Here is a 228843-nt window from a genome sequence, read left to right as displayed (position 1 = left end):
GACCTGCCGTGGACCTGCACCTGCGTCGGCGGCCTCGGCCAGGACCCCGAGTACGTCGCCCATCTGCGGTCGCTGATCGCCCGGCACGGCCTGACGGACCGGCTGCACCTCGCCGGCCCCCGCTCGGGAGCCGACCTCGACGCCAGTTACGCCGCCGCCGACCTGATGGTCCTCACCTCGTACGCCGAGACCTACGGCATGGCGGTCACCGAGGCCCTCGCCCGGGGCATCCCGGTGCTCGCCACCGACGTCGGCGGATTGCCGGAGGCGGTGGGTAGGGCTCCTGACGGCGGGGTACCCGGCATCCTCGTGCCGCCGGAGGACCCCGCCGCGCTCGCCGCCGAACTGCGCGGCTGGTTCGGCGAGGCGGACGTACGCCGTCGTCTGAAGGCCGCCGCGCGCGGCCGGCGGGCGGCGCTCGACGGCTGGGCGACCACCGCCCGCAGCCTGGCCGGGGTTCTGCTGAGGCTCCCCGACGAACCCCGGAGGGCGGCATGACCAGCGAGACGACGACCACTACTCCGGTCGGCGCGATCCCCGCGCAGCCCGGACCCAGGGATGTTACGGATGCAGGGGTGGGACGAGAGCCGATGGATGCCGCAGCCTCCGGGGAGCCCGGACAGTCCGAGGTGATAGCCGGGGCCGGTCCCGTCGTACGCCTCGGCGAGCGGGCCACCGTACGCCTGCGCGAGAGTGCGCCGGAGGAGCCGCCGCGGTACGCCCCCGAGTGGCTGGAGCTGCGGGAGAGCGCGGACGCGGCCGCCCGGGCGCACGATCTGCTGGATCCGCTGCGGATCCGGCTGGCCAACCTGCCCGGCCGGGCAGGCGGGGTCGTCGTGCACGACCTGGGCTGCGGCACCGGCTCCATGGGCCGCTGGCTGGCGCCCCGCCTGGACGGCGCCCAGCACTGGATCCTGCACGACCGCGACCCCTACCTCCTGCACTTCGCCGCCGTCGCCTCGCCCCGCGTGGCCGCCGACGGCAGCCGGGTCACGGTGGAGACCCGCCGCGGTGACGTCGCCCGGCTCACCCCCGACGCGCTGACAGGCGCCTCGCTGGTGACCGCGTCCGCGCTCCTTGACGTCCTCACCAGGGAGGAGGTCGACACCCTCGCGGAGGCCTGCGCCGGGGCCGGCTGCCCCGCCCTGCTCACCCTGTCGGTCGCCGGACGGGTCGAGTTCGGCACCCCCCATCCGCTGGACGCGGAGCTGACCGAGGCCTTCAACGCCCACCAGCGGCGCGGCGGGATGCTCGGCCCGGACGCGGTCACCGCCGCCTGCGAGGCGTTCGCCGACCGGGGCGCCACCGTCAAGGTGCACCCCAGCCCCTGGCGGCTCGGCCCCGACGAGCAGGCGCTCACCGAGCAGTGGCTGCGCGGCTGGGTCGGCGCGGCCGTCGAGGAGCGCCCCGAACTCGCCGAGCGCGCCCAGGCCTACCTGGCCGAGCGGCTCGCCGCCTGCGCGGCCGGCGAACTGCGGGTCGTCGTGCACCACAGCGACCTGCTGGCGCTCGCCCGGCCGACCGGAGGCACCTCATGACCACCCCCACCCTGGTCCGTGAGACCGCCCCCGTCACCCCGGTGACCATGCCCCGGCGCCTCACTTTCCGCGCTGTACGCACCCACCTGGGCACCGTTGCCGGAGTCGCCATCATCGCCGTGCTGCTGTGGCGGCTCGGCACCGGCGTCTTCCTCGACGGACTGCGCCGCATCGACACCCCGACGCTGGTCGCCGGCCTGGTGATCGGCGCGGTCACGACCGTACTGAGCGCCTGGCGCTGGCAGTTGGTGGCCCGCAGCCTCGGCCTGCGGCTGCCGCTCGGGCCCGCCGTCGGCGACTACTACCGTGCGCTGTTCCTCAACGCGGCCCTGCCCGGCGGGGTCCTCGGCGATGTGCACCGGGCGGTCAGGCACGGGCAGAGCGAGGGCGACGTCGGGCGCGGGGTGCGCGCGGTCGTCCTGGAACGGACCGCGGGGCAGATCGCGTTGACGGTGTTCGGCGCGGGCGCGCTGCTGATCCTGCCCTCGCCGGTCCGCGACCAGGCGCGCAGCTTCGCCCCGTTGGCCGCGGCCGGCCTGGCGGGCGCCTGCGCGGTCGTGATCGCGGTCCGCATGAACAGGGCCCCGGGCAAGCGCGGCGGCGCCCTGCGCGCGACGCTCGCCGAGGCCCGCCAGGCGCTGCTGTCACGGCGGAACGGGCCGGGCGTCGCGCTGTCCTCGGCGGTCGTCCTCGCCGGGCACGTCGGGATGTTCGTGGTGGCCGCCCGGGTCGCCGGCTCCGCCGCCTCCGTGGCCGCGCTGACGCCGATCGCGGTCCTCGCCCTGGTCGCCATGGGCCTGCCGCTGAACGTCGGCGGCTGGGGCCCCCGGGAAGGCGTCACCGCCTGGGCGTTCGCCGCGGCGGGCCTCGGCGCGGACACCGGGCTCGCCACGGCCGTCGTCTACGGCGTGCTCAGCTTCGTGGCGGCCCTGCCGGGGCTGGTGGTCCTGGTCTTCCGCTGGTACGCGGGGATGCGCTACGCCCGCCCCGCGGTGAGCAGTTCGAAAACCGCGCCGAAGGAGTCGGCCAGGCTCGCCAGGAGTTCCTTCCCCTTTTCCGCCGACCCCAGGGAGGGACGGCCGATGACGCCCGACTCGGTATAGGCGGACATTCCCACGGTGAGGAGATGACGGCGGTCGTCAGCGGTGAAATCGGCGGACTCGTGACCAGGGCGGACCAATTCGGGATGAGCGTGCAGCAGAATCGAGGTCTCGATTTCTCCCGCGTGCATGTCGGTGAGCGCCGAGGTCTCCACCCCGGCCCGTCCGAGCGCTGTCTCCCAGTCCTCCGCGGCCGGGTACAGCGCCATCCGCTCGCCCCGTGCGGACGCCTCCTGGACGACATTGCCCAGCACGTAGTTGCCGCCGTGGCCGTTGACCACGACCAGTGCCTCGACACCCGAGCGGTGCAACGATTCTGCGATGTCCCTGACCATCGCGTGCAGGGTCACCGAGGAGATGCTGACGGTCCCCGGCCAGGCCGCGTGCTCGTGCGAGCAGGAGACGGTCACCGGCGGAAGGAGGTGCACCGGGAACGCGGCGGCGATCTCCCGGGCGACGGCACAGGCGACGAGCGTGTCCGTCGCCAGCGGAAGGAAGGGGCCGTGCTGTTCGAAGCTCCCCACGGGAAGGACGGCGACCTGAGTTGAAACGCCCGCCCCCCTGGTCCGTACCTCTTCCGTGGTGTCCGCCGGCAACAAGCCGTATGCCGCCGTACGCGCGCCCGAACCATTCATCTTTTTCACGGCCTTTCGTCTCCTCTTAGGAATCAGATCATGACAGAGAACATCGGCGTACTCGGCAAGAAGTCCCCACGGCGTTCGGGCGTGGAACGCGTCGTCAATGCACCGCTGCCCACCGTCTACGGGAAATTCCAGGCGATCGGCTACCTGGACCACGAGCGCGGTGACGAGCAAGTGGCTTTGGTCTACGGGGACATCGACAGCGACCGGGTGCTGACCCGGCTGCACTCGGAGTGCCTGACCGGCGACGCGTTCGGCTCCCAGCACTGCGAGTGCGGCGACCAGCTGGCCGCCGCCCTGCGCGCGGTCGTGGCCGAGGGCAGCGGCATCGTCGTCTACCTGCGGGGACACGAGGGCCGCGGCATCGGGCTGCTCGCCAAGCTGCGCGCGATGGCACTCCAGGCGGAGGGTCTCGACACGGTCGAGGCCAACCTCGCGCTCGGGCTGCCCGTCGACGCCCGCGACTACGGCGTCGCCGCCGGCATCCTGCGTGACCTCGGGGTGAGTTCGGTCCGCCTGATGTCCAACAACCCGCGCAAACGGGAGTCCCTGGTACGCCACGGCATCGAGGTCGCCGAGACGGTCCCGCTGCTGATCGAGCCGTGCGAGAACAACATCACGTATCTGCGGACCAAGCGCGAGCGCCTCGACCACGTGCTGCCCCACCTCGACGCGGTGGCGCACTGGTCCTGAGGTACCGGGTGGCCTCCCGGGGAAGGAACAGGAGAGACCGACAGGAGGCGCACGCGTGAATCTTCGAGCCCAGGTCGTGATCATCGGCGGCGGGGTGATGGGCACCAGCATCGCCTACCACCTGGCGAACGCGGGCGTCCGTGACGTCGTCCTCGTCGAACGGGACGAACTCGCCGCCGGATCCACCTCGAAGGCCGCCGGCGGGGTGCGCGCCCAGTTCTCCGACGAGCTCAACATCCAGCTGGGCGCGCGCAGCTTAGAGGCCTTCGCCCGCTTCGGGCAGGAGGTCGGGTACGACATCGGGCTGCGCCGCGTCGGCTACCTCTTCCTCCTGTCCACCCCCGAGGAGGTCGCCTCCTTCGAGGCAGGCGTCCGGCTCCAGAACCACCTCGGCGTGCCCAGCCGGATGCTCACCCCGAAAGAGGCGGCCCGGCTCTCCCCGCTGATCGCCACCGACGGACTGGTGGCCGCCGCCTACTCCCCGGACGACGGACACTGCACCCCCGAGTCCGTCGTGCACGGCTACGCGGCCGCCGCCCGCGCCCACGGCGCCCGGATACTGCGTCACACCGAGGTCACCGGCATCGAACAGGACGGCGCCCTCATCACCGCCGTGCACACCACCCTCGGCCGGATCGCCACCGACACGGTGGTCTGCGCGGCCGGGGCCTGGTCGAGGGCGGTCGGCGCGATGGCCGGCGTCGACTTGCCGGTGCAGCCGCTGCGCCGCCAGATCGCGGTCACCGAACCGGTCCCGGGGCTGCCGCCGACGCTTCCCATGACCATCGACTTCAGCACCAGCCTGTACTTCCACGCCGAAGGCCCGGGACTGCTGCTCGGCATGTCCGACCCGGACGAGCGGCCGGGCTTCGCCACCGACCCGCACGACCGCTGGATCCCGCGCCTGTGCGCGGCGATGGAGCGGCGCGCGCCCGCCCTGCTCGACCTGCGCCGCACCGGCGGCTGGGCCGGCCTGTACGAGAACACCCCGGACCACAACGCCCTGATCGGCGAGGCGACCTCGGTCTCCCGGTTCCTGTACGCCACCGGGTTCTCCGGCCACGGCTTCCTCCAGGGCCCGGCCGTCGGCGAGGTGATCCGCGACCTCTACCTGGGCCGCGCCCCCTTCCTCGACGTCCGTCCGCTCGGCGCCGGCCGGTTCGCGGCCGACGCTTCCCGCCCGGAGACCAACCTGGTCTGACCGGACGCCCCTTGATCCGGGATCGTCCTGGGGCCCGTCCGACAGGCCCTAGTCCTGGATCGTCTCGTGGACCAGCCGGCGCAGCTCCGGGAGGATCTTCAGGGTCTTGGGGCGCACCTGGGTGTGGAACTGCACGGTCAGGTCGTGGGTGGGGTCGACCCAGAAGGCGGTGGTGGCCGCACCGGTCCAGCCGTAGCTGCCGAGGCTGCTCGGCGAGAGGGTGCGGGCGGGGTCGATCACCACCGAGACGCCCAGGCCGAAGCCGAGGCCGTCGTTGCCGGGCTCCCGATGGGGTGGGGCGCCGAAGGCCCGCAGGTCGGTGCCGCCGGGCAGGTGGTTGCCGGAGAGCAGGCCGACCGAGGCGGGGGAGAGCAGCCGGACGCCGTCCAGCTCGCCGCCCCGGCGCAGCATCTCCATGAAGCGGTGGTAGTCGTACGCCGTCGCCGCGAGGCCGCCGCTGCCCGACAGGAGACGGGGGCGGCCGCGCAGCGGCAGCCCGGGGATCGCCTCGATGCCGCCGTCCTCCGTCTCGCCGTACAACTCCGAGAGCCTGTCGGCCTGTTCGGGCACGATGTGCAGGCCCGCGTCCGGCATGCCGAGCGGGCGGAAGATCCGGTCCGCGAAGAACTCGTCGAGCCGCTGCCCGGAGACCACCTCGATGACGCGGCTGAGCACGTTGAAGCCGACGGAGTAGTTCCACTGCGTGCCCGGTTCGAACTGGAGGGGCATCCGCGCGTACACCTCCATCGTCTCGGCGAGGTCCGCGCCCGCCGGCACCGAGAACTCCAGGCCGGCCTCGCGGTAGCGGGCGTCCACCGGGTGCGAGTGGTAGAACGCGAAGGTCAGTCCGGCGGTGTGGGTGAGCAGATGCCGGATCAGGATCGGCCCGTCGGCCGGCCGGGTCACCATGTCCGCTCCCGAACCGCTCACGTACACGCGGGGATCGGCGAACTCGGGCAGCAGGCGGCCGACCGGGTCGTCCAGGGAGAGCAGGCCCTCCTCCACCAGCAGCAGGATCGCCACCGCGGTGACCGGCTTGGTCATCGAATACACCCGCCAGATGGTGTCCGGCTCGACCGGCAGTCCGGCCGCCCGGTCGCGGTGGCCCTGCGTGGTGAGGTGGGCGATCCGGCCGCCGCGCGCCACGGCCACCAGGTAGCCGGGCAGGCGCCCTTCGTCGACGTAGTGGGCGAAGTGCTGGTCGAGGCGGTCCAGCGCCTTCACGTCCAGCCCGACCTCACTGGGGTCGACTTCCTGTCGCAGCTGTGCCATCGCTCTCCTCCGGTCGTGTCGTCCCGCTGCGCGGTCCGACCTCGGACCTCATCGTCGCGCAGGAACAGGGGAACGGTCCCGCTCATCCGCGTGTGGTGTGACGGACGCTATAGAAGGGGCGCCGGGTAAGGGACACAGGGCCGCCACGCCGAGCGCGGCCAGGAACGCCAGGACGAGAAGCGGTTTTGCGACTCCGGACACCGGCAGGGCGCCCACGTGTACATGCCCCCGTCTTCCCGTGTGCACTCGGGGTACACCCGGCCGGGCGGGCGGTCTTCCCGCCGACCGGTTCGGCGGGAATGCGGGGTGGCCCGGGCGGGGTTCTCCCCACATGACCCAGGACGCTCTTCTGAAGCTGCTCGCCGAAGGCCACAACGGGGTGCTGGTCACCCTCAAGAGCGACGGCCGCCCCCAGCTGTCCAATGTCAATCACGCGTACTACCCGGACGAGCGGACCGTCCGTGTCTCGATCACGGACGACCGCGCCAAGACCCGCAACCTGCGCCGTGACCCGCGTGCCTCCTACCACGTCACCAGCCCCGACCGCTGGGCGTACACGGTCGCCGAGGGCACCGCCGAGCTCTCGCCGGTCGCCCAGGACCCCTACGACGAGACCGTCGAGGAACTCGTCCGCCTCTACCGTGACGTCCAGGGCGAGCACCCCGACTGGGACGACTACCGTGCCGCGATGGTCCGTGACCGCCGGCTGGTGCTGCGGCTGCGGGTGGAGCGGGCGTACGGCATTCCGCGGGCCTGACGGCAGGGACCGAGGGCCTGGCCCAGGACCTGTGATCGAGGGGGATCGCCCGATGGCTGCGCGCGGGGGCGGATGCCTGGCTGTTCAGCCGACCCGTCCAGGACGGGGTCTCGGGCCGGGTGACGGGCTTCCGGCTGCCGGGCGGAGGCGGGGTCGCTTTGCGCGAGCCGTGCCACCCGCGCGCCCAGCACCGGCCTCCTCCCGTACCCAGGCCTCCAGCGTGTACGTGAACTCGGCCGCCTTGTCCGGCCAGTTGAAGTGCGTCACGGCCGCCTCGCGGCCCCGCTGGGCCGTGGTGTGACGCAGTATCGCGTCGGCGCTCAGCCGCCGTATCGCCGCCGCAGCCGCGCGCGGATCCTCGTAGGGGACGACGAGACCGCAGCCGTGCCGCTCGACCATGTCGGCCGCCAGCGGAGTGGGCGTGGTGATGACGGGGACGCCGTGCGCCATGTACTCGACGACCTTGGTGGGCCGCGAATGGCGGTAGTTGGGCTGGTCGTGCAGGAGGGAGAGGCCGGCCAGCGCGCCCGGGAGCAGCGCGAGGGCGCGGTCGTTGGGCAGGAAGCCGTGCCAGCGCAGCACGCCGTCCCGGTCGGCCGCCGCGAGCGCCTCCCGGACGTCCGGGTCGGCCGCGCCGGCCACCTCGATGCGCAGTCCCGGCCCCAGGTGCCGGGCGGTCTCGATCAGGTCCAGCGCGCCGCGGGCGCGGGACAGGTGACCGACGTAGACGACGCGTTCGCTGCCGGGAGGTTCGGGTGCCTGCACCGGTGCGGTCGTGAAGTTGGGCACCACCGGGTGGGTACGACGGAACCTTTCCTGGTAGGCGTCCTCGGCGAGCAGCAGCCGCAGATGGCGCTCCGCCAGCCGTTCGGCCGCCCGCACACCGAGCCGCAGCGGCGGCCGCAGCGCCCGGGGCACCCAGCGTTTCATGGCGAGGGCGGCGGCGGTGTCCTCGTGGACGTCCCACACGACCACCGGGGCCGCCTCGGACCGCCGCCAGCGGCGCAGGGTGCCGGGCAGCGCGAGGAGCAGTTCCGGGTCGTGGAGGAGGATCACGTCCGCCTCGTGGCCGCGGTCGGCGAGCAGCGCGCGGGCCGCGCTTACTGCCGCCCGGCGGTTGCGGCCCGCCGCCCGGGGCAGGTCGATGCCTTCGAGGTCGGCGCGGGGGCGCACCTCGCGGGCCGAGAACGGCGCCGCGTACACGACGTGGTGCCCCCGGTCCCGCAGCGCGGTGATCTGCCGGTGCAGTATGCGCGCGTCCTCGGGGTGGTGGACGACGGTGACGACGAGTATCCGCATCTGAGCGCCTTTCGACTCCGCCGCCCGGAGCCCTCGGACTCCAGGCGGCGGAAGGGGAGTTGCCACAGAGGTCGCCTACAGCACCTCGACACCGGGCCGGAAGATCCGCCCGCGGGTGTCGAAGAGCAGCCGGGCCGCGTCGCCGAGGGCCGGGAGGTCGTACGCGGAGTGGTCCTGGAGCAGGATCGTCAGATCGTGCGAGCGCACGGCGGCCATGACGTCGGTGACGCGCGGCACGGCCTCCCCGTCCACGAACCAGGCGGGCACGAACGGGTCGTGGAAGGCGATCTCCGCCTCCCGGTCCCGCAGCAGCCGCGCCACCGGAACCGCCGGCGACTCGCGCTGGTCGGCGACGTCCGGCTTGTAGGTGACGCCCAGGAGCAACACCCGGGAGCCGTGCAGGGCGCGGCCCTCGTGGTTGAGCAGATCCTGCGCGCGCCGGACGACGTACTCCGGCATGTGCGCGTTGATCTCCCGGGCCAGTTCCACGAACCGGAACTCGTAGCCGATCGAACGCACCTTGTACGACAGGTAGTTGGGGTCGATCGGGATGCAGTGCCCGCCCACCCCGGCGCTCGGCCGGAAGGGCTGGAAACCGAACGGCTTCGTGCCGGCGCAGCGGATCGCGTCCCATACGTCGACCCGCAACTCCTGGCACAGGATGGCCAGTTCGTTGACCAGGGCGATGTTGACGTGCCGGTAGGTGTTCTCCAGGAGCTTGGCCATCTCGGCTTCCCGGGTGCCCTTGGCCTGTACGACGGTGTCGACGAGCTTGCCGTAGAAGGCGGCCGCCCGGGCCGCGCACGCCGGGGTGCAGCCACCCACCACCTTCGGGGTCTCGCGCAGCCCGTGGGTGGCGTTGCCGGGGTCGATCCGCTCCGGTGAGAACGCCAGCGAGAAGTCGTTGCCCACCCGCAGCCCGGACTCCTCCAGGATCGGCTTCACCACCTCCTCGGTGGTGCCCGGATAGGTCGTGGATTCGAGGACGACGAGCCGTCCGCGGCCCAGCCTGCCCGCCACCGCCCGCGCCGCGGAGGTCACCGCGCTCAGATCGGGACCGCCGTCCTCGCTGAGCGGGGTCGGCACACAGATCACGATCGTCTGCGCACGGGCCAGACAGGCGTCGTCCGTGTACGCGGTGAAGCCGGCCTGCCGCATGCGGGCGACGTCGTCGTCGGAGACGTCGTCCACATGGGAGTGTCCGGCGTTGAGGCCCTCCACGACCCGTGGGTCGAGGTCGAGCCCCGCCACTCTCAGCCCGACCAGCGACGCCTCCCGCGCGAGCGGAAGCCCGACGTAGCCGAGCCCGATGACGGCCAGTTCGAAGCCGTCGGTCCGTTCTGCGTCCCCGAGCGATTCGCTCAATTCCCCGAGCGGTACGGCCTTTTCGACCTGCATAGGGATTCACTCCGCCCTCAACGGCAGACGCCGTATGGATCCGAAGGGCCCGGACGGTGCGATTCCGGGCGAGGGGGCCTCAGACACAACCAAGAGCGCGATACGCGTCTCGGGTCGTGGCAGCGACCCTTTTCCAGGTGCGGTCACGCGCTACCAGAGCGCGGGCGGACGCTCCCCATTCATCCCGCCGTTCTCGACTGTAAAGCAATACTTCGAGAGCTTCTGCCCAAGCATGCGGAGATTCAGGCGAGATCAGCTGCCCGCTGACTCCCGATTCGACCACTTCTCGCAGGGCGGTGAGATCACTGGCCACCACGGGCAGACCGCTCGCCATCGCCTCGACCGGCTTGAGCGGGGTGACCAGACGGCAGACCCGTTCATCGGTGCGCGGCACCGCGAAAACGTCCAGAACCGCGTGGTAGGAGCGCACTTGGTGGTGCGGGACACGGCCGGTGAACAGCGCGACGCCGGCGCCGAGACCCAGCCGGTCGGCCAGCGCCTCGAGTGCCCCGCGTTCGGGTCCGTCACCGACGATCAGCAGCCGCAGCGGAACCCCACGGCGGCGCAGTTCGGCACCCGCATGGAGCAATGTGCCGATTCCCTCGTGTGGAGTAAGGCTGCTCACGGTGCCCACCACGTAGTCGTCCGCCGCGATACCGAGCCGGGCACGCAGTTCCGCCCCGTCCGGCGGCGGGGCGAGGAAGGCGTCGTCCACCGCGTTGGGCACGATCAGGACCCGCTCCTCGGGCACCCCGCGGGACACGATCTCGGACTTCATCGCCGTGCCCAGCGTCAGCACCAGATCGGCCTGGCGCATGCAGTACGTCTCCAGGGCGCGCCGCGCCCGGTAGGTCGGGTCGTCCGGAGTACGGCCCGCCGCCTGGGTCAGCCAGGTCTCCTCCAGGAACCCGCGCACCTCGTACACCACCGGCAGTCCGTAGGTCTCCCGCAGGGCCAGCGCCACCCGCCCGTTGCCGTGGTCGGTGGCCGCGTGCAGCACGGCGGGCCGCAGCCGCTCCACCAGGCGCCCGGCCAGCTCGGCGTTGCGGGCCAGCACCGGGCCCTGCCCGTACGGCAGGTTCAGCGGCAGCAGCCGGTGCTGCGGCACCCCGTTCACGATCTGCAGCGGGCGTGCGTCCAGGACGCCCTGCGCCACCGGGAACCCGATGCGGGTCACCACGTGCGGATCGAGTCCGGCGGCCCGCTGGGCCTCGGTGAGGGCCTGGGTGCGCACGGTGTAGCCGGCGTGCCTGAACGGCAGCCCGTTGGTCACCATATGGAGCACCCGGCCGGGCTCGGGCCGTACCGGCCGCCCGGCCGGTGCCGCTACCCGGGCGGCGGAGGGCCTCGCGGTCGGCCCGGCCGTGCGGGCCCGGGCGGCGAGCCGCCGCTCGACCGGTGCGAGCCCGCGCCGCACCCGCCCCGGCAGCAGCCGTACACCGAGCAGCGCGGCCCGCGCGGGGTCGTTCCGCAACTCGCCCCATGCGACGGATGCGGCCAAGCTGAGTGCACGGGGGATCCGAAGAACACGGCGCGGCATGTGCGGGAACAGTAGTCGGGCCATGTCGCCAAGGTAGGCCGACAGAGCGGAGAACGTACGACATGAACGGCCGCGTACTCCATGTCGTAGGGACCAGGCCGAACTTCGTGAAGGCCGCGCCGGTGGTCGCCGCCCTGCGCGCGACCGGGCACGGCCAGGTCCTGGTGCACACGGGTCAGCATTACGACGAACGGATGTCGCACATCTTCTTCCGGGAGCTGGGCCTGCCCGCTCCGGACACCGATCTGGGCGTCGGCTCCGGCAGCCAGGCCCGGCAGACCGCCGACCTGCTGGTGGCGCTGGAGGGCGAGCTGCTGGCCCGCGCCCCGGCCCTGGTCGTCGTGTACGGCGACGTGAACTCCACCCTCGCCGCGGCGCTGGCCGCCGCCAAGCTGGGCATCCCGGTGGCCCATGTCGAGGCGGGCCTGCGCAGCTTCGACATGGCGATGCCGGAGGAGGTCAACCGGCGCCTGGTCGACCAGCTGGCCGAACTGCACTTCGCGACCAGCCCGGAAGCCGTCGGCCACCTGGCCCGCGAGGGCGTCGACCCGGCCCGTGTGCACCTCGTCGGGAACCCGATGATCGACACCCTGCTCACCCATCTGGACCATTTCGACCCGGCCGCCGCCCGCACCGCCCACGCACTGCCCGAACGCTACGGCGTGGTCACCCTGCACCGGCCGGCCAACGTCGACGACCCCGAGGCCGCCGCGGCCGCCGCCCGCGCCCTGACCGAGGCGGCCGGCCACCTGGACCTCGCCGTACCCCTGCACCCGCGCGGCCGCGAGGCGCTGCGCAAGGCGGGCCTTGCCGACGCGCCCGGTATCCATCTGCTCGAACCGCTCGGCTACGTCGAGTTCATGGGCCTGGTCCGGGGCGCCGCCGCCGTGATCACCGACTCCGGCGGGGTCCAGGAGGAGACCACCGTGCTGGGCGTCCCCTGTCTGACGCTGCGCACCACGACCGAACGCCCCGTCACCGTCACCCACGGCACCAACCGCCTGGTGACCCACGGCGAACTGGTACCCGCCCTGCGCAAGGTCCTGGACGGACCGCCGGCCGCCGCCCCCGAGGGGCCGCCGCTGTGGGACGGCAAGGCCGGCCCCCGTATCGCCCGTGTCCTCACCGAGTGGCTGGAGCGCCATGACTGACGCCACCCGCACCCACCCCGACGGTCCCCGCACCCTCGGACACACCGTCCGCACCTACTGGGACACCCGGCACCGCGAACGCGACGACCTCGCCTCCGGCGGCCACATCGGCCTGGACCGGCCCGGCAACGAGATCTTCTACGCGGTACGGCTCGGCCAACTGCTCACCCTGATCGGCGACCTGTCCAGCCCGGCCTCCCCGCTGTTCGTGCTCGACGCCGGCTGCGGCAAGGGGCACTTCGCCCGCGCCCTGGCCCGGTGCGGCCACCACGTGGACGCCTTCGACGCCAGCGAGGAGGCCGTCAGCCAGGCCCGCGCCGAGGGCGGCGGCCCCCGCTACGCCTTGGCCGCCCTCGACGAGTGGCGCAGCCCCTGGCTCTACGACGTGGTGATGTGCGTGGACGTCCTCTTCCACGTCATGGACGACGCGCAGTGGGCGGCCGGCCTGCGCAACCTCGCCTCGCTGGTCCGGATCACCGGCCGGCTGATCGTCACCGACGAGCACACCGACGAGCCCGTCCCGCGCGGCGACTACATCCTGCACCGGCCGATCGCCGCCTACCGCAAGGAACTCGATCCCCTGGGCCTGAGTCACACCCTCTTCCGGCCCTACGGCTTCCGTGAGAACCGGGTCGGCTTCCACGTCTTCACAAGGACCCGCTGATGCGCCTGACCGATCTGCTCCACCCGCACCTGGACGACGTGACCTCGGTCGTGGACGCGACGCGCGGCGGCCTGCGTCTTGACCCCTATCTCCACCTCCCGCCGGGCGTCGCCTCGACCCGGCACGAACAGCCGGTCGGAGAGGGGGAGCTGATGCTCCTCTGCTACGGTCCCGACCCCGCCCTGCACGGCGACGAGGCGGAGTGTCTCGCCGCACTGGAACGGATGCGGCCCGGCGGCCGCGGCCTGATCGTCTTCGGCCACCCCGGCACCGACCTGCCCTACCACCGCCTCCTCGACGCCCTGGTGGCCCACCGCTGCCAGGTGCTGCACGCCGCCGCGCTCGGCTACACACATCTGCACTCCGGCGCGGTCTTCGCCTGCACCGAGGAACTCCTGCCGCCGCACGACTGGTTCGGCCACCCGCTGCCGGCCGACGGGTTCGCCACGGCCCTCCGGATCGCCGACGAGTACGTCCTCGCCGACTTCGTCTCCCGCTCCCAGCGGGCCCGCCTGATCGACCTGGAACGCGCGGCCGAGGAGACCGCCCGCGCCCTGGAGACCGCCCGCGAGGACGGCCTCGCCGAACGGCTGGCCGCCGCCCTGCGGGACAAGGACCAGCTCGCCTCCGCCCTGCGCGGGGCCCGGGAGCGGACCGGCGTGCTGGAGGCCCGCGTGGCCATGCTGGAGGGCTCCACCTCATTGCGGGTCGGCAAGGCGCTGGTGTCCGCGGCCCGGTCGCCCAAGCGGGGCGCGGCCCGGCTGCCCGGGGAGCTGTACGGGCTGTGGCGGCAGCGGAAGGTCAGGGGCCGGCCGGTGCGGGTCGCGAGCGCCGCCCCGGCACCGGAGGCGCCGGCCGACGACCGGTTCTACCTCTCCCACCGCGCCCTGTCCGTGGCCCCCCGCGACCGGCTGGTGATCACCGGCGTGCTGACCGACCGCACCGCCGCCGACTTCGCGGCCGACGCCGTGGTCAGCCGGGTGCTACCGCACGACGGGCGGCTGCTGATCGAGCGCACCGACCCGGACGTCTTCCTCGTCCAGCTCGGCGCCTGCACCGGCGAGGCCGGCCCCTGGACGCTCACCGGCACCGGACACGCCCCCGACCTGGACCGCCGCCTCGCCGAACTGATCAGCCAGGCCCGGGGACTGGGCCGGACGGCGGTGCTGTGGCGGGACGGGCCGGCGTCCTTGGCGCCCGGCCTGTCCCCACTACCCTGGGACGCCGTCCTCGACGGCGACACCGGGACCGCGCTCTCCCGCCTCGACCCGGTCACCGACGGCCGCGACCGGCTCCGGGACGTCTTCCAGCAGGACAGCACCCGGGTACGACTGGCCCGGCTCGCCGAACTGGTCGGCGCCCCCGCCCCGACGGCCGAACGCCGGGTCGCCGTCCTGGCCGCGCCCCGGGACGCCACCGACGTCGCCCGTCTCGTCGCCCAGACGCTCTGCCAACTGCACCGGCCGGCCGAGGTGGTGGTCGCCGACCCCGTGGGGCTCGACCTCGGCGAACTCACCGCCGCCTCCGTCACCGTCCACTCCGGACCGCCCACCGCACCCTGGGTCGCCGACTGGACGGACCTGACCGAGGACCGCCCCGACACCCTGCTGCTCGACCTGCTCTGCGCCCAGGAGTTCTCGGGCGCCGACGCGGTGGGCCACACCCCCGCCGCCGACGACTACGCCTTCGTGCCGGCCCTGAAGCCGCTGCTCGTGCGCCGGTCACTCCTGGACACCGGCACCCCACCGGACACCTGGTCGCGCGCCGGGCACCGCCTGTTCGCCGTGCGTGGAAAGGAACCGTCATGACCCGCACCCTCAGGGCGCTCGTCTACGGCGACGTGGACCTCAACCTCATCGACGGCTCAGCCGTCTGGGCCCAGTCGACGGTACAGGCGCTGTCCCGCGCGGGCTGCCGGACCCGGCTCGTCCTCAAGGCCCCCGTGGAGACCGGCCGGCTGACCGACCCACTGGCCGGACTGCCCGGGGTCACCGTGGTCCGCCCCTACGAGGATCACCTCGTCCCCGGCCAGGGCGCGCACCCCCTGTCCCCCTTCCAGGCCTCGCAGTTGCTCGCCCGCCTGGACGAGGAGGAGCCCTGCGACCTGCTGGTGCTGCGCGGCCGCCGGCTGGTGAAGCAGCTCGTCGGCGACGGCCACTTCCACGGACGCGTCTGGGCCTACCTCACCGACATCCCGCAGTCCCCGGCCCAGATGACCGAACAGGACCGCGTCGACCTCGCCCGTATCGCCAACGCCTCCCGACACCTCCTGTGCCAGACAGAGGAGTTGCGCTGCTTCCTGGAGGCATGGGTGCCGGAGGCCTGCGGCCGGGCCGTGCTCTGCCCTCCGGCGGTGCCCGAACCCGGCGTCCCGCTCCCGCAGCGCGACGGACTGCACGATCCCGTACGCCTCGTCTACACCGGCAAGTTCGCGCCCCGCTGGAACACCCTCCCGATGACCCGGCTGCCCGCCCGGCTCGCCGAACGCGGCATCCGGGCCGAACTCCACGCCGTCGGCGACAAGATCCACAAGGATGCCGCCCACCCCGGCTTCGACATCGCCATGGCCGAGGCGCTGCGCACCACTGCCGAGGTCGTCCACCACGGCGGCGTGCCCCGCGAGGAGGCCATGCGCATCGCCGCCGACTGCGACCTCGGCCTCGGCTGGCGTGACTCCTCCCTGGACGCCAGCCTCGAACTCTCCACCAAGGTGCTGGAGTTCGGCTCCCTCGGCCTGCCCGTCGTACTCAACCGGACGCCCGCTCACGAGGCGCTGCTCGGCACCGACTACCCGCTGTTCGTGCCCGGCGACGCGGCCCTCGCGGACGCGGTGGACGCCGTCACCCTCGCCGTACGCGACGCCGAGGCCAGGCAGCTGGCGGCCGACCGGTGTGCGGAAGCGGCCCGCCAGTACACCATGGAGGCCGCGGCCGCCCGCTGGCGTGCCCACCTCGACGGCGCCTTCCCCACCGCGCCGGCCGCCGTCGCCGGCCGCGGGCGCCCGCTGCGCATCGGGGTGGCGGGCCACGACCTGAAGTTCCTCACCCGGCTGCTCGACCACTTCCGCGCCCTGCCCGGCCTCGACGTACGCGTCGACGCCTGGCCCGCGCTCGCCCGGCACGACCCGGCCGCGAGCCGTGAACTCGCCGACTGGGCCGATGTGGTGGTCGTCGAGTGGTGCGGCCCGGCGGCGGTCTGGTACAGCCGCCACAAGCGGCGCGGCAGCAGGCTAATCGTCCGCCTGCACCGCTTCGAACTCGACGCCGGCTACCCGCGGCAGGTCGACATCGACGCCGTCGACCGCGTGGTGTGCGTCAGCCCGTACTACGCCCGCAGCACCCGGGAGCGCACCGGCTGGCCCGCCTCGAAGATCACCACGATCGGCAACTGGGTCGACGTCGACCAGCTCGACCGGCCCAAGGCCCCCGGCGCCCGGCACCGGCTCGGCATGATCGGCATCGCGCCCAGCCGTAAACGCCTCGACCTGGGCCTCGACGTCCTGGAGGCGCTGCGCGCCCAGGACCGGCGCTGGCATCTCTCGGTCAAGTCCAAGCCGCCGTGGGAGTACTGGTGGATCTGGAACAAGCCCGAGGAACGCGCCCACTACGAGGCGATCCTGCGCCGGATGCAGACCTCGCCGCTGCTCGAAGGGGCCGTCGTCTTCGACCAGTTCGGCCCGGACGTGCCGAACTGGCTGCGCCGCGTCGGCCATGTCCTGTCCACCAGCGACGACGAGAGTTTCCACCTCGCCCCGGCCGAGGGCATGGCCTCCGGCGCCGTACCCGCGCTGCTGCCGTGGCCGGGCGCGGACGAGATCTACGACCGGCGCTGGATCCACGACACCCCGGAGGCGATGGCCGAGTCGATCGCCTCACTGGCGGACCAGGACGACTGGCGCGCGGCCGGGGAAACGGCCCGCGGCCAGGTACGGGAGGGCTTCTCGCTGGAACGGGTGGCGAAGGACTGGACGGAGCTGCTGGTGTCCGGCTGAGACACGCGCTCCACGAGCCCCCGTTCGCATCCTCCAGGGCGTGACCGAAGGCCCCGCTCATGAGCGCCGGCCCGGGACTTCCGCACTCGGTGAGCAGCCGGTGACCGTCCGGGCCGGGGCGGTCACCTGACAGCAGGTGCAGGGCGCTGAACACCTCGATGAGACCGAAGGCGACTGCGCCGGCGCCCAGGAACAGGGCAGGGCGAGCGGGGGGATTGAGTGAGTGTCAGGTCCATCATGCCTGCTCGAACGTGGTTTGCGGTAGGACGGAGCGCACGTCCGTTCAGCCTTGTCCGGGGTCGTGGCCTGCCTGCAGACTCGTCGTCATCCACTCTCCGACGTCCGTGTCGGCATCCGTTCTCGGATGTCGGCGCGTTCGTCGTGCTGTCCCGTCGAGGGACGGGTGCAGGTGGGGGTGAGGGAACGGAGGGGGATCGATGGATCAGGACATGGTCATGCGGGCGAGGGTCCAGTTGCTCAGTGCCAACCGGCGGGTGGTGCGCGGCACCGAGGGGTTGCGGATCTACCGCCTGCTGACACAGGTCGAGCCGGAGGTGTACGGGTCGAAGCTGGCGTACGTTCTGGTGGAGGCCGGCGCGTCGTCGCTGGTGCGGGAGCTGCCCGAGCAGCGGCTGGCGCTGTTGGACGAGGCGGTGGCGGTGGCGTCGGCCCTCAGCGCCGCGAACCCCTACCGGGCCAAGGTGCTGGCAAAGGCGCTCGCCGCCAAGAGGGAACTCGTGGGGCGGCGGACACAAGGGAGGTGAGACAGGTGTCCGTGCACCGCGGGCGCCCCTCCGGCCGTACCGACTCAGGGTAGGTTCTCGCCGGGCAGGCGGCCGAGTCCACGCACCACCCCCGGTGCGCCGCGACTCGGCAACTGCCGGTCTTCCAGCCCTGGTTGACCGGCGACTGGGGGTGGGCGGCCCCGCCCCCCGGCCCTTGGAGACGCTTGATCTCAAGTGTGCTTGAGGTTCTACAGTCGGCTGCGCTGATGCCGACGTCGTGGAGAGGAACGGCCATGAGGACACTGGTGCTCGGGAGGACGCCCGCCAGGGTGACGGCTGTGTTGGCCACCCTGCGTGCGGACGGCTTCGACGCGGAGGGGGTGAGCACCGACGACGAGGCCCGGAAGCTGTTGAGGACCGGGGAGTTCGGGGTGCTGATCATCGGCGGCGGCGTGGGGCCCGAATCCCGCGCGGAGATCAAGGAGTTCGCGGCGGGGCACCGGGTGCGGCGGGTGATCGACGGGGCACTGTCGGAGCCGTTCGACGTCTACGTACGGCGGGAGTTCGAGCCGCTGATCCGGGAGGCCGCTGCAGGGTGACGCCCCGCTGTCCGCCCGGACGCCGGTCCGGGCGGACGTGCGCCTGCTCCTCGCCGGCCGGGCTCAGGCCGTCACCGTCTCCGGGCGGGATGCCTCCCGGGAGGTGTGTGAGCCGAGGTCCTCCGTGGCCAGCCGGTGGGTCTCGCGTGCCGAAAGGGCGGCGATGACCGGTGGCACGCACAGCGCCGCGGTGAACAGCGCCACCGCCGACCAGTCGTCCCCGTCCGGACCCGCGATCCGCGCCGCGAAGGTCACGGCGAACCCGGCCACCGCGAACCCGATCTGGGTGCCGATCGCCATGCCGGACAGCCGTACCCGGGTCGAGAACATCTCGCCGTAGAAGGACGGCCAGACACCGTTCGCCGCGCTGTAGACGACACCGAAGGCGACGATGCCGAGGACCAGGATCAGCGGGTAGGAGCCGGTGGAGATCGCCCACAGGTAGCCGGACATCGCCACCGCGCTGCCCACCGCACCGATCAGGTACACCGGCCGTCGGCCGATCCGGTCCGACAGCGTCGCCCACGCCGGGATCGCGCCCAGTGGGCGGACCCAGCGGGCGGTGCTAATTAACCCACTGGATAGTTAGTCGCGATTGGGTAAACATCTTGCGCTCGCGTTTCCCCGCTGTCAAGAGTCGTGCGGGTTCCCTGGCTACGGCGGTCAGCCCGCCGTGCGCTCCGCGGTGAGGTAGGCGATCACCATGTCGCCGAGCATGGTCCGGTAGTGCGCGCGCTGTGCCGGGTCCACCAGGTCGCGGCCGAAGAGGGCGCCGAAGGTGGCCCGGTTCGCGATCCGGAAGAAACAGAACGAGCTGATCATCGCGTGCAGGTCGACGGCGTCGACGTCGGCCGTGAACAGCCCGGACGCCTGTCCCTGGCCCAGGATCCGGCGGATCACCTCGAGGGCCGGTGAGCCGATCCTGCCGAGCTTCTCGGAGGCCGCGATGTGCACGGCGCCGTGGATGTTCTCGATGCCGACCAGGCGGATGAAGTCCGGGTGCTGCTCGTGGTGGTCGAAGGTCAGCTCCGCCAGCCGGCGGATCGCCGCCACCGGGTCGAGGTGCTCGACGTCCAGCTCCTGCTCGGCCTCGCGGATCACGCCGTACGCCCGCTCCAGGACCGCTGTGAACAGCTGTTCCTTGCCGCCGAAGTAGTAGTAGATCATCCGCTTCGTGGTGCGGGTGCGGGCCGCGATCTCGTCGACGCGGGCACCGTCGTAGCCCGCCCGGGCGAACTCCTGCGTGGCCACGTCGAGAATCTCGGCCTGGGTGCGGGCGGCGTCACGGATCCGCCCGTTGGTCTGTGCCGGTTCTTCGACGCTGGTCATCGGGTTCCTTCGGGAGTACGGCTCCGGTGCCGGAGATTCTAGAAGGCGGGCCGGGCCCGGCGGCCAGGGTCTTCCCGGGGGCGGTTCGGCTGGTATAGCTAACGTACTAGTTCGTACATTAGCGATGCCGCTCGGGAGGGCCACGTGGCCAAGGACTCGTATCCCGTCGGACTGATCCGTTCCGGTATCGGCCCGTCGCTCAGCCCGGCCCTGCACGAGCGCGAGGCCGACCGGCAGGGGCTGCGGTACCTGTACCGGCTGATCGGCATCGACGTGCTGGGCGTGCCGCCCGAGGCCGTGGGGTACCTGGTGCGGGCCGCCCGTGACCTCGGCTTCGACGGGGTCAACATCACACACCCCTAGGCAGCGGATCTCGCGGGCTCTCTGAACCGGTACTTCGGCGAAGGGCGGGCGGTCGCCGCGACGCCGGACCGGCTGGCCGGGCCACTGGCCGACGCCGATGGACTGGTGCATGCGACGCCTACGGGGATGGCCGCGCATCCCGGGCTTCCATTGCCGGCCGAGCTGCTGCGTCCCGGGTTGTGGGTGGCCGAGGTGGTGTACCGGCCGCTGGAGACCGAGCTGCTGCGGGTTGCCCGGGCGGCGGGGTGCGCTGTGCTCGACGCGGTCGCCGCCCCCGACGGCACCGAACTGTTCTTCTGTGCCACCGGTCGCGGTCCCGAACTCCCCGACTGGCGGGCCGACTTCGTCGACATGTCGCACACCCCGGCGTCCGTCCCGGCACGTATCGACCACCTCGCGCTCACCCAGCCCTGGCACCAGTACGACGAGGCGGCCCTCTTCCACCGCGGCGTCCTCGGACTGCCCGCCCAGGAGAGCGTCGACGTCGCCGACCCCTACGGGCTGCTGCGCTCCCGTGCCGTCACCAACGCCGACGGCAGCGTCCGGATCGCCCTCGGCGCCGGCGCGGCCCCGGCCGACGACACCCTGCACGCCCAGCACATCGCCCTGGCCACCGACGACGTCGTCGCCGCGGCCCGTGCCTTCCGCGCCGCCGGCGGCAGCCCGTTGCCCATTCCCGCCAACTACTACGACGACCTGGCCGCCCGGTTCGAGTTCGCCGACGGCGAGCTGGAGACGTACCGATCCCTCGGCATCCTCTACGACCGGGACGCGGGCGGTGTCTTCCGGCACTGCTACACCCGGACCGTCGGACGGGTGTTCTTCGAACTGGTCGAGCGCGATCCCGGCTATCGCGGCTACGGCGCCCAGAACGCGCCGGTGCGCCTCGCGGCCCAGCACGCCGGGCGGGCCGCCCGCCGAGCCGCCGGGTGAGGTTGCGGTGAGAGGCCGGTGAGACACGGCCCGGATCCAGGCTGGTCACGGGCGCTACGGCGGATACTCACGAAGATCCGGAATGTTCATACCGTTCCGGATGTGACCTTCGTCGATCTCCACCCGTCCTAGAGGCCATAGCAATCCAGGACGTACCGGAAGTCCTGGAACCCGGGAGTCCTGGAGGCCGCCTCCGATGCCGAGCCCTGCCGTCACCGCGCCGCTCGTCCGTGTCCAGGGGCCGCCGCCTCCGCCGACCCCGGCGCGGACCCGCACCGAGCGCTACGAGCGGCCGTTGCTCGGCGCCGTCGCCGCCCTCGCCGCGCTGCTCTACTTCTGGGGCATCTGGCACAGCGCGTACCACGCCTTCTACGCGAGCGCGGTCCGCAGCATGACCGACAACCCGGCCGACTTCTTCTACGGCTCCTTCGACCCGGCGGGCTCGATCACCCTGGACAAACTGCCCGGCTTCCTGTGGCCGCAGGCCCTGTCGGCGCTGGCCTTCGGCTTCCACCCCTGGGCCCTGGTGATCCCGCAGGGCCTGGAGGGCGTGGCCGCCGTGGTGCTGCTGCATGTGGTGGTACGGCGGTGGGCGGGTGTGGGGGCGGGGTTGCTGGCCGCCGCCTTTCTCACGCTCACCCCGGTGACCGTGGGCCTGGCCCGTTCCGTGACCGAGGACGCGCCGTTCGTGCTGTTGCTGCTGCTGGCCGCCGAGGCAGCCCAACGGGCCACCGCCCGGGCCCGGATGCGCACCCTCGTCCTGGCGGGCGTCTGGGTCGGAGCGGCCTTCCAGTGCAAGATGCTGGAGGCCTGGGCGGTGCTGCCCGCGCTGGCCGTGCCCTATCTGGTGGCCGCGCCGACGTCCCTGCGCCGCCGGATCCGCGACCTGGCGGTGTCGGGCGCGGTCATGCTGGCGGTGTCCCTGTCCTGGACGCTGGTCGCCACACTCACCCCGGCGTCGGCCCGCCCGTACCTGGACGGGACGACCGACAACTCGCCGTTCGGGATGGTCGTCGGCTACAACTTCCTCACCCGTTTCCGCGCCCTGGGCGTCGACGCGGCCGGCACCGGCAGCATCGTCGCCGACCGGGCGCACAGCACACTGTCGGCGGGCATGGGCGACAGCGTCTGGAAGATGTTCAGCCCAGGCATCGCCACCCAGACGGGCTGGCTGTATCCGCTCGCCGCCCTCGGCCTGGTGGCCGGAGGGCTGGCGCTGTGGCGCAGCCGCGCCCCGCGTACCGACCCCGCCCTGGCCGGACACCTGATGTGGGGGGTGTGGCTGGTGACCTTCTTCCTGGTCTTCAGCTTCGGCAGCGTGACCGGGCACACGTACTACATGGGCGTGGTGGCGGTGGCCCTGGCGGCACTGGCCGGGGCGGGCCTGACACAGGTACGGCGGCGCGGCGCGCTGAGCGCCGTGCTCGCCGTCAACGTCGCCTGGTGCGCGGCGCTCGCCCTGACCTACCCGCGTTTCTTCGTCTGGTCGGTCGCCGTCGCCGTAGCACTGGCCCTGCCGGCACTGGCCCTGCTCGTCGCCGCCCGGCCGCGCGGGCACCGGACCGGCCTCGCCGTCGCCCTCATCGCCGTCCTCGTCATCCCCACGGTGTGGTCCGCGTCCGCGCTGTCCCTCCGGTACAACCAGCCCGGCGGTTTCGGCCGGGTCGGCCCGGCCAGCGTCCGCCTCCACAACGCCACCTCGGCCCTGACCCCGGCCCAGCGGCGGGTCCTCGCCTACCTCACCGCGCACCGTGACGGCGCCCGCTATCTGGCCGCCGTACCCCGCTGGCAGGCGGCGGCACCGTTCATCCTCGCGGCCAACGCCCCGGTCCTGCCGGTGGGCGGCTTCACCGCCCATGTGCCCTTCCCCGCCGCCACGGCCTTCCACCATCTGATCGACACCGGCAGGCTCCGGTACGTCCTCCTGGGCCGTGCCGACCTCACCCACCGTGCCCGGCGCGCCAGGACCCCGGGCCGGGCCCTGATGCGCTGGGTCATCGGCCACTGCTCACCGGTTCAGGTCTCGGCCTACACGGTGTACCGCTGCGGGCCGGGGGATGGCGGATGAGCAGCGCGAAGACCCCGGACCGTGACCGGTCCCGGGGCCATCCGCGGAGTGGGGTTCAGCCGATGTGCGAGAACACGAAGGAGAACTGGGCCGGTTGGGCGTGGAGTTGGTACGGCGGCAGCACGCCCGGGCCGCAGGACTGCGAGCCGATGCCGTGCTGGCCGTGGTCCAAGTTGACCCACACGGCAGGACCCGGGGTGAGGTCGGTGCGGTGGGCGGCCGCGTCCAGCTGCTCGGTGGTCCAGCGGCGGGCGGTGAACCAGAACTCCGGGTCGCCCTCGATCCGCAGGCCGCCGATCTCCGCCCAACGGACGTCCGCTCGGGCGCCGTTCTCCTGCGGGCGGACGTACGGAGTCTGGAGGTCGTCGACCGTCGACTCCCAACGGCTGATCAGGGCGGCCGACCTGGTGTCCGGGTAGGCCTCCTCGGGGCCGCCGCCGAACCACCGCACGCGCTCGGCCGCCGGGAGTCCGAAGCGGATGCCGAGCCGGGGCAGCGGCACCGTCCAGTCGCCGTCGGGGGACACCGAGACGGTGAGCTTGAGGCGGTCGCCGTCCGAGGTCCAGCGGTAGACCGTGACCAGGCCGAACTCCCAGGCCGCCGGGGCCACTCGGGTGCGTACGGTCAGCGCGTCGCCGTCCGCCTCCACCGCGTCCAGGCGGTGCCGCATGCGGTGCAGACCGAACGTGCGCCACAGCCGGCCGTAGCGGATGTCGCTCTGCCAGGCCGCGCCGTCGTCGTTGTCGGTGGTCGCCCGCCAGACGTCCAGGCGCAGTGCGGTCACGTCCACCGGCCCGATGCCGAGCAGCGCGCCGCTGCGGGCGTCGAAGGTGGCGGGGCCGAGGCCGATCCGGCCCTCGCCGGGCACCGGCCCGACGGCTGCGGCAAGGGACGGCGACTGCCGTGCTGCGACCGGGAACTGGCCCCAGGCCACGACATGGCCCTGCGGCCCCCAGGCGGTGTCGGCCGCGAGCAGCGCCCGTACCGTCCACCGGGTCTCGCCGCCGCCCGTGACGGCGGGCGGGTCCGGCAGCTTCACGTCCGCCGACTCACCGGGCGCCAGCGCGGGGACGGCCAGGCCGCCCGACTCGACGGTCTCGCCGTCGACCTCGTACGACCAGGTGAAGGCCAGCGCGGACAGATCGGCGAAGTCCTGCTTGTTGGTGATCCGGACGGCGGTGCCGTCGCCCTCGAACCGGACCGGTTCGATCACCTTCTTGTACTCGACCAGCCCGGGGGAGGGCCGCCGGTCGGGGAAGACCAGTCCGTCGCAGACGAAGTTCCCGTCGTGCAGTTCCTCGCCGAAGTCGCCGCCGTAGGCGTAGCCGTAGCGGTCGTCCTTGATGCCGTGGTCGATCCACTCCCAGATGAAGCCGCCCTGGATCCGGTCGTACGACTCGAAGATCCGCTGGTAGTCGGCGAGGCCACCGGGGCCGTTGCCCATGGCGTGGCCGTACTCGCACTGGATGAAGGGGAGTCGCCGTCGCTTGTGCGTGCCGCCGTCCAGGCCCCGGCCGATCCGCTCGACCTCGGCGTGGTCGGCGTACATCCGTGAATAGACGTCCGTGTCACGGCAGTTGATGTCGCCCTCGTAGTGCACGAGCCGTGACCGGTCCCGGCCGTGGATCCACTCGGCCATCGCGGTCAGGCCCCGGCCGGTGCCGGCCTCGTTGCCGAGCGACCAGATCACCACCGACGGGTGGTTCTTGTCGCGCTCGACCATCCGGGCCGCCCGGTCGAGCAGGGCCGGGGTCCAGCGGTCGTCGTCGACCGGGTTGTCCCGCCAGGCCTGTTCGGTGAAGCCGTGGGTCTCCAGGTCGCACTCGTCGATCACCCACAGGCCGTACTCGTCGCACAGGTCCAGGAAGTCCGGGTGGGGCGGGTAGTGGGAGGTGCGGACGGCGTTGATGTTGTGCCGTTTCATCAGCAGCACGTCCGCCCGCATGGTCTCCAGGTCGAGGGCACGGCCCCGCTCGGGGTGCCACTCGTGCCGGTTGACGCCCTTGAAGAGGACGGGCGTGCCGTTGACCTTGATCAGCCCGTCGGCGAGCGCCACCGTCCGGAAGCCGATCCGCAGCGGGACCCGCTCACCCTCGGTGGCCAGCACACCGTCGTACAGCTTCGGGGTCTCCGCCGTCCACGCCTCGACCGGGACCGTCACCGGCTCGCCGGTCGCGACATCGATGTCCAGGGCGGGCACGGACACCCGCCCGTCGACGTCGGAGTCGACGCACAGGGTGCCCTCGCCCGTGCGGTGGTCGTAGGAAGCGTGGACGAAGAAGTCCAGGACGCTGCCCGCCGGGCGGTGCAGCAGGGTCACGTCACGGAAGATGCCGGGCAGCCACCACTGGTCCTGGTCCTCCAGATAGGAACCGGCCGACCACTGGTGGACACGGACGGCGAGCACGTTGCCGGCCGGCCTCAGCAGGTGACCGACCGCGAACTCGTGCGGCAGCCGGGAGCCCTTGAACTCGCCGAGGTCCGTGCCGTTCAGCCAGACCCGGGCGCAGGACTCGACCCCGTCGAAGCGGAGGACCGCCCCGCCGTCGGTCAGGTCCCAGCCCCCGGGCAGGTCGAAGACACGGAGATGGTCGCCGGTTGGGTTCTCGGTCGGGACCCTCGGCGGGTCCACCGGGAACGGGTAGAGGTGGTTCGTGTAGATCGGCGCGCCATGGCCCTGGAGCACCCAGTGGCCCGGGACCGAGACCTCCGCCCAGCCGCCGGCGTCATACCCGGGCTCGGCGAACGCGTCGTCCTCGGCGTCGGCCGTGGCCGACAGCCGGAAGCGCCAACGGCCGTTCAGCGAGAGCGACTCGGCGTCCGAGTGCGGGTACCGGGCGCGGGGCGGCAGTGCGCCCGAGCCCGGGGAGACGTCCTCGACGTAGTCGGTGGCGGAGGTACGGAAAGACATCGGTCTCCAGGTCTTCGGAAAGGTGTCAGCCCTTGATGCCGGTCTGCGCGATCCCCTGCACCAGCCAGCGCTGGAGGAAGAGGAAGACGAACACCAGGGGCAGGATGGAGATGGCGGTGGCCATGAAGATCGTGTGGAAGACGACCGTCTGGTTGGTCATGTACGACGAGAGCACGACCTGGACGGTCCACGCTCCCGGGTCCTGACCGATGACCAGGGGCCACAGGAAGGCGTTCCAGGCGTTGATGAAGGTGATGGTGGCGATGGCCGCGAAGAAGTTCAGCGAGTTGGGTACGACGATGCGCCAGTACGCGCCCCAGTAGCCGAGCCCGTCCACGCGTGCCGCCTCCTCCAGCTCCTTCGGGAACCCCAGGAAGTACTGCCGGAACAGGAAGCAGGTGAAACCACTGAACAGGCCCGGAATGATCAGGCCCCGATAGGTGTCCACCCACCCGAGCGAGGAGACCAGCACGAAGCTGGGCACGAAGGTCACCGAGGTCGGGACCATCAGGGTGCCCAGGACGACGTAGAAGATCTTGTTGGCGTGTTTGTAGGGGATGCGGGCCAGGGCGTAGCCGGCCAGGGAGCACACCAGCAGGATGCCGGCGGTCATGGAGACGGCGACGACCAGCGAGTTCCACATCGACTGGGCGAAGTCCACCTGCGGGTCGTCGAAGAGTTCCCTGACGTTGCCCCACTGGAGGTGCGTGGGGAAGAACTCCCAGTGCTCTCCGGTGATCTGGGGGTCCGTGGAAAGGGCGTTGCGGAGCAGGATGTAGAACGGGACCAGGAAGAGGAGGGTGGCGACGCCGGTGGCGATGTAGAGGCCGGTGCTGCCCATCACTCCACCGCCGCGCCGGCCGGAGCGGCGGCCCTTCGCGGGCGCGGTCTTGTGCATGTCGGGCGTGGTGGTGGTCACTTGGCCTCCTCCCCCCTTCCGAAGCCCATGATCTTGCCCTGGAGCAGGGTGACGATGATGATCAGCACGGTCAGGATGACCGCCCCCGCGCTGCCGGCGCCGTAGTCCTGTTCCGTGCCGAGGGCGGTGTAGTAGAGCTCGACCAGCGGAGGCCGGCCCCAGGTGGTCTTGTCGAGCAGGTTGAAGAACTCGTCGAAGGCCTGGTAGGCGGCGATGAGCAGCAGCAGGATCACCGCGGTCGAGGTGGCCCGCAGCTGGGGCAGGGTGATGTACCGGAAGGTCTGCCAGCCCGGCTTGGCACCGTCGATGGCGGCGGCCTCGTACAGCTCGCCGGGGATGTTCTGCAGGGCGGCCAGGAACAGGATCATGTAGAAGCCGGACTGCAGCCACAGCCGGGCCGTGACGATGACCAGCCAGTACCAGGGCGGGCTGGGAGAGGCCAGCCAGGCGATGTTGTCGATGCCGAACCAGCCGATGACGGTGTTCATCAGGCCGAAGCGGACTCCGCTGAAGATGGACATCTTCCAGATCAGGGACGCGGCGACATAGCTGCACGCGGTCGGCAGGAAGAACACCGAGCGGAAGAACGCCCGCATGAACCGTATCCGGTTGACCAGCAGGGCGAGGCCGAGCGACACCGCCCAGGTGATCGGCACGATGAACGCGGCGAACACGGTGAAGGTGCCCAGGGAACCGACGAACTTGGGGTCCGTCAGCATGTACGTGTAGTTGTCGATGCCGATGAACTTGTCCGGCGTGACGGTGAACCGTGCGTCGAAGAAGCTGAGGTAGACACTCCAGCCGATCGGCACGTAGATGAAGACGATCAGCCCGATGAGGAAGGGGCTGATGAAGAGCCAGAAGTTGAGGGTGCGGCTGCCCCGCCAGCCCCGCCGCGGGCCGGCCGGCCTGGCCGGCGTCGGGGCGGGGGTGGCGAGGTCGCGCGCCGTGGTCGTCGACATGGTCTGTTCCGTCCGCCGACTTATCCGAAGAGCTTCTTCAGCTCGCGGTTGACGGTCTTGTCGCACTGGTCGAGCGCCTTCTCCGGGTCACCGTCCTTGCGGACACAGTTGGCCATGACGTCCCATGTCGCCTGGATCATCGCCTGGGTCCAGCCGATGTTGTCGAAGTGCCCGAACTCGTTGAAGAGCTTCACACCCTCCGCGGGCAGGCCGGACTTGAGCTTGGTGGCCGACGCGGCGATCGAGGCACGCGGCGGGATGTGGAAGCCGTACGAGGTCGCCCAGTCCTCCTGGTACTTCTTCTGGTCGATCCACAGCCACTTGACGTACTCCTTGGCCGCGTCGACGTTGTCGCCCTTGGCGTTGACGAACATCGACCAGCCGCCGTTGTAGACGGACTGCTTGCCGGAGTCGACGGTCTTCGGGAAGGGGAAGATCCCGAGGTCGTCGCCGAGGGCCTTCTGGAACTGCGGCATCGCCCACATACCGCAGAACTGGATGGCGCACAGGCCCTGGCTGAGCGAAGAGGGGTCCCAGTAGTCGGTCGGGGCGCCCAGGAGCAGATCGCCGCTGGTGAACAGCTTGCGCATCTTCCTCAGGCCCTCGACGACACCGTCCGTGTGATAGGCGATCTGGTTCTTGTCGTCGAGGGTGTCGGCGCCCGCGGACCAGATCAGGGGGCTGACGACCGCGTGCAGGTCGTTGCCCACGTACAGGCCCTTGACCTTGCCGGTGGTGAGCTTGGCGGCGGCCTCGATCAGCTCGTCGAGGCTCTCCGGGACCTTGACGCCGGCCTTCTCGAAGAGCGAGGGCCGGTAGAAGAAGAACTGCGGGTCGTCGATCATCCGGACGCCGTAGATCTTCCCGTCGACCGTGTGCGACTTGATGTCGGCCGGGTTGAAGTCGTCCTTGACCGGGTCGATGAGGTCGCTCAGGTCGGCGACCTGCCCGCTCTTGACCATCTGTATCTGCGGGTGGAACTCGAACAGGTCGGGGGCGCTCTTGGTGAGCAGGGTCGCGAACAGCTTGCTCTCGTAGTCGGCACTGGTGATCCACTGCGTGGACACGTTGGCGTCCTTGTAGGCGGCGGCGTACTTCTTGATGGCCTGCTCCGTACCCGCCTCGCCGTAGGCGTGGAACATCTGGGTGAGCTGCGTGCCCGACCCCGACCCCCCGCCCCGCCCGTTGTTGCCGCCGCAGGCGGCCAGTGTGCCGGCGGCGGCCATGCCCGCGGCCGCCCGGAAGAGAGACCGGCGGGACCAGTTGTTGTTGCTGAGTGCCGACATGCTGACGTCCTTGTCTGTCGAGTGCGGCTGCGGCTCTACGGCCCTGGGGAACCCCGGAAGCCAGATGGCTGGAATTGCGCTGCGGTGCGGGACGTTAACCTTCGGCTAATACTTCGGCAAGAGGTTGGACGAAGTCTGCGCGAAACGTTGTACCCGGTTCGGAATGACGAACGGTCGTGATTGCAGGGTGAGTTGAGAGCCGCCGGGTCAGGGGGGCCGGCGGCCCTCGGTTCGTGCGGAGCGGTGCGGCTACCGCCTGGTCCAGGCCTCGTTGGCGCCGCCGTTGCAGCTGTAGAGGATCACCTTGCCGCCGTCGGCGGTGGCCTGCCCGCTCACGTCCAGGCACTTGCCGGACGCCTCGCTGAGGATCTGGCCGTTGGCGTTCAGCAGCCAGCGCTGGTTCGCGTCACCGGTGCGGTCGGCGGTGGTCGTCAGACCGGAACCCGAAGCCGTCAGATAGCCGTTCGCGCCCTTCAGGGTGCCCTGTGCGTCGTACGACCAGGACTGGTCCGCCGTGCCCGTGCAGGTGGCGATGGCGGCTCCGGAGACGCCCGCGGTCAGGCACTTGCCGGACTGCCCGCCCACCAGGGCACCGTTCACGGGCGAACTGCCATGACCCTTCTGGTCGAAGACGTACGTCGTGACGGAGCGGGCGGCGAGGGTGGCGGACACGGTCCCCGAACTCACCGTCGGCTTCGCGACGTCGGCCCAGTCCTCGGTGGCCGAGGTCCGCACCGCCTCCCTGGCTCGTTTCGGTGTCTTGCCGTTGAAGTGCAGGCTCAGCGGGGTGTCCGTGGTGTTCTGGTTGTTGACCACAACGACCCACGTGCCGTTGTTGTCGTACGCCGACACCTCGACCCCGTCCGGAGCGCCGGTCACGTCGTGCGCGACCGAGCCCGGCTTGACGAACCTGCTGTACTGGCCGAGCGCGTAGTACCGCTTCGTGAAGTACAGCGTCTGGTTGCCGTTCGTCGCGAAGTCGGGGTCGTAGTAGATCAGGCCGTCGTTCCAGCCCTCGTCGTTCCTGGTGTACGGGGTGCTGCCGTACCCGCTCGCGAGCGCCACCCACCACTGGAAGGCGGAGTCGTGGGAGCTCGCGAAGTCCTTGTAGACGATCCGGGACATCAGCAGGGCGTTGTCGATGGACGGGTCGTACTCCTGGTTCCAGCCCGTCGAGCCCTTGCCGAAGCAGCAGATCTCCGAGGCCCAGGACGTCTTGCCGGCCGTCCTCGCCGTCTCGTAGACGTTGCCCAGTTGGCCGTCGCTGGGGTTGTTGTACGTGTGGTGCGCCAGCTTGGAGACGTACTGCGCGGTGTCCGGCTGGGACAGCCACTGCGGGACCTCGGTGGTGAACTGCACGGTGCTGCTGGACTCGTCGGCGATGATGCCCGTCTTCTGGTGCCGGGCCCGCTGCTCGGCACCGAGCGCCCGCACGATGTCGTCGCGTTGGTCTACGGTGACCTGCATGCCCTCCTGACCGCACGAACCGAAGTCGTTGTCCGGCTCGTTGAAGGGGCTGATGTAGTCCAGGCGCACACCGTCGCGGGCGAAGTGGTCGGTGACGTCGGCCACGTACCTGGCGTAGGCGGTCTCGTCCTCCGCCTTCAAGCGGCCGCCGCAGCTCTGCCCGTTGGTGGTCCACTGGGCGGGCGCGCTGTTGACGAAGCCGATCAGGTCCTCGACGCCGTACTTCGCGGCGTACTCGAGGAAGGTCCGACCGCCCTTGTCGCGGCTCCAGTCGTACGAGCCGTCGGTGCCGACGAAGTCCTCGGCGGCCCGGGCCGGGGTGGTGACCGCGACCCCGCCGCCGCCGATGTTGTACCGGTACGAGCTGAGGTCCAGGCCCTGCTTGGAGAACAGCAGCTTCGCCACCCTGGCCTGGACCTTGGGGTCGAAGTGCTGGAGGTCGTTGACCCACCACGCGCCCGAGGCGCCGATGTCGTCGATGGTCTGGGCGGCGTGCGGGGAGACCTCCGCCGATGCCGTTCCGGCGGTGCCGGCGGTGTCGGCGGCGTTCGCCGGTGGGGAGCTGATCAGGGCCCCCGTGGCGGTCAGTGCCGCCGCGGCCGCGGCGAGGGCCGATCTCTTCGTGCGCGTCGTGCGGGTCAAAACGGGCATCCCTTCCGTCGTCATGAAGGTGGTGCGGTACGGCTCCTTGCGGGGGTGGTGCGTCTGGGGGTCCGCTGTCCCACCGACTGCAGGGCGCCCTCCAGCGCGAACGTGGCCGCGCCGAGGCACACCGGGTCGGTGGGGACGGGGGAGAGGACGATCTCGGTGGCGGCGAACGGCCGCCTCAGCGCGTGCCGCCGGACGGCCTCGCGCACTTCGTCGAGCAACGCTGCGCCCAGCTTCTTGGCGACCCAGCTGCTCAGCACGACCACCTCGGGATTGAACAGGTTCACCAGGTCCGAGATGCCCGCGCCCAGGTAACGGGCCGTGTCGCGGACGACCTTGACGGCCACCGGATCGCCCGCGGCTACCCCGCGGGCCAGGGCGTCGACGGTCGCCGTCTGGTCCTCGGGGTGCAACAGCGTGCTGCGCGGGCTGAGTTCGCGCAGGTTGAGCATGATGCCGGGCGCGCCGACGTACGTCTCGACACAGCCGTGGTTGCCGCAGTGGCACAGCCGTCCGTCCAGCACGAGGGTGGTGTGCCCCCACTCCCCGGCGCTGTTGCTCACTCCCCGGTACAGCCCGCCGGCCAGCACCAGACCGGCGCCCACCCCGGTCCCGAGGTTCACCACCACGGCGTCCTCGTGTCCCCGTGCGGCCCCGAACCACAGCTCGGCCACCGCGCTCGCCCGCAGCGGATTGTCCAGGTACAGCGGATAGGCGATGTGCTCGGACAGCAGATCCAGCAGCGGCACCTCGTGCCAGTCCCAGTTGGGCGCGTACTCGGCGATCCCGGTGCCCCGGTCGACCTGCCCCGGCACGCTCACCCCGACGCCCAGCACCCGCGCGCCCTCGATCCCGGCCTGGGCGACCACCGAGCCGACGGCGGTGGCGACATGGCCGACCACCTGCTCAGGCCGGTGCTCGCCCGGGCGCATGTCCTCCACGGCGCGGGCCAGCACGTTCAGGGCCAGGTCGAACAGCTCGACCCGGACGTAGGTCTCCGCGATGTCGACGCCGATCAGCGCGCCGCCCGCCGCGTTGACGGCCATCAGCCCCCGGGGACGGCCCCCCGCGGAGTCCTCGAAGCCGACCTCGGTGATCATCCGCAGGTCGAGCAGCTCGCCGACGAGCGTGGCGACCGTGGCGACGCTCAGTCCGGTGGCGGCGGCCAGCGTCTGCCGGGAGGTGGGGGACTGGGCGATGATCTGGCGCAACACCTCGTAGCGGTTCGCGGTGCGGATGTCACGCGATGTTCGCTTCACGCGGCTGCCCCTCCCATCCCGTCACGACCGGGCCCGGTCGGACGACGGCACCGGCGCGGCGCAAGGCTATGGGCTTCACCGGACTTTCGACAAGGGGTTAGGAAAGGGGCCGTAGAAACCGGGATGCCGTGGCCCCGAGGTCGGCCGACGGTGCGGACACCGCCCGGGGTGTGCCGACACGTCGAAACGGCCCGCCAGTTGCTACTGACGGGCCGTCACGAGGTGGGTCACGGCGTCTTGTTCCACTCGGCGATCACGGGCCACCCGTGCTCCATGGACAACCGGCTGACCGTCCCCGTCGCCAGCTGGAACAGCCGGCCCTCGGCGGGCGGCAGCCCCAGACGGCGGGCGGTGAGCACCCGCAGGAAGTGGGCGTGGGCCACGAGAACCACGTCGCCGTCGTCGCCCGCGAGGGCCTTGTCCACCTTGGCGAGCACCCGGTCGGCCCGGGCCCCGATCTCCTCGGGCGACTCCCCGGGGTGGCCCGCCGGGCCCGGGGGCACCCCGTCGGTCCACAGGTACCAGTCGGGGCGGGAGCGGTGGATCTCCACCGTGGTGATGCCCTCGTAGCCGCCGTAGTCCCATTCGTGCAGGTCGGGGTCGGGTACGACCCCGGTGAGGCCGGCCAGCTCGGCCGTGCGTATCGCGCGGTTCAGCGGACTGGCCAGTACCAGTGCGTAGGTTCGGCCCGTGAGCAGCGGGGCGAGGGACTTGGCCTGTTCCTCGCCGTGCTGGGTGAGGGGCAGGTCGGTCCAGCTGGTGTGCTGTCCCGACAGGCTCCACTCCGTCTCACCGTGGCGGACCAGAAGGAGGTCCCCCACCGTCGGTCACTCCTTCGCGGACTCGACGGCGTGGCCGCCGAACTGGTTGCGCAGGGCCGCGATCATCTTCATCTGCGGGGAGTCGTCCTGGCGGGACGCGAACCGCGCGAACAGGGAGGCGGTGATCGCCGGGAGTGGCACCGCGTTGTCGATGGCCGCCTCGACGGTCCAGCGGCCCTCGCCGGAGTCCTGCGCGAAGCCCTTCAGCTTGTCCAGGTGCTCGTCGTCGTCCAGCGCGTTGACCGCGAGGTCAAGCAGCCAGGAGCGGATGACGGTGCCCTCCTGCCAGGAGCGGAAGACCTCGCGGACGTTGTCCACCGACTTGACCTTCTCAAGAAGTTCCCAGCCCTCCGCATACGCCTGCATCATGGCGTACTCGATGCCGTTGTGGACCATCTTGGAGAAGTGCCCGGCGCCGACCCGGCCCGCGTGCACGTAGCCGTAGGGGCCCTCCGGCTTGAGCGCGTCGAAGATCGGCTTCAACCGCTCGACGTGCTCCTTGTCGCCGCCGACCATCAGGGCATAGCCGTTCTGCAGGCCCCACACCCCGCCGGATACACCGGCGTCGACGAAGCCGATGCCCTTGATGCCCAGCTCGGCGGCGTGCTTCTCGTCGTCCGTCCAGCGGGAGTTGCCGCCGTCGACCACCGTGTCGCCCTCGGACAGCAGGTCCTTGAGCTCGTCGACGACACCCTGGGTGGCGGTGCCGGCCGGGACCATCACCCAGATCGTGCGTGGGGCGTCGAGCTTCTCGACCAGTTCCTTGAGGCTCTTGACGTCGGAGACGTCCGGGTTGCGGTCGTAGCCGAGGACGGTGTGGCCCGCGCGGCGGATCCGCTCGCGCATGTTCCCGCCCATCTTGCCGAGGCCGATGAGTCCGAGCTGCATGTCAGTTCACTTCCTAAGCGTGCGGTACGTGGAGACCAGAGCGGTGGTGGACGGATCGAGGCCGGGCACCGCGGCGCCTTCGGTCAGGGCGGGCTCGATGCGCTTGGCGAGGACCTTGCCGAGCTCCACGCCCCACTGGTCGAAGGAGTCGATGTTCCAGACGGCGCCCTGTACGAACACCTTGTGCTCGTACAGCGCGATCAGCTGGCCGAGCACGGACGGGGTCAGCTCACGGGCCAGGACCGTCGTCGTCGGGTGGTTGCCCTGGAAGGTGCGGTGGGTGACCTGCTCCTCCGCGACGCCCTCCGCACGGACCTCCTCGGCCGTCTTGCCGAAGGCCAGCGCCTGGGTCTGGGCGAAGAAGTTCGCCATCAACAGGTCGTGCTGCGCCTTGAGCTCACCGCTCAGCTCGGCGATCGGCTCGGCGAAGCCGATGAAGTCCGCCGGGATCAGCTTCGTGCCCTGGTGGATCAACTGGTAGTAGGCGTGCTGCCCGTTGGTGCCGGGCGTGCCCCACACCACGGGACCCGTCTGCCAGTCCACCGGACGGCCGTCCCGGTCCACCGACTTGCCGTTGGACTCCATGTCCAGCTGCTGCAGGTAGGCGGTGAACTTGGAGAGATAGTGCGAGTACGGCAGCACCGCGTGCGACTGGGCGTCGAAGAAGTTGCCGTACCAGATGCCCAGCAGGCCGAGCAGCACAGGCGCGTTGGCCTCGGCGGGCGCGGTGCGGAAGTGCTCGTCGACCAGGTGGAAGCCGTCGAGCATCTCGCGGAAGCGGTCCGGGCCGATCGCGATCATCAGCGAGAGGCCGATGGCGGAGTCGTAGGAGTAGCGGCCGCCGACCCAGTCCCAGAACTCGAACATGTTGTCCGGGTCGATCCCGAAGTCCGTGACCTTCTCGCCGTTCGTGGAGAGGGCGACGAAGTGCTTCGCCACCGCCTTCTCGTCACCTTCGAGACCGTCGAGCAGCCACTTCCGCGCCGAGGTCGCGTTGGTGATCGTCTCGATCGTCGTGAACGTCTTCGAGGCGACGATGAACAGGGTCTCCGCCGGGTCCAGGTCCCGGGTCGCCTCGTGGAGGTCCGCGCCGTCCACATTGGAGACGAAACGGAACGTCAACTCCCGTGCCGTGAAGGCCCGCAGGGCCTCGTAGGCCATCGCCGGGCCCAGGTCGGAGCCGCCGATGCCGATGTTGACGACGTTCCTGATGCGCTTGCCGGTGTGGCCGGTCCACTCGCCCGAGCGGACCCGCCCGGCGAAGTCGCCCATCTTGTCGAGCACGGCGTGCACGGCCGGCACCACGTTCTCGCCGTCCACCTCGACCACCGCGTCGCGCGGGGCGCGCAGGGCGGTGTGCAGGACCGCCCGACGCTCGGTGATGTTGATCTTCTCGCCGCGGAACATCGCGTCCCGCAGCCCGAACACGTCGGTGGCGGTGGCCAGTTCCTGGAGCAGGGCGAGGGTCTCGTCCGTGATCAGGTGCTTGCTGTAGTCGATGTACAGGTCGCCGACCCGTACGACGTACCGCTCGGCGCGAGCCGGGTCCGTCGCGAACAGCTCACGCAGGACCGGCTGTCCCTGGGCGCGGTGGTCCTCCAGGGCGGTCCACTCGGGGCGCCGGGTGAGCCGGGTTGTGTCAGACATCGGAAGCGGTCTCCTTGGTGCCCTCGCCGCGCAGGGCGATGGCGTACATCTCGTCGGCGTCGAGGCGGCGCAGCTCCTCGGCGATCAGTTCGGAGGTGGCGCGGACCTTCAGCGCGAGGGTGCGCGGCGGCTGGCCCGGCAGGGTCAGGGTGGCCAGCGGGCCCTCGGGGCGGTCGATGACGATCTCGCCGGTCGCGGTGCCCAGCCGTACCTTCGTGACGACCGGACCCGGGGAGACCACGCGGTCCACCTTGACGCCCAGGCGGGCCTCCAGCCAGCGGGCGAGGAGCTCGGCGCTCGGGTTGTCCGCCTCGGCCTCGACGGCCGCCGAGGTCACGGCGACCCGGGCCTGGTCGAGGGCGGCGGCCAGCATGGACCGCCACAGGGTGAGCCGGGTCCAGGCGAGGTCGGTGTCGCCGGGCGCGTAGTTGCGGCCGCGGGCCTCCAGGACCTGCATCGGCCGCTCGACGGCGTACAGGTCGGTGATCCGGCGCTGGGCGAGGGCGCCGAGCGGGTCCTTGGACGGGGTGTCCGGGGCCTCCACCGGCCACCACACGACCACCGGGGCGTCCGGCAGCAGCAGGGGCAGCACCACCGAGTCGGCGTGGTCGGAGACCTCGCCGTACGTCCGCAGCACGACCGTCTCGCCGGTGCCGGCCTCGGAGCCGACCCGGACCTCCGCGTCCAGGCGGGAGGTGGTGCGGTCGCGCAGGGTGCGGGCGTGCCGTTTGATGACGACCAGGGTGCGCGAGGGGTGCTCGTGCGAGGCCTCCTCGGCTGCCTTGATCGAGTCGTAGGCGTTCTCCTCGTCCGTGACGATCACCATCGTCAGGACCATGCCCACCGCAGGGGTTCCGATGGCGCGGCGACCCTGCACCAGCGCCTTGTTGATCTTGCTTGCCGTGGTGTCGGTCAGGTCGATCTTCATGGCCTGCGCCAGCTCCGTCCGTCTCGTGCGAGCATCTCGTCGGCTTCCTTCGGTCCCCAGCTGCCCGACTCGTACTGCGCGGGCTTGCCATGCTTCGCCCAGTACGTCTCGATCGGGTCGAGGATCTTCCAGGACTCTTCCACTTCCTGGTGACGGGGGAACAAATTGGCGTCACCGAGCAGCACATCCAGGATGAGCCGCTCGTACGCCTCGGGGCTGGACTCCGTGAACGACTCGCCGTACGCGAAGTCCATCGTCACGTCCCGGATCTCCATGGAGGTGCCCGGCACCTTGGAGCCGAACCGGACGGTCATGCCCTCGTCGGGCTGGACGCGGATGACGATCGCGTTCGCGCCGAGTTCCTCGGTGGCCGTCGAGTCGAAGGGGGAGTGCGGGGCCCGCTGGAAGACCACCGCGATCTCGGTGACCCGGCGGCCCAGCCGCTTGCCGGTGCGCAGGTAGAACGGCACGCCCGCCCAGCGGCGGTTGTCGATCTCGACCTTGACCGCGGCGTAGGTGTCGGTCTTCGACTTGGGGTCGATACCGTCCTCCTGGAGGTAGCCGATCACCTTCTCACCGCCCTGCCAGGCCTCGGCGTACTGACCGCGCACGGTGTGCTTGCCCAGGTCCTCCGGCAGCCGCACCGACTTCAGGACCTTCAGCTTCTCGGTGAGCAGCGCGTCCGCGTCGAACGCGATCGGCTCCTCCATGGCGGTCAGCGCCATCAGCTGGAGCAGGTGGTTCTGGATGACGTCACGGGCCGACCCGATGCCGTCGTAGTACCCCGCCCGGCCGCCGATGCCGATGTCCTCGGCCATGGTGATCTGCACGTGGTCGACGTAACTGCGGTTCCAGATCGGCTCGTACATCTGGTTGGCGAAGCGCAGCGCCAGGATGTTCTGGACGGTCTCCTTGCCCAGGTAGTGGTCGATCCGGAACACCTGCTCCGGGTCGAACACCTCGTGCACGACCCGGTTGAGGTCCTGCGCCGACGCCAGGTCGTGGCCGAACGGCTTCTCGATGACCGCCCGCCGCCAGGACCCGGCCGGCGGGGTGGCCAGGCCGACCTTCTTCAGCTGCTGCACGACCTTCGGGAAGAACTTCGGCGGCACGGAGAGGTAGAAGGCGAAGTTGCCGCCGGTCCCCCGGGAGCCGTCCAGCTCGTCGACCGCGGCCTTCAGCTGCTTGAACGCGGTGTCGTCGTCGAAGTCGCCGGGAATGAAGCGCATGCCCTCGGCGAGCTGCTGCCAGACCTCCTCGCGGAACGGGGTCCGGGCGTGCTCGCGCACCGCGTCGTGGACGACCTGGGCGAAGTCCTGGTCCTCCCAGTCCCGGCGGGCGAAGCCGACGAGCGAGAAGCCCGGGGGCAGCAGACCCCGGTTGGCCAGGTCGTAGACGGCCGGCATCAGCTTCTTGCGGGACAGGTCACCGGTCACACCGAAGATGACCAGGCCGGACGGCCCGGCGACCATCGGCAGCCGCCGGTCGCGCGCGTCCCGCAGCGGGTTGTCCCAGTCGGCGGCGGGCACCACCGGAACCCGCACCTCCTTGGCGGTCTTGCTCATTACGCGTCAACTCCCTTGCTGTTCAAGGACTTCGTGACGGCGTCCAGCAGCTCCTGCCAGGCCACCTCGAACTTGGCGACGCCCTCGTCCTCCAGCTTGCCCACGACCTCGTCGTAGGAGACGCCGAGCCGTTCGACGGCCGCCAGGTCGGCACGGGCCTGGGTGTAGCCGCCGGTCACCGTGTCACCGCGGACGTCGCCGTGGTCGGCGGTGGCGTCGAGCGTCGCCTCCGGCATGGTGTTGACCGTGCCGGGCGCGACCAGCTCGTCGACGTAGAGGGTGTCCTTGTACGACGGGTCCTTCACGCCGGTGGAGGCCCACAGCGGGCGCTGCCTGTTGGCCCTGGCACCGGCCAGTGAGGTCCAGCGCTCGCCGCCGAAGACGTCCTCGTAGGCCTCGTAGGCGAGCCGCGCGTTGGCCAGCGCCGCCCGGCCCTTGAGGGCGAGCGCCTCGTCGGTGCCGAGGACCGTCAGCCGCTTGTCGATCTCGGCGTCGACGCGGGAGACGAAGAAGGAGGCCACCGAGTGGATCGTGGAGAGGTCCAGGCCCTTGGCGGCGGCCCGCTCCAGGCCGGCCAGGTAGGCGTCCATGACCTCGCGGTAGCGCTCCAGGGAGAAGATCAGCGTGACGTTGACGCTGATGCCGAGGCCGATGACCTCGGTGATCGCCGGGAGACCGGCCTTGGTGGCCGGGATCTTGATCATGACGTTGGGGCGGTCGACCAGCCAGGCGAGCTGCTTGGCCTCGGCGACCGTGGCCGTGGTGTCGTGGGCCAGCCGGGGGTCGACCTCGATGGAGACCCGGCCGTCCCGGCCGTCCGTCGCGTCGTACACCGGGCGCAGTACGTCCGCGGCGGCACGCACGTCCTGCGTGGTCATCATGCGGACGGCCTCGTCGACCGTGACACCCCGCACGGCGAGGTCGGCCAGCTGCTCCTCGTACCCCTCGCCCGAGCCGATGGCGGCCTGGAAGATCGAGGGGTTGGTGGTGACGCCGACGACGTTCTTCGTGGCGACGAGCTCGGCCAGGTTGCCGGTGCTGATCCGCTTGCGCGACAGGTCGTCCAGCCAGATCGAGACGCCCTCGTCGGACAGGTTCTTCAGTGCTCCCGCGGTGGCGGTTGCTTGGGTCACAGTGATCATCTTCCTCTACCGGAACTCTTCTGGCTCTTCTGGTACTGCTGGCGGTACTGCGGTGAGTGCTGCTGGCGGGCGGGTCAGGCGGTACGGGCGGCGGCGCGCGACTCGCGGGCCGCGGCGGCCACGTGCTCGGCGGTGAAGCCGAACTCGGCGAACAGGGTCTTGGCGTCGGCGGAGGCGCCGAAGTGCTCCAGGGAGACGATCCGGCCGGCGTCGCCGACGAAGCGGTACCAGGTCAGGCCGATCCCGGCCTCGACGGCGACCCGCGCCCTCACGGCCGGCGGCAGGACGCTCTCGCGGTACTCGCGCGGCTGCTCCTCGAACCACTCCACGGACGGCATCGACACCACCCGGGTGCCGATCCCCTCGGCCTCCAGGAGGTCCCGCGCCCCGACGGCGAGGTGCACCTCGGAACCGGTGGCGATGACGATGACCTCCGGGGTCTCGGTGGACGACTCGCGCAGTACGTAGCCGCCCTTGGCCGCGTCCGGGTTCGGCGCGTACGTCGGCACGCCCTGGCGGGTCAGCGCGAGCCCGTGCGGGGCGGGGTGCGTGGCGTGCCTCTTCAGGATCTCGGCCCAGGCCGTCGCGGTCTCGTTGGCGTCGGCCGGGCGGACGACGTTCAGGCCCGGGATCGCCCGCAGCGAGGCGAGGTGCTCGACCGGCTGGTGGGTGGGGCCGTCCTCGCCGAGGCCGATGGAGTCATGGGTCCAGACGTAGGTCACCGGGAGCTGCATGAGGGCGGCCATGCGGACGGCGTTGCGCATGTAGTCGGAGAACACCAGGAAGGTGCCGCCGTAGATCCGGGTGTTGCCGTGCAGCGCGATGCCGTTCATCTCGGCGGCCATCGAGAACTCGCGGATCCCGAAGTGGACGGTACGGCCGTACGGGTCGGCCTCGGGCAGCGGGTTGCCCTTCGGCAGGAAGGAGGAGGTCTTGTCGATGGTGGTGTTGTTCGAGCCGGCGAGGTCGGCGGAGCCGCCCCACAGCTCGGGCAGCACCGGGCCGAGCGCCTGGAGCACCTTGCCGGAGGCGGCCCGGGTGGCGACGGACTTGCCCTCCTCGAAGACGGGGATCTCGGACTCCCAGCCCTCGGGGAGCTGACCGGCGACGACGCGGTCGAAGAGCCGCGCCTGCTCCGGCTGAGCGGTACGCCACTCGGCGATCCGCTTGTCCCAGGCGGCGTGCGCCTCGGCGCCCCGGTCGAGCGCCCGGCGGGTGTGGGCCAGCACCTCGTCGGCGACCTCGAAGCTCCGCTCCGGGTCGAAGCCGAGGACGCGCTTGGTGGCGGCGACCTCGTCCGCGCCGAGCGCGGAGCCGTGGGAGGCCTCGGTGTTCCGGGCGTTCGGCGCGGGCCAGGCGATGATCGTGCGCATCGCGATGATCGACGGCCGCTCGGTCTCCGCCCGGGCCGCCTTCAGGGCCGCGTACAGGGCGTGAACGTCGACGTCACCCTCGGCGGTCGGCTCGATGCGCTGGGTGTGCCAGCCGTAGGCCTCGTACCGCCCCAGCACGTCCTCGGAGAACGCGGTCGCGGTGTCGCCCTCGATGGAGATGTGGTTGTCGTCGTAGAGGAAGACCAGGTTGCCGAGCTTCTGGTGGCCGGCCATCGAGGAGGCCTCGGCGGAGACGCCCTCCTCCAGGTCGCCGTCGGAGACGATCGCCCAGATCGTGTGGTCGAAGGGGGAGGTGCCCTCGGGGGCCTCCGGGTCGAAGAGGCCGCGCTCGTAGCGGGCGGCCATCGCCATACCGACGGCGTTGGCGACGCCCTGGCCGAGCGGTCCTGTGGTGGTCTCGACACCGGCCGTGTGGCCGTACTCCGGGTGACCAGGCGTCTTCGACCCGTGCGTCCGGAAGGCCTTGAGGTCGTCCAGCTCCAGCTCGTACCCGGCGAGGAACAGCTGGGTGTAGAGGGTCAGCGAGGTGTGCCCGGGGGAGAGGACGAAACGGTCCCGGCCGGTCCACTCCGGGTCGGCCGGGTCGTGGCGCATCACCTTCTGGAAGATCGTGTACGCGGCCGGGGCCAGGCTCATCGCGGTACCGGGGTGCCCGTTGCCGACCTGCTGCACGGCGTCGGCCGCGAGCAGGCGCGCGGTGTCCACGGCACGCCGGTCCAGGTCGGTCCACTCGAAGCCGTCTGATGTCTGCGTGCTCATCTTCAAGAAGTCCTCGTTAGAAGCGTTCTGGCTGGCCTGACGTGTTCAAAACTAAAAGTCTGACTTTTAGGAAGGAAGGTCGGAGTGTGTCAGCCTGTGGTGAAAGTGGGACACGGATCTTCGACAGGGACGGCACGAGAAGGACATGGCGGACAGAACGCCCGAAGCGGCAGGCGACGGTGACGGAATCAGAACCTTCCCCTTCCCGGTGGATCTGAGCGTCGGCGGTGTCGGCATGCAGGTCGGCCCGATGGGGACCGGCCGCATGTGGCACGCCGAAGCCCCCCTGGAACGCGTCCACCGCATCGACTTCCACGTGGTCATGCTCTTCACCGAGGGCCCGGTCCGTCACATGATCGACTTCGCCGAGTACCAGGCACAAGCCGGTGACCTGCTGTGGATCCGGCCCGGGCAGGTGCACCGCTTCTCGCGGACCTGCGAGTACCGCGGAAGTGTCCTGACCATGCAGCCCGGTTTCCTGCCGAGGGCGATCGTGGAGGCGACCGGCCTCTACCGCTACGACCTGCCGCCCCTGCTCCGACCCGACGCGCCGCAGCTCACCGCGTTGCGGGCGTCGCTCGCCCACCTGCAACGCGAGTACGAGGACACCGCGACCCTCCCCCTGAGCCTGCACACCTCGGTCCTGCGGCACTCGCTCACGGCGCTCCTGCTGCGACTCGCGCATCTCGCGGCCAGCTCGGCGGAGGCGGCCCGCCGCCAGGCCGATACGACGTTCACCCTTTTCAGGGACGCGGTGGAGCAGGACTTCGCCACCAACCACAGTGTCAGCGCCTATGCCGACGCCCTCGGTTACTCCCGCCGCACCCTGGTCCGCGCGGTCCGCGCCGCCACCGGGGAGACCCCGAAGGGCTTCATCGACAAGCGGGTCGTCCTGGAGGCCAAACGCCTGCTGGCCCACACGGACCTCCCGATCGGCCGGGTGGGCGCGGCGATCGGCTTCCCGGACGCGGCGAACTTCTCCAAGTTTTTCCACCTGCACACGGGCCAGACCCCGGTGGCGTTCCGGGCGGAGCTGCGCTGACACGGGGACGGCGCCGGAGGGAACCCCGGCGCCGTGTGCTCGACTCCCCCGTCAGTGACCGAAGTCGAACCAGTTCACGTTCACGAAGTCCGCCGGCTGGCCGCTGCTGAAGGTCAGGTAGACGTCGTGGGTGCCGGTCACCGCGCTGATGTTGGCCGGGACCGTCGTCCAGGTCTGCCAGCCGCCGGTGTTGCCGACGGCGAAGCTGCCGACGGGGGCGTTGGACGGGCTGTCCAGACGTACCTGGACCAGTCCGCTCACGCCGGAGGCCGCGCCGCTCGCCACCCTCGCGTAGAACTGGGTGGCCGCCGTGGAGCCGAAGTTGACGCCCTTGTACAGGGCCCAGTCGCCGTTGGCGACGTACCCGATGTCCTGGCCGCCGCCGGTGTCGGTGGTGGTCTCGGCGGTGACGCCGGACTGGCTGTCGTACGACTCGGCCTGGATCGCGCTGTAGGCGTCCCGGTTGCCGGTCGGCGGGGTGGTGGTACCGCTCCCACTGGACTGCAGCACCTGGACGTAGTCGACGACCATCGGGTGGCCGGACTCGGTGGCGCTGGTCGGGCCGCCGCCGAACGCGCCCGGGAAGCCGCCGCCCATCGCCACGTTCAGGATGACGAAGAAGCCGTGGTTGGTGGCGTTCGCCCAGGTGGTCGCGTCCACCTGACCGGCGGTCACCGTCTGGTAGTTGACGCCGTCGACGTAGAAGCGGATCGCCTCGGGGCTCACCGAGCGGTCCCACTCCATCGTGTAGGTGTGGAAGCCGGACTGGCAGGTGGTGTTGGGGCAGGCGGTGGAGTTGCCGAGGCCCGTCGTCTCGTTGCAGGGGCCGCCGGGGCTGGTGCCGCAGTGCATGGTCGCCCAGACCTTGTTCAGACCCTGGACGTTCTCCATGATGTCCAGCTCGCCGACGCCCGGCCAGTTCTGGTAGTTGCCCCGGTAGGGCGCGCCCAGCATCCAGAACGCCGGCCAGTAGCCGAGGGCGGCGTCGCCGGTGACGTTCGGCATCTGGATCCGCGCCTCGACGCGCAGCTTGCCGCCGGCCGGGGGCTGGAAGTCGGTGCGGGTGGTCTCGATCCGGCCCGACGTCCAGTTGCCCGACGCGTCGCGGACCGGGGTGATCTTCAGGTTGCCGCTGCCGTCGAGGGCGACGTTGGTGGTGCTGGAGGTCATCGTCTCGACCTCGCCGGTGCCCCAGTTGGCGGGGCCGCCGGGGTACGAGATCCCGGTGTCGTACTGCCAGTTGGAGGTGTTGACGCCGGTGCCGGCGGTGCCGTTGAAGTCGTCGAGGAAGACCTGGCTCCAGCCGGACGGCGCACCGGGTGCGGATGCGCTGGCGGGAAGGGTGGCGGTCGTGGCGGCCGCGGCCGCCAGACCGATCGTGGCGAGTACGGCGACGAGGGCACGGCGGAGGGAGCGCCGCCGTCTGTGATCCGCGGGGGATATACCGGAGGTTTCACTCATGGGGTGCCTCTCGGGTACGGAGTGGGGGTGCGCGGGATGCCTTCGAGAGCGCCGGGAGATGTTGCTGAGAGCGCTCTCAAAGTGGGCCCAATGTGCTCTCCGTGCCTGCGGTCGTCAAGAGTTAAAACAAAGAATCTCCTTGTTTCCCACGGGAGTTCAGGCGGTGAAGGCGCCGAGGAGTCAGACCGCGCTGCCGGCCTTCCAGTCCGACCAGGACAGGTTCCAGCCGTTGAGGCCGTTGGAGGCCTCGACGGTCTTCTCGCCGGAGTTCTTGACGATCACCACATCGCCGAGCATCGAGCTCTCGTAGAACTTGTAGCCGGCCACCGAGGAGTCGTTCGCGCCCTTGGCGTCGTGCAGGCCGACACAGCCGTGACTGGTGTTCTGGCTGCCGAACACCGACGTGGACGCCCAGTAGTTGCCGTGCACGAAGGTGCCGGAGGTGGTCAGGCGCTGGGCGTGCGGGACGTCGGGGATGTCGTACTCGTCGCCGAGACCGACCGTGGAGGACTCCATCCGGGTCTGCTTGAACCGCTCGCTGATCACCATGATCCCGGACCAGGTGGTGTGGTCGGAGTCGCCGCCGGAGACCGGGTAGCTGGCGTACGTGGCGCCGTCGCGCTTGACCACCATCTGCTTGGCCGACAGATCGACCGTGGAGATCTGCTCCCTGCCGATGTGGAAGGTGACGTCCTTCGACTGCGTGCCGTAGACACCGTCCGTCCCCTCGACGTCCTTCAGCCGCAGACTGAGGGTGATCTTGGTGCCCGCCGCCCAGTACGTCTCCGGACGGAAGTCGAGCCGGGTGTCGCTGAACCAGTGCCCCACGATCTCGACCGCCGGCTCGGCCGTCACCGTGATCGCCTTCTGGACCGCGGCCCGGTCCGCGACCGCGTGCGTGAAGTTGATCGACACCGGCATGCCGACACCGGACGTGGAGTCCGCCTCCGGCGTGAAGTAGCCGATGAAGGTCTCGCCCGGGGACTTCGTGGTGAAGGTGGCCACCGTCTCGTCGGTCGCACCCTGGGCCTTCGCCGTCACCGTGTACTTCGTGCCCGAGTAGGGGTTCTTCGCCGACGTCCATGTCGTCTTCGCGTCGTTGAAGGTGCCCGACAGCGCCGAGCCGTCGTTGCCCGCGACGGTCACCGAGGCCAGCGTGCCGTCGGTCACCGTGACCTTGACCGGGCTGGTGAAGTCGGCCTTCTTGGTGCCGGAGACCGGCGTCACGGTGATCGTGGCCTTCTTGGTCGCGGACTTGGCCGAGGCCGTCGCACCCTTGCCGTCGGTGGCGGCCGAGGTGTCCGCCGAGGAACTGCATCCGGCCAGCGCGGCCCCCGCGGGCACCGCGCCGAGAGCGGCGAGGATCCCGCGCCGGGTCCACCTCCGCGACTGCCGACCGGACCCGTTCGATATGTGCTGGACGCCCACGCCACGCCTTTCTGACTTGTCCACCTGTGTCAGGGCATCCTGCGCCGGTTGTATGGGTGGTTCCTTTGAATCGCGGGGGTGATCCCTGAGATTCGGATGAGGAGCGCCGGGCGTCTCCGGGCGTCGCCTCGCGGGGCCGGAACGAGTCGACCGGAACCCCGGTTGTCCCCGCCTCCGTTCGTGAACAGAGTATGAACGCCCGAGCGGCGGCCTGAGTTTCCGGTGAGATCCCCCTCCCGGGATGGCTTCCCCACTTATCCGATCGGAATAGTAAAGAAGCAGTACGCCGATCCCCCGCCGGAGGTATTCCGTGACCGACGTCCGCAAGCGGCAGAGCGTGGCCATCGTGGGAGCCGGAGCGGCGGGCACCCTCACCGCCGTCCAGCTCTGCGAGACGGCGCACCGTCGCCGGACCCCTCTCGACCTCGTCCTGATCGACCCGGCCCCGGAGGCGGGCCGGGGCACCGCCTACGCCACCCGCGACCCCCGGCACCGCCTCAACGTGCCCGCCGGCAACATGAGCGCCTACCCGGACGACCCCGGGCACTTCCTCCGCTGGCTGTGCCGGCACGGCGAACCCACCGTCACCGGCGCCGACTTCGCCACCCGCTACCGCTACGGTGCCTACCTCGCCGACACCTTCGGCCAGGCCCTCGTCCGCGCCCACGGCACGGTCGCGGTCCGCCGGCTGCGCACCCGCGCGGAGTCCTGTACCGGCACCCCCGACGGCCGGGTGGAACTCCACCTCGCCGAGGGGGGACCCCTGGTGGCGGACAGCGCGGTCCTGGCCACCGGTCCCGCCGGGACCACAGCCGGCTGGGCCCCGCCCGCCCTGCGCGCCTCGGACCGGTTCGTCGGCACCCCGTGGGCGCCGGGTGCCCTGGAACCCGTACGGGACAGCCCCGAGGACGTCCTGCTGGTCGGCACCGGTCTGACCGCCGTCGATCTCGCCCTCTCCCTCGACCGCCCCGGCCGTGCCGTGCACGCCCTGTCCCGCAGCGGACTGCTGCCCCAGCCGCACGCCCTCCGCCCGGCCGGCGCCATGCCCGCCCCGGAGGGCCTCGACGACACCTCGCTGGGCCGGCTGCGCCGCGCCGTCTACCGCCAGGTGAGCCGCTCGGTGCGCACCCACGGCGACTGGCGGCCGGGCCTGGACAGCCTCCGCCCGCACACCGCGCGGCTGTGGCGCAGCCTTTCCCCGCAGGAGCGTGAGGAGTTCCTGGCCCGCGAGGGCGCCCTGTGGAACACCCACCGCCACCGGATGGCCCCCGCCACCGCCGAACACGTCTCCCGTGCCCGCACCGCGCGCCGCCTGCATGTCCATACCGGCACGGTCGCCCGCGTCACGGAAGCCGACACCGGCTCCCTGGCGATCGAGCTGTCCAACGGCCACGTGGTGGAGGTCGGTTGGGTGGTCGACTGCACCGGACCCGGCCGCCGTCTCGACACACCTCTGTGGCAGGCCCTGTTCACCGCCGGCCTCGCCGTCCCCGGACCGCTGGGCATGGGCGCCGCCACCCGCGAGGGCCGGCTCCTCGACGCCCAAGGCCGCGCCGAGGGGCCGCTGTTCACGCTCGGTGCCCCGCGCCGGGGCGAGCTGTGGGAGACCACGGCGATCCCCGAGATCCGCGTCCAGGCCGCCGAACTCGCCCAGCGGCTGCTGCCGCTGCCCGGACGCGGGCGGGCGTCCCGGCGTCCCGTCGACGGCCACGGGCTGCCCCTCTCCACCCACGCCGAGGCGGCCGCCGCCTACCGGGGCGGGCTCGACCGGGTCCTCAAGGTACGCTCCGGCGCCGAGGACGCGCTCGCCCGCGCGGTCGCCCTCGACCCCGGCTTCGCGCTCGGCCACGCGGCCCTCGCCCTGCTGGGCCACGAGTGCGCCGCCGACGTCGACGTGCCGCGCGCCCTCGCCGACGCCCAGCGCTCGGTCCGCGAGCGGGCCGACGAACGCGAGCGGTCCTTCGTGGACGTGGTCACCCGCCGGGTGACCGGTGACGACGGGGACGAGGCGCTCGTACGGCATCTGCGGGAGCACCCGTCAGACGCGCTGGCGCTCGCGGCGGCCGTGCCCACCATCGCGTTCTCCGGGGTGAGCGACCTGCAGGACGACGACGCCCTGCGGCTGCTCGACCTGACCTCGCCCGCGTACGACGGGCACTGGTTCCACACCTCGCTGCTGGCCTTCCTGCGCCAGGAGCAGGGCCGGCTGCACGAGGCGGGGGAGCTGGCCCACCGCGCGCTGGCCGCCGAGCCCGCGTCCGGGCACGCGGTGCACGCCCTGGCACATGTCCACTACGAGTCCGGGGCGCACGAGGCGGGCCGGGACTGGCTCGACGGCTGGTTGTCCGGGCGCGGGCGGGGCGCGGTGCACCGGGCGCACTTCTCCTGGCACATCGCCCTGCACGAACTCGCCCTCGACGACCCGGCCGCCGTCCGCCGCCGCTGGTTCGCCCAGCTCGCGCCGGGCCGGGTGCGCGGGGTGCGGGCGCTGGTGGACTCCGGTTCGCTGCTGTGGCGGGCCCGGCTCAGCGACAGCTGGGTGGGGGACCTGCCGGCGGCGGACGTCCTGGAGTCGGTGGCCCGGGAGGTGCTGGAACGGCCGGCGACCGCGTTCACCGCGCTGCACGCCGCCGTCGCCCTCACCGCCGCCGGCGACCTGCCCGCGCTGCGCAGGCTGCGCGACCACGCGGCGGCCGCCGACCCGGTGCAGCGGGAGGTGATCGCGCCGCTGTGCGAGGCGTTCGCCGACCTCGTCGAGGAACGCTTCCACGAGGCGGCCCGGGGGCTCCACACCCTGCTGCCGGTGCTGCGCAGGGTCGGCGGCAGCGCGGCCCAACGGGAGGTCGTGGCGGAGACCTTGCTGTACGCGCTGGTGGCGGGCGGCCGCTGCGACGCGGCCCGGCGCCTCCTGGACGCCCGTCTGGATCGCAAACCGGCGCCCCGCGACCGGCGGTTGCGCGCGGCGCTGCCGGGCTGAACCCTGGCGGTGCTCTCTAAAGCCGGCGGTACGGCCGTCGCACACAGCGACAACGGACCGCGCGAGGAGGTGGGCACCGACCCCGGCCTCTTCGACGGCAACGGCCCGTTGCGCGGCCTCAAGCGGAACCTGTACGAGGGCGGCATCCGGGTCCCGCTCATCGCCCGGCCCTGGAACGCCGCCCGGCTGACCCTCGACGCCCCGAGCGGCTGGGTGGTGCACGCCCGGGACACGGCCGCCAAGGCCCGCCTGGACCCGGGCGAACACCTCACGGCCCGCTGGCAGGTCACCCGCCCGCGGGTCTCCACCGTCACGAGGCTCACCTGCCGGGGCACGTCCCACCACGCGGACGACGCATCCATGCCGTGCCGGGGCGTCGTCACCGGGTCACGCTACAAGGCCTGCTCCGGCCGCCACCCCAGCGCCCGGGAGATGCCCCGTGCGGCCAGCCGTACCACAGGGACCAACGCCGGTACCTGCGCGTCGGCCTGGGGTACCACCACCGAGACGGCCGCGGCCACCTGCCCCGTTGCCCCGCGCACCGGAGCCGCCACCGACAGCGCGTCGTCGGTCACCTGACGGCTGCTCACGGCGGCCCCTGTGCGCCGGACTTCGGCCAGCGAGCGGCGCAACCGGCCCGGATCCGTGATGGTGTACGGCGTGAAGGCGGCCAACGGGCGTGCGCAGTAATCCTGTTGGAACCCCGGTGTCTCGTGGGCGAGCAGAGCGAGGCCCACCCCCGTCGCGTGCAGCGGCCAGCGGGCGCCCACCCGGATGTGCACGCCCACCGCCGAACGCCCCGACAGCCATTCGATGTAGACGACCTCGGACCCGTCCCGCACCGCCAACTGCACGTTCTCATGGGTCGCTTCGTACAGGTCCTCCAGGTACGGCAGCGCGATCTGGCGCAGCGCGAGCCCCCGGGGCGCGAGCGCGGCCAGCTCCCACAGCCGCAGCCCCACATGGTAGAAACCGTCCGCGTCCCGCTCCAGCGCGCCCCAGGCCGTGAGCGCGCCGACCAGGCGGTGCGCGGTGGTCAGGGAGAGCCCGGCCCGGCGGCTGATACCGCTCAGGCTGAGCGCCGGATGCCCGTGGTCGAACGCGGCGAGCACCGACAGCAGCCGGTCGGGCGCGGAGCGGGCGGCGGCGGTCATGGCCGGTCGGCGACGCGCAGCAGCAGATCGTGGAGCGCCTGGCGCTCGGCGGGGCCGAGCGGGCCCAGCAGATCGTTCGTGACGCGCTGGCCCGCCTCGTCGGTGTCCCGCAGGAAGGCACCGCCGGCCTCGGTGAGGACGACGATCCGGCTGCGGCGGTCGTCGGGGGAGGGGCGCCGCTCGGCGAAGCCCAGCTTCTCCAGGTCGTCGACCAGGCCGACGATCGCGCTCGGGTCGTAGCCGAGCCGGGTGCTCAGCTCCCGCTGGAGCGCGCCCTCCGAGGTGGCGAGGAAACGCAGCACCGCGTAGTGGCGCAGCCGTACCCCCGACTCCTGCAGGTACGTGTTGAAGAGCTGCCCCGAGCGCAGACCCAGGCGGTACAGCAGGTAACCGGTGTCCGCGTGCAGCCCCCGCATCCACGGCTCGTCCGCGTCGATCGAGGTCGGGTTCTCGGTGTGCTGGCGGGTGATGGCCGTCTCCCTGGTCCGGGCCCCGGCGGCGGGGCGGTCAGTGGTGCGGATTCCAGCATGGCGCACCCATGGATGGGCAACAACTATTGACGACAACAATTATTGCTCTTAGCTTCGATCTCGAAGCCCCCCTCTCACCGAAGAGGCGCCACCCCCCCTCTCACCGAAGAGGCCCCACCCGCCTCTCATCCGAGAAGCCGCATCCGTCGTACCCGCAAGCCGCACCCGTCGTACCCGAAGGGACACCGCCCGTGCCCAGCATCGATCTCACCGGCAAGGCCGCCGTCGTCACCGGCAGCGGCCGGGGCCTCGGCCTCGCCTACGCCCACGCACTCGCCGCCCACGGTGCCTCCGTGGTCGTCAACGACGTGGACGAGGCCCTCGCCGAGCAGGCCGTGAAGTCCATCACCGAGGCCGGCGGCACCGCCGTCGCCGAAGTGGTCCCGGTCGGGACGAGCGAGGCCGCGGACCGGCTGGTCGCCCGGGCCGTGGCGGAGTTCGGGCGCCTCGACGTCCTGGTCACCAACGCGGGCATCCTGCGCGACAAGGTGCTGTGGAAGATGACCGACGACGACTTCGACGCGGTGCTCACCACCCACCTCAGGGGCACCTTCACCTGCGCCCGCGCCGCCGCCGTCCGGATGCGCGAGCAGGGCGAGGGCGGCACCCTGATCCTGGTCGGCTCCCCGGCCGGCCAGCGCGGCAACTTCGGCCAGACCAACTACTCCGCCGCCAAGGCCGGCATCGCCGCCATGGCCCGCACCTGGTCGATGGAGCTGGGCCGGGCGAACATCACCGTCAACGCGATCGTCCCGGTGGCCGCCACCGCGATGACCGAGACCATCCCCGCCTTCGCCCCCTACATCGAGGCCATGAAGAACGGCGAACCGCTCCCAGGCTTCCTGCGCAAGGGCGAGGGCTTCGGCACCCCCGAGGACTGCGCGGCCCTCGTCCCCTTCCTCGCCTCCGAGGCCGCCCGCTCGATCACCGGCCAGGCCATCGGTATCGGCGGCGACAAGGTGGCACTCTGGTCGCACCCCCAGGAGATCCGGGCGGCCTACGCCGACGGCGGCTGGACCCCGGACACCCTGGCCGACGCCTTCCCCACCTCGGTCGGCGCCGAGCTCCAGACGGTCGGCATCCCGGCGCCCGCGTTCCCGGAGGCGTGATGGACATCGAGGCACTCGCGGCGATCGACGTCCACACGCACGCCGAGGTATCCGCCAAGGGCCACTCCTCCCTGGACGACGATCTGCACGACGCCTCCTCCGCCTACTTCAAGGTCGAGGGCAAGCGGAAGCCGACGATCGAGGAGACCGCCGCCTACTACCGGGAGCGGAACATGGCCGCCGTGATCTTCACGGTGGACGCCGAGTCCGCCACCGGCACCGCGCCCGTCCCCAACGAGGAGGTCGCGGAGGCCGCCGCGGCCAACGCGGACGTGCTGATCCCCTTCGCCTCCGTCGACCCCTTCCGGGGGAAGGCGGGTGTCCGGCAGGCCCGCCGCCTGGTCGAGGAGTACGGGGTCAAGGGCTTCAAGTTCCACCCCAGCATCCAGGGCTTCTTCCCGAACGACCGCGCGGTGGCCTACGGCCTCTACGAGGTGATCGAGGAGACCGGCACCATCGCCCTCTTCCACACCGGCCAGACCGGCATCGGAGCCGGTGTCCCGGGCGGCGGCGGGATCCGGCTGAAGTACAGCAACCCGCTCCACGTGGACGACGTGGCCGCCGACTTCCCGCACCTCAAGATCATCCTGGCGCACCCGTCCTTCCCCTGGCAGGACGAGGCCCTCGCCATCGCCACCCACAAGCCGGGCGTGCACATCGACCTGTCCGGCTGGTCGCCGAAGTACTTCCCGCCGCAGCTGGTGCAGTACGCCAACACGCTGCTCAGGGACAAGGTGCTGTTCGGCTCCGACTTCCCCGTCCTCACCCCCGACCGGTGGCTCGCCGACTTCGAGAAGCTGCCGATCAAGGACGAGGTCCGGCCGAAGATCCTCAAGGAGAACGCCGCCCGCCTGCTCGGGCTGACCACGGCGTAAGGGGCCGCAGATGCGCAACGAGGGACTGGGGTCATGGCCCGCACGCCGGGCCCGCAAGACCCCGCACCGCACGGCACTGGTGTTCGGCGGGCAGCCGACCGACTACCGCACACTGCACGCACGCACCACCCGCCTGGCCCACGCCCTGCGCGCCCGGGGCATCCGCCGCGGCGACCGCATCGCGTACCTCGGCCCCAACCACCCCGCCTACCTGGAGACCCTGTTCGCGGCCGGCGTGCTCGGCGCGGTCTTCGTCCCCCTCAACACCCGCCTGGTCGGCCCCGAGATCGCGTACCAGCTCGGCGACTCCGGCGCCAAGGCCCTTCTCTACGGCCCCTCGCACGCCGGTCTCGTCGCGGGCCTGCCCGGCACCACCGACGTCCGGACGTACGTCGAGGTCGGCCCGGAGTACGAGGAACTGCTGGCTGCCGCGGCCGACGACCCGATCGACGAACCGGTCGCCCCCGACGACACCTGCATCATCATGTACACCTCGGGGACGACCGGCCGCCCCAAGGGCGCGATGCTCACGCACGCCAACCTGACCTGGAACGCGGTCAACGTCCTGGTCGACACCGACCTGATCGCCGACGAACGCGCCCTGGTCTCCGCCCCGTTGTTCCACACAGCGGGCCTCAACATGCTTACCCTGCCGGTCCTCCTCAAGGGCGGCACCTGTGTCCTGGTGGAGTCCTTCGACCCGGACGTCACCATCGACCTGATCGAACAGCACCGGATCACCTTCATGTTCGGGGTCCCGACGATGTTCGACCAGGTGGCCCGCCATCCCCGCTGGCCGGACGCCGACCTGTCCTCCCTGCGCATCCTCACCTGCGGCGGCTCCCCGGTCCCGACCCCGCTGATCGCCGTCTACCAGGAACGGGGGCTGACCTTCCTCCAGGGCTACGGCATGACCGAGGCCGCACCCGGCGTTCTCTTCCTCGACGCCGAGCACGCGATCAGCAAGGCGGGCTCGGCGGGCGTGCCGCACTTCTTCAGCGACGTACGGGTCGTACGGCCCGACCTGACCCCGGTCGACGTCGGCGAGCCCGGCGAGGTCATGGTCCGCGGACCCCATGTCATGCCCGGCTACTGGGGCCTGCCGGAGGAGACCGCGGCCTCCTTCGCGGACGGCTGGTTCCGCAGCGGGGACGCGGCCACGGTCGACGCGGACGGTTACGTCTTCATCGTCGACCGGCTCAAGGACATGATCATCTCCGGCGGCGAGAACGTCTACCCCGCCGAGATCGAGGACCTGCTCCTCGCCCACCCCGGCATCGCCGAGTGCGCGGTGATCGGCGTACCGGACGACAAGTGGGGCGAGGTGCCGCGTGCGGTGGTCGTCCCCCGCGAGGGCACCGTCCTCGACCCCGACGAGGTGCTCGCCTCGCTGGCCGGGCGGCTCGCCAAGTACAAGCTCCCCAAATCGGTGGTGCTCGCCGACGAACTCCCGCGCACCGCCTCCGGAAAGCTCCTCAAGGCCCGCGTGCGCAAGCGCTACGGCTCTCCCGACTCCCAGCCAAGGAACGCCACATGACCGTCACCGTCAACGGACTCGACGAACTGAAGAAGCTCGCGGGCAGGGACCTGGGCAACAGCGACTGGATCGAGGTCACCCAGGACCGCATCGACACCTTCGCCGACGCCACCGGCGACCACCAGTGGATCCACGTCGACCCGGAGCGGGCGGCCGCGGGCCCCTTCGGCGCCCCGATCGCCCACGGCTACCTCACCCTGTCGCTGTTCATCCCCCTGTTCACCGAGCTCCTGGACGTCCAGGGCGTCACCACGAAGGTCAACTACGGCCTGAACAAGGTGCGTTTCCCCGCCCCGGTGAAGGTCGGCTCCCGCATCCGCCTGGCCGGCCGCCTGACGGAGGTCGAGGACGTGCCGGGCGGCGTGCAGATCGTCGTCGACGGGACGATCGAGGTCGACGGCGGGACCAAGCCCGCCGCCGTGCTGCAGAGCTTGTCGCGGTTCTACGCGTAGTGCCGCGGGCTGGTGGGGGCTGGTCGCGCAGTTCCCCGCGCCCCTACGGGGCGCTCGGCTCAGCCCACCACGTCCACGAAGATCGGGTTCGAGTAGAACCACGTGTCCGCCCACGGGTCGCCGTCGCCCGGCTCGTGCGGGATCGGGCCGTGCGGGTCGATCGCCGCGCCCAGGTAGCCCGTTCCGTTGCGTTTGCCGTCGCTGCCGCGCAGCCGGACGTAGAACGACTCGTCGCCCGCGGTGACCGGGATCCGCAGGGTGTACGTGCCCCTGCGGCCGGACACGTCCTTGGACTGCACGACCCTGGTGTCCGGCGCCTGCCAGGTGTCGCGGTCGGCGACCGGGCCGCGCACCGCGCCCCGGATGACGTCGACGTGCGCCAACTGGGGCAGGATTCCCTGGGCGTTGGCCCGGGACGCGGTCGTCACCGTCACGTTCAGGGTGATCCGCTCGCCCTTGCGGACGCGCAGCCGGCCGCCGAGGGTGACGCCCTCGCCGTGGTCGCAGTCCCGCTTCAGCCGGACGTCGAGGCCGTCCAGCAGGTGTCCGTGGTCCAGCCACACCCGGCCCGCGCGCAGTCCCGCCATCACCGCGCGGTAGCCGTACCGGGTGACGCCGACGTGGGTCCGGCTGAACTCGCCGGGCCAGAAGTCGCTGCCGGGCTGCGGGGTGTCGGTGTGCACCGGGTCGGGCAGCTTGCCGGTGTTGTCGAAGTTCTGCCCCGGCGGCCAGTCGCCGTTCTTCCAGGTGTCGAAGACCGTGCGGTGGTTGTCGGAGTTGGTGGTGATGGTGAACAGGCGGCCCTCGGACAGCATCGCGTCCCAGAGGCCGCCCACCGTCGCCGTCGCCCAGTCGAAACCGCCGTACGTCAGGTAGGCGTCCGCCGGGTAGCCCGCCCAGGACTGCGCGGAGGGCTTGTTCTCGTACTCGCCGCGGATCGAGGTGGTCCCGCGCCAGCCGGGGATCGCGGCACCCTGGGCGCCGGGCGCGCCCTCCATGCCGATCATGATCTCGGCGGCTTCCTCGTTCCCGCCACCCCACCCTGCGTCCCGCCAGTTGCGCATCTCGTGCGGGGAGTCGATGCCGAGCCGCAGCGGGTGGTTGGCGAGGACGAGGACGTCGTCGACGTAGCCGGTACGGCGCCGCTCGGCCAGCCACTGGATGGCCTTGACGGCGTGCGCCTCGTTGCGGGCGGTGTCGGCCGCACCCGCCGCCCCCTCGGTGTAGCCCAGGAGCTTCCCGTCGTAGGCCAGCTCGAACTGCGTGAGCAGGTCGGTCTCGTGCGGTCCTGGCGCGGCGAACACCGTGCAGTGCTCGGCGGCCGGGATGTACCACTCCAGGCCCTGGAAGATCAGCTGGCGCGGGTTCTCGGCACGCGCCTTGAGGATCTCGGCGTGCTCCAGCTTCGCGCCGTAGTAGGCGTGCCCGAAGTTGGAGTGCTCGTTGAACACCATCCAGTCCAGGCCGTACTTCGCGGCGGCCCGGGCCTGCTGGGAGAACGTGTACTTGGCGTCGTGGCTGTACACGGAGTGCACGTGATGGTCGCCGACCAGGTAGGCGAGGCGGGGATCCTCGCCGCCCAGGCCTCGGCCGGACGCGGCGGACGCGGGGGTCGCCGCGGACCCGAGCGCGAACGCGGCGCCGAACAGGCCCGCCCGGCGCAGGAGTCCACGCCTCGACATGCCCTGGGCGTCCAGGTCGGCGGGGGAGACGGCAGGATCGGCCCAGCTGGGCAGCTGCTGCTCGGTCATGATGATGATCCTCGTGACGGGGGCCAGTGGGTCATGAAGGAGGAGACGGGCAACGCCCGGGAGACGATCCGGACGTCGCCGAGGCGGCCGTGCAGGATCTGGTCGATCCGGTCCGCGTACTCGTAGCCGCCGAGCAGCCAGGGCTTCCCGGAGGAGGCGATGCCGACCGCGGCGGCGTGCGGATTGCGGGCCACCGGGCAGCCCTGGACATACATCGTGGTGTGCCGTCCGTCGTTGACCACGGCCAGGTGCCACCAGGTCTCGCGGGCGGTCTCGTCGCCCCAGTTGGTGACCAGCTGCTGCTGGTTGAGCGGGTGCATCGCCCACTGCGGACCCGGCCCGTCGGAGATGGACAGGGTGGCGAGCGGCTCGTCCGGGTCGTCGGTGACGGTGCCCACGGAGCCGTTGCGGCCGGTCCGGCTGACCAGGCCCGACCAGGCGTTGTGCGAGGGATCCCAGTCGGCGGGCAGCCGGTAGAACGCCTCGATGGTGTAACCGTCCTTGAAGGTCGCCGAGTTGAGCGGCGCGCCGTCGACGGTCCGCAGGTAGGCACCCTTGAGCGGCGACTTGTAGCCGGTGAACTCCAGGCTGCCGTGGCCCGGCTGGTCCGGGTGGTGGTCGGCCGACCAGCCGAGGGTGCCGCCGCCCACCGAGACCACGGTGAGGTCGTTGCCGTTGCCGGACAGGTCACGGACCGTGCCGGAGACCGCCGAGTCGAACCGCCAGTAGGCGGCCGTGCCCCGGACCAGCAGCCGCGAGGCGGGCCGTGCCGGGCGGACCGGCACCGGGTCGAAGCCTTCGAAGCGGTCCGCGAAGTCGATGTCGACGGAGAAGCGGTCCCCGTCGCCGCTCAGCTCCATCTCCTGCCGCTCCAGCTCGTTCAGGCCCTTCTTGGCCCGGCCGAGGATCCACGGCGAGACCGTCTCCACGTCGATGACGTCGCGGTCCAGGTCGAAGTGGTAGAGGCGGATCATCGCCGCGCCGCCGAAGTACCGGTTCTGGTAGTTCGTCAGGTGCAGGTGCACGTCGTTGCCGGCCGCGTTCTTGCGGGTCGCGCGGCGGGCCGGCCAGTAGTGGCCGTTCAGCGTGAGGAAGATCTGGTCGTGCTCGTCGATCAGCTGGTCCCACAGCTGCTGCCCGTACGACGACAACTCGTCGTCGTCCACGACCAGTTCGTGCGTGGTGAGGATGACCGGCGCCTTCGGGTGCGCGGCGATGACGTCCTTCGCCCAGGCGTACCCCTTGGCCGACAGCCGCCAGTCCAGCGCCAGCACGAGCCACTCGCGCCCGGCCGCCCTGAACAGGTGGTAGGTGTTGTAGCCGTCCGCGGAGGCACCGCCGAACGTCGGCTTGTCCTCGAAGCGCCGCGGACCGAAGGCGTCCAGGTACGGCGAGGCACCGCGCTGGTCGTCCGTGGACGACCTGACGTCGTGGTTGCCGGCCAGCACGCTGTAGCCGACCCCGCGCCGGTCGAGGATCTCGAACGCCTTGCTGATCGCGGCGAACTCCTCCGCCGCCCCGTTCTGGGTGAGGTCGCCGAGGTGGGACAGGAAGACGATGTTGTCGTCGGATTCGCCGCCGTGCTCCAGCAGGTAGCGCAGCGAGGCCTCGATGGGCGCCGGGTTGATGCTCGGCCCGTCGAAGAGGTACTGGGTGTCGGGCATCACCGCGAGGGTGAAGCGCCGGCTCTCCGGGTCGGGCCGCGGGCCGGAACCGGAGGACGCCTCGGCGACGGTGGGCACCGCGACGCCGGCGGTGGCGGCGGCGCCGAGCAGCGCGGTCGCCCGGAGGAAACCGCGACGTCCGGCTCCGGCCTGCGCGGCCTCGCCCTGAGGGTGGTCATGCGAAGTACACACGTGTGCTCCGTGAGTAAGCGGAAGTGACGGCGAAGGGCGTGGGGGGATCTCGGAAGACGGATCTCGGCAGACGGTTCTCAGAGGACGCGCAGGGTCCAGCTCCAGCGGTGGACGCCCGGTGCGACGAGGTAGGAGGGGAAGGTGTCGGGGCCGCACGACGCCGTACCGAGGCCCCGGTGTGCGGCGTCGATGTGGACCACGCAGCCGGCTCGGGGCACGAGTTCGTCGTGGTGGGTGACGGCGGTGAGGTCCTCGGCGCGGTAGCGGGTGACGGATACCTGGCGGGGCTCGTCCAGCTCGACCGCGAGTCCGGTGGCGTCCGGCGCCGACAGCGTGAACCGCCGTACGCCATGGCGGCCCCCGCTCTCCTGGGGCCGAAGATACGGGGTGAACAGCTCGTCCACAGGGACGGAGTGGTGGCCGACCGGGGCACCGGCGGCACGGTCCGGGTACGACTCCCAGGGACCCTGACCGAACCACTCCAGCAGGTCGAGCCCGGCCACCGTCTCGAAGACCGAGCCGACCCGGGCCACGTCCGCGAACTCCTCGGGCAGCTCGGCCGACTCGTCGACCCGGACCCCGCCCTCGACCGCGGTGAACTCCTGCCGGTGCCGCACGACTCCCGTCGTACCGGCGTACTCGGCGAGCACGGTGACCCGGTCGCGCTCCTGGTGCACCGAGACCACCTTGCGCACCAGGCTGTCCAGACCCCAGGCCCGCCAGCGCGGCGCGATCCCGCCCAGCTCGTCGTTGTCCGTGGGCGCCCGCCACAGCGAGAGCGCCGGCGCGGCCGTCAGCAGCGGGTGCCGCAGCAGACCCTCGCCGTCCACCTCGACGGCGGGTCCCGCCGGCACCGGCCGCCTGGGCGTGTCCGCCGCCCGGATCCGGACCTGCGGTGCGCAGATCTCCGTTCCGGCCGGCGCCCAGGCCTGGTCCTCGGCCGTGGTCACCCGAAGCGTCAACCATGCCTCTCCGCCGTCCGCCGGCACCTCGAAGGGCAGCGGCACGGCCGCGGTCTCGCCGGGGCACAGCTCGGGCAGCTCGGCCGGCGCGGTCAGGGTACGGCCGTCGGCCAGCGCCAGCTCCCAGGTGCCGGTCAGCCAGTCGAGGCCCCGGAAGTGCTGGTGGTTGGCGAGCACGATGCCCTCGTGCTTGAAGCACCGGATGCGGACCGGCCCGGCGATCTCCCGGTGCTCGTACATCGCGGGCTTGGGGGTGCGGTCCGGGAAGACCATGCCGTCCGCGACGAACGCCCCGTCGTGCAGGGCCTCGCCGAAGTCACCGCCGTACGCCCAGCGGTGGCCGGGCGCGGCGACACCGTTGTCGTACAGTCCGGCGCCCGCGCGCCCGACCGGTCTACCGTCGCTCACCCGCTGGAGAATTCCGTGGTCCCAGAACTCCCAGATGAACCCGCCCTGAAGACCCGGAGTGGACTCGATGGCGGCCCAGTGGTCGGCCAGCGTGCCGTTGCTGTTGCCCATCGCGTGGGAGTACTCGCACTGGATGAGGGGCTTGGTCTGCTCCCCGGACAGGGCGTGCGCGACACAGTCCTCCAGCGGCGCGTACATCGGGCAGGCGATGTCGGAGGCCACGTCCGGGTCCGCCCAGCCGCGCTTGGCCGCCCCCTCGTACTGGATCGGCCGGGTCGGGTCGTGCCGCCGCACCCAGCCCGCCGCCGCGTCGTGGTTCGCCCCGTAGTCGGACTCGTTGCCCAGCGACCAGATGATGACGGAGGGGTGGTTCTTGTCGCGCAGCACCATCCGCGAGACCCGGTCCACGAAGGCGTTCAGGTAGCGCGGGTCGTCCGCGATCTCGTGCGCGTGGTCGTGGGACTCGATGTCCGCCTCGTCGACGACGTAGAAACCCAGCTCGTCGGCGAGGTCGTACAGGGCCGGGTCGTTCGGGTAGTGCGAGGTGCGGATCGCGTTGAAACCGAACCGCTTCAGCACCACGAGATCCGCCCGCATCTCGTCGTAGGACACCGTCCGCCCGGTGAGGGGGTGGAAGTCGTGCCGGTTGACGCCGCGAACGAAGATCCGCTCGCCGTTGACCAGCAGATCCCGGCCGTCGATCTCGACGTCCCGGAAGCCGACGCGGTGGTACGACGTGTCGGCGACCGTGCCGTCGGCGCGGTGCAGCCGGACGGTCAGCCCATACAGCTCGGGCTGCTCCGCGTTCCAGGTGCGCACCTCGGGCACGACGGCGTGGACGCGGGCCTCGCCGAGGAAGTCGGAGACCCGGTCGTCCTCGGTGTTGAGCCGGTCGAACTCGGAGTCCTGCGCGAGGAGTTCGCCGTCCAGGTCGCCGGTGACGTACCAGCCGTCCGGCAGCGCACCGCCGTGGTCCCGTACGACGCAGTCCACCCGCAGCTCGCCGTCCCGCCGCGCCCGCACGGTCACGTCCGCGAGATGCAGCGGGTCGGTCGCGTACAGCAGCACCGAGCGGGTGATCCCGCCGTGCCACCAGTGGTCCTGGTCCTCGATGTGCGAGGCGTCCGACCACTTGACGACGGTGAGCCTGAGGACCGACCGCTCGCCGGGGCGGACGGCGTGGGTCAGGTCGAACTCGGCCGCCAGGTGCGAGTCCTTGGAGACGCCCACCGGCCGCCCGTCGACGTGCACGAGGAGCACGCTCTCCGCGGCGCCGACCTGGAGCACGATCCGGCGCCCGGCCCACCCGGCGGGGACGTCCAGCTCACGCTCGTAGACCCCCGTCGGGTTGGCGGCGGGGGAGGCCGGCGGGAACTCGCGGAACGGCATGGTGACGTTCGTGTACTGCGGCAGGTCGTCGGTGTCCTGCACCGTCCAGGCGCCGGGGACGTGCGCCGTGGACCAGGAGCCGCCGACCGGCGCGTCCGGAGCTGGCAGCAACTGGAAGCGCCAGTCGCCGTCCAGGGGGAGTGCTCCGGCGCGCCGGTCGACGGCGTTCATGGGGAGCCGTCCCCAGGAGGTCACCTCGGGTGCCTCCCAGGGGCGGAGGGCGACCAGGGGATCGGCAGGCCGGGGCCCGGGGATCGACGGATCGTTCATCGGCGGATGGCTCACTTCTCTGCTGACGTGGGTGACGTGGCGGGCCTGGGCAGGACGCGTCCCTCCCAGCCCCAGGCGGGGTCGACGGGGATGCCGAGCCGGTCCAGGACGGTGGGGGCGATGTCGACGAGGCGGGGCGAGTCGAGCAGGGTGCCGCGGGGCGTGCCGGGCTCGGCGAGGATCACGAAGACCTCCCGTTCGGCACGCGTGTCGCCGCCGTGGCCGCCGGTGTCGAGATGCCCGTGGTCGGTGGTGACCAGTACGGTCCACCGCTCGCCGGGGCGCCGGGCGTCGATCGCCGCCAGCAGCCGCCCGAGGTGGGTGTCCTGGGTGCGGAGGGCGTGGTCGTAGGCGGGGGAGAGCGGGCCGGTGGCGTGGCCGGCCTCGTCGGTGGCGCCGAAGTACACGAACACCAGGTCCGGGTCGTGCTCGGTGAGCCAGCGGACGGCGGTGCGGGCGACCAGGTCGTCCGCGCTCGCGTAGCCGTGGGTCTCGCCGTCGTAATGGACCCGCCGGCCGATGGCGGGACCGAGGGTGCCGCGGTGGACCAGCTCCGGCCAGGACACCGCGGCCGCGGTGCGCAGGCCGGGACGGGCGGTGGCCGCGCGGCTGAGGAAGTCGGGGTGGCGGGTGTAGTCGGCGCCGACGAAGTCGTTGCCGGTGACCCCGTGGCGGTCGGGCCACACCCCCGTCAGCACGCTCGACCAGCCGGGGCCGGAGTCGGTGTAGGCCATGCTCGTCGACGGCCCGTCGTCGGCCTGGCCGTCCGCCTCGCCGTAGGGCAGCAGGCTGGTGCCGTGGGCACCCGCGGCCATGAGGCCGTGCAGGACGGGCGCGTGGGCGCCCGAGCGAAGCGAGAGGGGGGTCCCCCCGGCCGAAGGCTGGGGGAGGGGCAGCCGGTCGTGGCGCAGCCCGTCCATGCCCACTACGAGCACCCTGCCGTGACCGCTGCCGTCCCGGCCGACGTCCGTCACCGGATCCCTCCTCTGTCTCGCGTGTGCCGCGTGGGCGTCGTGCGTGTGCTGCGTGGGCGTCGTGCGTGTGCTGCGTGGGCGTCGTGCGTGTGCTGCGCGGGCGTCGTGCGTGTGCCGCGCGGGCCGGTCCGGCCCGCGCGGGTCAGGTGCCCTGCACCGCGCCCTCGGTGGCGCCCGCTATGAAACCGCGGGCGAATATGGCGAAGACCAGCACCAGCGGGAGTGACGCCATCAGCACACCGGCCATGACCATGCTGTAGTCGGTGGTGTGGCCGACGTTCAGCTGGGCGAGCTCCACCTGGAGGGTCACGTGGTCGGGGTTGGTGAGCACGATGAGCGGCCAGACGTAGTCGTTCCAGGCCCCGACGAAGGCGTAGATGGCGAGGAAGGACAACGCGGGCCTGATCATCGGCAGCGCGATGTTCCAGTACTGGCGGAAGAACCCGGCGCCGTCGATGCGCGCGGCGTCCAGGAGTTCGTCGGGCACACCGTTCTCGATGTACTGGCGCAGCCAGAAGATGCCGAAGGCGTTGGCCAGAGCGGGCGGGATCAGCGCCTTGAGCATGCCGACCCAGCCGATGTTCGACATGAGGATGAACTGCGGCAGGATCGCCAGCTGCAGCGGCAGCATCATGAACAGCAGCAGCGTGCCGAAGAGCACCTTGCGGCCGGGGAAGTCGAACTTGGCGAAGGTGAAGGCCGCCAGCGAGTCGATGAACAGCACCAGGACCGTGGTGACGGTCGCGACGACGACCGTGTTGAGCATCGACCCGAAGAAGTCGATGGTGTTGAGCACGTGCCGGATGTTCTCCAGCAGGTGGGAGCCGAAGGTGAACTTCGGCGGGCTCTTGTAGATGTCCTGGGTGGTGTTGGTCGCCATCACGATCGTCCACAGGAACGGGAAGACCGAGATCAGGACGGCCGCCATGAGGACGATGTGCGCGGTCAGGCCCTTGGGGCGGCGCAGCCGCCTCGCGCGCGGGGCCGGCCGCGTCGGGTCGGCGGTCGGGTCGGCTGTGGTCACGGCTTCCTCCCTCGTTGGGTGATGCGCCAGTTGACGGCGACGAGGACGATGATCAGCAGGAAGAAGGCCCACACGATGGCCGCGCCGTAGCCGTAGTCGTTGTTGAGGAAGGCCGACTGGTAGAAGTACAGCAGCGTGGTCAGACCGGCCTGTCCAGGGCCGCCGAGGTTCGCGTTGGCGGCGTTGCTCGCGAACAGGACCTGGGGTTCGCTGAAGCTCTGCAGGCCGTTGATCGTCGAGATGACGACGGTGAACAGGATGATCGGCCGCATGATCGGGATGGTGATCTGGAAGAACGTGCGGACCGGGCCGGCGCCGTCGACCTTCGCCGCCTCGTAGATCGAGGTGGGGATCGCCTGGAGGCCGGCCAGGTAGATGATCATGTTGTAGCCGGTCCACATCCAGGTCATCAGCAGCGAGATGACCACCTTGATCAGCCACGGGTTGCTCAGCCACGGGACCGGCGAGATGCCGACCGTGCCCAGGATCGCGTTGACCAGGCCGAAGTTGTTGCTGAACACCGCGCCGAAGAAGATCGCCACCGCGACGATCGAGGTGACGTTCGGCAGGTAGAGGGCGATCCGGTAGAAGCCCTTGAAGCGGCGCACAGAATGCAGCAGCGTCGCCAGCACCAGGGCGCCCAGGAGGGTGGGCACGGTGGACAGCACCCAGATCACCAGGGTGTTGCGGATCGACAGCCAGAAGACCGGGTCCGACCACAGGAACTTGAACTGCTGCAGGCCCACGAACTGCATGTCGCCGAGGCCGTCCCAGCGCTGGAACGCCAGGTACAGCGAGTAGAAGACCGGGAAGAAGGAGAACGCGGCGAAGATCAGGTAGAAGGGCGAGATCGCCAGGTACTGCCGCCAGTACGACAGCGGCCCGCGCCGCCTGGGCCGGACGGTGGTGCCGGCGGGCGTGGCGCGCCGCGGGCGGAACCGGGCCGGGCCCGGCCGGCCGCGGTGCTCGGGCACCGCGACCGGACCGGTGACCGGAGGTGACGTCACCTCAGCTCACCCCCTGGCGCCGGGCGATCTGCTTGGCCTGGCTGACCGCGTCGTTCCAGGCGTCGTCGGGCTTCTTGCCCTTGGCCTCGATGTTGGTCAGCTCCGTCATGTACGGGGCCATGACGGCCGCGTCGGCCGGCGCCTCGTAGCTGTCCGGTATGGACTTGGCGGCCGGGCCGAACACCTCGATGATCTTCTGCCCGCCGAAGAAGGCGTCCGGGCCCGTCATGGCCGGCATGGTGTACGCGGCCGGGGCGGCCGGGAAGATGGCGGCGTCGGTGAACCCGCGGGCGTCGTTGGAGGGGCTGAGGATCCAGCTGATGATCTTGAAGGCTTCCTCGGGGTTGCGGCACTGCTTGGGCAGCGCCAGGTAGGAGCCGCCCTGGTTGGCCGGTCCGGCCGGGTTCGCGCAGACCCGCCACTTGCCCTTGGTCTGCGGCGCGGCCTGCTCGATGTCCAGCGCGTGCCAGGCCGCGCCGAGTTCGGTGAGGAGGCTCTTGCCGACGGCGGCGTTCCAGCTGTTGTCGTTGATCTTGGCGTCGATGCCCAGGGTGTAGGGGCGGACGGCCGTGGTCCACGCGCTGCGGATGTGGTCCTGGTCGCCGATGAAGTGGTTGTTCTTGTCGATGAACCGCTGGGTGCCCTGGCCGACCGCGATGTTGAAGACGGAGCTGATGTTGTTGACCAGGTAGGTGCCGGGGTTCTTCTTCTGCAGCTCGGTGCCGAGCGTGAAGTAGTCGTCCCAGGTCGTGACCAGCGCGGCGACCTTGTCGGGGTCGGTGGCCACGCCGGCCTTGGCGAACAGGTCCTCGCGGTAGAAGAGCGCGGTGGGGCCGATGTCGATCGGGAAGCCGATCTGCTTGCCGTCGCTGGTCTGGGCGAGCTTGGTCTTCCAGCCCAGGTACTGGGAGGAGAGCTTCTTGAAGCCGAGGTCGTTCAGGTCGAGGAAGCGGGAGGCGTTGGGCAGGAAGGACGCGATGTCCTCGCCCTTGATGCCGGTGATGTCGGGCACGGAGGAGCCGCCCGCGGCGAGGGTGGTGGTGAGCTTCTGCTTGAAGTCGCCGCCGATGGACGAGGCGGTCAGCTTGACCGAACCGCTGAAGTGGGTCTTCGCCTCCGCGACCACCTTGTCGCTGAGCGCACCGCCCCAGTACCACAGGGTGAGGTTCTTGCCGTTCTTGGTACCGCCCGATCCGGAGCCGCCGCATGCGACGGTCAGGCCGGACGCGGCCGCGGTGAGTGCGGCGGCCTGGAGGAAGCCTCTACGTGAAAGGTCCACGGGTCACTCCTGTTGTTCCTGTTCGTGGTACTGAGGGGCGTTGGTGCTGTGGATCGTGGGGGCTGTGGGGCCTTGGGCTGTGGGGGCTCGAGTTGTGGGGCGGCGGGTTGTGGGGGCTCGGGTTGTGGGGCGGCGGGTTGTGGGCGTCGGGTTGTGGGGCGTTCGGGCTGCGGGCGGTGCGGGTCAGTGCTGCCGGGCGGGCGGGGTGACCGGGGCGTGGTGCACCGGGGGGCCCACGTCCGCCGGCAGCCGGTCGGCGAGGAAGCCGTAGGTCTTCTTCAGTTCGGGATCGGTCAGCGAGCGCCACCAGCGGTCGACGCCGTACCAGCCGGGGGCCGCGAGGGCGCCCCCGTGGTGCTGGACCGACAGACCGGCCGCGAGGACGGCGAACCGCAGCCGCTCGGCCAGCGGCCAGCCGCCGAGGGAGGCGGTGACGAAGCTCGCCCCGAAGACGTCCCCCGCGCCGGTGGCGTCCAGGACGCCGACGTCGAGGGCCGGGACCTCGGCGTATTCGCCGGTGGTCTGGTCGACAGCGACCGCGCCGTCCCCGCCCCGGGTGACGACCGCCACCGGCACCAGCTCCGCGAGCGTGCCGAGGGCCGCTACCGCGCTGTCGGTGCGGGTGTAGGCCATCGCCTCGGTCTCGTTGGGGAGGAAGGCGTGGCACAGGGCGAGCTGGTCGAGGAGGTCGCGGGACCATTCCTGGGTGGGGTCCCAGCCGACGTCGGCGTAGACGTGGGTGCCGTTCGCGGCGGCCTTGGCGATCCACTCGCGCGGCTCGGCCTCGATGTGCACGAGCGCGGTGCGCGCCTCGGGCGGGTCGCCCATCAGGGCGTCCTGCGAGTACGGGGGTTCCTGGCCGTGGGTGACGAGGGCCCGGTCGTGGCGGGTGGCGATCGAGACGGTGACGGGGGTGGGCCAGCCGTCCGCGGTGCGGGAGAGCGAGAGGTCGATGTCCTCCTGGTCGCACAGGACGTCCCGGCAGTACTCGCCGTAGAAGTCGTCCCCGAAGACCGTCGCCAGCGAGGTGCGCAGGCCGAAGCGGGACGCGGCCACCGCGAGGTTGGCGATGCCGCCGGGGCCGCAGCCCATGCCGGCCGTCCAGATCTCCTCGCCCGGCGTCGGCGGCTTGCCGAGCCCCGTGAGGACGAGGTCGTAGAAGAGCAGCCCGGTCAGCAGCACATCGGGCCTGTTGTCGTCCACCGTGCGCAGCCTCTCGTCAAAACTCGTCATTTTCGATGACGGGAATCGTGCGCTGCTCGGAGAGATTGGTCAATACCCGAGCAGAACTGAGCATGGAAATGATTGAAGATGACGAGTAGTGTTCGCCGCGTGCTGGCAGAACGACGACACCAACTTATCCTGCGGGCCCTGCGCGCCGGTGGCCCCGCCTCTGTGACCGACCTCTCCGAGCAGCTGAGCGTGAGTCCGGCCACCATCCGGCGCGACCTGGTCAAGCTGGAGGAGGACGGGCTGCTCACACGTGTCCACGGCGGCGCCGTCGTCGACGAGGGCGACCAGCCCTTCGCCGAGGTCGCCGAGGTGCGGGTGGCCGAGAAGGACGCGATAGCCGCGTGCGCGGCGGCGCTGGTCAAGGACGGCCAGTCGGTGCTGCTCGACATCGGCACCACCGCCTTCCGGCTCGCCCGGCAGCTGCACGGCCGCCGCCTCACCGTCATCACCAGCAACCTCGTCGTCTACGAGGAGCTCGCCGACGACGAGGGCATCGAGCTGGTGCTGCTCGGCGGCATGCTGCGCCGCGAGTACCGCTCCCTGGTCGGGTTCCTCACCGAGGACAACCTGCGTCAGCTGCACGCCGACTGGCTGTTCCTCGGCACCAGCGGGGTGCGGCCGGGCGGGCAGGTGATGGACACGACGGTCGTGGAGGTGCCGGTCAAGCGCGCCATGATCGGGGCGAGCGACAAGGTCGTGCTGCTCGCCGACGCCGCCAAGTTCCCGGGCACGGGCATGGCGAAGGTCTGCGGTCCCGGGGACCTGGACATGGTGGTGACCAACGCGCCGGTGGACCCGCCGACCCGAGCCGCCCTGGAGGAGGCCGGTGTCGAGGTGGTCCTGGCAGGAAAGGCTGAAGCGTGAAACTGACGATTCTGGGCGGCGGCGGGTTCCGCGTGCCGCTCGTGTACGGCGCACTGCTGACGGACCGGGCGGAGGGGCGGGTCACCGAGGTCGTGCTGCACGATCTCGACGCCGGCCGGCTGTCCGCGGTCGCCCGGGTCCTGGCCGAACAGGCGGCCGGCGTCCTCGATGCCCCCGCCGTGACCGCCACGACCGACCTCGACGAGGCCCTCACCGGCGCCGACTTCGTCTTCTCGGCGATCCGGGTCGGGGGCCTGGAGGGCAGGGCGAACGACGAGCGGGTGGCCCTGGCCGAGGGCGTCCTCGGCCAGGAGACGGTCGGCGCCGGCGGCATCGCCTACGGCCTGCGGACCGTGCCCGTCGCCGTCGACATCGCCCGCCGGGTGGCCCGCCTGGCCCCCGACGCCTGGGTCATCAACTTCACCAACCCCGCGGGACTGGTCACCGAGGCCATGTCCCGCCACCTCGGCGACCGCGTCATCGGCATCTGCGACTCCCCGGTGGGCCTCGGCCGCCGGATCGCCAGGGTGCTCGGCGCGGCGAACCCGCGCGAGGCCTGGATCGACTACGTCGGCCTCAACCACCTCGGCTGGGTGCGCGGCCTGCACATCGCGGGCCGCGACGAACTCCCGCGCCTGCTCGCCGACCCGGACCTGCTCGGCTCCTTCGAGGAGGGCAAGCTCTTCGGCGTCGACTGGCTCCAGTCCCTCGGCGCCATCCCCAACGAGTACCTGCACTACTACTACTTCAACCGCGAGGCGGTCCGGTCCTACCAGCAGGCCGAGAAGACCCGCGGCGCCTTCCTGCGCGACCAGCAGGCGCACTTCTACGAGGCGGTCACCGACCCGGGTGCCAGGGCCCTGGACGTCTGGGACCGCACCCGCGCCGAGCGCGAGGCGACCTATATGTCCGAGAACCGGGAGACGGCCGGCGCCGGTGAACGCGACGCCGACGACCTCTCCGGTGGCTACGAAAAGGTCGCCCTGGCCCTGATGAGGGCCATCGCCCGCGACGAGCGCACCACCCTGATCCTCAACGTCCGCAACCGCGGCACCCTCTCGGTGCTCGACGGCGAGGCCGTCATCGAGGTGCCCTGCCTGGTCGACGCCAACGGCGCCCACCCGGTCGCCGTCGCCCCGCTGCCCGACCACGCCACCGGCCTGGTCTGCGCGGTCAAGGCGGTCGAGCGCGAGGTGCTCGCCGCCGCCGGGTCCGCCTCCCGTACGACGGCCGTGAAGGCGTTCGCGCTGCACCCGCTGGTCGACTCGGTGAACGTCGCCCGCCGGCTGGTGGAGGGGTACACCGAGGTCCATCCCGGCCTCGCGTATCTTAAGTAACCAGCCGCTCGGAAAGCGCTTTCCATCCCTCTTCTGGAGACTTCCATGCACGACGAACGCCGCCGGATCGAGGAGCGCGTAGAGCGCCTCCACAACCAGCGCATCAAGCCCGCGATCTACGCGGCCACCGTCCCCTTCGAGGTGTCCGCCTGGCAGGCCCCCGGGGAGCCGGTGCCCTTCGAGGAGGCCGCGGCCGCCGCGTACGAGCCGTTCGCCATGGACACCCCGTGGGGCCCGCCCTGGGGCACCACCTGGTTCCGGATGCACGGGCAGGTGCCCGAGGCGTTCGCGGGCCGCCGCGTCGAGGCCGTCATCGACCTCGGCTTCGTCGGCGACTGGCCGGGCAACCAGGCCGAGGCCCTGGTCCACCTGACCGACGGGACCCCGCTGAAGGCGGTCAACCCGCTCAACCAGTACGTGCGGATCGCGAACCCGGCGACCGGCGGCGAGGTGATCGACTACCTGGTCGAGGCCGCCTCCAACCCCGACATCCTCGCCAACGACTTCGCGGCGCCGACCCCGCTCGGCGACGTGCTGACGGCCGGCGACAAGCCGCTCTACACCTTCAAGCGCGCCGACATCGCCGTCCTCGACGAGGACGTCTGGCACCTCGACCTGGACATCCAGGTGCTGCGCGAGCTGATGCTGGAGCTGGGCGAGCACGACCCGCGCCGGCACGAGATCATGCACGCCCTCGACCACGCGATGGACCTGCTCGACCTGGACGACATCTCCGGGTCGGCCGCGGAGGTCCGCGCCGCCCTGAAGCCGGCGCTGTCGAAGCCCGCGCACGCCAGCGCGCACCGCATCTCCGGCGTCGGCCACGCCCACATCGACTCGGCCTGGCTGTGGCCGATCCGCGAGACCAAGCGCAAGACCTCCCGGACCTTCTCCAACGTCACCTCGCTCGCCGAGGAGTACGAGGAGTTCATCTTCGCCTGCTCGCAGGCCCAGCAGTACGAGTGGGTGCGCGACAACTACCCGCAGGTCTGGGCCCGGATCCAGGAGTCGGTGAAGAAGGGCCAGTGGGCGCCGGTCGGCGGCATGTGGGTGGAGTCCGACGGCAACCTGCCGGGCGGCGAGGCGGTCGCCCGCCAGTTCATCCACGGCAAGCGGTTCTTCATGGAGCACTTCGGGGTCGAGACCAAGGGTGTGTGGCTGCCGGACTCCTTCGGCTACAACGCGGCCTACCCGCAGATCGCCAAGCTCGCCGGCAACGAGTGGTTCCTCACCCAGAAGATCTCCTGGAACCAGACCAACAAGTTCCCCCACCACACCTTCTGGTGGGAGGGCATCGACGGCACCCGCATCTTCACGCACTTCCCGCCCGTCGACACCTACAACGCCCGCTTCAGCGGCGAGGAGATGTCCCGCGCGGTCCGCAACTACGCCGAGAAGGGCGGCGCCACCCGCTCGCTGGCCCCCTTCGGCTGGGGCGACGGCGGTGGCGGCCCCACCCGCGAGATCATGGAGCGGGCCCGCCGGCTGAAGGACCTGGAGGGCTCCCCGCGGGTCGAGGTCGAGCACCCGGACGCCTTCTTCGCCAAGGCCCGCGCCGAGTACGAGGACGCGCCGGTCTGGGTCGGCGAGCTGTACCTGGAGCTGCACCGCGCCACCTACACCTCGCAGGCCCGCACCAAGCAGGGCAACCGGCGCAGCGAGCACAAGCTGCGCGAGGCCGAGCTGTGGGCGACGACGGCCGCCCTGCACGCGCCCGGCTACCACTACCCGCACGACAAGCTCGACCGGCTCTGGAAGACGGTCCTGCTCCACCAGTTCCACGACATCCTGCCGGGCTCCTCGATCGCCTGGGTGCACCGCGAGGCCGAGGCCGAGTACGCGCGTGTCGCCCAGGAGCTGGAGGCGCTCACCGCCGAGGCGATCACCGCGCTCGGCGGCGGCACCGCCCGGGTCTTCAACACCAGCCCCTACGACCGCGCCGAGGTCGTCCGGGACGCCACGGGCACGCCGGTGTACGTCGAGGTCCCCGCCGGCGGCAGCGCCCCGCTGACCGGCGCCGCCGAGGCCCCGCAGCCGGTGACGGTCGAGGGCCGGGTCATCGACAACGGACTCGTCCGGGTGGAGATCGCCGCGGACGGCACCCTGTCGTCCGTGTACGACCACCGTGCGCACCGCGAGGTCCTCGCCGGCCAGGGCAACCTGCTCCGCCTGCACACCGACCTCCCCAACTACTGGGACGCCTGGGACGTCGACAAGCACTACAAGAACCGCTACACCGACCTGCTCGACCCATCCGAGATCACCGTCGTCGACGCGGACCCGCTGCTCGGCTCGATCCGCGTCACGCGCCCCTTCGGCAACGGCTCGACGATCATCCAGACGATCACCGTCCGCGCCGGCAGCCCCCGGATCGACTTCGAGACGGACATCGACTGGCACGAGGCCGAGAAGTTCCTCAAGGCCGGGTTCCCCGTGGACATCCGCGCCGCGCACTCCTCCGCCGAGATCCAGTTCGGCCACGTCCAGCGGCCCACCCACACCAACACCACCTGGGAGGCGGCCCGCTTCGAGGTCTCCGGCCACCGCTGGGTGCACCTCGCCGAGCCCGGCTACGGCGTCGCCGTCATCAACGACTCGACCTACGGCCATGACGTCTCCCGCACGGTCCGCGAGGCGAGCGAAGCGAGTTGGGGGTCCCCCCGGCCGGGGGCTGGGGGAGGTACGACCACCACGGTCCGCCTCTCCCTGGTCCGCGCCCCGCGCGTCCCGGACCCGGGCGCCGACCAGGGCCGCCACCGCTTCACCTACTCCCTCCTCCCCGGCGCGAGCATCGAGGACGCGGTGGCCGCGGGCTACGCCCTCAACCTTCCGCTCCGGGTGGCCGACGCGGCGGGCGCGCCGGAGCCGGTCGTCTCCGTCTCCGGCGCCGGCGTGACGATCGAGGCGGTCAAGCTCGCCGACGACACCTCCGGCGATGTCGTGGTCCGGCTCTACGAGTCGAGCGGCGGCCGTGCCGAGGGCGTGCTGCGCACCGGCTTCCCGCTCGCCGGCGCCCAGGTGACCGACCTGCTGGAGCGCCCCCTGGAGACGGCGGACACCGAAGGGGACACGGTCGCGGTGGCGCTGCGGCCCTTCCAGATCCTGACGCTCCGTCTGCAGCGGGCGGCCACCGGCCAGTAGCCCCGAAGGCGGGCCCGGCGGTCGTGCGCCGGGCCCGCCCCTTTCCCCGACCGACCCTGTACACAGCGGGAGTTCATCCGTGCCCATGCAACCGTGGTTCACCGACGCCAAGTTGGGGATCTTCGTCCACTGGGGGATCTACGCCGTCGACGGCGTCCAGGAGTCCTGGTCGTTCTACGACGACATCGTGCCGCACGACCAGTACATGTCCCAGCTCGGCCGCTTCACCGGCGCGCGGTACGACCCGCGCGCGTGGGCCGACCTGTTCGCCCGCGCCGGCGCCAGGTACGCCGTGCTCACCAGTCGTCATCACGACGGAGTGGCGCTGTGGGACACCGAGTTCGGCGATCTCAACCTCGGCAGGGACTACCTCACCGGCTACGCCGAGGCTCTCCGTGAGCGGGGACTCAAGGTCGGTCTCTACTACTCGCACTCCGACTGGAACCACCCCGACTACGCCAGCACCCGCAAGCCGGGCCGCCCGCCCGAGCAGGAGGACAACCCCTACTCCGAGTGCTCGGCCGAGGACGAGGACCTCGATGCCTGGGAGCGGTTCATCGCCTACCGTGACGGCCAGATACGCGAGTTGGCCTCCCGCTACCGGCCCGACCTGATGTGGTTCGACGGCGAGTGGGAGCGCAGCGAGGAGCAGTGGCGGATCAGGGAACTCGCCGCGCTCGTCCGCTCCTACTCACCGCACGTCGTCTTCAACGCCCGGATGCTCAGCGAGGGCGACTACGCGACACCGGAACAGGGCGCACCCATCGAGCCCCCCGCCGGCCCCTGGGAGCTGTGCCTCACCATCAACGACTCGTGGGGCTTCCAGCACCACGACCACAACCACAAGTCGCTCAGCCAGCTGATCCGCTACTTCACCGAGACCATCGGCGGTGGCGGCAATCTCCTCCTGGACGTCGGCCCGACGGAGGACGGCACCATCCCGCAGCCGCAGGTCGAGCGCCTCGAAGGCCTGGGGGAGTGGATCCGGAGACACGCCGAGGCCGTGTACGGCACGGTCCGCGGGTTGCCGGCCGGGCACCACTACGGGCCCAGCACCCTCTCCGCCGACGGCCGCACCCTCTACCTCACCCTGTACGACATCCCACGCGCCGAGATCGGCGTCCGCGGCCTGGTCACCCCGGTCCGGAAGATCAGCGTGCTCGGCACCGGCACCGAACTCGCCCACCGTGTCGTCGGCGGCCTGCACGAGGCGGTCGGCGTGCTGTGGATCGACCCGCCTGCCGCGGCCGACCTCGACCCGTACGCCACGGTCCTCGCCGTCGAGCTGGACGGGGAGCTGGAGCTGTACCGGGGATCCGGCCGGCTCTGATCCGGTTCTGTGGTGTTTCGAAACCAGAAGTCGGAAAATCTCATATGAAGAATTAAGAGAACGGTAAGTGGGCTGGTCAGGGCGGCTTTTCGGGCCGCCTTGACTCCTCCGGTTCGCCTCTTGGACATCTTGAGTTCTCCTGCCACCCCTGGGATGCGGAACGGCAGGGACGAGAGAAGGGCATCACCGTGCGAGACCCGCGAATGTCAGCGATCGCCAAGGGGCTCAGGCGCCGCGGACGGCTCATGGCGCAGGCGGTGAGTCCTCCGCGCAAGACCCTCGACGCGATCCCGACGCAGCGCCCGGTGAAGCCGCAGCCCGCCGGCGGTTACGTGGCTCCGCGTGCCCCGCGGCTGGTGGAGGCCCCGGTCTTCGTCCTCTCCTCGGTGCGCTCCGGCTCCACGCTGCTGCGGGTCCTGCTGAACAGCCACAGCCGCATCCGCGCCCCGCACGAGATGCATCTGCGCACGGTGCACGTCCGGATGTCCCGGGAGTTCACCGCGGACGCCATGAAGGAGCTCGCCCTCGACCGGGAGGAGCTGGAGCACGTGCTGTGGGACCGGGTGCTGCACCTGGAGCTCAGCCGCAGCGGCAAGGACGTCATCGTCGACAAGACCCCGCCCAACACCCTCATCTGGCCCCGGCTGCACCGATGTTGGCCCGACGCCCGGTTCGTCCTGCTGCTGCGCCACCCCGGCGCCGTCATCCAGTCCCTGACCAGCCGCCGCGCCGACCCCGACCACGAGGGGATCCGCGCCGAGGTCCTGAGCTACGCCGAGAAGCTGGAAGAGGCCCGGCAGCAGCTCCCCGGCGCCCACGTGATCACCTACGAGGACCTCACCGCCGAACCGGAACGGGTCACCCGGGGCCTGTGCGCCTACCTCGGCGTCCCGTGGGAGAGCGGCATGCTCGACTACGGCAAGCAGGACCACGGCACCTTCAGGCCGAAGCTCGGCGACTGGAGCAGTGAGATCAAGTCCGGCCGTATCCAGGCCGCGCGCCAGGCCGACCCCACCGCCGAACTCCCGCCCCGGCTCGCCGAGATAGCGAAGGCGTGGGGATACCCGGTCTAGGGCCTGTCCGGCGGATCATGCCGCAGACGCGGGGGCTGGCACGCGCATCTGCCGCGTTGTCGTCGGTTGCCGACGCTCCGCGTCGCCGCCCTCCTCCGCCTTGCAGCTGCACGCACCAGCCCCCGCTCACCGGCGCTGATGAGGCGCCGCGGCTCTCCTGCGACCTGATCCGCCGGACAGGCCCTAGGCACCCCCACGCCACCGATGCCGATGCTCAGCCGGTGAAGCCGGCCGTGATCGAGGTGAACTGCCAGTTGCTCTGGCTGATCCCGGAGCAGTTGCTCACCACGCCACCGCCCGCGCAGCCGCGGTCCCGGTTCACGGCCCAGAACGCGAGCCGGGCGATGTGGTGCGAGTTCGCCCAGTCACGGATGGACGTCCAGATCGCCGGGGTCGTGGTCTCCTGCTGGTCCGACAGACCGTTCATGCCGGAGATCCCGATGTGCGCGTAGGCCGTCGCGTCGTCCCACCCGAAGGTGGACTTCAGCTTGGTCTTCAGCCCCTCGGCCGCCGCCACGGTGTTGCCGTACATGTCGGCGCCGCCGCCGAAGTCGAACGGCATGATCGTGAAGACGTCGATGTTCGCGCCGAGCGACTGCGCCTGCTCGATGAGCCGGTTGCCGTAGTACGTGGGCCCGGTGGTGGACGTTCCGAAGGTGACGATCGTCTTCAGACCGGGGTTGTTGGCCTTGACCGTCTTCAGAGCGGTCAGGATCCTCGCCTGCACGGCCTCGTTCTCGAACTCGTCGGTGTTCTCGATGTCCATGTCGACGGATGTGAGACCGTAGGCGTTGATCACCTTCTGGATCGCCCCGGCCAGCGCGCTCGCGGAGGAGCAGTTGGCGCCGAGCTTGCTGCCCTGCCAGCCGCCGAACGACGGGGTGATGTCACCGCCGGCCGCCCGGATCTGGTTGATCGCGGTCTGGTCGACACCGCCGGTCAGTGCCCGGCTGCCGTCCCAGGCCGGGGTGCAGCCGCCCGAGTCCAGCACGAAGGCCATGGTGAACGACTTGATGCCGGTCGCGCTCATCACGGTCGAGGGGCTCGGCGGATCGCCCCAGCCCTCGAAGAGGTAGGGCGCGGCCTGCTTGAAGCCGGTCCCGCCGCCGCTGCCCGCGTCGGTGGTCACGGACACGGAGTTGGAGGCGGCCGACACGTTCCCGGCCGCGTCCCGTGCCTTCACCGTGAACGTGTACGCCGTACTGGCCGACAGCCCGCTCACCGTGCCGGAGGTCCCGGAGACGCTCGCCACCTGGCTCGACCCGCTGTAGATGTCGTACGCCGTCACCCCGACGTTGTCCGTCGCGGCCGACCACGACAGCGACACGCTGGACGAGGTCTTCCCGGTGGAGGTGAGGTTCGTGGGCGCGGTGGGCGCCTGCGTGTCCGAGCTGCCGCCGGGCCCGTCGAGGCTGATGTCGTCGGCGTAGTACGTCCCCTGGGCGTACCACCCGTGGACATAGATCTGGGCGCTGGTCTGCGCGGCCCCGGTGGTGAAGGAGACGGTCAGCCGGCTGTACTGGGACGCCGAGGTCGTCCACGTGGAGGCGCCGCCGGTCACCCCGAGATAGACGTACGAGCCGCGGACCCAGCCGCTGAGCGAGTACGTCGTGTTGGGCTGCACGGCGACGGTCTGCGTGCACTGGGCGGTGTCACTGGCACTCGCGGCTCCCGCGAGCGCCTTGGAGCCGCCGTGCACGGGGGAGGACACGACCGAGCCGAGGTTCCCGGTGCAGGACCAGGGGGAGAGGCTCCCCGACTCGAAGCCGGGGTTGGAGAGGACGTTGGCCGCCTGCGCGGTACCGGGCAACGCGATGGCCCCGGCGAGCGCGAGAGCGGCGGACCCGAGCAGGGCGAATATCCGACGTCTGGAACGTCTGAGCGAGTTGCGCACGCGATCTCCCTGATGGAATGGGGGTGTTCGGGAGTTGCACGAAGGTGCAAGGGGGTGCGCAACAAAGTTGGTATGGACCAATCCTCCTGTCAAGGAAACGAGCGTGAATTGGTCCATACCGGTGAGAAGACCGACCCGGGGGCGCGAGGCTGTGGCTCATATGCGGCTCCGCCGCGCGGGCGCGAGAAACCACCACGGCGCCGCACCCGGCCGGCAACCTAGAGCGGCAGCACCGCAGCCGCTTCGTTCACGGCCTCCACCGCCGCAGGCATCGGCGCGGGCAACACCATCTCCTCGGCCTCCTCCCGCCGCACGGGAATCGACGGCAACACATGCCTCGGCCCCGACACCACCGCGTAGTCCTGCCCCAGGAACGGCGGCTCGATCACGCCGGGGTCCTCGCCCAGCGCCAACTGCACGGCCGCCCAGGGCGCGTTGACCCCACAGAGTGACAGCTGGTGCAGCCCCCCGGCGGGACGCGTGTTGACGTCGAGCAGCACCGGCTCATCGCCGTACATCCGGAACTGGATGTTGGACAGATAGTGCAGCCCGAAGCCCTCGGCGATCAGGCGGGCCGGCGCCAGCCACCGCTCGTCCAGGGTGAAGCCGCGGCGGCGGCCCTTCTTCGTGCGGCCCACCGCCAGCCGGACCCGGTTGTCGGGCCCGGTGAGGCAGTCCACGGACACCTCCGGCTCCTCCAGCCGCGGCATCACCAGCCAGTCCACCGGCTGGTCGGCCCGCCGCAGCGCGTCCAGGACCAGGTCGAGCTGGACATACGGCCCCGGGAACCCGTTGAGGTGGAAGAGCGAGAAGGGGGCGCGCGTGATCACCCGGAAGCCCACGCCACCCGCACCGGCGGCCGGCTTGAAGCAGGCCTTGTGCCCGTCGGCCTCCAGTGCCTCGACCGCGGTGGTCAGTTCGTCCGCCGTGCGGACCCGCCACCACGGCGGCACCGGGACCCCGACCGAAGCGACGGCCTCATACGCGGTCGCCTTGTCCTCGAAGACCGCCGTGCCCTCCGGCGTCGGGGCCAGCAGGGCCGTACCGACCGCCTCGAAGTCGGCCCGGTGGGCGACGATCGCCGACTGGTGCAGCCGGGGCACGAAGACATCGATGCCACGGCGCTGGCACTGGTCTAGCGCGTACTCGACGTAGGCGGCGGGGGAGAGGCCCTCCGGCTCCAGGTCGGCGGTGTCGGCGGCGGCCAGCACGGGGGAGTCGGCGTCACCGTGCGTCGCATGGATCTCGACCGCCCGGTCGCTGGGATTTTTCCGCAGCTGATCCATGAAGAACACGTTCTCCGCGTACGTGCGGTTGAGCCAGACGCGTACGCGAGAGCGCATTAATGCCGCCTTCCGGGGTTTTCGGGCAGGGGTCAGCGGGCCCGTGCCCGGGCAGGGTGGTTGGAGGGTCACCAAACCGCCCTGGACGAAGGGAAGTTCGTGGCGGTGGTGTTGGGGGGATCATACGGCTTTCAAGGGGCCCCGCGTGCAACGCCAGTGTTACGGATTTCCCGGGACTGTCCACGCGCGTTTTCCTGCACCGTCCACGTCGGTTTCCTTGACTGACGGCATCGACCCGCGCGACCTGTCCGGTTCCGGCCGTCGAATGACCGCCGACAGGCCGACAAGTCCCCTTGTTCCGTGGACCCGTCATGTGTTGAGGTGGGTGGTGACGACATGATCGGAAGGGGTACGGGGTGGAGTCCACGGCCGGTGCCGGGCAGCTGCTGGCCATCAGCGACCTGCACATCTCGTACCCGGAGAACCGCGAGCTCGTCGAGAAGATGCGCCCCGAGACGGATGACGACTGGCTGATCGTGGCCGGTGACGTCGCGGAGACCGTCGCCGACATCCGGTGGGTCCTGGAGACCTTCGCCGGGCGCTTCAGCAAGGTGCTGTGGGCCCCTGGCAACCACGACCTGTGGACCCACCCCAAGGATCCGGTCACCCTGCGCGGTGTCGCCCGCTATGAGCACCTCGTCGACCTCTGCCGGGAACTCGGCGTGGTCAGCCCCGAGGACCCCTACCCCGTCTGGGAGGGCCCGGGCGGCCCGGTCGTGGTCGCACCGCTCTTCCTCCTGTACGACTACTCCTTCCTGCCGGCCGGCTGCGCCACCAAGGAGGAGGGCCTCGCCTACGCGCACCGCACCGGCATCGTCTGCAACGACGAGTACCTGCTGCACCCCGACCCCTACCCGACCCGTGAGGACTGGTGCCGGGCCCGGGTCGAGGCCACCGAGCGCCGGCTCGCCGAGCTGCCCGAGGAGCTGCCGACCGTGCTGGCGGGCCACTACCCGCTGGACCGGCACCCCACGGACGTCCTGTGGTACCCCGAGTTCGCCATGTGGTGCGGCACCACCCGCACCGCCGACTGGCACCGCCGGTTCCGCGTCGACACCATGGTCTACGGTCACCTGCACATCCCCCGGACCACCTGGCACGACGGCGTCCGCTTCGAAGAGGTCTCCGTGGGATACCCCCGCGAGTGGCGCAAGCGCTCCCAGCCCCCGGGCAAGCTGCGCCGTATTCTGCCGATGGAGGTCGGAACCGGTGATCGAGGAGCTGCTCCCGGACTCGGTGGTGGCCGTGGAGATGCTCGGTGACGAGGCGATCCGCGAAGCCCCCCTCTACCCCGAGGAGGCGGCGCTCGTCGCGCGTGCCGTGCCCAAGCGCCGCCGCGAGTTCTCCGCCGTGCGCGCCTGCGCCCGGCGCGCCATGGAGAAGCTCGGGGTCCCGCCGCAGCCCGTCGTGAGCGGCGAGCGCGGCGCACCGCGCTGGCCGGACGGGCTGGTCGGCAGCATGACCCACTGCGAGGGCTACTGCGCCGCCGCCCTGGTCCGCGCCACCGACCTGGCCTCCCTGGGCATCGACGCGGAACCGCACGCCCCGCTGCCCGAGGGCGTCGCGGAGTCCGTCCTGCTGCCCGCGGAGCAGGAACGGCTGCGCCGGCTCGTGGCCGAGCGGCCCGACGTGCACTGGGACCGCCTGCTGTTCAGCGCCAAGGAATCCGTCTACAAGGCGTGGTTCCCCCTCACCGGGAAGTGGCTGGACTTCATGGAGGCCGACATCGAGCTCGTCCCGGAGCCCGGCGAGCGGCCGCACGGCACCCTGCACGCCCGGCTCCTGGTCCCCGGCCCCCAGGTCGGCGGGGAGCGGTTGCAGGTTTTCGAGGGCCGCTGGAGCGTGGGGCACGGCATGCTGACCTCGGCCGTGATCGTGCCGCACCCCTGACAGCGCCCCTGGTCGCGCTCCGCCGGCTCAGGTGGGCGGGCACCAGTCGTGCAGGAGGCGGAAGAACGCCTCCTCGTTGCCGGTGAGTCCGGCCCGGGCCAGGGCCTCCTCGGCCTCGGCCAGCACGGCCGGTGGGACCAGGAAGGGGCGAGCGCCGTCCGGCGGTCCGTCGAAGGCCGCGCGGACGGTGTGCAGCAGCCGCAGATAGGCCTGGACGGCGGTGCGCTCACGGTCGGTCAGTACGGCGGTGGGCATGGCTCGGCTCTCCCCGTCGGTCGTCACGGTCACGCGCCCGGACGGCGCGGCCGCACCGCGTGTGCGGTGCGCACCCACCAGCTTGCCGTCCGCCACTGACAACGCCTGCCCGCTACGCCTCGGTTCGCCCGCTCAGCCGACGCGGAAGCCACCGCGCGCCCCTCCTGAGGGAACGTCTCCTCGCCCGGCCCGCAACGGAATCGGGCGGGCCCGGCTCATTTCCCCGGATAGCCCAGCGAGGCCTCGATGCGCCCCGCCACGTCGTGCCGCCGCACCGGGCCGCGCAGGGCCGAACCCGCGAGCCAGGTCCGGCACTTGCTGGCCAGCAGCAGCCCGAAGGTCTCCGCGTCCTGTTCCTCGGCCTGGTCGAAGCGGGTACGGGCGGCCACCCGCCGGACGGCGGCCTGGACCGCGGCCAGGTCGGTGACCGCACCGTAGCCCGTGCCCTCGTCGATGAGCCGTGCCGCCACCGCGACCCCCTCGACGTCATGGCCGTGGTGGTCGGCGTGCATGTGCCACAGTTCGTGGCCGAGGATCACCAACTGGTGGTCGGGAGCGGTGCGTTCCTCGACCACGACCAGGTCGCGGTCGGCCAGGTCCAGCCAGAGCCCGCTGGCCGTGCCGGGCGGGAAGACGGCAGTACGGAACAGGACCGGGCGGCCGCGCCGGCGGCTCATCGCGTCGCACAGCGCCCGGTACAGCTCCTGCGGCGGGGCGGGCGCGGGCAGGGTCAGCTCCCCGACCAGCTCGCCGCTCAGCCGGCGCATGTCCCTGTCGATGGCCATCTTCTCCCGTTCCCCCTCAGCTCACGACTCGGGCCGCTTGACGCTTTCCAGGAGCATGTCCAGCCATTCCGCGACCTTGTCCCGGTGCTGGTCGGTGGGCAGCTGGGCGGCCCGCCAGGCGATCCCGCGCACCCCGTGGTCCTGCAACAGCCGCTCCAGGGGATCCGCCGCGGCCTCGGCCGCCGCCCGCTCCCGGTCGGCCAGCTTCTGCAGCAGCTCCTGCTCGACCCGCTGGAGGGCACCGGCCAGCGCCTCGGGGTCCGCGGCGGTGAGGAATCCGGCGTGCACCCGGAAGAAGCGCTGGAGGGCGTCGCAGTGCTCCATGGTCGGCCGCCGGTCGCCGTTGAGCAGGGCGCCGGCCTGCTGCCGGGACATGCCCGCGCCGTCGGCGATCTCCTGCTGGGTGTGCTTGCGGCCGTTGGGCTTGAGGCGGGTGCGGCGCAGCAGGTCGAGGCGTTGCAGGAAGCGTTCCTGGACATCGGGTTCGCCCGCGGGCCGGCCGCTGAGCAGGACCTTGACCACGGACTCGGGGACACCGCAGGCGTGGGAGAGCCGTGCGACGTCGTAGACCTCGGCGTACGGCACGCCGAGCCGGTCGGCGAGCGCGGTGACGCGGGAGACGACGGCCGGCAGCTGGGCGGTCGCCGTGGCGCCCGGATCCTCGTAGCCATCCGTCACCGACAGAACTCCTACGTCTCTCAGGGGAATCAGGGGCTTCGCACCGGCGGTCGCCGTGCACTGCCCGGCGTGAACCCCCCGGAGATTAGCGGGTCGTTCGAACTCACATCCAGGTGTCGCCACAACTGTGGCCAATTTCGGCCGTCAACGGGCACGAAATGCCACGATAGTTGACATGCCTCTGGGTGGGGCAGCAGGATCACATCGCCGCGAGAAGGCCGCATAGGCAAGAGGGGTGACCTCCCGATGGCATATCAGGCAGGTGGGCGGCGGCCGGCGCCGCGGCCCGTCCCCGAAAGTCTTGAGGCCCAGGCATATCTCCAGGACTACGCGTTGCTGCTGGACGCGGTCCCTTTTCCGTCCCTGGTGGTGGATCACCGGTGGGACGTGGTGCTGGCCAACGGCGCGTTCGAGACACTTTTCCGGGGGGTCGGCCCCCATCCCACCGCCATGCCGGGGGACAACTTCCTCCGGTTCGTCCTGTTCCATCCGGACGCAGGCTCGGTGCTCGGCGCGCACGAATCGGGCTGGTGCCTGCCGATGCTGGCCCAGTTCAAGACCACCCTGGAGCGGTACGCCCACGACCACGAACTCCAGTCGATCCGCCGTGAGATCGCCCAGGACCCGATCATGGAGGCCGCCTTCCGGTACGGTCTGCCGCACTGGCTGCGCGCGGTCGGCGAGGAGGGCGCCCGGCTCGACGGGGCCGTCCGGCCGGTGCTGCACCCGGACCCCATGCTGGGCGCCACCGAGTGCCGGGTGGTCGGCGAGACCGCCAGCACCCTGCACGACATGGGCTACGCGCGTTACACCCTGGTGCTGCGCGCCGCCCCTCGCCCCGCCGCCCCGCGCCGTGCCCGCCGGCCCGGCGGCCTGGGCGCCCATCTGACCGTGGTCCCCACCCCCGACGCCTGACCCGGCACCGCCGGCGTTCAGGTCGCCGACGGCGCCGGGCCGGACGCCCGCACCGGCTCCGGCCCGCCACCGCCCGGACGCGGGTCCCGTCTCACGCCGGGGCCACCGCAAGGACCAGCGGCACACCCCGGCAGGGCACCAACCGCAGCGCGCCGAACGTGCCCGGCCGTCCGCTCTCCAGCACGGCCGCGAAGTCCGGCCCCTTGGTCAGTGAGCCGGCCAGGTGCGCCGGGTCCGCCGACGCCGCCACCCGGCCGCGTGCGTTGACCAGCCGGGCGGGGCCGGGCAGCGCCCGCAGCAGGGGCAGCGCGGCCGCCTCGAAGTGCCGTAGATACACGTCCGCGGCGGCCACGCCCAGGAAACGGCCCGCCCGTTCCACCGGTGCGGACAGGGTGAGGCTGTACTCGTCCGAGCAGAGGTAGTCGACGTACGGCCCGGCCACCGCCCGCCGCCCGGTGTCCCGGGGCAGCGTGAACCAGTCCCAGTGCGTGTAGTCGGAGTAGGCCGAGGTGCGCGGGTCGAGGTCGAGGAGCAGCGGCCGTACGTCCCCGCCGGCGTCGCTCTGCCACCACTCCAGCCAGGCCGGCACGTCGGCCAGCAGTCCGGGCGCGGCCACGAAACCGACACCGGAGACCAACTCCTGCCGCATCAGGCGCAGATGGAGCCCGGGGCGCAGTGCCGCGAGGTCCGCGGTCACCGGCCGGCGGCCCTCGGCGGCCACCCGGGACAGCAGCGCGGCGGTGTCGGCGCGGGTCTGCGCGACGGCGTCGAACACCGCCTCCAGGGCGCGGCCGACCCGCTCGGCCACGTACTCCTCGGTGGCGGCCGGCGCCCTGGTCACGGATGTGGAGGGGACGGTGCCGCGGCTCATGCTGCCCTCCGGTGGACGGGGGAGCGGGCGCGGCGCGGCTACAGGGTCAGCCGGAGGGCGATGAGCCGCGCCGTCGAGTCCCGCACGCACCGCTCGGCCAGCTCCCTGGCCGATGCGTCCGCCCCATCCTGCACGGCCGAGATTACGGACCGGTGACGGTCCGCCACCTCTTCACGATATTCGTCGTCGCCGAGCACAAGGCACAGCAGCGCCCCGACCTCCGTCTGGAGCGCCACCTGTTCCCGAGTGAGCCGGGCCGACTGGGCGGCGGCGGCCAGTTCCACATGGAAACGGCCGTACAGCCGGCAACGCGCCGACGTGTCCCGGGCCCTGCGCAACTCCTCGGTGGTCCGGCGGAGCTGGTCCAGGTCGTGGTCCTCGGTGCGCTGTACAGCGAGGTGCGCGGCGGTGCCGGACAGGGCCGCCCAGTGGTCGCCGAGGTCGCGCAGTTCCTCGGGGCTCCAGCCGCGCAGCCGCTCCAGCAGACGCTCCCGGCCGGGCGTGTCCGGCAGCGAGACGAAGCTGCCGCCGCCGCGGCCCCTGCGGGTGACGACCAGGCCCTGCTGGCGCAGCGCCATCAGCGCCTCCCGCAGGGTCACCGTGGACACCCCCAGCTGTCCGGCCAGCTCCGTCTCGCCGGGCAGCTGCTCGCCGTCCGCGAGCAGTCCGAGCTCGATGGCGTCGCCGATCCGGCGTACGACGGCGTCGACCCGGGCCCCGCTGTCCACCGGGGCGAAGACGGCCTTTCGGGCGCCGCCGTCCGTCTGCTGCTGTTCCACGGCCCACCACCCTATGCGTTGACCCAAGCTTTACCTCAGAAGGGTCTTGAGCTTTGAACTATGACTTCATATCTTTCCGTTCACCACGTGCAACGCAAGAGAGCACCAGAAAGGTTCCCGCCCATGGAGGCCAGCGCGATCCGGTTGCGGGATCTGCGGAAGTCGTTCGGCGAGACCACCGCCGTGGCAGGAGTCGACCTGGAGATCCGTGACGGTGAGTTCTTCTCGATGCTCGGCCCCTCGGGCTCCGGCAAGACCACCGTCCTGCGCCTGATCGCCGGCTTCGAGAGCCCCACCTCGGGAGTGGTCGAACTCGCCGGACAGGACGTCACCCGCCGTGCCCCCTTCGAACGGGACGTGCACACCGTCTTCCAGGACTACGCGCTGTTCCCGCACATGAACGTCGAGCAGAACGTCGCCTACTCCCTCAAGGTCCGCCGGATCGCCAAGGCCGAACGCCTGGTCCGCGCCCGCAAAGCCCTCGCCGAGGTCCGCCTGGACGGCTTCGGCGGCCGCCGCCCCGCCCAGCTCTCCGGCGGCCAGCGCCAGCGCGTCGCCCTCGCCCGCGCCCTCGTCGGACGCCCCCGCGTCCTGCTGCTCGACGAGCCCCTCGGTGCCCTCGACCTCAAGCTGCGCGAGCAGATGCAGCTCGAACTCAAGGCCCTGCAACGGGAGGTGGGCATCACCTTCGTCTTCGTCACCCACGACCAGGAGGAGGCCCTGACGATGAGCGACCGCGTCGCCGTCTTCCACCAGGGCCGTATCGAACAGGTCGGCACCCCCGCCGAGATCTACGAACGCCCCGCCACCGCCTTCGTCGCCTCCTTCGTCGGCACCTCCAACCTGCTCACCGGGGACACCGCCCGGCGGGTGTTCGGCGAGAGCGGCACCCACAGCATCCGGCCCGAGAAGATCCGGGTCCTCGAGGAGACCGCGGGCCCGGGCGAATCCGACCACGCCGACGCCGTCGGCACCGTCGCCGAGGTGGTCTACCTCGGCGACGCCACCCGCTTCCTGGTCGACCTGGACGGCGGCGGCCGGCTCACCGCGCTCCAGCAGAACCTCGACACCTCCGCCGAGGACGTCGCCGCCTACCGCGGCACCCGCGTCCGGCTGCGCTGGCAGCGCCGGCACACCGTCCACGTCCCCGACTGACCCGCCGTCCCTCACCTCTGGAGTACGTCGTGCGCCTCCCCCGTCCCCGCACCGCGGTCGCCGCTGCCGCGCTGCTGCTGGCCGCCACCGCCTGCGGCTCCTCCGGCTCCGGTTCTTCCACCGGGCTCAACCCGCCCGACCTCAAGCCCCTCGCCAAGCTCGGCAAGAGCGAGGGCGAGGTCAACCTGATCGCCTGGGCCGGCTATGTCGAGGACGGCTCCGACGACCCCAAGGTGGACTGGGTCAGCGACTTCGAGAAGCAGACCGGCTGCCAGGTCCACTCCAAGGTCGCCGCCAGCTCCGACGAGATGGTCAAACTGATGAAGACCGGCGAGTACGACGCCGTCTCCGCCTCCGGCGACGCCTCCCTGCGCCTGATCGCCTCCGGCGACGCGGCCCCGGTCAACACCAAGCTCGTACCGAACTACAAGGACGTCTTCAGCGGTCTGAAGAACGGCGCCTGGAACTCGGTCAAGGGCCAGATGTACGGCATCCCGCACGGCCGCGGCGCCAACCTGCTGATGTACAACACCCAGAAGGTGACCCCCGCACCCACCTCCTGGTCGGCCGTCTTCGACGACGCGGCGAAGTACCAGGGCCATGTCACCGCCTACGACTCGCCGATCTACATCGCCGACGCGGCCCTGTACCTCAAGGCCACCAAGCCGGAGTTGAAGATCAAGGACCCCTACGCGCTCGACCAGAAGCAGTTCGACGCGGCCGTCGCCCTGCTGAAGAAGCAGAACGCGGACATCGGCGAGTACTGGAGCGACTACCTCAAGGAGATCTCCGCCTTCAAGAGCGGCGACTCCGTGATCGGCACCAGCTGGCAGGTCATCGCCAACCTGGCCGCCGACGAGGGCGCCGAGGTCAAGGCCTTCGTGCCCAAGGAGGGTTCGACGGGCTGGTCCGACACCTGGATGGTCTCCGCCAAGGCCAAGCACCCCACCTGCGCCTACCAGTGGCTGAACTGGATCGTCTCCCCGAAGGTCAACGCCGAGGTCGCCGAGTACTTCGGCGAGGCCCCGGCCAACGCCAAGGCCTGCGATCTGACCAGCGACAAGAGCTTCTGCGCGACCTATCACGCGGCCGACGAGAGCTACTGGAAGAACATCGCCTTCTGGAACACGCCCATCGAGCAGTGCCTGGACGGCCGCACCGACGTCAAGTGCGTGCCGTACGCCAAGTGGGTACAGGCCTGGACCGAGATCAAGGGCTGAGCCATGACCGTGCTCACCCGGACCGCGGGGGCGCTGCACCGGCGCCCCCGGCTCCGCCTCGCCCTGCTGCTGACCGCCCCGGTGCTGTGGCTGGCCGTGCTCTATCTGGGCTCGCTGGCGGTGCTGTTCGTCTCCGCGTTCTGGACGACGGACTCCTTCACCTCCGAGGTGGTGAAGGTCTGGTCGACCGACAACTTCCACGAACTGTTCACGACACCGGTGTTCCGGCAGGTGATCCTGCGCAGCGTCGGCGTCGCCCTCGCGGTGACCGCCCTGTGCGCGGTGATCGCCTTCCCGGTCGCCTTCTACACCGCCCGGGTCGCCGAGCCGAGCCGGCGCCCGCTGCTCGTGGTCGCCATCCTCACCCCGCTGTGGGCGAGTTACCTGGTCAAGGTGTACGCCTGGCGGCTGATCCTGTCCGAGGGCGGGCTCGCCGACTGGCTGCTGAAGCCCTTCGGGCTGAGCGGGCCCGGCTTCGGACTGCCGGCCACCGTGCTCACCCTGACCTACCTGTGGCTGCCCTACATGGTCCTGCCGATCCACACCGCGCTGGAGCAGCTGCCCGACAACCTGCTGGACGCCTCCGCGGACCTCGGCGCCCGCGCCGGGCGGACCTTCCGTTCCGTGGTGCTGCCGATGGTGCTGCCGTCGGTCGCCGCGGGGTCGGTGTTCACCTTCTCACTCAGCCTCGGCGACTACATCACCGTGCAGATCGTCGGCGGCAAGACCCAGCTCATCGGCAACCTCGTCTACGCCAACATCGAACTCAACCTGCCCATGGCCGCCGCGCTCGCCACCGTCCCGGTCGTCGTCATCGTGCTGTACCTGCTCGCGATGCGCCGCACGGGCGCGCTGCGCAGCCTGTAGAGGAGCCCGCCGTGCAACTCTCCCGTTCCGCGCGGATCGCGGTGCGCGTCGCCGCCGGGTTCGGCTTCGCGGTGATCTACGTGCCGTTGCTGCTGGTCCTCGTCAACTCCCTGAACCCCGACCGCAGCGCGAGCTGGCCGCCGCCCGGCCTGACCACCCGCTGGTGGTCGGCCGCCTGGCACAGCTCCGGCGCCCGCGAGGCCCTGTGGACCTCGGTGATGGCCGGGCTCGGCGCCACCGCGATCGCCCTGGTGCTCGGCACGCTGATCGCCTTCGCGGTCGCCCGCCACCGCTTCTTCGGCCGGGACGCACTCTCCTTCGTGGTCGTCCTGCCGATCGCCCTGCCCGGCATCGTCACCGGCATCGCCCTCAACTCGGCCTTCAGCACGGTCCTTGCGCCGCTCGGGGTCGGACTCGGCCTGTTCACGGTGGTCGTCGGACACGCCACCTTCTGTGTGGTGATCGTCTTCAACAACGTCGTCGCCCGACTGCGCCGCACCTCCGGCAGCTACGAGGAAGCGGCGGCCGACCTGGGCGCGGACACCTTCCGGGCCTTCGCCGACGTCACCTTCCCGCTGGTGCGCTCGGCGCTGCTCGCGGGCGGACTGCTCGCCTTCGCGCTCTCCTTCGACGAGATCGTGGTCACCACCTTCACCGCCGGGCCGGGCGTCCAGACCCTGCCCCTGTGGATCTTCGACAACATGACCCGCCCGCAACAGGCGCCGGTGGTGAACGTGGTGGCGGCCGTGCTCGTGCTGCTGTCCGTCGTCCCGATCTACGGTGCGCAAAGGCTGTCGGCGGACACGGCGACCGCCAGCCGGGTGTAGCGGGCCCGCGTTCGGATCGTCCGGCGGAGCGGGGGCGGAGGACGACTGGGGGGCCGCGACAGTGGGCAGGACGTGGCCATGAGGAACGCGGGGGAGACGGCGACGGCCGTGCGGGCAGGCTCCGGTTGACCCGGCGGCCGCCCTGGCTCATGTCCGCCCTGCTGGCGGTCTCGGCGGTGCTGCTCGCGCTGGCCGTCGTCGTCTGGGTGCCGCGGCTGATATACCCACCGCTCTCCCAGGCGCAGTTGACCTCGGTGCCGAAGGGGGACAAGCGGATCGAGCTCCAGCAGGCTCAGTCGCAGCTCCAGAGGGATCTGCGCGGGCAGTTGCTCCAGTTCCTGGGCGGGATCGTCGTCCTCGCCGGTGCCGCCGCCGGATGGCGACAGCTCCAGATCACGCACGAGGGCCAGGTGACCGAGCGTTTCACCCGCGCCATCGACCAACTGGGGAGCGACAGCCTGGACGTGCGGGTGGGCGGCATCTACGCCCTCGAACGCGTCGCCAGGAACAGCCCGTCCGACCGTCCGACCGTCGCGTACGTGCTCGCCGGGTTCGTCCGGGAGCACGCGGCCTGGTCCGTGGGAGCCGTGGACGGGCCCGTGCACCCGACCGCCGAGGTCGATCCGCAGACGCCGTGGCTGAGCAGCAGGGCGCCGGACGTCCAGATCGCCGTACACGTGATCGGACGCAGACCCGTCCACCCGGGTGAGGCGCCCCTGTACCTGTCCCGGGTGGACCTGCGCCACTGCCGGCTCACCCGAGCGCGCCTCACGGCCGCGAACCTCCGGCACTCCAACCTGGCCTGGGCCTGGATGCCGGACGTCGACCTGAACCGCGGCCGTCTCGTCAACGCCGATCTGCGTCGGACCAACATGCGAGGAGCCCAGCTTGCCGAGGCGGATCTGCGCGAGGCACACCTCCAGCGGGCCGATCTGCGTGGAGCGAACCTGCGCGGCGCCGACCTGAGGGGAGCCAACCTCGACGGGGCGCTGCTGTCCGGAGCCGACCTCGCGGGGGTCCGCAGCGACAACAGCACGGTGTGGCCCACGCCCTGACCGGTGCCGGGCCCGAAGCCGGGCCGCCCTCCCCCGTGCAGGGCCGCGGGCCGTCCCCGGACCTCCGGGCGGCGGTGGATCCCCCCGCTACGCAAAGGGCTTGCGTATCTTGCGCTACTCTTGCGTCCATGACGCGACGACTTGCGGAAGTGGCCAAGAAGGTCGGGGTCAGCGAGGCCACGGTCAGCCGGGTGCTCAACGGCAAGCCCGGGGTCTCCGAGGCCACCCGGCAGGCGGTGCTCTCGGCCCTGGACGTCCTCGGCTACGAGCGCCCCACCCAGCTGCGCGGCGAGCGGGCCCGGCTCGTCGGTCTGGTCCTGCCCGAATTGCAGAACCCCATCTTCCCGGCCTTCGCCGAGGTCATCGGCGGCGCGCTCGCCCAGCTCGGTCTCACCCCGGTGCTGTGCACCCAGACCAAGGGCGGGGTCTCCGAGGCGGACTACGTCGAGTTGCTGCTGCAACAGCAGGTCTCGGGCGTGGTGTTCGCCGGCGGCCTGTACGCCCAGGCCGACGCGCCCCACGACCACTACCGGCTGCTCGCCGACCGCAACATCCCGGTGGTGCTGGTCAACGCCGCCATCGAGCACCTCGGCTTCCCGGCGGTGTCCTGCGACGACGCGGTGGCGGTGGAGCAGGCCTGGCGGCACCTCGCCTCCCTCGGCCATGAGCACATCGGGCTCGTCCTCGGTCCCGGCGACCACATGCCGTCGGCCCGCAAGCTGGCCGCCGCGCGCACCATGGGCGACCTCCCGGACGCGAACGTCGCCCGGGCCATGTTCTCGATCGAGGGCGGTCACGCGGCCGCCACGCGCCTCATCGACCAGGGCGTCACGGGCATCATCTGCGCCAGCGACCCCCTGGCGCTGGGGGCGATCAGGGCGGCCCGCCGCAAGGGCCTGGACGTCCCGTCCCGGATCTCCGTGGTCGGCTACGACGACTCGGCGTTCATGAACTGCACCGAGCCCCCGCTCACCACCGTCCGCCAGCCCATCGAGGCCATGGGGCGGGCCGCCGTCGAGCTGCTGAACGCTCAGATCGGCGGCACGGTGGTCCCGGCGGAGGAGTTGCTGTTCGAGCCGGAGCTGGTTGTCAGGGGGTCGACCGCGCAAGCGCCGAAAGCCTGAGCCCCAGTAGACCCCATCCGCTGTCGAATAATTACAGATTCTGCGCGACATCTTGCGCGGCGGTGCTGCCGGTGCTTGAGTGTGCGGCGCCCACCGGTCCCGGTGCGGCGCCCACTGCTCCTGTTCTGGGGGGTCCACCGATGTCCAGCACCGGGTTCCGCCGTGCTCTCGTCGCGATAGGTGTCTGTTCGTCCCTTGCGCTCTCGGCCTCGGCCTGCGGGTCGGGCGACGACGACGCGGGCAGCGGCAAGACACGTATCACCGTCAACTGCGAGCCGCCGAAGAGCGCCAAGGTCGACCGCTCGTTCTTCGACCAGGACCTCGCCGACTTCGAGAAGAAGAACCCGGACATCGACGTCGTCGCCCACGACGCGTTCCCCTGCCAGGACCCGAAGACCTTCGACGCCAAGCTGGCCGGCGGCCAGATGGAGGACGTCTTCTACACGTACTTCACCGACGCCAAGCACGTCGTCGACATCAACCAGGCCGCCGACCTCACGCCGTACCTCAAGGACCTGAAGAGCTACGACACCATCCAGAAGCAGCTGCGGGACATCTACACCGTGGACGGCAAGGTCTACGGCATCCCGCGGACCGGCTACAGCATGGGGCTGATCTACAACCGCGCGCTCTTCCAGAAGGCCGGTCTCGACCCCGACAAGCCGCCGGCGACCTGGGAAGAGGTCCGCGCCGACGCCAAGAAGATCGCCGCCCTCGGCAACGGCACCGTCGGATACGCCGACTACAGCGCGCAGAACCAGGGCGGCTGGCACTTCACCGCCGAGCTGTACTCCCAGGGCGGTGACGTCGTCTCCGCCGACGGCAAGACGGCGACCGTCGACACCCCCCAGGGCCACGCGGTCCTGCAGAACCTGCACGACATGCGCTGGACCGACAACTCGATGGGCAGCAAGCAGCTGCTGATCATCAACGACGTGCAGCAGATGATGGGTTCGGGCAAGCTCGGCATGTACCTCTCCGCGCCGGACAACATCCCGATCCTGGTCAAGGAGAAGGGCGGCAACTACAAGGACCTCGCCCTCGCCCCGATGCCCGGCGGCCAGGGCACCCTCATCGGCGGCGACGGCTACATGTTCAACAAGAAGGACACCCCGGCGCAGATCAAGGCCGGCCTCAAGTGGCTCGACTCCATGTTCCTCACCCCCGGTGACGGCTTCCTCGGCGACTACGCCCGCGCCAAGAAGAACAACGCACCCGTGGGCCTGCCCGAGCCGCGCCTGTTCACCGGCGCCGCCGACGCCAAGGACCAGCAGGTCAAGAAGGCCAACGCCAACGTCCCGGTGGAGAACTACCAGGCCTTCCTGGACGGCAACCAGTCCCTCCAGATGAAGATCGAGCCGCCCAACGCGCAGCAGATCTACTCCGTCCTCGACGGCGCCGTCTCCGCCGTCCTCACCAAGAAGGACGCCGACATCGACCAGCTCCTCAAGGATGCCAACGAGAAGATCGACGGCATCCTGGCGCGGAGCTGACCGCGATGACCAAGACGGCCGAGCGCCGACCCGCCCGGGCGGCGGTCGGCGCCCGACACGCCCCGGCGCCGCCCCCGGCAGGGGACCGGAGGCGGCGCCGGATCCTCGACCAGGCCCGGGCCTACGGCTTCCTGCTGGGCGGACTGATCTGCTTCGCCCTGTTCTCCTGGTACCCGGCGATCCGCGCGGTCGTGATCGCCTTCCAGAAGTACACGCCCGGCTCGTCCCCGGAATGGGTCGGCACCGCCAACTTCACCCGGGTCCTGCACGACCCCGAGTTCTCGGCGGCCTGGCGCAACACCCTCACCTTCACGCTGCTCGCGCTGCTGATCGGGTTCGCGATCCCGTTCGTACTCGCCCTGGTCCTCAACGAGTTGCGGCACGCGAAGGCGTTCTTCCGGGTCGTGGTCTACCTGCCGGTGATGATCCCGCCGGTGGTCAGTGCCCTGCTGTGGAAGTGGTTCTACGACCCTGGAGCCGGCCTCGCCAACGAGACCCTCAGCTTCCTGCACCTGCCCACCTCGAACTGGTCCAACGGCGCCGACACCGCGCTCGTCTCCCTGGTGATCGTGGCCACCTGGGCGAACATGGGCGGCACCGTCCTGATCTACCTGGCCGCCCTCCAGTCCATCCCCGGCGAGCTGTACGAGGCCGCCGAACTGGACGGCGCGAACCTCCTGCAACGCGTGCGTCATGTGACGATCCCCCAGACCAGGTTCGTCATCCTGATGCTGATGCTCCTTCAGATCATCGCCACCATGCAGGTGTTCACCGAACCGTTCGTCATCACGGGGGGCGGCCCGGAGAACGCCACGGTCACCGTGCTCTACCTCATCTACAAGTACGCGTTCCTCTACAACGACTTCGGCGGCGCCTGCGCCCTCAGCGTCATGCTCCTGGTGCTGCTCGGTGTCTTCTCCGCCGGCTATCTGCGGCTGACCCGCTCCGGGGAGGACGGATGAGCAGCGCCACCCGCACCCTGATCTCGCCGGCGACCCTGGCCCGCCCGCGCGGGAAGGCGGTCTACTGGACCGTCTTCACCGGAATCGTCCTGCTCTTCGCCCTCGCCTTCCTGTTCCCCGTGTACTGGATGGTGACCGGCGCGATGAAGTCCCCGGACGAGGTCGCCCAGACCCCGCCCACCATCGTCCCCAAGCACTGGCACCTCAGCGGGTACACCGACGCCTGGGACCTGATGCAGCTGCCCCAGCACCTGTGGAACACGGTGGTGCAGGCGGCCGGCGCCTGGGCCTTCCAGCTGGTGTTCTGCACGGCCGCCGCCTACGCCCTGTCGAAACTGAAGCCGGCGTTCGGCAACGTGGTCCTGGGCGGCATCCTGGCCACCCTCATGGTCCCGGCCCAGGCCCTGGTCGTACCCAAGTACCTGACCGTGGCCGACCTGCCGTTCATCCACACCAGCCTGCTGAACGACCCGCTCGGTATCTGGCTCCCGGCCGTCGCCAACGCCTTCAACCTCTATCTCCTCAAGCGGTTCTTCGACCAACTGCCGCGCGATGTGCTGGAGGCCGCCGAGATCGACGGCGCCGGCAAGCTGCGCATCCTGTGGTCGGTGGTGCTGCCCATGTCCCGCCCGGTGCTCGGGGTGGTGTCGATCTTCGCCCTGGTCGCGGTGTGGCAGGACTTCCTGTGGCCGCTGATGGTCTTCTCGGACACCGACAAGCAGCCCATCAGCGTGGCACTGGTCCAGCTGTCGCAGAACATCCAGCTCACCGTGCTCATCGCCGCGATGGTGATCGCCAGCATCCCGATGGTCGCGCTGTTCCTCGTCTTCCAGCGGCACATCATCGCCGGGATCAGCGCGGGCAGCACCAAGGGCTGACGCCCTTCCTCCGACAGAAAGGCACGCACAGTGGGACAGCCCAGCCATGCCCCGAAGGACCTCGACTGGTGGCGTTCCGCCGTCATCTACCAGGTGTACGTCCGCAGCTTCGCGGACGGCGACGGCGACGGCACCGGCGACCTCGCGGGCGTCCGCGCCAAACTGCCGTACCTCGCCGGCCTGGGCGTGGACGCCCTGTGGTTCAACCCCTGGTACCTGTCACCGCTGAAGGACGGCGGTTACGACGTCGCCGACTACCGGGCCATCGACCCGGCGTTCGGCACCCTGGCCGAGGCCGAGAAACTCATCGCCGAGGCGGCGGAGCTGGGCATCCGGACGATCGTGGACATCGTCCCCAACCACGTCTCCGACCAGCACCCCTGGTTCCGGGCGGCGTTGGCGGCCGGCCCCGGCAGCCCCGAGCGCGAGCTGTTCCACTTCCGCCCGGGGCGTGGCGAGCACGGCGAACTCCCGCCCAACGACTGGCCGTCGCAGTTCCTCGGCTCCACCGAACCGGTGTGGACCCGGCTGCCCGACGGCGACTGGTACCTGCACCTGTTCACCCCCGAACAGCCCGACCTCAACTGGGCCCACCCGGCCGTCCGCCAGGAGCACGAGGACATCCTGCGGTTCTGGTTCGAGCGGGGCGTCGCCGGCGTCCGCATCGACTCCGCCGCCCTGCTCGCCAAGGACCCGGACCTGCCCGACCTGGCCACGGACCCGCAGCCGCACCCCTTCGTCGACCGTGACGACCTGCACGACGTCTACCGCGCGTGGCGCGCGGTCGCCGACGCCTACGACGGGGTCTTCGTCGGCGAGGTCTGGCTCCCCGACGCCGAGCGCTTCGCCCGCTACCTCCGCCCCGACGAACTGCACACCGCCTTCAACTTCTCCTTCCTGTCCTGCCCCTGGGACGCCGCCCGGCTGCGGACGTCGATCGACACCACCCTCGCCGAGCACGCCCCGGTCGGCGCGCCCGCCACCTGGGTGCTGTGCAACCACGACGTGACCCGCACGGTCACCCGCTACGGCCGCGAGGACACCGCCTTCGACTTCGCGACCAAGGCCTTCGGCACCCCCACCGACCTGGAGCTGGGCACCCGCAGGGCCCGCGCGGCCGCGCTGCTGTCCCTGGCGCTGCCCGGCGCGGTGTACGTGTACCAGGGGGAGGAGCTGGGGCTGCCCGAGGCCGAGATCCCGGCGGACCGCATCCAGGACCCGATGTACTTCCGGTCGGGCGGCACCGATCCCGGCCGGGACGGCTGCCGGGTACCGATGCCCTGGGCCGCCGACCTGCCGTACGCGGGATTCGGTTCGCGTGAGGAGCCGTGGCTGCCGCAGCCGGCCGGCTGGGCCTCGTACGCGGCCGACCGCCAGCAGGACGACGCCGACTCCATGCTCAGCCTCTACCGCCGCGCCATCGCCGCCCGCCCCCTCTTCGGGGCCGGCCCGCTGACCTGGCTGCCCGCCCCCGAGGGCGTCCTCGCCTTCACCCGCGCCGAGGGAGTGATCTGCGTGGTCAACCTCGCGCCCGACCCTGCCGAACTCCCCGCCCACACCCAACTTCTGCTCACCAGCGGCCCGTTGGACGGCACGGGCCGTCTGCCGCAGGACACGGCGGCCTGGCTGATGACCTGAGCCGCCGGTTCCGCTCGCGCTATTTCCCTCCCCCCACCCCGAAGGGATCAGCAGATGCAGAGCACCACAGCCAGATCTGTCAGGAGCATGCCAGTAGTGGCGGCCGCTGTCGCCCTCGCCGCCGGCATGCTCGTCGCCGTCGCGCCCGCCGCCCACGCGGCCGCGGGCGCGAGCCTGCCCTTCACCTCGGTCGAGGCGGAGGCGGCGACCACCACCGGCAGCAGGATCGGCCCGGACTACACCCAGGGCACCCTCGCCTCCGAGGCCTCCGGCCGCCAGGCCGTGCGCCTCACCTCCGGGCAGCGCGTCGAGTTCACCGCACCCCAGGCGTCCAACGCCGTGAACCTCTCCTACAGCGTCCCCGACGGCCAGACCGGCACCCTCAACGTGTACGTCAACGGCGTCAAGCTGGCGAAGACCCTGGCCGTCACGTCGAAGTACTCCTACGTCGACACCGGCTGGATCGCCGGCGCCAAGCAGCACCACTTCTTCGACAACGCCCGGCTGCTGCTCGGCCAGAACATCCAGGCCGGCGCCAAGGTCGCCTTCGAGTCCACCGGGACCCAGGTCACCGTCGACGTCGCCGACTTCGAGCAGGTCACCGCGGCCGCCGCGCAACCCGCCGGGTCGGTCTCGGTCACCTCCAAGGGCGCCGACCCCAGCGGCAACGGCGACTCCACCCAGGCCTTCCGGGACGCCATCGCCGCCGCCCAGGGCGGCACGGTGTGGATCCCGCCGGGCGACTACAGGCTGACGTCCTCCCTGAGTGGCGTGCAGAACGTGACCCTCCAGGGCGCCGGCAACTGGTACTCGGTCGTGCACACCTCCCGGTTCATCGACCAGTCCAGCTCCGCCGGGAACGTCCACATCAACAACTTCGCGGTGATCGGCGAGGTCACCGAACGCGTCGACTCCAACCCGGACAACTTCGTCAACGGGTCGCTGGGGCCGAACAGTTCGGTCTCCGGGATGTGGATCCAGCACCTCAAGTGCGGCTTCTGGCTGACGGGCAACAACGACAACCTGGTCGTCGAGAACAACCGCATCCTCGACACCACCGCCGACGGCCTCAACCTCAACGGCACCGCCCATGGCGTCCAGGTCCGCAACAACTTCCTGCGCAACCAGGGCGACGACTCCCTCGCCATGTGGTCGCTGTACTCGCCCGACACCAACTCCAGCTTCACCAACAACACCATCTCCCAGCCGAACCTGGCCAACGGCATCGCGATCTACGGCGGCACCGACATCGCCGTGCGGAACAACCTGATCTCCGACACCAACGCACTGGGCAGCGGCATCGCCATCTCCAACCAGAAGTTCGCGGATCCCTTCTCCCCGCTCGCCGGCACCATCACGGTCGACGGCAACACGCTCGTGCGCGCCGGCGCGATCAACCCCAACTGGAACCACCCGATGGGCGCGCTGCGCGTCGACTCCTACGACAGCGCCATCAACGCCACCGTCAACATCACCAACACCACGATCACCGACAGCCCGTACAGCGCCTTCGAGTTCGTCTCCGGCGGCGGCCAGGGATACCCGGTCCGGAACGTCAACGTCACCGGCGCGACCGTGCGGAACACCGGGACGGTCGTCGTCCAGGCCGAGGCGCAGGGCGCCGCCACCTTCCGCAACGTCACCGCCACCGGCGTCGGCGTGGCCGGCGTCTACAACTGCCCCTACCCGGCGAACTCGGGCTCCTTCGCGCTCACCGACGGCGGGGGGAACTCCGGCTGGTCCAGCACCTGGTCGGACTGCTCCAGCTGGCCGCAGCCCGGCGCCGGCAACCCCGACCCGGACCCGGCCCGCAACCTCGCGAAGGGCCGCCCGGCGACCGCCACCGGCTCGCAGGACGTGTACACGCCCGGCAAGGCGGTCGACGGCGACGCCAACAGCTACTGGGAGTCCGCCAACAACGCCTTCCCGCAGTCGCTGACCGTCGACCTCGGCTCCTCCTACGCGGCCCGCCGGCTGGTGCTGAAGCTGCCGCCGTCCTCGGCCTGGGGCGCGCGCACCCAGACGATCACCGTGCTGGGCAGCACCGACGGCTCGAACTACTCGACCGTCGTGGGGTCCACCGGCTACCGGTTCGACCCGGCCACCGGCAACACCGTCACCGTCGCCCTGCCCGGCAGCACCAACCTGCGTTATCTGCGGCTGACCGTCACCGCCAACAACGCCTGGCCGGCGGCGCAGTTCAGCGAGGTGGAGGCGTATCTGACGTCGTGACCTCCGCCGCCCGGGGAGTCCCGCGTTTCGCCGCCTGGATCTGCTCGTACACATGGGTGCGCAGTTCGGCGAAGCGCGGGGCGACCCGGGTGTGCAACTGGTCGCGCTCGTCCGGCAGATCGACCTTCAGCTGTTCCTGGACGACGGTCGGCGAGGCGGACAGGACGATCACCCGCTGGCCCAGGTAGACCGCCTCGTCGATGTCGTGGGTGACGAACAGGATCGTGATCCCGCGCTCCCGCCACAGACCCCGGACCAGATCCTCCAGATCGGCCCGGGTCTGGGCGTCGACGGCGGCGAACGGCTCGTCCATCAAGAGGACCCGGGGTTCGTAGGCGAGGGCCCGGGCGATCGCGACCCGCTGCTGCATACCGCCCGAGAGCTGCCAGGGATAGGCGCCGGCGGCGTCCGTGAGGCCGACCGAGCGCAGCGCGTCGGAGACCAGCTCCCTGCGCCGCTCCCGCGTCAACCGCTTCTGCTTCAGCGGGAGTTCGACGTTGTCCGCGACCCGCATCCAGGGGAACAGGCTACGGCCGTACTCCTGGAAGACGAACGCCGTCCCGGGCGGCGGCCCGGTCACCTTCCGTCCCTCCAGCAGGACTTCGCCGCCGGTCGGGGTGAGCAGACCGCCCATGCACTTGAGCAGGGTGGTCTTGCCGCAGCCCGACGGGCCGACGAGACAGACGAGTTCGCCCGCCTCCACGGTGAAGGTGAGGTCCCGCACCGCCTCGATGCGACGGCCGGAACCGTCGTAGACCTTCCGCAGGCCGCGTACGTCGAGCATGGACCGCCCCTTCACGATGCTCACTCAGGACCGCCGGGTTGTCGCGCGCAGCCCGTGGTACCAGCCGAGCACCCGCCGCTCGACCAGTTGGAAGACCACCGACAGCGCGAAGCCGAGCAGGCCCAGCACCAGGATCCCGGTCCACATGTCGGGGATCGCGAAACCGCGCTGGAACTGCACGATGGTGAAGCCGAGCCCGTTGCTGGCCGCGGACATCTCGCTGATGACCATCAGGATGATCCCGATCGACAGCGCCTGCCGCAGGCCCGCGAAGATCCGCGGGCTCGCCGAACGCAGTACCAGCGTACGCAGCCGGGTCACGCCCGTGATGCCGTAGGAGCGGGCCGTCTCCGTCATCACCGGGTCGACCGCCCGTACCCCCTCGACCGTGTTGAGCAGGATCGGCCAGACGCAGCCGCTGACGATCACCACGATCTTCATGGTGTCGCCGATGCCCGCGAACAGCATGATGACGGGGACGAGGACGGGCGGCGGTACCGCCCGCAGGCATTCGAGCACCGGCTCGCACACCGCCCGCACCCGCCGGTACGAGCCGACGACCATGCCCAGGGCCACGCCGACGACGGCCGCCGTCGCGTACCCGGCGAGCAGCCGCAGCACACTGCGCAGCAGGTCGTCACGGAGCCGCTGACCGGTCCAGACGTCCGGGAAGGTCTTCAGGATGGTGCGCAGCGGCGGCCAGTAGACGTCCGTACTGCCGTCGGAGGCCACCCACCACAGCGCGACCAGTACGACGGGCAGGGCCAGGACGTACACCGCTCCGAGCAGCAGCCGCCTCACACCGCCACCTCCCCGCGCACCGACTGGTGCCAGGCCAGCGCCCGCCGCTCCACCGACCGGGCGCCCACGTTGATGAGCAGGCCCAGCAGCCCGGTGACCACGATCAGGGCGTACATGTCCGGCACCGCCTGCGAGGCCTGCGCCACGGCGATCTGCTGGCCCAACCCCGGTGCGCCGATGACCAGTTCGGCGGTGATGGTGAGGATCAGCGCGACCGCGGCGGCCAGCCGGACACCGGTCATCACATACGGCAGCGCGGTCGGCCACAGCACATGGCGGACCCGGGCCCAGGTGCCCAGTCCGTACGACCGCGCTGTCTCGTCGGCGACCGGGTCGACGTCCTGGACGCCGTACATCACCTGGATCAGGACCTGCCAGAAGGAGGCGTAGACGACGAGCAGCAGGACCGAGCGGAGTTCGGTGCCGTAGAGCAGGACGGCGAGGGGGATCAGGGCGACCGAGGGGATCGGGCGGAGGAACTCGACCGTGGAGGCGGTGGCCTCGCGCAGGTGCGGGACGACCGAGAGGACGACCCCCGCCACGATGCCGGCGCCGACCGCGACGGCCAGGCCCGCCGCCCAGCCGGTGAGGGTGTCGCCGAGCGCCGACCAGAAGGCCCCGTCGGCGAGTTCGGTGCCGAGGGCACGGGCGATCCGGCTGGTCGGCGGGAGGTAGTCCGCCTTGACCAGACCGAGCCGTGGCACCGCCTCGCCGAGGGCGAGGAAGGCCGCGAGCCCGGCCGCACCGAGTGCGGTGTTCAGCCCTTTCGCATCCTTCACGGCAGCAGCTTGTCCAGGTCGGGTGCCGTCCTGAAGAGGCCGTCCTGCTCGCTCAGCTTCTCCAGCGCGTCGATCGACGTACGGTTCGGGTCGGCCGGCCACTTCGGCAGGGTCACCGCGGCCAGCACGTCCGCGGGGGTCTTGGTGTAGGTGGTGACGATCTGCCGGACCTCGTCCGGGTGCGCGTCCGCGTAGGACAGCGACTCGGCCGTGGCCTCCTGGAACTTCTTCACGACGTCGGGGTTCTGCTGCGCGTACGACGTCGAGGTGAAGTACATGGCCACGGTGAGGTTCTTCGCCACGTCGACCAACGGCGAGGCGATCTCGGTGGCGCCCGCGAGCTTCATGGTGGCGAGCGCCGGTTCGACCGCCATCGCCGCGTCGATCTGCCCCTTGTCGAGCGCGGCCGGCATCTGGTCGAAGGCCAGCTCGACGAAGCTCACCTTGTCCGGGTCGCCGCCCGCCCTGCGCACCGACGCGCGGACCGCGGTCTCGTTGATGTTCTTCAGCGTGTTGACGGCGACCTTTCTGCCCTCCAGCTGCTTCGCCGAGGTGATGTCGCTGCCCTTCTTCACGACGAGTCCGCCGAAGTCCTTGCCCGCCACGCCCGTCGAGGCCACGCCGTTGGCGATCGCCTGCACCGGCACGCTGTTGGACTGGGCGATCAACAGCGAGGTCATGTTGCTGAAGCCGAACTGGAACTGACCACTCGTCACGCCCGGCACGATGGCCGCGCCGCCCTGCGCGAGCGTCATCGACAGCTTCAGGCCGCGCTTGCTGTAGAAGCCCTCCTTCTGCCCGAGGTACAGGGGGGCCACGTCCACGATGGGGATGATGCCCACTTTGACGGTGGTGGTGCCGCCCGACGAGGGCGATGTGGACGCCGAGCCCCCGGAGGAGCCGCAGGCCGCCGTGGTGAGCAGGATGGTGCCGGCCGCGAGACCGGCGAGCAGACGACGCATGGGCTCCTCCTGTGCAGACAACGGTGTTCCGACAGGGTGTGCGCTGTGCGCACAGTGGTGCTCGGATGGTGTTCAGCGGGAAGGTAGAACCGGCCGGACAACCCGGTCAATGGGTTCAGCTGACAAAATTGTTGACAGTTACCGAACGGCGCTCTCACCGTGTTCTCCGGGTCGAGCCGTCGGACCGCCGCACAGCGGCGGACCGCGACGGACCGTGACGGGACGTACCGGACCGGGAGGCGCCGATGTCGAGTGATGCCCGCGCACCGCACTTCGTGAGGTCCTTCGAGCGCGGCCTTTCCGTGCTCCGCGCCTTCGACGCCGACCATCCGGCGCGCACACTCAGCGAGGTGGCCCGCGCCTGCGACCTGCCCCGGGCCGCCGCCCGCCGCCTGCTGCTCACCCTCGTCGACCTGGGCTACGTCCACTCGGACGGCCGCCGGTTCCGCCTCACCCCGCGGGTCCTGGAAATCGGCTACGCCTACCTCTCCGGCCTCGACCTGCCGAGCCTCGCCCAACCGCATCTGGAGCAACTCGCCGCGCTGGCGGGGGAGTCGGCGTCACTCTGCGTCCTGGACGGAACCGCCGTGGTGCATGTCGCCGCGGCCCCGGCCCGGCGGGTGATGGCGGCGGCCGTCCCCGTGGGTGCGAGGTATCCGGCCCACCGGACGGCGGTGGGGGCGGTGCTGCTCGCCCACCCGCCCAAGCCCTGCTCACCCGGCCCGCCTGAAGCGGAGTCGACGCGCCGTCAGGGATTCGCCCTGCTCGAAGACGACCTGGAGGACGGCGTCAGGACACTGGCCGCCCCGGTGCGGGACCGGAGGGGCCAGGTGGTGGCCGGGGTGGTCCTGGCGGTCCACTCCGGCCGGATGTCCGCCGCCGCGGTCCGCCGCGAGCTGCTGCCGCCGCTGCTCGTGGCGGTGACGCGGATCGAGGCGGACCTGCGGATCACAGATCGAGCACCAGGCGCTTCCCTCGGCACCGCGACACACAGATGAGCATGGTCTCCCCGGCCGCCCGCTCCTCCTCGCTGAGCACCGAGTCCCGGTGGTCCGGGGTGCCTTCGAGGACATCGGTCTCACACGTCCCGCAGGTGCCCTCCGTGCAGGAGTAGAGCACCTCCACCCCGGCGGCCCGGACGGTGTCGAGCACGGAGACTCCGGGAGCGACGGTGAGGGTACGACCGCTCCGCCCGAGTACGACCTCGAAGTCGGCGTCCGTGCCCCCTTGTTGTGCCTTCGGCCGAAAGCGCTCCACCCGCAGCACGCCCGCCGGGCAGCGCTCCTCCACCGCGTCCAGCAGCGGCCCCGGACCACAGCAGTACACGAGCGTCCCGTCCGGGACGTCGTCCAGCACCGGGCCGAGGTCCAGCAGCCCGGTCGCGTCCTGCGGGGCGACGGTGACCCGCTCCCCGCCGTACCGCGCCAACTCGCCGGTGAACGCCATGGACCGCCGGGTCCGGCCGCCGTACAGCAGCGTCCACTCGGCGCCCGCGGCCTCGGCGGCGGCCAGCATCGGCAGGATCGGGGTGATGCCGATGCCGCCCGCGACGAACCGGTAGCGCGGGGCCGGCTCCAGCCGGAAGTGGTTGCGCGGACCGCGCACCCGCACCTTGTCGCCGACGCCCAGCCGCTCGTGCACGTAGGCGGATCCGCCGCGCCCCGCGGGCTCCCGCAGCACGGCGACACGCCAGCCGGCACGGTCCCCGGGATCTCCGCACAGCGAGAACTGCCGCTCCAGCCCAGGGCCGAGCACGACATCGACATGCGCCCCCGGCTCCCACTCCGGAAGGTCCTCGCCGAGGGGATGCCGAAGGGTGAGGGCGAGGACCCCGTCGGCCACCGACACCCTTTCGCCGACGACCAGTTCGGCTTCGTACAGACTCATGCGGTGCGCTCCGGGGGCTGGTGACCTTCGGGGTGGCCGAGCATCCACTCCCACATCTCGACCGGGTCCTGCGCGGTGTGCTCGGCTCCGCAGTGACAGGTGCCGTGCAGCACGTCGGTGCCCGGCAGCCAGTCGATGCGGTAGATCTCACCGGCCGGCGTGCTCACAGGACCTTCTCCACGGGCTTGTCGCCCTCCTCGACCAGCCGGGCGAGGATACGGCGGGCGGCGAGGCCGCCGGTGTCGATGTTGATGCTCAGCTCCTGGTAGCCGACGCGCTCCGAACCCAGCGTCCGCTGAAGGAGGTTGAGGGCGTCGACGTCCTGCATGACGACCGTGTGGTTGTTGCTCCGCAGGAATTCGGTGACCTCGGCGTCGTCGTTCGCCCAGTCCCGGGAGACCATCCAGAAGTCGTACACCTCGCCGTCCGAGGACGGGGTGATCGCGTAGGTGATCTCGGTGTGGAAGCCGTTCGGGTCGCTGCCGTCGGCCTCCGGCACCACACCGACCGGTGCGATCCGGCTGTGCAGCAGGTACAGACAGGGCGCGTGGTACTCGATGTCCTGCCAGCGCGTGATCCGCCCCTCGATCCCGGTCGAACGGGCGTAGAACGGCGGGCACTCGGCGTCGTCCATGTGCCGGCTGACCCGCACGATCCCGGCGCCCTCGTCGACCTCCGTGGTGATCGGCGTCTCGGCGACCTCCGGGGTGCCTATGTAGCCGCCGTGCAGATAGGTCTCGTGGGAGAGGTCGAGGAGGTTGTCGACGAGGAGGCCGTAGTCGGCGTCGATGGGCTCCATGCCCCGTACGGTCGTCCAGCCGGGGGCGTCGAGGTGCCGGGCCCGCGGGATGGTGTCCGCGTCGGCGAGCCCGGGGTCGCCGATCCACACCCACACCAGGGAGTCCTGCTCGACCACCGGGTAGGAGGCGACCCGGGCGGTGCGCGGGACGCGTTTCTGCCCCGGCACGTACACGCACGCGCCGGTCCGGTCGTAGGTGAACCCGTGGTACCCGCAGACGATCCGGTCACCGTCGAGCCCGCTCTCCGACAGCGGGTAACGCCGGTGCACACAACGGTCGTTGAGGGCGACCGGACTGCCGTCCTCCGCGGTGCGGTAGAACACGAGCGGTTCCCCGAGAACCGTACGCCCGAGCAACTCCCGGCCGACCTCGTGACTGTAGGCGGCGACGTACCACTGGTTCCTGGCGAACGCGGTCGTGTGAGGCATCTGGGTCCCGTCCCTGTCGGCGGGGCGCCGTCGCCCCGCGTGCCGTGGTGGGAATCAGGGTCATGAGGCTTGTGCCGGCTCGGCAAGGCGGCTTCTGCCAGGCGGAAGGGCTTCTGAGCACGCTTCCCGTTTCTGCACCGCAATACCCCTACCGGCGTATGGGTTGTTCCGCCCGGTCCGACAGTTCGCCTCGCTGCCCATCAGCGCGGGTCACGCCTACGGGCACATCCGCCGCGCGCTGGAGCTGTTCGACGCCCTGCGGGTGGGGTTCGGGAAGATTTCTGTGCCCGCCGCGGCGCGTCCTGCCCGCCGACCCGGTCGCCGTCGCCGTCGAGGACGGCCATCCCCTCGACTCGCACAGCGGCCTGGGCCTGACGGCGTTCTACTACGCGCTCGCCCTGGGGGGACGAGAGGCGCGTGCGCCATCAGGGCTCGGCGACGGTCTCTCCCCGAGATCGTCGGCGAGCCTCTGAGTGGGCCTTCAGGCGGCCGCGCGGCGGCGGGCGTCTTCCCGACACCCCATGGAAACCGATCGGTTTCTTTTTCATTCGATTCGAGTTAACCTCCTGGTATGACCCCCAAAGTGAAGCCAAGCCCCCGGGAGCGGCTACTGGAGGCAGCGGCCACGCTCACCTACCGCGACGGCGTCGGCATCGGCGTCGAGGCGCTGTGCAAGGCGGCGGGGGTGTCCAAGCGCTCCATGTACCAGCTGTTCGAGAGCAAGGATGAACTGCTGGCGGCGAGCTTGGAGGCGCGTGCCGCCGCCTTCGCGGCCGGTCTCCTGCCGGCGGCGGATGATGGCCGTTCCCCCCGCGAGCGGATCCTGTACGTCTTCGAGCGGGTGGAACTGCAGGCGGGTGCGGCCGAGTTCCGGGGCTGCCGGTACCTGGCTGTGCAGATCGAGCTCAAGGATCGGTCCCACCCCGCGAGCCGGGTGGCCCACCGGATCAAGGCAAACCTGACGGCCTTTTTCCGTTCCGAGGCCGAACAGGGTGGCGCGAGCGATCCCGACCTGCTGGCCCGGCAGCTCATCCTGGTGTTCGACGGTGCCAGCGCCCGCGCCGGAATCCAGGCCGACAGCCTGACGGGGCTCGTCGCACCCACCGTGGTCACCCTGCTCGATGCGGCAGACATGCGCTGACGCGCCCGGGGTTCGAGCAGGCTCGGCGACCGAAGCTCTCTTTGGGGGCGCTGCCGGTCGCCGGCGGCCGGCAGCGCCCACGGCCTCGCGCCCTGCCTCCTGGTGATCGGAGGAAAGCCCGATGTCCGAAAGCGTGTTGCCGAGCATGCCGCAGGCAAAGAAGGTTTTGGTAGCTGACGAGACCATCCGGGGCCGACAGGACAGCGGTGGCCGGGCCGACGAGTCCGAGGTGGGCATGTGCGGCGGGGGGTGACGTCAGCGTGCGATCCGGGATTCATCGGTTCGTCCATGAGCCGCCAACCTGGCCGTTCTGGCCCTCTTTGCGAAGTATGGGGGTTGGCGTAAAGGTGACTTGACGCCTGGTGGACAGGGCAAACTGCTGACCTCGGCACTTGACGGCACCACGCTGTCCTCCCATGAGAGACATGAACGACAGGTGGCGCCGCGGGGTCCACCCTCCCCGGCCTCGGCACACGGCGGCGGCCGTTGCCCTCGTGGCCCTCGTGGCCGGTCTGACCGCCGCCCCCGGCGCCGCTCAGGACCTCGGCCCGCACACCGGGCGAACGGAAGCCGCGCAGGCCGGAGCGGCCAGGTCGCCGATCATCTCCCGGCATCGGCTCACCCTGATCACCGGCGACCGCGTCACGCTGGAGACGGACACGTCGGGCAAGCAGAGTGTGTCGGTCGAGCCCGCCAAGGGCCGCGAACGCGTCGCGTTCATCAAGCGCCAGGCCGGTCGCGACTGGACGGTCATACCCGCCGACACGCTCCCGCTGCTCGCGACGGGCCGCCTCGACAAGGCGCTGTTCAACGTCTCCGCCCTGGTCCGGGGAAAGGACGCGGAGCGGTCGAGCCTGCCGCTGATCGTCGAGTACGCCGGGGACGCGGGCACCGCCCGGCGACAGCTGACCGCCGCCGGTGCCGACACCGTCCGCCCCATCGGCGGGACCCCCTTCGCGACCCTCGGCGAACATCGCGCGGACGCCGCCGGGTTCTGGAAGGGCATCGCCCCCGGCCGCGCGGACGCCACCTCCTTCGGAGCGGGTGTGCGCCGGATCTGGCTGGACGGCCACTCCAGGATCCAGCTCGACAGCACGGTGCCGCGCATCGGCGCCCCGCACGCCTGGCAGAAGGGCTACACCGGCACCGGCGTCAAGGTCGCGGTGCTCGACACCGGTTACGACCCCAACCACCCGGACCTCAAGGGCCTCGTCACCGAGTCCGCGAACTTCACCACCGAGCCGAACACCGACGACCTGAACGGCCACGGCACCCACGTGACCTCCACGGTGGCCGGTTCCGGCGCGGCCTCCGACGGCAAGTACAAGGGTGTGGCACCCGGTGTGCGGATCCTGTCCGGCAAGGTGTGCACCGCGGACGGCACCTGCGACAACTCCGACATCATCGAGGGCCTGGCCTGGGCCGCCCAGCACGGCGCCAAGGTGATCAACCTGAGCCTGGGCGACACGGACACACCGGAGACCGACGCCCTCGAGGCCATGGTCGACACCGTGACCCGTGACTACGGCACGCTGGTCGTTGCCGCGGCCGGCAACAGCGGTCCCGACAAGGTCTCCTCGCCCGCCTCCGACGACCGGGCGCTGGCCGTCGGCGCGGCCGAGGACGACGACGACCTCGCCGTCTTCAGCTCGGTCGGCCCGCGGGTGGGCGACTCCGGCCTCAAGCCGGACATCATCGCCCCCGGCGTCAACGTCGTCGCCGCAAGGGCGGGCGGCACTACCGCCGACGACGGCTACGTCGCGATGAGCGGCACGTCCATGGCCACGCCCCATGTGACCGGAGCCGCCGCCATCCTGTTCCAGCAGCACCCCGACTGGACGGCGGAGCAGGTCAAGCGCCAGCTGATGCAGTCGGCGACCGGCGCCAAGGAGCACGGCGCCTACTTCCAGGGCGCCGGACGCGTCGACGTCGCCCGGGCGGTCGACCAGGACGTCACCGCGGACACCACCGCACTGGACTTCGGGCTGATCCGCTGGACGGACGGCAAGCGGCCTCCCGTGACCAAGACCATCACCTACCGCAACCCGGGCGCCGCGCCGGTCACCCTTCAGCTGACGGACAACCCGAGCAGCGGGAAGAAGGACGTGCCCGCTCCCGCCGGGGTGTTCCGGCTCAGCGCCGACTCGGTCACCGTGCCCGCGCACGGAACCGCGGCCGTCACCCTCACCGCGACCCCGGAGGCCACCACGACGTACGCCGCCTACAGCGGTGTGGTGACCGCGAGCACCGCGGACGACCAGGTGTCGGTGCGCGTCCCGTTCGGCATGGACGTCGAGCAGCCGTCCTACGACCTGCGCATCGATATGAAGAGCCGCACCGGCGCCGCCCCCGACAACGCCTACCTGCTGGTCAACTCGGCCGACGGCAAGGCGTACGAGGTCGAGGCGCTCGGCAGGAGCAGCACGGTGGTGCGACTGCCGAAGGACACCTACTCGGTGAGCGGCTTCTACTTCGACGCCTCCTTCACCGAGGGCACCATCGTCGGTGTGCCGAAGGTCGTGATGAGCGCCGACCGGCAGGTGACCATCGACGCCCGGAAGGCGAAGCCCGTCACGGTGTCGGCACCGAGCCGCTCCGCGCGCATCATGTCGGCCGAGATCGGCACGATCAGCATGGCCGACCAGCTCCTCTCGGTCACCATGTACAACGCGATCGGCACGGACCACATCGACGGCGTGTACGCGGTGCCGACGGCCCAGTACCAGGACTCGAAGTTCACCTACCTCGTCACCAGCGTCTGGGGCGACCCGGCCGGCGCGGACGGGAACCCCGCCTCGGTCTACTACCTCACGCGACCCGTGCACGGCGCCATCCCTGCGGATCCCGCCTACAATCCTCGCAGGTCGGAGCTGGCCAGGGTGAACACCACGTTCGCCGCCACCACGCCCGGCACCACGGCCACGCGCATCGTGTGGACGTACGTCGGCAACGTCCGCTTCAGCGGCCGGGCGATGGAGGGGATTCCGGTCCCGGCCCGGCGCGTCGACTACTTCTCGGCGGCCGACGGCCTGCGCTGGCAGACGGCCTTCGACCAGAACAGCTTCCTCGATCCGGACGCGCACGGGCAGAGCTACCTCAGCGACCTGCACGGCTACCAGGCCGGCTCCCAGGTCGAGGAGCGCTGGAACGGCGGGATCCAGGCCGTGGGCCTCTCGTCCCAGATGGCCGCCTTCCGTGAGGGCGACACGATGTACCGGCCGTTCCAGTCGGCCGCGAACGGCAACCTCGACCTGGTGGCCGACACCACGTCCGGCCTGCCCGAGGTGAAGCTGTGGCGCAACGGCGAGCTGGTCTCCCAGGACTGGAGCATGAGCGACGTCCCGGCCGACGCCACCCCCGCCGACTACCGTCTGACGGTCGAGCACAACCGTGACCTGGCCCCCAGCTCCGTCTCCACGAGTGTGCGGGCGGAATGGCGGTTCCGGTCGGGGACCACGGCGACCCGGCAGGCGCTGCCGCTGTACGCGGTCCGCATGTCGCCGAAGCTGGACGAGTGGAACCAGGCCGAGGCCGGGCGCGAGCTCGACATCCCGGTCCTGATCCAGCGGACGGCCGGCGCCCCGGCGTCGCCCATCCGCGTCTTCACCACCGAGGTCTCCTTCGACGAGGGGAAGACCTGGCAGTCGGTGCGGGTCAAGGGCTCCGGCATGGAGCGCACCGTGACGGTGGAGCACCCGCGCCGCGCCGCGGGCGGCTCGGTCAGCCTGCGTGTCCACGTCGAGGACGCGGCGGGCAACTCCTTCAAGGAGACCGTCATCAAGGGCTACCTGCTCAAGTAGCCGCCTTCGCGGAGTAGCCACGTCCGCTGCGTAGCTACTTCCGCGGAGTAGCCACATCCTCCGGTAGCTACTTCCGCGGAGTGGTCACGTCCTTTGGTAGCTACTTCCGCGGAGTGGTCACGTCCTCGCGCGGCTGCTTCCGCGAGCTGCGCCCTCGCGCGGCTGCCTCCGTGAGCAGCGCTGTCCGGCCGCGGCGGCCGGACGAACGGGGACAGGGCCCGCCGGACACGTCCGGCGGGCCCTGTTCGTGTGCGGTGCGGCGTGCGCCGTGTTCAGAGCCAGTCGCGGCGGGCCGCGTGCCAGCCAAGCTGCATACGGGTGGCGACGCCCGCCAGGCTCATCAGGCCCTGGATGCGCCGCTGCACGGTGCGCTTGCTGACCCGCAGCTGTCCGGCTATCGCCTCGTCCGTCATGCCGGCGACCATCAGGGAGAGCAGGTGCCGGTCCTCCCCGACCGGCGAGGCGGCATCCGCGGTGCCGGCGCCGCCGATCTGGCCCTCCTCGGTCACCCGGAGCGGGGCACCGATCTCCCAGTGGTGTTCGAACAGGGCGATGAGCGCGTCCAGCAGGCTGCTTTCCCGGATCACCGCGGCCCGCAGTTCCCGCGGGTTGCGGGACGTGCCCGAGGCGGCCAGCGGCAGGATGGCCACCGAGCGGTCGGCGATCGCCATCCGCAGCGGCAGCAGAGGCACCGCCCGGGCGACCTCTCCGGCGCACACGCCCTTGACGACGTAGTCCACCGAGTCGGGGTCGTCGAAGTACGCCTGCTCGTACAGGGCCCGGTAGAGCACACCCCGGTCCAGCGCGTCGAACTCCTCCTGATTGCTCTCCGGGGACATGGCCACGTACTGGGCCTTCACGAACCACATCATCTCGCGGTCTGCGCCGTGCTGGAGCTGGCGCAGATGCTGGCGCAGTGCGGCGGCACCGGTGATGATCTCGACGACCTCGCCCGTGCTCCGGGCCCAGGTGCTGCGACGGTGTGTCTCCGCCAGTTCGTAGACGGCGGCCCGGGTCTGTTCCAGGGCGTCGAAGTGGCGTTGGAGCCGGGGCATGAGGGCCACCTGCGGCGGCACGGCCGTGAACCATTCGGGACTGTCCTCGACCGACGACGCCAGCCCCTTGTGCTCCAGCGCGCGCAGCAGCAGCCGCGCGGTCGCGACGTCCAGCGCCGAGCGGCCGGAGATGTCCTGGGCGGACGCCGTCCCGGTGGCGACCAGAAGGCGGTACACCTCGCTCTCGTCGGCCGTCAGGCCCACCGTCTCCAGCATGTCGCCACCTCTCTCACCATCCGGGCCGCCTCCGCCCTCGTTCCCGTGGGTGAACGCGGTCGGTCCGGCGGATGATTCCACCAGCCCCCGCGACCAGGCACGGCGACGGTTCACCGGCGATCCGGTTCACCGTGACCGAGCGGTGCCGTCAGCACATCCGGTGGACCCCGGGCGGGGCCGCTCGAGTGTCACAGACCGTGGGCCACGGGGTGGCGAGGTTCGTAAAGCGGCAGTTCGGCGCCACTGGGCAGACGCACCGCCGTCAGCCTGCCCCAGCGCTGTTCGCTGACCGGGCGGGTGATCTCGACGCCCCGCGCGCGCAGTTCCCCGAGCTGGGCGTCGAGGTCGTCGCACATCAGAGAGAACTCGTGCTGGGGGGCGCCCTCGGTGGGGTGTACGGCGATCTCCGCCGGGGGCAGCTTGAAGATCAGCCACCCGCCGCCCGCGTCGACACCGGGGAAGGCGAGGACGTCGCGGATGAAGGCGCGGTCGGCCTCCGCGTCCTGGCTGTAGAGGATGACGTGGGCGCCGTTGATCATGCCGGACCTTCGTTTCGCTGAGGTGGGCCGTTCGGTCTACGGGGTCGTCACCGGGCCCGACTGGTCCCAGCCGGGCACGAGGTCGTCCCGGCGGACATCTTCCCCGTGGACCCGCCGGCCGCGGGTCTCGCACACCGTGCGGGTGACGATTTCGTGATTCCGGTGCCGGATCCGGCCGGGCGGTGCGTGCGTCGGGACGATCCGCACAGGCAGGTCCGGCTGTCGTTCCGCGGCTGAGCGGCGCGGCTGGGGGAGGCCCGGGGCGATGTGCCCCGTGCTAGCGTGGGGCGTTTGCTGTGTCGCTGTGTCGGTGCCCGGTTCGCGGTCCCTGGCCGGTGGCCGCGTCCCCGCCGCGCCTTCCTCGGTACGGTCCCTTCGGAGGAAGGCTTTCTGTGAGCGAATCAGCACGTGCCGATGGACGGCAGCAGGACGAGGTGTCCGAGGCGTCGGGCGTCACCGCGGCTCTGCCCCCTGCGACGTCCTTCGCGGAGCTGGGGCTGCCGCCCGAGATCCTCCGGGCGCTCGACGAGCACGGTGTGACGGTGCCCTTCCCCATCCAGGCCGCGGCACTGCCGAACGCGCTCGCGGGACGGGACGTTCTGGGCCGGGGCCGCACCGGATCCGGCAAGACGCTCGCCTTCGGCCTGGGGCTGCTCGCCCGGACGGCCGGGCGGCGCGCGCAGCCCAAGGAGCCGCTGGCGCTCGTCCTGGTGCCCACCAGGGAGCTGGCGCAGCAGGTCGGTGAGGTGCTCACCCCGTACGCCCAGGCGCTGCGGCTGCGGCTCGCGACCGTGGTGGGCGGAGTGTCCATCGGACGGCAGGCCGCCGTGCTGCGGGACGGCGCCGAGATCGTCGTCGCCACGCCCGGCCGACTGCACGACCTCATCGACCGCAAGGCATGCCGACTGGGACGGGTGCGCATCACGGTCCTGGACGAGGCCGACCAGATGTGTGACATGGGGTTCCTGCCGCAGGTCACCGAAGCCCTGGACCAGGTGCGCCCCGACGGGCAGCGGATGCTGTTCTCCGCCACCCTCGACCGCGACGTCGACCAGCTGGTGCGGGACTACCTGCGCGACCCCGCCGTCCACTCCGTGGACCCCTCGTCCAGCGCGGTCTCCGCGATTGAGCACCACGTCTTCGTGGTGCACGGCCCGGACCGGTACGCCGTGACCACCGAGATCGCCGCCCGGGACGGCCGCGTCCTGCTGTTCCTGGACACCAAACACGGCGTCGACCAGCTCACGCGGCATCTGCGGGCCAGCGGCGTGGCCGCCGCCGCCCTGCACAGCGGGAAGTCCCAGCCGCAGCGCACCCGGACCCTGGCCCAGTTCAAGAACGGGCAGGTCACTGCCCTGGTGGCGACGAACGTCGCCGCACGTGGCCTGCACGTCGACGACCTCGACCTCGTGGTCAACGTCGACCCGGCCACCGACCCGAAGGACTATCTGCACCGCGCGGGCCGCACGGCCCGGGCCGGCCGCTCCGGCACCGTCGTGACACTCGCCCTGTCGGGACAGCGCCGCGAGACGAGCCAGGTCATGGCGGACGCCGGCGTCGCCCCCAAGGTCGCCAAAGTGCGGTCCGGTGAGGCGGAACTGAGCCGGATCACCGGCGCCAAGGCCCCTTCCGGAAAGCCTCTCGACGGGGGGCCGGCCGTGCCGCGCCCCAAGAACCACAACGCCCCGTTCCGTGGGCTGGGCAGCACCAAGGACGCGAAGAGCGGCTCCGGTGGCAGGCCGTCCCGCAAGAGCAGCGAGGCCCGCAAGCTCGCGGAGGCCCGCGAGGCGGCGCGGGTGCGGCGCGGCGGCTGAGCCCGGCTTCCCGGACTGCCGGGCGGTGTCTCCGGCGGCGACTCACGGAGTCTGAGCGGCCTCCGCCTGACCGTTGACGGGCAACGGTGTCGAGGAGCGCGTGGACATGCCGGTGAGATCGGTGCGGCTGGTCTCGCCGAGCAGGGCGAGGCACACCACCGTCCCCAGGCAGAACGCGGCGATGATCGCGGAGACGAGGAGCATCGCCCCGGCACCGGCGTCGGCCCGCACCTCGGTGAAGATCAGTGGTGCGAAGCCCGCTCCCAGGCCCGCGATCTGGTAGCCGAGGGAGGCGCCGGTGTAGCGGCTCCGGGTGGAGAACAGTTCCGTGTACAGCGCCGCGAGCGGGCCGTACATCATCGGATGCACCAGCGACTGCCCGACCACGAGAGCCAGGACGAGCAGCGCCGTGCTGCCCGTGTCGACCAGGGGGAACAGGGCGAAGGAGTAGGCGCCCACCGCGAGTGCGCCCGCCATGACCACCGGACGCCGTCCCACCCGGTCGGACAGCGCCGACCAGCCGACGATGCCGAACATCGCCAGCGCGGAGGACACCGCCAGGCTGTTGAGCACCGTCTGCCGTGCGAAGCCGCCCTGGACCGCGTACGAGATGATGTACGTCGTCACCGTGCCCTGGAAGACAAACGCGGACAGGCCGACACCGATGCTCAGCAGCAGCACCCGGGGGTGGTGACGGAGCACGTCCCACAGGGGGAGGGACCGGCGCGGCGTCGACTCCTGCTTCTTCTCCTTCGCCTTCGCCTTCTCCTCCGCTTCGGCGAACACCGGTGTCTCGGTGACGCGCAACCGGACGAACAGGCCGACGGCCAGCAGGAGCAGGCTCAGCAGGAAGGGAATGCGCCAGCCCCAGGAGAGGAAGGCCTGCTCGCCGACGGTGCCCGACGTCGCGGACAGGACGACCGTGGAGAGCGCCATGCCGCACGGAGCCCCGGCGTTGGTGAAACTCGCCCACAGCCCTCGCCGTCCGGTGGCGTGTTCGGCCGAGAGAAGTACGGCCCCACCCCACTCACCGCCCACCGCCACTCCTTGGACGATCCGCAGGAGCAGCAGCAGGACCGGGGCCAGCGTGCCGGCCTGGCCGTACGTGGGCAGGACGCCGATGAGGAAGCTGGCGATGCCCATGAGGGACATCGTCACCACGAGCATCCGCTTGCGGCCGAGCCGGTCCCCGAAGTGCCCGAAGACGATCCCGCCCAGCGGCCGGGCCAGGTAGCCGGTGGCGAAGGTGGTGAAGCTGGCGAGGGTGCCGGCCACGGGGCTGAGGTCGGAGAAGAACACGTCGGCGAAGACCACGGCCGACGCGGTGGAGTACAGCAGGAAGTCGTAGTACTCGATGACGCTCCCCAGGAAGCTGGAGGTCACCGCCCGGCGCAACTGCGAGGGATCCTGCGTTGCTCGGTGTGGAGAAGCGGCCTGCATGTCGTGAGCTCCCTTGCTCTCGCTGAGGTGCGTCAGCCTGAAACGGGGGTGCGACCTCGGTGGTGGATGACGGGGACGCCCGTCCGGCACGGGGCCCTCGCGGAAAGTGGCGACGAGATACGCCCGGTGGATCCCGGTCGGTGGATGTCGGGGCCGCGGCCGACCCGGCCGGCCCGGCTGGTCGTCGGCCGGGTCCGGCCGCCTCCCGGGTACGGCCCCCGGTGTCCGGTGGCCGATCCCTCGAAGTGGGGCAGATCTTTGTCCTGCGTCAGGATTGTGACCAACATTGTTCGCCTCGTCTACCCTCTCGCCGTGACATTCGAAGAAGAGGGCGAACGGATCGCGGCCACTTCCGCCCGCCCGCAATCGTTGATGTTCAGCTTCCTGGGCATGTACGTGCTGGACCGGGACGTCGCCGTGTACTCCGGGAGCGTCATCGACGTCTTCGCCCGCCTGGGAGTGTCGGAGGAGGCGGTGCGCTCCACCCTGTCCCGCATGGCCAGGCGTGACCTTCTGACGCGGCATCGCAGGGGACGCAAGGCCTATTTCGGTCTCACCGGGCACGCCGTCCAGGTACTGCGGGACGGCGCCGACGGATCCGGGACACCGGCGCGGTCAACCGGGACTGGGACGGCACCTGGACCCTGTCCGTCGACGCGGGTGTCAACTCGGGCTCCTACACGCCGGTCGTGGACCGCACCTTCGACCTCGCGGACATCGCCGAGGCCCACCGCTACATGGCGGCCAACGGCCATGTCGGCAAGATCGTCGTCACCGTCGCCCACGACGACGCGACGACGCGACGACGCGACGGCGTGACGGCGTGACGGCGTGACGGCGTGACGGCGTGACCCGGACTGTCCCTCAGGGCGCCCGAACCGACCTGTCCGCCACCGGGCGGGCAGTCTCGTCGGCCCTCGGACGGGTGGTCGGCGAACCAGTCGCGCGGCACGCGTGCGACTCCGTCCCGGAGGTTTAGTACATGACCGTTCCCGCCGTCACGGCAGCGCAGTCGGCGGCGTTCACCCTGCTGCTCCACGACGTGCGCCGGGTGGCGGGCGTCGATCTCGCCGTGGGCGCTCTCACGGCCGCCGGCGCCGACCACTTCGTCATCGACCGGCTCCTGGGGGTGACCACCGATGGCCTGCGCGACCTGCGCGTCTCCGTCGGCGCGGGGCTGGGCGGCAAGGCGATGCTCCTGGCGAGACCGGTGCAGGTCCAGGACTACTGCAGCGCGAGCGGGATCACCCACGACTACGACGCCGCCGTACGCCGGGAACGGATCCGCGCATCCTTCGCCGTACCGATCCGGGTGCCCCGGGGCCCGCGAGGCGTGCTCTGGGGCGCTCTGCGCCATGAGTGCGCCTTCGGCGACCGGGTCATCGGCGACGTCATGACGGTCGTACATGCCCTGGAGCGGGACCTGGCCGAGGAGTTGGCCCTGAGCCGCAGACTGGAGAACCTGCGGGCGGCGGCCGGGGGACGGTCGCAGACGGCGGCCGTGCGGCCGGGGACGCGATGGCGAGCGTGGCCGAGCGTCGTCGGCTCGTCGGCATCTGCTCGGAACTCGTGCACATCGCGTCCTCGATTCCGGAGGGACCCCAGCGGCAGCAACTCGACTCCCTCGTCCGGCGTTTGATAGGCGAGGCCATGGACGGCGTACCGGCCGATCCGTCCGCGGCCGCGGCGCCGGCCGGTCGCCGGCGTGCACTCTCAAGCCCAGTTGCGGCACCGCCGGCCAACTGCCCCGGGTCGGCGCCATGATCGCCTCCTACCCCGCGGTCGACCCTCGACCTCCGTGGGCGACAGCGCGTTCGGCGAGGAGTCCGGCGACTGGTACATCGGCGGCGATCCCGCCCGGTACCCGGAGCGCTACCAGGCCGTCGACTCCGCGCATCAGATCAGCAAGGACGCCCCGCCGACCTGATCCTCCAGGGCTCCCGGGACCACCTCGTCTTCGCCGACCACACCGAGGCCTTCGCCGACAGACTGACGGCGGCGGGCGTCATCCACAGCTACGTGGAACTCCCCTTCATGGACCATGCCTACGACAGTGTCTCCGCCGACATCGGCACCAAGGCCACCCGGGCACTGACGCTGCCGTGGCTCCAGGAGTACGTCGGAGGCTGACGACCTCCTGCTCTCCTGGGCCATGGATCCGGTGGTGTCGGGCGCGGAGGGTCGCGGTAGGCGGCCGCGGCGGCAGGGGTGTCCCCGGCGAGTCCCTGAGTCGGGTCGGTGGCGGTCATGGCCCGAGTCTTGTGGGCGGTGCCCGGCTCCCACCAGTCCCTCGATCGGGCGACGGCGACGGGAGCTGGGGCCGGTGCTCCGGACGGGCTCACCCCGCGGCTGCGGCCTCCTGGGCGATCCCCTCGAACCGGGCTTTCATGGCCTCGGCCAGCGCCTGGGCGGCGGAGAGGGGGCGCACCATCACCGTGAGGTCGTCGATCTTCCCCTGTTCGTCGACGTGCAGCAAGTCGCAGCCCTGGAGCTTACTGCCGGCCACCGTCGCCGTGAAGACGAGGACGTGGTCACGGCCGTCGGGGCTCGCTATCTCCCGTACGTAGGTGAAGTCCTCGAAGACCTGGGAGACCGCGCGCAGGATCGCCGCGGTGATCGGCTTGCCCGCGTACGGCTTGAAGGCGACCGGGCTGGTGAAGGCGACGTCGTCGGCCAGCAGGGCGGCCACGGCGTCCATGTCGTTGCTCTCGATGGCCTTGCGGAAGGGATGCATGGGTCCCACCTCACCTAGTCAAAAAATTGAGTAGGTGCATGCTAGCGTGCACCCATGGCTCTGCGGAACGCGCTGATGGCCGCCCTTCTGGAGGGCGAGGCCTCCGGGTACGACCTCGCGAAGGGATTCGACGCGACGGTCGCCAACTTCTGGACGGCCACACCCCAGCAGCTCTACCGCGAACTGGACCGCATGGAGGCCGAGGAACTGGTCACCGCGCGCGTCGTCGAGCAGGAGCGCCGGCCCAACAAGCGGCTGTTCTCACTGACGGAGGCGGGCCGCGAGGCGGTGCGCGCGTACACCGCCGAGCCCCCGGCCCGGCCCGCGGTGGTCCGGGACGAACTGCTGGTCAAGGTGCAGTGCGCGGACGCCGGTGACATCGAGGCGGTCCGCACCGCCGTCGTCGAGCGGATGGACTGGGCCACGGCCAAACTGGCCCGCTACGAGCGGATCCGCCGGCGCCTGCTCGCCGGGCGCTCGGAGGAGGCGTACTTCGCGGAGGCGGAGCGCATCGGCCCGTACCTCACGCTGCTGCGCGGGATGTCCTTCGAGCGGGAGAACCTGCGCTGGGGCGAACTAGTGCTGCGCAGACTTGAGGAGCGCGCGGCCGTTCATCGACAACAAGTTGAGTAGGGACACGGACGGGGGCGCCCGACTCGTCGGGCGCCCCGGGCCGGGCTCGGATCAGCAGGTGGCGACCCCCGGCAGCCATGCCGGACCCTTGATGTAGATGTTCGTCATCCACGCGCCGTTGGTCAGCTTGGACCAGGCGTCGTTGGTGTAGCCCTCGGCCGTGACCGTCTGGGCGTGCGCCTGGCAGACCACGTTGACCGTCGTGGGCTGCGGGAAGTAGTCGACGACCCCGGCGTTCACATTCGGCTCGCTGTGCGTGCGCACTCCCGTGCCCCAGGTCTGGAACGCCGTGCTGCCCCCGCCCGGCGGCGGCGGGGTGTCGCCGCCGCAGTCCGGGATGCCGGGCAGCTCGGCCGGGCCCTTGATGTAGATGTTGGTCAGCCAGGAGCCGTCGGCCAGCTTGGACCAGATGTCGTTGGTGTAGCCCTCGACGGTCACCGTCTCCGCGTGCTCCTGGCACTGGACCGAGACCTGGGTGGGCCCGGCGAAGGTGTCCACGACGGAGGCGTGCACACTCGGCGTGGAGTGCGTGCGCACCCCCGTCCCCCAGGTCTCGAACGTCGTACCGCCGTTGGCCGGCGGCGGCACCGGCGTGCCCGACGGGTTGATGCGGATCGCGCCCGCGTAGTCGCCGCCCGTGCGCACCGGGGCGACCCGGATGTGGGTGCCCGACTCGTACGCCTCGACCATCTGCCCGGCGCCCAGGTACATGGCGACGTGATGGATGTGCCCGCTGCCCCAGAACATCAGGTCGCCGGGGACCAGGGGATCGGTGCCCTGGGAGGCCGAGAAACGGGCCGACGCCTGCGGGCTGTGGTACTGGTCGTCGGCCGTGCCGTTGAGCAGGTCCCGCCCGGTCGCCCGGTAGTACGCGTACCGCATCAGGCCCGAACAGTCGAAGCCCTTGCGTTCGTTGTCGTGCAGGCTGTCGGGGTCGGAGCCGTCGTAGTAGCCGTACGTGGCACCGGGGGTGGCGCCGTGGCCGCCGCCCCAGCTGTACCAGACACCGATCTGCGAGCAGGCCGCGCCGACCGCGGCCTCCGCGGTGGCCGAGGCGCCGGAGGCCAGCACCCCGCAGGTGGCGTCCTGGGCGGCGCGCGGGGCGGCCGCGTGCGCGGTGGCGGGGAGGAAGGCGATCAGCGCGATCGCCGCCGCGGCGGCGATCGCCCGGCCCGGCGTGGTGCGTTCGGAGAGTCTCAAGGTGCACATCCTTGGTCGAGGTGGAGCCGTGTACGGAGGTGTACGGGGGTCCGGTGACGTGCCGGGTGCCGCGTCCCACCCCCGTCGGAACGCGGCACCCGGTGCTCAACCGGCCAGCGCGGCGCGCATCTTGGCCAGCGCCCGCATCCGGTTGCGCTGGACGGTGCCGCGATGGGCGCCGAGCCGTTCCCCGGCCGTGTCGTGGGTGAGGCCCTCCAGATCGACGAGGATCACCGCGGCCGCCTCCTTCGGCGAGAGCACGCTCAGCAGTGCGAGGGCGGTGGCCGAGGCCTCGTACGAGCCGAGCCCGCCGTCCCAGCCGGCCTCGGGCAGCCGGTCCGTGGTGCGCTCACGGCGGGAGGGGTGCAGCCAGGAGTCGCGCAACAGGTTCAGCGCGACCGTGCAGGTGTAGGCGTACGGATGCTGCTGGTGCGTCAGGTTCCGGGCGTGGGCCCGCCGGGACAGCCGCAAATACGTCTCCTGCAGCAGGTCGTCGGCGTCGTGCGGATTGCCGGTCAGGGCCAGTAGTCGTCTGCGCAGTCTGGGCATGTCGGCGGTGAAGGAGGCGTCGAAGTCCCCCGGACTCATGGGCGGTTGGGCCGCCTCGCCCGGTCCCCGCACGGTCTCGCGCCGGCTCGGCACGGCTTCGCGCGGGTGCGGTACGGCTGCGCGCGGGTCCTGCGCACATCTGCCGCCGTGGCTTTCCATGGTCGTCCCCCGATGGTCGTTCGCGGTCTTGGCGGTCTTGGTGGTCTTGCTGGTCTTGGCGGTCTTCCGGTCTTCGTGGTGTTCTTGGCCTTCGCGGTCTTCCTGGTCTTCGTGGTGTTCGTGTTCCGGGCGAGGAGAGGGTCGCGGCCCGCTGGTCAGACGGCCCGGACGGAGGCGGCGGCGGGCCCGTAGCGGGCGGCCGGCGCACCGCTCAGCAGGGCCCAGTACCGGTCGCCGTAGGACCAGTGCCACCACTCCGTGGGGTAGTTGACGAACCCGGCCGTGCTCAGGGCCTGCGCCATCAGCGCTCGGTTGGCGCGCGCCTCGGCGCCGATGTCCGGTGCCTCGGTACGGCAGGCGCCCGCGCTCTCCTCCGGGGTGGCGTTGACCTTCGTGCCCAGCGGCAGCTCGGTGCCGTCGGCCGTGCACAGGGTCAGGTCCACCGCCCCGCCGCTGACATGGGGCGCCACCTCCGGCGGGGAGATGTAGGCGCTGGCCAGCTCGCGGATCCGGTCCGGCGGGGCGTCGGGGTGGGCCGCGCGCAGCGTAGCCGCGTACTGCTCGAAGTAGCGGCGCTGCAGATCGGGCGGCCGGTACCCCTCCACCACCAGGAACCTGATCCCGGCGGGCAGCAGCGACTGCGCGTCGAGGAGCCGGCTGAGTGCCCCGGAGCGCAGGTGCGCGTAGCTGCCGTCGGTGTCGGCCTGGCGGGGGTCGATCAGCAGGCCGGGAGTCCCGCGCAGATCGACCAGCGGTTCACCGCACTCCTGCTCGGTGACCGCCGCGACCCGGGAGTCGGAGAGGGTGATGATGTCCGTCACGCAGACAACGGTGCCCGGCACCCCTGCAATTGCCCTGCAGGTTCCCTGCAAGCGTGTCACCAGGGCTGCTACAGCCCCCACCGGGCTACGACGACGCCTCGTCCAGGTGCTCCCGGGCCTCCCGTCCGCCCGCCGACCGGAACACCTCCAGCGCCTGAGCCCGGGCCGCCCGCGCGGCCTCCGCGTCGCCGTCCGCCGTCCACACCTCGGCCAGGTCCCAGACCGTGCGCGCCCGCCACAGCGACAGACCCAGCTCCGCCCAGAGAGCCACCGCGTGCTCCAGCGGCTCCCGGGCGCCGTCGGTGTCCCCGGCCGCCAGCCGCGCCTCCCCGAGCGTGCGCAGCACCAGCGCCTCGCCGAACCGGTCCTGCCGCTCCCGGGCCACCGCGAGGCAGCGCATCAGTCGCCGCCCCGCCTCCTCCGTACGGCCCGTGCGTAACTCCACCTTGGCCAGGGACTGTTCGGTGTACATCGCCCCGAAGGTGTCGTGCAGGTCGGTGAAGAGCCGCAGTGTGTCGTGCAGCAGCCGTTCGGCCTCCGGGTACCGGCCCTCGGCCCGGTCGCACAGGGCCAGCGAGCGCAGGGTGAGCCCCTCGCCGTGCAGGTCGGCGGCGGCCCGGTAGAGGTCGAGGGCGCGGGACAGCGCCTGGCGGGCCGCCGGGCCGTGCCCCTGCTCGCGGTGCACATACCCGATGCCGTACAGCACCCGCGCCCGGGGGCCCACGTCGCCGTCGTCGCCGTACCGCTCCAGCGAGGACTCCAGCAGCTCCAACGCCTCGCCGTAGCGGGCTTGTTCGCGGCGGACGGTGCCCATTCCGGCCAGTGCCACGGCCGACCCCTCGGCCGAGCGCTCCTCGAACAGCCGCAACGCGTCCGCGAAGTAGGCGTAGGACTCCTCGAACCGGTCCTGCTCGTACCGGAGTTGGCCAAGGCCGGCCAGCAGCCAGGCCTCGCCCTCGACGTCCCCGCTGCGGCGCACCGCCGCCATGGCCGCGGTGTGCGAGCGGGACCAGGCGTCGAACTGGTTGTACAGCGCGGCCGAACTCGCTATCAGCGCCCCGGCGAGGTCCCGGGCGGCCCGCGCCATGCCGTGGTCGGCGCAGTGCGTCACGGCGGCCAGCAGCCCGGCCTGCTCGGCGGCGAACCAGGCCGCGGGCCGGGCGAGCAGCGCCTCCTCGGTCTCCGGGTCGAGCGGGCGTACGGCGGCCGGTTCCGGGAAGTGCCGTACCGCGCCGCCGGGGCCGCGGGCGGCCGCCTTCCGGGCCAGGTCCAGCCAGCAGCCGACGAGGCGCAGTACCGCGGCGGCCCGCTCCTCGGTGCTCTCCTCGGAGAGGCAGCGCTCGCGGGCGTGCTCGCGGGCGAGGTCGTGGATGCGGTAGCGGGGGAGGCCGGTGCCGTCCACGCCGATCACATCGATGAAGTGGCAGTCCACCAGCCGCTCGACGGCCTCCTCGGCCTCCTCGGTCCCGATGTCGAGCAGCGGAGCGGCGATCCAGGCCGCGAAGTCGGGCAGGTCCAGCAGGGCGAGGCGGCGCAGGGCCTGGCGCTCCTGCGGCGCGAGGTCGGCGTAGCCGAGCTGCAGGCTGGTGCGCAACTCCAGGTCACCGGCACTGAGTTCGTTGAGCCGGCGCTGCTCGTCGCGCAGTCGCGCGGCGAGCCGGCCGGGCGGCCAGTGCGGGCGGGCGGCCAGCCGGGCGCCGGCGATGCGCACCGCGAGCGGCAGCCGCCCGCACAGGGTGACAATCTCGGTGGCCCGCTCCGGGTCCGCCCCCGTCCGTCCCTCGCCGGCCACCCGGCGGAACAGGTCGAGGGCTTCGGCCTCGTCCGGCACTGCGAGGTCCAGATGGGCGGCGCCCTCCAGGGCCACCAGCCGGCGGCGGCTGGTGATCAGCACCGCGGAACCGGGCCCGGGCGGCAGCAGCGGCCGGACGTCCGCCTCACCGGCCGCGTTGTCCAGGACGATCAGGACCCGCCGGTGCCCGATGTGGGTGCGGTACAGGCCGGTCAGCTCCTCGACGCCGGAGGGCACCGTGTCCGGGTCGATCCCCATCGCGCGCAGCAGCCGGGCGAGGGCGTCGGCGGGTTCCAGTGGGGTGGTGTCGGCGGCCCTCAGGTCCACGAACAGGCGGCCGTCGGGGAAGAGTTCGGCGGTGCGGTGGCCGACGTGCACGGCGAGGGCGGTCTTGCCCATGCCGGATCGTCCGGAGATCACCCCGATCGGGGGTGCGGTCCGGCCGGGGTCGCCGACGCTCCGCAGCAGCTCGGTGGCCCACTTGATCTGCTCCCCGCGGCCGACGAAGTCGGCGATGTCGGGCGGGAGATGGGAGGGCGCGGGCTCGGCGCTGCGGGGGGCGGGCACCGTACGGGCCGGCTGCCCGGTCCCCAACACGCCCGTGTCGCCGGTCAGTACGGCCTGGTGGACGGCCCGCAGCTCCGGGCCGGGGTCGATGCCCAGTTCATCGCGGAGAATTGCACGGCCCTCCTCGAAGACGCGCAGCGCGTCGGAGACCCGGCCGGCCCGGAACAGGGCGGTCATCAGCTGGCCGCGCGGCCGCTCCCGCAGCGGATGCGCGGCCACATGGGCGAGCAGCGGCGCGATCGCCCCGTCCGCGCGGCCCAGCTCCAGCGCCAGCCCGAAGGACTCCTCCTGGGCGACCAGCCGCAGCTCCCCGAGCCGGGCAGCCTCGATCCGGGCGAACGACTGGCCGAGCCCCTCCAGCGCCTCCCGGCCCCGCCACAGCCCCAGCGCCTCGGTCAGCGCCTCGGCGGCCTCCTCCGGACGCCCCGCGGACCGCCCCGCCGCGAGGAGTTCCTCGAAGCGGCGGGCGTCGACCCGGTCGGGGGCGAGGTCGGCGACATAGCCCGGGGGCCGGGTGCGGATCACCTCGGCGGTGCCGACCCGGGACAGCGCCCGGCGTACGGCGGAGACATGGGTGGCGACCAGGGCGCCCGCGGTGGCCGGGGCCTCCTCGTCCCACACGAAGTCCACCAGACGCTCGGTGGAGATCACCTCGCCCAGGTGCACGACGAGTGCGGCGAGGACGGCCAGGGGTCTGGAGCCGCCGAGCGGGGCCCGCCGACCCGCTTCCCAGACCTCCACCGGGCCGAGCAGACGTACTTCGAACATCGATCCCCGATCGCTCCTGGCGGATGCCGACAACGATATCGGTGGGCGCCGTCCGGGCAGGGCGAAGGCCGGGCCGTCGTGACCGGATCCGTGCCGTCGGATCGGTGGTACGGAACCCTCCGCGGCGCCCGGTACGCCGAACAGGGGCAGGGCCGACGGGGCTCCGGGGAGGGATCTCCCCGCCGCCGGGGTTGGCTGGTTTCTGTGGGTGACCATAGCGGCCCCTGTACGGGAGACGGGTGGCCGGCGGCCCTCGTATGACCGCGCCCCCGGATCGGCCGCGAAATCCGTCGCGCCGGAACTTCCCCGCGGCCGCATGTCATACGAACGCCCCGCCGGCACCGTCAACGGACCGAAAGCACCGAGCCGTTCGCCGCAGCCAGGGAGTTGCCCGATGAAGCGCCCCGCCTTCCGCCGCCAGGCCGCGTATCTGAGCGCCGTCGCCGCCGTGGCGGCGTTCGTCCTCACCGGCTGCTCCGGGACGTCCGGCGACGACCCGGCACCGGTCGCCGCGGCCAAGGCGCGCGAGCTGACCTACGCCGAGGACCTGCGGGTCTCGGACGCCGAACAACGCCTGATCACCCAGTGCATGGCCCGGCACGGCTTCCGCTACTGGTCGGACAGCTCCCTGTCGCTGGCGGAGAGCAGGCCGCTCGGCTACGTCCAGGACGACGTCCGCTGGGCCCGGACCTACGGCTACGGCAGCCGGATCGCCGCCAAGGAGGACCGCGCCCGCCTGCACAACCCCAACATCGCCTACCGCGAGGGACTTTCGGCAGCCCGCCGGACCGCCTACGACACCGCGCTGGACGGCGGCCGACAGACGGAACTGCTGCGCGCCGCGGTCCCCGGCGGCGGCTCGGTCAGCAAGCAGTCCGGCGGCTGCGACGCGGCGGCCGAGCGCACGCTGTACGGCGATTCGGCCACCTGGTTCCGGCTGGACACCGCCGCCAGCAACCTGCGCCCGCTGTACGTCGGCAAGTTGCTGCACGACCGGCGGTTCACCGCCGCCGTGCACGACTGGGCGAGCTGCATGAAGCGGGCCGGTCACCCCTACCCGGACCCGGACGCGGCCCGGCAGGCCACCCGGGAGCACCCCGCCGTCCAGAGCCGGGCCGAGGAGGCCCGGAGCTTCGCCGCCGAGACCCGGATCGCCGTCGCCGACGCCACCTGCGCCCGCGAGGTCTCCCTCAGGTCCGTCGGCCAGGACCGGGAGGCCCACTACCTGGCCCGGCTGAACGCGAAGTACGGCGCCCAGCTGGACGCCTACCGGCAACTGCGGCAGCGGGCGCTGGCACGCGCCGAGCGGCTCGTCCCCGCCCGCGCCTGACCCCGGCGGGCGGCGCTGGTCCCGGCCCGTGCCCGACACCGCCGGGCGCCCCACGAACTCCGCGGCACCCGCCGCGGCCCCACCCACACCCACCGCCTCCGACGAGGCAGAACGGGACTCATCATGCGCAAACTGACCCTCGCCGTGGCCACCCTGGGCCTCGCGGCCCTCGGCCTCTCGGTACCGGCGAACGCCCACGCCGTCTCCGGCTGCAACGCGAAGTGGCCGGGCCGGGACGGCTACGTGCGGGCCTGGCGGGACGCCGACTGCCAGGGTGAACTGCTCGGTGCCACCCCGGGCAACGACCCCGACTGGGGCGACAACTTCGACGCCTTCCGCAGCGGCGACGAGAACGCCGCCTCCTCGGTGATGAACAGTGGCTTCGTCGGCGGCAAGGACGTCGTGGCCTTCTACTACGTGGCCGGTTACCCGGACTGGGCCTACGGCTGCCTCAAGCCGGGCGAGCTGTACGTGGACAACCTCGCCCGCAACCACTTCACCAACGGCGAGAACATGAACGACAACATCATGTCCCACGTGTGGGTGGCGTCCAGCGCCTGCGCCCCGGGCTCCTTCATCAGCTGAGGCGGCACGCCGGCCACGGCCGCCCGGGCCGTGGCCGGCCCCGCCTTCTTACCGAATGCCTACCTCCCGTACCGCCGACTTTCACATCAGCGCCACCAGACCCTTCCCTGACGTTCGATGCCCTTGGAACACTCGCACCCGCGCACAATCCGCCCTGTTCCGGCCATCCCGTGCGTCAGTGATGAGAGGTCGCTCACCCATGCCCGAAGTAAACCGGCGCCGATTCCTCCAACTGGCGGGCGCCACCACGGCGTTCACCGCGCTGTCCAACAGCATCGAGCGTGCCGCCGCACTGCCCGCGAACCACCGCACGGGGTCGATCGAGGACGTCGAGCACATCGTCGTCCTGATGCAGGAGAACCGTTCTTTCGACCACTACTTCGGCACCCTCAGCGGTGTCCGCGGCTTCGGCGACCCGCGTCCGGTCACCCAGGACGACAAGTCGGTGTGGCACCAGTCCAACGGCACGAAGGACATCCTGCCGTTCCACCCGGACGCCGACGGCCTGGGCCTCGCCTTCATCCAGGACCTCCCGCACGGCTGGGCCGACACGCACACCGCCGTCAACAAGGGCAAGTACGACAAGTGGGTGCCGGCCAAGGGCTCCACGACCATGGCGTACCTGAACCGGGACGACATCCCGTTCCACTACGCGCTCGCCGACGCGTTCACCATCTGCGACGCCTACCACTGCTCGTTCATGGGCTCCACCGACCCGAACCGCTACTACCTGTGGACGGGTTACACGGGCAATGACGGACAGGGCGGCGGCCCGGTCCTCGGCAACGACGAGGCCGGCTACTCCTGGACGACGTACCCCGAGCGCCTGGAGAAGGCGGGCGTCTCCTGGAAGATCTACCAGGACGTCGGCGACGGCCTGGACGCGGCCGGCGGCTGGGGCTGGATCCAGGACGCCTACCGGGGCAACTACGGCGACAACTCGCTGCTCTACTTCAAGCAGTACCAGAACGCCCAGCCCGGCGACCCGCTGTACGACAAGGCCCGCACCGGCACCGACGCCACCAAGGGCGAGGGCTTCTTCGACCAGCTGAAGGCCGACGTCAAGACCGGCAAGCTGCCGCAGATCTCCTGGGTGGTCGCCCCGGAGGCCTTCACCGAGCACCCCAACTGGCCCGCCAACTACGGTGCCTGGTACATCTCCCAGGTCCTCGACGCGCTCACCGCCGACCCCGCGGTGTGGGCGAAGACGGCCCTGTTCATCACGTACGACGAGAACGACGGCTTCTTCGACCACGTGGTCCCGCCGTTCCCGCCGGCCTCCGCCGCCCAGGGCAAGTCCACGGTCGACCCGGCCCTGGACCTCTTCAAGGGCGACGCGAGCCACGCCGCCGGCGCCTACGGCCTCGGCCAGCGGGTACCGATGATCGTCGTCTCCCCGTGGAGCAAGGGCGGTTACGTCTGCTCCGAGACGCTCGACCACACCTCGGTCATCCGGTTCATGGAGAACCGCTTCGGCGTCCACGAGCCCAACATCTCGCCCTGGCGGCGCGCCGTCACCGGCGACCTGACCGCCGCGTTCGACTTCTCCCGCAAGGACACCAAGCCGGTCGCGCTGCCCTCGACCGACGGCTACCAGCCGCCGGACAGGAACCGTCACCCCGACTACGTGCCCACCCCGCCCGCCAACCCGGCCCTGCCCAAGCAGGAGCGCGGCTCCCGGCCCACCCGGCCGCTCAAGTACGCGCCGCTGGTGGACGGTTCGCTGGACGCGGCGGCCGGCAAGCTCACGCTGACCTTCGCCTCGGGGGCGCAGGCCGGCGCCGCCTTCCTGGTCACCTCCAACAACCGCACGGACGGCCCCTGGAGCTACACCACCGAAGCCGGCAAGTCGGTCTCCGACACCTGGAACTCGGCGTACTCGGGCGGCTCGTACGACCTGACCGTGCACGGCCCGAACGGCTTCCTGCGCAGCTTCCAGGGCCCCGGCAGGGTGGCAGGCCCCGAGGTCACCGCCCGGCCGCACGGCGACGACATCGAGCTGACCTTCGCCAACAAGGGCAGCGGCACGGTGAAGCTGAAGGTGGCGGACGGGTACGGTGGCCGGGGCCGCACGTTCACGGTGCGCGCCGGGGCCACCGTCAAGCACATCGCCCACCTCAACCACAGCGACCAGTGGTACGACCTGACGGTCACCTCCGAGTCCGACGCGACTTTCGTGCGGCGGTTCGCGGGGCATGTGGAGAACGGGCGGCCCGGGGTCAGCGACCCGGCGATCAGCACCGAGTGACAAGGGGTTGAGGGGCGCATCGTGCGGAACTGATCAGGTACCGGTCACATCGGGATAGTGTGCCCCGGTGACCACGCAATCGAACACTCCTGCAGACTCGTACCGCGATCCGCACGGTGCGTCCCAGACACTCTTCACCGAGCCGGTGCTGGTGGTGAACCAGAAGGCCAAGCTGATCGAGCTGACCAACGAGTACAAGGTCATGGACCAGCACGGCCGGGAGATCGGCTCGGTGGCCGAGGTCGGCCAGAGCGCGCTGAAGAAGATCCTGCGCTTCGTCTCCAGCCTCGACCAGTACATGACCCACCGGCTGGAGATCCGTGACGCGTCCGGTCAGCCGCAGCTGCTGCTGACCCGGCCCGCGAAGATCTTCAAGTCCCGGGTGATCGTCACGCGTCCGGACGGCTCGCAGGTGGGGGAGATCGTCCAGCAGAACATGATCGGGAAGATCAACTTCGCGATGATCGTGGGTGACCAGAAGGTCGGTGCGATCAAGGCGGAGAACTGGCGGGCGTGGAACTTCGCGATCGTCGACCACACCGACACGGAGGTGGCCCGGATCACGAAGACGTGGGAGGGGCTCGCCAAGACGATGTTCACCACCGCCGACAACTATGTGCTGCAGATCCACCACCAGTTGCCGGAGCCGCTGCGGAGCCTGGTGGTGGCGACGGCACTGACCGTGGACACGGCGCTGAAGCAGGACTCTCGGGGACTGGGCTGAGGGTCGTCCGTGGCCGAGTGCCGATTGACGCGGCCCGTGGGGGTTGGAACGGTCGTCGGGCGGCTGCGGGTGTGCTGTGGCTGGTCGCGCCGTTCCTCCCCCAGCCTTCGGCCGGGGGTACCCCCAGCGCCCCTGACGGGCGCTTCGGTCCGGGCGCTGTTCAGAGTGCCGTGAGGTGCTCGGTCTCCGGCTTCTGCCGGGGGAGCAGCGCCTGCTCCGCCGCCGCTCTCGCCTCCTCCAGGGCCAGCACCGCGGCCACCGGGTGTTCCTCGTCGTCCGGTTCCACGAGCCGCGTCGCCGGGGTCACCCGGGTCAGCAGGACCACGCCCCAGGAGGCGAGGCCCGCGCCCGCCAGGGCGAGCAGGATGCCCGCCGCGCCGCCTTGCAGTCCCTGCCCCAGCAGGGTCAGGCCGATGACCGCCGCCGCCACCGGGTTGGACAGGGTGACCACCGCCAGGGGGGCGCCCAGTCCGCCTCGGTAGGCCGTCTGGGAGAGCAGCAGGCCACCCACCGCGAACGCGGCGACCAGCAGGGCGACCACGATCACCTCGACGCTCAGGGCCGGGCCCGAGCGGTCCGTCGCCGCCACCGTCACCGTCTGGGTGAGGGCCGAGGCGACGCCCGAGGCGAAGCCCGACGCGGTCGCGTGCCGCAGGCCCGGGCGGGTGCCGGGGCGGGACAGGACACCGATCAGGGCGGTTGTCGTACCGGCGACGCCGAGGGCCTCGGTGAGGCTCAGGACCTGGTGGGGTGCGGGGCCGGAGGCCGTGATCAGGAGGGCGCCGAGGCCGAGCAGGGTCAGGGCGGTGCCCCGCCACTCGGTGGCGGTGACCCGGCGGCCGGCCGCCCGGGCGCCCATCGGTACGGCCGCGACCAGGGTGAGCGCGCCCAGCGGCTGTACGAGGGTCAGCGGGCCGTACTTCAGGGCGACGACGTGGAGCAGGGCGGCCCCGGCGTTCAGACCCACCGCCGCCCACCAGGCACCGGAGCCGAGCAGCCGCAGCAGGCCCGCGCCGGCGGTCTTCGAGGCGAGGCGTTCCTGGGCCACGGCGGCGGCCGCGTAGGCGACGGCCGAGACCAGGGAGAGGACGACGGCGATCAGGGCCGCGGCGCTCATCGGCCCGCCCCCACCAGTGCGGGCTCCTCGGAGACGAGGTGCCGGGTGCCGCGCCCGGCCGTCGTGGCCGTGCGGTGCGGCGGATTGATCAGGGCGAGGGCGGCGCCGAGCATCGCGGTGGCGACGATCGCGTCCAGCCAGTAGTGGTTCGCGGTGCCCACGATCACCAGCAGGGTGATCGCCGGGTGCAGCAGCCAGAGCCGGCGCCATCGGGAGCGGGTCGCGACGATCAGGCCGATCGCCACCATCAGGGCCCAGCCGAAGTGCAGCGAGGGCATCGCCGCGAACTGGTTGGAGAGGTGGTCGCTGGTGGGCGGGCCGTAGACGGAGGGGCCGTAGACCCGGGCCGTGTCGACGAGGCCGGTGGCGGCCAGCATCCGCGGCGGCGCCAGCGGGAACGTGAAGGGGAGCACCAGGGCGGCGGCGGTGACCACGGCGAGGACCCGGCGGGCCCAGACGTAGTGCGCGGGCCGCTTCAGGTAGAGCCAGACCAGGAAGGCCAGCGTGGCCGGGAAATGAACCGTGGCGTAGTAGGTGTTGGCCAGATGGACGAGGGTGCCGCCGTGCAGCAGTGCGGACTGCACGTCGACCTCCGAGGGCAGGTGCAACGTCCGTTCCAGGTCCCAGATCCGGTGGGCGTTGTGCAGGGCCTCGGCGGTATGGCCGGTGGCCAGTTGGCGCCCGAACTTGTAGACGAGGAAGAGCCCTGCGACGAGCAGGAGCTCACGGACGAGCGGCGGCCGGGCTATCGCCCCGGGCTCCGCTGCTGCCGGCTCGGACTGGGATCTCATCCCAGGCCCCCTCACTGACGGTGGTGCTGTGCGAGTCCCGGACGGTGGCCCGAACTCTTCGATACGGAAGCGTACCGATACGCCACTGTACCGATACGGTCGTGTACCGGTACAGTGGCGTATCGATAGACGTAGGCCACACTGGTTGTAGGTTTCCGCCGGGGCCGAACGGCGGGCGGGGACCAGGTGATCCGCAAGTGATGCGCGAGTGAGGAGCAGAGCACATGACGTCGCAGGCCGCGGACGGACCGGACATGGTCGCCGCATCGCGCCGCTCCAAGATCACGCCGGAGCGTGAGCGGGAGTTCTTCGACGCCGTGCTCGAACAGATCCGCGAGTGCGGCTACGACTCCGTCTCCATGGAGGGGATCGCCGCCAGCACCCGGTGCAGCAAGTCCACGCTCTACCGGCAGTGGAAGACCAAGCCGCAGTTCGTCGCCGCCGCGCTGCGGGCCAACCGCGAGGTGCGCTTCGCCGGCGTCGACACCGGGTCACTCGCCGGAGACCTGCGCGAGGTGGCGCGGGTCGCGGGCGACTGGTCCCGCAAGGACACCAAGCTGCTCTCGGCGCTGGGCCACGCGCTCCACTCGGACGCGGAACTGGCGACGGCGCTGCGCGAGGCGCTCGTCGAACCCGAGATCGCCGCGCTCCAGGAGATCCTGTGCCGCGGTGTCCAGCGCGGCGAGGTGCCCGAGGGGCATCCCGCGCTGGACTACGTGCCCGCCATGATGTTCGGCGTGCTGCGGGTGCGGCCCGTGCTCACCGGCGAGTACGCCGACGCCGACTATCTCGTCCGCTTCGTGGAGGCCGTCGCGCTGCCCGCACTCGGACTGACATGAGACCCAGGCCGCCGTCCACGGGATGACTGGACGGTGACCTGCTCGCGCCGCACCGTGGGGACGGGGGCGGCGCGCACCCCCCGGCCGGGTGGGGCTCCCCTTTGAGCGGAGGGGCGCCCCACCCGGCCGATCGGCGTTCCGGGGCGGGGGCGGGTCAGACGGTCTGGCCGTCGCCGCCGCCGGAGGACACCTTGATGCCCTTGGTGATCGTGTCGATCACGGACTGGCTCTGGCCGACGTCGACGCCGAACCGGACCACCACGATCTGCCGGGCGTTCGAGGGCGACGGGAAGGCCAGCGACTCGACATAACCGTCGGCGCCCTTGCTGGTCACCGCCTTCCAGCGGACCAGATAGCCCTTCTGCCCGGCCACGGTGACGGCCTTGGAGGCCAGCACCTGGTGCGAGGTGATCGAGCCGTAGGTCTTGCCGCCGTACGATTCCGTGGCGTTGGCCGCGATGTCCGCCTTGGCGACGTCCTCGGCGGTGTCGCCCTTGGTGCCCAGCACCAGCGCGGGCGCCGAGTAGGCGCCGCCGGCGGTGCAGGTCTGGGAGGTGTCGCCGGGGCATTTGTAGGAGTTGTCGGAGGAGATCTGGGCGCCGACGTTGATCGCCTGCCCGGTCCAGCCCTTCGGCACCGGAATGCTGATGGCGTTGATGGAGTCCGACACCGTGCCGCCGCCCTGAACCTTCGGAGCCTCGGACTGGCCGGGCGACGGCGACGCACCGCCGCCGGAACCGCCCGAGCCCGAGCCACCGCCGGACCCGGAGCCGCCCGACCCGCCGAACGGGAAGCCCTGCCCGCCGTTCTGTCCCTCCGGCCCGCCCTGGCCGCCCGAGCCCTGCTGCGTGGCCTGGCCGCCGCCGTTGTCGCCGCCGTTGGCGGAGAGCGCCCACGCGGTCACCCCGATGGCGGCGAGGACCGCGACGGCGACACCGACGGCCACGCCGGTGCGCAGCCCGCGCTTTCCGGTGGCCGGCGGCGCCGGATACCCCGGATACCCCGGATAGGCCGGGTACGCCTGGTAGGCCGCGCCGGCCGGCGACGGCGTCGGGGGACCCCAGTCGGCACCCGACCCGGCGGGGCGGGTCTGCTCCGTCCACGCCTTGCCGTCCCACCAGCGCTCAGTGGCCGGACCGTCACTTGTCTGCCCGGGGTCGGGATACCACCCGGGGGGAGTCACCTGCGTCATGCCCCCACCGTATGAGGCGTCGGTGAAAGTCGGATGAGAGGATCCGGCGACTTTCGGATGAGCCGGCCCGTCAGGCGTCGTTGTCTCATTCGATCCGCAGCCGCACCGGCGGGTTCGGGGCCCGTGGTGGCAGCCGCAGACCGTCCCGCCCCGGGGTCAGGGAGCCCAGGACGCTCGGGTGGCGGGCGCCGGTGGCGGTCGGGGCGGTGCCCGGGAGACCGTGGGCGGTGAGGAAGCCGAGGACCGCGAAGGCGTAGGCCTCCTTCGCGGCCGAGGGCAGACCGAGTGCGTCGGAGGCGCGGACGGGGGTCTGCGGCAGCAGGCCGCGGAGCAGCCGCATCAGCTCCGGGTTGCGGGTGCCGCCGCCCGAGGCGATCACCTCCGTGGCTCCCACGCCGCGAACCGCGTCCGCCACCGTCCGGGCCGTCAGTTCGGTGAGCGTCGCCAGCGCGTCCTCGGCCGACAAACCCTCCGGCGCCCGCCAGTACCCGGCGTGGAACAACTCCTTGCCGGTCGTCTTCGGCGCGGGCAGCGCGTAGTACGGGTCCGCCAGCAGCCGCTCCAGCAGGGGCCGGTGCGGCCGGCCGCGCGCCGCCAGCGCCCCGTCCACGTCGTACGCCTGCCGGCCGCCGGTGTACTCCCGGGCCGCCGCGTCCATCAGCGCGCAGCCGGGCCCGGTGTCGAAGGCCGTGCCGTCCGGCGCGGTGAGGTTGGCGATCCCTCCGACGTTCAGCGCCACCGGCGTGCCCGGCCGGCCGCGCAGCCACAACAGGTCGACCAGGCTCACCAGGGGCGCGCCCTGGCCCCCGGCGGCCACGTCCCGGGGGCGGAAGTCGGCCACCACCGGCAGTCCCGTCGCCTCCGCGATCCAGGCCGGCTGCCCGAGCTGCAGCGTCCCGTGCACCCGGCCGTCCGCCACCCAGTGGAAGACCGTCTGCCCGTGCGAGGCCACCAACTCGGCCCGCCCGCCGCACAGTTCACGGTTCGCCCGGACCGCCGCCGCCGCGAACGCCTGCCCGATCCGGGTGTCCAGCAGACACACCCGCGCGAGCGGTACCTCGGCCGGCGGCAGCGCCCCCGCGAGAGCCTCGCGCAATTCGTCGTCGTAGGGCGTGCTCACCAGCCCCAGCGGCTTCAGCAGCAGCGTGTCGCCGGCCAGACGCAGCTCTGCGGCGGCCGCGTCGACCGCGTCGTAGGAGGTCCCGGACATCAGACCGATCACCAGCACCGCTCAACCCGCCTTCGTCTCCCGTGACCGCAGCAGCGCGAGCACGCTGACCGCGCAGGCCGCCGCCGCGTAGTAGCCGGGAACGTCCAGGTTCCCGGTGCGCTTCACCGCCTCCGTGATGATGAGGCCCGCACAACCCGAGAACACGGCATTGGACAGGGCGTAGGCGAGTCCCAGGCCCGTACAGCGGGCGCGCGCCGGGAACATCTCGGCCAGCAGCGCGGGCCCCGGTCCGGCCATCAGCCCCACCACCGCGCCCGCACCGAACAGGGCCGCGCCCTTCACCCCGGCGGACGCCCCGTCGTCCTGGAGGAGGCCGAGCAGCGGCAGGGCCAGCACGACCACGAGACCGGCGCCCGTCAGCATCACCGGCCGCCGCCCGATCCGGTCGCTGAGCAGCCCCGCCGGGAGGATCGCCGCCGCGAAACCCAGGTTCGCCACCACGGTCGCCAGCAGCGCCGTACGGAAACCGGTGTGCAGCGCGGTCTGGAGATACGACGGCAGCACGACCAGGAAGGTGTACCCGGCCGCCGACCAGCCCATCACCCGCCCGACGGCCAGCGCGACCGCCCCGGCCGACACCCGCACCGCCCGCACCTCCGGCTCCCGGAACTCCGGCGTCTCGTCCAGCCCCACCCGCAGCCACAGCGCGAGCGCGCCCAGCGGCAGCGCCAGCAGGAACGGCAACCGCCAGCCCCACGAATCGAGCTGACCTTCCGTCAGAGCGGAGCCCAGCCCGGCCGCCAGGCCCGCCCCGCCCAGCAGCCCCAGCGCCACGGTGAACGACTGCCACGCCCCGTACAGCCCCCGCCGCCCCGGCGGCGCGAACTCGGTCAGCATCGCCACCGCGCCACCGAACTCCCCTCCCGCGGACAGTCCCTGAACGGCCCTCAGGAGCGTGAGCAGCCAGGGCGCGAGCGCACCGGCCTGCGCATACGTCGGCAGCAGGCCGATGAGCGCCGTGGCCCCCGTCATCAGCGCGACCACGAGCATCAGCACCGGCCGCCGGCCGAGCCGGTCGGCCAGCCGGCCGAACAGGGCCGCGCCCAGCGGACGGAAGAAGAACGCCAGCCCGAACGAGGCATAGGTGCGCACCCGCCCCTCGGCCGCGCTGCCGCCCGCCGGGGTGAAGAACCGCGCGGCGACGACCGTCGCGAAATAGCCGTAGACACCGAACTCGTACCACTCGATGAAGTTGCCCACCGAGCCGGCCGCCAGTGCCCGGAGGGGACGATTCCGTTCCCGTACCGCCCGATCTTCGAAACTCAGCTTCATTTCCACGCCTGTTGACGGTCCGTTCGCTCGACAGCGGCAGGTCGGGGCCGTCACGCGGCGCCCCGCCGCAGCCGCTGTCACCCGTCATGGCAACAGCGGCCGGACCCGCCTCCGGACAGCCAACAGGACGGCTAGGCTCGTGGTCTGTACGTCGTTCGGGCGACTTGGGGAGGTAACGGGATGACGGAGGAACTACCCCCGGAGGGCTCCTCTGCTCCTCTCTGGGAGCGCGACGCGGAGATCGCCGCCATCACCGAGGCGCTCGACGTCCTGTGCGCCGACCGGTCCACCCCGGGGAACCTGCTCGTCCTGCGCGGCGAGGCCGGACTCGGCAAGACCGCGCTGCTGGCCGAAACCCGCCGAATCGCCAAGAGCCGCGGCTGCACCGTCTGGTCCACCCGCGGCGGCGAGACCCTGCGCAGCGTTCCCTTCAACGTGGTACGGCAGCTGCTCCAGCCGGCCCTGTTCTCCCTGCTCCCCGACGAGGCCCGGGAGTACCTCGGCGACTGGTACGACATCGCCGGCCCCGCCCTCGGCATAACCGACCCCGGTGAGCGCCAGGCCGACCCGCAGGGCGTCTGCGACGGCCTGGTCGCCGCCGTCCGCCGGCTGGCCAAACGCGACTGGCCGCTGGTGCTGCTGATCGACGACGCGCACTGGGCCGACCAGGAGACCCTGGCCTGGCTCGCCGCCTTCGTGGAGCGCCTCGACGACCTGCCCGTCCTCGTCCTGGTCGCCCGCCGCCCCGGCGAGGTCGGCGGCGACAGCGCCCGCTACCTCGACACCGTGGCCGCCGCGGCCACGAACCCGGTGCACAATCTCAGCGCCCTCACCCCGGACGCCACCGCCGGACTCACGCTCGCCACCCTCGGCGCGCATGCCGACGCACCGTTCTGCCGCGAGGTCTGGGCCGTCACCGGCGGCAACCCCTATGAGACCGTCGAACTCCTCGCCAAGGTCCAGGACAGCGAGGTCGAACCCGTCGAGGCCCGGGCGGGCGAACTGCGCGCGCTCAACCGGTCGGCCCGCGGCGGCGGACTCGTCACCCGCCTAGAAGGCCTCGGCATCGACGCCACCCGGTTCGCCTGGGCCGCCGCCATCCTCGGCACCGGCATCTCCGTCGACCTGGTCGCCCAGCTCGCCACCATGACCGTGGAGGACGCCGAGCGCTGCGCCGAACTGCTGCGCAGCGCCCGTATCCTCACCGCACCCGACCCGGCCGGCTCCCGCTCCCACGCCGGCGACCTGGAGTTCGTCCATCCGCTGATCGCCAGCGCCGTCTACAACTCCATCCCGCCGGCGATGTGCACCGCCATGCACGGCATCGCCGCCCAGATCGTCATCGACGACGGCCGGGGCATCGCCGAGGCCTCCCGCCACCTGCTCAAGGTGCATCCGGACGACGACGAGGAACTCGTCCAGCAGTTGCGGGACGCGGCCAAGGAACACCTCGCCGTCGGCGCCCCGGACGCGGCCCGCCGCTGCCTCGAACGCGCCCTGCTGGAACCGCCCGTGCCCGAGGTCCACGCGCGCGTGCTCTACGAACTGGGCTGCGCCACCCTGCTCACCAAACCCGCCGTCACCATCGGCCACCTGCGGAGCGCGCTCGGCATGCCCGGCCTCGGCGACGCCGAACGCGTCGACGCCGTCTTCCGCCTCTCCCAGGCCCTCCTCCACAACGACCAGCTGGAGGAAGCCGTCCGCACGGTCGAGGCGGAGGCCGCCCGGCACGAGGAGGGCCCCGCCAGACTCCGGCTCCAGGCCGTCCAGTTCATGTGGGAGGGCATCGCCGGCGAGGCCGTCTCCCCGCGCCGCTCCGAACGCCTCGGCGAGCTCGTCGGCACCTGCACCGGCCGGGACAACTCCGAACGTGCCCTGCTGATGCTGCGCGGCTTCGACCTCCTCATCCAGGGGGAGAGCGCCGAAGAGGTCGTGGAGCTCTGCGACCGCGCCCTCGTCAACGGCCGGCTCGCTCCCGGACTCGGCTGGACCGACACCGAGTGGGGCATGGAACTGCTGCTGATGCTCGCCAACGCCTACGTCTACACCGACCGCCTCGACCGCGCGGAGAGCCTCTACAACGAGGCCCTGCGCGCCTACGAGTCCTCCGGCTGGAGCGGCGGCCACCTCGCCCTCGCCCACGCCTACGTGGGCCTCGGGCACCGCAGGCGGGGCCGGCTGCGGGACGCGGAGACATCCCTGCGGGAATCCTTGCGGATCGCCGAGCGGGTCGGCCGCAGGCTGCCCCTGTACTGGACCGCCACCTGCAACCTGGTCGACACGCTGCTGGCCCGCGGCCATGTCCAGCAGGCCTGGGAGACGGCCGAGCAGTACGGTTTCGCACCGCCGTACCCCTCCACGATCGTGATGCCGGACCCACGGTCCGTGCGCGGCCGGCTGCTGCTCGCCGTCGGCCGCACGAAGGAGGCCCTCAACGAACTGGAGGCCGCGGAGAAGGCGGCCGCCGCGCGCGGCCACTTCAACCCGGTGGTGGTGCCCTGGGCCCTCGACCTGGCCCGGGCCCTCGCGGGCGAGGACCCGGCGCGGGCGGCGCGGCTGGCGGCGGACGCGCGGCGGCAGGCCGAGCGGTTCGGCACGGACACGGCGATCGGCGAGGCCCTGCGGTGCGCCGCCGCGCTGGAGACCGGGCAGCGGCAGGTGCGGCTGGCGTCCCAGGCGGTGGCTTATCTGGAGGCGTCGCCGTGTCAGTACGAGCATGCGGCGGCGCGGGTGGAGTACGGGATCGCCGCGCGGTCGGTGGCCGAGCTGAACCGGGGGCTGGCGTTGGCCCGGTCGTGCGGGGCGGACGGGCTGGTCGCCCAGGCGCGGGAGGTGCTGGACACGGGGCGGGGATTGCGTTGACCGGTGCGTTGCGGGGTGCCGGTGCGTGGGGGCCGGTCGCGCCCACGCGGCGGTAGCCGCACATCGACACGGCCCCGCGTCCCTGTCGGGACGCTACAGCACCGTCGGGGCGCTACAGCACCGTCGGGGCGCTACAGCACCGTTGGGGCACTACAGCGCCGTCGGGGCACTACAGCGCCGTCGGGGCACTACAGCACCGTCGGGGCGCTACAGCGCCAGGAGTTGATCCGTTACCGCTGCCAGGCGCTTCTGTACGTCCTTGTCGTACGCTCCCTCGTGCGCTCTGGCCGGATTCGTGCCGTCGAAGTAGCCGCCCGTTCCCAGGTCCTGGGTCGCGAGCGCGAGTACCCCGGGGGCACCGTCCGCCACCGTGCTCCAAGGCGCCACCCCGCCCTCCCGCACCATCGCCGTGTCCATGAAAGTCGCGGGGTGCAGGACGTTCACCGAGACCCCCGTGCCGGCCAGCTCCTCCGCCAGGGTGAAGGTATGGGCCGCCAGGGCGAACTTGGCTCGGCAGTAGGCCGCGAAGCCCTGGTAGCCGCGGGTGAACTCGGGGTCGTCGAAGTCCAGGGGCTCCTGGCCTGCCGAGCCCACGTTGACGATCCGGGCCGGGGCGTCGGCGCGCAGGACGGGCAGCAGGGCGTGGGTCAGGGTCACCGGGGCCAGGTAGTTGACGGCCAGGCGCAGTTCGTGGCCGTCGGCGCTCAGTTCGCGCCCCGCGCCGGGCGTACCGGCGCCGACGCCCGCGTTGTTGATCAGTACGTCCAGGTCGGGACGCTCGTCGGCGACCCGCGCACCCAGCTCGCGGACCTGCGCCAGCGAGGCCAGGTCCGCGACGAAGCCCTCCGCTTCGCCCTCGGTGCGCAGCTCCTCGACCAGCGCCTCGGTACGGCCCGGATCCCGGCCGTGCGCGAGGACGACATGGCCGGAGCGGACCAGCTCGAAGGCGACGTACCGGCCGAGCCCGGAGGTGGCACCGGTGATCAGAATGGTGGACATGCTGCCAGCGTAGGCACGGACCACCACCGGATACCTGATCCTGCTGGGGCTACGACTGCCAGGGTCACCCTTCCTCCTCGGCCAGCACCCGCTGGGCCGTCGCGAACGCCGAGTTCGCCGCCGGAACCCCGCAGTACACGGCCGTCTGCAGCAGTACCGCGCCGATCTCCTCCGGAGTGAGCCCGTTGCGCCGGGCGGCCCGTACATGCATGGCCAGCTCGTCGTGGTGGCCGTGCGCGACCAGCGCGGTGAGGGTGATCATGCTGCGTTCGCGGCGGGAGAGGGTGGGGTCGGTCCAGATCTCGCCCCAGGCGTAGCGCGAGATGAAGTCCTGGAAGCGGGCCGTGAACGGCGTCTGGCGGGCCTGTGCCCGGTCGACGTGCGGGTCGCCCAGCACCTCCCGGCGCACCGCCATGCCCCGCCTGGCGCCGCCGTCGAGGTGCGAGCGGAGCGCGGTGAGGACGGCCTCGGGGCACTGCGCGGGCGCCAGGTGGGAGGCGCCCGGCAGCTCGACCAGCGTGGACGCCGGTACCGCGTCCGCGATCTCCCGCAGATGCGGCGGCGGGGTCGCGGGGTCCTGACGGCCCGCGATCAGCAGGGTGCGTACGGCGATCTCGCCGAGCCGGTCCCGCAGGTCGAAGGCGGCCAGCGCGTCGCAGCAGGCGGCGTACGCCTCCGGGTCCGCGGTTCGCTGGTCCTCGACGAGGCGCGGCACGGTGAAGCCGGGCGTGAACCAGCGGGTGCCCGCGTTCTCCGCGAGCCACCGCACGCCCTCCCGGCGCACCCGCTCGGCCCGCTCCTCCCAGGGCTTGGAGCCGTTGAAGTGGGCGGAGGAGCAGATCACGGCCAGGCTCTCCAGCCGGTCCGGGTGGTGGACGGCCAGCTGCAGCCCGACCGCGCCGCCCAGCGACACCCCGGCATACCCGAACCGCTCGATGCCGAGCGAGTCGGCGAGCGCGAGCACCAGGTCGGCGAGGTCACCGACGGTCGCCCCCGCCTTGATCAGACCGGGTGCCGAACCGCCGTGCCCCGGCAGGTTCCAGCGCACCACCCGGTGGCCGGTCGACAGTTCGGGCGCCACCGCGTCCCACAGCGCGTACGAGGTGCCGAGCGACGGCCCGAGCAGCAGCGGGGGAGCGGAAGTGGGGCCTTCGGCACGGTGGTTGAGAAGGTTCTCGATCAACGTCGCTCCAGTGCACGATCGGTGAGGGCGCCGGCGGAGCCGGTGTAGCGGGCCGGATCGGTCAGGTCGTCGAGGTCGATGTCATTCAACTCGACTTCCTCGGCTAGGAGTTCACGCAGCGTACGACGCTCCGTCCCAGTGCGGCGGGCGAGTTCGGTGAGCAGTTCCTTGGCCCGGGGCCGGCCGAGCACGGGGGCCAGTTCGGCGGACAGCCGCTCGGAGACGATCAGCCCACGGGTGAGATCCAGGTTCCGGCGCATCGCCTCCGGATGCGCCCGCAGCCCCTCCGCCAGCTCCGCCGTGTCCCGGGCCGCGCCCCCGACGGCGCGCAGCAGGTCCCGCAACGGCTCCCACTCGGCGTGCCAGGCGCCGGCCGGCCGTTCGTCCTCCGCGACCAGGGACCCGTACAGGACGGCCGCGAGCTGCGGGGCCCGCCGGGCGGCGGCGACGACGAGTGTGGACCGCACCGGGTTCGCCTTGTGCGGCATCGCCGACGAACCGCCCCCGCTGCCCTCGGAGAGCTCACCGATCTCGGTACGGGACAGTGTCAGCACGTCCGCGGCGACCTTGCCCAGCGCCCCGGCAGTGAAGGCGAGACACCCGGCGAGATCCGCGACGGGCGTACGCAGGGTGTGCCACGGCAACAGGGGTGAGTTCAGGGCGAGTTCACGTGCGTACGCCGTCGGCAGCTCTTCGACGTGTTCCGCGCCGTACGCGCCGAAGGCCGCCAGCGTGCCCGCCGCGCCACCGAGTTGCACGGGCAGCGACTCCCGGACCCGGGCCGTGCGGTCCCGGGCGTCGAGGACCAGCGAACGCCAGCCGGCCGCCTTCAGCCCGAAGGTCGTCGGTACGGCGTGCTGGGTGAGCGTTCGGCCCGGCATCGGGGTGTCACGGTGTTCGGCGGCCGTCCGGGCCAGCGCCCGCTCGGTACGCCCGAGGTCGGCCAGGACCAGGTCCAGGGTGCGGGCGGCGACCAGCATCGTCGCCGTGTCCATGATGTCCTGGCTGGTGGCGCCCCGGTGCACATACGGCCCGTACTCCGCGCCGACCGCCTTCGTCAGATCGGCGACCAGCGGGATGACCGGGTTGCCGCCGGCGCGGGCGCGCTCCGCGAGGGCGCCGACGTCGAAGCGGTCCGGATCGGCCGCCTCGGTCACGGCCGCCGCGGCCCCGGCCGGGGCCAGCCCCAGGGCGGCCTGGGCGCGGGTGAGGGCCGCCTCCGCGTCAAGGAGCGCCCGCAGCCAGGCGCCGTCTCCGGTCGCGGACGCGGCGGCGGAGCCGGACCACCCGGGACCGAGCAGCCCGGCGTCCCCGCCGCCGTAATCCACTGTTGTCACTGGAACTCCAGGAAGACCGTTTCGCCCTCGCCCTGAAGGCGGATGTCGAAACGGTAGGTCCCCCGGCCCTCGTCGGCGGCGATCAGCGTGTCGCGCCGCTCGCCCACCCGGGTGAGCAGCGGGTCGGCGCTGAGCGCGGCGTCGTCGCCGGGCAGGTAGATCCGGGTGAAGAGGTGCATGAGCAGGCCGCGCGCGAAGACGCACACGCTGACGTAGGGCGCGCTCTCGCCGCGGGCGCCCGGCCGGAGCGTCCGCGCGTACCAGTGCCCGTCGGTGTCCGTCTGGATCCGGCCCCAGCCGGTGAACTCCACGCCGTTGCGGCCGAGGTAGTCACCGGTCGCGGGGTCGCGCCGGATCGAGCCGTCGGTCGTGGACACGTTCCCGTCCGGGTCGGCGCCCCACAGCTCCACGAAGGCGTCCGGCAGCGGGTTGCCCTCGCCGTCGAGGACGTACCCGTGGACCGTGATCGTGTCCGGGTGGCCGAGGGGGGCGATCTCCTCGCCGCCGCGGAACGGCAGCGCGTAGCCGTAGAACGGGCCGACCGTGTGCGACGGGGTGGGCAGCACCTGTTCCGGGCTGCTCGTGTCGATCTTCGTCATGGCAGCTCAGCGCCCTTCCTCGAGCCAGGTGGCGTGCGGGCCGTCCAGCACGATGTCCCAGTGGTAGCCCATCGAGAACTCCGGCACGGACAGGCTGTGGTCGTAGGTCGCGACCAGGCGCTGCCGGGCCGCGTCGTCCGTCACGGACTGGATGATCGGGTCGTACGGGAACAGCGGGTCGCTCGGGAAGTACATCTGCGTCACGAGCCGCTGGGTGAACGCCGTACCGAACATCGAGAAGTGGATGTGCGCCGGACGCCACGCGTTGAGGTGGTTGCGCCAGGGGTAGGGGCCCGGCTGGATGGTGGTGAAGCGGTAACCGCCGTCGGCGTCGGTGATCGTACGGCCGACACCCGTGAAGTTCGGGTCCAGCGGGGCGTCGTGCTGCTCGCGCTGGTGCGCGTAGCGGCCCGCCGAGTTGGCCTGCCAGATCTCGACCAGCTGCCCCCGGATCGGGCGGCCGTCCCGGTCGAGCAGCCGCCCGGAGACGGTGATGCGCTCACCGATGGGCTCGCCGGTGTGCTGCCGGGTCAGATCATTGTCTATCCCGGTGATGTCCCGCTCCCCGAACGCGGGCGAGTGCAGTTCCACCAGCTCCGGATCCTTGCTGGTGTCGATGGCGACCAGGGGTTGTTTCGGGTGCCGGAGGACGGAGGAACGGTAGGGGGCGTAGTCCCGCCGGGGGTGATGCTCGACGGGACCGCCTTCGGCGACGCGCTTTTCGTAGGCGGAGTGTTCGGCGGCGATTTCTACGTCGATGTCGGCTTGGGTGAGAGTCATGAGAAGTCCTTGGGTCGAGCGCTCTGTCTTCGGGGGCGCGCGGCTGTATCGATGTGCGGCCCGTGAAGCCTCATCTCGATCAAGTAATTAATCAGGGCACTGAGTATTTCAGCGAGACGACTTTCACGCTGCCATTGGAGCTGTCACCCGTCAAGAGCCAGGATGACGACAGACGGGTGCACAGGCAGGATGTGGTGGCTGCGAGTATTGTTCAGTGCACCAATCAATTCGGACCTTGGGGGCGTCTATGGCCGCGGTGGACCTCACCACCCACCCCGGGCACCTGGCCCGGCGGCTTCAGCAGGCCCACTACCTGCTGTGGAACACGATGGTCTCGGAGGAGATCACCTCGCCGCAGTTCGCCGTCCTGAACGCGCTCGTCGCCGAGCCGGGGCTGGACCAGCGCACGGTGGGGGAGCGGGTGGGTCTGGACCGGTCGACCATCGCCGAGGTCATCAGCCGGCTCGGCCGGCGCGGGCTCGTCGACAAGGTGCGCGACCCGCAGGACGGCCGCCGTTTCCTGCTGCGCCTCACCGACGACGGGCTGCGCGCCCACCGCAAGCTCACCGTGCGCACCGCCCGGATGAACCAGGTCTTCCTGGCCCCGCTCTCGGCCGAGGAGCAGACCCAGTTCTTCGATCTGATCCGCCGGGTCTCGGACGCGGCGGAGGGGCTGCGCAATCCCACGGAGCCCCTCGTCCCGCAGGCCTAGGCCTTCGCGAACACCACCCAGACCGGCCCGTCGGCGAAGTCCACCGGACCGCCGTCCGCCCCGGTGAACGTCGTACCGCCCGTGGCTTCCTGCCGCGTCCAGGTGGCCTCGAACGACCGCCCGTTCCGCAGTACTTCGGCTTTGCCCGACCCCACCGTCTCGGTGAACGGCGTGTAGTTGCCGAGCACGTCGTGATACCTGGACGTGCGTATGCGCACGTGCTGCACCACGACCGTCGCCGCCGCCACCCGCTTCCCGGCCGTGGTCCGGGCCGGGGTGCCGTCCATCGACACCAGCCAGCGCTTCTCGTCGGCGGACCAGGTGAAGGTGAAGCGGGCCGCCGGATACCGCACGGTGCGGGTGGCGGTGACCGTGCCGCCGGCCGGGGCCGCGCCGTAACGGAAGCCGGTGGTGAGCGCCGCCTCGCCGGGTGCGCGGGCCATCAGCTTGGCGGGGCGGAGGTACAGGTTGTGCGGGGCCTGCTTGTCACTGCCCCGGTAGTAGGCGCCGGACGCCGCGTCGGGGGTCTCCGGCCGCAGCGGTGCCTGGTCGATCAGCGGGAGCAGCTTGCGCTGGGCGCCGGAGAAGGCGAGCGTCGGCCGGTCGAACTGGCGCAGCAGTTCCAGATCGGACTCGCGGGCGCTGCGCACCGGGCCGACGACCTCGGGGAGCCTGGTGGCGTACACCGCCATCAGCCGACTGAGGCCGCCCTCCACCTGTTCCGCGTACACCACGTCGGCGGAATCCAGCCCGGTCTGCGGGCGGGCCGCGGCGGTGTTGTCGATCTTCACGGCCAGTACCGAGCCGGCGCCGGCGGTGTGCCGCCCGTCCGGTGTCTGGCTGCTGTGCGGAGCCCGGCCGTCGTCCGAGGTGCCGTGCCGGGTGCAGCCGGCCGTGAGGGAGGCCGTCAGCACGGCCGCGGCCAGCATCGCCTTCAGCGCGGTCCGGCGCGTCGGCGCCCTGTGTCGCATGCCCACCGTTGCCACCCCGTTCGTCCTCTTGATTGTGTGCTCATCGACTCATCGGTGGCCATACCCGGTCGAATCCGATCACGTGCCGATGTATGACCGGCCAGAGGGAAGGAGGTTGGGGCTACGACCCCAGGATCTCCGCGAGGTCGTAGCGCACGGGTTCCTCCAGCTGTGTGTAGGTGCAGCTCTCCGGGGTGCGGTCCGGGCGCCAGCGGCGGAAGCGAGCCGTGTGGCGGAAGCGGGCGCCGTTCTCCATGTGGTCGTACGCCACCTCGGCCACCCGCTCCGGCCGGAGCGGCACCCAGGACAGGTCCTTCTTGCCCGACCAGCGGCTCGGCGCGCCGGGCAGCCGGGCCGACTCGTGGGCGGCCTCCTCCGCCCAGGCCGCCCAGGGGTGCCCGGAGACGTCGTCCAGGCGCAGCGGCTCCAGTTCCTCGATCAGCTCGGCCCGCCGTTTCATCGGGAACGCGGCCGAGACGCCCACATGCTGGAGGGCGCCCCGGTCGTCGTACAGACCCAGCAGCAGCGAGCCGACCACCGGGCCGCTCTTGTGCAGGCGGTAGCCCGCCACCACGACATCGGCGGTCCGCTCGTGCTTGACCTTGAACATGGCGCGCTCGTCCTGGAGATAGCGCAGGGTGAGCGGTTTGGCGATGACCCCGTCGAGGCCGGCCCCCTCGTACTGCTCGAACCACTGCCGGGCCACCTCCACATCGGTGGTCGCGGGTGCCAGGTGCACCGGTGGGGCGACCCGGGTCAGCGCTGCGGTGAGCAGGGCACGGCGGTCGGTCAGCGGAACATCCAGCAGCGACTCGTCGGCCAGCGCCAGCAGGTCGAAGGCGACGAAGGAGGCCGGCGTACGCTCCGCCAGGGTGCGCACCCGGGAGTCCGCCGGATGGATCCGCTCGGTCAGCGCGTCGAAGTCCAGCCGGCCCTCCCGCGCGATCACGATCTCCCCGTCCAGCACGCACCGCTCGGGCACCCGTTCCTTCAGTGCCGCAACCAGCTCGGGAAAGTACCTGGTCAACGGCTTCCCGGTGCGGCTGCCGAGCTCCACCTCGGCGCCGTCCCGGAACACGATCGCCCGAAAGCCGTCCCACTTCGCCTCGTACTGCATGCCCGGCGGGATCGTCGCCACCGACTTGGCGAGCATCGGCTTCACGGGTGGCATCACCGGCAGCTCCATGCCACGACTCTACGAGCGCGCCCCGGGCTCCGCTCGTCGCGCGCACGCCTCGGAACGGCACTTGTTGATCACAACCTGGACACGGTGTCCGCACAGCGCCCGCACAGGCAGCATGATGCTCGTTCGGTACACACGCTCCACGGGGGAACATTCATGCGTATCCGTACGGCCCTCACCGCTGTCCTGCTGCTGGCCGCGACCGCGACGGCCTGTACCGGCGGTAGCGCCGAGCCGGCCGGCGCCGAGGCGTCCCGGGCGTCGGCCGCCGCCAAGGTCCTCACCCTCGGCTCCGGCCGGCACTGGAAGGACATCGACGGCGACGGCAGTCACATCAGCGCCACCACGACCGCCGTCAGTTACACCCAGCCCGTCAAGGGCGTGCACCTGCCCACCAACCTCGCCGGCTTCCCCGACCCCGAGTGGGCCGTGCTGGAGGTGAAGACGTGCGCCGACGCCGACAGCACCAACGTCATCGTCGCGCAGTCCCCGTGGACCCTCCGGCTCAAGGACGGCACTGAGGTCAAGCCGCTCGGGCTCAGGGGATACGGCGTACCGGCGCCGACCTATCCCGTCTCGGCGGGCACCGTGCGACCTGGCAGCTGTCTGCGCGGGAAGATCACGTTCGGCATGGCCAAGGGCAGCCGTCCCGACCGGATCGTCTACGACGTCCGGCGCAGGCCCGCCGTCACCTGGTCGGTGCCCCGGGCGTAACCGATATGCGAGGTGCGGGCGGTGCGCCTACGGTGGCCGCATGGGTGATGCGGTGGAACTGGAGGTGGCCGGCCGGACCGTACGGCTGACCAGCCCCGACAAGGTGTTCTTTCCCGAGCGCGGTTTCACCAAGCTGGACGTCGCCCGCTACTACGCGGCCGTGGCCCCCGGCATCCTGCGCGCCCTGCGCGACCGCCCCACCACCCTCCAGCGCTACCCCGACGGCGTCGAGGGCGAGTGGTTCTACCAGAAGCGCGCGCCCAAGGGCATGCCCGACTGGATCCCCACCGCGCACATCACCTTCCCCAGCGGCCGCACCGCCGACGAGATGTGCCCCACCGAGGAGGCCGCCGTGGTGTGGGCCGCCCAGTACGGCACCCTCACCTTCCATCCCTGGCCGGTGCGCCGCGCCGACGTGGACAGTCCCGACGAACTCCGTATCGACCTCGATCCGCAGCCCGGCACCGACTTCGCCGACGCCGTCCGCGCCGCCCACGAACTGCGCGCCGTCCTCGACGAGTTCGGCGGGCTGCGCGGCTGGCCCAAGACCTCCGGCGGCCGGGGGCTGCATGTCTTCGTGCCCATCGAACCCCGCTGGACGTTCACCCAGGTCCGGCGCGCCGCGATCGCCCTCGGCCGTGAGCTGGAACGCCGGATGCCCGACCAGGTGACGATCAAGTGGTGGAAGGAGGAGCGAGGCGAGCGCATCTTCGTCGACTACAACCAGACCGCCCGGGACCGCACCATCGCCTCCGCCTACTCCCTGCGGCCCCGTCCGAACGCCCCGGTCTCCGCGCCGCTGCGCTGGGAGGAGGTCGACGAGGTCCAGCCGGGCGACTTCGACCTCGTCACGATGCCGGCCCGCTTCGCCGAAGCCGGCGATGTGCACGCCGACATGGACGACCACGCCTACCCCCTGGACGCCCTGCTGGAACTCGCCCGCCGCGACGAACACGAACACGGCCTCGGCGATCTGCCGTATCCGCCCGAGTACCCGAAGATGCCGGGCGAGCCCAAACGCGTCCAGCCGAGCCGCGCACGGCCGGAACAGCCCTCCTGACGACCGGACTTGGGGCGCTCCCCGGCCCGGAGGCAGGCTGTCCCGCCCCGGAGAGTGCTCCCGCCGCCCCTCCCGCCCGGGGCTATGCTGATCGCCAGCCGCCGATGAGGAGGGCCTAGGTGTCCGAGGCAGTGTCGCGCCCCACACTGGAGGCCGTGGCCGCACGGGCCGGGGTGTCCCGGGCCACCGTGTCACGGGTGGTCAACGGCGGGGACGGGGTGCGCGAACCGCTCGTCGAGCGGGTCCGGAAAGCCGTCGAGGAACTCGGTTACGTCCCCAACCAGGCGGCCCGCAGCCTGGTGACCAAACGGCACGACGCGGTCGCCGTCGTCATCGCCGAACCCGAGACCCGGATCTTCACCGACCCCTTCTTCGCCCTCCAACTACGGGGCATCAGCAAGGAGTTGACCGCACACGACAACCAGCTCGTGCTGCTGCTCACCGAGGGGCGGGACGACCACGCCCGCGTGGCCCGCTACCTCGCCGGCGGCCATGTCGACGGTGCGCTCGTCTTCTCGCTCCATCTCGACGATCCGCTGCCCGGCCTGATCGAGGGCGCCGGAGTCCCCACCGTGTTCGGCGGACGGCCCGGCTGGAGCGACGGCACCGACAGCGCCGTGTACGTCGACTGCGACAACCGGGGCGGCGCCCGGGACGCCGTACGGCATCTCGCCGGCCTCGGCCGGACCCGGATCGCCCACATCACCGGCCCCCTGGACCAGACGTCGGCCGCCGACCGCCTCCAGGGCTATCGAGACGTCATGGGCGTCCTGGGGGAGGCCGATCCCCGGCTGGTCGTGCCGAGCGACTTCACCCCGGCCGGCGGCGAGCGCGCCATGGGCGAACTCCTCGACCGCTGCCCGGACGTCGACGCCGTGTTCGCGGCCAACGACCTCACCGCGCTCGGCGCCCTGCGGGTCCTGCGCGAGCGCGGCCGCCGGGTGCCCGAGGACGTGGCCGTGATCGGCTTCGACGACGTCCTGCCCGTCACCGAAGAGACCGAGCCGTCACTGACGACGGTCCGTCAGGACATAGAGGAGATGGGCCGGTTGATGGCCCGGCTCCTGCTGGGCTCCCTGACCCGGGGCAAGCCGGCGACGGGCGTGCCGTCCAGCGTCATCCTGCCCACGACACTGGTACGGCGCGCCACCGCCTAGGCCGCGATCCGCCTCAGCTCTGCTGCTCGCCCTTGATCACCGCGAACCGGGCGCCGTACGGGTCGGCAAGTTTGGCCATCCGGCCCACACCCTCCAGCGTGGTCGCCGGCATCCGCACCTTGCCACCGGTCTGCTGTGCCTTCTCCACCACCGCGTCCGGGTCCTCGACCTCGAAGTACGGCAGCCAGTACGCGCCGATCTGCGCCTCGGCCGGGTCCTCGGCCAGCGGGACCACGCCGCCGAAGATCGAGTCGTCGTCGCCGTCCGCCGGGTTGACACAGGTGTACGTGCCGCCCGGGAACGGCACTCCGGAGGTCTCCAGACCGAGCACCTTGTGGTAGAAGGCGGCGGCCGCCGCGATGTCCGGGGTGTACAGCTCGACCCAGCACAGCGAACCCGGATCGCCCGCGATGTCCACGCCCTTGGTCAGTCCGGGCTGCCAGATACCGAAGGGCACGCCCACCTGGTCGGCGAGGATCGCCATCCGGCCCCGGTCCATCACGTCCATCGGCTGGGCGAGGACGCTGCCGTGCGCCTGCTCGGCGGTTTTGGCGGTGGCCTGTGCGTCCCCGCTCTGGAAGTACACGGTCCAGCTCGGCGGGCCCTGTTCGGGAGTGGTCTGCATACCTCCGGCGACGGTCCTGCCGTCCAGTTGGAAGAACCCGTAACCGCCGGCGTCGGGCCCAGCCGACTGGAACTGCCAGCCGAAGAGGCCGTTGTAGAAGGAGACGGCGCCGTCGATCTCGGGGGTGCCGAGGTCGATCCAGTTGGGAGCGCCGTTGACGAAACGGGTGGTGAGCATCATCGCCCTCCTCGGAAGGGTCCCGTGCATTGCAGAGCCGAGTCTTCCACCGCCCACTGACAATCGCTGGGGAGCGCGCCCACCGGAACCCGGTTACCGTGAGTCACACGACGCACTCGCCGGGTTTTGATTCCGTTGCGCGCGCCGCCGTGCGCGGGCGTGGTGCCGTCGCGCATGATCGAGGCTGGTGCGGTCCGTCGCGTCTGCGTTGAGCGGGCGTTGATCGAACGTTTTTCGCCGCTTGGCACGATCCTGGCCATGCACTTCGACACCACCATCCCACCCCGCACGCCCGTCCCGGTCTGGCACGCGCAGGCGCTGTGCGCGCAGACCGGGGCGGACTTCTTCTTCCCCGAGCCCGGCAGCTCGGTGCGCGAGGCGAAGCGCATCTGCGGTATGTGCGAGATGCGTTCGGCCTGCCTGGAGTACGCCCTCGACAACGACGAACGCTTCGGCGTCTGGGGCGGCCTGTCCGAGAAGGAGCGGCTGGAACTCCGGCGCGCCTCCCGCTGAACCACGACCGCCGGGGACCGGCTGAACCACGACCGCCGGGGACCGGCTGAACCACGACCGCCGGGGACCGGCTGAACCACGACCCCCGGGGACCGGCCGAACCACGATCGCCGCGGACCGGCCGAACCACGATCGCCAGGCCCCCGTCAGCGCGAAACGGCTGGACCGGCTGGCCGTGCCGCACGGCGGAGAGCATGCGGACGGCCCGCTCGCGCGGCACGCTGGTAGGAGAGCCAGGTGGCGATGGGAGGAGCTCCCATGGGACACACGGAACAGCGGCCCGCCCTCAGAACCCGGGCCGAGAAACCCGTCGGCACCGGGAGCATCTTCTTCTCCTTCGCCCCGTGGATCATCTTCGGCGTCGTCGCGAGCCCCAGCACCTGGGAGTACGCGGCGCTGGCGGCACTGGTCGCGGCGGTCGTACTGTCCGGCAAGGACATGCTCCGGGGCCGGTTCTTCCTGCTGGACATGGTCGCCATCGTGTTCTTCGCCGTGCTCTGCGTCCTGGCCCTCGCCCTGGACCGCCACGAGCTGATCTGGCTGGAGACGTACGCCCAGGTCATCTCCAACGCGGTGGTGGCCGTCGTGGCGCTCGGCTCCCTGCTCTCCGACCCCTTCACCGCGCAGTACGCCCGTCACTCGGTGCCGCGCGAGTACTGGGGCTCGCCCGTCTTCACCCACGTCAACATGGTGCTGACCACGGCCTGGGGCGTGGTCTTCGCGCTGATGGCCCTCTCCACCTGGCTGGCCATCCGCCTGCCCGGACAGAGCGACTGGTTCAACTGGGTGATCCCCATCGTCCTGCTGGTCTGGGCGGTGAAGTTCACCGAACGCTACCCGGAGCGCTACAAGGAGCGGGCGGCCGCCTAGGCGACGGCCCGGCGGTCACGACCAGTTCCTCGGTCGTGCCGTGGAAGGCCCACCGGACGTAACCGGGAAGGGAGTTCTCGCGGTCCGCCTCCGCGACCGTCTGCCAGTGCCCGCGCCGGTAGACCATAAAGGTCGCCTCCCGCGCGGCGCCCCTCGTGGTCGACTCGCGCAGGGCCGGCACCAGTCCGATGCGGGCGACCCGGTCCGGGACCGGCGGCGGCTCGTGGTCGGCGCGCAGGACCGGGTCGACCTCCGGCCACGGACGGGGCGCACGGGGAAATCCGCGCGCCCGTCCCTCGGGGGTTCACGCGCCGGCGCGCGCCGCCATCCGTGCCTTGCGCGCGGCCAGCTTCTCGTCGAACTTCAGGGCCTCCGCGTCCAGCCCGCCCATGAACAGGCCGAGTTCCTCCTGTGCCCGGCGGCCCTCCGGGCCGAGGCCGTCGATCTCCAGGACCTTCAGGTGGCGCAGCACCGGCTGGATCACGTCGTCGTGGTGGATGCGCAGGTTGTAGACCTCGCCGATGGCCATTTGGGCGGCGGCCCGCTCGAAGCCGGGGATGCCGTGGCCGGGCATCCGGAAGTTCACGACGACGTCCCGCACCGCCTGCATGGTCAGATCGGGGGCGAGTTCGAAGGCGGCCTTCAGAAGGTTGCGGTAGAAGACCATGTGCAGGTTCTCGTCGGTCGCGATCCGGGCCAGCATCCGGTCGCAGACCGGGTCGCCGGACTGGTGGCCGGTGTTGCGGTGCGAGATGCGGGTCGCGAGCTCCTGGAAGGCGACGTAGGCGACCGAGTGCAGCATCGAGTGGCTGTTGTCGGACTCGAAGCCCTCGCTCATGTGCGACATCCGGAACTCCTCCAGCTTGTCCGGGTCGACCGCGCGGGAGGCGAGCAGGTAGTCACGCATCACGATGCCGTGCCGGCCCTCCTCGGCGGTCCAGCGGTGCACCCAGGTGCCCCAGGCGCCGTCCCGGCCGAACAGCGAGGCGATCTCGTGGTGGTAGCTGGGCAGGTTGTCCTCGGTGAGCAGGTTCACCACCAGGGCGATCCGGCCGATCTCGGTGACCTTGGACTGCTCCTTGCCCCAGGCCACGCCGTCCTCGAAGAAACCGGGGAAGTTACGGGCGTCCGTCCACGGCACGTACTCGTGCGGCATCCAGTCCTTGGCGACCTTCAGATGGCGGTTCAGCTCCGTCTCGACCACTTCCTCCAGGGCGTACAGCAGTCGCGCGTCGGTCCATGCGGACGAGCTGTCGAGGTGGGGAGAAGTGATCGTCACGAGAACTCCAGGGGGACGCCGAACAAGAGCGGATGTACGGGAGGAGACCGGCGAGCGGTGCCGGAAACCTACGTGATCGTAGGCTACGAACCCGTAGGTTACGAAGCCGTAGGTTAAGCGCGCCGTAAAAGACCGCTGATCAGGTGCGGTGCCCAAGGCGCATCGGGACATGCCACACAGCCCCGGGACCCGCAGGTCCCAGGGCCGGAGGGATGGCTCGATCACCCGGTCAGACGTACAACTCCCGCAGCCGCACCGAGAGGCAGGTCACACATCCCTCGAGTTTCTCGAACTCGGAGATGTCCACCGTGACCACGTCATGGCCGAGGTCGGCCAGCAGTTCCGCCGTCTTCGGGGCGCTCGCCGACATCAGCAGCTTTCCGCCGCCCAGCAGCACCACATGGGCGCCCGCCTCCTCCGGCACCGCCAGGAAGCCCGGGAACAGCGAGGGCCGGTCCACGTTCGGGATGTGCCCCAGAACCGTTCCGTCGGGCAGCGCGGTCACCGCCGACTTCAGATGCAGCACCTTGCTCACCGGTACGGCGACCACCCGCGCGCCCAGCGGTTCGAACACCGCCCGCAGCTGCTGCACCCCGGCCGCGTTGGTACGCCCGCCGCGGCCGACGTAGAGGGTGTCGCCGATCTTGAGGACGTCACCGCCCTCCAGCGTGCCCGGCTCCCAGATCCAGTTCACCGAGCAGCCCAGGCGGGCCACCGCCTCCTCGACCCCGGCGGTCTCCTCCCGCCGGGACTCGGCGCCGGGCCGGGTGATCAGCGCCACGTTCTTGTACATGACGACCGTGTCCTCGACGAAGACCGAGTCCGGGCAGTCGTCCTCCGCATCGACCTCGACGGTCTCCCAGCCGTGCGCGCGCAGCGTCTCCGCGTACGCCTCCCATTGCTCCTGGGCGAGCTCGACGTCGACCTTCTCCCGCTCGATGTGCGTCACCAGACCTTCGGCGAGGCGTGGGCTGGGGCGGCGGATGAGGGCCTTCTTGCTGGGCACGACGGGTCTCCGGGGTCGGCGGTTCGGTCCGGCGCCCATTGTCGGGGCGCCGGACCGCCATCATGCAGGGCGGGTCCGTGTCGACAAAACCCCCGCCCTCAGGCTGTGCCCGTCCTGAGACGCGCCACCTCCTCCGGCGTACTGCCCGTCAGCTCCCCGTCCGCCATCAGCAGCCAGCGGGTGATCCCGATCGACTCCAGGAAGGGCAGGTCGTGACTGGCCACGATCAGGGCACCCTGGTAGGCCTCCAGGGCCGTGGTGAGCTGCCGGACGCTCGCCATGTCCAGGTTGTTCGTCGGCTCGTCCAGCATCAGCAGCTGCGGGGCGGGCTCGGCCAGCAGCAGCGCGGCCAGCGTCGCCCGGAAGCGTTCGCCCCCGGAGAGCGTGGCCGCCTGCTGGTCGGCGCGGGCGCCCCGGAACAGGAAGCGGGCCAGCCGGGCCCGGATCCGGTTGTTGGTGGCACCCGGCGCGAACCGGGTCACGTTCTCGGCCACGGTCAGCTCCCCGTCGAGCACGTCCAGCCGCTGCGGCAGGAAACGCAGCGGCACATGCGCGTGCGCCTCGCCCGCCACCGGCGCCAGCTCCCCGGCGATCGTGCGCAGCAGCGTCGTCTTGCCCGCTCCGTTGCGCCCGATCAACGCGATCCGCTCGGGCCCGCGCAGATCGAGGATCCCCTTCACCCGCGAGCCGTGCGCGAGCTCCAGGTTCTCCAGCGTCAGCACGTTCCGGCCCGGCGGGACGGCCGTGTACGGCAGTTCGACGCGGATCTCGTCGTCGTCCCGTACCGCCTCCACCGCCTCGTCCAGGCGCTCCTTCGCCTCGCTGAGCCGCTCCTCGTGCATGATGCGGTGCTTGCCCGCGGACTCCTGTGCCGATCGCTTGCGCGCCCCCATGACGATCTTCGGCTCGCGTTTCTGGTCGAACATCTTCTGTCCGTACCGCTTGCGGCGGGCCAGTTTGACCTGGGCGTCGGACAGTTCGCGTTTCTGCTTGCGGACATCGGCCTCGGCGACCCGCACCATGCGCTCGGCCGCCTCCTGTTCGACGGCGAGAGCCTCCTCGTACGCCGAGAAGTTGCCGCCGTACCAGGTGACCTCCCCGGCCCGCAGGTCGGCGATCTGGTCGACCAGGTCGAGGAGTTCACGGTCGTGGCTGACCACGATCAGCAGGCCCGGCCAGGACGCGACGGCCGCGTACAGCCGCCTGCGGGCGTACAGGTCGAGGTTGTTGGTGGGTTCGTCGAGCAGCAGTACGTCGGGCCGGTCCAGGAGCAGCGCGGCCAGCCGCAGCAGCACCGACTCGCCGCCGGAGACCTCGCCGACGGTCCGGTCGAGTCCGATGTGGCCGAGTCCGAGCTCGCCGAGCGTGACCAGAGCGCGCTCCTCCACGTCCCAGTCGTCGCCGAGCGTCTCGAAGTGCCCCTCGGACGCGTCGCCCGCCTCGATGGCGTGCAGCGCGGCCCGCCGGGCGGCGATGCCGAGCGCCTCGTCGACGCGCAACGCGGTGTCCAGGGTGACGTTCTGCGGGAGGTATCCGATGTCGCCGGCCACCTTCACGGTGCCGTCGGACGGGGTGAGCTCACCGGCGATGAGCTTCAGAAGCGTGGATTTCCCTGATCCGTTGACGCCGACGAGACCGGTCCGGCCGGGGCCTATGGCGACATCGAGGCCGTCGAGGACGGGGGAGCCGTCGGGCCAGGAGAAGGAGAGGGACGTACAGGTGACGGAAGCAGACATGGGCGCCTCGCGGTTGCTTGCGGTGTCGGGGACAGACGCGTGTCGAGACACCGCGAGACAGCAGCCGAGGGGCCGGGAAAGGGATCCCGTGCCGGAGGACGGCCCGCACGCCGAGGTCGAACGCCACAGACACACCTCACGGGTGTGACGCGGTGTCTCGGGTCCTCAGACGAGCAACGTCCTTCTCCAATCGACGGCAACAGAGCCGTCGTACAAGGTAGGAGGGCCCCAACGGGGTGTCAACGCGATTAACCACGAGCCCGCTCGGCTGACCGCCGGCGCCGCGGGACGGCTCAGCAGGCGTCCCGCATCAGCTCGGCCAGGTCGTGGTCCAGGTCCAGCCGGAGGTGTTCGAGACCGGCGGCCACCAGGTCACCGGTCGCCTCCAGGAACCGGCGGATCTCGCCCGTGCGCACATGGACGACGGCGGTGCCCTCGGGGGCGTGGAACTCCAGCACGGTCCGGTCGTAGCCGTACGGCCGTACCCGGACGTCCCCCTCGCCCTCCGGGGCGTGCAGGCCGCCCGTGAGCAGTTCGCGGGCGAACGTCCAGCAGACGTCGACACCCTCCAGGGTGGCCGGGGCCGGGAAGGTCATACGGACGGCGAAGGGGTCCTCGCTGTCGTAGCGGAGACTGGCGGGAATACTCGGCATACGCGGCGACGCGGCGACCAGGCGGGCCTCCACGGGCTGCTCGATGACAGTGGACAAACCCTTGCTCCCTAGCGACGGCTGGACGAATTTCCGGGCGGACAAGTCCTGGCACTGGAAGAGACGACGGAAGCGGCCGATCCGTGCACACGAAGTGCGGGTGACCTCTGTCACCGGGCTCATTCACACCTGGGGCTTACCTGGCCCTTGCGACGGCAGGGCCCTCTGGACGGCGGCGGGACAGTGGGCTAACTTCCGGCGCCATGAGGCGCTTGGGGAGCACGCGGCGGGCAGGACGGACGGGACGTACGAGCCGGGCGGTGACGGTGGGGGTCGCGTGCGCGGCGGCGCTGGCCGCGTTGACCGCGGGTTCCGCGCACGCCTCGGCAACGGCACCGCACTGGGTGCTCAAGAACACCGGCACACCGGACGTGCGGTTCCGCGGCCTGACCGCCGTCGACCGCCACACCGCCTGGCTGGCCGGAACGGCCGGCACGGTGCTGCGCACCACCGACGGCGGGACGACCTGGCGGAACGTCTCTCCGCCGGGCGCGGGCGACCTCCAGTTCCGGGACGTCGAGGCGTTCGACGCGCGTCGCGCGGTGGTGCTGGCCATCGGCGAGGGCGAGGCGTCCCGCGTCTACCGCACCGAGGACGGCGGGGCGACCTGGACCGAGTCGTTCCGCAACTCCGACCCCGCCGCCTTCTACGACTGCATGACCTTCTTCGACCACCGCCACGGCCTCGCCGTGAGCGACCCGGTGGACGGGAAGTTCCGCATCCTGGCCACCGGCGACGGGGGCCGCTCCTGGCGGGTGCTGCCCAGCACCGGGATGGCGGCCGCCCTGGACGGCGAGGCCGGCTTCGCGGCCAGCGGCCAGTGCCTGGTCGCCTCCGGGCCGAAGGACGCCTGGCTGGCCACCGGAGGCGGCGCGCACGCGCGCGTGCTGCACTCCTCCGACCGCGGAGTGACCTGGACCGCCACCGACACGCCCGTCCCGGCCGGAGATCCGGCCAAGGGTGTCTTCGCCCTCGCCTTCCGCGACCGCACCCACGGCCTCGCGGTCGGCGGCGACTACCGCCCCGACCAGCCCTCCCCGCAGGCGGCCGCGGTCAGCCGCGACGGCGGCCGCACCTGGCAGTCCGCGACCACACCGCCGCCCGCCTACCGCTCCGGCGCGGCCTGGCTCCCGCACAGCCGCACCGCCGCCCTCGCCGTCGGCCCCACCGGCACCGACCTGACCACCGACGGCGGCCGCACCTGGCGGACCGTCGACACCGGCTCCTACGACACCGTCGACTGCACCCCCGACCTCACCTGCTGGGCGGCCGGTGAGCGGGGACGGGTGGCACGTCTGGAGCGCTGACCCGCGGGTACCCGGTGGCGAGCACATCCACGAAAGGAGCGGTGGCCATGCCACGTGGATCCAGCCCCAAGCGGGAACGTCAGTACGAGCACATCAAGGACAGCGCGCTCGACCGGGGCGAGAGCGAACAGCGCGCCGAGGAGATCGCCGCGCGGACCGTCAACAAGGAACGCGCCCGCTCCGGCGAGTCCAAAACCGCCAGCCGTACGTCCACCCAGGACATGTCCTCCGGCAGGCGCGGCGGCAAGCGCTCGCACAGCGGCGCCGCGGGCCCGACCTACGACCAGCTCTACCAGGAGGCCAAGCAGCGCGGCATCGAGGGCCGCTCGGACATGAACAAGGCACAACTGCAGCGCGCCCTGAACGCCAAGAAGAGCTGACCCGCCCGGCACGAGCGAGCCGGGCCGAGCGGGGCGGGATTCCGCTTCGCCCGACCCGGCGCCCGCGCGTGAGCGACGCCCCGCACCGACTCCTGCTTCGCCCGCCCCCCGCGTGCCGGCTCCTGTTCCGAGCCGTCGGCGTACGCCGGTGAGTGGGGCCGTGCGCCCGGGTTTCTGTGGGCATCCGGCGCGGCACGCGCGCGTGGCGGGGCGCGTGCCGGGTGCTCTCTCGAGTCGTCGCCGCACGCGCGCGTGGGGCGTCGTACGCTCGTGGCCACCATGACGACCGTACGTGTACCGGCGGGCTGGCCCGCCACCGAGGAAGCGGCCCTGGCCGTGCAGGACGAGTTGCGGGGGCGGGTGGTGCTCGACGAGCCGGGACCGGCGCCCGGCGTGGGCCATGTCACGGGGGTCGACGTGGCCTATGACGACGAGCGGGACCTGGTCGCCGCGGCGGCCGTCGTGCTGGACGCGGCCACCCTGGAGCCCGTGGCCGAGGCCACCGCCGTCGGCCAGGTCTCCTTCCCGTACGTCCCCGGCCTGCTCGCCTTCCGTGAGATCCCCACCGTACGGGCCGCCCTGGACGCCCTGCCCTGCCCGCCGGGCCTGGTCGTCTGCGACGGCTACGGCTTCGCCCACCCGCGCCGCTTCGGCCTCGCCAGCCACCTCGGCGTCCTCACCGGCCTGCCCACGATCGGCGTCGCCAAGAACCCCTTCGCCTTCGCGTACGACGCCCCGCACGCCCCGCGCGGCAGCGGAACACCGCTCCTCGCCGGCACCGAGGAGGTCGGCCGCGCGCTGCGTACCCGGGACGGCGTCAAGCCGGTCTTCGTCTCCGTCGGCCACCGGGTGAGCCTGGACAACGCCTGCGCCCACACGCTGGCGCTCACCCCGGAGTACCGCCTGCCGGAGACCACCCGCCGCGCGGACGCGCTGTGCCGCAGGGCACTGCGGGAGGCCCAGGCCTGAGTACCCGTACTGAGTACGAGTACGGATGTGGCCGCCCCGGTCCCGGCGGCAGGGTGACCCCCATGACGACACACCGCACCCCCAAGCCCGTCGCAGACCCCGCCCAGCCCGTCGAGCGCGCCGTCAACGCGGCACTCGTCCTCGCCGTGGTGGTGGGGTTCGCCTGGATCGTCGGGATGCTCTGCACCGTGGTGGCCTGGCAGTCCTGACCTAGGGCCGGTCGTTCGGATCATGCCGCAGACGCGGGGTCCGGCACGCACGGCTGCGGCGTGGTCGTCACTCGCCGATGCTCCGCACCGACTCCCTCCTCCGCCGTGCAGCCGCACGCACCAGACCCCGCTCACCGGCGCCGACCAGCCCCGCCACTGTCCTCCGACCTGATCCACACGACAGGCTCTAGCGGGTCGCGGCCACCCGGAAGCCGATCCCGGCCGCGCGCAGCCGCTCGGTCAGCGCGTCGCCCATCGCCTGCGCGGTGGTGACCTGTCCGGCCGTCGCCGGCAGGTCGTCGTAGGCCAGGGACAGCGCGGCCTCGGCGAACATCTTCGCCGTCTCGCCGTAGCCGGGATCGCCGCCCGAGACCTCCGTGAAGACCCGCCGTCCGCCGCCCTCTCCGACGAACCGGACCCTGAACCAGCTGCGGGCCCGCTTCTCCGCGCTCGGGCCTTCCCCGGGCCTGAGCCGGTCCGACAGCCAGCGCCGGGCGGGCGGCAGCTGGGCGGCCGCGGCGACGGCGCCGACGGCCGCGACCCCGCCGAGCGCCACCGGCAGCTGCTTGACGGCCGCGTAGTGCCGGTAGCGGAAGTCCGGGCCGTAGCGGTCCAGGGCCTTCGCCGAACGGCGCACGATCTGGGCGTCGATGGTGGGCAGCGGCAGCGCCCAGGCGCCGATCTCCGTGGCGAAGCGCGGCGGCCCGGCGGGCGCGGTCGCCCGGCGGCTCATCAGCCGGGGCTCGTGCCGGGCACGGTCCCGGGCGGCGGCGATCATCTGGCGGGGGCGCGCGAACTGGTCGAGGACGGAGGCGAAGGTGCCCCCGGAGAAGGTCGCGTCGGCGGTCACGAAGCCGTCCACGGTCAGCGGCACGCCCTCGGGCAGCTGGCGGACCGTGAAGTACGCGCCCAGGTCGTGCGGGACCGAGTCGAAGCCGCAGGCGTGCACCAGGCGGGCCCCGGTCTCCCGCGCGCGTGCGTCGTGCCGTACGTACGTCAGGTCCACGAACTCGGGCTCCCCGCACAAGTCCAGGTAGTCCGCCCCGGTGTCCGCGCAGGCCGCGACCAGCTCCTCGCCGTAACGGCCGTACGGACCGACCGTCGTGGCCACCACCCGCGCGTGCTCGGCGAGAGCGCGGATCGTGGCCGGCTCGGCGACGTCGGCGCGCAGCAGCCCGACCTCTGTGCCGGCCGGCAGCCGCTCTCGCAGCGCTTCCAGTTTCCGCTCGTCCCGGGCCGCGACCGCCCAGCGCAGGTCCTGGGGCGCGTGGGCGGCGAGGTAGTCGGCGGTGAGCTCGCCGACGAACCCGGTGGCCCCGAAGAGCACGATGTCGTAGGGACGGTCCGTCGTCTTCAGCCTGCTCATGACACCTTCCGGTCGTGCAACCCGCGCCGTTGTCGGTGGCTGAGGCTAGCGTGAGGAGTGCGGACGCACCCCCACCGGGTATCTTGACTAAGCGCTTGCTCGTCCACTCTTGTGCCCGGTGGAACGTGTTCCTAGCATCATCGGTGTTACATCAGTTATGTCAATGACTGGGGGCGGCATGACCACGGCAGGGACGCCAGGACACGGCCCGCTCTCCGGCGTGCGCGTGGTCGAGCTGGCCGGCATCGGACCGGGGCCGTTCGCCGCCATGCTCCTGGCCGACCTGGGCGCCGACGTGGTCCGCGTCGATCGGCCCGGCGGCCCCGGGCTCGCCATCGACCCCGCCTACGACGTCACCAACCGCAACAAGCGCTCGGTGCTGGTCGACCTGAAGGCCCCGGACGGACCGGCCCGCGTCCTCGACCTGGCCGAGCGCGCCGACGTCCTGATCGAGGGCAACCGGCCCGGAGTCGCCGAGCGGCTCGGCGTCGGCCCGCAAGAGTGCCACGCCCGCAACCCCCGCCTGGTCTACGGCCGGATGACCGGCTGGGGCCAGGAGGGGCCGCTGGCGCACCGCGCGGGCCACGACATCGCCTACATCGCCCTCACCGGCACCCTCGGCATGATCGGCCGCCCCGACGAACCCCCGGCGGTCCCCGCCAACCTGCTCGGCGACTACGCGGGCGGCTCCCTCTACCTCGTCGTCGGCGTCCTGGCCGCGCTGCACCACGCGCGCGAGACCGGCTCCGGCCAGGTCGTGGACGCCGCCATCGTGGACGGCACCGCGCACCTCGCCGCGATGATCCACGGCATGGTGGCCGCCGGCGGCTGGCAGGACCGGCGCGCCGCCAACCTGCTGGACGGCGGCTGCCCGTACTACGGCACCTACGAGACCGCCGACGGCGGACACATGGCGGTCGGCGCCCTGGAGCCGCAGTTCTACGCCGAGTTCCTCCGGCTGCTCGGCGGCCTGGACGACCTGGCCGACGCCCGTAAGGACTGGACCCGGTGGGGCGAGCTGCGCGAGCGCGTCGCCGCCCGCTTCAAGGCCCGCACCCGGGACGAGTGGACGGCCGTCTTCGAGGGCTCCGACGCCTGTGTGGCCCCCGTGCTCTCCCTGCGCGAGGCGCCGCACCACCCCCACCTGGCGGCCCGCGGCACCTTCACCGACCACGGCGGCATCACCCAGCCGGCCCCCGCCCCCCGCTTCTCCGTGACCCCGACGGCCGTGCGCACCGCCCCCGCCCGGCCGGGCGGGGACACCACCGAGGTGGCCCGGGACTGGGCCGTGCCCGCCCTGCTCGACGACGACAAGGACACCACCTGATGGAGCTCTCGACCTTCCTCGACTACGCGGGCGACCCGCGCGCCGCGGCGGACCAGGCGGCCGCGCTGGAGTCGGCGGGCCTCGACACGGTCTGGGTCGCGGAGGCCTACGGCTTCGACTCGCCCACCATCATGGGTTACCTGGCCGCCCGCACCGAGCGGATGAAGATCGGCTCCGCGATCCTCAACGTCTACTCCCGCACTCCCGCCCTCATCGCCCAGACGGCCGCGGGCCTCGACGCGATCTCCGGCGGCCGGGCGATCATCGGGCTCGGCGCCTCCGGCCCGCAGGTGGTCGAGGGCTGGCACGGCAAGGCCTACGACAAGCCCCTCGGCCGCACCCGCGAGACCATCGAGCTGACCCGGCGGATCCTGCGCCGCGAGACCATCGACCACCACGGCATCACCGACATGCCCCGCCCCGGCGGCCTCGGCAAGCCCCTGAAGATCCTCACCAGGCCGGTCCGCGCCGAGGTCCCGCTGTACGTGGCCTCCCTCGGCCCCGCCAACGTCCGGATGACCGCCGAGATCGCCGACGGATGGCTGCCCACCCTGTTCATCCCCGAGAAGGCACAGGACGTCTGGGGGACCCCGCTGGCGGAGGGCGCCGCGCGCCGTGACCCGGCCCTCGGACCGCTGGGGATCGTCGCCGGCGGCCTGCTCGCCATCGGCGAGGACGCGGCCGCCGCCCGCGACCTGGCCCGCCCCAGGATCGCCCTGTACGTCGGCGGCATGGGCGCACCGGGCAAGAACTTCTACAACGACCTCGCCGTCGCCTACGGCTACGAGAAGGAGGCCCGGCTCATCCAGGAGCTGTACCTCGCCGGCCGCCACCGGGACGCGGCGGCCGCCGTGCCGGACGAGTTCTGCGAGCTCATATCCCTGTGCGGCCCGGAGGGCTACGTCCGTGACCGCATCGCCGCCTTCCGCGAGGCGGGCGTGACCACCCTCGACGTCACCCCTGTCGGCCCGGACCCGGCCCGCCTGGTCGAGACCGTCAAGAACTGGCTCTGACCCCCTACCGCCCCCGAACCCTCGTTGAAAGGCTTGTCAGTGAGCACCGAAGCGTACGTGTACGACGCGATCCGCACCCCGCGCGGCCGCGGCAAGGCGAACGGCGCCCTGCACGGCACCAAGCCCATCGACCTCGTCGTGGGTCTCATCCACGAGATCCAGGGCCGTTTCCCGGGCCTGGACCCGGCCGCGATCGACGACATCGTGCTCGGCGTCGTCGGCCCGGTCGGCGACCAGGGCTCCGACATCGCGCGGATCGCCGCGATCGCCGCCGGCCTGCCCGACACGGTGGCCGGCGTGCAGGAGAACCGCTTCTGCGCCTCGGGCCTGGAAGCCGTGAACATGGCCGCAGCCAAGGTCCGTTCGGGCTTCGAGGACCTCGTCCTCGCGGGCGGCGTCGAGTCCATGTCCCGGGTGCCGATGGCCTCCGACGGCGGCGCCTGGTTCAACGACCCGATGACCAATCTGGCCACGAACTTCGTGCCGCAGGGCATCGGCGCCGACCTGATCGCCACCATCGAGGGCTTCTCCCGGCGGGACGTCGACGAGTACGCGGCCCTCTCCCAGGAGCGGGCGGCGACGGCCGTGAAGGAGGGCCGTTTCGAGCGTTCCGTGGTCCCCGTGAAGGACCGCGCGGGCCTGGTCGTCCTCGACCACGACGAGCACCTGCGCCCCGGCACCACCGCCGACTCCCTCGCCAAGCTCAAGCCCTCCTTCGCCGACATCGGCGAGCTGGGCGGCTTCGACGCGGTCGCCCTGCAGAAGTACCACTGGGTCGAGAGGATCGACCACGTCCACCACGCGGGCAACTCCTCCGGCATCGTCGACGGCGCCTCCCTGGTCGCCATCGGCTCGAAGGAGATCGGCGAGCGCTACGGCCTCACCCCGCGCGCGCGGATCATCGCGGCCGCCGTCTCCGGCTCCGAGCCGACCATCATGCTCACCGGCCCCGCCCCCGCCACCCGCAAGGCCCTCGCCAAGGCCGGCCTCACCATCGACGACATCGACCTGGTCGAGATCAACGAGGCGTTCGCGGCGGTCGTGCTGCGCTTCGTCAAGGACATGGGCCTGTCCCTGGACAAGGTCAACGTCAACGGCGGCGCCATCGCCCTCGGCCACCCGCTCGGCGCCACCGGCGCGATGATCCTCGGCTCGCTCGTCGACGAACTGGAGCGCCAGGACAAGCGCTACGGCCTCGCCACCCTGTGCGTGGGCGGCGGCATGGGCATCGCCACGATCGTCGAGCGCGTCTGAAAACCCCGGCGGAACCAAGAGACCTCACGGAGACCCTCACATGACCGAGAGCACCACCATCCGCTGGGAACAGGACGACACCGGCGTCGTCACCCTGGTCCTGGACGACCCCAACCAGTCCGCGAACACCATGAACGCGGCCTTCGTCGAGTCCCTCGCCGCGGTCGCCGACCGTCTGGAGGCCGAGCAGGACTCGATCCGGGGCATCGTCTTCACCTCCGCCAAGAAGACCTTCTTCGCCGGCGGCGACCTGCGCGACCTCATCCGGGTCACCCCCGAGACCGCTCAGGACCTCTTCGACGGCGGCCTCGCCGTCAAGCGCAACCTGCGCCGTATCGAGACCCTCGGCAAGCCCGTCGTCGCCGCCATCAACGGCGCCGCCCTGGGCGGCGGCTTCGAACTCGCCCTGGCCTGCCACCACCGCGTCGCCCTCGACACCCCCGGCACCAAGATCGGCTGCCCCGAGGTCACTCTCGGCCTGCTCCCGGGCGGCGGCGGAGTCGTCCGTACCGTGCGCCTGCTCGGCATCGCCGACGCGCTGCTGAAGGTCCTCCTCCAGGGCACCCAGTACAACGCCACGCGCGCGTTGCAGAACGGGCTCATCCACGAGGTGGCCGAGTCACCGGAGGACCTGCTGGCCAAGGCCCGCGCCTTCATCGACGCCAACCCCGAGTCCCGCCAGCCCTGGGACACGCCGGGCTACCGGATCCCCGGCGGCACGCCCGCCAACCCGAAGTTCGCGGCCAACCTGCCCGCCTTCCCGGCGACCCTGCGCAAGCAGACCAGCAACGCCCCCTACCCGGCGCCGCGCCGCATCCTCGCCGCCGCCGTCGAGGGCAGCCAGGTCGACTTCGACAACGCCCAGGTCATCGAGGCCCGCTACTTCGTGGAGCTGGCCGCCGGACAGATCTCGAAGAACATGATCCAGGCGTTCTTCTTCGACCTCCAGGCCGTCAACTCCGGCGCCAACCGCCCGAAGGCCATCGAGCCCCGCAAGGTCACCAAGGTCGCCGTCCTCGGCGCGGGCATGATGGGCGCCGGCATCGCCTACTCGTGCGCCCGCGCGGGCATCGACGTCGTCCTCAAGGACGTCTCCGCCGAGGCCGCCCAGAAGGGCAAGGGCTACTCCGAGAAGCTCTGCGCACAGGCCGTCGCCAAGGGCCGCACCAGCCAGGAGAAGGCCGACGCGCTGCTCGCGCGGATCACGCCCACCGGAGACCCCCAGGACCTGGCCGGCTGCGACGCGGTCATCGAGGCCGTCTTCGAGGACACCGCCCTCAAGCACAAGGTCTTCCAGGAGATCGAGTCCGTCGTCGCCCCCGACGCCCTGCTCTGCTCCAACACCTCCACGCTCCCCATCACCGCCCTCGCCGAGGGCGTGGAGCGCCAGGCCGACTTCATCGGCCTGCACTTCTTCTCGCCCGTCGACAAGATGCCGCTCGTCGAGATCATCAAGGGCGAGCGCACCGGCGACGAGGCCCTGGCCCGCGCCTTCGACCTGGTCCGGCAGATCAACAAGACGCCGATCGTCGTCAACGACTCGCGCGGCTTCTTCACCTCCCGGGTCATCGGCCACTTCATCAACGAGGGCGTCGCCATGGTCGGCGAGGGCATCGAGCCCGCCTCCGTCGAGCAGGCCGCGGCCCAGGCCGGCTACCCGGCCAAGGTGCTCTCCCTGATGGACGAGCTGACCCTGACCCTGCCGCAGAAGATCCGCCGCGAGTCGAAGCTGGCCGTCGAGGAGGCCGGCGGCACCTGGACCGCGCACCCCGCCGAGGCGGTCATCGACCGCATGGTCGACGAGTTCGGCCGCCCCGGCCGCAGCGGGGGAGCGGGCTTCTACGACTACGCCGAGGAGGGCAAGCGCGCCGCGCTCTGGCCCGGCCTGCGTGAGCACTTCACCAAACCCGGCCACGAGATCCCGTTCCGGGACATGCAGGAGCGCATGCTCTTCTCCGAGGCCCTCGACACCGTCCGCCTCGTGGAGGAGGGCGTCCTCACCTCGGTCGCCGACGCCAACATCGGCTCGCTCTTCGGCATCGGTTTCCCGGGCTGGACGGGTGGCGTCCTCCAGTACATCAACGGCTACGAGGGGGGCCTGCCCGGCTTCGTGGCACGCGCGCGTGAACTCGCCGAGACCTACGGCGAGCGGTTCAACCCGCCCGCGCTGCTGGTGGCGAAGGCGGAGAAGGGGGAGACCTTCACCGACGGCCGCTGACCGGCCCGTGCCGCTCGGCGACACACCACAGGCCGGACGCCCGGGTGGCGTCCGGCCTGGTCCCGGCCCTCAGGAGGACAGGTCCTCGTCCGAGCCGGCGAGCCACTGGTGCACCTCTTCCTTGAGCGAGCGCTGGAACGTCGTCAGGAGCGCCTGCACCACCAGCGGCTGCATATGCGCGGACAGGGACTTCACGTCCTGCTCGGTCCGCTCCGCCACCTCGGCCCGGAACAGTTGCGACAGCGCGTGGGCGGCCGCACGCGAGTGCTCGATCAGCACCGTGCGCGCGGCCAGGATCGCCTTCTCGGACAGCGGTACGTCCAGGAGCTGCACGGCGAGCCTGAGCAGCCCCGGGTCGACGCGGTAACCGTCCCCGTCGGGCCGTACGACATCCATCGCGACGAGCCGCTCGACATCTCCCTCGTCCAGCTGCCGCCCGGCCCGCCGCCGCAGCTCCCCGGCGGTCACCGTCTCCTCGGTGTCCGGGGCCCAGGAGGCCACCACGGCGCGGTGGATGGCCAGGTCGTGGTGGCTCAGCCCGGGCGGCAGCCGGTGCAGATAGCGTTCGATCGCCGCCAGCGTCATGCCCTGGTGCTGAAGCTCCTCGATGAGCGCCAGCCGGGCCAGGTGCCCGGGCCCGTAGTGCCCCACCCGGCGCGCACCGATCACGGGCGGCGGGAGCAGCCCCTTGGTGCCGTAGAACCGGACCGTGCGGACCGTGGTGCCGGCCCGGGCGGCCAGTTCGTCGATCGTGAGCGCCGGCTCCCCGGACTCGCTGTCGGTGTCGGTCGTCATGCGGAGCAGTATCGCTGTCACAGCGGCACTGTGACACCGGGGTGGGCGCGAGCCGCACGATCATCTGTTCAGCGGATCTTCACTCACATGTCATGATCGCCATCTTGTGAGAAGTTCCGCTCTGTGATGTGTGCCATCGCGTACGCCCAGGTTGCCGGGGGAAGGTGGCGCCTTGGTCTGTGCCCACCACCGAGCGCGCCGACCGAGTACGTCCGGACACCCGAGCGCGACCCGCTCGGGCGCACCAGAGAGTGGAACCACCTGTGAGCAAGAACGCCGTGGACACGGCACAGGCCGTCGCCACCCGGACCGACGCGGCCCAGACGCCCGCGGACGCGGGCGACGCCGGCTACAGCAAGGACCTCAAGGCCCGGCACGTCAACATGATCGCCATCGGCGGCGCGATCGGTACCGGCCTGTTCCTCGGCGCCGGCGGACGCCTCCACAACGCGGGCCCCGCGCTCGCCCTCGCCTACCTGGTCTGCGGAATCTTCGCCTTCTTCGTCGTCCGCGCCCTCGGCGAGCTGGTCCTGTACCGCCCGTCGTCCGGATCCTTCGTGTCGTACGCGCGTGAGTTCCTCGGCGAGAAGGGCGCGTACGTCGCCGGCTGGATGTACTTCCTGAACTGGTCGACGACCGGCATCGCCGACATCACCGCGATCGCGCTCTACACGCACTACTGGAGCATGTTCACCAGCATCCCGCAGTGGACGCTCGCGCTGATCGCCCTGGCCGTGGTCCTGGCGGTGAACCTCATCTCGGTGAAGATCTTCGGTGAGATGGAGTTCTGGTTCGCGATCATCAAGGTCGCGACCCTGGTCGGCTTCATGCTGATCGGCATCTTCCTGCTGGCCACCCAGCACAAGGTCGACGGCCGGACCCCGGGCCTGAGCGTCATCGGCGACCACGGCGGTGTCTTCCCGCACGGCCTGATGCCGGTCGTCCTGGTCATGCAGGGCGTGATCTTCGCGTACGCGGCCCTGGAGCTGGTCGGCGTGGCGGCGGGCGAGACCGCCGAGCCGGAGAAGGTCGTCCCGCGCGCGGTGAACTCGATCATGTGGCGCGTCGGCATCTTCTACGTCGGCTCGGTCGTCCTGCTGGCGCTGCTCCTGCCCGGCTCGGTGTACTCGGCCGACCAGAGCCCCTTCGTGACGGTCCTCTCGAAGATCGGCGTCTCGGGCGCCGGTGACGTGATGAACCTGGTGGTCCTCACCGCGGCGATGTCCTCCCTCAACTCCGGCCTCTACTCGACGGGCCGCATCCTCCGCTCCATGGCGGTGGCCGGCTCGGCCCCGAAGTTCACGGCCCGCATGAACCGCAGCCAGGTCCCCTACGGCGGCATCCTGCTGACCTGCGCGGTCTGCGTGCTCGGCGTCGGCCTGAACTACCTGATGCCCAGCCAGGCCTTCGAGATCGTGCTGAACGTCGCCTCCCTCGGCATCATCAGCACCTGGGTGATCATCATGCTCTGTCACCTGATCTTCGTCCGCCGCGCGAAGGCGGGTCTGGTCGACCGTCCCTCGTTCCGTCTGCGCTTCAGCCCGTTCACCGAGATCGCCACGATCGCCTTCCTGCTGGTCTGCCTCGGCATGATGTGGAAGGACCCGGAGGTGGGCCGCAAGACCCTCCTCCTCATCCCGCTCATCGCCGCCCTGCTGGTGGCGGGCTGGTTCGGGGTCCGGCGCCGAGTCTCCCAGACCGCCGAAAAGGAGCTGTCCCAGCTCACGAAGTAGCAGGTCGGCGCCATTGTCAGTGGCATCGCCTACGGTGGCGTCATGTCGGAGATCACTTACATCCGGGGTGACGCCACCGCGCCGTCGGGCAAGGGCGTCAAGGTGATCGCCCACGTCTGCAACGACCTGGGGGGTTGGGGGAAGGGCTTCGTCCTGGCGCTCTCGCGCCGCTGGCCGGAGCCGGAGAAGGCGTACCGGGCCTGGCACCGCGACCGGGCCGCCAATGACTTCGGTCTGGGTGCGGTGCAGCTGGTGCGCGTCGAGCGGTACGTCTGGGTGGCCAACATGATCGGCCAGCGGGGGACGAAGACGGGCAGCAAGGGCGCGCCGGTCCGGTACGAAGCGATAGACACGGCGCTGGGCAGACTGGCTGACGAGGCAATCGAACTCGGCGCGTCCGTCCACATGCCCCGCATAGGCTGCGGCCTGGCGGGCGGCAAGTGGTCCCGCGTCGAGCCACTGATAAAGGAGCGGCTGGTGGCCCGAAAAATCCCGGTCACCGTGTACGACTTCGGAGAGGAAGCGTCCCTCTAGCTTTCTGGAGACGCCGCGAGCAGGCGCCCCGCCAGGGGCGCGGGGAACTGCGCGACCAGCCACGACCGGCCCGCAGCCCCCCACTCACCGCACCCGGCACATGCTCAGTGCACGTCGTTCGTGGCCTCGATCCGCTTCCACGACTTCGGCTGGACCGGAGCCACCGCGGCCCTGAACGCAGGCGCCGCCGGCTTCGTCGGCTGGAACAGCCACGCATCGAACAACCCCAACAGCGACTTCCCCGACACCTTCTCCGCGTACTCCTCGAAGTCACCCACCGACGCGTTCCCGTACGCGTGCTCCTTCGGCCAGCCCTTCAGGATCGTGAAGAACGCGTCGTCACCGACCGCGTTGCGCAGCGCCTGCACGGCCAGCGCCCCACGGTCGTAGACGGCGATGTCGAACTGGTCGTCCGGGCCGGGATCGCCAGGCTTGACCGTCCAGAACGCGTCGTCGGCCGGATGCGACGCGTACACGTAGTCGGCGAGTTCCTGCGTCGTGCCCTCGCCCTCGTGCTCCGACCACAGCCACTGCGCGTAGCGGGCGAAGCCCTCGTTGAGCCAGATGTCCTTCCAGCCCTTGAGGGAGACGTCGTCGCCGTACCACTGGTGCGCCAGTTCGTGCACCACCACGGAGGTGTTGGAGCCGTTCGCGAACTGCCTGGGGCTGTAGTACACGCGGGTCTGCGTCTCCAGCGCGTACCCGGTCGTCGTGTTCGGCACATACCCGCCGGCCGAGCTGAAGGGGTACGGCCCGAAGTAGCCGGAGAGCCAGTCGACGAGCTCCCCGGTGCGCTCCACGCTCGCCCGCGCCGCCCCGTCGTTGTCGCCGAGGTCCTTGCTGTAGGCGTTGACGACCGGAACGCCGCCCTCGGAGGTGCTCGTCGTGATGTCGAACTTTCCGACGGCCAGAGTGGTCAGGTAGGTCGCCTGCGGCTTGTTCTGCCGCCAGTTGTAGCGGGTCCAGCCGAGCTTCGAACTCGTCGACTGGAGCAGGCCGTTGGAGATGACCTGGGTGCCGTCGGGAACGGCCACCGACACGTCGTAGGTCGCCTTGTCCAGCGGGTGGTCGTTGCTCGGGTACCACCACCAGGCGGCCTCGGGCTCGTCCGCCGCGACCGCCCCGTCGGGCGTGCGGTGCCAGGTGCTGAAGCCGTACGCGCTCTTCGTCGACGGAACCCCGCTGTAGCGGACGACGACGGTGACCTGTGTGCCCTTCGCCAGCGGCGACTTCGGGGTGACGACCAGCTCGTGCTGACCGGACGTGGTGAAGTCCGCCTTCGCCCCGTTGACCCGCACCTCGCTCACGTCGAGGAGGAAGTCCAGGTCGAAGCTGGACAGGTCCTGCGTGGTGCGCGCCAGGATCGTCGCCGTACCGGCCAGCTCGTCGGTGGCCGGCTGGTACTGCAGGCGCAGGTCGTAGTGGGAGACGTCGTAACCGCCGTTGCCGTAGTACGGGTAGTAGGGGTCGCCGATGCCCGGTGCGCCGGGGCTGTAGCTCGCGGCCGATGCCGGGATCGCCAGCAGCAGGGAGGCCGCCGCGAGGGCGCCCGGCGCGAGGATTCTGCGGTGCACGAGAACTCCAGGTCGGTAGGGGGCCGAGGCGCGCCCGCCACACCGGGACGGGAACGCCAAGTCGATGGAGCGCGAAAACTCTTCGGAGCCTATTGAGTCCCTGTGACCCCTGGCCTGTCCACGGCCCCTGCTGTCACACGATCGCCATTCGGCCGCAATCAGTTCTGCCGTCCCTCAGGTGCCCTCTTCTGTACAGGAGTTGCCCGGGGTAGCGTCCGCCGCATGCCGAAACGCACGCGCTTCACGATCTGGAGACCGTTCGTCCTCGCGGCCGTCGCAGCCCTGACGGCCGCCTTCCTCAGTCCGGTCGCGGCCCAGGCGGCCGGAGCGGCCCCGCGGGAGAGCCGGCCGGTCTACTCCTACGCCGACGCCATCCGCGAGGCCGTCTGGGTGGACACCGGCCTCGATTCCGACGGCGACGGGAAGACCGACCGCGTCGCCGCCGACATCGTCCGGCCCGCCGAACCCGCCGCGCAGGGCCGCAAGGTGCCGGTCATCATGGACGCCAGCCCGTACTACTCCTGCTGCGGACGCGGCAACGAGAGCCAGCTCAAGACGTACGACGCCGCCGGGAACGTCGTCCAGATGCCGCTGTTCTACGACAACTTCTTCGTGCCCCGCGGCTACGCAGTCGTCGGCGTCGACCTGGCCGGTACCAACCGTTCCGACGGGTGTGTCGACGTCGGCGGCCGCTCGGACATCCAGTCCGCGAAGGCCGTCGTCGACTGGCTGAACGGCCGCGCCAAGGCCTACAGCAGCCGCACCGGCACCACCACGGTCAAGGCGAGCTGGACCAACGGGAAGACCGGCATGATCGGCAAGAGCTGGGACGGCACCATCGCCAACGGCGTCGCCGCCACCGGCGTCAAGGGCCTCAAGACGATCGTCCCGATCAGCGCCATCTCCTCCTGGTACGACTACTACTTCGCCCAGGGCGCCCCGCTGTACGACTCCGGCCCGGACTGGCTGGCCGGTGCGGTGGAGAGCGACGCGGCCTACGCCCAGTGCGGTGCCGTCCAGCAGAAGCTCGTCGACGGCGCGCCACGCACCGGCGACTGGACCGGCCTGTGGACCGAGCGGGACTACGTCGAAAACGCCTCCAAGGTGAAGGCGAGCGTCTTCCTCGTGCACGGCATGCAGGACCTCAACGTCCGCACCAAGCACTTCGGCCAGTGGTGGGACGCGCTCGCCAAGAACGGCGTCGAGCGCAAGATCTGGCTCTCCCAGACCGGCCATGTCGACCCCTTCGACTACCGGCGCGGCGCCTGGGTCGACACCCTGCACCGCTGGTTCGACCATGAACTCCTCGGCTACGACAACGGCATCGACCGCGAGCCGATGGCCGACGTCGAACGCCACCCCGACCAGTGGGTGACCTCCGCCGTCTGGCCGCCGCGCGGCACCGCGGCCACCACCCTGCGCCCGGCCCCCGGTACCCAGGCGGGTGTGGGCACCCTCGGTCTGAGCCGGAGTTCCGGCACCGAGACGTTCACCGACGACCCGAAGCAGAGCGAGACCGACTGGGCCGCCCAGATCGCCACCCCGACCCCGGACAAGGCCGGCTTCCTCACCGCGCCGCTCACGCACGACCTGCGGCTGTCCGGCTCCTCCAAGGTGACGGTCACCGCCACCCCGACCACCTCGACGGCCCACCTGACCGCCGTCCTGGTCGACCTCGGCCCGGACACCATCCGGGACTACGCCGACGCCGCCGAGGGCATCACCACCCTCACCGACCGCACCTGCTGGGGCGAGAGCACGGCCGGCGACAGCGCCTGCTTCCTGAAGACCGCGGCGAAGACCAAGGCCGTCGACTACACGGTCTTCAGCCGCGGCTGGGCCGACCTCGGCACCTATGCCGACCCCGGCAAGGGCGTCCCGCTCACCCCGGGCAAGAAGTACACGATCACCCTCGACCTGGCGGCCACCGACCACGTCGTACCCAAGGGGCACCGGCTGGCGCTGATCGTCGCGGGCACGGACAAGGACCTCATCGATCCGCCGTCCAGCACCCCGACGCTCACCCTGGACCTGTCCCGCACCGCGGCCAGGGTCCCGCTCGTCGGCGGAGCGGCCGCGTTCGCCCGCGCGACCTCCGCGCGCTGGACCGCTCCCGAAGCGGGCGCCCTGACCGGAGTGCGCGTCCCGCACACGGCGCTGCGCGTCCCGGTGGGCTGACCGCTCAGGCGGCCGGGCCCGGCTCCACCAGCCCGGCCGCCTGACGTGCACACCCCCAGGCCACCGTGACCCCGGCCCCGCCGTGCCCGTAGTTGTGCACCAGCACCCGCCCGTCCGGCAGGAGTGCACGTTCCAGCCGGACCGCGTCCCGGTACGGCCGCAGCCCCACCCGGTGCCCCAGCACCCGCGCCCCGGCGATCTCCGGCCGTACCGCCGCACACCGCGCCACGATCCCGGCCGCGATCTCCGGATCCGGCTCCAGGGACCAGGCGTCCTCCTGCGCGGTACCCCCGAGCAGCAACCCGCCGGGCTGCGGGAAGAAGTAGGTGGAGACACTCCCTTCGGACCCGCCGTCAGGTCCCCCTGCGGGCTCCTCGGCGGCTCCGTACCAGGTGCTGATCCCCGGGTTCTCCACCACGACCAGCTGCCCGCGCACCGGCCGCACGGCCGGATCGGGGACCAGCGAACGGGCTCCGAGCCCGGTGCAGTTCACCACGGCCGCCGCCGGCACCTCACCCAGCCCGTGCACCTCCCGCACCTCGACCGTCCCGCCCGCCTCGCCCAAGCGCTCCCGCAGCCAGGCCAGATGGACCGGCATGTCGATCAACGGCAGCCGCGCCGAGAGCCCTTCCGCCGTGTCGGCCAGCCCCGGCACCCGCGCCGCCCACGGACCCAGCTCGTCCAGCCGCAGCCCCTCGTGTACGCCCTCGACCAGGCGTACGCCCGTCTCCTCCGGCCGCGCCGACAGCTCCTCGTACACGGCGAGGGATTCCAGCGCCCAGTCGCCGACCAGCCGCTCCGGCTGGATACGGTAGGGCCACCACAGCGCCCCCGCGACCGCCGAGGTCGTACGCTCGCCGCTCTCCCGCGCCCAGACCCGCACCCGGCGCCCGCCCTCGGCCAGCACCACCGCCGTGGTCAGCCCGACGACCCCGCCACCGACCACGATCACTTCGTCACCCAGCTCACGGCCCATGCCCGGACGCTAGCGGAATATGTCATGCCGCGCTCAGATCGTCCCGCTCTGGGGATACTCACAGCATGTCTGCCGCATACGCGACCTTCGGCCTGGCCCCGGCGATGCGCGCCGGCGGTGTCCGCGCCGACGGCGGCTACCAGGTCCACCGGGACTTCGTGGACTTCGTCGTCGACGGGTCCCCGCTGCTGTTCCAGCTCTCCGACCTGGACGCCGTCTCCCCGCTCGCCTCCGACATCCCGCCCGCGATCTTCACCGCCCAGGTCCGCAGCCTGTTACTGGAGTCCGCCGCACCGCTCCCCGACGACCGGTACGTCATCTACGGCTGCCCCGAGTGCGAGGACCTGGCCTGCGGCGCGGTCACCGCGGTCATCGAGAGGGACGGCGACGACTACGTCTGGCGGGACTTCGCCTGGCAGACCGACGAACACGCCGACCTGGAGCTCAACGGCTACCACGGCATCGGCCCGTTCCGCTTCCCCGGCCCCGAGTACCGCGAGGCCCTCGGTGCCCTCCTCGAGGACTCCGGCCCCCCGCCGGGCCGCCGTGTCCTGCTGATCGGCGCGCGCGTCGCCCTCCTCGCCAAGCTCGCCGCCGCCCTGCGCACCATCGGCATCGGCGCCGACATCACCCGCGACGCCGACGGCGTCCCCGCCGAGGAACTCCGCGGTTACGGCGCCGTGGTCTTCGGCCCCACGGTCGGCGAGACCGAGCGGGCGGCCGTACGCAAGGCGTTCGACCGGGCCGCAGTGGCGGTCGCCTCCGTCGACGGGCTCGCCCCGATCGTCCCCCTCCTCGTCGCCCAGATCGAACACGCCCTCGACCGCAGGCCGCTCCGACAGCGCCGCCTGACCCACTTGGTCGCCGCCGACGGCGCGGCCCGCATCGAGGTCACCTCACCCTGCCGGGTCCGGCTCACGGCGTACCGCCTGGACCGGCTCTCCCGCCTCCACTCCCAGGATCTCTTCGACGGCGTCCTGGAACCGGGCAGCCACCGCATCCCCCTCGACGGCAAGGCGGCCAAGGGCGGGTCCTATGTCGTGGCGCGGACCTCCGGGAGCGTCCTGGTGCAGGCCGTCGCGCGCTGACCGGGGAACGAAACGCGGCTGGGGGTGCGCGCACCGGCGCATTAGGATCGGCGTTCTGATGACTGCCACCCTCGTCGCCAAGAACCTCGCCGCCGGGCACGGCGACCGTTCCCTCTTCTCCGGGCTCGACCTCGTCGTCGCGCCCGGGGACGTGATCGGTCTGGTCGGTGCCAACGGCGCGGGCAAGTCCACGCTGCTCCGGCTGCTCGCCGGACTCACCGCCCCCGAGCAGGGCGAGCTGCGGCTCTCCCCGCCGACCGCGGCCGTCGGCCACCTGCCCCAGGAACCGGAGCGCCGGCCGGGTGAGACCGTGCGCGCCTTCCTCGCCCGCCGCACCGGCGTCGCCGAGGCACAGCGCGTGATGGACGAGGCCACTCAGGCCCTGGTCGACGGGGCACCAGGGGCCGACGACGCGTACGCCACCTCGCTGGAGCGCTGGCTCGGCCTCGGCGGCGCGGACCTGGAGGAGCGGGCCGGGGAGGTCGCCGACTCCCTGGGCCTGGCCGTCGACCTCGACCAGCCGATGACCTCCCTCTCCGGCGGCCAGGCGGCCCGCGCGGGCCTCGCCTCCCTGCTCCTCTCCCGCTACGACGTCTTCCTGCTCGACGAGCCGACCAACGACCTCGACCTGGACGGTCTGGAACGGCTCGAACGCTTCGTGACCGGGCTGCGCGCCGGCACGGTCCTCGTCAGCCACGACCGCGAGTTCCTCACCCGCACGGTCACCAAGGTCCTCGAGCTCGACCTCGCCCAGGGGCAGATCAACCTCTTCGGCGGTGGCTACGACGCCTACCTCGAAGAACGCGAGGTGGCCCGCCGGCACGCCCGCGGCGACTACGAGGAGTACGCCGACAAGAAGGCCGCGCTCCAGGACCGCGCCCAGATGCAGCGCTCCTGGATGGACAAGGGCGTCAAGAACGCCCGGCGCAAGGCGTCCAACGACAACGACAAGATCGGCCGCAAGTTCCGCAGCGAGGCCAGCGAGAAGCAGGCCGCCAAGGCCCGCCAGACCCAGCGCATGATCGAACGCCTGGACGTCGTCGAGGAGCCGCGCAAGGAGTGGGAGCTGCGCATGGAGATCGCGGCGGCCCCGCGCTCCGGCGCCGTGGTGGCCACCCTGCGGGACGCGGAAGTACGGCGTGGTGACTTCACCTTCGGGCCGGTCTCCCTGGGGATCGACTGGGCCGACCGGGTCGCGGTGACCGGCGCGAACGGGGCCGGCAAGTCGACGCTCCTGGCCGCCCTGCTGGGCCGGGTGCCGCTGGACGCGGGGCACGCCGCGCTCGGCTCCGGAGTCGTCGTCGGCGAGGTCGACCAGGCGCGCAAGCTCTTCCACGGCACCGAGGCCCTGCTGGACGCCTTCTGCGCGGCCGTCCCGGACACCGAGCCGGTCGAAGTCCGCACCCTGCTCGCCAAGTTCGGCCTCAAGCAGGCCCATGTCCTGCGCTCCGCGGCGACGTTGTCACCGGGGGAGCGGACCCGTGCGGCGCTGGCGCTGCTCCAGGGCCGGGGCGTCAACCTCCTCGTCCTGGACGAGCCGACGAACCACCTCGACCTGCCCGCGATCGAACAACTGGAGTCCGCCCTCGACGCCTACCAGGGCACCCTCCTCCTGGTCACCCACGACCGCCGCATGCTGGACGCGGTCCACGTGACCCGCCGCCTGGAGGTCTCGGCGGGCAAGGTGACGGAAAGCGCCCCGTAAGGGGCGCGGGGCTGTATCGATATGCGGCTCCGCCGCGTGGGCGCGAGCGACCCCCACCCACCCGCAGCCGCCGAACAACCCACTCGGCACCCCCGGGCACGCTGCGATCCGACCCGGATCACCGGGCAGGGGAGAGCCCCTGAGTGAACGGCGCGCCCAGGAACTGCTCGCGGGCAACCGCGCCCGGACGACCGGCACCACCGAGCCCCGCGGGGACGTGAGCCGTCGGGCAACTGTGTCTGCCGACAGTCATCTGACCGAGGCGCGGACCGTGGTCGCGTGGAACCATGGGCGGGCGTCCGGGCGAGCCGGACCTGTGCCCGAAGGAGTCCGCGCATGGGCCGTCCTCGCATCCCCGCCGGCGGCGGGAGATGACCGACCGGCACGGCATCCTGCTGTCCTCGGACATCGTGAGCGCGTCCGAGGACGGCGCGGCGGCACCCGTCGTCGACGCGCGGCCGCCGCACGACGTGCGCCGCGCCGCCGACCTGCTGCGGCTGCTGGTCTCCCTGACCGCCCTTGCGGCGACGGTGCTGCTGGCGGTCGCCACCCGCGACTTCGCCCGCCGGGCGCAGCAGGGCCTGCCTCCACGCGCTCGGCGGTGACCTCGCCTTCGTCCAGCTCGGCGCCGCCTACATGGCGGCCCGCCTGCTCGCCAACGCGGCCCCGGTCCCCGGCGGGCTCGGAGCGGGCCTCATCGCGGGCCTGACCGCGCTCGGTGTGCCGGCCGGCCCGGCCACCTCGGCGGTCCTGGTCTACCGGCTGCTCACGTTCTGGCTCAACTCCCACTGGGCGCCCTGGCCCTCGGCTTCGTACAACGGCGCGGCTACGTGTGACGGAAAGAGGAGACGCGCCACTTCAGGGGCGCGAGGAACTGCGCGACCAGCCACAACGGTCCCGCAGCTCCCCACCACCTCACAACCCCACGGCTCCCGAAGAATCCGTCACCGCTTGCCCTTCTTCGGGTCCAGCAGCCCCGCCCGGCGCAACGCGTCAGCCATCGCGCTGTTGGCCGGCGCCGGCGCCTGCCGCGCACCGCCGCCCTGGCCCTGGCCGCCACGTCCGCCACCCTGGCCCTGGCCGCCACGCCCGCCGCCCTGCTGCCGCTGCTGCGGCGGACGCCCACCGCGCTGGCGGCGTTCGGCGCCCTCGCCCTGCCGGCCGCCGCCCTGCGGCGCCGCCTCGTCGTCCAGCCGCAGCGTCAGCGAGATCCGCTTGCGCGGGATGTCCACGTCGAGGACCTTCACCTTGACGATGTCACCCGGCTTCACGACCTCCCGCGGGTCCTTGACGAAGGTCTTCGACAGCGCGGAGACATGCGCCAGACCGTCCTGGTGGACGCCGACGTCGATGAACGCGCCGAACGCCGCCACGTTCGTGACGACCCCCTCCAGCACCATTCCGGAGGACAGGTCGGAGATCTTCTCGACGCCTTCCTTGAACGTGGCCGTCTTGAAGGCCGGACGCGGGTCGCGCCCCGGCTTCTCCAGCTCCTTGAGGATGTCGGTGACGGTCGGCAGACCGAACTTCTCGTCCACGAAGTCGCCCGGCCGCAGCGAGCGCAGCACACCCGTGTTGCCGATGAGCGCGGCCACCTCCTGGTGCGACGCCTTCACCATGCGCCGTACGACGGGGTACGCCTCGGGGTGGACGCTCGACGCGTCCAGCGGGTCGTCGCCGCCGCGGATGCGGAGGAAGCCCGCGCACTGCTCGTACGCCTTCGGGCCGAGCCGTGCCACGTTCTTCAGCTGGCCGCGGGAGGTGAACGGGCCGTTGGTGTCCCGGTGGGCCACGATGTTCTCGGCGAGCCCGGAGGTGATGCCGGAGACCCGGGACAGCAGCGGGGCCGACGCCGTGTTCACGTCGACGCCCACGCCGTTCACACAGTCCTCCACCACCGCGTCCAGCGAGCGCGACAGCTTCACCTCGGACAGGTCGTGCTGGTACTGGCCGACACCGATCGACTTCGGGTCGATCTTCACCAGCTCGGCGAGGGGGTCCTGGAGCCGGCGGGCGATGGAGACGGCGCCGCGCAGCGACACGTCCATGTCCGGCAGCTCCTGGGAGGCGAACGCGGACGCCGAGTACACGGACGCGCCCGCCTCCGACACCATCACCTTGGTGAGCTTCAACTCCGGGTGCTTGGTGATGAGTTCACCGGCGAGCTTGTCGGTCTCGCGGGACGCCGTGCCGTTGCCGATAGCGATCAGTTCGACCGTGTGCTCGGTGGCGAGACGGGCGAGCTTGGCGACCGCCTCGTCCCACTTGTTGGCGGGGACGTGCGGGTAGATGACGTCGGTGGCGACGACCTTGCCGGTGGCGTCGACGACGGCGACCTTCACGCCGGTACGGAAGCCGGGGTCCAGGCCCAGCGTCGCGCGCGTGCCGGCCGGGGCGGCGAGCAGCAGGTCGCGCAGGTTCGCCGCGAAGACGTCGACCGCCTCGTCCTCGGCCGCCGTACGCAGCCGTAGCCGCAGATCGATGCCGAGGTGGACGAGGAGGCGGGTGCGCCAGGCCCAGCGGACCGTGTCGGTCAGCCACTTGTCGGCCGGCCGCCCCCGGTCGGCGATCCCGAACCGGTGGGCGACGATGCCCTCGTACGACGACGGCCCCTCGGTCGGCTCCTCCGGCTCCAGGACGAGGTCGAGGACCTCCTCCTTCTCCCCGCGCAGCATCGCCAGGATGCGGTGCGAGGGCAGCTCGGTGAACGGCTCGGCGAAGTCGAAGTAGTCGGCGAACTTGGCGCCCGCCTCCTCCTTGCCGTCCCGTACCTTCGCGGCGAGCCGGCCGCGCACCCACATGCGCTCGCGCAGCTCACCGATGAGGTCGGCGTCCTCCGAGAACCGCTCGGTGAGGATCGCCCGGGCACCCTCCAGGGCGGCCTGCGGATCGGCGACGCCCTTGTCGGCGTCCACGAACGTGGCGGCCGCGGCCAGCGGATCCACCGTCGGGTCGCCGAGCAGCCCCTCGGCCAGCGGCTCCAGGCCGGCCTCCCGCGCGATCTGCGCCTTGGTCCGCCGCTTCGGCTTGTACGGCAGGTAGATGTCCTCCAGCCGCGCCTTGGTCTCGGCGCCCCGGATCTGCGCCTCCAGCTCCTCGGTGAGCTTGCCCTGCTCGCGCACCGACTCCAGGATCGCCGTCCGGCGCTCCTCCAGCTCCCGCAGATAGCGCAGCCGCTCCTCGAGCGTGCGCAGCTGCGCGTCGTCGAGCATCTCGGTCGCTTCCTTGCGGTAGCGGGCGATGAAGGGCACCGTCGAACCGCCGTCGAGCAGCTCCACGGCAGCCTTGACCTGCCGCTCCCGTACGCCGAGCTCCTCGGCGATCCTGCCTTCGATGGACCCTGGAACCAGGGACCCGGGTGTCGTCACGATCCCGTACCGCCTTCTCCACTGAGGTTGCGCGGCAATTGTGGCAGGTGACACCGACAACCGGGCCCCAGGGCACCCTTCCACGACACGAAGTCGCACTCCCCGTGCCCCACCTGTCTCCTGAATCCGCCGTAACGGCGCTCAGCTCACCCCTTGCCGACCAGATCCGCCGGAAAGGCGCCCGCGGCGATCGCCGCTCCCGCGAACCCCTTCGCCAGCTCGGCCAGCCGGGCCACCCCGCCGGCCCCCAGATGCTCGTACGGCGCCCGGTCCAGCCGGTCCGTCTCCGTCTCGATCTCGGCCCGCAGGGCCGCTCCCGCCTCGGTCAGCTCGCCCGCCGCGTCGAGCAGCCCGCGCTCCCGCAGCCGCGCCACCGTCGCGTCCCAGTCGTCCTGGCTCCAGCCCCGTGTGGCGAGCACCCACTTGGGGTTCATGCCCTTGCCGGTCGCGGTGTGGGTCACCACCGCCTCCAGCCCGTCGAGACCTGCCGCGACGAGCACCGCGAGGTGCCCGTCGCCACGGTGCTCGCGCAGCAGCGTGGTCGCGTGCCAGTAGGCGAGGTGGGGCTCCTCGGGCACCGGCAGGTCCGCGTGCGCCGCGTACAGCGGGCGGCCGGGGCGGGAGCAGGCCTCGGTGGCGCGCAGCGCGAGCCGCGCGGCCTCGGCCATCCCGTCGGAGGCCACCGCGTCCGCGCCGAGCAGCCGCCGCAGGGAGGCGTCGACGGCACGCGCGCGTGCGGCGAGGACGTCGCCGGGCGACGCGGTCTCCCAGACGGCCGGGACATGCCGGGCCACCAGTTCGTACTTGTAGTTGTAGAACGTGGCCGTCACCGTGCCGGGCCCGACCGGCCCCAACGCGGCGGCCCGCACCGCGAAGTTGACGGCCCGCGGGTGGGTGACGCCGAGCGCGGCGAGTTCCTCGGCCAGCTCGGGGCTGAAGAAGTGGGTCGCGTGCAGGGAGTTGAGCAGGGTGTGGCAGCGGCGACCGGCGCGCGGCTCCAGGACGGCAGTGGTCATGGCGAGCACGTTACCGACTAGTCGGTACGGACTCCAGTGCCGTGCCCGACCCGATGGCCAAGTGTTCCGCCGCCATGGCAGGAAAGGTGGGAAGTTCGTCATTGCGGCCACCGCCGCGCCCGCGAAGAATCGATGGCATGGCCCAGCGAACCGTTCTCGTCGTCCTCTTCCCCGGTGTCCAGAGCCTCGACGTCACCGGCCCCGTGGAGGTCTTCACGGGCGCGGCGGCCCAGGTCCCGGGCAGCTACCGCATCCGTACGGCCTCCCTGGACGGCGCGCCCGTGCGCACGTCCAGCGGGCTGACCGTCGTACCGGACACGGCGCTGGCCGAGGCGTCCGAGCCGCACATGCTCCTCGTGCCCGGCGGAGAGGGCACCCGGCGCCACGACCCGGCCCTGGTCGACTGGCTGCGCGAGTACGGGCCGCGCACCGGACGGCTCGTCTCCGTCTGCACCGGCGCCATCCTGCTCGCCGCGGCAGGACTCCTGGACGGCCACCGGGTCACCACTCACTGGGCGTACTGCGACAAGCTGGCCCGCGACCATCCGGCCGTCGACGTCGACCCCGACCCCATCTACGTCCGGGACGGCCGGGTCGCCACCTCGGCCGGCGTCACCTCCGGCATCGACCTGGCGCTCGCCCTCGTCGAGGAGGACCTGGGCCGGGACGTGGCGCTCACCGTCGCCCGGCACCTGGTGGTGTTCCTGCGCAGGCCCGGCAACCAGGCCCAGTTCAGCGTGCAGCTCGCCGCCCAGACCGCACAGCGTGAACCGCTGCGGGAGGTCCAGCGGTGGATCAGCGAGCACCCGGACGGCGAGCTCGGCGTCGAGGCGCTGGCCGCCCGCGCGGCCCTCTCGCCCCGGCACTTCGCCCGCGCCTTCCAGGCCGAGACCGGCATGACGCCCGGCCGCTACGTCGACCGGGTACGGCTGGAACACGCCCGCCGGCTCCTGGAGGACACCGGCGACGGCGTCGAGGAGGTCTCCCGGGCAAGCGGCTACGGCACGCCCGAAGCGATGCGCCGTGCCTTCCTCAAGGCCCTCGGCACGACACCCGCCGAATATCGGCGCAGATTCCGGCCGGCACCCGTCGGTCGACCCGGATAGGAGAGCCATGCAGATCGCGATCGTCCTCTACGACCGTTTCACCGCCCTCGACGCGGTGGGACCGTACGAGACCCTGGGCCGGCTCCCGGACTCCGAGGTCGTCTTCGTGGCCGAGCGAGCCGGTCCCGTCCGCACCGACAACGGGAACCTCGCCCTGGTCGCCGAGAAGACCTGCGCCGAGGTGCCCCACCCCGATGTCCTGGTCGTCCCAGGCGGCCCCGGCCAGACCCCGCAGATGAAGAACCGGGCGCTCCTCGACTGGATCCGCGCCGCCGACGCCACCAGCACCTGGACCACCTCCGTGTGCACCGGCTCCCTGCTGCTCGCCGCCGCCGGCCTCCTCGACGGGCGCCGCGCCACCTCGCACTGGCTGGCCCTGGACGAACTGCGGACGTTCGGCGCCGAGCCCACGGGGGAGCGGATCGTCACCGACGGCAAGTACGTCACCGCGGCCGGCGTCTCCTCCGGCATCGACATGGGCCTCGCCCTGCTCGGCAGGATCGCCGGAGACGCCGTCGCCCAGGCCGTGCAGCTCGGGATCGAGTACGACCCGCAGCCGCCCTACGACGCGGGTTCCCCGCAGAAGGCGCCCGCCGAGGTCGTCGAACTGCTCCGCTCGAGGAGCCGGTTCATCCTCGGCCAGGGACAGCCCAGCTGAACCGCGGCTGACGGCGCTCCAGGAACGCGGCGACGCCCTCGGCGGTGTCGCCGCTGCCGCGCGCCTGCTCCGTCCAGTGGCCGTCGCGGTCGGTACGGCCGTCGGCGAACTCCTTCGCCGCCGCCTGCGTCAGCTGGGAGCGCGCGACCAGGATCCGGCTGAACTCGGCGACCCGCTCCGCCAGTTCGCCCTCGGGCAGCACCTCGTCGACCAGGCCGGTGCGCAACGCCCGCTCCGTTCCGATCAACTCGCCGGAGTACAGCAGGTACTTGGTGGTGGCGGGGCCGACCAGGGAGACCAGCCGGCGGGTGGAGGAGGCCGGATAGACGATCCCGAGCTTGGCCGGGGTCACGCCGAAGAGGGCTCCCTCCGCGGCGAACCGGAGGTCGCAGGCGGCGGCGAGCTGCGAGCCGCCGCCGACACAGTGGCCGCGGACCGCGGCGAGGGTCGGCTTGGGGAACGCGGCGAGCGCCTCCTCGGCGGCGCAGGCGAGGGCCTGTGCCTCGGCGGGGGAGCCCTGGAGGGTGGAGATGTCGGCACCGGCGCAGAAGGTTCCGCCCTCACCGGTCAGTACGAGGACCCGGACGCCGGGGTTGGCCGACAGCTCGTCCAGGAGGGGTGGCAGGGCTCGCCACATCGCCGCTGTCATCGCGTTGCGTTTGACCGGGTTGTGGATGACCACGGTGGCCACGGCGTCGGTGACCTGGTGGGAGAGGTGGGGCTCCATGGCCGGGATGTTATCGGCGTGACGGAGCCGGGGATCGATGCGGTCCCGCCTCAGGGGTTGCAGTACAACCGTAAAAGTGCGCGAAGTCGGCTTTAGCGGAACAGGACCAGTCCCTCAACCGACCTTGTCGTACGTCGACGGTCAGAACCGTTCGATAGTTGCTGACTTGTGTTCAGTCATCCGGGGTGGAGGGGGTCGTTACCAACACTCGTCATGTGGTGACAATCGAGCGCGAGGGTGGCGACCGGACGATGGAGAACCACGGGCGCGGGCACGACCCGCGTCCAGAGGGAGGCGGCGCTCCGCCGCCGGATCCGCTGCCGTACGAAGGAGTCTGGCGGTTCACCGCCGCCGCCGTGGACGCCTCCGTCCCGCAGGCGCGGCGCGCCGTACGGGACCTGCTCCAGCGCCAGGGCGTCCCGGTCTCGGAGGACCTGGTGTACGGGCTGCTGCTGATCGTCTCCGAGCTGGTCACCAACGCGGTCAAGCACGCGGCGCTGCTGTCGCCGGTGCTCGCCGTCGAGGTCGCCGTCGGCGCCGAGTGGGTGCGGGTGTCGGTGGAGGACAACCACCCCTACCGCCCGACCGCCCTGGAGGCCGACCACGGCCAGACCGGCGGCCGGGGCCTGCTGCTGGTGCGGGAGGTGGCCAGGGAGGCGGGCGGAGTCGTGGACGTGGAGCACACGTCGAGCGGCGGCAAGGTGATCTGGGCCGCCCTGCCGCTCAAACCCGCGTCGCTGCCGTGAGGCCGCTCACCACCCCGCGGACGGGCCCGTCAGCTCCCTGATCGCCGGACGGGCCGCGTCCAGCACGGTCATGAACCATGACGAGAAGGGGTCCCGGGCGTGCCGCTCGGTCAGTTCGGCGGCCGTCACGAAGGCGGTCTCCCCGACCTCATCCGGGTCCGGCGAGAGCGGCGCCTGCACCATGCCGACGAACAGGTGGTTGAACTCCTGCTCGACCAGTCCGGAGCCCGGGTCCGGGTGGTTGTAGCGGACCGTGCCCGCCTCGCCGAGCAGGGACGGGGAGACCCCCAGCTCCTCGAAGGTGCGGCGGGCCGCCGCCGCGAAGGGGGCCTCACCGGGGTAGGGGTGGCCGCAGCAGGTGTTCGACCACACACCGGGGGAGTGGTATTTGCCCAGCGCGCGCTGCTGGAGCAGGAGTCTGCCCTGTTCGTCGAAGAGGAAGACCGAGAAAGCCCGGTGCAGCTGCCCGGGTGGCTGATGCGCGGCCAGCTTCTCCGCGGTCCCGATGGTCACACCCTTCTCGTCGACGAGTTCCAGCAAAATCGCGTCCGTTGTGCCCTTCGACGTGCTGTGCGTCGCGGTGGCAGGTGTGATCGGCATACCCATCCTTCGCCTCGGTCTTCGTACCAAGTCTGCCGTACGAATCCGACACTCCCGGCACTTCCCGGCACGGGCACGCCGGAAGAGGGACCCGGTAGTTGATCGTGCCCTACGGGTGCGAAAGGGAACCGTCCGGGGGTGTCGAACACAAGGACGGCGGGGGAGCCCGGACCGACGGGTTCCGGTGGCCGGCCGGGCGGCCCGACGGACCGCGGCGCGGTCAGTGGCAGAGCCGGGCCTCGTGCTCCGCGTGCCCGCCCGGCTCCAGCTGGAAGGTGCAGTGCTCCACGTCGAAGTGGTGGCCGAGACAGCCCTGCAGCTCGTGCAGCATCTTCTCGTGGCCGATGGCGTTCAGCACCTCCGAGCGGACCACCACGTGCGCCGACAGGACCGGCAGTCCCGAGGTGATCGTCCAGGCGTGCAGATCGTGGACGTCCAGTACGCCGTCCAGCGCCAGGATGTGCGACCGCACCTCCGCCATGTCCACGTCCTTGGGCGCCGCCTCCAGCAGGACGTCCAGCGTCTCGCGCAGCAGCTTCACCGTCCTCGGCACGATCATCAGGCCGATCACCAGCGAGGCGACCGGGTCGGCCGCCTGCCAGCCGGTGGTCAGGATCACCACGGCCGAGATCAGCACCGCCAGCGAGCCCAGCGCGTCGGCCGCCACCTCCAGGAAGGCGCCGCGCACGTTCAGGCTCTCCTGCTGGCCGCGCACCAGGAGCGTGAGCGAGATCATGTTGGCGACCAGGCCGATCAGACCGAACACGATCATCTGGCCGCCGTGCGTGTCCGCGGGCGTCACGAACCGCTGGACCGCCTCGTACAGCACATAGCCGCCGACGCCGAGCAGCAGCAGACAGTTGGCCAGGGCGGCCAGGATCTCGGCACGGGCGTAGCCGAAGGTGCGGTTGGTGCTCGCCGGGCGGTTGGCGAAGTGGATCGCCAGCAGTGCCATGCCGAGGCCCAGTGCGTCGGTGGCCATGTGGGCCGCGTCCGCGATCAGCGCGAGCGAGTCGGCCAGCAGGCCGCCGGCGATCTCGACCACCATCACCCCGAGGGTGATGGCGAGCGCCACCCGCAGCCGCCCGCGATACGCCGCCGCGGCCGTGCCGGTGGCCGGCGCGTGGGTGTGCGTGTGGCCGTGGTCGTGCCCTGCCCCCATGAGATACGCCTCCTGATTTCCGCCCGGGATCACAGTGAACTACGGGTGGGGGGTATCCGGCAACGCGGCAGTGAACACCGTTGTCATGTGCCCTGACCTGCGGAAACGATTCCCAGGTCAGGGCATCCTCAGTGACCCCTCGTGAACGGGTGGGCATCCCGGGTGGCCGCCCGGAACCCGTCCGCGCCGAAGGGGACCATGTCCTCAATGCCCGTTCTGTGAGCGCGGTTTGTGGGCCGGGGCCCGGATCACGGATGATGATCTCGGCAAAGGCCGGGGCAGAGCGGGTCGTCCGTGCCGTGAACGGCCGGTGAACAAGCAGTCCTCACCATCAGATAGCCTCTGCCGAATGCCGCCCGGGGGCCACCAGGCACACCGCGCCCCACCACGCAGTAGACCGGCGCCCGTGCGCCGGCACCCAGGGAGTGAGTTCGGTTGCCGACCGCCATCGTCACCGGCCAGCCGGTCCCCGGATCGTCGTTGGAGAGCGATCTGCGGGCGCTCGGCTTCGAGGTGCGCACGGCCTCGGACAGCACCGACACCGCGGCCCTCCTCGCGACCGTGCCCGCCGACCGGCGGGTCGCCGTCGTCGACGCCCGCTTCGTCGGCCATCTGCACGCCCTGCGCCTCGGCCTCACCGACCCACGCTTCCCGCTCGCCGCGATCCCCGGCGCCGTCACCGCCCAGCCGGCCGGCCGTCAGGCGCTGAACGGGGCGCTGGCCCGGGAGGCCGCCGCCGGCGGCACCGACCTGGCCGTCGACGGCCTCGTCACCGCCCTGGACGCCGACGTGCACCGCCCCGAGCTGGGCAGTCTGGTCGCCGCCGTCCCCGCCGACCCGCAGGCCCGCAACGAGGCACGGCAGGCCGTCGCCGCCGTCGACGACGAGGCCGTACGCCTGAAGTCGGCCGTGAAGTCCCGCGACGGCTTCTTCACCACCTTCTTCATCAGCCCGTACTCCCGCTACCTGGCCCGCTGGTGCGCCCGGCGCGGCCTGACCCCCAACCAGGTCACCACCGCCTCCCTGCTCACCGCCCTGATCGCGGCGGGCTGCGCGGCCACCGGCACCCGCGCCGGGTTCGTCGCGGCGGGCGGGCTGCTGATCGCGTCCTTCGTCCTGGACTGCACCGACGGCCAGCTCGCCCGCTACTCCCTGCAGTACTCCACGCTCGGCGCCTGGCTGGACGCCACCTTCGACCGGGCCAAGGAGTACGCCTACTACGCCGGCCTCGCGCTCGGCGCGGCCCGGGGCGGAGACGACGTATGGGCCCTCGCCCTCGGCGCGATGATCCTGCAGACCTGCCGGCACGTGGTCGACTTCTCCTTCAACGAGGCGAACCACGACGCCACCGCCAACACCAGCCCCACCGCGGCCCTCTCCGACCGGCTCGACAGCGTCGGCTGGACGGTCTGGGTGCGCCGGATGATAGTCCTGCCCATCGGCGAACGATGGGCCCTGATAGCCGTCCTGACCGCGGCGACGACCCCGCGGATCACCTTCTACGTGCTGCTGGTCGGCTGCGCCCTCGCGGCGACGTACACCACCGCCGGGCGGGTGCTGCGCTCGCTGACCCGCAAGGCCACGAGGACCGACCGGGCGGCGAAGGCGCTGGCCGACCTGGCCGACAACGGCCCGCTCGCCCAATTTGTGTCCCGCGCGCTGCCCGCCCCGCTCGGCTCCCCGCTCCTGGTGGCACTCGCCGGAGTGGCGGTTCTCACCGTGTCCCTCTTCTCAGGCGTGACCTGGGCGCCGGTCGCCGGCGCCGTCGTCTACGCGCTGGCCTCCGGCCAGGCCCTCGCCCGCCCGCTCAAGGGCGCCCTCGACTGGCTGGTCCCGCCCCTGTTCCGGGCCGCCGAATACGGCACCGTTCTCGTCCTCGCAAGCAAATCCGGGGTGAACGGAACCCTTCCCGCGGCTTTCGGCCTGGTGGCCGCCGTCGCCTACCATCACTACGACACGGTGTACCGCATCCGCGGCAACGCCGGGGCGCCGCCGGCCTGGCTGGTACGCGCCGCCGGGGGGCAGGAGGGGCGAACTCTGCTGGTCACCGTCGTGGCCGCGGTGCTCACCGCCACGCAGTTCAAGGTCGCGCTCACGGTCCTCGCCGTGGCCGTGGCCGGGCTGGTGCTCGTCGAGAGCATCCGCTTCTGGGTGTCCGCAGGGGCGCCCGCCGTACACGATGAAGGAGAACCCGCATGATCGGCCTCGTGCTGGCGGCCGGCGCCGGACGGCGTCTGCGCCCCTACACCGACAGCCTGCCCAAGGCGCTGGTGCCGGTGGGGCCTGCCGGGATAGAGGACTCGATCACGGTGCTCGACCTGACCCTCGGCAACTTCGCCGAGATCGGCCTGACCGAGGTCGCGATCATCGTCGGCTACCGCAAGGAGGCCGTGTACGAGCGCAAGGCGGCCCTGGAGGCGAAGTACGGCCTCAAGCTCACCCTCATCGACAACGACAAGGCCGAGGAGTGGAACAACGCCTACTCCCTGTGGTGCGGCCGTGACGCCCTCAAGGACGGCGTGATCCTCGCCAACGGCGACACCGTCCACCCGGTCTCCGTCGAGAAGACGCTGCTCGCCGCACGCGGCGACGGCAAGAAGATCATCCTCGCGCTCGACACCGTCAAGTCCCTCGCGGACGAGGAGATGAAGGTCGTCGTAGGCGCCGACCAGGGCATGACGAAGATCACCAAGCTGATGGACCCCGCCGAGGCCACCGGCGAGTACATCGGCGTCACCCTCATCGAGGGCGACGCGGCCCCCGAGCTCGCCGACGCGCTGAAGACGGTCTGGGAGAGCGACCCGCAGCAGTTCTACGAGCACGGCTACCAGGAGCTGGTCAACCGCGGCTTCCGGATCGACGTGGCGCCGATCGGCGACGTCCGGTGGGTGGAGATCGACAACCACGACGATCTCGCCAAGGGACGGGAGATCGCGTGCCAGTACTGACCAGGCTGATCCCCTCGCCGGTCGTCGTCGACATCCGCCCGGGTGCCCTCGACGACCTGGCCGGCGTGCTCGCCGACGAGCGCATCTCGCACTCCGGCCGGCTCGCCATCGCCGTCAGCGGCGGCTCCGGCACCAAGCTGCGCGAGCGCGTCTCGCCGAGCCTGCCCGGTGCCACCTGGTACGAGGTCGGCGGCGGCACCCTGGACGACGCGATCCGGCTGGCCGGCGAGATCAAGGCGGGCCGCTACGACGCGGTCGTCGGCCTCGGCGGCGGCAAGATCATCGACTGTGCCAAGTTCGCGGCCGCGCGGGTGGGTCTGCCGCTGGTCGCCGTGCCGACGAACCTCGCGCACGACGGTCTGTGCTCGCCAGTCGCCACCCTCGACAACGACGCGGGCCGCGGCTCCTACGGCGTGCCCACCCCGATCGCGGTCGTCATCGACCTCGACGTCATCCGGGAGGCCCCGGCGCGCTTCGTGCGCTCGGGCATCGGGGACGCCGTCTCCAACATCTCGGCGATCGCGGACTGGGAACTGTCCCACCGCGTCAACGGCGAGAAGATCGACGGTCTGGCGGCCGCCATGGCCCGGCAGGCCGGCGAGGCGGTACTGCGCCACCCCGGCGGCATAGGGGAGAACGCCTTCCTCCAGGTGCTCGCCGAGGCGCTGGTGCTCAGCGGTATCGCCATGTCGGTGTCGGGCGACTCCCGCCCGTCCTCCGGCGCCTGCCACGAGATCAACCACGCCTTCGACCTGCTGTATCCGAGGCGTGCCGCCAGCCATGGCGAGCAGTGCGGACTCGGCGCGGCCTTCGCGATGTACCTGCGCGGAGCCCACCAGCAGTCCGTGTACATGGCCGATGTGCTGCGCCGGCACGGACTGCCGGTGCTGCCGGAGGAGATCGGCTTCACCGTGGACGAGTTCGTCCGGGTCGTCGAGTTCGCCCCGGAGACCCGGCCCGGCCGTTACACCATCCTCGAACACCTCGACCTCAAGCCGCACCAGATCAAGGACTTCTACGTCGACTATGTCAAGGCCATCGGTAGCTGAACTCCGTCCGGTCGTGCACCCCGCTGGGGTCAAGGACCGGCGCAGCGGTGAGCACTGGATGGGGCGCCTCTATATGCGTGAGGTGTCCCTGCGGGTGGACCGCTACCTGGTGAACACCAGGGTCACGCCCAACCAGCTCACGTACCTGATGACCGTCTTCGGCGTGCTCGCGGCCCCGGCCCTGCTGGTGCCGGGGATCACGGGCGCCGTGCTCGGCGTGGTCTGCGTCCAGATGTACCTGCTGCTGGACTGCGTCGACGGCGAGGTCGCGCGCTGGAAGCAGCAGTACTCGCTGGGCGGGGTCTACCTCGACCGCGTGGGCGCCTATCTGACCGACGCGGCCGTTCTCGTCGGGCTCGGGCTGCGCGCCGCCGACCTGTTCGGCAGCGGCCGCATCGACTGGCTGTGGGCCTTCCTCGGCACCCTGGCCGCGCTCGGCGCCATCCTGATCAAGGCCGAGACCGACCTGGTCGGCGTCGCCCGCCACCAGGCCGGCCTGCCGGTGGTCAAGGAGGCCGCCGCCGAGATGCGTTCCTCCGGGATGGCGCTGGCCCGCCGGGCCGCCGCCCTGCTCCGGTTCCACCGGCTGATCCTCGGCATCGAGGCCTCGCTGCTGATCCTGCTCCTCGCGATCGTGGACCACGTCCGCGGCGACCTCTTCTTCACCCGGCTCGGCACCGCCGTGCTCGCCGGGATCGCGCTGTTGCAGACCCTGCTGCACCTGGTCTCGGTCCTCGCGTCGAGCAGGCTGCGGTGAGCGCCGGTCTGAAGGTCGGCGCGGTCGTCATCACCATGGGCAACCGCCCCGACGAACTGCGCGCCCTCCTCGATTCGGTCGCCAAGCAGGACGGCGACCCGGTCGAGGTGGTCGTCGTAGGCAACGGCTCGCCCGTCCCGGAGGTGCCGGACGGCGTGCGCACCATGGAGCTGCCCGAGAACCTCGGGATCCCCGGCGGCCGCAACGTCGGCATAGAGGCCTTCGGCCCCAGCGGTCGCGATGTCGACATACTGCTCTTCCTGGACGACGACGGACTGCTCCCCGGGCACGACACCGCCGAGCTGTGCCGTGAGGCCTTCGCCGCCGACCCGAAGCTAGGCATCGTCAGCTTCCGTATCGCCGACCCGGACACGGGACAGACCCAGCGCCGGCACGTGCCGAGGCTGCGGGCCTCCGACCCGATGCGCTCCTCCCGGGTCACCACCTTCCTCGGCGGCGCCAACGCCGTCCGCACCCAGGTCCTCGCCGAGGTCGGCGGCCTGCCGGACGAGTTCTTCTACGCCCATGAGGAGACCGACCTGGCCTGGCGGGCCCTGGACGCCGGCTGGATGATCGACTACCGCTCCGACATGGTGCTGTACCACCCCACGACCGCCCCCTCCCGGCACGCGGTCTACCACCGGATGGTCGCCCGCAACCGGGTGTGGCTGGCGCGCCGCAACCTGCCCGCCCCCCTGGTCCCCGTCTACCTCGGGGTGTGGATGCTGCTGACCCTGGTGCGCCGCCCCTCGCGCCCGGCCCTGCACGCCTGGTTCGCCGGCTTCCGGGAGGGCTGGACCACGCCGTGCGGACCCCGTCGGCCCATGCGGTGGCGCACCGTGTGGAAGCTCACGCGATTGGGCCGGCCCCCGGTGATCTGAGAAGCTCGAAGGGGCGTGTCCGCGTGCCCGGCGCGCGGACGCCCCCGGGAACGTGTCCATGGCGGATACGTGTCACCTCCGGTAGCACAATTCCGTAAGACGAACGTAAGACGAATCTGAGGACGAAGGCTTCCACCCTTGAGTGAGACAACGCATGACGTCGGAATCGCGGTGAGCGCGGTGCCGTCGCCCGACGAGGGCCTCACGGCGGCGCAGCTGGCCGCCAAGTACGGGCTCACGGTGAGCGGCGCACGTCCCTCGCTCGTCGAGTACGTACGCCAGCTCTGGGGACGCCGGCACTTCGTCCTCGCCTTCTCGCAGGCGAAGCTCACCGCCCAGTACAGCCAGGCCAAGCTCGGCCAGCTCTGGCAGGTGGCCACGCCGCTGCTGAACGCGGCCGTGTACTACTTCATCTTCGGTGTCATCCTGCATGCCAGCCGCGGGATGTCGCAGGACATCTACATCCCGTTCCTGGTCACAGGCGTCTTCACGTTCACGTTCACACAGAGTTCGATCATGACGGGCGTCCGGGCGATCTCCGGGAACCTGGGTCTGGTGCGAGCGCTGCACTTCCCGCGCGCCTCGCTGCCGATCTCCTTCGCGCTCCAGCAGCTCCAGCAGCTGCTGTTCTCGATGATCGTCATGGTCGCCGTGGTGGTCGGGTTCGGCAGCCGTCCGGGCCTGTCCTGGGCGCTGGTCGTTCCGATCCTGGTCCTGCTGTTCCTGTTCAACACCGGGCTGGCCATGATCGTGGCCCGGCTTGGCGCCAAGACGCCGGACCTGGCCCAGCTGTTGCCGTTCGTCCTGCGCACCTGGATGTACATGTCCGGTGTGATGTTCTCGATCACCAAGATGATGGAGGGCCGGCCGGAGTGGGCGCGCACGCTCCTCCAGATGAACCCCGCCACCGTCTACATGGACCTGATGCGCTTCGCCCTCATCGACGGCTATGGCGCCTCGAACCTCCCGCCGCACGTCTGGGCCGTCGCCCTGTCCTGGGCGCTGGTCGTCTTCGCCGGCGGGTTCGTGTACTTCTGGAAGGCGGAGGAGCGGTACGGCCGTGGCTGAGCTGAACGACACGGAGCAGAACCAGGGAGAGCGGATCCCCACCGTCATCGCGGAGGACGTGCACATCGTCTACCGCGTCAACGGCGCCAAGTCCGGCAAGGGCAGCGCGACGGCCGCCCTCAGCCGGATCGTCAAACGCGGCTCGGACGACACGGCCCGGGGCGTCCGCAAGGTGCACGCCGTGCGCGGGGTCTCCTTCGTCGCCTACCGGGGCGAGGCGATCGGCCTGATCGGCTCCAACGGCTCCGGCAAGTCCACCCTGCTGCGCGCCATCGCCGGCCTGCTGCCCGCCGAGCAGGGCCGGGTCTACACCAACGGGCAGCCCTCGCTGCTCGGCGTCAACGCGGCCCTGATGAACGACCTCACCGGCGAGCGCAACGTCATCCTCGGCGGGCTCGCCATGGGCATGTCCCGCGAGGAGATCAAGGAGCGCTACCAGGAGATCGTCGACTTCTCCGGCATCAACGAGAAGGGCGACTTCATCACCCTCCCGATGCGGACCTACTCCTCGGGCATGGCGGCCCGGCTGCGGTTCTCCATCGCCGCCGCCAAGGACCACGACGTCCTCATGATCGACGAGGCGCTGGCCACCGGCGACGCGTCCTTCCGCAAGCGGTCCGAGGACCGGATCCGTGAACTGCGCCGGCACGCGGGCACCGTGTTTCTGGTCAGCCACAACAACAAGTCGATCCGTGACACCTGCGACCGGGTCCTGTGGCTGGAGCGCGGTGAGCTGCGCATGGACGGCCCGACCGAAGAGGTGCTCAAGGAGTACGAGAAGTACACGGGCAAGTAGCCCAGCAGTACCCGGGCCCCGCCGGAACCTTTCCGGCGGGGCCCGGCGTCTGCAAAGGAAACGTCAACTCCGGGCCGCCTTAGGAATCTTGAAGCCAATCGGTGTGTTGTTGTGATCTGCGGGACACCCCGACGAACCTCGATGCGTTGTACAACGTAAGCTGTACCGGTCCCAGAAAGCGGCAAGTGGGGCGATAATGCGCGACACCCTCGGCCGGGCCGCCCTGCGGATTGCTGGGCGGCGTGTCCGAAATAGTGTGTATTGGGTCGGCAGTGTAGAACGGGAGATGTGACGGCAATGGCTACGGAAACTCCCCAGCTCAACGCAGGCCACGCCGTCCCGGTCCCGGGCAGCGAACGGTGACGGCGACCACCCCGGCGCGCACCGGCGAGGCCGAGCGAGGCACCCTGGACAAGGCCGCGGACGAGAACTTCCCGGTGGCCCCGTTCTTTCTGCCGAGGGCCTGGCGTGACGACCTGATGGCGGTGTACGGCTTCGCCCGTCTCGTCGACGACATCGGCGACGGCGACCTGGCCCCCGGTGGCGCCGATGCCCGGCTGCTCGGCGTGCCCCCGGACGAGGCCGAAAACCGCCTGGCCCTCCTCGATGCCTTCGAGGCCGACCTGGGCCGTGTCTTCGACGGCACCCCGCACCACCCCCTGCTGCACCGCCTCCAGCTCACCGTTCGCCGCCGCGACCTGGCCCGCGAGCCGTTCCTCGGGCTGATCGCCGCCAACCGCCAGGACCAGCTGGTCAAGCGGTACGAGACCTACGACGACCTGCTCGCCTACTGCGAGCTGTCCGCCAACCCCGTCGGCCGCCTGGTCCTTGCCGTCACCGGCACCTCGACCCCCGAGCGGATCCGCCTCTCGGACGCGATCTGTACCGCACTCCAGATCGTCGAACACCTCCAGGACGTGGCCGAGGACCTCGGCCGCGACCGGATTTATCTGCCCGCCGTGGACATGAAGCGCTTTCATGTCCAGGAGGCGGATCTCGCCAGGAAAACCGGGGGCGCATCGGTGCGTGCACTGGTTGCATACGAAGCACAACGCGCTCGCGATCTCCTGAATGAAGGCGCCCCCCTGGTGGGTAGCGTCCACGGCAGGTTGAAGCTGCTGCTCGCGGGGTTCGTGGCGGGGGGAAGGGCGGCGATCGCTGCGATCGCCGCCGCCGAATACGACGTACTTCCCGGCCCGCCCAAGCCCGGCAAGGGCCGGTTGCTGCGTGAGGTGGGCGTAACTCTGCGAGGAGAGGGGTGATCCGGACCGTGGACTCTCCCACACCTGTGTCCGCGCCGGTACTCGCCGCCTACAGCTACTGCGAGACCATCACCGGACAGCAGGCACGGAACTTCGCCTACGGCATCAGGCTGCTGCCTGCGCCCAAGCGGCGCGCCATGTCGGCGCTCTACGCCTTTTCCCGGCGCGTCGACGACATCGGCGACGGTGTGCTGGCCGACGACGTGAAGGCGGCCCGGCTGGAGGACACCCGGGCGCTGCTCGCCCGGGTCCAGGACGGCGCGGTCGACGAGGACGACACCGACCCGGTCGCGGTCGCCCTCGCGCACGCAGCCCAGGCCTTCCCGATCCCGCTGGGCGGCCTGGACGAGCTGATCGACGGTGTGCTGATGGACGTACGCGGCGAGACCTACGAGACGTGGGACGACCTCAAGGTCTACTGCCGCTGCGTGGCCGGTGCGATCGGCCGGCTCTCGCTCGGTGTGTTCGGCACCGAACCGGGGGCGCGCGGCGCTGAGCGCGCGCCGGAGTATGCCGACACGCTCGGGCTCGCACTCCAGCTCACCAACATCCTCCGGGACATCCGCGAGGACGCCGGGAACGGCCGCACCTACCTGCCCGGCGACGATCTCGCCAAGTTCGGCTGCGCGGCCGGGTTCCACGGGCCGACCCCGCCGGAGGGCTCGGACTTCGCGGGCCTGGTGCACTTCGAAGTACGGCGCGCCCGGGCCCTGTTCGCCGAGGGCTACCGGCTGCTGCCCATGCTCGACCGGCGCAGCGGCGCCTGTGTCGCCGCCATGGCCGGCATCTACCGCCGCCTGCTCGACCGCATCGAGCGGGAGCCGGAGGCGGTGCTGCGCGGCCGGGTCTCGCTGCCCGGACGCGAGAAGGCGTACGTCGCCGTACGCGGCCTGTCCGGGCTCGACACCCGGCGCCACGCGTCCCGCCGGACCGTCAGGAGGCGCGTCTGATGGGCAAAGTGGGCCAAGCTGGCTCCACCGGAGAAAAACGGCAGGCAACCCTCCGGTGCGGCGTGGCGTCCCTGACTGCGACGGCTCGCCCTGCCCCGTTCCACCGGCACGGCGGGCGGCCAGGGGAGGCTGCACGATGACCGACGGCACGCGATCCGAACGGACGCACGACGACATCCCGTCCGGGCGCACCGCCGTCGTGATCGGCGGCGGTCTGGCCGGCGTCACGGCCGCGCTGGCACTCGCCGACGCGGGGATGCACGTCACCCTGCTCGAAGGCAGGCCGCGTCTCGGCGGGCTCGCCTTCTCCTTCCAGCGCGGCGACCTGACCGTCGACAACGGCCAGCATGTGTACCTTCGTTGCTGCACCGCCTACCGCTGGTTCCTCGACCGCATCGAGGGCGCGGCGCTGGCACCGCTCCAGGACCGGCTCGACGTGCCCGTGCTCGACCTCGCGAAACCCGAGGGGCGCCGGCTCGGCAGACTCCGCCGGGATCCCCTGCCGGTGCCCCTGCACCTGGGGCGCAGCCTCGCCGCCTACCCGCATCTCTCGCTCGCCGAGCGCGCCAGAGTAGGCCAGGCCGCACTGGCCCTCCGAGCACTCGATCTCGGCGATCCGTCACTCGACGCACAGGACTTCGGCAGCTGGCTGGCTGCCCGAGGCCAGTCGGCGCGGGCCATCGAGGCACTGTGGGACCTGGTGGGGGTCGCCACCCTCAACGCGGTGGCCCAGGACGCTTCCCTGGCGCTCGCCGCGATGGTGTTCAAGACCGGTCTGCTGTCCGACCCGGGCGCGGCCGACATCGGCTGGGCCCATGTACCGCTGGGCGAACTGCACGACCGGCTGGCCCGCAAGGCGCTCGACTCCGTGGGCGTGCGCACTGAGCTCCGTACACGCGTCACCTCCGTCTCCACTAACGAGAACGGGACGTGGCGCGTTCAGGTTCCCGGGGAGACGCTCACCGCCGACACCGTGGTGCTCGCCGTGGCCCAGCGCGAGGCGTACGACCTGCTGCCCGAGGGCGCCCTCGACGCCCCGGAGAACCTGCTGGAGATCGGCACCGCGCCGATCCTCAACGTCCATGTGGTCTACGACCGTACGGTGCTCACCAAGCCGTTCTTCGCGGCCCTGGGCACCCCGGTCCAGTGGGTGTTCGACCGTACCCACGCCTCCGGCCTGCGTGACGGACAGTACCTCGCACTGTCCCAGTCGGCCGCCCAGGACGAGATCGACGCACCGGTGGCCGTCCTGCGCGAGCGCTATCTGCCCGAGCTGGAACGGCTGTTGCCCGGCGCGCGCGGCGCCGGGGTGAAGGACTTCTTCGTGACCCGGGAGCGCACCGCGACCTTCGCCCCCACCCCCGGCGTCGGGCGGCTGCGGCCCGGCGCCCGCACCAAGGCACCCGGCCTCTACCTGGCCGGAGCGTGGACCGCCACAGGGTGGCCCGCGACCATGGAGAGTGCGGTCCGCAGCGGTGTGAACGCGGCCGACGCCGCGCTGCGCACCCTGGGCCGGCCCCGCCCTCGTCGCCTCTTCGAGTTCGAGGAGGCGGCGTGATGCTCGGTCAGCAGGCGGCAGGCCCCCGCACCCCCGGTACCGCAACAAGAGGAGAAACTGTGCCCACTGTGCCCCCGGCCGAGACGGCTGCCGACGCGGTGGACGTGACCGCGCTCCTGGAGCGCGGCCGGACCCTTGCCAACCCGGTACTGAAGGCGGCCGTCGACCGCCTGGCACCCCCCATGGACACTGTGGCCGCCTACCACTTCGGCTGGATCGACGCCGAAGGCAACCCCGCCGACGGCGACGGCGGCAAGGCCGTACGGCCCGCGCTCGCCGTGCTCTCCGCCGAGGTCGCCGGCGCCGCCCCCGAGGTCGGCATCCCCGGGGCCGTCGCCGTCGAACTCGTCCACAACTTCTCGCTGCTGCACGACGACCTGATGGACGGCGACGAACAGCGCCGCCACCGTGACACCGTCTGGAAGGTGCACGGCCCCGCCCAGGCCATCCTGGTCGGCGACGCCCTGTTCGCCCTCGCCAACGAGGTCCTGCTGGAGCTCGGCACCGTCGAGGCCGGCCGCGCCACCCGTCGGCTCACCACCGCCACCCGTGCCCTGATCGACGGCCAGGCACAGGACATCTCCTACGAGCACCGCGACCGGGTCAGTGTCGAGGAGTGCCTGGAGATGGAGGGCAACAAGACCGGCGCCCTGCTCGCCGCCTCCAGTTCCATCGGCGCGGTGCTCGGCGGCGCCGACGACCGCACCGCCGACACCCTGGAGAAGTACGGCTACCACCTCGGCCTCGCCTTCCAGGCTGTCGACGACCTCCTCGGCATCTGGGGCGACCCGGAGGCCACCGGCAAGCAGACCTGGAGCGACCTGCGCCAGCGCAAGAAGTCCCTGCCGGTCGTCGCCGCGCTCGCGGCGGGCGGGGCCGCCTCCGAGCGGCTCGGCGAGATCCTCGCCGCCGACGCCAAGAGCAGCGACTTCGAGAACTTCTCGGAGGAGGAGTTCGCCGCCCGCGCCGCCCTCATCGAGGAGGCCGGCGGCCGTGAGTGGACCGCCGAAGAGGCGCGTCGTCAGCACACCATCGCCATCGAGGCCCTGCACGCCGTCGACATGCCCGACCTGGTCCGGGCGCAGTTCACGGCGCTCGCGGACTTCGTCGTCGTACGAAAGAGATGATCACTATCGGTCGAATAGCCCTCGCGTAGTCGCCGGCCGGTGCGAGCGCGCAACCAGCACCGGCCGACGGCGGACCCACAGCAGAACGATTTCGCACGACTGCACGAAGGGGAAGCCATGACAGCGACGACCGACGGAAGCACCGGGGCCACCCTGCCGCCCCGCGCTGCCTCGGCCAGCACCGACCTCACCACCCCCGCGGCGGCCGGGGTACAAGAAGCCGCCGAACGCGCCGTGAGGCGTGCCACCGACCATCTGCTCGCCCGGCAGGACGCGCAGGGCTGGTGGAAAGGCGACCTGGAGACCAACGTCACCATGGACGCCGAGGACCTGCTGCTCCGTCAGTTCCTCGGCATCCGCGACGAGGCCACGACGGCCGCCGCCGCGCTCTTCATCCGTGGCGAGCAACGCGAGGACGGCACCTGGGCCACCTTCTACGGCGGCCCGGGCGAACTCTCCACCACCATCGAGGCGTACGTCGCCCTGCGGCTGGCCGGGGACGCTCCCGACGCGCCCCACATGGCGAAGGCGTCGGCCTGGATCCGCGAGCGCGGCGGGATCGCCGCCGCCCGGGTGTTCACCCGGATCTGGCTGGCCCTGTTCGGCTGGTGGAAGTGGGAGGACCTGCCCGAACTCCCGCCGGAGCTCCTGTACTTCCCCAAGTGGTTCCCGCTCAGCATCTACAACTTCGGCCAGTGGGCCCGGCAGACCATCGTGCCGCTCACCGTCGTCTCGGCCAAACGCCCGGTGCGCCCCGCACCCTTTCCCCTGGACGAGCTGCACACCGACCCGGCCGATCCCAACCCGCCGCAGCCCCTTGCTCCGGTGGCCACTTGGGAGGGCGTCTTCCAACGGCTCGACAAGGTTGTCCGCGGCTACCGCAAGGTCGCGTTGCGCCGACTGCGCGGGTCCGCCCTGAACTCCGCCGGCCGCTGGATCGTCGAACGCCAGGAGAACGACGGCGCCTGGGGCGGCATCCAGCCGCCGGCCGTGTACTCGGTGATCGCCCTGTATCTGCTCGGCTACGACCTCGAACACCCCGTGATGCGCGCGGGCCTTGAGTCGCTGGATCGTTACGCCGTGTGGCGCGAGGACGGCGCCCGGATGATCGAGGCCTGCCAGTCCCCGGTGTGGGACACCTGTCTGGCGGCCATCGCCCTGGCCGACGCCGGCCTGCCCGACGACCATCCGCAACTGGTCAAGGCCGCCGACTGGATGCTCGGCGAGCAGATCGTGCGGCCCGGCGACTGGTCCGTGAAGCGCCCCCAGCTCCCGCCGGGCGGCTGGGCGTTCGAGTTCCACAACGACAACTACCCCGACATCGACGACACCGCCGAGGTGGTCCTCGCGCTGCGCCGGATCAAGCACCACGATCCCGAGCGGTTGGAGAAGGCCATCGGGCGCGGAGTGCGCTGGAACCTCGGCATGCAGTCGAAGAACGGCGCCTGGGGCGCCTTCGACGTCGACAACACCAGCCCGTTCCCCAACCGGCTGCCGTTCTGCGACTTCGGCGAGGTCATCGACCCGCCCTCGGCCGACGTCACCGCGCACGTCGTGGAGATGCTCGCCTTCGAGGGCATGTCCCACGACCCGCGCACCCGGCGCGGCATCGAGTGGCTGCTGGCCGAACAGGAGCCGGACGGCTCGTGGTTCGGGCGCTGGGGCGTCAACTACGTCTACGGCACCGGCTCCGTGGTGCCCGCACTGACCGCGGCCGGGCTGCCCGCCTCGCATCCGGCGATCCGGCGCGCGGTGACCTGGCTGGAGCAGGTCCAGAACGAGGACGGCGGCTGGGGCGAGGACCTGCGCTCCTACAAGTTCGCCGGTGAATGGAGCGGGCGCGGCGCCTCCACCGCCTCCCAGACCGCGTGGGCGCTGATGGCGCTGCTCGCGGCGGGGGAGAAGGACTCCAAGGCCGTCGAGCGGGGCGTGCGGTGGCTCGCCGAGACCCAGCGGGAGGACGGCTCCTGGGACGAGCCGTACTTCACCGGCACCGGGTTCCCCTGGGACTTCTCCATCAACTACCACCTCTACCGGCAGGTCTTCCCGCTCACCGCGCTCGGCCGTTACGTCCACGGCGAGCCCGTCCCCGAGGCCGAGAGGAGCTGAATGAGTACCACGCCCGCTCCGGCTCCGCTGCTGATCGCCTGCGCGCTCGGCATCGAGCATCTGGCCCTGCGCGCCGGCGAACGCGGCGGCGCGGGCGGGCCGGTCACCGTGCTGCGCACCGGCATGGGCCCCAGGGCGGCGGAACGGTCCGTCACCCGGGTCCTGGCCGACCCGGCGCTCGCCGGTGCCGCCGTCCTGGCCACCGGCTTCTGCGCGGGACTCGCTCCCGGGATGCACCCCGGCGACCTGGTCGTCGCCGAGGAGACCCGGGACCCGCGCGGCAGCGTCCCCTGCGTGGCCACCGAACTCCTCGTGAAAGAACTGGTGCGGACCGTACCCGGCCGCACTGTCCACACCGGCCCCGTCACCGGTTCCGATCATGTCGTCCGCGGTCACGAACGGTCTGATCTGCTCGCGACCGGCGCAATCGCGGTCGACATGGAGTCGGCGGCGACGCTCCTGAGCGCCGTGCGCGCGGGCGAGCACCCCGTTGCGGCCGTCAGGGTGGTCGTGGACGCTCCTGAACATGAACTCGTCCGGATCGGCACGGTGCGCGGTGGAATATCGGCTTTCCGCGTTCTTCGATCCGTTCTTCCGGCTTTTTTCGAATGGCACCGTTCTTTGTTGCTCCCCCGGAGGTGAGCCAGATGGCCATGCCGCTGCGCCAGTCCATCAAGGTCGCGACTTACTTGGCTGAACAGAAGCTCCGCAAGCGGGACAAGTTCCCGTTGATCGTGGAGCTGGAACCCCTCTTCGCCTGCAACCTGAAGTGCGAGGGCTGCGGCAAGATCCAGCACCCGGCAGGTGTGCTCAAGCAGCGCATGCCGGTCGCGCAGGCCGTCGGGGCGGTGTTGGAGTCCGGTGCGCCGATGGTGTCCATCGCGGGCGGCGAGCCCCTGATGCACCCTCAAATCGACGAGATCGTGCGGCAGTTGGTGGCGAAGAAGAAGTACGTCTTCCTCTGCACCAACGCCATGCTGCTGCGCAAGAAGATGGACAAGTTCACGCCCTCTCCCTACTTCGCCTTCGCGGTGCACATCGACGGGCTGCGTGAGCGGCACGACGAGTCCGTGGCGAAGGAGGGTGTGTTCGACGAGGCGGTGGCGGCCATAAAGGAGGCCAAGCGACGCGGTTTCCGGGTGACCACCAACTCGACCTTCTTCAACACCGACACCCCGCAGACCGTCATCGAGGTGCTCAACTTCCTCAACGACGACCTCAAGGTCGACGAGATGATGATCTCGCCCGCCTACGCCTACGAGAAGGCCCCCGACCAGGAGCACTTCCTCGGCGTGGCACAGACCCGCGAGCTGTTCAAGAAGGCCTTCGCGGGCGGCAACCGGCGCAAGTGGCGGCTCAACCACTCCCCGCTCTTCCTGGACTTCCTGGAGGGCAAGGTCGACTTCCCGTGCACGGCCTGGGCGATCCCGAACTACTCGCTCTTCGGCTGGCAGCGCCCCTGCTACCTGATGAGCGACGGGTACGTGCCGACGTACCGCGAACTCATCGAGGAGACCGACTGGGAAAAGTACGGCCGCGGCAAGGACCCGCGCTGCGCCAACTGCATGGCGCACTGCGGCTACGAGCCCACCGCCGTCCTGGCCACCATGGGGTCCCTCAAGGAGTCGCTGCGCGCCATGCGCGAGACGGTCTCCGGAAACCGGGAGTGACCACGTGACCGCCATCTCCCTGGGCCTCCCCGAGGTCCCGGTCCGGCCGATCGCCGAGCGGCGCCTGTCGCGGCAGATCAACGTCGGACCGGTGGCCGTCGGGGGCGGTGCCCCGGTGTCGGTGCAGTCGATGACCACGACCCGTACGTCGGACATCGGCGCGACCCTCCAGCAGATCGCCGAACTCACCGCGTCCGGCTGCCAGATCGTCCGCGTCGCCTGCCCCACGCAGGACGACGCGGACGCCCTGGCGACCATCGCGAGGAAGTCCCAGATCCCGGTGATCGCGGACATCCACTTCCAGCCCAAGTACGTGTTCGCTGCCATCGAGGCCGGCTGCGCGGCCGTCCGCGTCAATCCCGGCAACATCAAGAAGTTCGACGACCAGGTGAAGGAGATCGCGCGGGCCGCGAAGGACCACGGCACGCCGATCCGGATCGGGGTCAACGCCGGCTCGCTCGACCGGCGGCTTCTGGAGAAGTACGGCAAGGCGACCCCCGAGGCGCTCGTGGAGAGTGCTCTGTGGGAGGCCTCGCTCTTCGAGGAGCACGACTTCCGGGACATCAAGATCTCCGTCAAGCACAACGACCCGGTCGTGATGATCGAGGCGTACCGGCAGCTCGCCGCCCAGTGCGACTACCCGCTGCACCTCGGCGTCACGGAGGCCGGGCCGGCCTTCCAGGGCACGATCAAGTCGGCGGTCGCCTTCGGCGCGCTGCTCGCGCAGGGCATCGGCGACACCATCCGGGTGTCGCTGTCCGCCCCGCCCGCCGAGGAGGTCAAGGTCGGCATCCAGATCCTGGAGTCCCTGAACCTCCGGCAGCGGCGGCTCGAGATCGTCTCCTGCCCGTCCTGCGGGCGTGCCCAGGTCGACGTCTACAAGCTGGCGGACGAGGTGACGGCAGGGCTGGAGGGGATGGAAGTTCCCTTGCGCGTCGCCGTCATGGGCTGCGTGGTCAACGGTCCCGGCGAGGCCCGCGAGGCCGACCTCGGCGTCGCCTCCGGCAACGGCAAGGGCCAGATCTTCGTCAAGGGCGAGGTCATCAAGACCGTCCCCGAGTCCAAGATCGTCGAGACGCTCATCGAGGAGGCCATGAAGATCGCCGAGCAGATGGAGCAGGACGGCACCGGCGCCGGAGCACCCGCCGTCACCGTGAGCTGAACAGCAACCCGCTCACCTGCGAGCCGCTCACGCCGTCCAACGGCCCTTCCTGGACCTCGGTGTTCGGCGACGAGATCGTCCGGTTGACGCCGGTGGAGATCGCGGGGCGGATCGGAGCGAGCCTCGCGGGGCGGGGGGCCGATGCCTGTGGAGGTGCCGCGGGGGGTTCTGGGGCGGGTGCGGCGCCGTCTGGGCCGGCCGCGCAGTTCCCCGCGCCCCTTCGGGGCGCTGCAGCCGAGGGCGCTGTCATCGATGGCGCTTACAAGGAGAAAGAATGACCACGGAGTTCGACCTCGGCGCCTTGTTGGCCGAGCGCGGCGGTGAGCGGTACGAGCTGCACAGCAAGTACCTGAACCACCAGCTCCCCCGCATGCTGCACACCATCGGTTTCGACAAGGTGTACGAGCGTGCCGAGGGCGCCCACTTCTGGGACGCGGACGGCAACGACTACCTGGACATGCTCGCCGGGTTCGGGGTGATGGGCCTGGGCCGCCACCATCCCGTCGTCCGCAAGGCCCTGCACGACGTCCTGGACGCACAGCTGGCCGACCTCACCCGCTTCGACTGCCAGCCGCTGCCCGGACTGCTCGCCGAGCGGCTGCTCGCCCACAGCCCGCACCTGGACCGGGTGTTCTTCGGCAACAGCGGCACCGAGGCGGTCGAGACGGCGCTGAAGTTCGCCCGCTTCGCCACCGGCAGACCCCGCGTCCTCTACTGCGACCACGCCTTCCACGGCCTGACCACCGGCTCGCTGTCGGTCAACGGCGAGGACGGCTTCCGGGACGGCTTCGCCCCGCTGCTGCCCGACACGGCCGTCCCCCTCGGCGACCTGGACGCGCTCGCCCGGGAGCTGAAGAAGGGCGATGTCGCCGCCCTGATCGTCGAGCCGATCCAGGGCAAGGGCGTGCACGAGGCGCCGCCCGGCTATCTGCGCGGCGCCCAGGAACTGCTGCGCAAGCACAAGGCGCTGCTGATCGCCGACGAGGTGCAGACCGGTCTCGGCCGCACCGGCGATTTCTACGCCTACCAGCACGAGGACGGTGTCGAACCGGACCTGGTGTGCGTGGCCAAGGCGCTGTCCGGCGGCTATGTCCCCGTGGGCGCGACCCTCGGCAAGGACTGGATCTTCAAGAAGGTCTACTCGTCCATGGACCGCGTCCTGGTCCACTCGGCGAGCTTCGGTGCCAACGCCCAGGCGATGGCGGCCGGACTCGCCGTGCTCTCCGTCATGGAGAACGACCAGATCGTCGCGGGTGCCCGGGTCGTGGGGGAGCAGCTCAAGTCCCGGCTCACGGCGCTGGTCGACAAGTACGAGCTGCTCGCCGACGTACGCGGCCGGGGCCTGATGATCGGCATCGAGTTCGGCAGGCCCAGCTCGCTGAAGCTCCGCAGCCGCTGGACCATGCTCCAGGCGGCCCGCAAGGGCCTGTTCGCGCAGATGGTCGTCGTACCGCTGCTGCAACGTCACCGGATCCTCACCCAGGTCTCCGGCGACCACCTGGAGGTCATCAAACTCATCCCGCCGCTGATCGTCGACGAGTCGGACGTGGACCGTTTCGTGGCGGCCTTCACGGACGTGATGGACGACGCCCACAGCGGCGGCGGCCTGATGTGGGACTTCGGCAAGACCCTCATCAAGCAGGCGGTGGCCAACCGCTGACACCGAGCGGGGGCCTCTTGCGGGCGGCCCCCGCCCTTTGTCCCCGCTTTCACCCCCCCCGCCTGTTGGCCCCGCTTTTTTGGTCTCCGCCTTCTTGTCTCTGAGGCAAGAAATTTGCCGCTGAGGCAACAACGCGGCTCAATAGAGGCATGAACGCCTCAGACCCGGCGCCGTCCGCCGGTCCCGGCGACGACCTGCCCGCCGTCGCCCCGCGGCTGCGCTCCCTGCGCCGCCGTGCCGGCCTCACCCTGGAGGCCGCGGCCCGGGACGCCGGGCTGTCGCCGGCCCACCTCTCCCGGTTGGAGACGGGGCAGCGCCAGCCCTCGTTGCCGATGCTGCTCTCGCTCGCCCGTGTCTACGGTACGACGGTTTCCGAGTTGCTCGGCGAGACGGTCCCCGACCGGGACGCGATCGTGCGTACCGCGGACATGGAACCGACCAGGGCGGGCGGCTGGACGTACTGGCAGGCCGGTGCGCCCGGCCGGGGCATGCAGGCGCTGCGCGTCCGGGTCCCGTACGGCACCCAGGGCGACATCGTGCGGGTGCATCCCGGCGAGGAGTGGCTGTACGTCCTGCACGGGCGGCTCCGGCTGCGTCTCGGTGACACCACCCACGTGCTCGCGCCCGGCGACAGCGCGCACTTCGACTCGCTCACCCCGCACCGGCTCGCCGCCGAGGACCACGACGGGGTCGAGCTGCTGTTCGTCCACACCCTGCTGCAGAGTCCCCTGGCCGCGCTGTGCCTGGGGCCGATCACTGGAGAGCTGCCGTGAGCAACATCGAGGAGAAGTTCCCCCGGGCCCTGTGGGTCCGGCTGATCATCTACATCGCCGTCGGGCACGTCTTCGCCGCGTTCCTCTACCTGCTGTTCGCCGTCGGCGGCAAGGGCTGAGCGCTCCCGTCCCCGCCGGCCTCAGTCGAGGAGGCGCCCGCGCAGCCGCTCCCGGGTCTCCGGGGCGAGCTTCAGGCCCTGCTCCAGGTACGTGTCGACGCCACCCCACGTCTCCTCGATGCTCTCGAAGGCCGCCGTCAGGTACTCCGCACGGGCCTCGAAGAGCGGGCTGAGCAGCTCCATCACGTCGGGGCTGTACGCGCTGTCCCCGCCGCCGCTGCGCCGCACCTTGTAGCGACGGTGCTTGGCGTTGGACTCCAGGTAGTCGGCGAGGATCGCGTCCCGCTCCACGCCCACCGCGAGGAGCGTCACGGCTATGGAGACGCCCGCCCGGTCCTTGCCGGCCGCGCAGTGCATCAGCGCCGGGACACTGTCCTCGGCGAGACCGTGCAGTACGCGCGAGTGCTCCTCGGTGCGGTCCCTGACGATCATGCGGTACGAGCTGACCATGCGGTTCGCGGCCTTGCCGTCGCCCAGCAGTCCGCGCAGCTGCTCGATGTCGCCCTCGCGGACCATCGTCCAGAACTCGGCGCCGTGCGCCGGGTCGGTCAGCGGCAGGTTCACGTTCCGCACGCCGGGCAGTTCGACGTCCGGGCCCTCCAGCTTCTGGTCGGCCGCGTTGCGGAAGTCGAAGATCGTGTGCAGGCCGAGGGAGGCGAGGAACTCCGCGTCCCGCTCCGTCGCGTGCGCCAGATGCCCGCTGCGGAACAGCACGCCGTGCCGGACCCGGCGCCCGTCCACGGTCGGCAGGCCGCCCACGTCACGGAAGTTGCGCACCCCGGCCAGCTCGGGCTCGGTCGACGGGACCTGCTGCGTCACGGGGGCTCCTCCCAGCCGGCCCCGTCGGCGCTGCTCGTCGACGGGCACTGGATCGACCATACGACATCGGATTCCGCGAGCAATGAGTTGTCCACAGGCGTTGCCTCCAGGGCCCGCGCCCTTGATGATGTTGGTGCTTGAGCGGATCTGTTGGCACCTGTGTGAGGTTTCTCGTGGTGGACATCGCCGAAAACGGTCGTACCTGGCTCCTTTCGGGCCCGGGCAGCAGCTACGCGCTGCACCTCACGGAGGGCGACGAACTGCTCCACCTGCACTGGGGCCCGAAAATCGGGCTCGCCGACGCCGAGGAGCTCAGCACCCGCGTGCTGCCCGGCTACTGGCCCTTCGAGTCCCCGCTGGACGGCCGTGAGGAGTACCCCGTCGAGGGCGGCCCCCGCTTCGTCCGCCCCGCGCTCTCCGTGCGCACCGAGGAGCGCCGCGGTACCGAGTGGACCTTCGAGTCGTACGAGACGGAGGGCGACGCGGCCGACGAGGAGCTGCGGCTGCGCTTCCGGGACGACGCGATCCTCATCACCCTGCACTACCGGATGCGCGGCGACGTCGTCGAGCGCTGGGTGACCGTCGACAACCAGGGGGACGCGCGCGTGGAGCTGCTGCGTGCCGACCCCGCCGCCTGGACGCTCCCCGACCGCGAGGGCTGGCGGCTCTCCCAGCTGCACGGCCGCTGGGCCGCCGAGTCCCGCCTCACCAGCGCCCCGCTCACCTACGGCGAGAAGGTGATCGGCAGCCGCCGCGGCCACACCAGCCACCAGCACCTGCCCTGGGTCGCCCTCGACACCGACGCCACCGAGGAGCGCGGCGAGGTCTGGGGCTGTGCCCTCGGCTGGTCCGGCTCCTGGCGGATCGCCGTCGCCCAACTCCCCGACGCGCGCGTGCAGATCACCGGCGGCGCCGGCTACGACGACTCGGGCCTGCTGATGCTGGCCGAGGGTGAGTCGTACACCAGCCCGGTCTTCGCGGGCCTGTGGACCGACGGCGGCTTCGGCGGGGCGAGCCGTGCCTGGCACGCCTACCAGCGGGCGTACGTCATCCCCGACGCCGACCGGGACCGGCCGGTGCTCTTCAACTCCTGGGAGGCCACCACCTTCGACATCTCCGAGGAGCAGCAGGCCACCCTCGCCCGCCGGGCCGCCGCGATCGGCGTCGAGCTGTTCGTGGTCGACGACGGCTGGTTCGGCGCCCGCACCAGCGACCGCGCCGGCCTCGGCGACTGGACGCCCAACCCGGACCGCTTCCCCAAGGGACTCAAGCCCCTCGCCGACTACGTGCACGCCCTCGGCATGCAGTTCGGCATCTGGGTCGAGCCCGAGATGGTCAACGCGGACAGCGACCTGTACCGCGCGCACCCCGACTGGGTGCAGTACCAGCAGGGGCGAAAGCGGACGGAACTGCGCAATCAGCTCGTCCTCAACCTCGCCCGCGAGGATGTCCAGGAGTACCTCTGGGAGCAGCTCGACACCCTGCTGTCCAGCGCCCCGATCGACTACGTCAAGTGGGACTTCAACCGCTGTTTCACCGACGCGGGCTGGCCCGGCGAGCCGTATCCGCAGCGGCTGTGGGTCGACCACGTCCGTGGGCTGTACGCGCTGCTCGACCGGATTCGGGCGGCCCACCCGAACGTCGCCATCGAGTCCTGTTCCGGCGGTGGCGGCCGGATCGACCTCGGCATCATGAGCCGTACCGACGAGGTGTGGACCTCCGACAACACCGACCCGCTGGACCGGCTCGCCATCCAGCACGGCTTCAGCCAGATCCACCCCGCCCGGGTGATGTCCGCCTGGGTCACGGACAGCCCGAACCACCAGCTCAACGGCCGGGTCAGCAGCTTGCGTTTCCGGTTCATCAGCTCCATGGCCGGGGCGCTCGGGGTCGGTGGCGACCTCTCGCAGTGGACCGAGGAGGAGCTGGCCGAGGCCGGTCGCTGGGTGGAGCTCTACAAGGACATCCGGCCCCTGGTGCAGCGCGGTGACCAGTTCCGGCTGCGGCCGCCGACCGGCGGGCTCAGTGCGGTGCAGTACACGCTCGGCGACGAGACCGTGGTCCTCGCGTGGCTCCAGGCGCAGAGCTACGGCGCGCCGATGCCGGCGCTGCGCTTGCAGGGTCTCGACCCGGCAGCGTCGTACGAATGCCGTGAAACGGGCGAAGTACATCGAGGTGCCGTTCTGTTGCACCACGGCCTCCGCGCCGAGCTGCGCGGTGACCTGGATGCGACGGTTCTCCGGCTGCGTCGCATCTGAGCCTTCTGACCGATTTGGTGCCTTCATTGCAACTCGGTCTGGAATAAGGTGACGTGGCGTGACGTGCGTGAGGAGCGTCATATTCGTGACCGTCCGTCGCGCGTCATGTTCACGTAATTCCGGCGATTTTCAAGGGAATTGGAAAAGTGCGGAAGGCGGGAATTCACGGAGGGTGACCGGGAATTCCCGTAACGGATCAAGCGAAACTCGGACAGACGGAACCTCACGCTTGTTCACGCGCGTCTTACTCGCTTACGTTCGCCACGCATCCGGACGGAACGCCGAATCCTGCCGCCGTCCGGAGTCCCCACACACACTCACCCGTGCCCGGCAGGAGCGGGGGACCCACCAGGTATGACCGCCTGTTCCGGTTCCCGGGACGGCTAGGGGTGTAGCCACGTCTTCCCGCGTGGCCGGGCAGCTCCAGCCCGAACCCGACAGCTCACCTCGCAGGCGCCGGAGAGGAATGCGTCATGCCCGCGAAGGGTAAGCACCGCCGCCCCAAGTCCCAGCGTTTCACCCGCTCGATGGCCGTCGCCGGAACCGGTGGCGCCGCGCTGGCTCTGCCCCTCATGGGCGCCACCGGCGCCCACGCGGTCACCTCGCAGTCCGTTTCCGAAAAGGCCACGCAGTCGTTGCCGACCGTCGAGCAGACGGCGGTGCGAAAGGCCGCCGCCCAGAAGACCGGCACCGGTGATTCCGCGCACCGCGTCTACACGGTGGTGCCCGGCGACTATCTGTCGAAGATCGCCCGCGAACACAACGTCGACGGCGGCTGGCACCGGCTCTACGCCGACAACCGGCAGGCCGTCGGCGACAACCCCTCGCTGATCCACCCCGGTCTCAAGCTCACGCTCGGCGGCCGCCACGCCGCGACGACGGACACCTCGGGCTCGGGCTCCCGGTCCGCGACGCGGTCGCACGCCCGGTCCGGCTCGCAGTCCTCCGTGCCCTCCTCCTCCTCGTCCTCGAACACGGCCTCCTTCTCGGGCGCGTCGACGGCGACCTCCTCCGGTTTCACCCTCCCGGTCACCGGTGGCACCGTCGGCACCGGCTACCACGTGGCCGGCAGCATGTGGTCCAGCGGCTACCACACCGGCGTCGACTTCGTCGTCCCGACCGGCACCCCGGTCAAGGCCGTCGGCGCGGGCACGGTCGTCACGGCGGGCTGGGGCGGTGCCTACGGCAACCAGGTCGTCATCAGGCTCGCCGACGGCTACTACGCGCAGTACGGCCACCTCTCCGCACTCTCCGTCTCGGTCGGCCAGACCGTGACCGCGGGCCAGCAGGTCGGCCTCTCCGGTGCCACCGGCAACGTGACCGGCCCGCACCTCCACTTCGAGATCCGGACCACCCCCGACTACGGTTCGGACATCGACCCGGTCGGCTACCTCCGCTCCAAGGGCGTCCCCGTCGGCTGATCCGGCACCGCCACTGATCTGACACGCACTCCGAAGGCCGGACCCCCGATGCCCGGGTCCGGCCTTCGAGCGATCGACGCCTCAACGCCGCTGTTCGGAGGCTTATTCCTGGCTTGGTCGAGTATTTAGGCGTGTCTTATCTCACCGCTAGTCAACCCCTTATTACGGTCGCGTAGCTCACAGTCGAAGGTGAATCATGGTCCGTCGTGGCAGACGATTCGAAGAGTGACAATGCATCAGTGATCGGGTCGTACGTGGCGCTGGGGGACAGCTTCACCGAGGGCGTCGGCGACCCCGGCCCCGACGGGGCGTTCGTCGGCTGGGCGGACCGGTTCGCGGTACTGCTGTCGGACCGGCAGCCCGAGGGCGACTTCGAGTACACCAACCTCGCGGTGCGCGGGAAACTGCTCGACCAGGTCGTGGCGGACCAGGTGCCGCAGGCCCTGGAACTCGCCCCGGACCTGGTCTCCTTCTGCGCCGGCGGCAACGACATCATCCGCCCCGGCACCGACCCCGACGAGGTGGCCGAGCGGTTCGAGCGGGCCGTGGCGCAACTGACCGAGGCCGTCGGCACGGTTCTGGTGACCACCGGGTTCGACACCCGGGGCGTGCCCGTCCTCAAGCATCTGCGCGGCAAGATCGCCACCTACAACGGGCATGTCCGGGCCGTCGCCGACCGGTACGGTTGCCCGGTCCTCGACCTGTGGTCCCTGAAGACCGTGCAGGACCGGCGGGCCTGGGACGGCGACCGGCTGCACCTGTCTCCCGAGGGGCACACGCGCGTGGCGCTGCGGGCCGGCCAGGTGCTCGGCGTCGAGGTGCCGGCCGACCCGGACCAGCCGTGGCCGCCACTGCCGCCCCGCGGCACCCTGGAGGTCCGCCGCGACGATGTGCACTGGGCCCGTGAGCACCTGGTGCCGTGGATCGGGCGACGGCTGCGCGGCGAGTCGTCGGGTGACCACGTGACGGCCAAGGGGGCGCTCTCCCCGGGCGACATCAAGATGCGGATCGCGTCCGTGGCTTGAGGGCGGCACGAACACGTAAGGGGCGGCGTCCTGGTGAGCCGCTCCTTACTGCTCGTCGGGCAGCCCCAGTTCGCGGGCCAGCGCCTCGTCGACCCACTCCTGCGCCCTGGAACGCGACAGGGCGCCCGGATACGAGGTGAGCTGGACGGCCAGCCCGTCGAGCAGGGCGGTCAGCCGCAGCGCCGCGGCCGTGGGGTCGGGGCACCGGAACTCGCCGGCGGCCACCCCTTCGGCGATGACCTCCGCGATCGCCGCCTTCCACTGCTGGTCCAGCTTCTTGGTGACCTCCCGCAGGGCGGGCTCGCGCAGGGCCACCGCCCAGCCCTCGATCCACAGCCGCCAGCCCTTGGCCTGCCCGGTCGGCGCGTACCAGCGCACCGCCGCCCGCAGCCGGCGGGACGCCGACGTACCGCGGCCCAGCAGCTTGCGCAGATGCGCCAGATCGCCCTCGGCGGCGTAGGCGAAGGCGGCGGCGACCAGCTTCTCCTTCGTCGAGAAGTGGTACAGCACCAGCGCGTTGCTCACCCCGAGGGCCGAGGCGACATCGGCGATCCGTACCGCCGCCACGCCCCGCGCCTCGATCTGCTCGATGGCGGCCCGCAGCAGTTCCTCCCGCCGCTCGGCCACGCTCAACCGCACTCTCGCCACGCGGTCACCCTAATCGGTCGTACCCCGCGCGTGTTGCCGTCTCAGGCCAGGGGCAGCCGCATGAGCGTGAGGTCCAGCCAGCGGCCGAACTTGGTGCCCACCTCCCGGACCGTGCCGGCGTGCTCGAAGCCGAACCGCCGGTGCAGCCGGACCGAGGCGGTGTTCTCCGCCTCGATGCCCGCGATCACGACGTGGTGGCCGGCCGCGCGCGCCGCGGTGAGGAGAGCCCCCAGCAACGCCGAACCGATGCCGAGCCCGTGCCGGTCCTCGCGGACGTAGACCGAGTCCTCCACGGTGTGCCGGTAGCCGTCCAGCTCCCGCCACGGCCCGTACACCGCGAATCCGGCCACCTCGCCCCCCACGTCGGCCACGAACGCCGAGCCGCGCGCCAGATGGGCGGCGAGCCAGGCCGCTCCCTCGACGGGGGACTGCGGGGTCTCGGTCCACAGCGCCGTCGAGTGCTCGATCGCGTGGTTGCGGATCGCGCGCACGGCCTCCGTGTCACCGGGGCGGGCCGGGCGGATCGTCACCGTCCCATCTCTCTCGTATATTGGATTCATGTCCAACATAGTAGATCCGTCGGCGGACTCCCTGGCGGCACGGATCGCGGCCCGTGTCCGCGCCGAGCGGGAACGCCGGCGCTGGACCCTGGCGCAGCTCGCGGACGCCTCCGGTGTCTCCCCGGCGATGATCAGCCGGATCGAACGCGGCGAGAGCAGCCCCACCGCCGTCGTCCTCGGCAAGCTGTCCGCCGCCTTCCAGCTGAGCGTCGCGTCCCTCCTCGCCCTGGCCGAAGGCGGCCAGGACGCCACGGCCGAGTCCGCGGGAGTGCGGCGCGGCGCCGAGGCGGCCGAGTGGCGCGACCCGGGTACCGGCTACCGGCGCCGCCAGATCACCGGACCGCGCTTCCCGGCGGAGATCGCCGAGATCCGCCTGCCCGCCGGAGCCCGGGTGCCCTACCCGGCCGCCGCCTTCGCCTTCGTACGACAGCTCGTCTGGGTCCTCGACGGCCGTCTGACCTTCCACGACGGCGACACGGTCCACGAACTCGACGCCGGCGACACCGTCGAACTCGGGCCGCCCGCCGAGCGGGTCTTCGCCAACACCACGGACGCCGAGTGCCGCTACGCCGTCGTCCTCACCCGCGACGCCCAGCCGTGAGCGGCGCCTTCCCACCGGCCTTCATGGCTGCGACGGCGATCGTGCCCTCGCTCCGGGGCGCGGGCGCTGCCCGAGCAGCCGTCCCCTCAGCGGTACCAGCCGAACCGTTCCGTGATCACCGGTAGCCGGTCGCTCACCAGCGCGTGGGCCGCGGCACGCGGGGTCGTGCCGTCGGACTCCGCACGATCCAGCATCAGCTCCACCAGGGCCCGCATCGAGCGGCGGGTGTGGGCGAACGCCTCGTCCGGGTCCGGGCCGATGTCGCCGAACAGGGTCCACCACCACCAGGCGTTGGTACCCGAGTTGACCACCACGTCCGGCAGCACGGTCACCCCGCGCGCCGCCAGCCGCTCCTCCGCCTCGGGCAGCACGGGCATGTTGGCCGCCTCCACGATCCAGCGGGCGGTGACCAGGTGCTCGTTGGCCGCGTCGACGACGTACGACACCGCCGCCGGCACCAGCACCTCCACGTCGGCGGACAGCCAGGCGTCGCCCGGCAGTTCGAGATCGCCGGGACGCAGCACCGCGCGGTCGACGGTGCCGTACGTGTCCCGGGCGCGCAGCAGCGCCTCGACGTCCAGGCCGGCCGGGTTGGCGATGGTGCCCTTCACGTCGGCGACGGCCACCACCGTGAGCCCCGCGCGGGCCAGGAAACGCGCCGTGGCCCCGCCCATCGTGCCCAGCCCCTGCACCGCGACCCGCGTCCCCGGGTACGGCACCCCGGCCCGGTCCAGGGCCGTCAGCGCCGACTCGGCGACGCCACATCCGCCGACCAGCTCGTCGAGACCGATCCCGTCCACCTCGATGGCGAAGGCGTCCGCCAGCCGCCGCCGGGCCGCCGCCCCGTCGTCCAGCAGCGGGTACACGGCTTGGATCGAGGAGACCAGCCCCGCCTCGGCGGCCGCCCGGTCCACCAGGTCCTGGGTCAGCCCGAGGTCCTCGCCGGTGGTCCAGAAGTTCTCGACATACGGCCGCATGGCGCGCAGATAGCGGACCAGCAGGGCGTACGACCCCGGGTCCTGCGGATCGCAGTCGATGCCGCCCTTGGCGCCGCCCAGGGGGATGTAACGGCCCTCGGGGTTGTAGTGCAGGGCCTCCTTCATCGTCATGCCGCGCGCGAGCCCGGTCACCTCCTCCAGGGTGCAGCCCGGCCGCATCCGCAGACCCCCGCTGGCCACACCCCGGACCAGCCGGTCGACGACCAGGAAGCCCTGGCGGCCGGTGATGTGGTCGGTCCAGACGAGAGACATCAGTGGAGCGGCCATGGTGGCTCCCGAGAGGTTCGTGAAAGAGGGCGTTACTGAACAGTGGGTCAGTATCTGGAGCTGGGCGGCAGAGTGTCAACGCCGACCACCCGAGGGGCCGACCATAATGGAGGACCTCGGCCACACCACTGGAGGTACCGTGACCCGTTTGCGTTCCCTGAGCTCCGGGCTCCGCGTGCTGCGGCCCGCTGCCTTCGGCGTGGACCCCGGCGGCGAGCGCATGGCCCGCATCCAGGCCTCACCGCACTTCCATGACGGTGTCTTCCAGAACCCCGGCGGTACCGCCCGCACCCGCCCCTCGGGCTCGATGCTGGACTTCGCGAAGATCTACTTCGAGAAGGAGCAGCGCGTCCGCCGCGCTCCCCGGGGCACCGTCCCGGTGCACGCGACCACGGTCGCCGACCTCGCCCGGCCCGCCGCGAGCGGGCTGCGGGTGACCTGGATGGGGCACTCCAGCGTGCTCGCGGAGATCGACGGGCACCGCGTCCTGTTCGACCCCGTCTGGGGCGAGCGCTGCTCCCCGTTCCCGTTCGCCGGGCCCAAGCGGCTGCACCCGGCGCCGCTGCCGCTGGCCGCGCTCGGCCCGGTCGACGTGGTGGTCATCTCGCACGACCACTACGACCACCTCGACCTGCCCACCATCAAGGCGCTGGCCGGCACGGACACCCTCTTCGCGGTGCCGCTCGGGGTCGGCGCGCACCTCGAACACTGGGGCGTCTCAGCCGACCGGCTGCGCGAGCTGGACTGGCACGAGGAGACCAAGGTCGGCGGGCTCACCCTGACGGCCACCCCCGCCCGTCACTTCTGCGGCCGGGGACTGCGCAACACCCAGCACACCCTGTGGGCGTCCTGGGTGGTCGCGGGCGAGCGGCACCGGATCTACCACAGCGGTGACACCGGCTACTTCGAGGGCTTCAAGGACATCGGCGCCGACCACGGGCCGTTCGACGTGACGATGATCCAGATCGGTGCGTACAGCGAGTTCTGGCCCGACATACACATGACGCCCGAGGAGGGCATGCGGGCCCACCTCGACCTGCAGGGCGGTGGCCCGCACGGGGTGCTGCTGCCGATCCACTGGGGCACCTTCAACCTCGCCCCGCACGCCTGGGCCGAGCCGGGGGAGTGGACCAAGGACGCCGGCGACGGGGCGGGCCAGGCGGTGGCGCTGCCGCGCCCCGGTGAGCCCTTCGAGCCGTCCGGGAAGCTGCCCGCCGAACGGTGGTGGCGCGAGGCGTCGGCGCCGGTCGCCCGGCCGTGGCTCTCCGCCGTCCAGCCGCGCGACGAGGCCGGACGGCAGGACCTCCACCTGGTCGGCGAAGCGGTGACACCGGACGCGGACGATCTTGTGAAGTGACGGCGCCGCCGTTGTGGCGGTGACGTGAAAGTGGCGTGCATGCCCCTGCACAACCTGGGCAGGGGCATCGGCATGAGTCATGCGCGTATGCCAACCCCTGCTTTTTTACCTGGACTTGAGCTGTCCCGGCGCTTCTACACCGAGGCCGTACGCTCGCTGCTGGAGGAGGCCGCTCCCGGCGTTCCGCACTCGGCGGCCCGGCTGGGCCCGGGCTCCGAAGTCCTCGGTTACGACACCGAACGCTCCGCCGACCACGAGTGGGGCCCACGCCTCCAGCTCTTTCTGCACCCCCACGACGTGTCCCGCCACGGTGGGCGGATCAGACATGTGCTCGCCGAACACCTCCCGAAGACCTTTCACGGCTGGCCCACCCACTTCGCCGCCACGGGGGACCGCGGCATCCGGGTCATGAGGGTCACCGACGGTCCCGTGTACCACCGGGTCGAAGTGACCAGTGTCTCCTCCTGGTTCCGCGCCGTCCTCGGCTTCGATCCGGCCTCCGGTGTCACTGCGGCGGACTGGCTCGCCACCCCCACCCAGCTTCTCGCCGAGGTCACCGCCGGCGCCGTGTTCCACGACGGCCTCCACACGCTCTCCCCGGCCCGGGCCGCCCTGGGCTGGTACCCCCATGACCTCTGGCTTTATGTACTCGCCTGCCAGTGGCAGCGCATCGCCCAGGAGGAGGCCTTCGTCGGCCGCTGCGGCGAGGTCGGCGACGAACTCGGCTCCGCCGTCGAGGCCGCCCGCCTGGTCCGCGACCTCATGCGGCTCGGCCTGCTGATGGACCGGCGCTACCCGCCCTACGGGAAGTGGCTCGGCAGCGCCTTCGCCCGGACCCCCGCGGCTCCTCGGCTCAGCCCCGTGCTCACCGCCGCTCTCGCCGCCACGGACTGGCTCGCCCGCGAGCGGCACCTGGTGCACGCGTACGAGATCGTCGCCCATCTGCACAACGAACTGGAGCTCACCGACCGGGTCGACCCGGCCACCCGCCCCTACCACTCCCGGCCCTTCCGGGTGTTGCGCGCGGACCGCTTCACCCGGGCCCTCGTCGCCCGGATCAAGGCCCCCGGTATACGGGAGCTGCCGACCATCGGCGCGGTGGACCAGTTCGTCGACAGTGCGGACGTCCTGAGCCGCCCGGACCGGACGCGGGCCGTGGCCGAGGCGGTGACAGACACCGATCGGCACGCCGCCGCTCCGCAGGAGAGGACACACGGCGCCCGAGGGTGAGGAGGTCACCGTGGGTGATGTTCTGGGGGGTGATGGCGAGGCTGCGGCAGGCTGCTGAGGCGTCTTGCCGGGCCTGCCGTGGACGTGTGGGCGGACGGTCGGCGAGGGGTGCGGAGTGCCGGTCGCTCCAGGCCTCCCTTTCTCCTTGTGACCGTTTTTGAGCAGCTCAGATCAGTCGGTGGTCGTTCGGGAGTGAGGCTGCAAGGGGGTTATCGGTCTTTCGTGCGACAGCTCATACCAGAGCAGGACCATCTCCGGGGGACTTTGTCAACTGCCCGCCGCACATGATGCGTTGGCGACTACTGTGAGTGTCCGTCGGGCGACACGGGGCCGAATTCTTTTGCGGTCCCCTCGGCCGGCACCGCGATGGCGCATGCCCACCTCGCGCGGCACGCGCGAGCAATTCAGGCCCGACGGACCAGTACGAGGACGCAGATGTCTCACCTCCGTGCACCGGCCGCCCGTGCCGACCGCCGTGAGGGCGGTCGGCACGGGCGGCCGGTCGCCCGACCCGTTCCCGCGCTGCCCGAGACCCACATACGGCCTCAGCTGATGCGCCTCGCCGTGCTGCCGCCGGTCGCGGTGGCGCTCAGCGGCTGCGCGGCCGTCCTGTTCACCGTCCGCTCCACCGGTGCCCGGCCCAGCCTCACCCTGCTGGCCGTGCTCACCGGAGCGGTCTCGGTGACGGCCGCGGGCATCGTCATCGCCGCAGTGGCCGCGGGCCGCGCCGCCCGCTCGGTGAGCGACCGCGTCGGCGTCCTGCGCCGCAACGCAGCCCGCGGCGAGGTCGATCTGCTGGCCCTCGTCGACGCGTTGCGCCGCGGTGAGACCCCGCCCCCGCGCAAGCCGCGCGGGGGACCGCCCGAGGACGCCGACGACTTCGAGCTGCTCGCCGCCGACCTGTCCCGCGCGCACGACGGCGCCGTCAGCGCCGTCGTGCAGGCGGCCCAGCTCTCCAGCCAGGCCGGCAGTGAACAGAAGCTGGAGGTCTTCGTCAACCTGGCGCGGCGGCTTCAGTCTCTCGTGCACCGGGAAATCTCGATCCTCGACGACCTGGAGAACGAGATCGAGGACCCGGACCTCCTCAAGGGTCTCTTCCACGTCGACCACCTGGCCACCCGCATCCGGCGGCACGCCGAGAACCTCGCGGTGCTCGGCGGCGCCGTGTCCCGGCGGCAGTGGAGCAACCCCGTCTCCATGACCGAGGTGCTGCGCTCCGCCATCGCCGAGGTCGAGCAGTACTCCCGGGTCAAACTCGTCCCGCCGATCGACGGCGAACTGCGCGGGCACGCCGTCGCCGACGTCATCCACCTCCTCGCCGAACTCGTCGAGAACGCCACGGTGTTCTCCGCGCCGCACACCCAGGTGCTGCTCCGCGCCAACCTCGTCACCTCCGGCCTCGCGGTCGAGGTCGAGGACCGCGGCCTCGGCATGCCGGTGGGCGAACAGTCCAAGATGAACGCCCTGCTCGCCGACCCCGACCAGGTCAACGTCGCCAGCCTGCTGGCCGACGGCCGCATCGGCCTCTTCGTCGTCTCCCAGCTCGCCCGCCGCCACGGCATCCACGTCCGCCTCCAGACCAACATCTACGGCGGCGTCCAGGCCGTCCTCGTCGTGCCGCAGGGCCTGCTGGGTACGGCACCGGGGGCACCGGGGACGGTGCCGCGGACGCGTGACGCGGGGGCGGGGGGCGGTGCACAGGGGGCTCCTGGCGGTGCGCCGGGAGCCGGGGCCGCACGGCCGTCCGACGCCAGCGGGGCACTGGACGGCAGCCACGGCGGTGCCCCCGGACCGAACGCGGGAGCCGGAGGCCGGGCGGCTGCCCCGGGCGGTGCGGCGGACCGGCGGCCCGCGCCGCAGCAGGGACCGGCCGCGGCCGCCGGCGGCGGGCGGCGTCGGCACGCACAGCACGGGGGTGCCCCCGCACCACTGCCGGTACGCGGCCCCCAGGAGACCCGGACCAATCCCGCCGAGGCGCTGCCCGGCATCCGCCCCGAGGACCGGCCCGCGGTCGCCGAGCACGCCGGTGCCCCGCCCGTCCCGCGCGGCGGCGCGGTGCGCGGCACCATGGGAAAACCCCAACTGCCGCGGCGCCGCGCCCAGGAGCACATCGTCCCGCAGCTCCGCGGGGGCCCGGCACCCCGTCAGGACAACGAGGTGCCGGCCGGACACGACCCCGGCCTGATGGCCGCCTTCCAGCGCGGCATCGGCCTCGCCGAGGCCCAGCAGCACCTGGAGGCCACCGAGACGGAGCCGACGATCGCCGAGTCCATGGGCGGGGCGCAGGGAGAGACCTTCTACACCGGGCTGACCGGTGTGGGCGTCGCCGGTACGGGCGTGACCGACATGGGCGTCGGCGACGGATCCGGCGTGACGAGATCCGGCGAGGGGCGCGGGGACGCGGCGAGCAGCGCATCCCACGCCACACATGCCGACGCCGCGCATATGGACGTCACGCGTATGGAGGCCATGCACATGGACGTCACGCACTTGGACGCCACACCTATGGGCGCCGCCCACATCGACGCGGCACGGGAGGCGGCACACGGGGAGGCCGGGCACATGGCCTCGGACTACACAGCCTCGGACTACACAGCCTCGGACCACCTGGGCCCGGACCACCTGGGCCCGGACCACCTGGGCCCGGACCACCGGGTCTCCGACCACATGGGCCCGGCACACACGGCTTCGGACCACACAGCCGCGGCACACACGGCTCCGGCACACACGGCCTCGGACCACACGGCCCCGGCACATGTGAGCCGGGCACCAGGGACCCCGGTCGACCCCCGGTCCTCGTCCCGACCTCAGTCGCACTCCCCGGCCCTGCGCCCGGTGCACACCTCCGAATTCACCGCCCGGCCCGACGGGAGCGCACCGGCCGGATGACCCACACCGTTTCCACCCCCACCCCCACCCCCCTCTCCACCCCCACCGCTCCCGCAGACCTTCGTACCCCAAGGAGTCGATCCACCATGGCGAGCGATGCGCCGACCGCCCAGGTATCCGACCTCGACTGGCTGATGAGCGGCCTCGTCCAGCGCGTACCCCACACCACCAGCGCGGTGCTCCTGTCCTGCGACGGACTGGTGAAGTCCGTCCACGGCCTCGACCCGGACAGCGCCGACCACATGGCGGCGCTCGCCTCCGGCCTGTATTCGCTCGGCCGCAGCGCGGGCGTCCGCTTCGGCGACGGCGGGGACGTCCGTCAGGTCGTCGTCGAACTCGACTCGATGTTGCTGTTCGTCACCACCGCCGGCTCCGGCACCTGCCTCGCCGTGCTGGCCGGCCGCGAGGCCGACGCCGCCGTCCTCGGCTACGAGATGGCCATGCTGGTCAAGAGCGTCCGCCCGTACCTCGTCACCGCGCCCCGGCAGCATGCCGTCGAACCCACGGCGATGAGGCCTTGAGGGTGGCGGCAGCCGGCGATGGGCCATGGCTGGACGATGCGGCCGGACGCCTGGTGCGCCCGTTCACGGTCAGCAACGGCCGCACCGAGCCCAGCATCGCCTTCGACCTGATGTCGCAGGTGATGGCCACCGGGGCCACCCCTCTCGGCTACCTCGGCCCCGAGCACGCGCAGGCGCTCGACCTGTGCCGCGCACCCGTCTCGGTCGCCGAGATCGCCGCGCACCTCAAGCTGCCCGCAGTGGTCACCAAGGTGCTGCTCTCCGACCTCGTCGACTGCGGGGCGCTGACTGCCAAGCCCCCCGTGTTCCACCACAACCCCACTGACCGGTCTCTTCTGGAGGCAGTGCTCGATGGACTACGACGACAGCTGTGACCCCTTCCCCACCGCGCTGAAAATCCTGGTGGCCGGTGGGTTCGGGGCCGGCAAGACCACCTTCGTGGGCGCGGTCAGCGAGATCGCGCCGCTGTCCACGGAGGAACTCCTCACCACGGTGAGTGCCGCGACCGACAACCTCGACGGTATCGAGAACAAGGTCGAGACGACTGTGGCCATGGACTTCGGCCGCATCACCCTGGACCCCGAACATGTGCTCTACCTGTTCGGCACGCCCGGACAGGAGCGGTTCTGGTTCATGTGGGACGAGCTGTCCGAGGGCGCGCTCGGCGCGGTCATCCTCGCCGACACCCGCCGTCTGGAGGACTGCTTCGCGGCCGTCGACTTCTTCGAGGAGCGCGGCCTCGGCTTCATCGTCGCCATCAACGAGTTCGACGGCTCCTACCGCTACGACCCCGAGGAGGTACGCGCCGCCATCGACCTCGACCCGGAGGTCCCGGTCGTCCGCTGCGACGCCCGTATCTCCAGCTCCGGCGTCCAGACCCTGCTCACCCTCGTCCGCCATCTCATCGCCCACGCTCCGGTCTCCGCGCCGAGCCACCGCGCCCACATGTGAACCCCATACACACCTCACGGAGCCCATATATGACCCACGTCCACAGCGACGGAGCCCGCCCATGAGGTACGACCCGACGCGCCCGGCCGGTCGTCTGCTGCTCACGCCGGAGGACAAGGAGGTGCCCCTACGTACCCGGCGCCTCGGCCAGCTGGGCCTCGGTGAACGCCCCGACCCCGAACTGGACGCCTATGCGGACCGGCTCGCCGAGGTCACCGGGACGCCGTACGCCATGGTCAACTTCATCGGCGAGGACCGGCAGTTCTTCGCGGGCCTGCACCTGCCGGCCGTGCCGCCGCCGGTGGTGAAGCCCGACGGGAGCACGCCGGTGCTGGGCCGTGAGCTGGCCCGCGACCACGGGTTCTGCCCCCATGTGGTGGTCCGGCGGAAGGCGCTGGTCCTGGAGGACGTCTGCGACTACCCGCGGTTCGCGGGCAACCCGGTCGTCGACGAGTTCGGCGTCCGTTCCTATCTGGGTGCCCCGCTCATCGATAGCACCGGGACGGCGCTCGGCACGGTGTGTGTGGTCGACGTGGCGCCACGGCCCTGGGGCCGGCCCGGCCTGGAGACCATCAAGTCGTCGGCGGCGGAGTTGGTGGCCCGCATCGAGCGACGCCAGGCGGACGGGCTTCCGCTGCTGTGACGAGGGGAACGGTTCCCTCACTAGCCGACCGGTCGAGTACCTCCGTACGCTGGTGGTATGGGACGCACCAGTGACGCCAAGCGGAAGATCCTCGACGCCGCCCGCTCGCTGATCGAGGGGCGCGGGTACTCGGCGCTCGGGGTGGCCGAGATCTGCAAGGCGGCCGGGGTGCCGAAGGGCAGTTTCTACTACTTCTTCGAGTCCAAGGAAGCTCTCGCGCTCGCGGTCGTCGACGAGCACTGGGAGGCCCAGAAGCGCGACTGGACGCAGGCCCTGAGCGGCGAGGCGGAACCGCTCCAGCGGTTGCGGCGGCTGTTCGAGGGGACGGAGGCCGGTCAGCGCGCCGTCCAGCAGGACTGCGGCACGGTGGCGGGCTGTCTGTTCGGGAACCTCACTCTGGAGCTGAGCAACCAGACCGAGGTGGTCCGCGGGCGGTTGCAGGAGATCTTCGACGCGCAGGTCGGCATGGTGGAGTCGGTCATCGGCGAGGCCCGCGAGCGTGGCGAGGTTGGTGTGACCGACACCAGGGAGGCGGCGCGGGCGGTGGTGGCCCAGCTGGAGGGCCAGGTGATGTTCGCCAAGCTGTACAACAACACCCAGCGGCTGAGCCCGATGTGGCAGAACTGCCGGGCACTGCTCGGCGTGACGACGGCCTAGCCGGGGTGTGACAGGCACTCATTTCCTGGTACTGCTGGTTCTTCTGGTACTGCTGGTTCTCCTGGTATCGCTGGTTCGGCGAGGGTGCGGACGATCCGGTGTCGGCGAACTCGCCGGTACGCTCCACCCGGCCCGCTCTACTCCACACGTGCCTGATCGATGAACGTGGTCAACGCGTCCACGGTCGCGTCGGGCTGCTCGTCGGGAATGAAGTGCCCGGCTTGCGGGATGACGACGCCGGTCACCTTCTCTGCCCAGGGGCTGATGGCGGCGGCCATGTCGGGGATCGACCCGTGGGAGCTGGAGATTCCCAGGACCGGGACGGTCAAGGGCCCTCGTCCGAGAGCCTCATGGTTCTTACGTGCCGACTCGGCGCCGTCGCGGAAGTAGGCGAGAGCCGCTCGGAGCCCTCCCTCGGTCGCGAGGGAGGCGGCGTAGTGGTCGATGTCGGCGCTGTCCAAGGTGTTCGGGGACAGCGTTTTGACCCTCAGGAACCAGCCGACGTAGTCACGCTCGCGGCCGGTGATCAGCGTTTCGGGCAGGTCGGGCACCAGGTGGAAGGCGAGGTGCCAGGTCTTCCAGGCCCGGTCGGGGTCGGCCGGGATGGCGTCGGGGAGGGTGATCCCCGGGATGCCGGCGTCGAGGAGAGCGACACCGTGCAGGCGCTCTTGGTACTTCAGGGCGAGCGAGAAGGCGACGCAGGCCCCGATGTCGTGGGCGGCGAGCCAGTACTTCGGCACGTTGAGCGCGGTCAGCGCGGCCTGGACGCGCGAGGCGAGGGTGTGGGTGTCGTAGCTCCCGTGGGGACGATCGGAGTGGCCCTGCCCCGGCAGATCGACCGCGATCACGTGGAACCGCTCGGCAAGGCGCGGCATCGCCTTGTGCCACGCCCACCAGGTCTGCGGGAATCCGGCGAGTAGCACGATGGTCGGGTCGCTCGACCGGCCGCCTTCCACGGCGTGGAGCCGGATTCCCTGCGTGTCGACCCAGCGGTGGGTGAAACCCGTGAGGTCACGCAGCGGAAGCCCGGTGACGTGGTGGTGGTCGGGAGGGCGGTTCGGGGTGATGGCGGCATCGGTCATGCGTCGAGACTAACGCATCTTGAACCATTCGGTTCAAGATAGGATGGGCAAGGCCAGGACGGACTGGCTCAGGAACGGGGTGTACGTGTGATGGCCGGCAAGAAGCAGTTCGACGTGGACGTCGTGCTCGACGCGGCGATGGTCCAGTTCTGGCGGGCCGGGTACGCCGACACCTCGCTCGACGACCTCTCCAGGACGACCGGACTGAACCGAAGCTCCCTCTACTCCTCGTTCGGCGACAAGGACTCGCTCTACCTGCGCTGCCTGGACCGCTACGCCGTCCGGTACGGAGACAGGTACGAGCAGGCGCTTTCCTGCGGTGCGACCGGGGAACCGCTGCGGGCGGTACGGGCGTTTTTCGAGGTCACCCTCCAACGCATCGCCGACCCCGACGTGCCGGACGGATGTCTGGTCGCCCAGACCGCGATGGCGACACCCGTACTCAGCCCCGCCATCGCCACGCGTGCGATCGAAGCTGTGGGGCTTCAGCACGCGCGGCTGCGGACCGCGTTGAGCACGGAGTGGGCCGAGGGCGACGCCGAGAACTACGCCACTCACATCACGGCGGTCAACCAGTCGCTGGCCGTGATGAGCAGGGCCCGGGCGAGTCAGACACAGCTGCGCGCGATCGTCGACATCAGCATGAGCGCGCTCTCGCGGGCTCTGCGCGGCCGGGGCTAGAGGACCGAAGGAGATGTTGCGTTCCGGCCCTGCCGTCTGAGGCGGGGTCAGACCTGTCGGCAGCGCCGGAAGAAGCCGGCCGTCGGCGGTTCCGTGAAACCGTCACCGCCTGCACGGTGAGCTGCCCCCCGTCCAGCACAGGATCATCCCGCGTTCGGGATCCACTCCCGGGCACGCCCTAGGGGTATGGGGCCTCGGCCCGCTGACGTCGTCGTAATAGCCGACGTAGTGGGCGGTGGCCAGATTCGCCCCGGCACCGGCGGACAGGGCCGCCCGGGCTTGCGTCAGGGGCAGGGGCGGGGTGTAGACGAACCGGCCGACGCCCATACCCGCGGCGAGCGCGGCGCCCCCCTGAGGACCTGGGTTCAGGGAGATGCGGTGGTCACCGGGTGCCGTCGGCCCGGCCCGGATCGTTGGGGTGGGACTCCAGCGGGGTGACGGTCACCGTCATCCACGGGCGCAGCGGCAGGGTGCCGAGCACCTTCTCGTGGAGTTCCTCCTCGTCGGTGGCACGCCAGACGCCGATGCTGCGCAACTCGCCCACCGGGCGCCACAGTCGGGCCAGACGGCCGGTCGCGGCCAGTTCCCCCGCACGCACGGACTCCGCGGCCCGCCGCCGGTCGACCTCCTCCTGGCCCGTGCCCTCGGGAACGCTGGTGGTGATCTCGACCAGGAACTCTCGCACGACGTGCTCCCTGCACTCTCGGTGAGGTTCATCGTGCTCCCGTCACGAGCGCCGGTGCCACGACCGGCTGCCTCGTTGCTGAGAGGCGCGGCCTCCCAGCGCGCGTAGCATGGCGCGCGTGGAACTGCGTCAGCTGCGTTACTTCGTCGCGGTCGCCGAGGAGCTGAACTTCGGGCGGGCCGCAGAGCGGCTGCTCATCGCAGGCCCCTCGCTCTCCCAGCAGATCAAGGCACTCGAACGGGACCTGGGCGTCCGCCTGTTCGACCGGGACCGCCGCTCGGTCTCGCTCACCCCGGCCGGCGCCGCCCTGCTGCCGGACACCCGGGCCCTGCTGGAGCGGGCCGACAACCTCAAGCTCCGGGCCGGGCGCCTGTCGGGTTCGCAGTCGGTACGGCTCGGTTACGTCAACTGGCTCCCCCCGGACCTGACCACGCGGACGGCCGCGGTGGCCAGGGTGCATGTGGACGCCTGGGTCGCCCCCTCGCACACCCAGGCCGCACGGGTCGCCGACGGCAGTCTGGACCTCGCCGTCTGCTGGGTGCGCACCGAGGAGCTCAAGCGGCTCGGACTGCGGGCCCGGCTGCTCGGCGCCGACCGGCTGTACGCCGTCGCGAAGGGCACCGACACCAGCGATCTGGCGGCCCAGGACACCGACGTCCTCATCGACGACGACATCACCTCCTGGGCCTCCTGGAACGTGTACGCCGAGGAGCTGACGCAGGCCGTCGGTGCCCGTGCCGTGCGCATCTCCGACGGTGCCATCACCGGCCCCGCCTTCTTCGACCACGTCCGCCGCTGCACCCGCCCGGTCCTCAACTCGCCCAAGGGACAGACCGTTCCGCTGCCGCCCGATCTGATCCGCCGGGAGGTCGTCGCGCCGAAGGTGTACTGGACCTGGTCGCTGGTCCGGCGGGAGAGCGAGGACCGCCCCGGAGTCCTGGCCGCCGTCGACGCCCTGTGCGACGGCGTCGGCGACCTCGGCATCCACGCCGAGGACGCCTGGCTGCCCGCCGACGACCCGTACGCGCTCCCGGGCTGAGCTGCGCTGGGAGTCTGCGCCTCCCTGTCGGAAGGAAACCGATCCTGGCGCCCTCTGACCGACCCTACCTACCTTCCAAATAGTCGACCGGTCGGCTAGTCACCGGTCAGCCACTACGGAGAAGGTCACCATGAGCACGCAGAACCAGAAGGTCGCGATCGTCACCGGCGCCTCGCAGGGCATCGGCGCCGCCCTCGTCGAGGGTTACCGCAAGCTCGGCCACGCAGTCGTCGCCACCTCGCGCGCCATCGCCCCCGCCGCCGACGCCGACGTCCTGACGGTGCAGGGCGACATCGCGGACCCGGCGACCGCGGAGCGGATCGTGGCCGCCGCCGTCGAGCGCTTCGGGCGTATCGACACCGTCGTCAACAACGCCGGCGTCTTCGTCGCGAAGCCCTTCACCGACTACACGGCCGCCGACTACGCCGCCCTGACCGGCATCAACATGGACGGCTTCTTCCACCTCACCCAGCGGGCCGTGCCGCATCTGCTCGCCCAGGGCGGTGGACACATCGTGAGCGTCACCACCAGCCTGGTCGACAACGCGGACGCCCGCGTCCCGTCCGTCCTGGCCTCACTGACCAAGGGCGGTCTGCAGTCCGCGACCAAGTCCCTGGCGATCGAGTACGCCACCCGCGGCATCCGGGTCAACGCGGTGTCCCCCGGCACCATCAAGACCCCCATGCACCCGGACGAGACCCACGAGTACCTCGCCGCCCTGCACCCGGTCGGCCGGATGGGTGAAGTGAGCGACATCGTCGACGCGGTGCTCTTCCTGGAGACCGCGCCGTTCGTCACCGGCGAGATCCTGCACGTCGACGGCGGTATGAGCGCCGGACACTGACGGCACGCCAAGTCACCGAACGAGAAGATCAAGGAGCGGACATGACCAGCATGACGGAGGACACGGCGATCCTGAGCGCGGTCCTCGACCGGTGGAAGGCGGCCGTCGACGCGCACCAACCCGAGCGCGTCGCCGCCCAGTTCACCGAGGACGCCGTCTTCCAGGGCCTGCACCCCTACAGCGTCGGACGGGAGGGTGTCGCCGCGTACTACGACTCCCAGCCCCTCGGCATGAAGGCGGCCTACCGCGTCCTGGAGACCCGGTGGCCCGCCGAGAACGTCGTCCTCGGCTACCTGGCCGTCGAGTTCTCCTTCACGGACCGGCCCCCGCTGGACGTCAAGCTCTCGGTCCTCGTGACCCGGGCCGGCGACGACTGGTACATCAGCCATTACCAGGTCTCCCGCCTCGACTAGAACCCGCGCCCAGCGCCGTGCGGGCGTGAAGCGGAGCTGTGGCGGCGGTTAAGAAATCCTCGATGGACCCGAGGCGCCCGGGTACGGCAGATTGCTGTGCGATTCCACCCCCCTCCCCGGCCGCGGGACGCTTCGGCGTGCCCGCGGCCGGGACCTCACGCACAGGAGCCGTAGCGTTGAAGGCGCTGGTCAAGCAGAAGGCGGAGCCCGGCCTGTGGCTCGCGGACGTGCCGGAGCCCACGGTCGGACCCGGTGACGTACTGATCAAGGTCCTGCGGACCGGCATCTGCGGAACCGACCTGCACATCCGGGCCTGGGACGGCTGGGCCCAGCAGGCGATCAGCACGCCCCTGGTGGTCGGGCACGAGTTCGTCGGCGAGGTCGTCGGGACCGGCCGCGACGTCGCGGACGTCAAGGTCGGCGACCGCGTCAGCGGCGAAGGGCATCTCGTCTGCGGCAAGTGCCGCAACTGCCTGGCCGGACGGCGCCATCTGTGCCGGGCCACGGTCGGCCTCGGCGTCGGCCGCGACGGCGCGTTCGCCGAGTACGTCGCACTGCCCGCCGGCAACGTCTGGGTGCACCGCGTCCCCGTCGACCTCGACGTCGCCGCGATCTTCGACCCGTTCGGCAACGCCGTGCACACCGCGCTCTCCTTCCCGCTCGTCGGCGAGGACGTCCTGATCACCGGGGCCGGGCCGATCGGCCTGATGGCGGCCGCGGTGGCCCGGCACGCGGGCGCCCGCAACGTCGTGATCACCGACGTCAGCGAGGAGCGCCTCGACCTCGCCCGCAAGATCGGCGTGAGCCTCGCCCTGAACGTGTCGCAGGCCCGGATCGCCGACGGACAGCGGGAGCTGGGGCTGCGCGAGGGCTTCGACATCGGCCTGGAGATGTCCGGCCGTCCCGAGGCGCTGCAGGACATGATCGCCAACATGACGCACGGCGGCCGTATCGCCATGCTCGGCCTGGCCGCCCAGGACTTCCCCGTCGACTGGGCCCGGATCGTCACCTCGATGATCACCATCAAGGGGATCTACGGCCGTGAGATGTTCGAGACCTGGTACGCGATGTCCGTCCTCCTGGAGGGCGGACTCGACCTCGCCCCCGTGATCACCGGCCGCTACGGGTATCGCGACTTCGAGGCGGCCTTCGCCGACGCCGCGAGCGGCCGTGGCGGCAAGGTCATCCTCGACTGGACCCTCTGACCGACCCGCCGACGACAACCAAGGACTGATGATGTTCGACTCCGTGCGCGACGACCTGCGCGCCACCCTCGACGAGATCCGCGCCGCCGGTCTGCACAAGCCCGAGCGGGTCATCGGCACCCCGCAGTCCGCGACCGTCAGCGTGACCGCGGGCGGCCGCCCCGGCGAGGTGCTCAACTTCTGTGCCAACAACTACCTCGGCCTCGCCGACCACCCCGAGGTGATCGCCGCCGCCCACGAGGCCCTGGACCGCTGGGGCTACGGCATGGCCTCCGTCCGCTTCATCTGCGGCACCCAGGAGGTCCACAAGGAGCTGGAGGAGCGCCTCGCCGCCTTCCTCGGCCAGGAGGACACGATCCTCTACTCCTCCTGCTTCGACGCCAACGGCGGTGTCTTCGAGACCCTCCTCGGCCCGGAGGACGCGGTGATCTCCGACGCCCTCAACCACGCCTCGATCATCGACGGCATCCGTCTCTCCAAGGCCCGCCGCTTCCGCTACGCCAACCGCGATCTCGCGGACCTGGAAAGCCAGTTGAAGGAGGCGCAGGGCGCCCGGCGCAGGCTGGTGGTCACCGACGGCGTCTTCTCCATGGACGGCTATGTGGCGCCGCTGCGCGAGATCTGCGACCTCGCCGACCGCTACGACGCGATGGTCATGGTCGACGACTCGCACGCCGTCGGCTTCGTCGGCCCGTCCGGCCGCGGTACCCCCGAGCTGCACGGCGTCATGGATCGCGTCGACATCATCACCGGCACCCTCGGCAAGGCCCTCGGCGGCGCTTCCGGCGGCTATGTCGCGGCCCGCGCCGAGATCGTCGCCCTGCTCCGCCAGCGCTCCCGCCCCTACCTCTTCTCGAACACGCTCGCCCCGGTGATCGCGGCGGCCTCGCTGAAGGTCCTCGACCTGCTGGAGTCCGCGGACGACCTGAGGGTCCGGCTCGCCGAGAACACCGCGCTGTTCCGCCGCCGGATGACCGAGGAGGGTTTCGACATCCTGGCCGGCGACCACGCCATCGCCCCCGTGATGATCGGCGACGCGTCGCGGGCCGCCAGGATGGCCGAGCTGCTGCTGGAGCGGGGCGTGTACGTGATCGGCTTCTCGTATCCGGTGGTGCCCCAGGGCCAGGCCCGGATCCGGGTGCAGCTGTCCGCGGCCCACTCGACGGACGACGTCAACCGCGCGGTGGACGCCTTCGTGGCGGCCCGGGCGGAACTGCCGGCCTGAGCGGTCTGAGCACCCCGGACATATTGCAATAATCGAGCCATGATCGAGGCGCGGCGGCTCCACATCCTCCGTGCGGTGGCCGACCACCGCACGGTGACGGCGGCTGCCGCCGCGCTGTATCTGACCCCGTCGGCCGTCTCGCAGCAGCTGGCGGCCCTGGAGCAGGAGACCGGCCACCGCCTGGTCGAGCGCAGCGCCAAGGGCGTACGGCTCACCCCGGCCGGCGAGATCCTGCTCGGCCACACCAACGCGGTCCTCGCCCAGCTGGAGCGG

At 71.4% G+C, this 228843-nt stretch carries 197 protein-coding genes, 7 pseudogenes and 1 riboswitch (2 of these 205 cut by a window edge); of the genes and pseudogenes, 117 read left to right on the top strand and 87 right to left on the bottom strand.

Features of this window, described 5'->3' with window-relative positions; translation table 11 throughout:
- The 3 genes and pseudogenes from AB0N16_RS19885 to AB0N16_RS19875 all read left to right on the top strand — a co-directional run.
- Nucleotides 1–498, top strand: partial view of a glycosyltransferase family 4 protein gene (locus tag AB0N16_RS19885; protein ID WP_365798346.1) — the final stretch only. Its footprint begins 714 nt before the window's first position; the window shows 498 of its 1212 coding nt (coding positions 715–1212); its start codon lies off the left edge, out of view; it ends in the stop codon at nt 496–498.
- A 92-nt stretch (nt 499–590) separates the two neighbouring features.
- The gene (locus tag AB0N16_RS19880; protein ID WP_365798344.1) at nt 591–1538 is read left to right on the top strand and encodes a class I SAM-dependent methyltransferase; all 948 of its coding nucleotides are present in this window, start codon (nt 591–593) and stop codon (nt 1536–1538) included.
- Nucleotides 1535–2416: pseudogene (locus tag AB0N16_RS19875) on the top strand (lysylphosphatidylglycerol synthase transmembrane domain-containing protein); the annotation flags it as partial. The gene AB0N16_RS19880 and the pseudogene AB0N16_RS19875, both read left to right, overlap by 4 nt.
- Nucleotides 2417–2514: 98 nt before the next feature.
- Here AB0N16_RS19875 and AB0N16_RS19870 read toward each other — a convergent pair.
- Nucleotides 2515–3273: a creatininase family protein gene (locus tag AB0N16_RS19870; protein WP_365798582.1), complete on the bottom strand. Its 759-nt coding sequence runs from the start codon at nt 3271–3273 to the stop codon at nt 2515–2517.
- Nucleotides 3274–3312: 39 nt separating this feature from the next.
- Between AB0N16_RS19870 and ribA the strand changes: the two genes are divergently transcribed.
- Together ribA and AB0N16_RS19860 are read left to right on the top strand one after the other, a co-directional pair.
- Entirely contained in the window at nt 3313–3972 is a 660-nt protein-coding gene (gene ribA, locus AB0N16_RS19865) for a GTP cyclohydrolase II (protein WP_351730600.1), read from the top strand.
- A 55-nt stretch (nt 3973–4027) separates the two neighbouring features.
- Entirely contained in the window at nt 4028–5173 is a 1146-nt protein-coding gene (locus tag AB0N16_RS19860; protein ID WP_365798342.1) for an FAD-binding oxidoreductase, read from the top strand.
- Between the two features lie 48 nt (nt 5174–5221).
- Here AB0N16_RS19860 and AB0N16_RS19855 read toward each other — a convergent pair whose 3' ends face one another.
- Nucleotides 5222–6445 carry a serine hydrolase domain-containing protein gene (locus AB0N16_RS19855; protein WP_365798340.1) on the bottom strand — a complete coding sequence of 408 codons (1224 nt, stop codon included), beginning with the start codon at nt 6443–6445 and terminating at the stop codon, nt 5222–5224.
- A gap of 331 nt (nt 6446–6776) precedes the next feature.
- Between AB0N16_RS19855 and AB0N16_RS19850 the strand changes: the two genes are divergently transcribed.
- Nucleotides 6777–7202, top strand: a complete 426-nt coding sequence (locus tag AB0N16_RS19850; protein WP_365798338.1) for a PPOX class F420-dependent oxidoreductase — start codon at nt 6777–6779, stop codon at nt 7200–7202.
- A gap of 84 nt (nt 7203–7286) precedes the next feature.
- On the opposite strand, the gene AB0N16_RS19845 is transcribed toward AB0N16_RS19850, so the two are convergent.
- The 3 genes from AB0N16_RS19845 to AB0N16_RS19835 all read right to left on the bottom strand — a co-directional run bounded on the left by AB0N16_RS19845 (nt 7287) and on the right by AB0N16_RS19835 (nt 11400).
- Nucleotides 7287–8501, bottom strand: a complete 1215-nt coding sequence (locus AB0N16_RS19845) for a glycosyltransferase (protein ID WP_365798336.1) — start codon at nt 8499–8501, stop codon at nt 7287–7289.
- A gap of 75 nt (nt 8502–8576) precedes the next feature.
- Entirely contained in the window at nt 8577–9899 is a 1323-nt protein-coding gene (locus AB0N16_RS19840; RefSeq protein ID WP_365798334.1) for a nucleotide sugar dehydrogenase, read from the bottom strand.
- A 79-nt stretch (nt 9900–9978) separates the two neighbouring features.
- Nucleotides 9979–11400: a glycosyltransferase gene (locus AB0N16_RS19835; protein ID WP_365798332.1), complete on the bottom strand. Its 1422-nt coding sequence runs from the start codon at nt 11398–11400 to the stop codon at nt 9979–9981.
- Nucleotides 11401–11501: 101 nt separating this feature from the next.
- Here AB0N16_RS19835 and wecB point away from each other — a divergent pair, with 101 nt between their 5' ends.
- The 6 genes from wecB to AB0N16_RS19805 all read left to right on the top strand — a co-directional run bounded on the left by wecB (nt 11502) and on the right by AB0N16_RS19805 (nt 18569).
- Nucleotides 11502–12590, top strand: a complete 1089-nt coding sequence (wecB, locus tag AB0N16_RS19830) for a UDP-N-acetylglucosamine 2-epimerase (non-hydrolyzing) (protein WP_365798330.1) — start codon at nt 11502–11504, stop codon at nt 12588–12590.
- Nucleotides 12583–13254 carry a methyltransferase domain-containing protein gene (locus tag AB0N16_RS19825; protein ID WP_365798328.1) on the top strand — a complete coding sequence of 224 codons (672 nt, stop codon included), beginning with the start codon at nt 12583–12585 and terminating at the stop codon, nt 13252–13254. Before wecB ends, AB0N16_RS19825 begins: the two co-directional genes overlap by 8 nt.
- Entirely contained in the window at nt 13254–15062 is a 1809-nt protein-coding gene (locus tag AB0N16_RS19820) for a hypothetical protein (RefSeq protein WP_365798326.1), read from the top strand. Before AB0N16_RS19825 ends, AB0N16_RS19820 begins: the two co-directional genes overlap by 1 nt.
- Nucleotides 15059–17245 carry a glycosyltransferase gene (locus tag AB0N16_RS19815; RefSeq protein WP_365798324.1) on the top strand — a complete coding sequence of 729 codons (2187 nt, stop codon included), beginning with the start codon at nt 15059–15061 and terminating at the stop codon, nt 17243–17245. Before AB0N16_RS19820 ends, AB0N16_RS19815 begins: the two co-directional genes overlap by 4 nt.
- Nucleotides 17246–17682: 437 nt before the next feature.
- The gene (locus AB0N16_RS19810) at nt 17683–18009 is read left to right on the top strand and encodes a hypothetical protein (RefSeq protein ID WP_365798322.1); all 327 of its coding nucleotides are present in this window, start codon (nt 17683–17685) and stop codon (nt 18007–18009) included.
- Between the two features lie 254 nt (nt 18010–18263).
- Complete coding sequence (locus AB0N16_RS19805) at nt 18264–18569, top strand: hypothetical protein (protein WP_365798320.1); 306 nt, start codon at nt 18264–18266, stop codon at nt 18567–18569.
- 63 nt (nt 18570–18632) lie between these two features.
- Here the strand turns inward: AB0N16_RS19805 and AB0N16_RS19800 are convergent, their stop codons facing one another.
- Together AB0N16_RS19800 and AB0N16_RS19795 are read right to left on the bottom strand one after the other, a co-directional pair.
- Nucleotides 18633–19139: an MFS transporter gene (locus AB0N16_RS19800; protein ID WP_365798580.1), complete on the bottom strand. Its 507-nt coding sequence runs from the start codon at nt 19137–19139 to the stop codon at nt 18633–18635.
- A 93-nt stretch (nt 19140–19232) separates the two neighbouring features.
- On the bottom strand, nt 19233–19898 hold the full coding sequence (locus AB0N16_RS19795; RefSeq protein WP_365798319.1) for a TetR/AcrR family transcriptional regulator: 666 nt from the start codon (nt 19896–19898) through the stop codon (nt 19233–19235).
- Nucleotides 19899–20042: 144 nt separating this feature from the next.
- Here AB0N16_RS19795 and AB0N16_RS19790 point away from each other — a divergent pair.
- The 3 genes and pseudogenes from AB0N16_RS19790 to AB0N16_RS19780 form a co-directional block, all read left to right on the top strand.
- A pseudogene (locus AB0N16_RS19790) lies at nt 20043–20522 on the top strand (shikimate dehydrogenase); the annotation flags it as partial.
- Nucleotides 20511–21194 (top strand): annotated as a pseudogene (locus tag AB0N16_RS19785) (VOC family protein); the annotation flags it as partial. The pseudogenes AB0N16_RS19790 and AB0N16_RS19785, both read left to right, overlap by 12 nt.
- A gap of 196 nt (nt 21195–21390) precedes the next feature.
- Nucleotides 21391–23262 carry a glycosyltransferase family 39 protein gene (locus AB0N16_RS19780; protein WP_365798317.1) on the top strand — a complete coding sequence of 624 codons (1872 nt, stop codon included), beginning with the start codon at nt 21391–21393 and terminating at the stop codon, nt 23260–23262.
- A gap of 55 nt (nt 23263–23317) precedes the next feature.
- Here the strand turns inward: AB0N16_RS19780 and AB0N16_RS19775 are convergent, their stop codons facing one another.
- From AB0N16_RS19775 to tkt, 13 genes are all read right to left on the bottom strand, one after another.
- Nucleotides 23318–26173: a glycoside hydrolase family 2 TIM barrel-domain containing protein gene (locus AB0N16_RS19775; RefSeq protein WP_365798315.1), complete on the bottom strand. Its 2856-nt coding sequence runs from the start codon at nt 26171–26173 to the stop codon at nt 23318–23320.
- Nucleotides 26174–26198: 25 nt separating this feature from the next.
- On the bottom strand, nt 26199–27071 hold the full coding sequence (locus AB0N16_RS19770) for a carbohydrate ABC transporter permease (RefSeq protein WP_365798578.1): 873 nt from the start codon (nt 27069–27071) through the stop codon (nt 26199–26201).
- 17 nt (nt 27072–27088) lie between these two features.
- Nucleotides 27089–28054 carry a sugar ABC transporter permease gene (locus AB0N16_RS19765; protein WP_365798313.1) on the bottom strand — a complete coding sequence of 322 codons (966 nt, stop codon included), beginning with the start codon at nt 28052–28054 and terminating at the stop codon, nt 27089–27091.
- Nucleotides 28055–28074: 20 nt separating this feature from the next.
- Nucleotides 28075–29340: a sugar ABC transporter substrate-binding protein gene (locus AB0N16_RS19760; protein WP_365798311.1), complete on the bottom strand. Its 1266-nt coding sequence runs from the start codon at nt 29338–29340 to the stop codon at nt 28075–28077.
- A 249-nt stretch (nt 29341–29589) separates the two neighbouring features.
- Entirely contained in the window at nt 29590–31458 is a 1869-nt protein-coding gene (locus AB0N16_RS19755; protein ID WP_365798309.1) for a glycoside hydrolase, read from the bottom strand.
- An 11-nt stretch (nt 31459–31469) separates the two neighbouring features.
- Nucleotides 31470–32714, bottom strand: a complete 1245-nt coding sequence (locus AB0N16_RS19750) for an ROK family protein (protein ID WP_365798307.1) — start codon at nt 32712–32714, stop codon at nt 31470–31472.
- A gap of 227 nt (nt 32715–32941) precedes the next feature.
- On the bottom strand, nt 32942–33535 hold the full coding sequence (locus AB0N16_RS19745; protein WP_365798305.1) for a histidine phosphatase family protein: 594 nt from the start codon (nt 33533–33535) through the stop codon (nt 32942–32944).
- Between the two features lie 6 nt (nt 33536–33541).
- Nucleotides 33542–34423: a phosphogluconate dehydrogenase (NAD(+)-dependent, decarboxylating) gene (gene gnd / locus AB0N16_RS19740; RefSeq protein ID WP_365798303.1), complete on the bottom strand. Its 882-nt coding sequence runs from the start codon at nt 34421–34423 to the stop codon at nt 33542–33544.
- A gap of 6 nt (nt 34424–34429) precedes the next feature.
- Entirely contained in the window at nt 34430–36070 is a 1641-nt protein-coding gene (pgi, locus tag AB0N16_RS19735; protein ID WP_365798301.1) for a glucose-6-phosphate isomerase, read from the bottom strand.
- A complete protein-coding gene (gene opcA, locus AB0N16_RS19730; protein ID WP_365798299.1) occupies nt 36063–36998 on the bottom strand; it encodes a glucose-6-phosphate dehydrogenase assembly protein OpcA in 936 nt (311 codons plus the stop codon). Before opcA ends, pgi begins: the two co-directional genes overlap by 8 nt.
- Entirely contained in the window at nt 36995–38563 is a 1569-nt protein-coding gene (gene zwf / locus AB0N16_RS19725) for a glucose-6-phosphate dehydrogenase (RefSeq protein WP_365798297.1), read from the bottom strand. Before zwf ends, opcA begins: the two co-directional genes overlap by 4 nt.
- The gene (gene tal, locus AB0N16_RS19720; RefSeq protein ID WP_365798295.1) at nt 38563–39705 is read right to left on the bottom strand and encodes a transaldolase; all 1143 of its coding nucleotides are present in this window, start codon (nt 39703–39705) and stop codon (nt 38563–38565) included. Before tal ends, zwf begins: the two co-directional genes overlap by 1 nt.
- Nucleotides 39706–39779: 74 nt before the next feature.
- Nucleotides 39780–41858, bottom strand: a complete 2079-nt coding sequence (gene tkt, locus AB0N16_RS19715) for a transketolase (protein ID WP_365798293.1) — start codon at nt 41856–41858, stop codon at nt 39780–39782.
- 145 nt (nt 41859–42003) lie between these two features.
- On the opposite strand from tkt, the gene AB0N16_RS19710 reads away from it, so the two are divergent.
- Nucleotides 42004–42900, top strand: a complete 897-nt coding sequence (locus AB0N16_RS19710; protein ID WP_365798291.1) for an AraC family transcriptional regulator — start codon at nt 42004–42006, stop codon at nt 42898–42900.
- A 51-nt stretch (nt 42901–42951) separates the two neighbouring features.
- Here the strand turns inward: AB0N16_RS19710 and AB0N16_RS19705 are convergent, their stop codons facing one another.
- Both AB0N16_RS19705 and AB0N16_RS19700 read right to left on the bottom strand, forming a co-directional pair.
- Entirely contained in the window at nt 42952–44361 is a 1410-nt protein-coding gene (locus AB0N16_RS19705; protein ID WP_365798289.1) for a glycoside hydrolase family 16 protein, read from the bottom strand.
- 180 nt (nt 44362–44541) lie between these two features.
- Nucleotides 44542–45789, bottom strand: a complete 1248-nt coding sequence (locus AB0N16_RS19700; RefSeq protein WP_365798576.1) for an Ig-like domain-containing protein — start codon at nt 45787–45789, stop codon at nt 44542–44544.
- 310 nt (nt 45790–46099) lie between these two features.
- Here AB0N16_RS19700 and AB0N16_RS19695 point away from each other — a divergent pair, with 310 nt between their 5' ends.
- Together AB0N16_RS19695 and AB0N16_RS19690 are read left to right on the top strand one after the other, a co-directional pair.
- Nucleotides 46100–48766, top strand: a complete 2667-nt coding sequence (locus tag AB0N16_RS19695) for an FAD/NAD(P)-binding protein (RefSeq protein ID WP_365798288.1) — start codon at nt 46100–46102, stop codon at nt 48764–48766.
- A 9-nt stretch (nt 48767–48775) separates the two neighbouring features.
- Nucleotides 48776–49009, top strand: a pseudogene (locus AB0N16_RS19690) (hypothetical protein); the annotation flags it as partial.
- A 149-nt stretch (nt 49010–49158) separates the two neighbouring features.
- Here the strand turns inward: AB0N16_RS19690 and AB0N16_RS19685 are convergent.
- Both AB0N16_RS19685 and AB0N16_RS19680 read right to left on the bottom strand, forming a co-directional pair.
- On the bottom strand, nt 49159–49920 hold the full coding sequence (locus AB0N16_RS19685; protein WP_365798286.1) for an IclR family transcriptional regulator: 762 nt from the start codon (nt 49918–49920) through the stop codon (nt 49159–49161).
- Nucleotides 49917–50336 carry a MarR family transcriptional regulator gene (locus AB0N16_RS19680; RefSeq protein WP_365798574.1) on the bottom strand — a complete coding sequence of 140 codons (420 nt, stop codon included), beginning with the start codon at nt 50334–50336 and terminating at the stop codon, nt 49917–49919. Before AB0N16_RS19680 ends, AB0N16_RS19685 begins: the two co-directional genes overlap by 4 nt.
- A 305-nt stretch (nt 50337–50641) precedes the next feature.
- On the opposite strand from AB0N16_RS19680, the gene AB0N16_RS19675 reads away from it, so the two are divergent.
- Genes AB0N16_RS19675 through AB0N16_RS19660 form a run of 4 tightly spaced genes read left to right on the top strand, consistent with a single transcriptional unit; the run spans nt 50642 to nt 54423 of the window.
- A complete protein-coding gene (locus AB0N16_RS19675) occupies nt 50642–51559 on the top strand; it encodes an SDR family oxidoreductase (RefSeq protein ID WP_365798284.1) in 918 nt (305 codons plus the stop codon).
- The gene (locus AB0N16_RS19670; RefSeq protein WP_365798282.1) at nt 51559–52434 is read left to right on the top strand and encodes an amidohydrolase family protein; all 876 of its coding nucleotides are present in this window, start codon (nt 51559–51561) and stop codon (nt 52432–52434) included. The genes AB0N16_RS19675 and AB0N16_RS19670 overlap by 1 nt, the downstream gene beginning before the upstream one ends.
- A gap of 10 nt (nt 52435–52444) precedes the next feature.
- Entirely contained in the window at nt 52445–53971 is a 1527-nt protein-coding gene (locus tag AB0N16_RS19665; RefSeq protein WP_365798280.1) for a long-chain fatty acid--CoA ligase, read from the top strand.
- Entirely contained in the window at nt 53968–54423 is a 456-nt protein-coding gene (locus tag AB0N16_RS19660) for a MaoC family dehydratase (protein ID WP_365798278.1), read from the top strand. The genes AB0N16_RS19665 and AB0N16_RS19660 overlap by 4 nt, the downstream gene beginning before the upstream one ends.
- Before the next feature lie 59 nt (nt 54424–54482).
- Here AB0N16_RS19660 and AB0N16_RS19655 read toward each other — a convergent pair whose 3' ends face one another.
- The 8 genes from AB0N16_RS19655 to AB0N16_RS19620 all read right to left on the bottom strand — a co-directional run bounded on the left by AB0N16_RS19655 (nt 54483) and on the right by AB0N16_RS19620 (nt 66546).
- Nucleotides 54483–56174 carry a histidinol-phosphatase gene (locus AB0N16_RS19655; RefSeq protein ID WP_365798276.1) on the bottom strand — a complete coding sequence of 564 codons (1692 nt, stop codon included), beginning with the start codon at nt 56172–56174 and terminating at the stop codon, nt 54483–54485.
- The gene (locus AB0N16_RS19650) at nt 56171–58030 is read right to left on the bottom strand and encodes a LamG-like jellyroll fold domain-containing protein (RefSeq protein ID WP_365798274.1); all 1860 of its coding nucleotides are present in this window, start codon (nt 58028–58030) and stop codon (nt 56171–56173) included. The genes AB0N16_RS19655 and AB0N16_RS19650 overlap by 4 nt, the downstream gene beginning before the upstream one ends.
- A gap of 77 nt (nt 58031–58107) precedes the next feature.
- The gene (locus AB0N16_RS19645; protein WP_365798272.1) at nt 58108–61059 is read right to left on the bottom strand and encodes a glycoside hydrolase family 2 TIM barrel-domain containing protein; all 2952 of its coding nucleotides are present in this window, start codon (nt 61057–61059) and stop codon (nt 58108–58110) included.
- An 11-nt stretch (nt 61060–61070) separates the two neighbouring features.
- On the bottom strand, nt 61071–61979 hold the full coding sequence (locus AB0N16_RS19640) for an alkaline phosphatase family protein (RefSeq protein ID WP_365798572.1): 909 nt from the start codon (nt 61977–61979) through the stop codon (nt 61071–61073).
- Nucleotides 61980–62175: 196 nt separating this feature from the next.
- Nucleotides 62176–62961, bottom strand: coding sequence for a carbohydrate ABC transporter permease (locus AB0N16_RS19635; RefSeq protein WP_365798570.1), 786 nt, complete (start codon nt 62959–62961; stop codon nt 62176–62178).
- A gap of 92 nt (nt 62962–63053) precedes the next feature.
- A complete protein-coding gene (locus AB0N16_RS19630) occupies nt 63054–64031 on the bottom strand; it encodes a sugar ABC transporter permease (protein WP_365798569.1) in 978 nt (325 codons plus the stop codon).
- A gap of 34 nt (nt 64032–64065) precedes the next feature.
- Nucleotides 64066–65343 carry an extracellular solute-binding protein gene (locus AB0N16_RS19625; RefSeq protein ID WP_365798270.1) on the bottom strand — a complete coding sequence of 426 codons (1278 nt, stop codon included), beginning with the start codon at nt 65341–65343 and terminating at the stop codon, nt 64066–64068.
- 183 nt (nt 65344–65526) lie between these two features.
- Complete coding sequence (locus AB0N16_RS19620; protein ID WP_365798567.1) at nt 65527–66546, bottom strand: carbohydrate kinase family protein; 1020 nt, start codon at nt 66544–66546, stop codon at nt 65527–65529.
- Nucleotides 66547–66675: 129 nt separating this feature from the next.
- On the opposite strand from AB0N16_RS19620, the gene AB0N16_RS19615 reads away from it, so the two are divergent.
- The 5 genes from AB0N16_RS19615 (at nt 66676) to AB0N16_RS19595 (ending at nt 74321) form a co-directional block, all read left to right on the top strand.
- A complete protein-coding gene (locus tag AB0N16_RS19615; protein ID WP_365798268.1) occupies nt 66676–67440 on the top strand; it encodes a DeoR/GlpR family DNA-binding transcription regulator in 765 nt (254 codons plus the stop codon).
- On the top strand, nt 67437–68777 hold the full coding sequence (locus tag AB0N16_RS19610; protein WP_365798266.1) for a 6-phospho-beta-glucosidase: 1341 nt from the start codon (nt 67437–67439) through the stop codon (nt 68775–68777). The genes AB0N16_RS19615 and AB0N16_RS19610 overlap by 4 nt, the downstream gene beginning before the upstream one ends.
- 45 nt (nt 68778–68822) lie before the next feature.
- Complete coding sequence (locus tag AB0N16_RS19605; protein ID WP_365798264.1) at nt 68823–71918, top strand: glycoside hydrolase family 38 C-terminal domain-containing protein; 3096 nt, start codon at nt 68823–68825, stop codon at nt 71916–71918.
- 79 nt (nt 71919–71997) lie between these two features.
- Nucleotides 71998–73248 carry an alpha-L-fucosidase gene (locus tag AB0N16_RS19600; protein WP_365798262.1) on the top strand — a complete coding sequence of 417 codons (1251 nt, stop codon included), beginning with the start codon at nt 71998–72000 and terminating at the stop codon, nt 73246–73248.
- A gap of 188 nt (nt 73249–73436) precedes the next feature.
- The gene (locus AB0N16_RS19595) at nt 73437–74321 is read left to right on the top strand and encodes a sulfotransferase (protein WP_365798260.1); all 885 of its coding nucleotides are present in this window, start codon (nt 73437–73439) and stop codon (nt 74319–74321) included.
- Between the two features lie 214 nt (nt 74322–74535).
- On the opposite strand, the gene AB0N16_RS19590 is transcribed toward AB0N16_RS19595, so the two are convergent.
- Together AB0N16_RS19590 and AB0N16_RS19585 are read right to left on the bottom strand one after the other, a co-directional pair.
- A complete protein-coding gene (locus AB0N16_RS19590) occupies nt 74536–76215 on the bottom strand; it encodes a carbohydrate binding domain-containing protein (protein WP_365798258.1) in 1680 nt (559 codons plus the stop codon).
- Nucleotides 76216–76433: 218 nt separating this feature from the next.
- A complete protein-coding gene (locus AB0N16_RS19585; RefSeq protein WP_365798256.1) occupies nt 76434–77558 on the bottom strand; it encodes an ATP-grasp domain-containing protein in 1125 nt (374 codons plus the stop codon).
- A gap of 356 nt (nt 77559–77914) precedes the next feature.
- On the opposite strand from AB0N16_RS19585, the gene AB0N16_RS19580 reads away from it, so the two are divergent.
- Nucleotides 77915–78820, top strand: a complete 906-nt coding sequence (locus AB0N16_RS19580) for a metallophosphoesterase (RefSeq protein WP_365798254.1) — start codon at nt 77915–77917, stop codon at nt 78818–78820.
- Nucleotides 78768–79448: a 4'-phosphopantetheinyl transferase superfamily protein gene (locus AB0N16_RS19575; protein WP_365798252.1), complete on the top strand. Its 681-nt coding sequence runs from the start codon at nt 78768–78770 to the stop codon at nt 79446–79448. The genes AB0N16_RS19580 and AB0N16_RS19575 overlap by 53 nt, the downstream gene beginning before the upstream one ends.
- Before the next feature lie 27 nt (nt 79449–79475).
- On the opposite strand, the gene AB0N16_RS19570 is transcribed toward AB0N16_RS19575, so the two are convergent.
- From AB0N16_RS19570 to AB0N16_RS19560, 3 genes are all read right to left on the bottom strand, one after another.
- Nucleotides 79476–79703, bottom strand: coding sequence for a hypothetical protein (locus AB0N16_RS19570; protein WP_362573241.1), 228 nt, complete (start codon nt 79701–79703; stop codon nt 79476–79478).
- A 215-nt stretch (nt 79704–79918) separates the two neighbouring features.
- On the bottom strand, nt 79919–80470 hold the full coding sequence (locus tag AB0N16_RS19565) for a toxin-antitoxin system, toxin component (protein WP_365798565.1): 552 nt from the start codon (nt 80468–80470) through the stop codon (nt 79919–79921).
- Between the two features lie 39 nt (nt 80471–80509).
- Entirely contained in the window at nt 80510–81166 is a 657-nt protein-coding gene (locus tag AB0N16_RS19560; RefSeq protein WP_365798250.1) for a helix-turn-helix transcriptional regulator, read from the bottom strand.
- A gap of 246 nt (nt 81167–81412) precedes the next feature.
- Between AB0N16_RS19560 and AB0N16_RS19555 the strand changes: the two genes are divergently transcribed.
- Nucleotides 81413–82081, top strand: coding sequence for a hypothetical protein (locus AB0N16_RS19555; RefSeq protein ID WP_365798248.1), 669 nt, complete (start codon nt 81413–81415; stop codon nt 82079–82081).
- Nucleotides 82082–82172: 91 nt separating this feature from the next.
- Here the strand turns inward: AB0N16_RS19555 and AB0N16_RS19550 are convergent, their stop codons facing one another.
- Together AB0N16_RS19550 and AB0N16_RS19545 are read right to left on the bottom strand one after the other, a co-directional pair.
- Nucleotides 82173–82952 carry a hypothetical protein gene (locus tag AB0N16_RS19550; RefSeq protein ID WP_365798246.1) on the bottom strand — a complete coding sequence of 260 codons (780 nt, stop codon included), beginning with the start codon at nt 82950–82952 and terminating at the stop codon, nt 82173–82175.
- Nucleotides 82953–82990: 38 nt separating this feature from the next.
- On the bottom strand, nt 82991–83731 hold the full coding sequence (locus tag AB0N16_RS19545) for a GntR family transcriptional regulator (protein ID WP_365798244.1): 741 nt from the start codon (nt 83729–83731) through the stop codon (nt 82991–82993).
- Between the two features lie 123 nt (nt 83732–83854).
- On the opposite strand from AB0N16_RS19545, the gene AB0N16_RS19540 reads away from it, so the two are divergent.
- From AB0N16_RS19540 to AB0N16_RS19490, 11 genes are all read left to right on the top strand, one after another.
- Nucleotides 83855–84886 carry an ABC transporter ATP-binding protein gene (locus AB0N16_RS19540; protein WP_365798242.1) on the top strand — a complete coding sequence of 344 codons (1032 nt, stop codon included), beginning with the start codon at nt 83855–83857 and terminating at the stop codon, nt 84884–84886.
- A 29-nt stretch (nt 84887–84915) separates the two neighbouring features.
- Nucleotides 84916–86106 (top strand): ABC transporter substrate-binding protein, encoded by a 1191-nt coding sequence (locus AB0N16_RS19535; RefSeq protein ID WP_365798240.1) that lies wholly within the window; start codon nt 84916–84918, stop codon nt 86104–86106.
- A gap of 3 nt (nt 86107–86109) precedes the next feature.
- Nucleotides 86110–86973 (top strand): ABC transporter permease, encoded by an 864-nt coding sequence (locus AB0N16_RS19530; RefSeq protein ID WP_365798238.1) that lies wholly within the window; start codon nt 86110–86112, stop codon nt 86971–86973.
- Nucleotides 86974–86984: 11 nt separating this feature from the next.
- Complete coding sequence (locus AB0N16_RS19525; protein ID WP_365798236.1) at nt 86985–87800, top strand: ABC transporter permease; 816 nt, start codon at nt 86985–86987, stop codon at nt 87798–87800.
- Nucleotides 87801–87949: 149 nt separating this feature from the next.
- Entirely contained in the window at nt 87950–88855 is a 906-nt protein-coding gene (locus tag AB0N16_RS19520) for a pentapeptide repeat-containing protein (RefSeq protein ID WP_365798234.1), read from the top strand.
- A gap of 128 nt (nt 88856–88983) precedes the next feature.
- Nucleotides 88984–89979: a LacI family DNA-binding transcriptional regulator gene (locus tag AB0N16_RS19515; protein ID WP_365798232.1), complete on the top strand. Its 996-nt coding sequence runs from the start codon at nt 88984–88986 to the stop codon at nt 89977–89979.
- A 140-nt stretch (nt 89980–90119) separates the two neighbouring features.
- A complete protein-coding gene (locus AB0N16_RS19510) occupies nt 90120–91472 on the top strand; it encodes an extracellular solute-binding protein (protein ID WP_365798230.1) in 1353 nt (450 codons plus the stop codon).
- A gap of 5 nt (nt 91473–91477) precedes the next feature.
- A complete protein-coding gene (locus AB0N16_RS19505) occupies nt 91478–92434 on the top strand; it encodes a sugar ABC transporter permease (RefSeq protein ID WP_365798229.1) in 957 nt (318 codons plus the stop codon).
- Nucleotides 92431–93312, top strand: a complete 882-nt coding sequence (locus AB0N16_RS19500; protein ID WP_365798227.1) for a carbohydrate ABC transporter permease — start codon at nt 92431–92433, stop codon at nt 93310–93312. Before AB0N16_RS19505 ends, AB0N16_RS19500 begins: the two co-directional genes overlap by 4 nt.
- Before the next feature lie 30 nt (nt 93313–93342).
- On the top strand, nt 93343–94950 hold the full coding sequence (locus AB0N16_RS19495; protein WP_365798225.1) for an alpha-amylase family glycosyl hydrolase: 1608 nt from the start codon (nt 93343–93345) through the stop codon (nt 94948–94950).
- A 54-nt stretch (nt 94951–95004) separates the two neighbouring features.
- Nucleotides 95005–97182, top strand: coding sequence for a discoidin domain-containing protein (locus tag AB0N16_RS19490; protein WP_365798223.1), 2178 nt, complete (start codon nt 95005–95007; stop codon nt 97180–97182).
- Here AB0N16_RS19490 and AB0N16_RS19485 read toward each other — a convergent pair.
- The 4 genes from AB0N16_RS19485 to AB0N16_RS19470 are packed head-to-tail and all read right to left on the bottom strand — an operon-like array spanning nt 97151 to nt 100508.
- On the bottom strand, nt 97151–97966 hold the full coding sequence (locus AB0N16_RS19485) for an ABC transporter ATP-binding protein (protein WP_365798221.1): 816 nt from the start codon (nt 97964–97966) through the stop codon (nt 97151–97153). The two genes, AB0N16_RS19490 and AB0N16_RS19485, sit on opposite strands and share 32 nt — an antisense overlap.
- 24 nt (nt 97967–97990) lie before the next feature.
- A complete protein-coding gene (locus AB0N16_RS19480) occupies nt 97991–98767 on the bottom strand; it encodes an ABC transporter permease (RefSeq protein ID WP_365798219.1) in 777 nt (258 codons plus the stop codon).
- The gene (locus AB0N16_RS19475) at nt 98764–99546 is read right to left on the bottom strand and encodes an ABC transporter permease (RefSeq protein ID WP_365798217.1); all 783 of its coding nucleotides are present in this window, start codon (nt 99544–99546) and stop codon (nt 98764–98766) included. The genes AB0N16_RS19480 and AB0N16_RS19475 overlap by 4 nt, the downstream gene beginning before the upstream one ends.
- Nucleotides 99543–100508 carry an ABC transporter substrate-binding protein gene (locus AB0N16_RS19470; protein ID WP_365798215.1) on the bottom strand — a complete coding sequence of 322 codons (966 nt, stop codon included), beginning with the start codon at nt 100506–100508 and terminating at the stop codon, nt 99543–99545. The genes AB0N16_RS19475 and AB0N16_RS19470 overlap by 4 nt, the downstream gene beginning before the upstream one ends.
- A gap of 245 nt (nt 100509–100753) precedes the next feature.
- Here AB0N16_RS19470 and AB0N16_RS19465 point away from each other — a divergent pair, with 245 nt between their 5' ends.
- Nucleotides 100754–101506 (top strand): helix-turn-helix domain-containing protein, encoded by a 753-nt coding sequence (locus tag AB0N16_RS19465; RefSeq protein ID WP_365798214.1) that lies wholly within the window; start codon nt 100754–100756, stop codon nt 101504–101506.
- On the opposite strand, the gene AB0N16_RS19460 is transcribed toward AB0N16_RS19465, so the two are convergent.
- From AB0N16_RS19460 to AB0N16_RS19450, 3 genes are read right to left on the bottom strand one after another with little or no spacing between them, the layout of a single operon-like run.
- Complete coding sequence (locus tag AB0N16_RS19460; protein WP_365798212.1) at nt 101457–102395, bottom strand: PDR/VanB family oxidoreductase; 939 nt, start codon at nt 102393–102395, stop codon at nt 101457–101459. The two genes, AB0N16_RS19465 and AB0N16_RS19460, sit on opposite strands and share 50 nt — an antisense overlap.
- Nucleotides 102392–102562, bottom strand: coding sequence for a hypothetical protein (locus AB0N16_RS19455; protein WP_365798210.1), 171 nt, complete (start codon nt 102560–102562; stop codon nt 102392–102394). The genes AB0N16_RS19460 and AB0N16_RS19455 overlap by 4 nt, the downstream gene beginning before the upstream one ends.
- Nucleotides 102559–103623 carry an aromatic ring-hydroxylating dioxygenase subunit alpha gene (locus AB0N16_RS19450; protein WP_365798208.1) on the bottom strand — a complete coding sequence of 355 codons (1065 nt, stop codon included), beginning with the start codon at nt 103621–103623 and terminating at the stop codon, nt 102559–102561. The genes AB0N16_RS19455 and AB0N16_RS19450 overlap by 4 nt, the downstream gene beginning before the upstream one ends.
- 571 nt (nt 103624–104194) lie before the next feature.
- Here AB0N16_RS19450 and AB0N16_RS19445 point away from each other — a divergent pair.
- On the top strand, nt 104195–104764 hold the full coding sequence (locus tag AB0N16_RS19445; RefSeq protein ID WP_365798206.1) for a TetR/AcrR family transcriptional regulator: 570 nt from the start codon (nt 104195–104197) through the stop codon (nt 104762–104764).
- Nucleotides 104765–105189: 425 nt separating this feature from the next.
- Complete coding sequence (locus tag AB0N16_RS19440) at nt 105190–108564, top strand: S8 family serine peptidase (protein ID WP_365798205.1); 3375 nt, start codon at nt 105190–105192, stop codon at nt 108562–108564.
- A gap of 272 nt (nt 108565–108836) precedes the next feature.
- On the opposite strand, the gene AB0N16_RS19435 is transcribed toward AB0N16_RS19440, so the two are convergent.
- Both AB0N16_RS19435 and AB0N16_RS19430 read right to left on the bottom strand, forming a co-directional pair.
- A complete protein-coding gene (locus AB0N16_RS19435; RefSeq protein ID WP_365798203.1) occupies nt 108837–109835 on the bottom strand; it encodes a helix-turn-helix domain-containing protein in 999 nt (332 codons plus the stop codon).
- Nucleotides 109836–110023: 188 nt separating this feature from the next.
- Entirely contained in the window at nt 110024–110374 is a 351-nt protein-coding gene (locus AB0N16_RS19430) for an extradiol dioxygenase (protein WP_365798201.1), read from the bottom strand.
- Between the two features lie 434 nt (nt 110375–110808).
- On the opposite strand from AB0N16_RS19430, the gene AB0N16_RS19425 reads away from it, so the two are divergent.
- The gene (locus tag AB0N16_RS19425; RefSeq protein ID WP_365798564.1) at nt 110809–112188 is read left to right on the top strand and encodes a DEAD/DEAH box helicase; all 1380 of its coding nucleotides are present in this window, start codon (nt 110809–110811) and stop codon (nt 112186–112188) included.
- A gap of 42 nt (nt 112189–112230) precedes the next feature.
- On the opposite strand, the gene AB0N16_RS19420 is transcribed toward AB0N16_RS19425, so the two are convergent.
- Nucleotides 112231–113628, bottom strand: a complete 1398-nt coding sequence (locus AB0N16_RS19420) for an MFS transporter (protein ID WP_365798199.1) — start codon at nt 113626–113628, stop codon at nt 112231–112233.
- A gap of 372 nt (nt 113629–114000) precedes the next feature.
- Between AB0N16_RS19420 and AB0N16_RS19415 the strand changes: the two are divergent.
- The 4 genes and pseudogenes from AB0N16_RS19415 to AB0N16_RS19400 all read left to right on the top strand — a co-directional run.
- A pseudogene (locus AB0N16_RS19415) lies at nt 114001–114275 on the top strand (PaaX family transcriptional regulator); the annotation flags it as partial.
- The gene (locus AB0N16_RS19410; protein WP_365798562.1) at nt 114273–114455 is read left to right on the top strand and encodes a zinc-binding dehydrogenase; all 183 of its coding nucleotides are present in this window, start codon (nt 114273–114275) and stop codon (nt 114453–114455) included. The pseudogene AB0N16_RS19415 and the gene AB0N16_RS19410, both read left to right, overlap by 3 nt.
- A 155-nt stretch (nt 114456–114610) precedes the next feature.
- Nucleotides 114611–115267 carry a GAF domain-containing protein gene (locus tag AB0N16_RS19405; RefSeq protein WP_365798197.1) on the top strand — a complete coding sequence of 219 codons (657 nt, stop codon included), beginning with the start codon at nt 114611–114613 and terminating at the stop codon, nt 115265–115267.
- A 159-nt stretch (nt 115268–115426) separates the two neighbouring features.
- On the top strand, nt 115427–115555 hold the full coding sequence (locus tag AB0N16_RS19400) for a hypothetical protein (RefSeq protein WP_365798195.1): 129 nt from the start codon (nt 115427–115429) through the stop codon (nt 115553–115555).
- Between the two features lie 411 nt (nt 115556–115966).
- On the opposite strand, the gene AB0N16_RS19395 is transcribed toward AB0N16_RS19400, so the two are convergent.
- A complete protein-coding gene (locus AB0N16_RS19395) occupies nt 115967–116362 on the bottom strand; it encodes a nuclear transport factor 2 family protein (protein WP_365798193.1) in 396 nt (131 codons plus the stop codon).
- 54 nt (nt 116363–116416) lie between these two features.
- On the opposite strand from AB0N16_RS19395, the gene AB0N16_RS19390 reads away from it, so the two are divergent.
- Complete coding sequence (locus AB0N16_RS19390) at nt 116417–116995, top strand: PadR family transcriptional regulator (protein ID WP_365798191.1); 579 nt, start codon at nt 116417–116419, stop codon at nt 116993–116995.
- Nucleotides 116996–117046: 51 nt separating this feature from the next.
- Here the strand turns inward: AB0N16_RS19390 and AB0N16_RS19385 are convergent, their stop codons facing one another.
- The 4 genes from AB0N16_RS19385 to AB0N16_RS19370 all read right to left on the bottom strand — a co-directional run bounded on the left by AB0N16_RS19385 (nt 117047) and on the right by AB0N16_RS19370 (nt 122851).
- The gene (locus AB0N16_RS19385) at nt 117047–118204 is read right to left on the bottom strand and encodes an NlpC/P60 family protein (protein WP_365798189.1); all 1158 of its coding nucleotides are present in this window, start codon (nt 118202–118204) and stop codon (nt 117047–117049) included.
- A 96-nt stretch (nt 118205–118300) separates the two neighbouring features.
- On the bottom strand, nt 118301–118783 hold the full coding sequence (locus tag AB0N16_RS19380) for an RNA polymerase sigma factor (protein WP_365798560.1): 483 nt from the start codon (nt 118781–118783) through the stop codon (nt 118301–118303).
- A 275-nt stretch (nt 118784–119058) separates the two neighbouring features.
- Nucleotides 119059–119724, bottom strand: a complete 666-nt coding sequence (locus AB0N16_RS19375; RefSeq protein ID WP_365798187.1) for a M15 family metallopeptidase — start codon at nt 119722–119724, stop codon at nt 119059–119061.
- Nucleotides 119725–119809: 85 nt separating this feature from the next.
- Nucleotides 119810–122851 carry a BTAD domain-containing putative transcriptional regulator gene (locus AB0N16_RS19370; RefSeq protein ID WP_365798185.1) on the bottom strand — a complete coding sequence of 1014 codons (3042 nt, stop codon included), beginning with the start codon at nt 122849–122851 and terminating at the stop codon, nt 119810–119812.
- 394 nt (nt 122852–123245) lie between these two features.
- Here AB0N16_RS19370 and AB0N16_RS19365 point away from each other — a divergent pair, with 394 nt between their 5' ends.
- The 4 genes from AB0N16_RS19365 to AB0N16_RS19350 all read left to right on the top strand — a co-directional run bounded on the left by AB0N16_RS19365 (nt 123246) and on the right by AB0N16_RS19350 (nt 127738).
- Nucleotides 123246–124181: a hypothetical protein gene (locus tag AB0N16_RS19365; RefSeq protein ID WP_365798183.1), complete on the top strand. Its 936-nt coding sequence runs from the start codon at nt 123246–123248 to the stop codon at nt 124179–124181.
- A gap of 123 nt (nt 124182–124304) precedes the next feature.
- Nucleotides 124305–124766, top strand: a complete 462-nt coding sequence (locus AB0N16_RS19360) for a hypothetical protein (protein ID WP_365798181.1) — start codon at nt 124305–124307, stop codon at nt 124764–124766.
- Nucleotides 124767–124965: 199 nt separating this feature from the next.
- A complete protein-coding gene (locus AB0N16_RS19355) occupies nt 124966–127014 on the top strand; it encodes a phosphocholine-specific phospholipase C (protein ID WP_365798179.1) in 2049 nt (682 codons plus the stop codon).
- 67 nt (nt 127015–127081) lie between these two features.
- Complete coding sequence (locus tag AB0N16_RS19350) at nt 127082–127738, top strand: phospholipid scramblase-related protein (protein WP_365798178.1); 657 nt, start codon at nt 127082–127084, stop codon at nt 127736–127738.
- A 160-nt stretch (nt 127739–127898) separates the two neighbouring features.
- On the opposite strand, the gene AB0N16_RS19345 is transcribed toward AB0N16_RS19350, so the two are convergent.
- Both AB0N16_RS19345 and AB0N16_RS19340 read right to left on the bottom strand, forming a co-directional pair.
- Nucleotides 127899–128855, bottom strand: a complete 957-nt coding sequence (locus AB0N16_RS19345; protein ID WP_365798176.1) for a hypothetical protein — start codon at nt 128853–128855, stop codon at nt 127899–127901.
- Nucleotides 128852–129646 (bottom strand): phosphatase PAP2 family protein, encoded by a 795-nt coding sequence (locus tag AB0N16_RS19340; RefSeq protein ID WP_365798174.1) that lies wholly within the window; start codon nt 129644–129646, stop codon nt 128852–128854. The genes AB0N16_RS19345 and AB0N16_RS19340 overlap by 4 nt, the downstream gene beginning before the upstream one ends.
- A gap of 224 nt (nt 129647–129870) precedes the next feature.
- Between AB0N16_RS19340 and AB0N16_RS19335 the strand changes: the two genes are divergently transcribed.
- The gene (locus AB0N16_RS19335; protein ID WP_365798172.1) at nt 129871–130485 is read left to right on the top strand and encodes a TetR/AcrR family transcriptional regulator; all 615 of its coding nucleotides are present in this window, start codon (nt 129871–129873) and stop codon (nt 130483–130485) included.
- A gap of 154 nt (nt 130486–130639) precedes the next feature.
- Here the strand turns inward: AB0N16_RS19335 and AB0N16_RS19330 are convergent, their stop codons facing one another.
- The 3 genes from AB0N16_RS19330 to AB0N16_RS19320 form a co-directional block, all read right to left on the bottom strand.
- Nucleotides 130640–131677 (bottom strand): DUF2510 domain-containing protein, encoded by a 1038-nt coding sequence (locus AB0N16_RS19330; protein WP_365798170.1) that lies wholly within the window; start codon nt 131675–131677, stop codon nt 130640–130642.
- 85 nt (nt 131678–131762) lie between these two features.
- On the bottom strand, nt 131763–132905 hold the full coding sequence (locus tag AB0N16_RS19325; protein WP_365798168.1) for an anhydro-N-acetylmuramic acid kinase: 1143 nt from the start codon (nt 132903–132905) through the stop codon (nt 131763–131765).
- 3 nt (nt 132906–132908) lie between these two features.
- Complete coding sequence (locus AB0N16_RS19320) at nt 132909–134180, bottom strand: MFS transporter (protein ID WP_365798166.1); 1272 nt, start codon at nt 134178–134180, stop codon at nt 132909–132911.
- A 180-nt stretch (nt 134181–134360) separates the two neighbouring features.
- On the opposite strand from AB0N16_RS19320, the gene AB0N16_RS19315 reads away from it, so the two are divergent.
- Nucleotides 134361–137042, top strand: a complete 2682-nt coding sequence (locus AB0N16_RS19315; RefSeq protein ID WP_365798164.1) for an AAA family ATPase — start codon at nt 134361–134363, stop codon at nt 137040–137042.
- Nucleotides 137043–137249: 207 nt separating this feature from the next.
- On the opposite strand, the gene AB0N16_RS19310 is transcribed toward AB0N16_RS19315, so the two are convergent.
- The 5 genes from AB0N16_RS19310 to pcaH form a co-directional block, all read right to left on the bottom strand.
- Nucleotides 137250–138041, bottom strand: a complete 792-nt coding sequence (locus AB0N16_RS19310) for an SDR family NAD(P)-dependent oxidoreductase (RefSeq protein ID WP_365798162.1) — start codon at nt 138039–138041, stop codon at nt 137250–137252.
- Between the two features lie 64 nt (nt 138042–138105).
- Nucleotides 138106–139224 (bottom strand): 3-oxoadipate enol-lactonase, encoded by a 1119-nt coding sequence (gene pcaD, locus AB0N16_RS19305; protein ID WP_365798160.1) that lies wholly within the window; start codon nt 139222–139224, stop codon nt 138106–138108.
- Complete coding sequence (pcaB, locus tag AB0N16_RS19300; RefSeq protein WP_365798558.1) at nt 139221–140552, bottom strand: 3-carboxy-cis,cis-muconate cycloisomerase; 1332 nt, start codon at nt 140550–140552, stop codon at nt 139221–139223. The genes pcaD and pcaB overlap by 4 nt, the downstream gene beginning before the upstream one ends.
- Before the next feature lie 5 nt (nt 140553–140557).
- On the bottom strand, nt 140558–141160 hold the full coding sequence (gene pcaG, locus AB0N16_RS19295) for a protocatechuate 3,4-dioxygenase subunit alpha (protein ID WP_365798157.1): 603 nt from the start codon (nt 141158–141160) through the stop codon (nt 140558–140560).
- Between the two features lie 6 nt (nt 141161–141166).
- Nucleotides 141167–141940, bottom strand: a complete 774-nt coding sequence (gene pcaH, locus AB0N16_RS19290) for a protocatechuate 3,4-dioxygenase subunit beta (RefSeq protein WP_365798155.1) — start codon at nt 141938–141940, stop codon at nt 141167–141169.
- Nucleotides 141941–142187: 247 nt separating this feature from the next.
- Here pcaH and AB0N16_RS19285 point away from each other — a divergent pair, with 247 nt between their 5' ends.
- Nucleotides 142188–142652, top strand: a complete 465-nt coding sequence (locus AB0N16_RS19285; protein WP_365798153.1) for a MarR family transcriptional regulator — start codon at nt 142188–142190, stop codon at nt 142650–142652.
- Here the strand turns inward: AB0N16_RS19285 and AB0N16_RS19280 are convergent.
- The gene (locus AB0N16_RS19280) at nt 142649–143623 is read right to left on the bottom strand and encodes a DUF3048 domain-containing protein (RefSeq protein ID WP_365798151.1); all 975 of its coding nucleotides are present in this window, start codon (nt 143621–143623) and stop codon (nt 142649–142651) included. The genes AB0N16_RS19285 and AB0N16_RS19280 overlap by 4 nt on opposite strands.
- A gap of 121 nt (nt 143624–143744) precedes the next feature.
- The gene (locus AB0N16_RS19275) at nt 143745–144809 is read right to left on the bottom strand and encodes an ATP-dependent DNA ligase (RefSeq protein WP_365798149.1); all 1065 of its coding nucleotides are present in this window, start codon (nt 144807–144809) and stop codon (nt 143745–143747) included.
- 153 nt (nt 144810–144962) lie between these two features.
- Between AB0N16_RS19275 and AB0N16_RS19270 the strand changes: the two genes are divergently transcribed.
- The 3 genes from AB0N16_RS19270 to AB0N16_RS19260 all read left to right on the top strand — a co-directional run bounded on the left by AB0N16_RS19270 (nt 144963) and on the right by AB0N16_RS19260 (nt 147737).
- Complete coding sequence (locus AB0N16_RS19270; RefSeq protein WP_365798147.1) at nt 144963–145520, top strand: hypothetical protein; 558 nt, start codon at nt 144963–144965, stop codon at nt 145518–145520.
- Nucleotides 145521–145560: 40 nt separating this feature from the next.
- Nucleotides 145561–146580, top strand: a complete 1020-nt coding sequence (gene ligD / locus AB0N16_RS19265) for a non-homologous end-joining DNA ligase (protein ID WP_365798145.1) — start codon at nt 145561–145563, stop codon at nt 146578–146580.
- A gap of 119 nt (nt 146581–146699) precedes the next feature.
- A complete protein-coding gene (locus AB0N16_RS19260; protein WP_365798143.1) occupies nt 146700–147737 on the top strand; it encodes a LacI family DNA-binding transcriptional regulator in 1038 nt (345 codons plus the stop codon).
- A 13-nt stretch (nt 147738–147750) separates the two neighbouring features.
- Here AB0N16_RS19260 and AB0N16_RS19255 read toward each other — a convergent pair whose 3' ends face one another.
- Nucleotides 147751–148539 (bottom strand): VOC family protein, encoded by a 789-nt coding sequence (locus AB0N16_RS19255; RefSeq protein WP_365798556.1) that lies wholly within the window; start codon nt 148537–148539, stop codon nt 147751–147753.
- 258 nt (nt 148540–148797) lie between these two features.
- On the opposite strand from AB0N16_RS19255, the gene AB0N16_RS19250 reads away from it, so the two are divergent.
- A complete protein-coding gene (locus AB0N16_RS19250; protein WP_351705417.1) occupies nt 148798–149052 on the top strand; it encodes a WhiB family transcriptional regulator in 255 nt (84 codons plus the stop codon).
- A gap of 258 nt (nt 149053–149310) precedes the next feature.
- Nucleotides 149311–149922, top strand: a complete 612-nt coding sequence (locus tag AB0N16_RS19245; RefSeq protein WP_365798141.1) for a hypothetical protein — start codon at nt 149311–149313, stop codon at nt 149920–149922.
- 304 nt (nt 149923–150226) lie between these two features.
- Here the strand turns inward: AB0N16_RS19245 and AB0N16_RS19240 are convergent, their stop codons facing one another.
- The 4 genes from AB0N16_RS19240 to AB0N16_RS19225 all read right to left on the bottom strand — a co-directional run bounded on the left by AB0N16_RS19240 (nt 150227) and on the right by AB0N16_RS19225 (nt 154653).
- Nucleotides 150227–151201 carry an acyl-ACP desaturase gene (locus AB0N16_RS19240; RefSeq protein WP_365798139.1) on the bottom strand — a complete coding sequence of 325 codons (975 nt, stop codon included), beginning with the start codon at nt 151199–151201 and terminating at the stop codon, nt 150227–150229.
- A gap of 229 nt (nt 151202–151430) precedes the next feature.
- Nucleotides 151431–152207 carry a dimethylargininase gene (gene ddaH, locus AB0N16_RS19235; RefSeq protein ID WP_365798137.1) on the bottom strand — a complete coding sequence of 259 codons (777 nt, stop codon included), beginning with the start codon at nt 152205–152207 and terminating at the stop codon, nt 151431–151433.
- A 98-nt stretch (nt 152208–152305) separates the two neighbouring features.
- A complete protein-coding gene (locus AB0N16_RS19230; RefSeq protein ID WP_365798135.1) occupies nt 152306–153943 on the bottom strand; it encodes an ABC-F family ATP-binding cassette domain-containing protein in 1638 nt (545 codons plus the stop codon).
- Between the two features lie 293 nt (nt 153944–154236).
- Nucleotides 154237–154653: an SsgA family sporulation/cell division regulator gene (locus tag AB0N16_RS19225; RefSeq protein WP_365798133.1), complete on the bottom strand. Its 417-nt coding sequence runs from the start codon at nt 154651–154653 to the stop codon at nt 154237–154239.
- 203 nt (nt 154654–154856) lie between these two features.
- On the opposite strand from AB0N16_RS19225, the gene AB0N16_RS19220 reads away from it, so the two are divergent.
- The 4 genes from AB0N16_RS19220 (at nt 154857) to AB0N16_RS19205 (ending at nt 157518) form a co-directional block, all read left to right on the top strand.
- Nucleotides 154857–155960: an oxidoreductase gene (locus AB0N16_RS19220; RefSeq protein WP_365798131.1), complete on the top strand. Its 1104-nt coding sequence runs from the start codon at nt 154857–154859 to the stop codon at nt 155958–155960.
- A gap of 47 nt (nt 155961–156007) precedes the next feature.
- Entirely contained in the window at nt 156008–156340 is a 333-nt protein-coding gene (locus AB0N16_RS19215) for a plasmid stabilization protein (RefSeq protein ID WP_365798129.1), read from the top strand.
- Between the two features lie 279 nt (nt 156341–156619).
- The gene (locus AB0N16_RS19210) at nt 156620–157309 is read left to right on the top strand and encodes an endonuclease V (protein ID WP_365798128.1); all 690 of its coding nucleotides are present in this window, start codon (nt 156620–156622) and stop codon (nt 157307–157309) included.
- Between the two features lie 62 nt (nt 157310–157371).
- Nucleotides 157372–157518: a hypothetical protein gene (locus AB0N16_RS19205; protein ID WP_365798126.1), complete on the top strand. Its 147-nt coding sequence runs from the start codon at nt 157372–157374 to the stop codon at nt 157516–157518.
- A 187-nt stretch (nt 157519–157705) separates the two neighbouring features.
- On the opposite strand, the gene AB0N16_RS19200 is transcribed toward AB0N16_RS19205, so the two are convergent.
- Entirely contained in the window at nt 157706–158884 is a 1179-nt protein-coding gene (locus tag AB0N16_RS19200; protein WP_365798124.1) for a saccharopine dehydrogenase NADP-binding domain-containing protein, read from the bottom strand.
- 178 nt (nt 158885–159062) lie between these two features.
- Between AB0N16_RS19200 and AB0N16_RS19195 the strand changes: the two genes are divergently transcribed.
- The 4 genes from AB0N16_RS19195 to AB0N16_RS19180 are packed head-to-tail and all read left to right on the top strand — an operon-like array spanning nt 159063 to nt 164696.
- On the top strand, nt 159063–160211 hold the full coding sequence (locus AB0N16_RS19195; RefSeq protein ID WP_365798122.1) for a CaiB/BaiF CoA-transferase family protein: 1149 nt from the start codon (nt 159063–159065) through the stop codon (nt 160209–160211).
- Nucleotides 160211–161224, top strand: coding sequence for an LLM class F420-dependent oxidoreductase (locus AB0N16_RS19190; RefSeq protein ID WP_365798120.1), 1014 nt, complete (start codon nt 160211–160213; stop codon nt 161222–161224). The genes AB0N16_RS19195 and AB0N16_RS19190 overlap by 1 nt, the downstream gene beginning before the upstream one ends.
- Nucleotides 161225–161263: 39 nt before the next feature.
- The gene (locus AB0N16_RS19185) at nt 161264–162478 is read left to right on the top strand and encodes an acetyl-CoA C-acetyltransferase (RefSeq protein WP_365798118.1); all 1215 of its coding nucleotides are present in this window, start codon (nt 161264–161266) and stop codon (nt 162476–162478) included.
- Between the two features lie 40 nt (nt 162479–162518).
- Entirely contained in the window at nt 162519–164696 is a 2178-nt protein-coding gene (locus AB0N16_RS19180; RefSeq protein ID WP_365798116.1) for a 3-hydroxyacyl-CoA dehydrogenase NAD-binding domain-containing protein, read from the top strand.
- Between the two features lie 69 nt (nt 164697–164765).
- Here the strand turns inward: AB0N16_RS19180 and AB0N16_RS19175 are convergent, their stop codons facing one another.
- Nucleotides 164766–165491 carry a MerR family transcriptional regulator gene (locus AB0N16_RS19175; RefSeq protein ID WP_365798114.1) on the bottom strand — a complete coding sequence of 242 codons (726 nt, stop codon included), beginning with the start codon at nt 165489–165491 and terminating at the stop codon, nt 164766–164768.
- 263 nt (nt 165492–165754) lie between these two features.
- On the opposite strand from AB0N16_RS19175, the gene AB0N16_RS19170 reads away from it, so the two are divergent.
- Both AB0N16_RS19170 and AB0N16_RS19165 read left to right on the top strand, forming a co-directional pair.
- Nucleotides 165755–167224 (top strand): amino acid permease, encoded by a 1470-nt coding sequence (locus AB0N16_RS19170; protein ID WP_365798112.1) that lies wholly within the window; start codon nt 165755–165757, stop codon nt 167222–167224.
- 42 nt (nt 167225–167266) lie between these two features.
- Nucleotides 167267–167758, top strand: a complete 492-nt coding sequence (locus AB0N16_RS19165; protein ID WP_365798110.1) for a macro domain-containing protein — start codon at nt 167267–167269, stop codon at nt 167756–167758.
- Nucleotides 167759–167862: 104 nt separating this feature from the next.
- Here the strand turns inward: AB0N16_RS19165 and AB0N16_RS19160 are convergent, their stop codons facing one another.
- Nucleotides 167863–169332 carry a M1 family metallopeptidase gene (locus AB0N16_RS19160; RefSeq protein WP_365798108.1) on the bottom strand — a complete coding sequence of 490 codons (1470 nt, stop codon included), beginning with the start codon at nt 169330–169332 and terminating at the stop codon, nt 167863–167865.
- 222 nt (nt 169333–169554) lie between these two features.
- Here AB0N16_RS19160 and AB0N16_RS19155 point away from each other — a divergent pair, with 222 nt between their 5' ends.
- Nucleotides 169555–171510, top strand: a complete 1956-nt coding sequence (locus AB0N16_RS19155; protein WP_365798106.1) for a Xaa-Pro dipeptidyl-peptidase — start codon at nt 169555–169557, stop codon at nt 171508–171510.
- A 4-nt stretch (nt 171511–171514) separates the two neighbouring features.
- On the opposite strand, the gene AB0N16_RS19150 is transcribed toward AB0N16_RS19155, so the two are convergent.
- Nucleotides 171515–172486, bottom strand: coding sequence for an FAD-dependent oxidoreductase (locus AB0N16_RS19150; protein WP_365798104.1), 972 nt, complete (start codon nt 172484–172486; stop codon nt 171515–171517).
- A gap of 65 nt (nt 172487–172551) precedes the next feature.
- On the opposite strand from AB0N16_RS19150, the gene AB0N16_RS19145 reads away from it, so the two are divergent.
- From AB0N16_RS19145 to AB0N16_RS19135, 3 genes are all read left to right on the top strand, one after another.
- Nucleotides 172552–173574 carry an oxidoreductase gene (locus AB0N16_RS19145; protein WP_365798102.1) on the top strand — a complete coding sequence of 341 codons (1023 nt, stop codon included), beginning with the start codon at nt 172552–172554 and terminating at the stop codon, nt 173572–173574.
- A gap of 58 nt (nt 173575–173632) precedes the next feature.
- The gene (locus AB0N16_RS19140; RefSeq protein WP_365798100.1) at nt 173633–175279 is read left to right on the top strand and encodes an ABC-F family ATP-binding cassette domain-containing protein; all 1647 of its coding nucleotides are present in this window, start codon (nt 173633–173635) and stop codon (nt 175277–175279) included.
- Between the two features lie 287 nt (nt 175280–175566).
- Nucleotides 175567–175884 carry a hypothetical protein gene (locus AB0N16_RS19135; RefSeq protein WP_365798098.1) on the top strand — a complete coding sequence of 106 codons (318 nt, stop codon included), beginning with the start codon at nt 175567–175569 and terminating at the stop codon, nt 175882–175884.
- Nucleotides 175885–176223: 339 nt separating this feature from the next.
- Here AB0N16_RS19135 and AB0N16_RS19130 read toward each other — a convergent pair whose 3' ends face one another.
- Nucleotides 176224–178647, bottom strand: coding sequence for a Tex family protein (locus AB0N16_RS19130; RefSeq protein WP_365798096.1), 2424 nt, complete (start codon nt 178645–178647; stop codon nt 176224–176226).
- A gap of 146 nt (nt 178648–178793) precedes the next feature.
- Nucleotides 178794–179663: a hypothetical protein gene (locus AB0N16_RS19125; protein WP_365798094.1), complete on the bottom strand. Its 870-nt coding sequence runs from the start codon at nt 179661–179663 to the stop codon at nt 178794–178796.
- A gap of 137 nt (nt 179664–179800) precedes the next feature.
- Here AB0N16_RS19125 and AB0N16_RS19120 point away from each other — a divergent pair, with 137 nt between their 5' ends.
- Together AB0N16_RS19120 and AB0N16_RS19115 are read left to right on the top strand one after the other, a co-directional pair.
- Nucleotides 179801–180769, top strand: a complete 969-nt coding sequence (locus AB0N16_RS19120) for a GlxA family transcriptional regulator (RefSeq protein ID WP_365798092.1) — start codon at nt 179801–179803, stop codon at nt 180767–180769.
- 7 nt (nt 180770–180776) lie between these two features.
- Nucleotides 180777–181427, top strand: a complete 651-nt coding sequence (locus tag AB0N16_RS19115; protein ID WP_365798090.1) for a DJ-1/PfpI family protein — start codon at nt 180777–180779, stop codon at nt 181425–181427.
- Here the strand turns inward: AB0N16_RS19115 and AB0N16_RS19110 are convergent.
- Nucleotides 181399–182154 carry an enoyl-CoA hydratase/isomerase family protein gene (locus AB0N16_RS19110; RefSeq protein ID WP_365798088.1) on the bottom strand — a complete coding sequence of 252 codons (756 nt, stop codon included), beginning with the start codon at nt 182152–182154 and terminating at the stop codon, nt 181399–181401. The two genes, AB0N16_RS19115 and AB0N16_RS19110, sit on opposite strands and share 29 nt — an antisense overlap.
- 251 nt (nt 182155–182405) lie before the next feature.
- Here AB0N16_RS19110 and AB0N16_RS19105 point away from each other — a divergent pair, with 251 nt between their 5' ends.
- The gene (locus AB0N16_RS19105; protein WP_351743605.1) at nt 182406–182900 is read left to right on the top strand and encodes an ATP-binding protein; all 495 of its coding nucleotides are present in this window, start codon (nt 182406–182408) and stop codon (nt 182898–182900) included.
- A 6-nt stretch (nt 182901–182906) separates the two neighbouring features.
- Here AB0N16_RS19105 and idi read toward each other — a convergent pair whose 3' ends face one another.
- Nucleotides 182907–183500: an isopentenyl-diphosphate Delta-isomerase gene (idi, locus tag AB0N16_RS19100; RefSeq protein WP_365798086.1), complete on the bottom strand. Its 594-nt coding sequence runs from the start codon at nt 183498–183500 to the stop codon at nt 182907–182909.
- Between the two features lie 220 nt (nt 183501–183720).
- Entirely contained in the window at nt 183721–184662 is a 942-nt protein-coding gene (locus tag AB0N16_RS19095; RefSeq protein WP_365798084.1) for a cation diffusion facilitator family transporter, read from the bottom strand.
- A 435-nt stretch (nt 184663–185097) separates the two neighbouring features.
- On the opposite strand from AB0N16_RS19095, the gene AB0N16_RS19090 reads away from it, so the two are divergent.
- The 19 genes from AB0N16_RS19090 (at nt 185098) to AB0N16_RS19000 (ending at nt 204551) form a co-directional block, all read left to right on the top strand.
- Nucleotides 185098–186861, top strand: a complete 1764-nt coding sequence (locus AB0N16_RS19090; RefSeq protein WP_365798082.1) for a DUF5941 domain-containing protein — start codon at nt 185098–185100, stop codon at nt 186859–186861.
- On the top strand, nt 186858–187610 hold the full coding sequence (locus AB0N16_RS19085) for a phosphocholine cytidylyltransferase family protein (RefSeq protein ID WP_365798080.1): 753 nt from the start codon (nt 186858–186860) through the stop codon (nt 187608–187610). Before AB0N16_RS19090 ends, AB0N16_RS19085 begins: the two co-directional genes overlap by 4 nt.
- Nucleotides 187598–188659 (top strand): iron-containing alcohol dehydrogenase family protein, encoded by a 1062-nt coding sequence (locus AB0N16_RS19080; protein WP_365798078.1) that lies wholly within the window; start codon nt 187598–187600, stop codon nt 188657–188659. Before AB0N16_RS19085 ends, AB0N16_RS19080 begins: the two co-directional genes overlap by 13 nt.
- Nucleotides 188660–188672: 13 nt before the next feature.
- Nucleotides 188673–189416: a CDP-alcohol phosphatidyltransferase family protein gene (locus AB0N16_RS19075; RefSeq protein WP_234540340.1), complete on the top strand. Its 744-nt coding sequence runs from the start codon at nt 188673–188675 to the stop codon at nt 189414–189416.
- Between the two features lie 8 nt (nt 189417–189424).
- Nucleotides 189425–190297, top strand: coding sequence for a glycosyltransferase (locus AB0N16_RS19070; protein WP_365798555.1), 873 nt, complete (start codon nt 189425–189427; stop codon nt 190295–190297).
- Between the two features lie 138 nt (nt 190298–190435).
- Complete coding sequence (locus tag AB0N16_RS19065; protein WP_365798076.1) at nt 190436–191365, top strand: ABC transporter permease; 930 nt, start codon at nt 190436–190438, stop codon at nt 191363–191365.
- Nucleotides 191358–192161 (top strand): ABC transporter ATP-binding protein, encoded by an 804-nt coding sequence (locus AB0N16_RS19060; protein ID WP_365798074.1) that lies wholly within the window; start codon nt 191358–191360, stop codon nt 192159–192161. The genes AB0N16_RS19065 and AB0N16_RS19060 overlap by 8 nt, the downstream gene beginning before the upstream one ends.
- A 359-nt stretch (nt 192162–192520) precedes the next feature.
- Complete coding sequence (gene hpnC / locus AB0N16_RS19055; protein WP_365798072.1) at nt 192521–193423, top strand: squalene synthase HpnC; 903 nt, start codon at nt 192521–192523, stop codon at nt 193421–193423.
- Nucleotides 193420–194373: a presqualene diphosphate synthase HpnD gene (gene hpnD, locus AB0N16_RS19050; RefSeq protein WP_365798070.1), complete on the top strand. Its 954-nt coding sequence runs from the start codon at nt 193420–193422 to the stop codon at nt 194371–194373. The genes hpnC and hpnD overlap by 4 nt, the downstream gene beginning before the upstream one ends.
- A complete protein-coding gene (locus tag AB0N16_RS19045; protein WP_365798068.1) occupies nt 194373–194513 on the top strand; it encodes a DUF6380 family protein in 141 nt (46 codons plus the stop codon). The genes hpnD and AB0N16_RS19045 overlap by 1 nt, the downstream gene beginning before the upstream one ends.
- A complete protein-coding gene (gene hpnE, locus AB0N16_RS19040; protein ID WP_365798066.1) occupies nt 194510–195931 on the top strand; it encodes a hydroxysqualene dehydroxylase HpnE in 1422 nt (473 codons plus the stop codon). Before AB0N16_RS19045 ends, hpnE begins: the two co-directional genes overlap by 4 nt.
- Entirely contained in the window at nt 195931–197058 is a 1128-nt protein-coding gene (locus tag AB0N16_RS19035; protein ID WP_365798064.1) for a polyprenyl synthetase family protein, read from the top strand. The genes hpnE and AB0N16_RS19035 overlap by 1 nt, the downstream gene beginning before the upstream one ends.
- Nucleotides 197059–197175: 117 nt before the next feature.
- Nucleotides 197176–199167, top strand: a complete 1992-nt coding sequence (gene shc / locus AB0N16_RS19030) for a squalene--hopene cyclase (protein WP_365798062.1) — start codon at nt 197176–197178, stop codon at nt 199165–199167.
- On the top strand, nt 199168–199809 hold the full coding sequence (locus AB0N16_RS19025) for a 1-hydroxy-2-methyl-2-butenyl 4-diphosphate reductase (RefSeq protein WP_365798060.1): 642 nt from the start codon (nt 199168–199170) through the stop codon (nt 199807–199809).
- A gap of 5 nt (nt 199810–199814) precedes the next feature.
- Nucleotides 199815–200837, top strand: a complete 1023-nt coding sequence (gene hpnH, locus AB0N16_RS19020; RefSeq protein WP_365798058.1) for an adenosyl-hopene transferase HpnH — start codon at nt 199815–199817, stop codon at nt 200835–200837.
- A gap of 4 nt (nt 200838–200841) precedes the next feature.
- Entirely contained in the window at nt 200842–201999 is a 1158-nt protein-coding gene (gene ispG / locus AB0N16_RS19015; protein WP_365798056.1) for a flavodoxin-dependent (E)-4-hydroxy-3-methylbut-2-enyl-diphosphate synthase, read from the top strand.
- A gap of 274 nt (nt 202000–202273) precedes the next feature.
- The gene (locus AB0N16_RS19010) at nt 202274–203659 is read left to right on the top strand and encodes an aspartate aminotransferase family protein (RefSeq protein WP_365798054.1); all 1386 of its coding nucleotides are present in this window, start codon (nt 202274–202276) and stop codon (nt 203657–203659) included.
- Between the two features lie 149 nt (nt 203660–203808).
- Nucleotides 203809–204432 (top strand): XRE family transcriptional regulator, encoded by a 624-nt coding sequence (locus AB0N16_RS19005; protein WP_365798052.1) that lies wholly within the window; start codon nt 203809–203811, stop codon nt 204430–204432.
- Entirely contained in the window at nt 204429–204551 is a 123-nt protein-coding gene (locus AB0N16_RS19000; RefSeq protein ID WP_123972047.1) for a DUF6126 family protein, read from the top strand. Before AB0N16_RS19005 ends, AB0N16_RS19000 begins: the two co-directional genes overlap by 4 nt.
- Nucleotides 204552–204572: 21 nt before the next feature.
- Here AB0N16_RS19000 and AB0N16_RS18995 read toward each other — a convergent pair whose 3' ends face one another.
- Nucleotides 204573–205370 carry a tyrosine-protein phosphatase gene (locus AB0N16_RS18995; protein ID WP_365798050.1) on the bottom strand — a complete coding sequence of 266 codons (798 nt, stop codon included), beginning with the start codon at nt 205368–205370 and terminating at the stop codon, nt 204573–204575.
- A gap of 173 nt (nt 205371–205543) precedes the next feature.
- Here AB0N16_RS18995 and AB0N16_RS18990 point away from each other — a divergent pair, with 173 nt between their 5' ends.
- From AB0N16_RS18990 to AB0N16_RS18980, 3 genes are all read left to right on the top strand, one after another.
- Nucleotides 205544–207628 carry an alpha-galactosidase gene (locus AB0N16_RS18990; RefSeq protein WP_365798553.1) on the top strand — a complete coding sequence of 695 codons (2085 nt, stop codon included), beginning with the start codon at nt 205544–205546 and terminating at the stop codon, nt 207626–207628.
- 308 nt (nt 207629–207936) lie between these two features.
- A riboswitch (cyclic di-AMP (ydaO/yuaA leader) is annotated at nt 207937–208097 on the top strand.
- A gap of 4 nt (nt 208098–208101) precedes the next feature.
- Entirely contained in the window at nt 208102–209049 is a 948-nt protein-coding gene (locus AB0N16_RS18985) for a peptidoglycan DD-metalloendopeptidase family protein (RefSeq protein WP_365798048.1), read from the top strand.
- A gap of 239 nt (nt 209050–209288) precedes the next feature.
- The gene (locus AB0N16_RS18980; RefSeq protein WP_365798046.1) at nt 209289–210074 is read left to right on the top strand and encodes an SGNH/GDSL hydrolase family protein; all 786 of its coding nucleotides are present in this window, start codon (nt 209289–209291) and stop codon (nt 210072–210074) included.
- Between the two features lie 45 nt (nt 210075–210119).
- Here AB0N16_RS18980 and AB0N16_RS18975 read toward each other — a convergent pair whose 3' ends face one another.
- Entirely contained in the window at nt 210120–210722 is a 603-nt protein-coding gene (locus AB0N16_RS18975) for a TetR family transcriptional regulator C-terminal domain-containing protein (RefSeq protein ID WP_365798044.1), read from the bottom strand.
- Nucleotides 210723–210763: 41 nt separating this feature from the next.
- A complete protein-coding gene (locus tag AB0N16_RS18970; RefSeq protein WP_365798042.1) occupies nt 210764–211282 on the bottom strand; it encodes an N-acetyltransferase family protein in 519 nt (172 codons plus the stop codon).
- Here AB0N16_RS18970 and AB0N16_RS18965 point away from each other — a divergent pair.
- Nucleotides 211281–211883, top strand: a complete 603-nt coding sequence (locus AB0N16_RS18965; protein WP_365798040.1) for an XRE family transcriptional regulator — start codon at nt 211281–211283, stop codon at nt 211881–211883. The two genes, AB0N16_RS18970 and AB0N16_RS18965, sit on opposite strands and share 2 nt — an antisense overlap.
- A gap of 86 nt (nt 211884–211969) precedes the next feature.
- Here the strand turns inward: AB0N16_RS18965 and AB0N16_RS18960 are convergent, their stop codons facing one another.
- Nucleotides 211970–213148, bottom strand: coding sequence for a Glu/Leu/Phe/Val dehydrogenase dimerization domain-containing protein (locus tag AB0N16_RS18960; RefSeq protein WP_365798038.1), 1179 nt, complete (start codon nt 213146–213148; stop codon nt 211970–211972).
- Between the two features lie 139 nt (nt 213149–213287).
- Between AB0N16_RS18960 and AB0N16_RS18955 the strand changes: the two genes are divergently transcribed.
- The 8 genes and pseudogenes from AB0N16_RS18955 to AB0N16_RS18920 all read left to right on the top strand — a co-directional run bounded on the left by AB0N16_RS18955 (nt 213288) and on the right by AB0N16_RS18920 (nt 221396).
- Complete coding sequence (locus AB0N16_RS18955) at nt 213288–214505, top strand: MBL fold metallo-hydrolase (RefSeq protein WP_365798036.1); 1218 nt, start codon at nt 213288–213290, stop codon at nt 214503–214505.
- 87 nt (nt 214506–214592) lie between these two features.
- Complete coding sequence (locus AB0N16_RS18950; protein ID WP_365798034.1) at nt 214593–215735, top strand: DUF4037 domain-containing protein; 1143 nt, start codon at nt 214593–214595, stop codon at nt 215733–215735.
- 435 nt (nt 215736–216170) lie between these two features.
- Nucleotides 216171–217967, top strand: a pseudogene (locus AB0N16_RS18945) (ATP-binding protein); the annotation flags it as partial.
- A 743-nt stretch (nt 217968–218710) separates the two neighbouring features.
- Entirely contained in the window at nt 218711–219145 is a 435-nt protein-coding gene (locus AB0N16_RS18940; RefSeq protein WP_365798032.1) for a roadblock/LC7 domain-containing protein, read from the top strand.
- A gap of 2 nt (nt 219146–219147) precedes the next feature.
- Entirely contained in the window at nt 219148–219519 is a 372-nt protein-coding gene (locus AB0N16_RS18935; protein ID WP_351705625.1) for a DUF742 domain-containing protein, read from the top strand.
- Nucleotides 219497–220096, top strand: coding sequence for an ATP/GTP-binding protein (locus AB0N16_RS18930; RefSeq protein WP_365798030.1), 600 nt, complete (start codon nt 219497–219499; stop codon nt 220094–220096). Before AB0N16_RS18935 ends, AB0N16_RS18930 begins: the two co-directional genes overlap by 23 nt.
- Before the next feature lie 61 nt (nt 220097–220157).
- Nucleotides 220158–220739 carry a GAF domain-containing protein gene (locus AB0N16_RS18925; RefSeq protein ID WP_365798028.1) on the top strand — a complete coding sequence of 194 codons (582 nt, stop codon included), beginning with the start codon at nt 220158–220160 and terminating at the stop codon, nt 220737–220739.
- A 57-nt stretch (nt 220740–220796) separates the two neighbouring features.
- Nucleotides 220797–221396: a TetR/AcrR family transcriptional regulator gene (locus AB0N16_RS18920; RefSeq protein WP_365798026.1), complete on the top strand. Its 600-nt coding sequence runs from the start codon at nt 220797–220799 to the stop codon at nt 221394–221396.
- A 137-nt stretch (nt 221397–221533) separates the two neighbouring features.
- Here the strand turns inward: AB0N16_RS18920 and AB0N16_RS18915 are convergent, their stop codons facing one another.
- Complete coding sequence (locus AB0N16_RS18915; protein WP_365798024.1) at nt 221534–222478, bottom strand: alpha/beta hydrolase; 945 nt, start codon at nt 222476–222478, stop codon at nt 221534–221536.
- 90 nt (nt 222479–222568) lie between these two features.
- On the opposite strand from AB0N16_RS18915, the gene AB0N16_RS18910 reads away from it, so the two are divergent.
- Entirely contained in the window at nt 222569–223159 is a 591-nt protein-coding gene (locus tag AB0N16_RS18910; RefSeq protein ID WP_365798022.1) for a TetR/AcrR family transcriptional regulator, read from the top strand.
- Between the two features lie 216 nt (nt 223160–223375).
- On the opposite strand, the pseudogene AB0N16_RS18905 reads toward AB0N16_RS18910, so the two are convergent.
- Both AB0N16_RS18905 and AB0N16_RS18900 read right to left on the bottom strand, forming a co-directional pair.
- Nucleotides 223376–223486 (bottom strand): annotated as a pseudogene (locus AB0N16_RS18905) (YbfB/YjiJ family MFS transporter); the annotation flags it as partial.
- A gap of 55 nt (nt 223487–223541) precedes the next feature.
- Entirely contained in the window at nt 223542–223844 is a 303-nt protein-coding gene (locus tag AB0N16_RS18900; protein WP_365798020.1) for a muconolactone Delta-isomerase family protein, read from the bottom strand.
- 109 nt (nt 223845–223953) lie between these two features.
- On the opposite strand from AB0N16_RS18900, the gene AB0N16_RS18895 reads away from it, so the two are divergent.
- The 6 genes from AB0N16_RS18895 to AB0N16_RS18870 all read left to right on the top strand — a co-directional run.
- The gene (locus AB0N16_RS18895; RefSeq protein ID WP_365798018.1) at nt 223954–224883 is read left to right on the top strand and encodes a LysR family transcriptional regulator; all 930 of its coding nucleotides are present in this window, start codon (nt 223954–223956) and stop codon (nt 224881–224883) included.
- A 130-nt stretch (nt 224884–225013) separates the two neighbouring features.
- Nucleotides 225014–225727: an SDR family oxidoreductase gene (locus AB0N16_RS18890; protein ID WP_365798016.1), complete on the top strand. Its 714-nt coding sequence runs from the start codon at nt 225014–225016 to the stop codon at nt 225725–225727.
- A 41-nt stretch (nt 225728–225768) separates the two neighbouring features.
- On the top strand, nt 225769–226140 hold the full coding sequence (locus AB0N16_RS18885) for a nuclear transport factor 2 family protein (RefSeq protein WP_365798015.1): 372 nt from the start codon (nt 225769–225771) through the stop codon (nt 226138–226140).
- A gap of 176 nt (nt 226141–226316) precedes the next feature.
- A complete protein-coding gene (gene tdh, locus AB0N16_RS18880) occupies nt 226317–227345 on the top strand; it encodes an L-threonine 3-dehydrogenase (protein WP_365798013.1) in 1029 nt (342 codons plus the stop codon).
- Between the two features lie 31 nt (nt 227346–227376).
- Nucleotides 227377–228570 (top strand): glycine C-acetyltransferase, encoded by a 1194-nt coding sequence (locus tag AB0N16_RS18875; protein ID WP_365798551.1) that lies wholly within the window; start codon nt 227377–227379, stop codon nt 228568–228570.
- A 39-nt stretch (nt 228571–228609) separates the two neighbouring features.
- A protein-coding gene (locus tag AB0N16_RS18870; protein WP_365798011.1) for a LysR family transcriptional regulator crosses the window boundary here: on the top strand, nt 228610–228843 show its start. 669 nt of this gene lie beyond the right edge of the window; only the first 234 of its 903 coding nucleotides appear in the window; the start codon lies at nt 228610–228612; the stop codon falls past the right edge of the window.

Origin of the sequence: Streptomyces sp. NPDC051105 (assembly GCF_040682795.1) — a bacterium.
Taxonomy (GTDB): domain Bacteria; phylum Actinomycetota; class Actinomycetes; order Streptomycetales; family Streptomycetaceae; genus Streptomyces.
This window is presented reverse-complemented; position numbering and strand designations above follow the sequence as displayed.

Bases quoted from the DNA above. Each gene is read 5' to 3' on its own strand.
- AB0N16_RS19765 (WP_365798313.1), bottom strand. From the start codon at position 28,054: ATGTCGACGACCACGGCGCGCGACCTCGCCACCCCCGCCCCGACGCCG.
- AB0N16_RS19510 (WP_365798230.1), top strand. From the start codon at position 90,120: ATGTCCAGCACCGGGTTCCGCCGTGCTCTCGTCGCGATAGGTGTCTGT.
- AB0N16_RS19195 (WP_365798122.1), top strand. From the start codon at position 159,063: ATGACCACGGCAGGGACGCCAGGACACGGCCCGCTCTCCGGCGTGCGC.
- AB0N16_RS19315 (WP_365798164.1), top strand. From the start codon at position 134,361: ATGACGGAGGAACTACCCCCGGAGGGCTCCTCTGCTCCTCTCTGGGAG.
- AB0N16_RS19280 (WP_365798151.1), bottom strand. From the start codon at position 143,623: ATGCGACACAGGGCGCCGACGCGCCGGACCGCGCTGAAGGCGATGCTG.
- AB0N16_RS19320 (WP_365798166.1), bottom strand. From the start codon at position 134,180: ATGAAGCTGAGTTTCGAAGATCGGGCGGTACGGGAACGGAATCGTCCC.
- AB0N16_RS18940 (WP_365798032.1), top strand. From the start codon at position 218,711: ATGGCGAGCGATGCGCCGACCGCCCAGGTATCCGACCTCGACTGGCTG.
- AB0N16_RS19670 (WP_365798282.1), top strand. From the start codon at position 51,559: ATGGACATCGAGGCACTCGCGGCGATCGACGTCCACACGCACGCCGAG.
- AB0N16_RS19820 (WP_365798326.1), top strand. From the start codon at position 13,254: ATGCGCCTGACCGATCTGCTCCACCCGCACCTGGACGACGTGACCTCG.
- AB0N16_RS19360 (WP_365798181.1), top strand. From the start codon at position 124,305: ATGCGCAAACTGACCCTCGCCGTGGCCACCCTGGGCCTCGCGGCCCTC.
- AB0N16_RS19565 (WP_365798565.1), bottom strand. From the start codon at position 80,470: ATGCGCCGGCTGAGCGGCGAGCTGGTCGGGGAGCTGACCCTGCCCGCG.
- AB0N16_RS19120 (WP_365798092.1), top strand. From the start codon at position 179,801: ATGGCCCAGCGAACCGTTCTCGTCGTCCTCTTCCCCGGTGTCCAGAGC.
- AB0N16_RS19825 (WP_365798328.1), top strand. From the start codon at position 12,583: ATGACTGACGCCACCCGCACCCACCCCGACGGTCCCCGCACCCTCGGA.
- AB0N16_RS19085 (WP_365798080.1), top strand. From the start codon at position 186,858: ATGATCGGCCTCGTGCTGGCGGCCGGCGCCGGACGGCGTCTGCGCCCC.
- AB0N16_RS19005 (WP_365798052.1), top strand. From the start codon at position 203,809: ATGAACGCCTCAGACCCGGCGCCGTCCGCCGGTCCCGGCGACGACCTG.
- AB0N16_RS19445 (WP_365798206.1), top strand. From the start codon at position 104,195: ATGACCCCCAAAGTGAAGCCAAGCCCCCGGGAGCGGCTACTGGAGGCA.
- AB0N16_RS19490 (WP_365798223.1), top strand. From the start codon at position 95,005: ATGCAGAGCACCACAGCCAGATCTGTCAGGAGCATGCCAGTAGTGGCG.
- AB0N16_RS19180 (WP_365798116.1), top strand. From the start codon at position 162,519: ATGACCGAGAGCACCACCATCCGCTGGGAACAGGACGACACCGGCGTC.
- AB0N16_RS19855 (WP_365798340.1), bottom strand. From the start codon at position 6,445: ATGGCACAGCTGCGACAGGAAGTCGACCCCAGTGAGGTCGGGCTGGAC.
- AB0N16_RS18915 (WP_365798024.1), bottom strand. From the start codon at position 222,478: ATGACCGATGCCGCCATCACCCCGAACCGCCCTCCCGACCACCACCAC.
- AB0N16_RS19105 (WP_351743605.1), top strand. From the start codon at position 182,406: ATGGAGAACCACGGGCGCGGGCACGACCCGCGTCCAGAGGGAGGCGGC.
- AB0N16_RS19520 (WP_365798234.1), top strand. From the start codon at position 87,950: ATGTCCGCCCTGCTGGCGGTCTCGGCGGTGCTGCTCGCGCTGGCCGTC.
- hpnH (WP_365798058.1), top strand. From the start codon at position 199,815: ATGGCCATGCCGCTGCGCCAGTCCATCAAGGTCGCGACTTACTTGGCT.
- AB0N16_RS18875 (WP_365798551.1), top strand. From the start codon at position 227,377: ATGTTCGACTCCGTGCGCGACGACCTGCGCGCCACCCTCGACGAGATC.
- AB0N16_RS18910 (WP_365798022.1), top strand. From the start codon at position 222,569: ATGGCCGGCAAGAAGCAGTTCGACGTGGACGTCGTGCTCGACGCGGCG.
- AB0N16_RS19530 (WP_365798238.1), top strand. From the start codon at position 86,110: ATGACCGTGCTCACCCGGACCGCGGGGGCGCTGCACCGGCGCCCCCGG.
- AB0N16_RS19155 (WP_365798106.1), top strand. From the start codon at position 169,555: ATGCCGAAACGCACGCGCTTCACGATCTGGAGACCGTTCGTCCTCGCG.
- AB0N16_RS19515 (WP_365798232.1), top strand. From the start codon at position 88,984: ATGACGCGACGACTTGCGGAAGTGGCCAAGAAGGTCGGGGTCAGCGAG.
- AB0N16_RS19660 (WP_365798278.1), top strand. From the start codon at position 53,968: ATGACCGTCACCGTCAACGGACTCGACGAACTGAAGAAGCTCGCGGGC.
- AB0N16_RS19275 (WP_365798149.1), bottom strand. From the start codon at position 144,809: ATGGAGCTGCCGGTGATGCCACCCGTGAAGCCGATGCTCGCCAAGTCG.
- opcA (WP_365798299.1), bottom strand. From the start codon at position 36,998: ATGAAGATCGACCTGACCGACACCACGGCAAGCAAGATCAACAAGGCG.
- AB0N16_RS19230 (WP_365798135.1), bottom strand. From the start codon at position 153,943: ATGTCTGCTTCCGTCACCTGTACGTCCCTCTCCTTCTCCTGGCCCGAC.
- AB0N16_RS19450 (WP_365798208.1), bottom strand. From the start codon at position 103,623: ATGCCTCACACGACCGCGTTCGCCAGGAACCAGTGGTACGTCGCCGCC.
- AB0N16_RS19680 (WP_365798574.1), bottom strand. From the start codon at position 50,336: ATGCGGGGGCTGCACGCGGACACCGGTTACCTGCTGTACCGCCTGGGT.
- AB0N16_RS19205 (WP_365798126.1), top strand. From the start codon at position 157,372: ATGACGACACACCGCACCCCCAAGCCCGTCGCAGACCCCGCCCAGCCC.
- AB0N16_RS19685 (WP_365798286.1), bottom strand. From the start codon at position 49,920: ATGACCGCCGCCGCCCGCTCCGCGCCCGACCGGCTGCTGTCGGTGCTC.
- AB0N16_RS19335 (WP_365798172.1), top strand. From the start codon at position 129,871: ATGACGTCGCAGGCCGCGGACGGACCGGACATGGTCGCCGCATCGCGC.
- AB0N16_RS19210 (WP_365798128.1), top strand. From the start codon at position 156,620: ATGACGACCGTACGTGTACCGGCGGGCTGGCCCGCCACCGAGGAAGCG.
- AB0N16_RS19505 (WP_365798229.1), top strand. From the start codon at position 91,478: ATGACCAAGACGGCCGAGCGCCGACCCGCCCGGGCGGCGGTCGGCGCC.
- AB0N16_RS19460 (WP_365798212.1), bottom strand. From the start codon at position 102,395: ATGAGTCTGTACGAAGCCGAACTGGTCGTCGGCGAAAGGGTGTCGGTG.
- AB0N16_RS19405 (WP_365798197.1), top strand. From the start codon at position 114,611: ATGACCGTTCCCGCCGTCACGGCAGCGCAGTCGGCGGCGTTCACCCTG.
- AB0N16_RS19710 (WP_365798291.1), top strand. From the start codon at position 42,004: ATGGCGGACAGAACGCCCGAAGCGGCAGGCGACGGTGACGGAATCAGA.
- AB0N16_RS18960 (WP_365798038.1), bottom strand. From the start codon at position 213,148: ATGGCCGCTCCACTGATGTCTCTCGTCTGGACCGACCACATCACCGGC.
- AB0N16_RS19285 (WP_365798153.1), top strand. From the start codon at position 142,188: ATGGCCGCGGTGGACCTCACCACCCACCCCGGGCACCTGGCCCGGCGG.
- AB0N16_RS19125 (WP_365798094.1), bottom strand. From the start codon at position 179,663: ATGACCACTGCCGTCCTGGAGCCGCGCGCCGGTCGCCGCTGCCACACC.
- AB0N16_RS19540 (WP_365798242.1), top strand. From the start codon at position 83,855: ATGGAGGCCAGCGCGATCCGGTTGCGGGATCTGCGGAAGTCGTTCGGC.
- AB0N16_RS19555 (WP_365798248.1), top strand. From the start codon at position 81,413: ATGGCATATCAGGCAGGTGGGCGGCGGCCGGCGCCGCGGCCCGTCCCC.
- AB0N16_RS18985 (WP_365798048.1), top strand. From the start codon at position 208,102: ATGCCCGCGAAGGGTAAGCACCGCCGCCCCAAGTCCCAGCGTTTCACC.
- AB0N16_RS19175 (WP_365798114.1), bottom strand. From the start codon at position 165,491: ATGACGACCGACACCGACAGCGAGTCCGGGGAGCCGGCGCTCACGATC.
- AB0N16_RS19165 (WP_365798110.1), top strand. From the start codon at position 167,267: ATGTCGGAGATCACTTACATCCGGGGTGACGCCACCGCGCCGTCGGGC.
- AB0N16_RS19585 (WP_365798256.1), bottom strand. From the start codon at position 77,558: ATGCGCTCTCGCGTACGCGTCTGGCTCAACCGCACGTACGCGGAGAAC.
- AB0N16_RS19500 (WP_365798227.1), top strand. From the start codon at position 92,431: ATGAGCAGCGCCACCCGCACCCTGATCTCGCCGGCGACCCTGGCCCGC.
- AB0N16_RS19035 (WP_365798064.1), top strand. From the start codon at position 195,931: ATGCTCGGTCAGCAGGCGGCAGGCCCCCGCACCCCCGGTACCGCAACA.
- AB0N16_RS19045 (WP_365798068.1), top strand. From the start codon at position 194,373: ATGGGCAAAGTGGGCCAAGCTGGCTCCACCGGAGAAAAACGGCAGGCA.
- AB0N16_RS19755 (WP_365798309.1), bottom strand. From the start codon at position 31,458: ATGCCCGTTTTGACCCGCACGACGCGCACGAAGAGATCGGCCCTCGCC.
- AB0N16_RS19430 (WP_365798201.1), bottom strand. From the start codon at position 110,374: ATGATCAACGGCGCCCACGTCATCCTCTACAGCCAGGACGCGGAGGCC.
- pgi (WP_365798301.1), bottom strand. From the start codon at position 36,070: ATGTCTGACACAACCCGGCTCACCCGGCGCCCCGAGTGGACCGCCCTG.
- AB0N16_RS19870 (WP_365798582.1), bottom strand. From the start codon at position 3,273: ATGAATGGTTCGGGCGCGCGTACGGCGGCATACGGCTTGTTGCCGGCG.
- AB0N16_RS19135 (WP_365798098.1), top strand. From the start codon at position 175,567: ATGGGCGGGCGTCCGGGCGAGCCGGACCTGTGCCCGAAGGAGTCCGCG.
- AB0N16_RS19310 (WP_365798162.1), bottom strand. From the start codon at position 138,041: ATGTCCACCATTCTGATCACCGGTGCCACCTCCGGGCTCGGCCGGTAC.
- AB0N16_RS19365 (WP_365798183.1), top strand. From the start codon at position 123,246: ATGAAGCGCCCCGCCTTCCGCCGCCAGGCCGCGTATCTGAGCGCCGTC.
- AB0N16_RS19770 (WP_365798578.1), bottom strand. From the start codon at position 27,071: ATGCACAAGACCGCGCCCGCGAAGGGCCGCCGCTCCGGCCGGCGCGGC.
- AB0N16_RS19840 (WP_365798334.1), bottom strand. From the start codon at position 9,899: ATGCAGGTCGAAAAGGCCGTACCGCTCGGGGAATTGAGCGAATCGCTC.
- AB0N16_RS19330 (WP_365798170.1), bottom strand. From the start codon at position 131,677: ATGACGCAGGTGACTCCCCCCGGGTGGTATCCCGACCCCGGGCAGACA.
- AB0N16_RS19605 (WP_365798264.1), top strand. From the start codon at position 68,823: ATGCACGACGAACGCCGCCGGATCGAGGAGCGCGTAGAGCGCCTCCAC.
- AB0N16_RS18970 (WP_365798042.1), bottom strand. From the start codon at position 211,282: ATGAATCCAATATACGAGAGAGATGGGACGGTGACGATCCGCCCGGCC.
- AB0N16_RS19215 (WP_365798129.1), top strand. From the start codon at position 156,008: ATGCCACGTGGATCCAGCCCCAAGCGGGAACGTCAGTACGAGCACATC.
- AB0N16_RS19370 (WP_365798185.1), bottom strand. From the start codon at position 122,851: ATGTTCGAAGTACGTCTGCTCGGCCCGGTGGAGGTCTGGGAAGCGGGT.
- AB0N16_RS19150 (WP_365798104.1), bottom strand. From the start codon at position 172,486: ATGGGCCGTGAGCTGGGTGACGAAGTGATCGTGGTCGGTGGCGGGGTC.
- AB0N16_RS19570 (WP_362573241.1), bottom strand. From the start codon at position 79,703: ATGCCCACCGCCGTACTGACCGACCGTGAGCGCACCGCCGTCCAGGCC.
- AB0N16_RS19780 (WP_365798317.1), top strand. From the start codon at position 21,391: ATGCCGAGCCCTGCCGTCACCGCGCCGCTCGTCCGTGTCCAGGGGCCG.
- AB0N16_RS19110 (WP_365798088.1), bottom strand. From the start codon at position 182,154: ATGGAGCCCCACCTCTCCCACCAGGTCACCGACGCCGTGGCCACCGTG.
- AB0N16_RS19345 (WP_365798176.1), bottom strand. From the start codon at position 128,855: ATGAGCGCCGCGGCCCTGATCGCCGTCGTCCTCTCCCTGGTCTCGGCC.
- wecB (WP_365798330.1), top strand. From the start codon at position 11,502: ATGAACGGCCGCGTACTCCATGTCGTAGGGACCAGGCCGAACTTCGTG.
- AB0N16_RS19380 (WP_365798560.1), bottom strand. From the start codon at position 118,783: ATGAGTCCGGGGGACTTCGACGCCTCCTTCACCGCCGACATGCCCAGA.
- AB0N16_RS18965 (WP_365798040.1), top strand. From the start codon at position 211,281: ATGTCCAACATAGTAGATCCGTCGGCGGACTCCCTGGCGGCACGGATC.
- AB0N16_RS19760 (WP_365798311.1), bottom strand. From the start codon at position 29,340: ATGTCGGCACTCAGCAACAACAACTGGTCCCGCCGGTCTCTCTTCCGG.
- shc (WP_365798062.1), top strand. From the start codon at position 197,176: ATGACAGCGACGACCGACGGAAGCACCGGGGCCACCCTGCCGCCCCGC.
- AB0N16_RS19440 (WP_365798205.1), top strand. From the start codon at position 105,190: ATGAACGACAGGTGGCGCCGCGGGGTCCACCCTCCCCGGCCTCGGCAC.
- AB0N16_RS19705 (WP_365798289.1), bottom strand. From the start codon at position 44,361: ATGAGTGAAACCTCCGGTATATCCCCCGCGGATCACAGACGGCGGCGC.
- AB0N16_RS19635 (WP_365798570.1), bottom strand. From the start codon at position 62,961: ATGGCGGCCGTCCTGATCTCGGTCTTCCCGTTCCTGTGGACGATCGTG.
- AB0N16_RS19485 (WP_365798221.1), bottom strand. From the start codon at position 97,966: ATGCTCGACGTACGCGGCCTGCGGAAGGTCTACGACGGTTCCGGCCGT.
- AB0N16_RS19665 (WP_365798280.1), top strand. From the start codon at position 52,445: ATGCGCAACGAGGGACTGGGGTCATGGCCCGCACGCCGGGCCCGCAAG.
- AB0N16_RS19255 (WP_365798556.1), bottom strand. From the start codon at position 148,539: ATGCTCACCACCCGTTTCGTCAACGGCGCTCCCAACTGGATCGACCTC.
- AB0N16_RS19810 (WP_365798322.1), top strand. From the start codon at position 17,683: ATGGATCAGGACATGGTCATGCGGGCGAGGGTCCAGTTGCTCAGTGCC.
- AB0N16_RS18920 (WP_365798026.1), top strand. From the start codon at position 220,797: ATGGGACGCACCAGTGACGCCAAGCGGAAGATCCTCGACGCCGCCCGC.
- AB0N16_RS18930 (WP_365798030.1), top strand. From the start codon at position 219,497: ATGGACTACGACGACAGCTGTGACCCCTTCCCCACCGCGCTGAAAATC.
- AB0N16_RS19140 (WP_365798100.1), top strand. From the start codon at position 173,633: ATGACTGCCACCCTCGTCGCCAAGAACCTCGCCGCCGGGCACGGCGAC.
- AB0N16_RS19010 (WP_365798054.1), top strand. From the start codon at position 202,274: ATGACCACGGAGTTCGACCTCGGCGCCTTGTTGGCCGAGCGCGGCGGT.
- hpnE (WP_365798066.1), top strand. From the start codon at position 194,510: ATGACCGACGGCACGCGATCCGAACGGACGCACGACGACATCCCGTCC.
- AB0N16_RS19355 (WP_365798179.1), top strand. From the start codon at position 124,966: ATGCCCGAAGTAAACCGGCGCCGATTCCTCCAACTGGCGGGCGCCACC.
- AB0N16_RS18890 (WP_365798016.1), top strand. From the start codon at position 225,014: ATGAGCACGCAGAACCAGAAGGTCGCGATCGTCACCGGCGCCTCGCAG.
- AB0N16_RS19250 (WP_351705417.1), top strand. From the start codon at position 148,798: ATGCACTTCGACACCACCATCCCACCCCGCACGCCCGTCCCGGTCTGG.
- AB0N16_RS19145 (WP_365798102.1), top strand. From the start codon at position 172,552: ATGTCTGCCGCATACGCGACCTTCGGCCTGGCCCCGGCGATGCGCGCC.
- AB0N16_RS18950 (WP_365798034.1), top strand. From the start codon at position 214,593: ATGCCAACCCCTGCTTTTTTACCTGGACTTGAGCTGTCCCGGCGCTTC.
- AB0N16_RS19395 (WP_365798193.1), bottom strand. From the start codon at position 116,362: ATGCATCCCTTCCGCAAGGCCATCGAGAGCAACGACATGGACGCCGTG.
- AB0N16_RS18895 (WP_365798018.1), top strand. From the start codon at position 223,954: ATGGCGCGCGTGGAACTGCGTCAGCTGCGTTACTTCGTCGCGGTCGCC.
- AB0N16_RS19880 (WP_365798344.1), top strand. From the start codon at position 591: ATGGATGCCGCAGCCTCCGGGGAGCCCGGACAGTCCGAGGTGATAGCC.
- idi (WP_365798086.1), bottom strand. From the start codon at position 183,500: ATGCCGATCACACCTGCCACCGCGACGCACAGCACGTCGAAGGGCACA.
- zwf (WP_365798297.1), bottom strand. From the start codon at position 38,563: ATGAGCAAGACCGCCAAGGAGGTGCGGGTTCCGGTGGTGCCCGCCGCC.
- AB0N16_RS19655 (WP_365798276.1), bottom strand. From the start codon at position 56,174: ATGACCGAGCAGCAGCTGCCCAGCTGGGCCGATCCTGCCGTCTCCCCC.
- AB0N16_RS19815 (WP_365798324.1), top strand. From the start codon at position 15,059: ATGACCCGCACCCTCAGGGCGCTCGTCTACGGCGACGTGGACCTCAAC.
- ribA (WP_351730600.1), top strand. From the start codon at position 3,313: ATGACAGAGAACATCGGCGTACTCGGCAAGAAGTCCCCACGGCGTTCG.
- AB0N16_RS18925 (WP_365798028.1), top strand. From the start codon at position 220,158: ATGAGGTACGACCCGACGCGCCCGGCCGGTCGTCTGCTGCTCACGCCG.
- AB0N16_RS19340 (WP_365798174.1), bottom strand. From the start codon at position 129,646: ATGAGATCCCAGTCCGAGCCGGCAGCAGCGGAGCCCGGGGCGATAGCC.
- AB0N16_RS19115 (WP_365798090.1), top strand. From the start codon at position 180,777: ATGCAGATCGCGATCGTCCTCTACGACCGTTTCACCGCCCTCGACGCG.
- tal (WP_365798295.1), bottom strand. From the start codon at position 39,705: ATGATCACTGTGACCCAAGCAACCGCCACCGCGGGAGCACTGAAGAAC.
- AB0N16_RS19850 (WP_365798338.1), top strand. From the start codon at position 6,777: ATGACCCAGGACGCTCTTCTGAAGCTGCTCGCCGAAGGCCACAACGGG.
- AB0N16_RS19190 (WP_365798120.1), top strand. From the start codon at position 160,211: ATGGAGCTCTCGACCTTCCTCGACTACGCGGGCGACCCGCGCGCCGCG.
- pcaG (WP_365798157.1), bottom strand. From the start codon at position 141,160: ATGACGAAGATCGACACGAGCAGCCCGGAACAGGTGCTGCCCACCCCG.
- AB0N16_RS19245 (WP_365798141.1), top strand. From the start codon at position 149,311: ATGGGACACACGGAACAGCGGCCCGCCCTCAGAACCCGGGCCGAGAAA.
- AB0N16_RS19470 (WP_365798215.1), bottom strand. From the start codon at position 100,508: ATGCGTCGTCTGCTCGCCGGTCTCGCGGCCGGCACCATCCTGCTCACC.
- AB0N16_RS19095 (WP_365798084.1), bottom strand. From the start codon at position 184,662: ATGGGGGCAGGGCACGACCACGGCCACACGCACACCCACGCGCCGGCC.
- AB0N16_RS19795 (WP_365798319.1), bottom strand. From the start codon at position 19,898: ATGACCAGCGTCGAAGAACCGGCACAGACCAACGGGCGGATCCGTGAC.
- gnd (WP_365798303.1), bottom strand. From the start codon at position 34,423: ATGCAGCTCGGACTCATCGGCCTCGGCAAGATGGGCGGGAACATGCGC.
- AB0N16_RS19805 (WP_365798320.1), top strand. From the start codon at position 18,264: ATGAGGACACTGGTGCTCGGGAGGACGCCCGCCAGGGTGACGGCTGTG.
- AB0N16_RS19640 (WP_365798572.1), bottom strand. From the start codon at position 61,979: ATGGACGGGCTGCGCCACGACCGGCTGCCCCTCCCCCAGCCTTCGGCC.
- AB0N16_RS19220 (WP_365798131.1), top strand. From the start codon at position 154,857: ATGAGGCGCTTGGGGAGCACGCGGCGGGCAGGACGGACGGGACGTACG.
- ligD (WP_365798145.1), top strand. From the start codon at position 145,561: ATGGGTGATGCGGTGGAACTGGAGGTGGCCGGCCGGACCGTACGGCTG.
- AB0N16_RS19845 (WP_365798336.1), bottom strand. From the start codon at position 8,501: ATGCGGATACTCGTCGTCACCGTCGTCCACCACCCCGAGGACGCGCGC.
- AB0N16_RS19390 (WP_365798191.1), top strand. From the start codon at position 116,417: ATGGCTCTGCGGAACGCGCTGATGGCCGCCCTTCTGGAGGGCGAGGCC.
- AB0N16_RS19025 (WP_365798060.1), top strand. From the start codon at position 199,168: ATGAGTACCACGCCCGCTCCGGCTCCGCTGCTGATCGCCTGCGCGCTC.
- AB0N16_RS19200 (WP_365798124.1), bottom strand. From the start codon at position 158,884: ATGAGCAGGCTGAAGACGACGGACCGTCCCTACGACATCGTGCTCTTC.
- pcaH (WP_365798155.1), bottom strand. From the start codon at position 141,940: ATGACTCTCACCCAAGCCGACATCGACGTAGAAATCGCCGCCGAACAC.
- AB0N16_RS19420 (WP_365798199.1), bottom strand. From the start codon at position 113,628: ATGCAGGCCGCTTCTCCACACCGAGCAACGCAGGATCCCTCGCAGTTG.
- AB0N16_RS19550 (WP_365798246.1), bottom strand. From the start codon at position 82,952: ATGAGCCGCGGCACCGTCCCCTCCACATCCGTGACCAGGGCGCCGGCC.
- AB0N16_RS19645 (WP_365798272.1), bottom strand. From the start codon at position 61,059: ATGAACGATCCGTCGATCCCCGGGCCCCGGCCTGCCGATCCCCTGGTC.
- AB0N16_RS19465 (WP_365798214.1), top strand. From the start codon at position 100,754: ATGTCGAGTGATGCCCGCGCACCGCACTTCGTGAGGTCCTTCGAGCGC.
- AB0N16_RS19435 (WP_365798203.1), bottom strand. From the start codon at position 109,835: ATGCTGGAGACGGTGGGCCTGACGGCCGACGAGAGCGAGGTGTACCGC.
- AB0N16_RS19775 (WP_365798315.1), bottom strand. From the start codon at position 26,173: ATGTCTTTCCGTACCTCCGCCACCGACTACGTCGAGGACGTCTCCCCG.
- AB0N16_RS19385 (WP_365798189.1), bottom strand. From the start codon at position 118,204: ATGTGCACCTTGAGACTCTCCGAACGCACCACGCCGGGCCGGGCGATC.
- AB0N16_RS18885 (WP_365798015.1), top strand. From the start codon at position 225,769: ATGACCAGCATGACGGAGGACACGGCGATCCTGAGCGCGGTCCTCGAC.
- AB0N16_RS19270 (WP_365798147.1), top strand. From the start codon at position 144,963: ATGCGTATCCGTACGGCCCTCACCGCTGTCCTGCTGCTGGCCGCGACC.
- tkt (WP_365798293.1), bottom strand. From the start codon at position 41,858: ATGAGCACGCAGACATCAGACGGCTTCGAGTGGACCGACCTGGACCGG.